This window comes from Streptacidiphilus jiangxiensis (assembly GCF_900109465.1).
GTDB lineage: Bacteria > Actinomycetota > Actinomycetes > Streptomycetales > Streptomycetaceae > Streptacidiphilus > Streptacidiphilus jiangxiensis.
The window spans coordinates 1-230080 of record NZ_FOAZ01000012.1; the positions used below are offsets into that span (position 1 = coordinate 1).

Genomic DNA, 230080 nt, shown 5'->3' on the forward strand with positions numbered 1-230080 from the left:
GCCGTCATCTGGTTCGGCCTGTCCAACGCCACCATCTACGCCGTCGTGCTGCTCGGCGCCGTGCCCTCCATCGCCAACGGCCTCGTCGCCGGCGTCGACCAGGTCCAGCCCCTCTACCTGCGCGCCGGCCGCACCCTCGGCGCCACCGGACTACGCGGCATCCGCCACGTCCTGCTCCCCGCCGCCCTGCCCGGCTACGTCGCCGGCCTCAAACAGGGCTGGGCCTTCTCCTGGCGCTCACTGATGGCCGCCGAACTCATCGCCAGCTCCCCCGCCCTCGGCCTCGGCCTCGGCGCCCAACTCGAGTACTCCCGGCAGAACCTCGACATGCCCGGCGTCCTAGCCACCATCATCCTCATCCTCCTCGTCGGCATCGGCATCGAACTGCTCATCTTCAACCCGATCGAGCGACGCGTCCTGCGCTCCCGCGGCCTCCTCGCCGCCAAGCGATAGGCCCACACTCCGATGACGACGCCCCGCCTGCTCCTCCTCGGCCACGGCAGCCGCGACCCGCGGCACGCCGCGACGATGGACGCGCTCGTCGCCCGGCTCCGCGCTCAGCACCCCGGGCTGGACGCTCGTGTCGGCTACCTCGACCACTGCGCCCCGCGCATCCCGCGTGCGCTGGAGCAGCTGGCCGAGGAGGAGGACGGGCCCGTCGTCGCCGTGCCGATGCTGCTGGCGCGCGCCTACCACGCCAAGACCGACATCCCCGGTGTGCTGCGGGAGGCCGCCGCGCGGCTGCCCCGCCTGACCGTCCATCAGGCGGACGTGCTCGGACCCTCCCCGCTGCTGTGGCGCGCGCTGGAGCGGCGGCTGGCCGAGGTGGGCGTGCAGCCCTCCGCGGACACCGGCATCATCCTTGCCTCCGCGGGCTCCTCCGACCCGGCCGCCAACGCGGCGACGCGGGCGACCGCCGCCGCGTGGCAGCGGGCCGCCGGCTGGGGAGGCGTGGCCGTGGCCCACGCCTCCGCCGCGCCCCCCTCGGTGGCCGACGCCGCAGCCGCGCTGCGCGCGCGGGGCCTGCGCCGACTCGCCGTCGCCCCGTATCTGCTGGCCCCGGGCCTGCTCCCGGACCGCATCGCGGACCAGGCCGCGACGGCGGGGATCCCCGCCGTCGCGGCGCCCATCGGCGCGTCCCCCGACCTCGCCGAGTTGCTGATGCAACGCTACGCGGAGGCACTGACAATCCGGCCCGAGCAGCTCGCCGTTGGCGCCTGAGCCGGGTCCGAGCTCAGCGAACGGCAGCTGGGAGCACCAGCTCAGAGAACGGCGAACAGCCCGGCCAGCGGCGTCGGTACCCGGTCGGCCGTCAGGGCCTCGACGAGGACCCGACCGTAGTGGATCTTCCGCCCCTTCTTGGTGCCGAAGAAGCGCCGCAACTGCTGCTGCGCCGTACGGCCCCGCTGCGCGGGCTGCCGCAGGAAGGTCTCCAGCGCCCGCAGGTCGCCCTGGGCCGCGACGAGTTCCCGCACGCGCTCCACACCCAGCGCGCGGATCAACTCGTCCTCGAGGTCCGCGTCGCAGACGAAGAAGTCCCGCGGGTCGGCGCCGGCCCGCTGCCAGCCGCGTGCGTAGTAGCCGCGTTCCTGCGCGTCGCACAGTCCCGTCAGGCGCAGGCCGAGCCCCGCCGGTCCGAGCATCCCCGCATAGCGGCCGACGCTCATCGCGCCACCGATCGGCACGACGCAGACGCCCTCGGCCGGCAGGTCCCGGCCACGACTCGCGGCGAGCGCGTCGACCGCGGCGACATCGCTCGGCCCTTCGACCAGTACGGTCGTCCGCACGGCCGACTGCAGCGCCAGCTCGCGCGCCGCCTCCTGCCCGGAGCCGTCCGCCGCCCACGCGGTGACCGCCTCACGGAACGACGTCATGTCAGCCATGGCACTCCCGGGGAACTCACGGACGCGCCCTCAGAGCGCGATCCAGTAACGCCGCTTCTTGCCGTGTGCGTAGGTCTTGCGGACGTCCTCCAGCACCCCGCCGTTGCGCTCGATCGTGCGCGCCGAGGGCTCGTTGCCGTCGTCGCAGGTCAGCAGCGCCCGCGACAGTCCGATCCGGCGGGCCTGCGGCAGCACCGCGCCCAGCGCCCAGGTGGCCACGCCGCGCCCGCGGGCGGAGGGGCGGACGCTGTAGCCGATGTGGCCGCCGATGTCGTAGAGGAACTGGTTGACGTAGTGCCGCAGGTCGATCGCGCCGAGGTACTCCTCGCCGTCGACGATCCACCAGTGGGTCGCGTGCACCGCGCCCTCCGGCAGCGGCCGGGTCCGGTCGGCCTGGAGGAGCAGTCGCTCGACCCACGCCGCGAACCCCGCCTCGGCGTCCAGATCCAGATCCGACGCGAGCCGCAGCGCGGTGCCGTCCTGGTGTGCGCCGACGGGCCACTCCTCGCGGGCGGCGAGCCAGGACGCGTGCAGACGGACGGTCGGCAAGATCAGTTCCGGCATGGTCCGAGGCTAACAGGCGTATGCGAAGGGCCGCAGCCGGAACGGCTGCGGCCCTTGCGGTGTCGACGGGATGACGCCGACTCAACGACTGCTAGTGACGGCTGGCGTCCAGCTCGTCGTCCTCGGAACGGGTGCCCGCCGAGGAGGCGACGATCCGGCTGCCCTCCGCCTTGCGGCGGTCGGCGTGACCCGGCCACCAGGCGGCGTGGCCGACCAGCGCCGTGAGCGCCGGGGTGAAGAACATCGCCATCACGAAGGCGGCGATCACGATGCCGATGCTGATGGAGAAGCCCATCTCCGCGAAGAGCGAGTTCCCGGCGAGCATCATCGAGGCGAAGGTGCCGGCGAGGATCGCACCGGCCGCCGCGACCGTCGGACCGGCGTGACGCAGGGCCTGCGCCGCCGCGTCGCGGGGCTCGCGGCCCTCACGGGCCTCCTCGCGCAGTCGGGAGATCATCAGGATGTTGTAGTCGGTCCCGATGGCGACGACGAAGAGGTAGATGAAGACCGGCAGCATGAACATCAGGCCGCCCTGGTGGGACAGGTGCTGGAAGACCAGGACCGTCGCGCCGAGCGTGGCGGCGAAGCCGAGACCGACCGAGGCCATGAGGTACCACGGTGCGACGACGCTGCGCAGCATCAGACCGAGGATCAGCATGATCAGGACCGCGGCGACCGGGAAGACCACGGAGTAGTCACGGTCGATCGCCTTCTGGATGTCCGCGTAGATCGCGCTCATCCCACCGACCAGCACCTTCGTCCCGTTGGGGGCGTTGGCGTGGGCGACGTCGCGCAGCTTGGCCACCGTGTCGAGGGCCTGACTGCTGGAGGGGTCGTTGCTGAACACGACGCTGATGTCGGCCGTGGTGCCCTCGGCGTTGTACTTCGCCGGGGCGACGCCGGCGACGCCGGCGATGTCGAGCTTCGAGCCCAGTGCGTCGACCGCGCTCTTGTCGAGCGGGCTGGAGCTGGTCACGAAGACGTCGGTCGGCGTGGCGGCACCGGCGCTGTAGGACTTGGTGATGGTGTCCTGGACGACCATCGACTCCACGGTCTTCGGCATCGAGCCGGAGGCGAAGTCGAAGCTGGCCTTGTAGGTGGTGGCGACCAGGGCGATCGCGACCATCAGCACACCGGAGACGACGGCGACCAGCGCCGGACGGCGCTTGACCGTGTTGCCCATGGCGGCGAAGCGCGAGCCCTGGGGCTCGATCTGCCACTTCTTCGACGGCCAGAACAGCACGCGCGGCGGGATCCAGGAGAAGACCGCGGGCACCAGGGTCAGACCGGCGAGCAGGGTGACGCCGACGGAGATCGCCAGCGAGGGACCCATCTGCTTGAGGAAGGAGATGGAGGAGAGGCAGAGCGCGAGGAAGGCGATGATGACGGTGCCGGCGGCGGAGGCGATGGCCTCGCCGACGCGGCCGACCGCGTTGATCATGGCTTCCTTGTGGTCCTCACCGGCGCGCAGGCGTTCGCGGTAGCGGAACATCAGGAAGAGGATGTAGTCCGTGCCGACGCCGAAGAGCACCACGATGAGGATGCCGGAGACCGAGGCGTTGTAGGACAGGTTGAGCGCCTTGGTGACGTCGGCGATCAACCCGTTGGCCGCCACGAGGACCACACCGATCAGCAGGATCGGCAGGACGGCCATCAGGGGCGCCCGGAAGATCAGCAGCATCGCCAGGATGATGATGACGAAGGTGCCCATGCCGATGATGGCCTGGCCGGTCTTGTTGGAGTCGGCCTGGTCCAGCACCTGGGCCGCGCTGCCGCCGACCTTGGCGGTCAGGTCGGTGCCCTTGGTCAGCTGGGCGACGTCCGCGCGGATCGCCTTGGCGGCGTCGGACATCTTCTGCTGGTCCGAGCTGTTGTTGCCGAGGTTCACCATCCCCAGGCCGTACAGGCCGTCCTTGGAGAACGGGGCGGGGTAGACGCCCTTGTTCAGCGGGATGTCCGTCCGGCTGGACAGCTCCTTGTTGATCGTCGCGACCTGCGCCTTGTCCGCCGCGGTCAGGGGCTGCCCGTCGGTGCGCTGGAACAGGATCTCCGCGCCCGGGGTGAACTTGGACGGGAACGCCGACTGCTGGAGCTCCATCGCCTGGATGGACTCGTAGCTCTTCGGCAGGAAGCTGCTCTCGTCACTGTTCGACGACAGCGTCGGCGCCGAGGCCGCAATGGCGACCGCAGCCACGATCCATGCGATCAGTGTCCAGAACGGGTGTCGGACGACGACCCGTCCGATCCGGTGAAACATGTCGATTGCCCCTCCACGGCATGGATCACCGCCACCCCGGGTGAGGTCGTGGGCAGGGCGATCTGGCCACCCGACAGGTCGGACGGCAGGAATGTACGTAGTGTGTGGGCATCCTAAGGAACTTACTTGCCGCCCGGCAAGTCGGTTTCGCGGCACTGTGCCCCGTCCCCGGCCCCCGTCGGCAATCCCAGGTCTGCCTCGATCATCCTGCCCCCTGCCAGGGCCCTGGGTCCTCGTCCCCCGGGTGGATCCGTCTCCTGCTCAGGGTGGAGATTCGGCCCCGCGTCCCCTCGGGGTCGACTGAGGGTCAGTCGGACGCCGTCCGCCGATCGGGTGCCGTCAGCCGATCAGGCGGCTCAGCGAGCGGCGGGCGCGCTCCGGCGCGGCCGGGTCGCACTGGAGCTGGAGGAAGTGGTTGAGCGCGAGCATCACGCCGACCAGGTCGTAGACCAGCTGGCCGACGTCGGTGTCGGCCGGGAGCTCGCCGTTGTGCACCGCCAGCCGTGCCTGGATCCGCAGATCCCGCTGCCACACCGCGCTCATCCCCGCGATCGCGTCGCGCACCGGACCGCCGCGGTCGTCGAACTCCGTCGCCGCGGCGGTGAAGAAACAGCCCCCCGGCAGCACGTGCCGCTCCAGGTAGGCCACCCACGCCTCGCACATCGCGCGCAGCCGCGCCAGCCCCGTCGGCCCCCCGGGCACCCGCTCCGGCACCTCACGGGTGAAGACCTGCGCGGCCTCGTCGACGACCGCGAGCTGCAAGGTCTCCTTGGTGCCGAAGTGACCCAGCACACCCGCCTTGCTCATGCCCAGGTCAGTGGCCAGCCGGCCGATCGTCAGCCCCTCGAGCCCCTCCATGGAGGCGATCGCCAAGCCGCGGTCGACGATGCGCCGCCGGGTCAGGCGGGTTTCGGCGACGGACTTCCGAGGGCTCATGGGACGCCATGATACCGATCCACCCTCGCCACACCCTCCCTATAGCTTCCGAACGATCGGTTGCTATATTCCCCGCAGTCGCAGTTCTCGCAAGCGATCCCCGATCTGTGGAGAGAAGCCCCGTGCCTGGTTCCCGCATCACCGCGCTCGGCCACTACCAGCCGTCCCGCGTGCTCACCAACGCCGACCTCGAAGAGCTCGTCGAGACGAACGACGCCTGGATCCTCCAGCGCACCGGGATCGCGACGCGCCGCATCGCCGCCGAGGACGAGACCGTCGCGGACCTGGCCACCCACGCCGCGGCCAAGGCACTCGCCGCGTCCGGTCTGGAACCCGCGGACATCGGCCTGGTCACCGTCGCCACCTGCAGCAACCGGGACCGCTGCCCCTCCACCGCCGCGCAGGTGGCCGCCCGCCTCGGCATCCCCGACGCGGTCTGCTACGACCTGAACAACGGCTGCGCCGGCTTCTGCACCGCGCTCGCCACCGCCGACCACACGCTGCGCGCCGGCGCGGCGCGGCACGCGCTGGTGATCGGCGCCGAGAAGATGTCCGACGTTCTGGACTGGACCGACCGCAGCACCTGCATCCTCCTCGGCGACGGCGCGGGCGCGGCGGTGCTGTCCCCTGCGGAGGCGGAGGGCGGGCAGGGCGGCATCGGCCCCGTCGTGTGGGGCTCCGACCCCTCCCGCGGCGACGCGGTCCGCCTGATGGGCGCGTGGCAGCCGCGCTTCGCCCAGGAGGGCCAGTCCGTCTTCCGCTGGGCCACCAGCGAGCTCCCCGCGATGGCCCGCGAGGCCTGCGCGCGGGCCGGCCTGACCCCGGCCGAGCTGGGCGGCATCGTGACGCACCAGGCGAACCTGCGCATCATCGAATCCCTGACCCGCCGCCTCGGCCTGCCGGAGGACATCGTCATCGCCACGGACGTGGTCGAGTCGGGGAACACCTCGGCGGCGTCCGTCCCCCTCGCCCTCTCCAAGCTCGTGGAATCGGGCAAGGCCCCCTCCGGCTCCCCCGTCCTCCTCTTCGCCTTCGGCGGCGGCCTCTCCTGGGCCGGCCAGGTCGTCACCTGCCCGTAGGGCAGGTGGGGGCGCGGGGAACTGGTCCGAAGCCCGCAGGTCAGCGCAGCGGCCAGGTGCCGTCCACGACTGCGGCCGGGTCCTTCTTCCGGCGGAGCCAGTCCTGCAGCCCCGCCGCCCACTCCGCGTGCCAGCCCACCTGCTGCTCGTGCAGCTCCTGCGGCGTCAGGTCACCGACCTGACGCCCGTAGCGCTCACCGAGGGCCAGGGCGACGCGGACCGCGGCGAGCGCGTCCGCGCCGGCCTCGTGGGCGTCGTCGAGGCGGACGCCGTACAGCGCGGAGGCGTTCTCCAGCGAGCGGGAGCCCTTGCGGTACTTGTCCACCGCGCGGTCCACCACCAGCGGGTCCACCACCGGGCCCACCGCGACCCCGCCCAACTGCCGCTCCAGGGAGGGCAGGTCGTGCCGCCGCAGCTCCGCCGCGAGCAGGCTGAGGTCGAAGGGGGCGTTGTAGACCACCACGGGTATGTCCGCCCGCCAGTAGGCGACCAGCGCCGCCGCGACCTCGGCCACCACGTCGGCCGCAGGGCGGCCCTCGGTGACGGCCCGCTGGGTGGTGATGCCGTGGATGGCCGTCGCCTCCGCGGGGATGGCGACGCCCGGATCGGCCAGCCACTCGCGGCGGCGGACCGGCTCGCCCTCCTTGACCTCCAGCAGGGCCGCCGTGACGAGGCGTGACTCGGCGGGCTCCGTACCGGTGGTCTCCAGGTCGAAACCGACCAGCATGTCGTGCAACCAGCTCATCAAGCGCGTCCTCTCGTCCCGTCGGCCACCATCATCCCGTGGCGCACTGACAGGACGACGCCCGGGTCAGGAGACCGGACGCGAATCCCCCCACGCGCCCTCGAACTCCTCCTGGTACACCTGGAACAGTCCCGGCTCCGGCGGGCGGCCGGGGGAGAGCGGGGCGGCCGAGCCGCCGCGCAGGACCAGTACCGGGGACTCCATGCCGCGCGAGCGGCGCAGATAGGGCTGGACGACGCCGAGACCGTCGGGGCCGTCGCCGTCGACCAGGTAGGCCGAGGCGCGCGGAAGCTCGTCGTAGACGCGGATCTCGAAGGCGCCCGCGTCGCGCAGCCGGGAGCGGACCCGGCGCACGTGCATGATGTTCGTCTCCACCTGCTTGCCCAGCTCGCCGCGGCCGAGGCCGAGTTCGCGCTCCCTGCGGCGCAGCGCGCTGCTCGCGGGGTTGAGGAAGAGCAGCCGCACCCGACAGCCGGTGTCGGCCAGCTGGACCAGGCGCCGACCGGTGAAGTTCTGGCAGAGCAGGTTGAGGCCGATCCCGACGGCGTCCACGCGCCGCGCTCCCGCCAGCAGGTCCTCGACGGGCAGGGTCCGCTGGAGCCGGACGCGGTCCTGGTGGACGCCGATGACGTCGGCGTAGCGGTCGCCGATCAGCTCCTCGACCGCGTCGACGGGGGCGCGCAGCACGTGCTGACCGGCGGCGACCGCGGCCTCACGACCCGCGCCGTCGAGCAGGAGCAGCAGCCGTGCGGACGCGCGTTCGGCCTGGGCGAGCACGTTCTCGGTCAGCGTGCGGTTGCGGGAGACGACGTGCCGGGCGACCTCCAGCTCGTCCAACGCCAACTCCATCTCGCGCCGGTCGCCGAGGAAGGGCTCGAAGCAGGGCCAGTGCTGCACCATCAGCTCGCGCAGCTGCGGCAGAGTGAGGAAGACCACGAGCGCGTCGTCGTCCGGGTCGAGCAGATAGCCCTTGCGGCGGCTGACCTCTCGGACGGCTCCGGCGCGCTGCACCCACTCCTCGCCGGCGGGGCCGGCGGCGGCGATGACCCAGTCGTCGCCGTGGGCGGGCTCGTAGACCGGTCGCAGCACCTCGGCCACCACGGAGCGCAGACGCTGCTCGACGAGGTTCAGCCAGACGTAGGCGCGGCCCGCACGGCCGACGCGCAGGCGGGCCTCCTCCCAGGCCGCGGCAGGCCAGGCGAGCGACGGCTCCAGCGGGCCCGACTGCGTCGGAACGGTCCGGCCGGAGCCGGTGCGGACCACCACGGTCGGAGCGTCGCCCCGCGCCGCGCTCCCCGGGGAACCCCCGTCGGGGACCACCATTGTGGCGCTCACCGTCCCTAACCCTAATCCCGCGTCATCCCGCTTCCCCCTGGCGACCGTTGGAACGTACGCCGGAGCGCCGCGCCGATCGGCCGCGCCCACACGCTACCGCGCCGAGCGGCTCCGTGCGGGTCGTCCGGGTCGGCCCGGACGATCAAGACTACTGCCAACCCGGAGACCGGCGCAGCAGTTCGAGCGGCGCGGTGACACGCGTCGACCCCACAGTAAAGAGGACAGACACTCGTTCGGGCGAAGAACCGGCAAGTCTGTCAGGGGAACCGGTGTGCTAGGTCACGATGCAGACGGACATGACGAACCGTCGGACCGGGCATCAGGCTCTCAGGGCCGCCGAGCACGACCACCGAGCAGGATTGGTTGAGGACCATGCAAGTCTGGCCGGGTCAGCCTTACCCCCTGGGCGCCACCTACGACGGCGCCGGGACGAACTTCGCCGTCTTCTCCGAGGCGGCGGAGCGGATCGAGCTGTGCCTGCTCGCCGAGGACGGCTCGGAGACCTCGGTGGAGCTGCGTGAGACGGACGCCTTCGTCCGGCACGCCTACCTGCCCGGGGTCCAGCCGGGCCAGCGCTACGGCTTCCGCGTGCACGGGCCGTACGACCCGGCGCGCGGGCTGCGCTGCAACAGCGCCAAGCTGCTGCTGGACCCGTACGCCAAGGCCATGAGCGGCCGGGTCGACTGGGACGAGTCCGTCTACGGCTACCACTTCGGCGCGCCCGAACGCCGCAACGACCTCGACTCCGCCCCGCACACCATGGCCTCGGTCGTGGTGAACCCCTACTTCGACTGGGGCAACGACCGCCCGCCGCGCACCGACTACCACCGCACGGTCATCTACGAGGCCCAGGTGAAGGGCCTCACCAAGGTGCATCCGGGTATCCCGGAGGACATCCGCGGCACCTACGCCGGGATCGCGCACCCGGCCGTGATCGAGCACCTGGTCAAGCTCGGCGTCACCGCGCTGGAGCTGATGCCGGTGCACCAGTTCGTCGACGACCACCGGCTCACCGATCTGGGCCTGGCGAACTACTGGGGCTACAACACCATCGGCTTCTTCGCCCCGCACGGGGCGTACTCCTCCCTCGGGGACCGCGGCCAACAGGTCCAGGAGTTCAAGTCGATGGTCAAGGCGCTGCACGCGGCCGGCATCGAGGTGATCCTCGACGTCGTCTACAACCACACCGCCGAGGGCAACCACCTGGGCCCCACCCTGGCCTTCCGCGGCCTCGACAACCCCTCCTACTACCGCCTCGCCGACGACCGCCGGTACTACGAGGACACCACCGGCACCGGCAACAGCCTGCTGATGCGCAGCCCGCACGTGCTCCAGCTGATCATGGATTCGCTGCGCTACTGGGTCACCGAGATGCACGTCGACGGCTTCCGCTTCGACCTGGCGGCCACCCTGGCCCGCCAGTTCCACGAGGTCGACCGGCTCTCGTCCTTCTTCGACCTGGTCCAGCAGGATCCGGTGGTCTCCCAGGCCAAGCTGATCGCCGAGCCCTGGGATCTGGGCGAGGGCGGCTACCAGGTCGGCAACTTCCCCCCGCTGTGGACGGAGTGGAACGGCCGCTACCGCGACACCGTGCGGGACCTGTGGCGCGGCGAGAACGCCACCCTCGCCGAGTTCGGCTCCCGGCTCACGGGCTCCTCCGACCTCTACCAGGACGACGGCCGCCGCCCCATCGCCAGCATCAACTTCGTCACCTGCCACGACGGCTTCACCCTGCGGGACCTGGTCTCCTACGACCAGAAGCACAACTCCGCCAACGGCGAGGACAACCGGGACGGCGAGAGCTTCAACCGGTCGTGGAACTGCGGCGTCGAGGGCGAGACGGACGATCCCGCCGTCCTCGGCCTCCGCTCGCGCCAGCAGCGCAACTTCATCGCCACCCTGCTGCTCAGCCAGGGCGTGCCGATGCTGCTGCACGGCGACGAGTTCGGCCGCACCCAGGGCGGCAACAACAACGCCTACTGCCAGGACAACGAGATCTCCTGGGTGCGCTGGCCGCTACTGGACGAGGAGACCCCGGCCGGCCAACTGCTGGAGTTCACCCGCCACATGGTCTGGCTCCGCAGGGACCATCCGGTCTTCCGACGCCGCAGGTTCTTCCACGGCCGTCCCGTCTCCGGCACGCACGACGAGCTGACGGACATCGCCTGGTTCACCAACGAGGGCCAGGAGATGACGGCGCGAGACTGGCGCGCCTCGTTCGCGAAGTCGCTCACGGTGTTCCTGAACGGCAACGCGATCTCCGAGCCGGACCGGCGCGGCGGGCGGATCACGGACGACTCCTTCCTGCTGCTGTTCAACGCGGACGCCCAGCCACTGGAGTTCCTGGTGCCGGTCAACCACGGGCAGGAGTGGCAGGTGGTCGTGGACACCTCGCTGCCGTGGACGATCGCGCCGGGCACGGGCGCGAAGGTCCGCGCGGGCGAGACGCTCCGGCTGGTGGACCGCTCGATGATGGTGCTCCAGCGGCCGTCGGCCTGAGGCGCGCAGCGCCTTCAGGGGCGCGAGGAACTACGCGCCACGCCACTGATGAGCAGATGGTCCTCATCGCGCAGGGCCATCCGCACACCGTCGGTTTCTCGCGCCCACGTGGCGGTGCCGCACATCAGCGGAGCCCCGCGCCCCTAAAGGCCCCGCCCGAGTCGTGCCACCACCCCGGATGGGGTAGGCGTGGAGGTATGACGACCGCCGAGCGACGTCCACCGACGGCCAGCTACCGGCTGCAGTTGCAGCCGGGCTTCGGTTTCGCGGAGGCAGCAGACGCCGTCCCCTACCTCGCGGGGCTCGGCGTCTCCCACCTCCACCTGTCCCCCGTCCTGCAGGCCGTGCCCGGCTCCCGGCACGGCTACGACGTCGTGGACCACGGCCGGATCAGCGCGGACCACGGCGGGGAGAGCGGTCTGCGCGCCCTCGCGGACCGGGCGCGCACGCACGGCCTGGGACTGATCGCCGACATCGTGCCCAACCACATGGCCGCGCCCACCCCCCTGCACCTGAACCGCGCCCTGTGGCGGACCCTGCGCGAGGGTCCGGACTCGCCGTTCGCGGCCTGGTTCGACGTCGACTGGGACGCCCAGGCCGGGCGCGTACTGCTGCCCGTGCTCGGTGACCGGCTCGGCGCCGTCCTCGCCGACGGCGGGTTCAGCCTGGCCACCGGCGGCGGACCCGACGGGGACGAGCACGTGCTGCGCTGCGGTCCGCACGCCTTCCCGCTGCGCCCCGGCACGGAGCGGCTGCCGCTGCCCGAGCTGCTGCGCCGCCAGTGGTACCGGCCGGCCTGGTGGCGCCTGGCCCGGACCGAGCTGAACTACCGGCGCTTCTTCACGGTCAACGAGCTGATCGCGGTCCGGGTCGAGCTGCCTGAGGTCTTCGACGCCACGCACGCCCTGCTGCTGCGGCTGCACCGCGAAGGCGTGCTGGACGGCTTCCGCGTGGACCACCCCGACGGGCTGGCCGACCCGCGCGGGTACCTGCGGCGACTACGTGACGCCTCCGGCGGTGCCCACGTCGTCGTCGAGAAGATCCTCACCGGCGACGAGCGCCTCCCCGCCGACTGGCCCTGCGCCGGCACCACCGGCTACGACGCGCTGCGGCACATCGACGGCGTGCTGACGGACGGCGCGGGTGTCAGCCGCGCCCTGCGCCCCCCGGCCGGCGCGGCGGCCGGCGCGGCGCTGCGCGGCAAGGCCGAGCTGGTACGCCCGCAGGGAGAGCTGGACGCGGAAGTGGAGCGGCTGGTCCGCGAGGTCCTGGCGGCCTGCGCCGACGACCCCGACCGCAGCGACCATCCTGCCTGGGCCGTGCGCGAGGCGGTCGCCGGTCTGCTCGCCGCGTTCCCGCGCTACCGCCCCTACCCCGTCCCCGGCGAGCGGCTGCCGGCCTCCGACGCCGAGGCGCTGCGAGCCCGGCCGGACGAAGCGCTCGTGCCGGGCGTCTTCAGTGGGACGGCCGCGCTGGTCGAGAAACTCCTGCTGGACCCCGACTCCCCCGCGTCGCTGCGGGCCCGCTTCTCCCAGACCGCCGCCGCGGTTGCCGCCAAGGGCGTCGAGGACACCGCCTACTACCGGCACCACCCGCTGCTCTCCCTCAACGAGGTCGGCGGCGATCCGGCCCGCCCGGGGGTGAGCCCGGAGGACTTCCACGCCTTCTGCGCTCGTCTCGCCCGCGACTGGCCGGGCTCGATGACGGCGCTCTCCACGCACGACACCAAGCGCAGCGCCGATGCCCGCGCGCGGCTCGCGGTCCTGGCCGAGCTGCCGGAGGAATGGCTCGTCGAACGCGCCGCGTGGTCGGCGCTGGCACCGGGCGGCGGGCTGCCACAGGACCGCGCGGCCGAGGACCTGCTCTGGCAGACGGCCTTCGCCGCCTGGCCGATCGACGGCGAGCGACTGGCCGAGGTGGCCCTCAAGTCGGTCCGCGAGGCGAAGCTGCACACCACCTGGACCGACCCCGACCCCGGCTACGAACGCGCGGTCCACGCGCTGGCCCACTCCATACCCACGACCGACGCCCTCGCAGCCCGCATCGGCGCCTTCGCCGACCGACTCGCCCCTTACGCCCGCGCCAACACCCTCGCCGCCACCCTGCTGCACCTGACCATGCCGGGCGCTCCCGACCTCTACCAGGGCAGCGAGTTTCCGCTGTACACACTGGTCGACCCGGACAACCGGGCCGTGGTGTTCTTCCCGGCGGAGCCGGAGAATGTCGCGAGCCCGGCGGAGCCGGAGAATGTCGCGAGCCCGGCGGAGCCGGGGAACGCCACGAGCCCGGCGGAGCCGGGGAACGCCACGAGCCCGGCGGAGCCGGAGAACGCCACGAGCGCGTCCGCGACACCCGCCCCCGGCAGCCTGGCTGCCGAGAAGGCCGCGCTCACCCGGACGGCCCTGCGCCACCACGCCCGCCTCGGCCCGAAGGCCGACTACGCGCCGTGGCTGACGCCCTCCCCCCACGCGCTTGCCTTCCTGCGCGGCGACGAGGAGCTGCTGACGGTCGTCACCCGCCTGCCCTTCGGGCTGGAGCAGGCGGGCGGATGGCGCGACACGGTGCTCCCACTGCCGGAGGGCCGCTGGACCGAGACCCTCACCGGCCGCAGTGGTCTCACCGGACTCACCGGCTCGGTGCCGCTCGCCGCCCTGCTCGCGGACCTGCCCGTCGCGCTGCTCGTGCGGGAGTGACCCGCGCGGTACGCCGCCGCCCGGCGGAAGCGCGGCCCGGGCGCGCATGGCGTGGACGACGCTGCGGGTAGAAGACCCCGTATGCCGACTCCCGCCCCGCCCGCCCTCCGCACTCCGCACCGGTTCTCCGTCTGGGCGCCCGACGCCTCCGGCGTCGAGGTGGAGGTCGACGGGGCAGCTCTCCCGATGCGGCGGGACGCCGGGCGGCCCGGCTGGTGGGAGGCGGGCGTTCCGGCCGATCCGCACGGCAGCCGCTACGGCTTCCGCCTGGACGGCGGGCCGCCGCGTCCCGATCCGCGTTCCCCGCGCCAGCCGGACGGCCCCGACGGGCTGTCGCAGCTGGTCGACCACAGCGCGTTCCCGTGGCGGGCGACCGCCTGGCCGGGCCGCTCCCTCGACGGCGCCGTCCTGTACGAGCTGCACATCGGCACCTTCACCCCGGCGGGCACCTTCGACGGTGCCGTCGAACGCCTCCCCCATCTGGTCGAGTTGGGGATCACCCACATCGAGCTGATGCCGGTCTGCCCGTTCCCGGGACGGCACGGCTGGGGCTACGACGGCGTTGCCCCCTGGGCCGTCCACGAGCCCTACGGCGGCCCCGACGGCCTCAAGCGCCTGATCGACGCCGCCCACGCGCACGGTCTGGGCGTGGTCCTCGACGTGGTCCACAACCACCTGGGCCCGTCCGGCAACCACCTGCCCGCCTACGGTCCCTACTTCACCGACCGGCACCACACCCCGTGGGGCTCGGCGGTGAACCTCGACGCGCCCGGCTCGGACGAGGTCCGCGCCTACTTCATCGGCAGCGCGCTCGCCTGGCTGCGCGACTACCGGATCGACGGGCTCCGCCTCGACGCCGTCCACGCCCTGGTCGACACCCGCGCGCTGACCTTCCTTGAGGAGCTCGCCACCGCCGTCGACGAACTCGCGGAGCGCACCGGCCGTCCGCTCTTCCTGATCGGCGAGTCGGACCTGAACGACCCCCGACTCGTCACCGCCCGCGAAGCCGGCGGCATCGGGCTCGCCGCGCAGTGGAGCGACGACTTCCACCACGCGCTCCACGCCACGCTGACCGGCGAGGCCCAGGGCTACTACGCGGACTTCGCCGAGCGCCCGCTCCTGGCGGTGGCCAAGACGCTCTCCCACGGCTACTTCCACGACGGCACCTGGTCCAGCTTCCGAGGCCGCACCCACGGCCGCCGCATCGACGCGTCGCGCACCCCCGCCCACCGCCTGCTCGGCTACGCCCAGACCCACGACCAGATCGGCAACCGCGCCCGCGGTGACCGGCTCGCCGCGTCGCTCCCGCCCGGCCTGCTGGCCGCCGGGGCGGCGCTGGTGCTGCTCGCGCCGTTCACGCCGATGCTGTTCATGGGCGAGGAGTGGGGCGCGACGACACCGTGGATGTACTTCACCGACCACCAGGACCCGGCGCTGGCCCAGGCGGTTCGCGAGGGCCGCCGCCGGGAGTTCGCCGAACACGGCTGGAAGCCGGAGGAGATCCCCGACCCGCAGGCGGAGTCGACGTTCGCCGCCTCCCGGCTCGACTGGAGCCAGCCCGAGCAGCAGCCGCACACCGCGCTGCTGGACTGGTACCGGCGCCTGATCCGGCTGCGCCCGCTGGCCTCCGGCCCGGTGCGGGTGCGGTCCGACGAGTCGGGCCGCCGGCTGACGATGCACCGCGGCGAGCTCATGGTCGGCGTGAGCCTCGGCGACACCCCGGCGGAGCTGCCCTCCGGAACGGTCTTGGCGCAGTTCCCGCCGACGGTGACGGTACTCCGGGTTCAGGCCTCGGGCCGGTAGGCGGCCAGCTTCTCCCACACCTCGGCGACCTGGGGAGCGAGCCGCTCCAGCGGGCCGTCGTTGTCGATCACCAGATCCGCGACGGCGAGGCGTGCCTCACGGCTCGCCTGCGCGGCCATCCGCGCACGGGCGTCCTCTTCCTTCATGCCGCGCAGCTCGACAAGGCGGCTCACGCGCGTCTCGTCGGCGGCGTCCACGACGACGACGAGGTCGTAGAAGGGCGCCAGCCCGTTCTCGGCGAGCAGCGGGACGTCGTGGACGACGACCGCGTCGGGCCCGGCGGCGGCCTCCAGCTCGGCGGAGCGGCGGCCGACGAGCGGGTGCACGATCGCGTTCAGGGAGGCGAGCTTCTCGGGATCGGCGAAGACGATCGCGCCGAGCTTGGGCCGATCGAGCGAACCGTCGGCGGCGAGGACCTCCGGTCCGAACGCGGCGACCACGGCCGCGAGACCTTCCGTGCCGGGCGCGACGACCTCCCGTGCGATCAGATCCGCATCGACGATCACCGCGCCGTGCGCCGCGAGCAGCGCCGAGACGGCGCTCTTGCCTGCACCGATACCACCTGTGAGCCCGACTTTGACCATGGACAGGAACCTATCGCCTCCCTAGGGGCGCGGGGAACTGCGCGAGAAACCCGCCCGTGCGGAGGCCCTGTTACTGGGGGACCATCTGCTCGTCGGAGGGGGCACCTCCCGGCCGAAGGCTGGGGGACTGTCGCGCCCCCGCGGCGGAGCCGCATGTGTCAGAGCCCCGCGCCTCTGACGGTGCAACATCCGTGCGCTGAACAGGCAGCGACGCGACCGGCAGCGGCGGCAGCACCGCGTGCTCCTTGAAGCCGTAGCGGGCGTGGAGGCGGCGCAGGAAGGGCGGGGCCCACCAGTTGATGCGGCCGAACATCGACATCGTCGCCGGTACCAGCAGCATCCGGACCAGGGTCGCGTCCACGAAGACCGCCACCGCCAGGGCCAGGCCGATCTCCTTGATGTCCAGCATCTTCCCGGTCGAGAAGCCCAGGAAGACGATCGCCATCAGTGCCGCCGCCGAGGTGATGATCCGACCGCTGCGCTGCACGCCCAGCTCGACCGAGCGGGCGCAGGAGTAGCCCTCGTCGTGCAGTTCCTTGATCCGGGAGAGCAGGAAGACCTCGTAGTCCATCGACAGGCCGAAGGAGAAGACGAAGACCAGGACCGGGATCCACGCCTCCAACCCTCCCGTGGGCGTGAAGCCGAGCAGGCCGCTGAACCAGCCGCCCTGGAAGACCAGCGTCATCACGCCGAGCGACGCGCCGAGCGAGAGCAGGTTCATCACCAGGGCCTTGATCGGCACGACCACCGAGCCGGTCATCAGGAAGAGCAGCGCGAACGTCGCCGCCACGATCAGGCCCAGGGCCCAGGGCCCGCGGGAGGTGATCTCGTGGTGGAAGTCGACGACGCTCGCGGCGTCGCCGGTGACGTAGGTGGTGAGGCCGGCGCGGTCGGCCCGGAGCTCGCCGACGACGTGCTGGGCCGTGGCGCCCTGGGGGGAGCCGTCGACGTGGACGCCCACCGCGGACCAGGCGGAGGCGCCGCTGCCGCCGGACTCGGTGACCGCCGCGGACTTCACGTCCGGCAGCGTGGAGATCTTCTTGGCGTAGTCGGCGGCGGCCGTCGGGTCGGACTTGACCAGGACGGTGACGTCGGGGTTCTGCAGGGTCGGGTAGTCCGCGGCGATGGTGTCCGCGACGGCGCGGCTGCTGAAGCTGGTGGGCAGGGTCTGGGTGCTCAGGCTCTGCGCGTGGGCGCCGAAGAACGGCGCGGCGGCGGCGATGAGCAGGACGATGGCACCGAGCGCCACCAGCTTGGCGCGGCGGCGGACCTTGCGCACGACCCAGGCGAAGCGGCCCTTGTCGCTCACGCCCTGCTTCGGCGGCTTGATCCTCTTGCCGGCGAAGCCCAGCAGCGCGGGCACGAGCGTCAGACCGGACAGCACGGTGATCACCACGACGCTGACGCCGGCGGCCGCCACCGCGTGGAAGATCGGGCTGGTGAGCACGAACAGCCCGGACAGCGCGACGGCCACGGTCAGCGCGGAGAAGGCGATGGTGCGGCCCGCGGTGGCACTGGTGCGTTCCACGGCCTGCTCGATGGTGGCGCCCTTGCTGCGCTCCTCCCGGAAGCGGTTGACGACCAGCAGCGCGTAGTCGATGGACAGGCCCAGCCCGAGCACGGTGGTGATGGGCAGGACGCTGGTGTCCATCGGCATGATCTGGGTGAACCCGAGCAGGGCCAGCAGTGCGCCGGCGACGGAGCCGATCGCGCCGATCAGCGGGAGTCCGGCGGCGACGAAGCCGCCGAAGATCAGCACCATCACGACCAGGGTGATCGGCAGGGCGACGATCTCGCCGGTCTCGGTGTCGGACTTGGTCTGCTGCTGCACCTGCTGCGCGAGGACCTGGTCGCCGCCGAGCTTGACGGTGGCACCGCTCTGCGAGCCGATCCCGTCGAGGACCGCACTCGCCTTGTTCAGCGCCTTGGGGTCGGTCAGCTGCACGGAGACGATCTGGGAGGTGCCGTTCTGGGCCCGGGTGTCGCTGACGTCGGAGACGCCGGGCAGGGTGCGCAGGTCCTTCTCCGCTGAGGCGACCGCGGACTTCACGGCCGCGTCGTCGGGGGACTTGCCGCTGACGAGGGCCTGGAGGGAGTCCCCACCGCCGCCGTACTGGGACAGGAGCGCCGAGCCGGTGGCCGACTCGGAGCCGGCGGCCTTGGCGGAGGGGGCGGCCGCGTTGAAGACCTTGGTGCCGAAGACCAGACCGATCGCAATGAGCACGGCCCAGGCGAGCGCCACCCAGCGACGGTGGCGGAAGCTGAACCGGCCGAGCGCCGCGAAGGGACCGCGGAGCTGCGAGGGGGTCTGGTGCATGTGGACGGCCTGCTTCCGTTCAGGGCAACTCAGTCCACGGTGACCGACTTGTCCCTTGATCGGTAGAGGCTTCCGGTATGGGCTGCGCCATAGTCGTCAGCTGGAGTTAAACCTCCGGAAACGAACGAACCCCCGCCCGGTTCCCCGGGCGGGGGTTCGTCAGACGCAGTGCGTCAGCTCAGGAGAGCAGAGCCTCAGCTCTGGCCACCCGCGAGCTTCTCGCGGAGCGCGGCCAGGGCCTCGTCGGTCGCCAGGGCGCCCGAGGTCTCCTCGCTGGAGGAGGAGTACGAGCCACCGGACACGGCGCCGCCGGTCTCGACAGCGGCACCCTCACCAGCGGCAGCAGCCTCGGCGTCGGCCTCGCGGCTCTTGACGACCTGGGCCTGGTGCTGCTCGAAGCGGGACTGCGCCTCGGCGTACTGGCGCTCCCACTCCTCACGCTGCTTCTCGTAGCCGGGCAGCCAGTCGTTCGCCTCGGGGTCGAAGCCCTCCGGGTAGATGTAGTTGCCCTGGTCGTCGTAGGACGCAGCCATGCCGTAGAGGGTCGGGTCGAACTCGACCGCCATCGGGTCGGCACCGAAGGACTCGTTGGCCTGCTTCAGCGAGAGGCTGATGCGACGACGCTCGAGGTCGATGTCGATGACCTTGACGAAGATCTCGTCGCCGACCTGGACGACCTGCTCCGGGATCTCCACGTGGCGCTCGGCCAGCTCGGAGATGTGGACCAGACCCTCGATGCCCTCGTCCACGCGGACGAACGCACCGAACGGAACCAGCTTGGTGACCTTACCCGGGACGACCTGACCGATCTGGTGGGTCCGGGCGAACTGCTGCCACGGGTCCTCCTGGGTCGCCTTCAGCGACAGGGAGACGCGCTCGCGGTCCATGTCAACGTCGAGAACCTCGACGGTGACCTCCTGGCCGACCTCGACAACCTCGGACGGGTGGTCGATGTGCTTCCAGGACAGCTCGGAGACGTGCACCAGGCCGTCGACGCCACCCAGGTCCACGAAGGCACCGAAGTTGACGATCGAGGAGACGACGCCGGAGCGCACCTGGCCCTTCTGCAGGGTGGTGAGGAAGGTCTGGCGGACCTCGCTCTGGGTCTGCTCCAGCCAGGCACGGCGGGACAGGACCACGTTGTTGCGGTTCTTGTCCAGCTCGATGATCTTGGCCTCGAGCTCCTTGCCCACGTAGGGCTGGAGGTCGCGAACGCGGCGCATCTCGACCAGGGAGGCCGGGAGGAAGCCACGGAGGCCGATGTCGAGGATGAGACCACCCTTGACGACCTCGATGACGGTACCGGTGACGATGCCGTCCTCGTCCTTGATCTTCTCGATCGTGCCCCAGGCGCGCTCGTACTGCGCACGCTTCTTGGACAGGATCAGGCGACCCTCCTTGTCCTCCTTCTGGAGAACCAGGGCCTCGATGTTGTCGCCGACAGCGACAACCTCGTGCGGGTCGACATCGTGCTTGATCGAAAGCTCGCGGGACGGGATGACGCCCTCGGTCTTGTAACCGATGTCGAGGAGCACCTCGTCACGGTCGACCTTCACGATGGTGCCTTCGACGATGTCACCATCGTTGAAGTACTTGATGGTCTCGTCGATCGCGGCGAGGAATGCCTCGGCGTCGCCGATGTCGTTGACCGCAACCTGGGGAGTGGTGGGGGCCTCGGTGCTGCTCGTCATTAGGAAAGGGGCTCCGGTACGGACATGAAGTCGTAGGTAATACCACGCCGGGGACCCGTGATCGCTCTACCAAGGACGCCACTTGACGTGCACGCAGAAGAGCCTGAAAGCACAACCTGTGGAGTCTTCAACAGATACGAGCGCGACCTGCTCCGTCCGAGGCGCGCAGGCCCGCAGCGCAACTTGTAGCATACGGGGACAGCCATGCACGGTCAATGCGGAAGCCGCACTGTTGGAACAGCCCGGACGGATGGCGACAAGTCGCCCGAACGGGACATTCCGCTAGGCCACGCGCTGACCTCGTCTACTACGGCGCCAAGGCTACGCTATCCGGGACATGATCGATGACACGCCCCCCGACGACATCCCCTCCACTCCGGACGACGACGCCGAGGCGGTCCGCCGCGAGGCCGGCGAGGCCGAGAGCAGCCGGGCCAGCCGCAGCTGGTGGGACCGGAACGCCGACGAGTACCAGCTGGAGCACGGAGAGTTCCTGGGCGACGCCCGGTTCACCTGGTGCCCCGAGGGCCTGGACGAGGCCGACGCGCGGCTGCTCGGCGACCCGTCCGCCCTGCGTGGCGCCCGGGTCCTGGAGATCGGCGCCGGCGCGGCGCAGTGCTCGCGCTGGCTGGCCGACCAGGGCGCCCTCCCGGTGGCCCTGGACCTCTCCTACCGGATGCTGCAGCACGCCCGCCGGATCGACGAGCAGCTGGACCGCGTGACGCCGCCCCTGGTGCAGGCGGACGCCACCGTGCTGCCCTTCGCCGACGGCAGCTTCGACCTGGCCTGCTCCGCCTACGGCGCGGTGCCCTTCGCAGCGGACACCGCGCGGCTGATGCGGGAGGTGCACCGGGTGCTGAAGCCGGGCTCCCGGTGGGTCTTCTCGGTGACCCACCCGATCCGCTGGGCGTTCCCGGACGAGCCGGGCGTGGAGGGCCTGACCGCGACCGCCTCGTACTTCGACCGCACGCCCTACGTCGAGCAGGACGAGACCGGCCGGGCCGTCTACGTCGAGCACCACCGGACCCTGGGCGACCGGGTGCGGGAGCTGGCCGCGGCCGGCTTCCGACTGGTCGACCTGGTCGAGCCGGAGTGGCCCGAGGGGCTCGACTCAGAGTGGGGCGGCTGGAGCCCCCTGCGCGGCCGCCACATCCCCGGCACCGCGATCTTCGTCTGCGTCCGGGACTGACGCCGTCGCCCGGTTGCGCCGCGCCCGGCCCTCGACCACGAAGGCGAGGGCCAGCGCGGCGACCGCCGCCAGCTCCATCCCGACCGGCAGGTCGTCGTGGAGCAGCAGCAGGAGCGTGCGCTCCTTCTTGACCAGGGCGACGGTCGCGGCCTCATAGTCGGGGCGGATCCTCACGTCCCCCGAGAAGATCGTCACGGGGGCCAGCCCGGAGCTCGGCGGCATCCGCAGCTGCTCGTTGTGCAACTCCTCGCCGTTGACCGGGGCGCCGGTGACGGGGTCGACCCAGAACTTGCGCACGGTGGTGTACCAGCGCTGGTAGCCCAGCTTGTCGATCTGGGCCGGGGTGATCGCGACGCCCTCCGGCATGGCCTTGGGGAAGGGCACCCGGGTCCAGGGGATCGTCTGCTCGAAGTAGTAGACGGTCAGCCCGTCGAGCGTGGTGGTTCCTTTGTAGTGAATCGGCGCCGAGGCACGGGTCTGCGGGTCGAAGTACTGGTAGTCGTGGGGCTGGGTGTCGAAGGGGAACTTGTACTCGATGCCGACCCGACCGAGTGCCTGCCCGTCGACGTTCTCGCCGCAGCAGTGCACGGGCTCCTGGGTGCGGGCGTCGAAGGGGTAGATCTCGGGGATCGCGGAGAGCATCTTGCCGTCGTTGCCCAGCACGTAGGAGAGCGCGTCCCAGACGACCACGTCGCGGCCGGTGCGGCGCTTCTCGGCCTGCGCGGCCTGCGCGTCGCCCTTGAGCGTCTCGACGATGGTGACGTGCTGGTGCGGGACGCCGGCCATCCTGCTGTAGTCGATCAGGGTGGCGTCCTTCGCCTCCAGCACGACGGCCTGGTACTGGTTGTCCGGGACGGCCACGACGTGCGGGTAGACCCACACCCGCAGCATCACGCCGAGCACCGCCAGGAACGCGGCCAGGGCCACCAGGACCAGCGCGAGTCGCTGCCGCATGCCGCCGCCCCCGCTCACGGGTGCGCCGGGGCGCTGGTGAGCATGGGCTTGGCCGAGGTCGGCCCGTTCTGGTCGGCGAGCGGCACGGCGACCAGGCCCACCACCACCGCGACGGCGGCCCCTACGGCCGCGGCGATCAGCGCACGCACGTCCCCGCTCCCTCCGCTCGGCAGAAGTCGCACCGTAGCGCCGCGCGCCACAAATGAGAACAGGTTCTACTCCGCGACGATCGCGATCACCCGGCGACGGCGAGGGCCAACCAGAGCTCCGCGCGGTCCGCCGTGGCCGCGAGCGAACGGTTCGTCAGCTCCTCGATCCGGGCCAGCCGGTAGCGCACCGTGTTGCGGTGGACGAAGAGCCCCTCCGCCGTGGCCTGCACCGATCCGTCCGTCTCCAGGTATCGGCGCAGCGTGCCGACGAGATCCGCGCGGTGCTCGCTGTCGAAGCGGACCAGGGGTTCCAGCAGGCGTCGGCCGAACTGCCGGACGGACGGGTCGCCCTGGGTCGCCAACAGCTCTGCGAGCCGGGGAGCATCAGGGGCTTCACGCCTCCCGCGTTCCAGGGCCTCGCGGGCGGCGGCACAGCCGGCCCGCAGGCCTCGCACGCCCACACCCGACGGTCCGACGGCGACCTGCGCCTCCGCGCCGTGCAACGGATCCCGGGCCAGCACCTCACGCAGCTCCACCGCCGTCTCCTCCGCCGACGTCGCCGGTGCCACGACCAGCAGCGCGCCCTCGAACACGGCCCCGACCCGCCGACACGGGAGCGCCGCGAGCCGGGCCTCGGCCTGACGCCCGGCCGCGGCCCAGGTGCCCAGCACCACCCGGTGCGGTCGGCCGAGATCGACGTCGTGGCAGGCCAACACCCGCTCCGCGGTGGGCTCGTCGAAGCCGCCGGAGAGCACCTCGGCCAGGACCCGGCCCAGCAACTCGCGGCGGCCCGAGAGGTCCGTCGCCGTCGCCCGCTCCTGCGCCAACCGCTCGGCGCAGAACCGGACCAGCGCGACAAAGGGCGTTTCGTAGGGGACTTCGAGCACCGGAAGGGCCGACTGCCGGGCGCGGGCGAGCAGGGCACGCGGCACGCGGTCGTGTCCGAGTCCCGTGCCGAAGCCGACCCCGCCGGCGCGGGCCAGCACCAGCCGATCGACGAAAGCCTCCTGGGCGGCCCGGGAGCGCAGTCGCAGCCCGGTGGTCAGCACCAGTTCGCCACCGTCCAACCACGGTGTCGGATCAGCGAGTTCGGACGGCACGGCCCAACTGACCGAACGCCCCGTACCGGACACGTCCGTCAGTGCGCGCAGCCCCAGCCCTCGCTCCGCGAGCAGTTCCCCCAACCGCACCGGCATGCTCGCGACTGTACGGCTGCACAATCCGCGCCCGGAAGACCGTGCCGGAGTCCATGGCCCAATCGAGATCGAATTGCCTAGCTTCCTGGGCATGCATGACGTCATGACGAACACCGATGCGGCCGTCTCACTCAAGGGCGTCGGCAAGAGCTTCGGCGCGGTGCGCGCGGTGGACGGCGTCGACCTGGACATCCGGCCCGGCGAGTTCTTCTCCATGCTGGGCCCCTCCGGCTCCGGCAAGACCACCGTGCTGCGCCTGATCGCCGGCTTCGACGAGCCGAGCGAGGGACGGGTCCTGCTCTCGGGCCAGGACGTCACCCGGCTCGCACCCTTCGACCGCGACGTCAACACCGTGTTCCAGGACTACGCACTCTTCCCGCACCTGTCGGTGCGTCAGAATGTCGAGTACGGGCTGAGGGTGAAGCGGGTCCCCAAGGCCGAGCGCCGCGAGAGGGCCGAACGGGCCCTGGCCACGGTGCGCTTGGAGGGGCTGGCCGACCGCCGACCTGCGGCGCTCTCCGGCGGTCAGCGCCAGCGGGTCGCCCTGGCCCGGGCGCTGGTCAACCGGCCCTCGGTGCTGCTGCTCGACGAACCGCTCGGCGCACTCGACCTGAAGCTGCGGCTGGAGATGCAGCTGGAGCTCAAGCAGATCCAGCGCGAGGCGCGGATCACCTTCGTCTTCGTCACCCACGACCAGGACGAGGCGCTGACCATGAGCGACCGGATCGCGGTCTTCAACGCGGGCCGGATCGAGCAGGTCGGCACGCCCGCCGAGGTGTACGAGCGCCCCGCGACGCCCTTCGTCGCGGGATTCGTCGGCACCGCGAACCTGCTCGCGGGCGACGCGGCGGCCGCGGTCCTCGGCACCGCCGGCCGTCACGCGGTACGTCCGGAACGGATCCGGCTGCTGGCACCGGACGATCCGGTCGCCCCGGACGAGGTCGCCGCACCCGGCCGGATCGCCGACATCGTCTACGCGGGCGCCCAGACGCGCTTCCTGGTCGACCTGGAGGCGGGCGGGCGGTTCACCGCAGTGCGCCACAGCCGCGACGAGGAACGCGAGTTCGGCTCCGGCTCCGGGGTGGTCCTCGCCTGGCGCCGCACCCACACGATCGCCCTGAACGACGACTGACCGACGACTGACCGACGAAGGAGAGCACACCGCATGCGCACCCTCCGTTCCCTGGCAGCGCTCGCCGCGACGGCGGCCCTGCTGCTCACCGCCGCCTGCTCGGCGAAGTCCTCGGACGGGAGAAACTCCCCGACCGGCTTCACGGCACCGAAGATCGCGATGCAGCAGAGCCTCGGCGCCGGCGAGGGCACCGTCAACATCGTCGCCTGGGCCGGTTACGTCGAGTACGGCCAGGACAGCAAGACCGTCGACTGGGTCACCCCGTTCACCAAGGAGACCGGCTGCAAGGTCAACCTCAAGGTCGCGGGCACCTCCGACGAGATGGTCGCGCTGATGAAGACCGGCCAGTACGACACCGTCTCCGCCTCCGGCGACGCCACGCTGCGGCTGATCGCGAGCGGCGACGTGGCCCCCGTCAACACCAAGCTGGTGCCGAACTACGCCACCATCTACCCCGGCCTGAAGAACCAGCCGTGGAACTCCGTGAACGGCGTCCCCTACGGCATCCCGCACGGCCGCGGCGCCAACCTGCTCATGTACAACACCACCAAGGTCACCCCCGCGCCGACCAGTTGGAGCGCGGTCTTCGACCCCGCCTCGCCCTACAAGGGCCACATCACCGCCTACGACGACCCGATCTACATCGCGGACGCGGCGCTGTACCTGATGAAGACCAAGCCGTCGCTGGGCATCAAGAACCCCTACGCGCTCACCGCCGACCAGCTGAACGCCGCCGTCTCCCTGCTCAAGGCGCAGAAGCAGAACATCAGCGCCTACTGGAGCGACTACACCAAGGAGCAGGCCGCCTTCGACTCCGGCGACTTCTGGCTCGGCACCACCTGGGAGGTCATCCAGCAGGCCGTCGCCGCCGACAACAAGGTCAAGACCGACGCGATCCTGCCGAGCGAGGGCTCGACCGGCTGGTCGGACACCTGGATGATCTCCTCCCACGCCCAGCACCCCAACTGCGCCTACCAGTGGATGAACTACATCGTCTCGCCGTCGGTCAACGCCCAGGTGGCCGAGTACTTCGGTGAGGCACCCGCCAACTCGCAGGCCTGCGCGTACATCAAGGACAATCCGCAGTTCTGCGCCGACTACCACGCGGACGACGAGTCGTGGTGGAAGAACGTCTACTACTGGAACACCCCGACGAAGAACTGCGTCGACGGCAGCGGCCAGGACGACTGCACCGACTACGCCCAGTGGGTCACCGCCTGGAACGAGATCAAGAGCTGATGCACCGCTCCCCCGTGCGCAGGCTGGCCGGGGCGCTCCACCGGCGCCCCGGCCTGCGCCTTTCCGCGCTGCTCTCCGCACCGATGGCGTGGCTCGTGCTCGCCTACCTCGGCTCGCTCGGAGTGCTGCTGATGTCGGCGTTCTGGACCACCAACGACTTCACCTCGCAGGTGGAGTACGTGTGGAACACCGACAACTTCGCGAGCGTCATCAGCGACCCGGTCTACCGGACCGTGGCGCTGCGCACGCTCGGCATCGCGGTCGGCGTCACCGTCGTCGACGCCGGCCTGGCCCTGCCGATGGCGTTCTACATGGCGCGCGTCGCCCGCCCCGGCAGCCGGCGGCTGCTGCTGGTCGCGGTCACGGCGCCGCTCTGGGCGGGCTACCTGGTCAAGGCCTACGCGTGGTGGGTGATGCTCAGCCACGGCGGGGTGCTCGACTGGCTGGGCGGGACGCCGGGCTTCGGCGTGCCGGCGGTGGTGATCACGCTCTCGTACCTGTGGCTGCCGTACATGGTGCTGCCGCTGTACGCCGCGTTCGCCGCCCTGCCGGACAGCCTGCTGACCGCCTCCGCGGACCTCGGCGCGCGCCCGTGGCGCACGTTCCGGTCGGTGATCCTGCCGCTGGCCAAGCCCGCCCTGCTGGCCGGCTCGATCTTCACCTTCTCGCTGAGCCTCGGCGACTACCTCACCGTGCAGATCGTCGGCGGCACGACGCAGATGCTGGGCAACGTCATCGCCTCCGACGTGACCCTCAACCTGCCGATGGCGGCCGCGGTGTCGTGTGTGCCGGTCCTGCTGATCGTCGGCTACCTGCTGGCCGTGCGCCGCACGGGCGCGCTGGAGAACCTCTGATGCATCTGAACCTGCGCTCGCGCATCGCCCTGCGGCTCGCGATGGCACTCGGGCTGGCCGTGCTCTACGTGCCGCTGCTGGTGGTCCTGGTCAACTCGTTCAACGCCTCGCGGTCGTTCGCGTGGCCACCGAGCGGGTTCAGCCTGCGGTGGTGGCAGGCAGCCTGGCAGGAGCCGGGCCTGCGCACGGCGCTGTGGACGTCGGTCAAGGCCGGGCTGGGCGCGACCGGGATCGCCCTGGTGCTCGGCACGATGGCCGCGTTCGCGGCGACGCGCCACCGGTTCTTCGGGCGGCAGGCCGTGTCGTTCCTGCTGGCCCTGCCGATCGCACTGCCCGGCATCGTCACCGGCATCGCCCTGAACGCGGCGTTCCGAACGGTGCTGACGCCGCTCGGGATCGGCTTCGGGCTCTTCACCGTCATCGTCGGCCATGCGACGTTCTGCATCGTCGTGGTCTTCAACAACGTCTCCGCGCGCCTGCGGCGACTCTCCTCGGGCAGCGAGGACGCCTCGGCGGATCTGGGCGCGCACACGTTCCAGACGTTCTGGTACGTCACACTGCCGGCGGTGCGCGGAGCGCTGTTCGCGGGCGCGCTGCTGGCCTTCGCGCTCTCCTTCGACGAGATCGTGGTGACGACCTTCACCGCGGGCCCGGGCACGCAGACGCTGCCGCTGTGGATCTACGACAACCTGGCCCGCCCCAACCAGGGCCCGGTGGTGGACGTCGTCGCCTCCGCGCTCATCGTGCTGGCCGCACTCCCGGTCTGGCTGGCCCATCGCATGAGCGCGGAAGCGCTCTAGGGCCGCGAGGAACTGCGCGACAAGCCACCCACGAGGGTCAGGTCCCGAGCGGACAGGGCCATCCGCCTGGAGTGGGTTCCCCGCGCAGTTCCTCGCGCCCCTGGAGGCGCAACTGTCTGCGGAAGCCTCAGTGCCCCGCGTCCTCCCAGTTGCGGCCGGCGCCGACGGAGACGTCCAGCGGGGCGCGCAGCGGGTAGGCGCCGGCCATCTCGCGGCGGACCAGCTCCTCGACCGCCGCGCGCTCGCCGGGGGCGATCTCCAGGACGATTTCGTCGTGGACCTGGAGCAGCATGCGCGAGGTGAGCGCGGCCGCCTGCATCGCCGTGTCGACCTTGAGCATGGCGATCTTGACGATGTCCGCCGCCGAGCCCTGGATGGGCGCGTTGAGCGCCATCCGCTCGGCCATCTCGCGGCGCTGGCGGTTGTCGGAGGTGAGGTCCGGCAGGTAGCGGCGGCGGCCGAGGAGGGTCTCGGTGTAGCCGGTGCCGCGGGCCTCCTCGACGACACGCTGGAGGTAGTCCCGCACGCCACCGAAGCGCTCGAAGTAGGTGTCCATCAGGCGGCGCGCCTCGGCGGTCTCGATGCCGAGCTGCTGCGAGAGGCCGAAGGCCGACAGCCCGTAGGCGAGGCCGTAGGACATTGCCTTGACCTTGCGGCGCATCTCCGCGTCGACCGCGTCGGGGGCGACGTCGAAGACGTAGGAGCCGACGGTGGTGTGCAGGTCCTCACCGGAGGCGAACGCGGCGAGCAGGCCCTCGTCCTCGGAGAGGTGGGCCATGACGCGCAGCTCGATCTGGCTGTAGTCGGCCGTCAGCAGCGTCTCGAAGCCCTCACCGACCACGAAGGCGCGGCGGATCATCCGGCCCTCCTCGGTGCGGACGGGGATGTTCTGCAGGTTCGGGTCCGTCGAGGAGAGGCGGCCTGTCGCGGCGACCATCTGGTTGAAGGTGGTGTGGATCCGTCCGTCCGCGCCGATCGTCTTGATCAGGCCCTCGACGGTGGTGCGCAGCCGGGTCTGGTCGCGGTGGCGCAGCAGGATGACGGGCAGCTCGTGCTCGGTCTGGCCGGCCAGCCAGGTGAGCGCGTCGGCGTCCGTCGTGTAACCGGTCTTGATCTTCTTGGTCTTGGGCAGGCCCAGCTCGTTGAAGAGGATCTCCTGGAGCTGCTTGGGCGAGCCGAGGTTGAACTCGTGCCCGACCGCGTGGTGGGCCTCCTTGACCGCCTGCTGCACGGCGGAGCCGAACTGGATCTCCAGCTGGGCCAGCCACTCGCGGTCGGCGGCGATGCCGGTGCGCTCCATCCTGGCCAGCAGCTCGGCGATGGGCAGCTCCAGCTCGCGCATCAGGCCGAGCGCGCTGTCCTTGGCGAGGCGCTCCTCCAGCACGACGGCGAGGTCGAGCACGGTGCGGGCCTCGACCATGAGCAGCTCGGCGGCGGCGGCCGTCTCGTCGTCCTCGGAGGCCTCGTCGCCGAAGGCGAGCTGGCCCGAGTCGGCCGCGACGGCGGAGCCGAGGGTGCGGCCGAGGTACTCCTCGGCGAGCACGTCCAGGCCGAAGGTGCGGCGGCCCGGCTTCTCCAGGTAGGCGGCCAGCGCGCTGTCCGCCTCGACACCGGCGATGTGCCAGCCGTGCTCGGCGAAGGCACGCTGCACCTGCTTGGCGATGTGCAGCGCCTTGGGCCTGGCGGCGTCGGCGAGCCAGGCGGCCAACGCCTGCTCGTCGGCCTCGGCCAGGGAGGTCGGGTCGAACCAGGCGGCGGGGCCCGCCTCGACGGCGAGCGCCACGGCCTTGACGTGGCCCTCCCCGAGGGACCACTTGTAGTCGGCGGCGAGCCCGACGCGCGCCTCGGCGGCGTGCTCGGCGAGCCAGGCCGCGAGCGCGCCGGGCTCGGTGAGCAGCGCGCCGTGGACCTCCACGCCCGGCCCGGCGGCGATGTCCGCGCCGCCCTCGGCCGCGCCGGAACCGGCGCCCGGGTCGACGGCGAAGAGGCGGTCGCGCAGCTGCTGGTTGCGGAACTCCAGGGTGTCCAGCAGCAGCGTGGTGGCCGGGACGTCGTAGGGCTGCCGGACCAGGTCGGACAGGCCGAGCGGCAGCTCGACGTCGCGGATCAGCTCGGTGAGCTCGCGGTTGAGCTTGACGTCCGCCAGGCCGCCGCGGAGCTTCTCGCCGATCTTGCCCTTGACCTCGTCGGCGTGGGCGACCAGCTCGGCGAAGCTGCCGTACTGGTTGATCCACTTGGCGGCCGTCTTCTCGCCGACGCCGGGGATGCCGGGCAGGTTGTCCGACGGGTCGCCGCGCAGGGCGGCAAGGTCCGGGTACTGGGCGGGGGTGACGCCGTACTTCTCGAACACCTTGTCAGGGGTGTAGCGGGTGAACTCGGAGACGCCCTTGGTCGGGTAGAGCACCGTGACGTTGTCGTTCACCAGCTGGAGCGAGTCCCGGTCGCCGGTGAGGATCAGCACCTCGTAGCCCTCGGCCGAGGCGGCGGTGGCCAGGGTGGCGATGATGTCGTCGGCCTCGTACTCGGGCGAGCGCAGGTGCGGCACGTGCAGGGCGTCCAACAGCTCGGAGACCAGCTCGACCTGGCCGCGGAAGCCCTCCGGCGAGGCCGAGCGGTTGGCCTTGTACTCCGGGTAGATGCCGGCACGGAAGGTCTTGCGGGAGACGTCGAAGGCCACGGCGAAGTGCGTGGGCTGCTCGTCGCGCAGGATGTTGGCGAGCATCGAGGTGAAGCCGTAGACCGCGTTGGTCGGCTGGCCCGTGGCGGTGGAGAAGTTCTCCTCGGGGAGGGCGTAGAAGGCGCGGTAGGCCATGGAGTGGCCGTCCATGAGGAGCAGCCGCCCCTTGGACCCGCCGGTCGTACCCTGACTGCCTGCCATGCTCTCGCCACCCGCCGCTCTGCCGACCACTCCGGCCGACTGCCTTCGTGCTTCCGCTGAAATCCTATGGCTCGGCACCGACAGTTCGGGCGGAGCGACCTGCGTCACATCAACTCGGCAGCCTCCCGCGTCGTACGATCGCACGGATCTCGCACCACGGTGATCCCGAACGACAACGGCGTCAGGAGCAACATGGCCGACCAGCAGTCCAGCACCGAGCAGCCCGCCATCCAGCTGAACGTCCCGCAGGACGTGCTGGACCACTTCGCGAAGCTGGGGGTGTCGCCCGAGACCTTCTCCGGCGGCCACCTCGGCGAGAAGCTCGGCATCCGGATCGTGGAGGCGTCCCCGGAGCGCGTGGTCGGCACCATGCCCGTGGAGGGCAACCAGCAGCCCTACGGCCTCCTGCACGGCGGCGCGTCGGCCGCCCTCGCGGAGACCATCGGCTCGGTCGGCGCCATGCTGCACGCGGGCCCGGGCCGCTACGCGGTCGGCGTCGACCTGAACGCGACCCACCACCGCAGCGCGACCTCCGGTCTGGTCACCGGCGTCGCCACGGCGGTCTTCCGCGGTCGCACCGCGGCGACGTACGAGATCGCCATCACCGACGACCAGGGCCGCCGCGTCACCAGCTGCCGCCTCACCTGCATGCTGCGCGACCTGTAGCCCCCAGGGGCGCGAGGAACTGCGCGAGGAACCGCGCGAGCAACCCTCCCGAGGCGGACGGCCCTGCGCGTCGAGGAGGATCCGCTCGCCGCAGGGCCCCTCCCGGCCGAAGGCCGGGGGTTGTCGCGCCCACCCGCAGACCGGCAGAGCCTCGCGTCCCTGCACCGTGCAAGTCCCCTACGCGTTTGGCTGCGCCCGGCTGCGGGCACCCTGGCCCGCATGGCGGGAGAGTCCGGGGCGTGGCGGGTCGAGATCCTGGAGTCCAACGACCGCGACCCGCGCAGCCCACGCCGCTGGTGGCGGCGACAGAGCCGGAGGCGGCGCCTCGCGCTGGTCGGTCTCGCGCTGCTGATCGCCCTCGCGGCCGCCCTGGCACGCTTTCTGACGCTGCCTCGACCGGTCCCGCCCGCGCCGACCCTGTGGCCCGCCCTGCACTCCACCGTGACCTACGACGGGAGCGTCGCACGCGGACAGGGCTCCACCGGCTTCGTGATCACCGTCCGGGACGAGGACGTCGCCGCCGTGACGGTCACTCAGATTCACTTCAGCGACGCAGGACTGACGCTGCGTACCGAACCGTCCCTCCCGATTCAGGTGCAACCCGGGCAAAGCCGACGCATTCAGCTGATCGCCACGGCGACCGACTGCTCGCGCATTCCGACGAACGACGAACTTCCTTTCATAGACGTTACGTTCCGTAACATCCGTGCAATCGGGCAGGAAAGCGAAATACTCGGTGACCGATACACCGCCGACCTCCACCAGTCCATGACCGCCGCCTGCCGTCGAGCATGAAGGCTCAAATCTTGCTCAGCACATAACAACCCCATCACATAGCGGGACAACCGCTCCCGGCGGAGCGCAACGGAGCTTTAAAGTCACGGCCAGTTACCGCGCCATGGTTAAGAAGGTCGGGGCCTTCGCGCGGACTACCCCTCATGCCAGTGGAAGGACACTCCGTGCGCAACCGTTCCCTGCTCATGCTGACCGCCATCGCGGCCGCCGGCACGCTCACCCTCTCCGCCTGCGGTTCCCGGGCGGCCTCCGGCGCCTCCGGCTCCAGCAGCGCGTCCTCCGCGACCACGGTGACCATCGGCGTGGACGCCCCGCTGACGGGCCCGCTGTCCGCGCTGGGCCTCGGCATCCGGAACTCCGTGGACCTGGCGATCAAGACCGCCAACAAGACCAACGAGGTCCCTGGCATCACGTTCAAGATCGAGGCGACGGACGACAAGGCCTCCCCGCAGCAGGGTCAGCAGAACGCCACCACCCTGGTCGCGGACAGCAACGTCGTCGGCGTGGTCGGCCCGCTGAACTCCGGTGTCGCGGTCTCGATGCAGAAGATCTTCGACGAGGCCAATCTGGTCGAGGTCTCCCCGGCCAACACCAACCCGTCGCTGACCCAGGGCCCGAGCTGGGGCACCGGCACCAAGGTGCGCCAGTTCAAGTCCTACTTCCGCACGGCGACCACGGACGCCATCCAGGGCCCCTTCGCCGCCCAGTTCGTCTACACCACGCTGGCCAAGAAGAAGGTCTTCCTGGTCGACAACAAGCTGACCTACGGCGTCGGCCTGGTGGCGACCTTCAAGGACGAGTTCACCAAGCTCGGCGGCACCGTGGCCGGCCAGGACCACGTCACCAGCGGCGCGAGCGACTACTCCTCCACCGTGACCGCGATCAAGGCCTCCGGCGCCGACGTCGTCTACTTCGGTGGTGAGTACCCGGACGGCGCCCCGCTGGCCAAGCAGCTCAAGGCGGCCGGCTACAACGGCCCGGTCGTCGGCGGCGACGGCATGAAGGACGACACGTTCATCAAGCTCGCCGGCACCGCGTCCGAGGGTGACTACGCGACCTCGGTCGGCGCCCCGGTCGAGAGCCTCGACTCCGCCAAGACCTACATCGCCAACTACAAGGCGGGTGGCTACACCGACCCGTACGCGGCGTACGGCGGCTACTCCTACGACTCCGCCTGGTCGATCATCGAGGCCGTCAAGGCCGTCGCCGCGGCGAACAACGGCAAGCTGCCGGCCAACCCGCGCCAGGCCATCGAGACCGCCATGGCCCAGGTCAGCTTCAGCGGCGTGACCGGCCAGGTCTCCTTCGACCAGTACGGCGACGCCACCAACAAGCAGCTCACCGTGTACGGCGTCAAGAGCGGCCAGTGGGCCACCATCAAGACCGGTACCTTCTCCGGCTGACGTACCGCAGACCCTGCCCGCGCGGGGGCGCAGCACACCGTTGCGCCCCCGCGCGTTTCCATATCCGAACGACAACGGAGGCCTGCGGTGCACGAATTGCCGCAAAACCTGGCCAACGGCCTTTTTCTCGGGGCCATGTACGGGCTTATAGCCGTCGGCTACACGATGGTCTACGGCATCATCCAGCTCATCAACTTCGCCCACGGCGAGATCTTCATGACCGGCGCCTTCGGTGCGCTGGCCGTCTACAGCAAGCTCGGCGCCAACGTCTCCATCTGGCTCGCGCTGCCGCTGATGATCGTGGGAGGCGTGGCCACCGCCACGCTCGTCGCCGTCCTCGCCGAGCGCTTCGCCTACCGGCCGTTGCGCAACGCCCCCCGTCTCGCCCCGCTGATCACCGCGATCGGCCTCTCCATCTTCCTGCAGCAGCTGGTCTGGGGCTTCCCGGGCAACAAGTCCGCGCGAGTCTTCCCCCAGCTGCCGGGCGGCCCGTTCCACCTGGGCTCCGTCGTCTTCCAGTCCGCTGACATCTTCGTCGTGGTGGCCGCGGTCCTCTCGACGCTCTTCCTGGCCTACTTCGTGCGCAGCACCCGCACCGGTCGCGCCATGCAGGCCACCGCGCAGGACCCGGACACCGCGAAGCTCATGGGCATCGACACCGACAAGGTGATCGTGATCGCCTTCGCCATCGGCGCCGTGTTCGCCGCGATCGCCGGTATCTCCAGCGGTCTGCGCTACGGCCAGATCGAGTACAACATGGGCTTCCTCAACGGCCTGTTCGCCTTCACCGCCGCCGTGCTGGGCGGAATCGGCAACATCTACGGCGCCATGCTCGGCGGCCTGGTGCTGGGCCTGGCCCAGACCCTCTCCGCCGCGTACATCCAGTACATCCCCGGCATGAGCCAGTTCGGCAGCCAGGACTGGTCCGGCGTGTGGGCCTTCGTCATCCTCATCCTCGTCCTGATGTTCCGGCCGCAGGGCCTGCTGGGCGAGCGCGTCGCGGACAGGGCGTGAGCAGCATGACCGACACCAAGACCCTCACCACCGAGCAGCCCGACCAGGCGGCGCTCAAGCCCGCCGTACGCATGCCCGCCGCCGTGGCCCACGGCCTGGCCATCGGCGGCGGCGCCCTCACCGCCGCCTCCGCCTTCCTCGCCTGGACCTACAGCTCCTCCTTCCCGGGCGACCTGACCATCAGCGGCTACCCGGGCGGCCTGCAGTGGCTGACCCTGACGGCCGGTCTGCTCACGGCGCTGATGGGCGTCATCGCCGCGGTCCCGGGCCTGCGCGTGCTGGCCCCGGGCAACCCCGGCAACGCCACGCTGCTGTTCGCGGTCGGCGGCGTCGCGGTCACCTGGTTCACCCTGATCGCCATCGCCGTGCAGCTGCACGGTCTGGTCAACCTGACCAGCGGCGGCTGGGTCGCCGGTGTGGCGAGCCTGATCGCGCTGGTGGGCACGCTCGGCCTGCCGCGCGCCCCCGGTTCCACGGTCTGCGCGCCGACGCGCGCCGAGTGGCTGCAGACCCTCTACGCCGGAGCGGGCCTGCTCGCGGTCGGCTACCTGCTCCACCTCACCGGCAACGGGGCCGCCGGCCTCGTCATGGCCGGTGCCGGGGTGGTTCCGATCGCCCGTCTGTGCATCGTTCTCAAGCACTACACCGGCCCGACGCCGACGCTGCGGGCTGCCAAGCGGCTCCCGGTCGCGGTCGACGTCGTGCTGATGATCCTCATGCTGGCGCTCGCCCTGGAGATCTTCGCCTACGGTGTGGACACGCCCTACGGGCAGCTCTTCGTCGGCTTCCTGGCGGTCCTCTGCTTCAGCCTCTGGGCGCTGTCCCAGTCCGGGCTGCTGCGCCGGGCCACCGAGATCTTCGAGCGCAACCGCGCGTGGGCGGCCGTGCTCGGCTTCCTGACCGCCGCGGCCTTCGTGTTCGTCCAGCAGAGCGACGCCGACGCCGCCCTGGGCGTCAACGTGCTGATCTTCGCGGCGACCGCGCTCGGCCTGAACGTCGTGGTCGGCCTGGCCGGTCTGCTGGACCTCGGGTACGTGGCCTTCCTCGGTGTCGGCGCCTACGCGGCGGCGTTGGTCTCCGGCGCGGTCACCTCCTCCGTCCACGCCACCTTCCCGTTCTGGGCCGCCGCGCTGACCGGCGCCGCGGTCTCGGGGATCTTCGGTGTGCTGCTCGGTGCGCCGACCCTGCGGGTGCGCGGCGACTACCTCGCCATCGTGACCCTGGGCTTCGGAGAGATCTTCCGCATCGTCGTCTCCAACCTCGACGGCGTCTCCGGCCCGAACGTCACCGGTGGCCCGAACGGCATCGTCAACATCCCCGACCTCAGCATCCTCGGGTTCAACCTCGGCAACCCGCACACGATCCTGGGTGCGACCATCGGCCGGTTCGCCAACTACTTCTGGCTGATGCTGATCATCATGGCGATCATCATGCTGGTGTTCAGCCGGGCCGCGGACTCGCGGATCGGTCGTGCCTGGGTCGCCATCCGCGAGGACGAGACCGCCGCCACCGCCATGGGCATCAACGGCTTCCGGTTCAAGCTGCTGGCCTTCGCGCTCGGCGCCGCCCTGGCCGGCCTCGCCGGAACGGTGATGGCTCACGTCAACTTCTCCGTGGTGCCCGACCCGTTCGTCTTCGCCGGGCCGGTGCCGCCCAACTCCGCGTTCCTCCTGGCCGCGGTCGTCATCGGCGGTATGGGCACCGTCTCCGGTCCGATCGTCGGCGCGACGCTGTTCTACCTGCTCCAGCAGAAGCTGACCTTCCTCCAGAGCAACGAACTGCTCATCTTCGGTGTCGCACTGATCCTGTTCATGCGGCTGCGGCCCGAGGGCATCATCGCGAGCCGGCGTCGGCAGCTGGAGTTCCACGAGGCCGAGGATGCACCCGCGGCCCAGCTCAGCACCGCAGGGGCGTGAGAAGAGATGACCACCGAGACCACCACCACGCCCGCGGCCGCTCCGGCGGCCGGGACGCCGCTGCTGGAGGCGCGCGACGTCGTCATGCGCTTCGGCGGCCTGACCGCCGTCGGCGGTGTCGACCTCACCGTCAACACCGGCGAGATCATCGGTCTGATCGGCCCCAACGGTGCGGGCAAGACCACCTTCTTCAACTGCCTCACCGGCCTGTACGTGCCGACGGAGGGTCAGGTCCGCTACCAGGGCCAGCTCCTGCCGCCGACCCCGCACAAGGTCACCCAGGCGGGCATGGCCCGGACCTTCCAGAACATCCGCCTGTTCCACAACATGACGGTGCTGGAGAACGTCCTGGTCGGTCGGCACACGCGCACCAAGGAAGGCATCGTCTCGGCCATCCTGCGCGGCCCCGGCTACCGCCGCGAGGAGGCCGAGTCGCGGGCCAAGGCCCTGGAGCTGCTGGAGTTCGTCGGACTGGCGGACAAGCGCGACATGCTCGCCCGCAACCTGCCCTACGGCGAGCAGCGCAAGCTGGAGATCGCCCGCGCCATGGCGAGCGAGCCGGGCCTGCTGCTGCTCGACGAGCCGACGGCCGGCATGAACCCGCAGGAGACCCGCGCCACCGAGGAGCTGGTCTTCGCGATCCGCGACCGCGGCATGGCGGTGCTCGTCATCGAGCACGACATGCGGTTCATCTTCAACCTGTGCGACCGTGTGGCCGTCCTGGTCCAGGGCAAGAAGCTGGTCGAGGGCGACGCGCAGACCGTCCAGAGCGACGAGCGCGTCATCGCGGCCTACCTCGGCACCCCGATGGACGGCGCCGAGGCCGGCACGGAGAGCACGACCAGCACGGAGGAGAACCAGTGACCGCGCTCCTTGAGGTCGAGGACCTCCGCGTCGCCTACGGCAAGATCGAGGCCGTCAAGGGCATCTCCTTCTCGATCGAGCAGGGCCAGATCGTCACGCTCATCGGCACCAACGGCGCCGGCAAGAGCACGACGCTGCGCACCATCTCGGGGCTGCTGAAGCCGGCGGGCGGCACCGTCCGCTTCAACGGCGAGCGGATCGACGGCACGGCCGCGAACAAGATCGTCGGCATGGGCCTGGCCCACTCGCCCGAGGGTCGGCGCATCTTCGCCCGGATGAGCATCGAGGAGAACCTCCAGCTCGGCGCGTTCCTGCGCCGGGACCCGGCGGGGATCCAGGCCGACATGGACCGCGCCTACACGCTCTTCCCGATCCTGGGCGAGCGGCGCAAGCAGGCCGCGGGCACGCTGTCCGGCGGCGAGCAGCAGATGCTGGCGATGGGCCGCGCGCTCATGTCGCAGCCGAAGCTGCTGATGCTGGACGAGCCCAGCATGGGCCTCTCGCCGATCATGATGCAGAAGATCATGTCGACCATCGTCGAGCTGCGCGACCAGGGCATGACCATCCTGCTGGTCGAGCAGAACGCCCAGGCCGCGCTCTCGCTGGCGGACCGGGGTCATGTGATGGAGATCGGCAAGATCTCGCTGTCGGGCACCGGCGCGGACCTGCTGCACGACGAGTCCGTCCGCAAGGCCTACCTCGGCGAGGACTAGCAGAAAAGAAGGGGTGCGGGGCGAAGCCCCGCACCCCTTCCTACTTGCCTTCTTCGATGACGGCCTCGGCGACGGCCTTCATGGTCATCCGTCGGTCCATCGAGGTCTTCTGGATCCACCGGAACGCGGCCGGCTCGGAGAGCCCGAACTTGGTCTGCAGCACGCTCTTGGCGCGGTCGACCAGCTTGCGGGTCTCCAGACGCAGGTTCAGGTCGGCGACCTCCAGCTCCAGCGCGCGCATCTCGCTGTAGCGGGAGACGGCCATCTCGATGGCCGGGACGAGGTCGCCCTTGTTGAACGGCTTGACGATGTAGGCCATCGCGCCGGCGTCGCGCGCCCGCTCGACCAGCTCGCGCTGGGAGAAGGCGGTCAGCATCAGCGTGGGCGCGATGTGCGCCTCGTGGATCTGCTCGGCGGCGGAGAGGCCGTCCAGGACGGGCATCTTCACGTCGAGGATGACCAGGTCGGGCTTGAGCTCCTGGGCGAGGCGCACCGCGGTCTCGCCGTCCCCGGCCTCGCCGACGACGGTGTACCCCTCCTCCTCGAGCATCTCCTTGAGGTCGAGGCGGATCAGTGCCTCGTCCTCGGCGATGACGACGCGGGTGGTCGTCGGCGGGACGTGCGGGTCCTGCGACTCGTCGATGGCGGTCACGATGCTCCTCGTAGCTCCGGGGCGTACGGGAAGAAGCCTACCTAGCTGCGTCGACGGCGGCTCACACGGTATGGTTCTGCTGCGCACCACCGGCCGGGTTGGTGGAATGGCATACACGGATGTCTCAAACACATCTGCCGAAAGGCTTGCGGGTTCGAATCCCGCACCCGGCACCTCCCAACCTCAGGGCCCGCCACGGCGGGCCCTTCTCGCATTCTGAGACGCTCCGCTGAGCGGACACGGCCCCGGCAGCCACTGAAAGCGACAGGTCGCCGGTTCGCCCCTTACGTCCCCCACCGGGATCCTCTGCATGCCGACATTCAGACCGCCGAAGAATCCTATGCATCCCCGTGCCGATTCCGCCGATTCATAGGTCAACCCGCGTAGATCACTGAATAATCCGCACCGACCTGAGCGATGCTCAAATTTGCCTCAGCGACTTGAGGATTCTCTGAGCTGCGTATTCATGGCCTCAGAAGGCATCTATTCAGTAACGGCGTCTATGCATGGGATAAATAACCGCCCTACGGTGGGGCAACTCTCAAGCAACAGCTCCCCACCCTCGAGAGGCCCTGCATGAGCACCAGCACCCAACTGCCCTCAACTCCCGTCAAGGGCAGGACCCTGCGTCGTGAGGTCGGCCTGATCGGCCTGATGTGGGCGTCAGTCGGTTCGATTATCGGATCCGGCTGGCTCTACGGCGCCAAGAACGCCGTCACCGTGGCCGGTCCGGCCGCAACCATCTCCTGGATCGTCGGCGCGATCGCGATCGTGCTGCTCGCCCTGGTCCACGCCGAACTCGGTGGCATGTTCCCGGTCGCCGGCGGCACCGCCCGGTACCCGCACTACGCCTTCGGCGGGCTGGCCGGCATGTCGTTCGGTTGGTTCTCCTGGCTCCAGGCCGCGACGGTGGCCCCGATCGAGGTCGAGGCGATGATCGGCTACGCCGGTCACTGGTCCTGGGCCGCCGGGTTCCAGCACGCCAACGGAACCCTCACGACCTCCGGCTTCCTGGTGGCAACGGTGCTCATGGCGGTCTTCGTGGCCGTCAACTTCCTTGGCGTGAAGGTGCTGGCGCACACCAACAGCGCGGCGACCTGGTGGAAGATCTTCATTCCGCTGGTGACGATCTTCATCGTGGCGCTGACCCACTTCCACCCGGGCAACTTCACCTCGCACGGCTTCGCGCCGTTCGGTGCCAAGGGCGTCCTCGCCGCGATCAGCACCTCGGGCATCATCTTCGCGCTGCTCGGCTTCGAGCAGGCGATCCAGCTGGCCGGTGAGAGCAAGAACCCCAAGAAGGACATCCCCCGCGCCGTCCTCGGCTCGGTCGCCATCGGCGCCACGATCTACGTCCTGCTGCAGGTCGCCTACATCGGCGCGCTGCCGGGCACCACCTTCGCCAAGGGCTGGGCCAACCTGGCCTACCAGGGCATCTCCGGCCCGTGGGCGGGCCTGGCCTCGCTGGTGGGCCTGGGCTGGCTGGCCTGGTTCCTGTACCTGGACGCGGTCATCTCCCCCGCAGGCACCGGCCTGATCTACACCACCTCGACCTCGCGCATCTCCTTCGGCCTCAGCCGCAACGGCTACGCCCCGAAGATGTTCGAGAAGACCGAGAGCCAGGGCGTGCCGTGGTTCGGCCTGATCATGTCCTTCGTGGTCGGCGTCATCTGCTTCCTGCCCTTCCCCAGCTGGCAGGCGCTGGTCTCCTTCATCACCTCCGCCTCGGTGCTGATGTACGCGGGCGCCCCGCTGGCCTACGGCGCGCTGCGCAAGCAGCTGCCGGCCCGTGAGCGTCCCTACCGTCTGCCGTTCGGCCAGGTCGTCTCGCCGGTCTCCTTCGTCATCGCCAGCCTGATCATCTACTGGTCCGGCTGGGAGACCCTGTGGCGCCTCGGCATCGCGATCCTGCTCGGTTACCTGCTGATGGGCTCCTACGCCTGGTACGCCAACGCCACCGGCAAGCCCTACGCCCCGAAGATGGACTGGAAGTCCGCCCAGTGGCTGCCGGTCTACCTGATCGGCATCGGCCTGGTCTCCTGGCAGGGCCAGTTCGGCGGCACCGGCAACATCCCGCTCTGGGTCGACATCGCGATCGTCGCCGGGCTCTCGCTCGGCATCTACTACTGGGCGATCGCCACCTCGCTGAAGACCGCCGAGATCGAGCGGAACATCGAGGACGTCGAGGTCGTGGACGAGGGTGGCCACTGACCTCTGCGAACGACCGAGCCCGGCCGGAGCGGTGACGCTCCGGCCGGGCTCGTCCCGTTTCTCCCGTGTGCCGACCGGGCGTTACCGCTTGGTCGGCAGCGGCAGGTCGTCCTGGCCGACGTGGTGGACGCGGACCAGGTTGGTCGAGCCGGCCAGACCGGGCGGGGAGCCGGCGGTGATCACGACGATGTCACCGACCTCGCAGCGGCCGATGGCCAGCAGCGCCGCGTCGACCTGGTCGATCATCTCGTCGGTGGTGCCGACGAACGGGCCGAGGAAGGTCTCCACACCCCAGGTCAGCGCGAGCTGGCTGCGGACGGCCGGCTCGTAGGTGAAGGCCAGCACCGGGATCGGCGGCCGGTAGCGCGAGAGCCGCCGCGCGGTGTCGCCGGACTGGGTGAACGCGACCAGGTACTTGGCGTGCAGGAAGTCGCCGATCTCGGCGGCGGCGCGGGCGACCGCGCCACCCTGGGTGCGCGGCTTGTGGGTGGCCGTCAGCGGCGGCAGCCCGGCCGCGAGGACCTCCTCCTCGGCGGCGCAGACGATGCGGGACATCGTCGCGACCGTCTCGACCGGGAACTTGCCGACGCTGGTCTCGCCGGAGAGCATCACCGCGTCGGCGCCGTCCAGGACGGCGTTGGCGACGTCGGAGGCCTCGGCGCGGGTCGGGCGGGAGGCACTGATCATCGAGTCGAGCATCTGCGTCGCCACGATGACCGGCTTGGCGTTGCGGCGGCACAGCTTGATGGCGCGCTTCTGGACCAGCGGCACCTGCTCGAGCGGCATCTCGACGCCGAGGTCGCCGCGAGCGACCATGACGCCGTCGAAGGCGTCGACGATCTCCTCGAGGTTCTCGACCGCCTGCGGCTTCTCCACCTTGGCGATGACCGGGACGAAACGCCCCTCCTCGCTCATGATGCGGTGGACGTCCTTGATGTCGTCCGCGCTGCGGACGAAGGAGAGGGCGACCAGGTCGGCGCCGATACGGAGACCCCAGCGCAGGTCGGCGACGTCCTTGTCGCTCAGCGCGGGGACGGAGACGGCCACACCGGGGAGGTTGAGGCCCTTGTGGTCGGAGACCATGCCGCCCTCGACCACGGTGCAGTGCACCTCCTGGCCCTCGACGGAGGTGACTTCGAGCGACACCCGGCCGTCGTCGACGAGGATGCGCTCACCGGGGGTGACGTCGTGGCACAGGCCCTTGTACGTCGTCCCGCAGCGGTTGCGGTCGCCCTCGACGTCGGCGGTGGTGATGGTGAAGGAGTCCCCGCGCTCCAGGAGCACGGGCCCCTCGGCGAAGGTGTCCAGACGGATCTTGGGGCCCTGCAGGTCGACCAGGATGCCGACGCTGCGGCCGGTCTCGTCCGCAGCCTTGCGGACTCGGCGGTAACGGTCCTCGTGCTCGGCGTAGCCGCCGTGGCTGAGGTTGAAGCGGGCCACGTCCATGCCGGCGTCGACGAGCGCTTTGATCTGCTCGAAGCTGTCGGAGGCGGGGCCAAGCGTACAGACGATTTTTGCTCGGCGCATGGAACGAGCCTAGGTGCTACCGAAGGGTAGCTTCACGGCGCTGGCGGTCCGTCAGATGTCTTTTGTCCGACGGCGCGTTGAAGATTCCGAAACGTACATCCCTCCTACGTGCACGTGAACTGCGAGGGAACACTTCCTTGCCGTACGCCTCTCCCCCTGTCGAACGCACGTCGGCGCTGCCTAGGCTGCCGGTCGTGGAACGGGTACGACGTACGACGGCGCTGGCAGCGGCCGCGGCACTGGCGCTGACCGGCGCGGCCGTGTGGCAGCTCGCGGGGGGCGCGCAGAAGTCACCGGGCGCCGAAGCGGCGCAGGACGACGGCTACGCGGTTCTCCCGCACACCTCCGTCGGGACCTCTCCCGGCGGTTGCGGTCAGGGCTGGACCTCGGGACGCTCCGGACTCCAGGTCTTCGACGTCACCAACCGCGGCATCTCCCCCGCCGACGTCCAGCTCGTCGAGCCGGGGACCGGCGCGGTCCTGGGCGAGGTCGAGGGCCTGGCCCCGAACCGCTCCCGGCCGCTGCTGGTGCGCCTCGCGGCCGGCTCCTACGCCTTCCGCTGCCTGCAGTCGGACACCGACGCCGTGTCCGGCCCCACCGTCCGCGTGACCGGCTCCGGCGCCGGCACCCCCGCGGTCGTCCCGGTCACGCAGCAGGACCTGATCCCCGTCGCGCTCGCGTACCAGAAGTGGGTCGCCAGTCAACTGCCCGGCCTGGTCTCCGACGTGGCCGCGCTGCACGGCGCCGTCGCCTCCGGGGACCTGGCGGGTGCCAAGCAGCGCTGGCTGACGGCCCACCTCGCCTACGAACGCCTCGGCGCGGCCTACGGTGCCTTCGGCGACGTGGACGACGAGATCAACGGCCCGCGCCACCACGACACCGGCTTCCACGGGGTCGAGTACGGGCTGTGGCACGGCGGCACGACCACCGGCCTGGAGTCGGTCGCGGCCAAGCTGCTCTCCGACGTCCAGGGCCTGGCCGCGTCCTGGCCGAAGGTGCAGCTCGACCCGGCCGTGCTGGGCGTGCGGGCGCACGAGATCGTCGAGAACGCGATCGAGTTCGAGCTCAGCGGCCGCACCGACTACGGCAGCGGCTCCAACCTGGCGACGGTGGGCGCGAATCTGGACGGCACGACGGAGGTGCTGACGCTGCTCCGGCCGCTGCTGAGCTCGCGCGTCCCGATGCCGCAGATCGACACGGCGATGGCGGCCGCCCGCGCGCAGCTGACCGCGGACGGCGCGGTACCGCTCGGCGCGCTGACGCAGGAGCAGCGGGAGAAGCTGAACGCGGCGTTCGGGGACCTGGTGGAGCAGCTCGCGCCGATCGCGGCGGTGCTGGATGTACGGAGGACGCAGTGAGCCGAGGCGGAGTGCGACCGGAGAGCGCAGTGAGGGACATTGCACGACGGTCGGTGCTGGCGGGCGCCTTGGCGACCGGGGCCGCGGTGACCCTGACGGGTGCGGCGACCGCCTCCTCCCCGTCGGAGACCGCCCGCGGGTTCCACGGCGTGCACCAGGCCGGGATCCTCACCCCCAAGCGCCGGGTCGCCGCGTTCGTCTCCTTCGACGTCACCGCCGCCGACCGCGCCGGGCTGGGCGACCTGTTCACCACGCTCACCGACCGCGTGCGCGCGCTGACCGCCGGCGGTGTGCCGGAGCCGCTGGGGATCACCGCGCCGCCGTCGGACTCCGGCGTGCTCGGGCCGGTGCCGCCCGGCGGCGCGCTGACCGCGCTGCTCGCAGTCGGCGCCTCGCTCTTCGACGACCGCTTCGGGCTCGCCGCGCAGAAGCCCGTGCGGCTGAGCACCATGCCGGCCTTCCCGGACGACGACCTGGACCCGGCCGTCTGCCACGGCGACCTGCTGCTGCAGCTGGAGGCCGACGACACCGACGTGCTCGCCTACGCGCTGCGCGACCTCGCCCGGCACACTCGCGGCGCCATGCAGGTGCGTTGGCGCATCGACGGCTTCGCCTCGCCGCCGCGCCCGGTCGGCACGCCGCGCAACCTGATGGGCTTCCGCGACGGCACCGCCAACCCCGACACGACCGACGCGCGCCTGATGGAGCGTCTGCTCTGGGTCGACGCGGGGCAGGGCGAGCCCGCCTGGGCGACTCACGGCTCGTACCTGGCCGTGCGGCTGATCCGGATGCTGGTGGAGTTCTGGGACCGGGTCGGCATCACCGAGCAGGAACGGATGTTCGGCCGCCGCAAGGACTCCGGCGCGCCGCTCGACGGCCGGGCCGAGACGGACACGCCGGACTTCGGCGCGGACCCGACCGGCGACGTCATCCCGATGGACTCGCACATCCGCCTGGCCAACCCGCGCACCGCGCAGACGGCCGAGCAGCGACTGCTGCGCCGCGGCTTCAACTACGACCGCGGCACCGACGCCAACGGCAACCTCGACATGGGTCTGGTCTTCTGCGCGTTCCAGCAGGACCTGGAGCGTCAGTTCGCCACCGTGCAGAAGCGGCTGGCCGGTGAGCCGCTGGTCGACTACATCCGTCCGTTCGGCGGCGGCTACTTCTTCGCCCTGCCCGGTGTGGTGGACACGAACGACCGTTTCGCGCGCGGCCTCCTCACGTGATCTACGCGCGCAGAGACCAGGCTTCTCCAGCCGTTTACTGGCACGTCACCTGACGGGCTCCGGCGCGTCGGCCGCTCCGCGAAGGATGCGGACGCGACGTTTGACCAAGAGTCACCGGAGGGGATGCGGGATGAGCGGCAACACGGACAGGACGACGGGCGCGCGCCGCGGTCGGCGCTGGGCCGCACTGGCAGGCGCGGCGGCACTGACGGTCGCCGCGGGCACCGCGCCGGCCTGGGCGGCCTCTGCGGACCACGGCGGCAGCAACGGCCGGGGCCACGTGCACACCACCACGCCGATCAAGCACCTGGTGGTGATCTTCCAGGAGAACGTCTCCTTCGACCACTACTTCGGCACCTACCCGCAGGCCGCCAACACCGACGGCACGCCGTTCACGGCCGCGAAGAACACCCCGAAGACCGCGAACAACCTGGTCAACTCGGGTCTGCTGACCAGCAACCCGAACCTGTACGCGCCGCAGCGCCTCTCCGGCAAGCAGGCCCAGACCTGCGACCAGAACCACAACTACACGCCGGAGCAGTACGCCGCCGACGGCGGCAAGATGGACAAGTTCGTCCAGTACACCTCCAAGGACACCTGCTCCGGCGGCCTGTTCGGCGCCCCGGGCCTGGCCATGGACTACTACGACGGCAACACCGTCACCGCGATGTGGAACTACGCCCAGCACTACACGCTGAGCGACAACTCCTTCTCGGACGTCTACGGCCCGTCCACCCCCGGCGCGCTCAGCCTGGTCTCCGGCCAGACCCACGGCGTCGTCTCGGTCACCGGCACCGGCAGCACCGAGAACCCGACCCAGACCGGCACCCCGGACTCCTACACGGTGCACTCGCCGAACGCCCAGGGCGTCGGCACGGTCGTGGGCGACCCGGACCCGGCCTACGACGACTGCGCCGACAGCAACCACACCTCCACCAACGCGCTGGCCGAGATGCAGGGCCAGAACGTCGGCGACCTGCTCAACACCAAGCACGTCACCTGGGGTTGGTTCCAGGGCGGCTTCCGCCCCACCACGCCCTACAACGGCACCAGCGGCTACGCGGTCTGCGGCGCCACGCACACCAACATCGGCGGCGCCACGGTCGCGGACTACAGCGCGCACCACAACCCGTTCGAGTACTACAAGTCGACCTCGAACCCGCACCACCTGGCGCCGGCCAGCGAGGCGGAGATCGGCAACGCGGGCCAGGCCAACCACCAGTACGACCTGACCGACTTCGACTCGGCGCTGGCCGCGGGCAACCTCCCGGCCGTCAGCTTCCTGAAGGCCGGTGAGTACCAGGACGGCCACGCGGCCTACTCGGACCCGCTGGACGAGCAGAACTTCCTGGTCAAGGAGATCAACGCGCTGGAGTCCTCCCCGGAGTGGTCCTCCACCGCGGTCGTCGTCGCCTACGACGACTCCGACGGCTGGTACGACCACGTCTACCACGCGCCGACCAACGGCTCGACGGACACCACGGCGGCCTCCGGTGGCGTCACCACCGACTCCCCGGCCTGCCAGGCCGGCCCGGCCGCGAAGAAGGGCTACGCCGACCGCTGCGGCTCCGGCCCGCGTCAGCCGCTGCTGGTGATCTCGCCCTACGCGCGCACCAACCACATCTCGCACACCTACACCACCCAGTCGTCCATCACGCGCTTCATCGAGGACAACTGGAAGCTCGGCCGGATCGGTGACGGCTCCTTCGACGCCACCGCCGGTCACCTGAGCTACGCCTTCGACTTCCGTCACCCGAACAACGTCCGCGTGCTGCTGAACACGAACGGTTCGGTCGCCTCGGTCACCCCGATCAAGCACCACCAGGACGGCGACACCCCCGCCGCGATCCAGGCCTCCCCGGCGGCCGCCTCCACGTCCGACAACAGCGCGACAATGCTGTCGATCAGCCTGGGTGCCGCGGCCGTGGCCGCCCTCGGCACCTCCTGGGCCGTCGCCCGCCGCTCCCGCCGCAAGGCGCTGGCGTCCTGAAGTCGTCGGCGTCCTGAGTGACGTCGTGACTCCGCTCGACCGAGCCCGTCGGAGGGCCGGACCCGCTGCCCGGGTCCGGCCCTTCGGCGTGTGCGGAACCGGTTAGCGCGCCCGTACGTCGCAGAGGTATGCGCACCGCACGTTCCCTCGCCCTCACCGCTCTCCTGCTCGCCGCGCTCTCCGGCTGCGCGAGCACCACGGCACCATCCACGTCGCCCTCCGGCAGCGCGGGGCCCGACGCGAAGCAGGCCACCGCCGCCTTCACCCAGCGCGCGGGCACGCTGGCCTCTGGCTGGGACGGCTCGCCCGTGCAACAGACCTGGGAGGCCGGGTACGTGCCCGCGGACGACGGCGTCCACCTCGCACCGGGCGCGTGGCACTCCGAGGCCGACAAGGCCGCCTACAAGGGCGCCAAGTTCCGCTACGCCGTGCCGATGCCGATGGGCCCGGCCCAGCAGACGATCCACTTCGCCTCGGGCACGCAGCGCACCCTCCCGGGTCTCACCCCGCAGGAGGCGATGCGGACCGAGTCACTGGGCCGCTGCCCCAAGTCGGGCTGCCCGACCACGGAGCTCACCGTCACCTCGGCCAAGGCCACGACGGAACAGCAGAACACCAGCCAGGGGATGGCGACCGTGCCCGCCTGGGCCGTCACGATCGCCGGTTACCAGGGCGACTTCGTCTTCCCGGCGGTCCACCCCGAGGAACTGCCGGAGCAGCCGATCGCGAACCTCCAGAACGCGGGCTACCAGGGCGCACGCCTGGTCTCGGTGTCGCAGGACGGCCGCACGCTGACGCTGCAGGTCGTCGACACCTGCGGGCACGAGAAGCCGACGGGGCTGCTCTACGAGACGAAGGACGTGGTCGTGGTCGGCGCGACGGACGTCGCGACGGGCAAGCCGATCACCTCGTGCGCGGAGGCGGCCGTGGTGGTCCGCACGCAGGTGCACCTGGGCGACGCCCTGGCCGGACGGAGCGTGCTCAACGTCCTCAACGGCGCCCCGGAGTTCCCGCAGGGCTAGGGCCCCGCAGGGACAGCCGGGAACGAACGACGGCACCAGCCCCCCGAACTTGGTCGGGGACAGGGGGCGGGTGCCGCTTTCTTGGTTCGCCGCGTGCGATCCGGCGCCGTTGCAGGCCACGCGGACGTTCTTGCTCGTCAGACCAGCTGCGTCACACGGTGAGCGGGCGGTCCGTCGGGCGGATCGGGGCGGGCAGCGTGGAGGCGCGGCCCGAGAGGTAGGAGTCGACCGCCTTGGCCGCACTGCGGCCTTCGGCGATGGCCCAGACGATCAGCGACTGGCCACGGCCGGCGTCACCGGCCACGAAGACGCCGTCGACGTTGGTGGCGAAGCGGCCGTCGCGGGCGACGTTGCCTCGCGCGTCCAGGTCCACACCGAGCTGCTCGACCAGGCCGTTCTTCACGTCGGTGCCCGTGAAGCCCATGGCCAGGGTGACCAGCTGGGCCGGGATGGCCCGCTCGGTGCCGGGGACCGGCTCGAAGCGGCCCTCGCTGAACACTACCTCAACCAGGTGCAGCTGCTGGACGTTGCCATCCTCGTCCCCGGTGAAGTGGGTGGTGTTGACGGAGTAGACCCGCTCACCGCCCTCCTCGTGGGCCGAGGTGACCTTGTAGACCATCGGCATGGTCGGCCAGGGCTGCCCGGTCGGGCGGTCCTCGCTCGGCTGCGGCATGATCTCCAGCTGCGTGACCGAGGCCGCACCCTGACGGTGCGCGGTGCCGACGCAGTCGGCGCCGGTGTCGCCACCGCCGATGACGACCACGTGCTTGCCGGCGGCGCTGATCGGGGAGTCGACGTAGTCACCCTCCTGGACCTTGTTGGCCAGCGGCAGGTACTCCATGGCCTGGTAGATGCCCTTGAGCTCGCGGCCGGGCGCGTTCAGGTCGCGGGCCGTGGTCGCGCCGGCGGCGACGACCACCGCGTCGAACCGCTCGCGCAGCTGACGGCCGGTGATGTCGACACCCACCTCGACACCGGTGCGGAACCGGGTGCCCTCCGCGCGCATCTGCTCGACGCGGCGGTTGACGTGGCGCTTCTCCATCTTGAACTCGGGGATGCCGTAGCGCAGCAGGCCGCCGATGCGGTCGGCGCGCTCGTACACCACGACCGTGTGCCCGGCACGGGTGAGCTGCTGGGCGGCGGCCAGGCCCGAGGGGCCGGAGCCGATGACGGCGACGGTCTTGCCGGAGAGGCGGTCCGGGATCTGCGGCGTGACGCTGCCGTTGTCCCAGGCCTTGTCGATGATGGTGACCTCGACGTTCTTGATGGTCACCGCGTCCTGGTTGATGCCCAGGACGCACGCCGACTCGCACGGGGCCGGGCAGAGGCGACCGGTGAACTCCGGGAAGTTGTTGGTCGCGTGCAGGCGCTCGCTGGCGCCCTTCCAGTCGTCGCGGAAGGCCAGGTCGTTCCACTCGGGGATGAGGTTCCCGAGCGGGCAGCCGTTGTGGCAGAACGGGATGCCGCAGTCCATGCAGCGGCCCGCCTGCTTGCTGATGATGGGCAGCAGCGAGCGCTCGACGTAGACCTCGTTCCAGTCCCGGACGCGCTCGGCGACCGGGCGGCGCTCGGCGAGCTGCTTGGGGGTGGTGAGGAAGCCCTTCGGGTCAGCCATTTGCCGCCTCCATCATCTTCCGGGTGGTCTCGGACTCGGAGAGTCCGTCTCGCTCGGCGGCGTCCTTGGCGGCGAGCACGGCCTTGTAGTCGGTGGGCATGATCTTGGAGAAGCGGGAGACGCCGCTGCCCCAGTCGGCCAGGAGCTCGGCGGCCACCGTGGAGCCGGTCTCCTCGTAGTGCTGCTGAACGGTCTCGCGCAGCCACTCGCGGTCATCTCGGTCGGGCGCCTCGATCCCGACCTGGCCGCCGTTGACGTTGGCCGGACGCAGGTCGAGGACGTAGCCGATACCGCCGGACATACCGGCCGCGAGGTTGCGGCCCGTCTCGCCGAGGATGACGACGCGGCCGCCGGTCATGTACTCCATGCCGTGGTCGCCCACGCCCTCGACGACGAGGGTGGCACCGGAGTTGCGGACGGCGAAACGCTCACCGGCCTTGCCACGCAGGTGGATCCGGCCCTTGGTGGCGCCGTAGCCGACGGTGTTGCCGGCGATCACGTGGTTCTGCGCGTCGGCGCCGATCGCGGAGGCGTCGCGGGACGGACGGACGATCACGACACCGCCGGAGAGGCCCTTGCCGACGTAGTCGTTGGCGTCGCCCTCGAGGCGGATGGTGATGCCACGCGGCACGAAGGCGCCCAGCGACTGGCCGGCGGAGCCGGTCAGGGTGATGTCGATGGTGCCCTCGGGCAGGCCCTCGCCGCGGTAACGCTTCGTCACCTCGTAGCCGAGCATGGTGCCGACGGTGCGGTTGACGTTGCGGACCGGCAACTGGATCCGGACGGCGTCGCCGCGCTCCAGGGCGTCCTCGGCCAGCGCGATGAGCTGGTTGTCGAGCGCCTTGTCCAGGCCGTGGTCCTGCACCGTGGTCTGGTGCAGGGACGAACCGGTGTCCGGGACGTGCAGCAGCGGCGCGATGTCCAGGCCGCTGGCCTTCCAGTGGTCGATCGCCTCGGTCGCGTCGATGAACTCGGCGTGGCCGACGGCCTCCTCGATGGTGCGGAAGCCCAGCTCGGCGAGGATCTCGCGGACCTCCTCCGCGATGAACTCGAAGAAGTTCACCACGAACTCCGGCTTGCCGGAGAAGCGCTCGCGCAGCACCGGGTTCTGCGTCGCGACGCCGACCGGGCAGGTGTCCAGGTGGCAGACGCGCATCATGATGCAGCCGGAGACGACGAGCGGCGCGGTCGCGAAACCGAACTCCTCGGCGCCCAGCAGCGCGGCGATGACCACGTCGCGGCCGGTCTTCAGCTGTCCGTCGGTCTGCACGACGATACGGTCGCGCAGGCCGTTGAGCAGCAGCGTCTGCTGGGTCTCGGCGAGGCCGAGCTCCCAGGGGCCACCGGCGTGCTTGAGCGAGGTGAGCGGGCTGGCGCCCGTTCCGCCGTCGTGGCCGGAGACCAGCACGACGTCCGCGTGGGCCTTGCTGACGCCCGCCGCGACCGTGCCGACGCCGACCTCGGAGACCAGCTTCACGTGGACGCGGGCGACCGGGTTGGCGTTCTTCAGGTCGTGGATGAGCTGGGCGAGGTCCTCGATGGAGTAGATGTCGTGGTGCGGCGGCGGGGAGATCAGACCGACACCGGGGGTGCTGTGCCGGGTCTTGGCCACCCACGGGTAGACCTTGTGACCGGGCAGCTGACCGCCCTCACCGGGCTTGGCGCCCTGGGCCATCTTGATCTGGATGTCGTCCGCGTTGACCAGGTACTCGCTGGTGACACCGAAGCGGCCGGAGGCGACCTGCTTGATCGCCGAGCGGCGCGCCGGGTCGTACAGGCGCTCCGGGTCCTCGCCGCCCTCACCGGTGTTGGACTTGCCACCGATCTGGTTCATGGCGATGGCGAGCGTCTCGTGGGCCTCCAGCGAGATCGAGCCGTAGGACATCGCGCCGGTCGAGAAGCGCTTGACGATCTCGCTGACCGACTCGACCTCCTCGATCGGGATCGGCCCGCGCTCGGCACCCGGCTTGAACTTGAAGAGCCCGCGCAGCGTCATGAGGCGCTCGGACTGCTCGTTCACGCGCGAGGTGTACTGCTTGAAGATGTCGTAGCGCTTGGTGCGGGTCGCGTGCTGGAGCCGGAAGACGGTCTCCGGGTCGAACAGGTGCGGCTCGCCCTCGCGGCGCCACTGGTACTCGCCGCCGATCTCCAGGCGGCGGTGCGCCGGGGAGATGCCGGAGGCCGGGTAGGCCTGGGCGTGACGGGCGCCGGTCTCCTTGGCGATCTCCTCCAGGGTGATGCCGCCGAGCTTGGTGGTGGTGCCGGCGAAGTAGCCGTCCACCAGCTCCTGGCTGAGGCCGATGGCCTCGAAGACCTGGGCGCCGCGGTAGGAGGCGACGGTGGAGATGCCCATCTTGGACATCACCTTCAGCACGCCCTTGCCCAGCGCCTTGATCAGGTTGCGGATCGCCTTCTCCGGCTCGATGCCGGAGATGAAGGTGCCCTGCGCGACCAGGTCCTCGACGGACTCCATGGCCAGGTAGGGGTTGACCGCGCCGGCGCCGTAGCCGATCAGCAGCGCGACGTGGTGCACCTCGCGCACGTCACCGGCCTCGACGATCAGGCCGACGTGGGTGCGCTGCTTGGTGCGGATCAGGTGGTGGTGCACCGCGGAGGTGAGCAGCAGCGAGGGGATCGGCGCGTGCTCGGCGTCCGAGTGGCGGTCGGAGAGCACGATCAGGCGGGCGCCGTCGGCGATCGCCGCGTCGGCCTCGGCCGCTATCTCCGCGAGGCGGGTGGCGAGCGCCGCGCCGCCGCCGGAGACCTTGTAGAGGCCGGAGAGCGTGACCGCCTTCAGGCCCGGCAGGTCGCCGTCCGCGTTGATGTGGATCAGCTTGGCCAGGTCGTCGTTGTCGATGACCGGGAACGGCACGACGACGGAACGGCAGGAGGCGGCCTCGGCGTCCAGCAGGTTGCCCTCGGGGCCCAGGTTGGAGCCGAGGGAGGTGACCAGCTCCTCGCGGATGGCGTCCAGCGGCGGGTTGGTGACCTGCGCGAACAGCTGCGTGAAGTAGTCGAAGAGCAGACGCGGCTTGGAGCTCAGCGCGGCGATCGGCGAGTCGGTGCCCATCGAGCCCAGCGCCTCGCCGCCGGTCTTGGCCATCGGCGCCAGGATGACGCGCAGCTCCTCCTCGGTGTAACCGAAGGTCTGCTGACGGCGGGTCACCGAGGCGTGGGTGTGCGCGATGTGCTCGCGCTCCGGCAGCGCGTCCAGCTTGATCGAGCCGGCGTGCAGCCACTCCGCGTAGGGGTTCTCGGCGGCCAGCGCGGACTTGATCTCCTCGTCGTCGACGATGCGGCCCTCGGCGGTGTCCACCAGGAACATCTTGCCCGGCTGCAGCCGGCCCTTGCGGACCACCTGGTCCTGCGGGATGTCCAGGACGCCGACCTCGGAGGCGAGCACGACCAGGCCGTCGGCGGTGACCCAGTAGCGGGCCGGGCGCAGGCCGTTGCGGTCGAGCACGGCGCCGATCTGGGTGCCGTCGGAGAAGGTGACGCAGGCCGGGCCGTCCCAGGGCTCGATCAGGTTCGAGTGGAACTGGTAGAAGGCGCGGCGGGCCGGGTCCATGGTGGCGTGGTTCTCCCACGCCTCCGGGATCATCATCAGCACCGCGTGCGGCAGCGTGCGGCCACCCAGGTGGAGCAGCTCCAGCACCTCGTCGAAGGAGGCGGTGTCGGAGTGGTCCGGGGTGCAGATCGGGAAGATCCGGTTCAGGTCGCCCGGGATGAGGTCGGTCGCGAGCTGGGACTCGCGGGCCGTCATCCAGTTGCGGTTGCCCTTGACGGTGTTGATCTCACCGTTGTGGGCGACGAAGCGGTAGGGGTGCGCCAGCGGCCAGCTCGGGAAGGTGTTGGTGCTGAAGCGGCTGTGCACGAGGCAGAGCGCGGAGGCGAAGGCCCGGTCCGAGAGGTCCGGGAAGAACGGCTCCAGCTGCCCGGTGGTGAGCATGCCCTTGTAGACGATCGTGCGCGAGGAGAGGGAGGGGAAGTAGACCCCGGCCTCCCGCTCGGCGCGCTTGCGCACGACGAAGGCGATCCGGTCGAGCTCGAGCTCGTTCTTCTGCCCCTCGGCGTCGGTGACGAAGAGCTGACGGAAACGCGGCATGACCGAGCGCGCGGTGGCGCCCAGCAGGTCGGGCGTGACCGGGACGTCGCGCCAGCCGAGGACCGTCAGGCCCTCCTCGGCGGCGATCGTCTCGATGGACGAGACGGCAGCCGCGTCGGCGGCGTCCTCGTCCGGCAGGAACGCGATGCCGACGGCGTAGCCACCCTGGGAGGGCAGCTCGAAGCCGGCCTCGGTGGCCTTGGCCCGCAGGAAGGCGTGCGGGATCTGAGTCAGAATGCCGGCACCGTCACCCGAGTCCGGTTCGGAGCCGGTGGCTCCGCGGTGCTCCAGGTTGCGCAGAACGGTGAGCGCCTGCTCAATGATGCGGTGCTCGGCGATTCCGCTGAGCGAGGCGACGAAGCCGACGCCACAGGCGTCGTGTTCGTTGCTGGGGTCGTACAGGCCCTGCTTGGCGGGGCGTGCGTCCGCCAGGGCGGCATAGGGCCGCGGGGCGTTGTACGCAGACGCAGGCAGCATTGGCTCTCCCGTCGTCGAGATCGGCATGGAGTCAATTCACATGCGCATCCGGGACGACGCTGGCCCTTTGCGATTGCGTGTCGTGCAGGTTACATGATGCCCGAGATTCCACTCAGTGGATTTTTCAGTCCATCATGTGGACGAGCCAGCTGCGTGCGGCCTTGGGTGAAGGCCGTGATGGGGACATCCCGTGGGGTGCCGTCCGACTCATCCCAGGGTCAGGGGTATTCGGACGTCCTCGCAAGTCTGCCCGATCGCTGCACTCGCGAAACAGGGGGTTCATGCGATTGCACTGTGTGAGTAACACCACCTGGAAACCGGCTTCTGGCTTTGGATTCCTCCCTGCGCGCACCGTTCCCGCGGGTGGGGGCCAGGGCCGACCGCGGCTCAATCCTTGGGCGGCTTACGGAGTTCGTGCCACTGGTCCCTCAATCCCTTGAGAACCATCAGCAGAACGGACGCCACGCCTCCGTATTCAAGGACGGCAATCGTCGGAACGCACTGGACGGTCAATTCACCTGCGCGTCCGCGACGACGTCGGCCCCTGATCCTGACCCGGCCACGGCACTAGCCGATGTGCCCGCCGATCAGGCCACCGAGGACGTAGGTGACGCCCGCGGCGGCGCCGCCCAGGACCAGCTGGCGCAGGCCCGAGAACCACCAGCTGCGGGCCGTCACCTTGCTGACGACCGCGCCGGCGGCGAACAGGCCGACCACGGAGATCACCAGGGCGGGCACCAGCGAGGTCGCGCCCAGCAGGTACGGCAGCAGGGGCAGCAGCGCGCCGAGCGCGAACGCCGTGAAGGAGGAGACCGCCGCCACGATCGGGGAGGGCAGGTCGTGCGGGTCGATGCCCATCTCCTCGCGGGCGTGCACCTCCAGGGCCCGCTCCGGGTCCGCGGAGAGCTGCCGGGCGACCTCGAACGCCAGCGTCGGCTCGACGCCGCGCTCGATGTAGAGCTGCGCCAGCTCGGCCAGCTCCTCCTGCGGGTTGCGCTCCAGCTCCCGGCGCTCGAGCGCCAGCTCGGCCTGGACCATCTCGCCCTGCGACGCCACCGAGGTGTACTCCCCGGCCGCCATCGAGAACGCACCGGCCGCCAGACCGGCCAGGCCGGTCAGCACGATCACGTTGTGACCGGCACTGCCGCCGACGACGCCGGACATGAGCGCGAAGTTGGACACCAGTCCGTCCATCGCCCCGAACACCGCCGGACGCAGCCAGCCGCCGGTCACGTCGCGGTGGTCGTGCTTGTAGGCCTCGGCGGTCTCGGCTATGTCCTGGGCGCTCATCGTCATCGTCGTCACGCGTAGGAAACTAACGCTCTCATCGCATCATTTCCAGCAAGGCAGGACTGCCTTACCAGCGCGCTGACCTGCAAAGTTAGGCGATGCTTGCCTAATCCGAGGGAGGCGCCAGCGCGACGACGGTGCCCCGCAGCGTTCCTGCGACCCACAGGGAGCCCACCCGGGCCGGAGCGATCTGCAGCGGGTCACCGCCGACGCCCAGGTCGGCGGCCTGCCGCGCCGCGCCGACCCACAGGAGACGGCCCGTGGCCGCGTCGACGCAGTAGACGCGGCTGTCCACGAGCACACCGCAGAAGGGGCCGCCCACGAACGCCAGCACGCTCGACGCCCCACCGGGCAGGCGCTGCCGCCACGCCACCCGGCCGGTGTCCTCCCGGAACGCGACCAGCACGCCGTCGTCGCGGGCCGCCACCACCATGCCGTCCCCGACCGCCATGGGCCCGCGGACGTGCTCCGCGAAGCTCACCGCCGTGGTCCGCCCGGTGCCCACGTCCAGCAGAGTGCCACCGACCGTCACGCCGTCGGAACCCAGGCCGGACACGAACATCTCGCTCGGGTGCGAGGCGTCCACCAGGAGATCCTGCGCCGCCCGAAGGTAGTGCTGCGAGCGCCACACGATCCGCCCGGTCGCGCGGTCGATGCCCTCCGATCCGCCGACGTTCCGCTGCGGGTCGAACTGGAGGGCGACGACCGTCGTGTCCGTCACGGCCACCGGGTTGGCCGCGATCCCGGCGGCGGGGACCTCCCACCGCTCCCGCCCCGTGCGGGGATCCACCCCGCGCACCGCCCTGGTGTCCACGACCACGACCGGCAGGCCTGCCGGGCCACCCTCCACCTGGAACAGGTCCAGGGCCGGGGTGTGCACGGTGCGATGCCATCGCACCGATCCCGACAGCGCGTCCAACCCCGTCATCTCCTCGACCACCCCGACCGAGGAGAGCGAGACCGTCACCACGACGTCACCCGCGACGGCGATGTCATCCCCACGCCCCGGGTCCAGGGGCCGTGGCACCGTCTTCACCCAGAGCAGGCGACCGGTGCGCGCATCGAGCCGGAGCACCTGCCCCTCGGCATGACAGATGACGCCGTCCTCAGGCACGGCGACACAGGTCATCGTGCGACTCTCGCTGCCGGCCGAGCCGCCGGGGATCGGCGTCTCCCACCGCGCCCAGCCCAGCCGCCCCGCGCCGGGCGTCGGCTCGACGAAAGGCCCGCTCGCGCCGCCCTTCGCGCCCCCGGTAGGGCCCGCGCCCTGAGCGGCCGACCGGGCCGAGGGGCGGTCCAGCATCAGGACACCCCCGGTCGCGGCGGCGGCGAGCAACGCCACGGCGACCCCGGCACCGAGCCACTGACGGCGGCTCGGCCGACGCCTCCAAGGCTGCTGGGCCGGCACCGTCAGGTCGCCCCGCGGCTCGGGCGAGCCCAGGACGGCGAGGATCCGCCCCGCGTCGGGCCGCCGGGCCGGGTCCTTGGCGAGGCACAGGGCGGCGAGATCGCGGACCGACTGCGGCAGGGCGTCGAGATCCGGCTCGCGGTGCACGACCTTGTAGGCGACGACGTACGGCGAATCCGAGTCGAAGGGGCCGACGCCCGTCCCCGCGAAGGCGAGGACAGCCCCGAGGGCGAACACGTCGGCGGCGGGGCCCGCCGTGCCCGGGGCCTGGAACTGCTCCGGGGCCATGTACGGAGGCGTCCCGATCATCTTTCCGGTGGTCGTGAGATGACTGCTCTGCATGCCCCGGGAGATGCCGAAGTCGATCACCTTGGGACCGTCCGGGGCCATCAGCACATTGCTCGGCTTGAGGTCGCGATGGACCACCCCGACGCGGTGGATGTCACGCAGTGCCTCGGCCAGACCGTAGGCCAGCGACCACAGCTGATCGGCCCTCAGCGGCCCATCCCGCTTCACCACCTCGGCCAGAGTGGGCGCGTCGATGAACTCCGTGGCCAACCACGGCGTCTCCGCCTCGGCGTCGGCATCGACGACGGAGGCCGTGAAGGCGCCGCTCACGGCCCGGGCCGCCGCGACCTCGCGGGCGAAACGAGCCCGGAACGCCTCGTCGGCGGCGTACTCCGGACGCACCACCTTCAACGCCACCCGGCGCCCCGTCGGGGACTCGGCCAGGTAGACGACGCCCATCCCCCCGCTGCCGATCCGGCGGTCGATCCGGAAAGCGCCGATCTCCGGCCGCTCCTCCGCCACCTGATCGTTCCCCCTTGCGATCATGGAGGAAACCCTAGCGGGTCAGCTCAGGCGCCCGTCCACCATCTCCAGGACCCGGTCCGCCGCGCTGAGTTGCGCCTTGTCGTGGGTCACCATCACCGTTGCCGTGCCGTGCTCGCGGGTGATCCCGGCCAGCAGGCCCACGATCTGCTCGCCGCGCTCGTGGTCCAGCGCGGAGGTGGGCTCGTCCACCAGCAGCACCGAAGGCTCGGCGAAGAGGGCTCGGGCTATGTTGACGCGCTGGCGTTCGCCGCCGGAGAGCTGGTGCGGGCGGCGGTGCTGCTTGCCGTCGGTGAGGCCGACGGAGGCGAGCAGCGACTGTGCGCGGGGGGCGGCCGTGCGCGGGTTCTCGCCGCGCAGGTGGGCGACGGCCTGCAGCTGCTCCAGCGCGGTGAGCGAAGCAAGCAGGTTGGACTGCTGGAAGACGATGCCGATGCGGTCCCGCCGCAGCGCGGTGCGCTGCTTGTCGTTCAGCGCCCCGGCGTCCTGACCGCCGACCAGGACGCGGCCGGAGTCAGGGGTCTGCAGCGTGGCCGCGACCGCCAGCAGACTGGACTTGCCGGAGCCGGAGGGCCCGACGACCGCGGTGAACTCGCCGGGCGCGACCTCCAGGGAAACACGGTCGAGAGCGGTCAGACGGCGGTCGCCGTCGGGGTAGGTCAGGACGACATCGGACAGGACGAGACTCATCGGTTGGCTCCCAGCGCGGTCAGCGGGTCGACGGAGGTGATGCGGCGGACCGCGAGGGCCGCGCCGGCGAGGCCCAGCAGGACCATGACGACGACGGGGACGGCGATGGTCGCGGCGCCGAGGGTGAAGGGCAGCCCCGTGCCGCCCAGCAGCGCACCGCCCAGGAAGCCGATCGCCGCGCCGGACAGCGCCCCGACCACGAGCATCGCCAGCGCCTGGGCCAGGGCGTCGCGGACCAGGTAGGCGCTGGACGCGCCCACGGCCTTGAGCACCGCGATGTCGGGCTTTCGCTGGACCGTCCACACGGTGAAGAAGGCACCGACGACCAGCGCGCTGACCGCGAAGAGGAAGCCCTGGATCATCTGCAGGCTGCCCTGCTCCGCGGAGTAGCCGTCGATGCCGGCCAGGGCGTCGGAACGCGAGACGGTGTCGGTGTTCTGCGCCTTGTCCAGCGCGGCGACGTCCGCCGAACCCGGGTCCACCGCCAGGGCGTTGGGCTCCTTGGCGCCCGTCGCCTGCGACCAGGTGTCCGGGGTGGTCCACACGCTGGCCGCGTGGGCGTAGGAGCGGTCCGTCGTGATCCCGGAGACGGTGAGCGTCTGTCCGCCGACGGAGACCTGGTCGCCGACCTTGATCCTGCTGTCGTCCGCGACCTTCTGGCCGACGGCGATCTGGCCGTTCTGCGGAGCCGTGCCGGAGACCAGGGGCGGCAGCAGATCCGCCGGGGCGCCGAAGACGGAGACGGAGGTGGCGCTGCCCGCGCCCGTCAGCCGGGACATGGCCACCCCGAGCGGCTCGACCTTGCCGATGCCGGGAGCGGACCGGAAGGCCTGCTCCTGCTGCGGGCTGATCGCGCTGTTGCTGAAGGACACCTCGGGCGCCGCGCCCTGGGGTGCGCCGAAGACGACGGACTGCGTCGGCAGCTCGGCGATCGAGGACGAGGCCGCGGAGGCGAGGCCGCCGGTGAGGCCGTACAGGAAGACCACGAGGGTGGTGATGAGCGTGACGACCGCGCCCATCAGGGCGAAGCGCCCCTTGGCGAAGCGGATGTCACGCAGGGCGACGAACACGGTGCGAACTCCTCGAAGCAGGCCGGACGAGCTGACGTCCTCCACGCTCCTTGAAAACAAGGGCCGTGCCATCGTGGAGACGATGGGTTCCGAATCAATCGAAAGGTTGATGCCCGATGGACACCGGCCCTCCCCGCCGGGACGTAGGGTCGATGGCGTGACCAGCACGCTCTCCACCCAGCACGACCCGTCGCGGATGCCCGCGCTGCGGGTCATGCGGGTCGCCCTGCACGCGATGTTCTACGTGCTGCTGGTCCTCGGCTGCATCGGCGGCGGGGCCACGGCCTGGGTGCTCGGCGCCGGGCTCGGGGCCACCTACGCCATCGGCGGGTTCTTCGCCCGCCCGGAGTCCCCCCGGCGCGACGGCCTGCTCTGGCTCGCCCTGGTCACGGTGCTCTGGGTGGCCCTGGCCGCCACTTCGCCCGGCGCCGGCTACGTGGCGTTCCCGCTCTACTTCCTCTACCTGCACCTGCTGCCGCCGCGCTGGTCGGTGCCGGCGGTCGCACTGCTCACCGGCGTCGTCATCGCGGCGCAGTCCACCACCGCCGGCGGGCTGACGGCCGCCAAGGTGATAGGGCCGTGCGCGGGCGCCGCCGTCGCGGTGCTGACGGCGTACGGCTACGCCGGGCTGTACCGGGAGAGTCGCCGCCGGCAGACCCTGATCGACGACCTGGTCCGCACCCGCGACGAGCTGGCCGAGTCCCAGCGCGAGGCCGGTCGCCTGGCCGAACGGGCCCGGCTCGCCCGCGAGATCCACGACACCCTCGCCCAGGGGCTCTCCTCCATCGTGCTGCTGGCCCGCTCCGCCGAGTCGGCACTGCCGCCGGGCGCGGAGACCGCCGCCGGGCGGGTCCGCGAGATCGGGGCCACGGCCTCGGAGAACCTCGCCGAGGCCCGCCGCTTCGTCGCCGGGCTGACGCCGCCCTCGCTCCAGGACGCCACCCTGCCGGAGGCGCTGCGCCGAGTCACCGCCGGCTGCGGCCCGGTGCCGGAGGTCGCCTTCCACCTGGACGGGGAGCCCTACCCGCTGCCGGTGGAGGCCGAGGTGGCGCTGCTGCGGCTGACGCAGGAGGCGCTGGCGAACGTGCAGCGCCACGCCCGTGCGGGGCGGGCCGCCGTCACCCTGGCCTACCTGGACGACCAGGTCACCCTCGACGTCTTCGACGACGGCGTCGGCTTCAGCCCCGAGTCGGTCGGGGCGATCGGAGCGGCCGGGGGCGCCGGTCCGGGGCGGGCGTCCCGCCCGCGCTTCGGCCTGCACGGCATGCGCGAGCGGATGGCCGAGCTCGGCGGCACGCTGACGATCGAGTCCGCCCCCGGCGAGGGCACGGCGGTCGCCGCCGCCATCCCCCTCGACGCCCCGGCCCGCCCGCCCGCGGCCACCGACCCGTCCCGGCCCGGGCGTCCCGATCCCGCCCAGGCGAATCCCGTCCAGGCGAATCCGGCCCACCCGGATCCCTCCCCGCCCGACCTCTCCCAGCCCGTGGAGCACGCCTCGTGATCACCGTCGTCCTGGTCGACGACCACCCGGTCGTCCGGCGTGGCCTGCGGGCCCTGCTGGAGGAGCTGCCCGAGCTGGAGCCCGTGGGCGAGGCCGCGGACGGCGCCGAGGCGCTGCGGCTGCTGGAGCAGTTCGCGGCCGACGGCCGGCCCCGCCCCGACGTGGTGCTGATGGATCTCCAGATGGGCGCCGGCATGAACGGCGTCGAGGCCACCCGGCGGATCACCGCACTGCCCGATCCCCCGGCGGTACTGATCCTCACCACCTACAGCACGGACGCGGACATCCTCTCCGCCGTCGAGGCCGGGGCCACGGGCTACCTGCTCAAGGACGCCCCGCCCGAGGAGCTGGCGTCGGCGATCCGTTCCGCCGCCAAGGGTGACACGGTGCTCGCCCCGCCGGTCGCGGCGCGGCTGCTGGGCCGCTCCCGGCCGGGCCGGCCGGTGCTCTCCCCGCGCGAGCTGGAGATCCTGGAGCTGCTGGCCGAGGGCCTGCCGAACCGCCAGATCTCCAAGCGCCTGTTCATCAGCGAGGCCACGGTCAAGACGCACCTGGTGCACATCTACGAGAAACTGCGCGTCGACAGCCGCACCTCCGCGATCGCCGCGGGCATGCAGACGGGGCTGATCCGCGCCCGCTGACGCGCGGGCCCGGTTCAGCCCCGTAGGGCCTGCTCAGCTCATGAGTGCGACGCGCTCGCGCCACCCGAGGCCGGCGGGTTGTTGTGGGCTGTCGGCGAGGCCAGGGCCTCGGCGCTGGCCGAGGGGATGCTCGCCAGCGGCTTGCCCTTGTTGGCGGCGTCCACCCACGCGGTGAAGTTGGCCGGGGAGATGTCCTGGCTGTTGTAGGTCGGGTAGGCGGAGGTGCCGTTGAGCAGCACCGTCGGCGTGGAGTTGTAGCCCGACTTGTCGAAGTCCGACTGCACGGCGGTGACCCAACTGCCGAACGTGTTGCCGTTCACGCAGGACTCGAACGAGGGTGAGTCCAGGCCCGGCACCTGCTTGGCCAGGCTGATCAGGATCGACTTGTCGGCCCAGGCGTCCTCCGTCTCCTGCGGCTGGTTGGCGTAGAGGACGTCGTGGTAGTTGTGGAAGAGCCCGACGTTCTGGGCGCAGGCCAGCGCGTTGGCCGCGTTCTTCGAGCCCGTGCCGCCGTCGTGGCGGTCGATGAACGAGGCGATGTGGTACTGGATCTGGATCTTGCCCTGGGCCAGCAGCTGGTTCATCGTCGTCTTCATGCCGGTCTCGAACTGCTCGCAGGCGGGGCAGCGCGGGTCCTCGTAGATGGTCACCGTGCTGGGCGCGTTGGTCGCCCCGACGGGGATCAGCAGTCGGGTGTTGCCGACGGTTCCGGCCGGTGCGTCCTTGGCCGCGTCGTAGCTGCTGGAACGGCCGTTCTGCACCACGATGCCGATCACCACGGCGGCCGCGATGACGACCAGGGCCGCGAGGATGACGGTGAGCTGCCGCTTCTTGCGGGCCGCCGCCTCCTGCTTGGCGCGTTCCTCCTGCATGCGCTCGCGCGCACTGCGCTTGCCGCCATCGTTCTTGTTGCTCATCAGGTCTTCTGTTCTGTCGGACTGTTGACTCACGCTGCCAGCCACCCGTCGAGAGAGAGGCGCGTCTTGGGGCGCCAGATCAGCCAGCCGGAGAGCAGGAGGAAGCCGCAGTCGCGCAGGATCTCCTGCCAGTAGGCGGTCTGCGAGGCGGCCACCGCGCCGCCGCCGCCGAAGCAGCCGCAGTCGATGGAGATCCCACGCGCCCACACGGACGCGATCGCGCCGATGTAGACCAGGAGCAGCACGCCCGAGATGACCGCCGCGATCCGGGTGCCGAGGCCGACCAGGAGCAGCAGCGCGAGGGCGATCTCCAGGAACGGCAGCCCGTAGCCGAAGGGCTTCACCAGCCCCTCGGGCAGGATCCGGTAGACACGCACGGCCTGGGCCGCCGCCTGCGGATCGGAGATCTTCGCGAGCCCCGCCCAGGCCCAGACGACGGCCAGGCCGAGACGTACGGCCGTGCCGATCCAGGCGACCACAGTCACCCCCCTCCCCGTTCCGGGCGATACCTCCCCGGCTTGGTCATTTGGGACCAATCCTGCCTTATGTTCCTTTAGGGGCATGCGTTATTCTCCGCGATTCGCAGCATTCTCCACAAAGCGCTGGAGCGCGGCCGGATCGTCGAGCAGCTCCGGATGCGCCCACAGGTCGACCTCAGCGCCGTTCAGCAGCATCGACGGAGTGCCGTGGTGCACCCCCGCGCTGTCGTAGAGGTGTTGGGCGGCGTCGATCCACGGCTTCCAGTAGAGCGTGCGCACCTCGGAGTCGAAGGCCGCCGACCGCAGTCCGGGGACGGTCGCGGCCAGGGCGAGCAGTCGGTCGGTGGTGAAACCGTCCACCTCCTCGGGGCCCTGATTGGCCAGGAGCAGCGCGTGGAACAGCGCGAACCCGCCGTGGGCGAGTGCACCGCGCGCCGCGTCGGCGGCCGAGACGGCGCCGGGACCGGGCAGACGTTCGTCGAGTGACGACTCGATGACGTAGTGGACGAGCAGCCGATGACGGGCGATCAGGCTGCGCAGCATCGGCCCCTGCCGCCCCTCGAACTTGGCCGTCTCGGAGCAGCGGTAGTCCTCGAAGAGGGTCATCTGCACGGGCGCGTCCGGGTATCCGACGTCGATGGTGACGCCGTCGGGGTCGAGCCTGGCCGGCAGGCCGAGGGCGACGGAGCGGTCCGGAACTCCCGCGAACACCGGGCCCGACTGCGGCTTGCCCGGCTTGGCCGGCGTGGGCGCCTTGGCCGGCGTGGGCGACTTGGCCGGAGCGGGTCTGCCGGCGGCCTGCTGATGGTGGTGCCGGCCGCTGGAGTGCTGGGTGTGGTGCGCCTGCGCCTGCGCGAGCGCCTGGTTGACGGTGGATTCGGCGGCCACCGCCACGGTGAGCGCGACGGCGGCAAGGGCGGCCCGGGCCGCCCTGCTGCGCTGGGGATTCGGCACGGGTCCTCCACGGCTGGCCTCGGACTCCCCCGGCACCTCCCCCGATCCGATCATGCGCACGGGCCGACGGTCCCCCGGCGCGCGCCACGCGACCGTTCACCGGAACGAGGGAGCGCAGACGGCAGCACGAAGGGGGCGCGGACCGAAGTCCACGCCCCCTTCGTCGACGCTCGTCGGAGACGGGTCGTCAGCGCTTGCGCACGCCCTGGGCCAGTTCGGCGGCCAGCTCGCGGACCGCGGCGTGGCCGGCCTCCTCCGAGGCGGCGTCCAGCATCCGCTGGACGAAGGCCGAGCCGACGATGACGCCGTCCGCGAAGGCGGCGACCTCGGCCGCCTGCACGGCGTCGGAGACGCCGAGGCCGACGCAGACCGGCAGCTCGGTGGTGGCACGGGTCCGCGCCACCAGGTCCTCGGCCAGCTCGCCGACCTGGGTCCGGGTGCCGGTGACGCCCATGACGGCGGCGGCGTAGACGAAGCCGGTGCCCTTGGCGGTGATGGTCGCCAACCGCTCGTCCCGACTGGACGGCGCCACCACGAAGACCGTCGCCAGGCCGTGTTCGGCCGCGGCGGCGAGCCACTCGTCCGCCTCCTCGACCGGCAGGTCCGGCAGGATGCAGCCGGCGCCGCCCGCGGCCGCCAGGTCGGCGGCGAAACGGGCCTGGCCGTAGTGGTCGACCGGGTTCCAGTAGGTCATGCAGAGCACCGGCACGGTCGGGTTTGCCGCGGTGATCGTGCGGATCGTCTCCAGCACGTCCTTGGTGCGGACCCCGCCGCGCAGCGCGATGTCGTCGGCGGTCTGGATGGTCGGACCGTCCAGCACCGGGTCGCTGTGCGGCAGACCGATCTCGACGACGTCCGCGCCGCCGTCGATCAGCGCCTGCACCGTCGGCACGGCGCCCGCGACGCTGGGGAAGCCGGCCGGGAGGTAGCCGATCAGCGCGGCGCGGTTCTCCGCCCTGGCGGCGGCGAGCGTCTGGTCCAGCAGGGCGTTCGTCACTTGGCACCGCCGGAAGCGTTGTCGGAGTCGGAAGCGTTGTCGGTGTCGAGCAGGCCGAAGTACTCGGCGGCGGTGTGCATGTCCTTGTCCCCGCGTCCGGAGAGGTTGACCAGGATGACCGCGTCCGGGCCCAGTTCGCGGCCCAGCTCCAGGGCGCCGGCCAGCGCGTGGGAGGACTCGATGGCCGGGATGATGCCCTCGGTGCGCGACAGCAGCCGCAGCGCGTTCATCGCGTCGGCATCCGTGCACGGCCGGTACTCGGCACGGCCGGTGTCCTTGAGGAAGGAGTGCTCCGGGCCGACGCCCGGGTAGTCCAGGCCGGCCGAGATCGAGTGCGACTCGATGGTCTGGCCGTCCTCGTCCTGCAGCACGTAGGTGCGCGAGCCGTGCAGCACGCCCGGGTCGCCCTTGGTCAGCGTCGCGGCGTGGCGCGGGGTCTCGACGCCCTCACCGGCCGCCTCGATGCCGATCAGCCGGACGCCCGCGTCCGGGATGAAGTCGTAGAACACGCCCATGGCGTTCGAGCCGCCGCCGACACAGGCCACGACCGCGTCCGGCAGCTTGCCGGTGCGGTCCAGCACCTGCGCGCGGGCCTCCTGGCCGATGACGCGGTGGAAGTCGCGGACCATCATCGGGAACGGGTGCGGCCCGGCCACGGTGCCGAAGAGGTAGTGCGTGGAGTCGACGTTGGCGACCCAGTCGCGGAACGCCTCGTTGATCGCGTCCTTGAGGGTCCGGCTGCCGGACGTGACCGGCACGACCTCGGCGCCGAGCATGCGCATCCGGGCGACGTTCAGCGCCTGGCGCCGGGTGTCGACCTCACCCATGTAGATGGTGCACTCCATGCCGAAGAGCGCGGCGGCGGTCGCCGTGGCGACGCCGTGCTGACCGGCGCCGGTCTCCGCGATCAGGCGGTTCTTGCCCATCCGCCGGGTGAGCAGCGCCTGACCCAGCACGTTGTTGATCTTGTGAGAGCCGGTGTGGTTGAGGTCCTCGCGCTTGAGCAGGATGCGGGCGCCGCCCGCCTCGGCCGAGAAGCGGCGGACGTCGGTGAGCGGGCTCGGGCGGCCCGTGTAGTCCTTGAGCAGGGCGTTCAGCTCGGCGGCGAATGCCGGGTCGGCCTTGGCCTTCTCGTACTCGTCGGCCACCTGCTCGACGGCGGCGACCAGCGCCTCCGGAATGAAGCGGCCACCGTACGCGCCGAAGTAACCGCGCGCGTCGGGGACGGATGTCACGTCGGACATGGGAGTTCCCTTGGGATGTGAACGGAGGTGGGCAGGCGTGCGCGAAGCCGCGCCTCCACGCCGAGCCGATCGTCCGGTGGGACCATCGTCTCAGTGGGGCGCGTTGCTCCGCATGCGCTGCCATCGCCGACCGGGAACCTGTCCGGGCTCGGCACCGATCACATACCGCACGCGACGACCCAGCACCCGCCGAGCGGGCGCACGACACCCGCGCGGCTTGCAGCCGCGCTGCAGACCGGCATAGCCGGGCTGGTGGATGGTGTCGACGGTCACGTGGGCGATCCTAGCGGACGGGAAGACGTCAGCGGCCATGCCGCAGGGCCGGGTGGGCGCCGGCGGCGACGAGGTCGGCGACGGCGGCCTTGGGGTCCTTGCCGGTGACCAGGGACTCGCCGACCAGCACCGCGTCGGCGCCCTCGTTCGCGTAGGCGATCAGGTCGTGCGGCCCGCGCACGCCGGACTCCGCGACCTTCACGATGTGCGACGGGATCGCGTGCGCCACGTTGGCGAACGTGTCGCGGTCGACCTCGAGCGTCTTCAGGTTGCGGGCGTTCACACCGATGATCCGGGCGCCGGCGTCGACCGCGCGGGCGATCTCCTCCTCGTCGTGGACCTCGACCAGCGGCGTGAGGCCGATGGACTCGGCGCGCTCGATCAACGAGACCAGGGCCTCCTGGTCCAGCGCGGCGACGATCAGCAGGGCCAGGTCCGCGCCGTACGCGCGGGCCTCCCACAGCTGGTAGGAGGTGACGATGAAGTCCTTGCGCAGGATCGGCGTGTCGACCGCCGCCCGGACGGCCTTGAGGTCCGCCAGCGAGCCGCCGAACCGGCGCTGCTCGGTGAGGACGGAGATCGCGGCCGCGCCGCCCGCCGCGTAGTCGCGGGCCAGCGCCGCGGGGTCCGCGATCGCGGCCAGCGCGCCCTTGGAGGGGCTGGAGCGCTTGACCTCGCAGATCACCGAGACACCCTCGCCGCCGAGGGCGGCCACGCCGTCCTTGGCCTCGGGCGCCTTGGCGGCGAGCTCCTTGAGCTCGTCCAGCGAGACCTGGGCCTGACGCTCGGCGAGGTCCTCACGGACTCCGGCGATGATCTCGTCGAGCACGCTCACTCGGGGCCCCCATTCGTCGGGTCGGTTGGTGGTCTCGCACAATCCGGCGTCGCTCGGATGCCTGTCTGTCGATGACCTGGATCGATGGTATCCGTCCGGCTGCGCAGAGTCTGAATCGAGCGCGCGTCCGTCTCGCCCTCCGGACGGCCCCGGGGGCCTCACGGAGCGAGAAAAGCGCCGGTGGGAAGGTTGCGCACCAGGGTGAAGAGAAGGACGAGGACGACTGCCACCACCGGCCACGGACGGCCCAGGCGGAGCGCCGGACGCGGCCTGCCGCGCAGCGCGGACAGGGCCCAGAGCATCCAGTAGGAGGCGGTGAATCCGCACAGGGCGACCACGAGCACGTTGTCGTGCAGGGCGGTGCCGAGATCGCCGCGGGTGAGCGCGTGGACGGCGCGAAGTCCGCCGCAGCCCGGACACCACCACCCGGTCAGGGCCAGGAACGGACAGACGGGGTAGTGGCCGGGCCGGTTCGGGTCGACGGCGCCGACGTAGGCCGTCGCGGCCGCACCCAGGCCGAGCAGCCCCAGCGGGAGCCGCGAGGACGCGAGAGGGTTCGGGGCAGCGGTCACGCCCCGATTCTGATACCGATCAGGCGGCGGTCCCGGAAGGACCCGCCGCCGTGTCGGAAGAACTCGGGCCGCGGCCCGTGCCGTGAGCCGAGATCCGGACCCTGAGCCGTGGACCGGCCCCTGAGCCGAGGACCGGGCTCAGGCGGAGACGCTGGTGCCGGCGGTCTCCTTGGCGGCCGCGACGGCGTGGGCGTCAGGCTTCTTGCCGAAGCCGGCGGCCGACATCGCCTTGCCGACGACCGCACCGGCAGCAGCCACGACGAGGCCGATGACGACGATGATCGGCGTCGGCACGACCATCCCGTAGGCGGCGACGCAGAAGCCGACGAAGGAGACGCCGACGCCGGTCCAGGCGGCGGTCGTGTGTCCGTGGGCGTTTGCCGACATGTACTGCTCCTCGTTCCAGGACTCTCCCACCCGGAGAGTTCTTCCGATCCATTGTCCCGTATCGGCGAGCTCAGCTCGCAGTGGGGTCCTCGCCGCGGTCCAGCGCCTTCCACAGGTCCGCCGGCGTCTGCGCGGCGGCTGCCCCGGAGGCGGCGCCGGAGCGGCTCGGCGAGGCCTTGCCGCGCTTGCCCGCCGGGGCGTCGTAGCGGGCCGACATGCCGGGCCAGGCGGCCCCGCGCAGCACCGTCAGCGCACCGGCCGCGAGGACCAGGGCGCCGCCGAGGACCGCGAGCCACGGCGCGGCCGTGTGGGTCAGCAAGCCGGCCGCGACGTCGGCGAGGCCCACCGAGCGGGCCGCCTTGTCGTCCAGCACGCGGCTGTCGGAGCCGAGCGCCGCGCTCACCGCGGCGGCGACGGCACCGACGCCCGCGAGCGCGACCAGGCCGCCGAGCAGGCGGCGGGCCCGGCCGCGCACCGCGAAGACCGCGACCACCGAGGCGAGACCGACCAGCGCCATGGCCCCCGGCACGCCGGTGACCTCGCTGCCCTTGGCGACGACGGTCCGGGTGACCCCCTGGGCCTGCACCTGGCCGGAGACCCAGGTCTGGCCGGCGGCGACGAGCAGCAGCGTCGCCCCGGCGACGGCGAACAGCAGCGTGACGGCAAGACTGCGGCGGCCGGCCTTCGTCCGCGCGGACGCCCGCTCCGGCACGCCCTCGACGCCCTCAACGGACTCGACGGACTCGACGGACTCGGGGGCTTCGACGGACTCGACCGACGCGACGCCTTCGGCCGTCTCGGCGGTCTCGGCGGTCTCGGCGGTCTCGGCGGTCTCGGCGGGGGCGCTGGTCTGATCGGGGCTCACCGCTCCAGTGTGCCCTGCGCCCCCGCGACGGCCGGACGCAGGGTCGCCGCCGCGGCGACGGCGCGCAGGACGGCGGCGGCCTTGTTGCGGCACTCCGTGTCCTCGCTCGCCGGGTCGGAGTCGGCGACGACGCCCGCGCCCGCCTGGACGTAGGCCTTGCCGCCGCGGATCAGCGCGGTGCGGATGGCGATCGCGGTGTCGGAGTCGCCGGCGAAGTCGAAGTAGCCGACGCAGCCGCCGTACAGGCCGCGGCGGGTGGGCTCCAGCTCCTCGATGATCTGCATGGCGCGCGGCTTGGGCGCGCCGGAGAGGGTCCCGGCCGGGAAGCAGGCGGTGAGCACGTCGAAGGCGGTCCGCTCGGGAGCCACGCGGCCGGTGACGGTGGAGACGATGTGCATCACGTGGCTGAAACGCTCGATGGTCATGAAGTCGACCACCTCGACGCTGCCGGGCTCGCAGACGCGGCCCAGGTCGTTGCGGCCGAGGTCCACCAGCATCAGGTGCTCGGCACGTTCCTTCGGGTCGGCCAGCAGCTCCGAGGCCAGGTCCGCGTCGCGCTCGGGCGTGGCGCCGCGCGGGCGGGTACCGGCGATGGGATGCACCATCGCCTCGCCGTCCTCGACCTTGACCAGCGCCTCCGGGCTGGAGCCGACGATGTCGAAGGGCTCCTCGTCGGGGCCGGGCGCGCCGAAGCGGAACAGGTACATGTACGGGCTGGGGTTGGTGGTCCGCAGCACCCGGTAGACGTCGAGCGCGCTCGCCGGGCAGTCGACCTCGAACCGCTGCGAGGGCACCACCTGGAACGCCTCGCCCGCACGGATCCGCTCCTTCACCGCCTCGACCGCGGCGCGGTAGGGCTCGCCGCCGAAGGGCGAGACGGCGTCGACCGAGGTCACCGGGCTGAGCACGGCTGCGCCCGCCTCGGTCGGCTGGGCGAGGTCCGCGGTCATCCGGTCCAGGCGCGCCACCGCGTCGGCCCAGGCCCCGTCGACGCCCGTGGGGCGGTCGTCGCGGTTGACGGCGTTGGCGATCAGCAGCACGGACCCGTCGGTGTGGTCCAGCACGGCGATGTCGTCGGCGAAGAGCATGGTGAGCTCGGGCAGCCGCAGGTCGTCCGGGGCGATCTCGGGCAGGCGCTCCAGGCGCCGCACGATGTCGTAGCCCAGGTAGCCGACCAGGCCGCCGGTGAACGGCGGCAGCTCGCCGTCGGCGTGCAGGTCGCGCGGGCCGCGCAGGGCCTCGATGGTCGCCCGGAGCACCTGGAGCGGGTCACCGGAGGTGGGCACGCCGACGGGCGGGGTGCCGATCCAGCGGGCGCGGCCCTCGGTGTCGACGGTCAGCCGCGCGCTGCTGCGCACGCCCACGAAGGAGTACCGGGACCAGTGGCGGCCCTGCTCGGCGCTCTCCAGCAGGAAGGTGTTGGGCCGCTCCCCCGCGAGCTTGCGGTAGACGCCGACGGGTGTGTCGCCGTCGGCCAGCAGCCGCCGGGTCACCGGGATCACCCGGCGGTCCACGGCGAGCTTGCGGAAGGTGTCGAGGTCGGGAGAGACGCTGCCGCTGGTCATGCCCCGGAAGCGTAGCGGCTCGGCGCGACCGGGAGCCCGTTGTCTCAGTCCCCGTGTCTCAGCCCCCGGCGACCGGGAGCGTCCCCGCGTCGAAGCAGGTGCGGTCGCCCGTGTGACAGGCGGCGCCGACCTGGTCGACCCGGACGAGCACGGTGTCGCCGTCGCAGTCCAGGGCGACCGACTTGACCAGCTGCGCGTGGCCGGAGGTGTCGCCCTTGACCCAGTACTCGGAGCGGCTGCGGCTCCAGTAGGTGCAGCGCCCGGTGGTCAGGGTGCGGTGCAGCGCCTCGTCGTCCATCCAGCCCATCATCAGCACCTCGCCGGTGTCGTACTGCTGGGCGATGGCGGGGACCAGACCGTGGGCGTCGCGCTTGAGGCGGGCGGCGATCGCCGGGTCGAGGTCGGTGGTGTTCGGGGCGGCAGGCGTGGCAGGCATGCCTTCATGGTAGGCAACGGCCGGGACGCACTCTGTTGCCGATGCACGCCAGGCGGCATGCTGGGGCCCATGGGGCTCTCAGGGGGGTTCGGAAGGCTGCACCGTTCGCGTTCCGGTCTGGCGGCGACGCTGGTGGCGGTGCTCGCGGTGGCCGCGCTGGTACTGGTGTTCGCGCTGCGGTCGAAACCGGCCGTCGTGGCACGGCCGGTCTCCTCCTCGCCGTCGCCGGTGCGGACCTCGGCACCGCCGTCGCCGTCCGCGATGCCGACGCTGCCGAACACGTTCTCCTACATCTCGCTCCAGCCGGGTGACTGCTTCGACTCCCCGGCGTTCTCCCGGAGCCTCACCACGCTGACCAAGCGCACGTGCACCACGCCGCACGACGCCGAGGTGACCCAACTGGTCGCACTGCCGACCGGCTTGGCGGACTACGCCTCGATCGTCCACAAGGCGCTGGAGCTGTGCGAGCCGCTGGACGCGGCCGCGTTCGAGAAGCAGAGCATCAAGTCGCTCCAGTACTACGAGCTCTACCCGAGCCTGACCGAGTACCAGGGCGGGCGACACACCGTCACCTGCGCTCTCTCCGGCGGGAGTTACCAGGGCGCGACGAAGTTGACAGCGCCGCTGGCGCATTGAGGGTCGGCAAGTTGGTCTAGTCCTATTGACGCAGGCTCATGAACGTTGTTTCGTAGACCCGCCAGGCCTGGACGCACGGACACCCCCACACCCCCACACCCTTGGGCCCACACCCCTTGGGGCAGTTCCGAAGGGATCTCTGTCATGCGCTTGGCGAGATTCACCGGCTCCGCGTGCGCACTCGCGCTCGCCACCGCCGGAGCGGTCGGCGCGCTGGCCCCCACCAGCAGCGCCGCCGCGACCAGCGTCTACTCCGTGGCCCCCTACGTCGACATGTCGAACGGCCAGGAGCCGCTGCTCGACACCGCGATCACCGGCCACCATCTGAAGGCCTACACGGCCGCCTTCGTCCTCGGCGAGGGCTGCAACCAGATCTGGGGCGACACGCTCCCCATCGGCGCCGACTCCTACACCGACCCGGAGATCGCCAAGGCGAAGTCCGAGGGCGCCTCGGTGATCATCTCCTCCGGCGGCGCCAGCGGCGAACCGCTCGCCTGGACCTGCACCACCCAGAGCAGCATCGACGCCGGCTACCAGGCGATCATCAACGACTACGGCGTCACCCAGCTCGACTTCGACGTCGAGGGCGCGGCCGTGGCCGACACCGCCTCCGCCGCCCGCCAGATGCAGGCCATGAAGGACCTGAAGGCGAGCAACCCGAACCTCCAGTTCTCCATGACGCTCCCGGTGCTGACCAGCGGCCTGACCGGCGACGGGGTCAACATCCTCAAGGCCGCCAAGAACGCCGGCATCAAGATCGACGTGGTCAACATCATGACCATGGACTACTACGCCGGCAGCGGAACCGAGATGGGCCAGGGCGCGGTCTCCGCCGCCCAGGCCACCCTGGCGCAGATGCAGTCCGTCGACCCGTCCTACACCTACGCCAACCTCGGCATCACGCCGATGATCGGCAAGAACGACGACGGCTCGACGTTCACCCTCGCCGACGCGCAGACGGTGGAGAACTTCGCCGCGAGCAACGGCGTCGGCCGCCTCGCCTTCTGGTCCGCGAACCGGGACCAGCCGTGCAGCGGCAGCGCCAACTCGCTCTCCACCTGCAGCGAGATCAGCCAGAACAGCCTTGCCTTCACCGACGCCTTCGTGCCCTACGAGGGCAGCTCGGGCGGCGGCGGGGGCGGCACCTCCAGCGACTTCTCACTCTCCCTCTCCCCCGGCTCGGCCTCGGTCGCCCAGGGCGGCAGCGCGACGGCGAGCGTCGCGACGGCCGTCACCGCGGGCAGCGCGGAGAGCGTCGCCCTGTCCGCGTCCGGCGCGCCTTCGGGCGTGAGCGTCTCCTTCTCGCCGACCTCGGTCACCTCCGGCGGCAGCTCGACCCTGACGGCCACCGTCGGCTCCTCGGTCGCGGCCGGCACCTACCCGATCACGGTGACCGGCACCGCCTCCTCCGGCACCCACACCGCCACCTACTCCCTCACCGTCACCAGCTCCGGCGGCGGGGGCGGCGGCACCGGCGGCGGAGCCCTGACCAACGCGGGCTTCGAGTCCGGCAGCCTGAGCCCGTGGACCTGCCAGTCCGGCAGCGCGGTCGTGAGCAGCCCGGTGCACTCCGGCAGCCACGCGCTCCAGGTCACCCCCTCGTCCAGCACCACGGGCGAGTGCGACCAGACCGTCACCCTGCAGCCCAACCACAGCTACACGCTGACCGGTTGGGTCCAGGGCCCGTACGCCTACATCGGCGTCAGCGGCGGCGCGAGCGGCAGCACCTGGTCCAACAGCACCAGTTGGAACCAGTTGACGGTCTCCTTCACCACCGGCAGCAGCGGCACCGTCACCGTCTTCGTCCACGGCTGGTACGGCCAGGGGAACGTCTACGCGGACGACTTCACCCTGGGCTAGCACGGCGCAGTGCAGCAACGAGGTGCCCGGCCGGATCCCCGGCCGGGCACCTCTGCTTGACCAACTTCCGGGGCATTCCCCCGGGCCCGACCAACGAGCGGCGAGCGTCGCGAGCAGACCGGCCGGCTGGCCGGCCGGCTGGTCGGCTGGCTGGCTGGCTGGCTGGCTGGCCGACGCTGCTGGTCACCGTCCTCGACGCCCGACGGAACGGCGTCGCCACGGCTCACGCCGGTCGCGGTGGTCATGGCCTGCGCGGCCGCGTAGGCCGTCACCTCGCTCATCCTGGGCCTGTTCGGCCTGAACCGCGTCCTGACCGCCATGTCCGCGCACGGCGCCGACGGTCGTGGGGAACGCCGGGTCCTGCTCGCCGTCGGCGGCCGCCGCAGCGGCCCCGCTGGCTCTGACGGTCGCCCGGGCGCCGCGTCAGTCGGAGAAGTCCTGCGTCATGTAGACCGTCCCGTCGCTCGTCCGCTGGACCACGATGCCGATGTGGCGGAAGGAACTACTGAGGATGTTCCGGCGGTGGCCGTCGTCGGGCGGCTGCTCGGCCAGCATGCTGCGGGTCAGGCCCACCGCCATCGAGGCGATGGCCGCGTCGGTGTCCGCCTGGGGTCCGCCCTCGCCGATGTTCTCGCCGCAGGCGCCCCACTGGACCCCCGCGTCGGTGATCCGGGTGCCGAGGTCGGCCTCGCCCGGGCACTGGTGCGACAGGCCGCAGCCGCCCATCATCACCGCGTTGTGGGCCCCGGCGCTGCGGGTGAGTCCGTCGGTCAGCGTGTAGGCGGGCAGCCCGGCCTGGGCGCGGGCCTGGTTGATGACGGCCAGCACCTGCTGCACCGCGTAGGAGTTGCCCGCCCCCGAAGGCACCGAGACGGACCCGCCGGTCCCGCCCGCCCCGGCCGACGTCTGCTGGGTGGACGTCTGCTGGGTCGGCGTCGCGGCGGCGCGGCTCGGCCGGGAGCTCGGCTTGGCGGCACGGGTCGTGGTGGGTCGGGCCGACCGGCTGGGTGTGGCGGAGGAAGAGGCGGAGGTCGAGGCGGAGGCACTGCCGGACGCCGTGTCCGGGGCCGCCGAGCCGAGCGTCGGGGCGGCCGGAGCGCTGCTCACCTCCGGACCGGTGAAGGCGGTGTTGAGGACGAACGCCCCGACCGACCCGGCACACACCACCGCGGCGACGGCCACCAGGGGTGTTATCGGTCCACGCCTGCGCTTGCGGTGCCGATTGCCCGCGCGCCGCAGGGTCTCCCGCTGGTCCGTCTGCCACTCCCCGGCCCGCCAGTCCCCGGCCCGCCGGTCCTCTGCCTGCCAGTCCATCGTCGTGCCTCCGTCGTCGGTTCGGTTTCGTTCCGTCACTTCGGAGATCCGAGAAAAATCATCCGGTCACACAAAATGCCGATCGAATCCGGAACCCTCGCGGACCGGCGGACAGGAAGAGACGTGGAACTCTCAACGCGCGCCCGCATCAGGGCGGGGGACGCTCGCGCCTTCGCCGACCTCTTCGACGCCCACGCGCAGGCCGTCTACCGGCACGCGGTCCGATCGACGGCGGACTGGGCGACCGCCGAGGACGTCGTCTCGCTGACCTTCCTGGAGGCGTGGCGGCTACGTGAGCGCGTGCAGCCGGACGGCGGCAGTCTCCTGCCGTGGCTGCTCGGCATCGCCACGAACGTGCTGCGCAACACCCGGCGCACCGCGCGGCGGCACCAGGCCGCCCTGGCGCGGCTGCCCGCCCACGAGGCGGTCCCGGACTTCGCCGACGAGCTGGTGGGTCGGATCCAGGACGCCGAGGAACTCGCGGCGGCTCGCACGGCCTTGGCGTCGCTGCGCAGCGGCGACCGCGAGGTCTTCACGCTCTGCGTCTGGTCGGGACTCGGCTACGCCGAGGCGGCCGAGGCGCTGGGGGTGCCCGTCGGCACCGTCCGCTCCCGGCTCTCGCGCGCACGCACGCGGCTGCGCGAACGGGCAGAGGCAGAACTCGGCCGGGAACTGCCGGGCAGCCACGGACAGGAACAGGTGGGACGCCGACCGGCGTCCCGGTCGAAGCAGGAGAAGTCATCATGAGCGCCCCTCCGCCCAGCCGCGAACCGCTGCCGGCCCCCGGTGACCCCCTGCTCCCTGCCCACCGCCACGTCCTGCTCCGGGAGCACCTCATGCGTGAGATCGAGAGCCAGTCCGCCGCACCGGCACCCGCGCGCCGACGACCGGTGCGCCGCTTCGTCCTCACCACGGTCGCGGCCGCCGCCGCAGCGGCACTGGTGACGGTCCTCTCCATCGACGGGCGGCCCGTCGGAGGCCATCCGCTCGGGGCTGCTCCTCCGGTCAGCCCGGGCCACACCGTTTCCTCGCCCTCGCCGGCGCAGAGCCGTCCCTCGGACAGCCACACCCAGGCCGTGGCCCTGCTGGAGCAGGTGGCCGACGTGGCCTCGGTGCAGAGCCTGCCCGCGGTCCGCGACGACCAGTTCGTGTACTCCGACCGCATCTGGGCGGTCCAGGACGACAAGCATCCGGGCGGCCCCCTCTCCCGACCGCACCGGGTCCAGGCCTGGTACTCGGCGGACGGCAGCCGTCCCGGGCTGGAGATCGCCTTCGGTCAGCGGTCGACGGTCCCGCCGCCCCCGCTCCCCGGTTTCCACATGCCGACCTACACCTTCCTGGCTTCGCTGCCGACCGACCCCAAGGCGCTGCTCGCCCAGATCTACGCGCAGCCCTCGGGAGACGAACCCCGTGATGCCGCAGCCCTGGACTCGATCACCTTCATGCTGTTCGAGACGATGCCGCCGCCGAAGCTCGCTGCGGGGCTGTATCGGGCGGCTGCGATGATTCCCGGCATCACGGCGCAACCGGAACGCGTCGATCCCACGACCGGTCGTCACGTCATCGGCCTGTCCTGGCGGGCCGCGGACGACGGTGTCATGACGAGTTGGCTCTTCGACAGCGACCGGAAGACCTTCCTCGGGTACGAGCAGGTCCAGGGCCCCAGCGACCACCCTGTGGAGAAGCAGGGCTTCGTCTTCGAGTACCTGGCCGTCCTGGACCGCGCGATCGTCGACCGGCCGGGGCAACTGCCCTGACACACAGGCCGCGTGCGGGGACGCTCCGCTCGGGGGAGGGAGCGTCCCCGCACGCCCGCGGCCGGTGCCGTTGAATCCGCGACGGATCCGCCTACGCTTGCCCCATGTCGAATCTGGGACGCCGTGAGCGCCTGCTGCTGGCCGATCTGCTGGAGGGTGTCGGCCCGGACGCGCCGACGCTGTGCGAGGGGTGGCGGACCGTGGACCTGGCCGCGCACGTCGTGGTGCGGGAGCGGCGGCCCGATGCCGCGGGCGGGATCCTGATCAAGCCGCTGGCGGCACGGCTCGCGCGGGTGCAGGCGGAGTACGCGGCCAAGCCCTACGCGGAGTTGGTCGAGGCGATCCGGGTGGGGCCGCCGGCCTACTCGCCGTTCCGGCTCCCGGGGGCCGAGGACGCGGGCAACACCATCGAGTTCTTCGTCCACGGCGAGGACGTGCGGCGCGCGCAGGCGGACTGGTCGCCGCGGGTGCTGGATCCGGAGCTGAGCGAGTTCCTGTGGAAGCGGCTGGCGGGCACGGCGCGCCTGAACGGGCGCAGGTCGCCGGTCGGGCTGGTGCTGCGACGCCGCGACGGGCAGACCACGGTGGCCCGCAAGGGAGCGCCGGTGGTCACGGTGACGGGCGAACCGGGTGAGCTGCTGCTGTTCATGATGGGCCGCCAGTCGGACGCGCACGTCGAGTACGACGGCCCCGAGGACGCGGTGGCGCAGGTCGCGGCGGCGAAGTTCGGGGTCTAGTCGGGGCTCCGGCCCCGGGCTCCGGCGGCTCTGGTCGCGGGCGCCGGCCCCGGGGCCTGGTTCCGGGCCCGCAGCGCGATCTCCAGCTCGAAGCGCACGTCGGTGTCGGCCAGCGCAGGGCCGAAGATGCGTTGCACCTGGTGCAGGCGCTGCCGCGCGGTCTGTGGGTGGATGCCCAGGCGCGCGGCGACGTCGGGGGCGCTGCCGCGGTTGGTCTGCAGCCAGGCGAGCAGGGTGTCGCCGAGGCGCTGACGCTGCTTGGGCGTCAGCTCGTCGAGTGGACGCAGCCGACGGGCGGCGATCAGGCGCACCAGCGGCGGGTCGGCGAGCAGGAGCAGCGCCGCGAGGTGCTCCTCGCCGTCGACGACACCGCCGGCCGACCCGGCCGACCCCTGGCCGGTCGGCCGCGGCAGGGCGGCGCGCAGCGCGCGGGCCCAGCGCAGGGAGTCTCCGGCCTGGTGGGGCGGGACGGTCGGGCCGATCACCCCGCCGCGTTCCTCCAGCAGCGCGCGGACCTGGCCGTCGCGCAGGTAGAGGTCGGGCTCGGGGACGAGCAGCCAGGGGTCCGGCCCGTCGAGCTCGGCCAGGACCAGGTCGGGCAGGCCCCGGCGGCGCCCGCCGGTCCGGCGGGCGGGGTCCTCGGGGGTGAGCGCGACCGCGCACAGCTGCCAGGGCAGCGGCCAGTCGGCGAGCTCGGCGGCGTGGTCCAGTTCGGCGCCGCGGGTGCCCAGGGCCAGCAGCGCCAGCAGTTGGGAGCGGGAGCGGCCGAGCGCGCCGGCCTCGTCGGCCTGGGCCTGGGCGTAGCCGCGGACGGAGGCGGCGGCCAGTTCGTCGATGTGCGCGAAGATCGCCTCCGCCAGGACCACGAGCTGCTCGGTGCCGAGGCCGACGCGGCGGGCGACGCGCGCGTAACGGCGCCAGGCGACGCGGGCACCGAGACGGTAGGCGGCCTGCAACGCGTCGAGGCTGCGGCCCTCGGCGAGCTCGCCACGGCCGAGCGCGCGGTAGACGCGCATGCGCTCGGGATTGTCGTTCCGCGCGCCCTCGATCAGTTCGGCGAATTCGGCGAGCGCACTCTCGACACCGTGCTGGATTCCCGCACCGAATTGCCCCGCGAGCGGCCGGGAGAATTCGGGCACCTGCTGCCTGATCTCTCTGATGATTTCCGCGGCGGTGGTCTGCTGTTCCTTGCGCAGCTCCGCCGCGAGCCCTCTGGGCAGGGCGCCCCACGGCCCGGTCAAGGCTGCTCCCTCCAACGTTACCGGCCAGTATGAAGTGATGTTACTGGCCAGTCAATAGGCGCGCGGGGGCCGGTTCCGCTCGCTTTCGTGAGCGTTTTGCATGCTCGCCGGACGGGATGCGCACACCTGGATGCACGATTCGCCTTCGCACCGTTTTTCTTCTTGACCGCCCCCTCGTCCCGGCTCCACGATCTCCGCCGAAATCGACACGCAATACCGGCTCAGGACGGAGTCCACGATGCGTAGGTCCACGATGCGCAGAAGAACCATGGGCGTGACAGCGGCCGTGCTCGCGGTGAGCGCCTTCGCGGCGCAGACCGCTGCCGCCGCCTGGTATCCCGTCAACTTCCACTTCGCCACCGGATTCACCGCCGGCTTCTTCACCCCGGGCAGCGCGCCCGCCGGTGCGGACGACTGGAGCTGCAAGCCGTCGGCCGCCCACCCGGAACCGGTGGTCCTCGTGCACGGCACGCTGGAGAACCAGGACGACAACTGGGGCGGCGCCGCGCCGCTGCTCGCCGACAACGGCTACTGCGTCTACACCTTCGACTACGGCGGCCCCGCCTCCTGGTCGCCGATCCAGGGCGTGAACTCCGTCGAGGACGGCGCGGCGGTGCTCTCCTCCTTCGTCGACCAGGTGCTCGCCTCGACCGGCGCCGCCAAGGTCGACATCGTCGGCCACTCCCAGGGCGGCATGCTGCCGCGCTACTACATCAAGGACCTGGGCGGCGCGGCCAAGGTCGCCAAGCTGGTCGCCCTCTCCCCCACCAACCAGGGCACCACCCTGGACGGGATCACCGAACTGGGCCGCAAGCTCGGCGTGCTGGAGCCGGCGAACGACTTCCTGTCGGTCCCGTGCGACGCCTGCGTGGAACAGGAGATCGGCTCGTCCTTCCTCACCGCGCTCAACGCGGGCGGTGAGACCGTGCCCGGTATCGCCTACACGGTGGTCGGGACCAAGGACGACGAGGTCGTCACCCCCTACACCAACGCCTTCCTGCCCGCCGCGCCCAACGTCGTGAACCTCACCGTGCAGGACCAGTGCGCGCTGGACCAGTCCGACCACCTGGAGATCGCCTACGACCCGGTGGCCCTCACGGACGTGCTCAACGCCCTCGACCCGGCGCACCCGCAGCCGGTCCCGTGCGAGGTCGTCCTGCCGGTGACCGGCCCGCTCGTCGGCTGAGCCCGGGCGCTACCGCTTCGACGCGGGCTCGGACATCGCCTGGTGGAGCGCCGACTCGCCCTCGGTGTCCAGGTGCGGCAGGATCCGGTCCAGCCACCGGGGCGCCCACCAGGCGTGCCGTCCGAGCAGCGTCATCACGGCCGGCACCAGCAGCAGCCGGACGACGGTGGCGTCCACCAGGACGCTGACGGCCAGACCCAGCCCCAGCATCTTCACCACGATGTTGTCGCTCAGGATGAAGGCCGCGAAGACGCTGAACATGATCAGTGCCGCACAGGTGATCACCCGGGCGGTGATCTCCAGACCGTAGGCGACGCTGTCCTCGGCCCGCTGGGTGCGGATCCACGCCTCGTGCACCCGGGAGAGAAGGAAGATCTCGTAGTCCATGCTCAGCCCGAAGATGATCGCGAACATCATCATCGGCACGTAGCTCTCGATCGGCACCTTGCCGGCGACGCCCAGCGCCGAGCCGCCCCACCCCCACTGGAAGACCGCGACCACCACGCCGTAGGAGGCGCCGATCGAGAACAGGTTCAGCACGGCGGCCTTCACCGCGACCAGCAGGCCCCGGAAGACCGCGAGGATGATCAGGAAGGCGAGACAGACCACGACCACGATGATCAGGGCCAGCCGGGAGCTGATGATCTCGGTGAAGTCCTGCTGGGCCGCGGTCACCCCGGTCACGTAGGTGGTGGCCGCCGTCCCCTTGGCGCCCTGCGGCAGCGACACGTCCTTGAGGTGGTTGAACAGGTGCGTCGTGTCCGCGGCCTGCGGTCGCTGGGTCGAGATCGCCGTGCCGGTCAGCACGTTGCCGTTGCTGGTGGCCTGGAGCGGGCTGATGCTCGCCGCGTTCGGCACCCCGGTCAGCGCCTTCTGCAGGTTGGAGGCCAACGTGGAGCGCTGACTCGACGGCACGTTCGTCTGGTCCACGACGAGGGTGAGCGGCCCGTTGGCGCCCGGCCCGAAGCCCTGGCTGATCAGGTCGAAGGCGCGGCGGTCGGTGAAGGAGGTCGGGTCGGCGCCGTCGTCGATGTGGTCGAGCCGCATCGAGAACAGCGGGATCGCCAGGATGCCGAGCACCAGCACGCCGGCCGCCAGGAACCACCACGGGCGGTGTTCGACGCGCTTGGCGTAGCGGTGCCAGAAGCCGTGCTGCTGCTCGCCTGACTTCTTGCCGGCGTCCTCGCCGGCCACCGGCCCGCCCTCGGCCACGGGGGTCTTCAGGCAGAAGCGGTCGATCCGGCGCCCGATCAGGCCCGCCAGGGCGGGCACCAGGGTGAGCGCGCCCGCCACCGCGGTGACCACGGTGACCGCTGCCGCGATGCCGAGCCGGCCGATGAAGCTCAGGCCCGACACGTACAGTCCGGCCAGGGCCACGATGACGGTGCAGCCGGAGACCAGGACGGCGCGTCCACTGGTGGTGACCGCCACGCCGGCCGCGATGTGGGGCTCCACCCGGTCCATGATCAGCTGTCGGTAGCGGGTGATCAGGAACAGTGCGTAGTCGATGCCCACGCCGAGCCCGATCATGGTGGCCAGGGTCGGCGACACGCTGGCGAAGTCGATGGCGGCCGCCAGCAGGCTCAGACAGCTGAGCCCGACGATGACGCTGATCAGCGCCGTCACCAAAGGCAGTCCGGCCGCGATCAGGCTGCCGAAGCCGACGATCAGGACCACGATCGCCACCGCGAAGCCGATGGCCTCACTGGTCAGGTCCTTGGTGTGCGGCCGGGCCGCCTCGCCGAGCGGTCCGCCGTACTCGACCTGCACCCCCGCCGAACGCAGCGGCGCCACCGCGGCGTCGACCCCGTTCAGGTAGTCCGTTCCCAGCGCGCTGGGGTTCTGGTCGAAGCGGACGGTGATGTACCCGATCGTTCCGTCCTTGGACAGCGCGCCGGTCTGGGTCGTGGTGCCGGAGGAGTTCGTCTGCGGCAGTGGGTTCTGCACCGACAGGACGTGGTCAAGCTTCTGCAGCGAGGCGACCGCCTGGTTCACCTGGGTGGTGAAGTCCGTCAGCGGCTTCGCGTCGTGCAGCACCACCTGGGCGCTGGTGCCGCCGATGGTGGGCGCGTTCGCTTGGAGGACGTCGGCCCCCTTCTGCGACTGACTGTCGGGGAGGCTGAAGTCGTCCGAATAGGTGCCGCCAAAGCTGTTCTGGAGCCCGTGGAGCACTCCCAGGCCCGCCAGCCACACCACGATCACGATGATCGCGTGACGGGCACACCATTCGCCGAGTCGCTGCAGGATGCCTTTGTGCACCCGTCCAGTTCAGAGCCGTACCGAAGGCCCCGCAATCCGGACGGGGCCGTTCGGATGTCGTGCCGTCAGATCCGGACGGGGTGGCCCGCCTCGCGCAGCGACTGCTTCACCTGGGCGATCGTCAGATCGCCGAAGTGGAAGACGCTCGCCGCCAGCACCGCGTCCGCGCCCGCACCGACGGCGGGGGCGAAGTCGGCCAGCTTGCCGGCGCCGCCGCTCGCGATGACCGGGACGGAGACCGCCTTGCGCACCCCGGCGATCATCTCCAGGTCGTAGCCGTCCTTGGTGCCGTCCGCGTCCATGGAGTTCAGCAGGATCTCGCCCGCGCCGAGCTCCGCCGCCCGCGTCGCCCACTCGACCGCGTCGATGCCGGTGCCGGTGCGGCCGCCGTGCGTGGTGACCTCGAAGCCGGACGCCGTCTCCGTCCCGTCCTGCACCCTGCGCGCGTCCACCGACAGCACCAGCACCTGGCGGCCGAAGCGCTGCGCGATCTCGCGGATCAGCTCGGGCCGGGCGATCGCCGCGGTGTTGACGCCGACCTTGTCCGCGCCCGCGCGCAGCAGCTTGTCGACGTCGTCGACGCTCCGCACGCCGCCACCGACGGTGAGCGGGATGAAGACCTGCTCGGCCGTGCGGCGCACGATGTCGTACGTGGTCTCCCGGTCGCCGGAGGACGCGGTGATGTCCAGGAAGGTCAACTCGTCCGCGCCCTGGGCGTCGTAGAGCTTGGCCAGCTCGACCGGGTCGCCCGCGTCACGCAGGTTCTGGAAGTTGACGCCCTTGACCACCCGACCGGCGTCGACGTCCAGACAGGGGATCACGCGGACCGCGAGGGTCATGGGGAGAGCTCCAAGTTCTTCTTGTACGCGTCGACCTCGACCGCGACGCTCATCCGGGAGTCGACGAGGGCGTTGATGACGACCATCGTGCAGGCCGGCCGGACCTCCCCCAGGATGTCCCGGTGGGCCCGGCCGACCTCGTCGGTGTCGCGCGCGTGGGTCACGTAGAGACGGGTGCGGACCACGTCCGCCTTGCCGAGGCCGAAGCGGGAGAGCGCGTCCAGGGCGACCCCGAAGGCGGCGACGGCCTGGTCGTAGGGCGAACCCTCGAACCGGACCGTCCCGTCGTCCCAGGCGGTGCAGCCCGAGACGAACACGAAGTCGCCTATCGCGACGGCACGTGTGAAGCCGTACTGCTCCTCCCACGGGGAGTACCCGCCCACGTGCCGCCGATCCTGCGTCATCCCGCGACCTCCGTCGGTGTCAGGACACTGCTGCGAGCGCCTCTTCGAGCGTGAACGCCTGCGCGTAGAGGGCCTTGCCCACAATGGCCCCCTCCACACCTTCCGGCACCAGCGTCGCGATGTCACGCAGGTCCTGCAGCGAGGACACGCCGCCGGAGGCGACGACGGCCCGGTCGGTGGCCGCGCAGACGTTGCGCAGCAGCTGGAGGTTGGGGCCGGTCAGCGTGCCGTCCTTGTCGACGTCGGTGACGACGTAGCGGGCGCAGCCCTCGGCGTCCAGGCGGGCCAGCGCCTCGTACAGGTCGCCGCCCTCGCTGGTCCAGCCGCGGCCGCGCAGCGTGGTGCCGACCACGTCGAGGCCCACCGCGATCCGGTCGCCGTACTCGGCGATGACCTTGGCGACCCACTCCGGGGACTCCAGGGCGGCGGTGCCGAGGTTGACCCGGGCACAGCCGGTGGCGAGCGCGGCACGCAGCGAGGCGTCGTCGCGGATACCGCCGGACAGCTCGACCTTGACGTCGAGTCGGCCGGTGACCTCGGCGAGCAGTTCGCGGTTGTCGCCGGTGCCGAAGGCGGCGTCGAGGTCGACCAGGTGGATCCACTCGGCGCCGGCGTTCTGCCAGGCCAGGGCGGCGGCCAGCGGCTCGCCGTAGGAGGTCTCCGAGCCGGAGGCGCCCTTGACCAGGCGCACGGCCTGGCCGTCGCGGACGTCGACGGCGGGGAGAAGGACGAGCTTCTCGGCAGAGGGGGTGCTCACAGCGTCTCGATCCAGTTCTTCAGGAGGGCGGCGCCGGCGTCGCCGGACTTCTCGGGGTGGAACTGCGTGGCGGAGAGCGGGCCGTTCTCCACCGCGGCGACGAACGGCTCGCCGTGCTCGGCCCAGGTGACCTTGGGCGGGCGCAGCTGCTCGATCGGGTTCATCTCCCAGTGGCGGACGCCGTAGGAGTGCACGAAGTAGTACCGGGCGTCCTCGGGCAGCCCGGCGAAGAGGACGGTGTCCTCGGCCGGGGTGACCGTGTTCCAGCCCATGTGCGGCACCACCGGCGCGCGCAGCGGCTCGACGGTGCCGGGCCACTCGTCGCAGCCCTCCGTCTCGACGCCGTGCTCGACGCCGTGCGCGAAGAGGATCTGCATGCCGACGCAGATGCCCAGCACCGGGCGGCCGCCGGAGAGGCGGCGGCCGATCAGCCGGTCGCCCTTGACGGCCTTCAGGCCCTCCATGCAGGCGGCGAACGCGCCGACGCCCGGCACCAGCAGGCCGTCGGCGTTGAGCGCCTCCGTGAAGTCGGAGGTGATGACGGCCTCCGCGCCGACGCGCTCCAGGGCGCGCTGCGCGGAGCGGACGTTGCCGGAGCCGTAGTCGAGGACGACCACGCTCTTGGCGGTCATGGGTTACGTCCCTTCCGGGTCGAGCGGGTCAGATGCGCAGGGCGCCTGCGGCCAGGCTCATCAGGCCGCAGATGGCGAGCAGCACGATGACGCCCTTGGGCAGCTTCTGCTTCCAGAAGGAGTACGCGCCGCCGCAGAGGAACAGGCCGAGGAAGATCAGAACAAACGAGGTACCGCTCACAGTGCTATCTCCATGATCGCTTCTCCGCCCGCTCGGCGAAGGTGCAGCTTCGAGGCGAAAGTGGAGATCGTGGCCTCGCGGTCGTCGCTCACAGTGCGCCCTTGGTCGACGGGATGATGCCCGCCGCGCGGGGGTCCAGCTCGCTCGCGTAGCGCAGGGCGCGGGCGAGAGCCTTGAACTGGGCCTCGACGATGTGGTGGGCGTTACGCCCATACGGTACGTGGACGTGGAGGGCGACCTGCGCCTGGGCCACGAAGGACTCCAGGATGTGCCGGGTCATGGTGGTGTCGTAGGACCCGATCATCGGGGCCATGCCCGCGGGCTCGGTGTGCACCAGGTACGGGCGGCCGGAGAGGTCCACGGTCACCTGGGCGAGCGACTCGTCCAGCGGCACCGAGGCGTCGGCGAAGCGGCGGATGCCCACCTTGTCGCCCAGCGCCTGCCGGAAGGCGGCACCCAGCGCGAGGGAGGTGTCCTCGATGGTGTGGTGGGTGTCGATGTGCAGGTCGCCGTCGGTCTTGATGGTGAGGTCGAAGAAGCCGTGGCGGCCGAGCTGGTCGAGCATGTGGTCGTAGAAGCCGACGCCGGTGGAGATGTCGGTCTTCCCGGTGCCGTCCAGGTCTATCTCGACCTTGACGGAGGTCTCCTTGGTGGTGCGCTCGACACTGCCGATGCGGTGGGACATGTGCTCAAAGCTCCTTGATGGCAGTGCGGACGGCGTCGAGGAAGGCGTCGTTCTCGGCGGGGGTGCCCGCGGTGACGCGCAGACGGCCGGGCACACCGTTGTCGCGCACCAGCACGCCCTGGTCGAGAATCGCCTGCCAGACGGCTCGGGTGTTCTGGAATCGGCCGAACTGCACGAAGTTGGCGTCGGAGTCGGTGACCTCCAGACCCATCGTGCGCAGCTCGGTGACGATGCGGTCGCGCTCCGACTTCAGCTTCTCGACGTACCCGAGCAGGACGTCGGTGAAGTCCAGCGCGGCCAGCGCCGTCGCCTGGGTGACGGCCGACAGGTGGTAGGGCAGCCGGACCAGCTGCACGGCGTCGACGACGGCCGGGGTGGCGGCGAAGTAGCCCAGCCGCAGGCCCGCGGCGCCGAACGCCTTGGACATGGTGCGGGTGACCACCATGAGCGGACGCCCGTCCAGCAGCGACAGCAGCGAGGGCTGGTGCGAGAACTCGACGTAGGCCTCGTCCACGATGACCAGGGTCGGCTTGACCGACTGCGCCGCGTCGTAGAGCCGCTCGACCGCGCCGCGCGCGAGCGCGGTACCGGTGGGGTTGTTGGGCGAGCAGAGGAACAGCACGTCGGGACGCTCGGCGACGAGCGCCGCGACGGCGGCGTCCTCGTCGATGGTGAAGTCCTCGTTGCGCGGCCCCTCGATCCAGCGGGTGCCGGTGCCGCGCGAGATCAGGTCGTGCATCTGGTACGTCGGCGAGAAGCCGAGCGCGGTGCGCCCGGAGCCGCCGAAGGTCTGCATCAGCTGCTGGATGATCTCGTTGGAGCCGTTGGCGGCCCAGACCTGCTCCTTGGTCACCGCGTGGCCGGTGGAGCCGGTCAGGTACGCCGCCAGTCGGGTGCGCAGCTCGACCGCGTCGCGGTCGGGGTAGCGGTTGAGGTTCCGGGCGGCCTCGGCGACCCGCTCCGCGATCCGGGCGACGAGGTCGTCCGGCAGGGAGTACGGGTTCTCGTTGGTGTTCAGCAGCACCGGCACGTGCAGCTGCGGCGCGCCGTAGGGGGACTTGCCCTTGAGCTCGTCGCGGATGGGCAGGTCGTCGATGTTGGTGATGTCGGTCACTGGTTGGGCACCGTCCACTCGAAGCGGGCACGGATGGCGTCACCGTGGCCCGGAAGGTCCTCTGCGTTGGCGAGCGTGACCACGTGCCCGGCCACCTCGGCCAGGGCGTCGCGGTCGTAGCTGACCACATGGATGCCGCGCAGGAAGGACTGGACGGAGAGCCCGGAGGAGTGACAGGCGCAGCCACCGGTCGGCAGGACGTGGTTGGAGCCGGCCGCGTAGTCGCCCAGCGAGACGGGCGCGAACGGGCCGACGAAGACCGCGCCCGCGTTGATCACGCGCGCGGCGACCGCCTCGGCGTCGGCGGTCTGGATCTCCAGGTGCTCGGCCGCGTAGGCGTTGACCAGCGCGAGGCCCTGCTCCAGGTCGCGGACCAGCACGATGCCGGACTGCGGACCGGCCAGCGCGGTGGCGATGCGCTCGCTGTGCTTGGTCGCCTCGACCTGCTTGGGCAGCTCGGCCTCGACCGCCTCGGCCAGCGCGACCGAGTCGGTGACCAGCACGGCGGCGGCCATCGGGTCGTGCTCGGCCTGGCTGATCATGTCGGCGGCGACGTGGCGCGGGTCGGCGGTGGCGTCCGCGAGGATCGCGATCTCCGTCGGCCCGGCCTCGGCGTCGATGCCGATCCGGCCCTTGAGCAGACGCTTGGCGGACGCGACCCAGATGTTGCCCGGGCCGGTGACCAGGTTGACCGGACGGCACTCGCCGGCGCCGTAGGCGAACATCGCGATCGCCTGGGCACCGCCGACGGAGTAGACCTCGTCGACGCCCAGCAGCGCGCACGCCGCCAGGATCGTCGGGTGCGGCAGGCCGCCGAACTCCTTCTGGGGAGGCGACGTCACGGCCAGGGAGCCGACACCGGCCTCCTGCGCGGGGACGACGTTCATCACGACCGAGGACGGGTAGACGGCCAGGCCGCCCGGCACGTACAGGCCGACCCGCTCGACCGGCACCCAGCGCTCGGTGACGGTGCCGCCGGGCACCACCTGGGTGGTGTGGTCCGTGCGGCGCTGCTCGCGGTGCACCAGGCGGGCGCGGCGGATCGACTCCTCCAGCGCGGCCCGGACGGCGGGGTCCAGCGTCTCCAGGGCGGCGGTGATCGTCGCCTTGGGCACGCGGATGTCGGTCAGCCGAACCCCGTCGAAGCGCTCCGTGATCTCGATCAGCGCCTCGACGCCCCGATGATGGACGTCCTCGCAGATGGGCCGCACCTTCTCCAGGGCGGCCTCGACATCGAGCTCGGCGCGCGGCAGCACGGCGCGCGGGTCCTCGGTGGAGCTGCGGAGGTCGATTCGAGAAATCACAGTGTCAAGTCTAGTGAGCCCTGGGAAAAGACTGCCGTGGCATATCACTCTCTGATACAGCTGCTGAGACACGCGGTGACATCATCAGTCCGCGGACGCGGCCCGACACGTTCGGCCGCGCCGGGCTCGCCGCGAACGCCGGGCGGGGGCAGCGTGGTGAAGGTCTCCGGTCCCCGAGCCGGGGACGCCCGAGCGCCCGTACCGGCGAGCTGCCCCGAGCGCGAACCGGTACGGGCACCTGCTGCCTTGGATTACCCGTACTCTTGCGCACTGTGACGGAACGGCTCCCCCTCTTCCCGCTGGGCTCGGTGCTCTATCCGGGGCTGGTGCTCCCCCTGCACGTCTTCGAGGAGCGCTACCGACGGCTGATGGCCGACCTGTCCGCCCAGCCGGAGCCGCACCGGTTCGGCGTCGTCGCCATCCGCGACGGCCGCGAGGTCGCGCCGACCGGTGTGGAGGCCGCCTCCCCCGCGCTGGCCGGGCTCGGACCCGACCCGCACCGGGCCCTGTTCGAGATCGGCTGCGTCGCCGAGATCGCGCAGCTCCAGCCGCACCGCGACGGCCGCTACGAGCTGATCGCCACCGGCACCACCCGTTTCCGCATCCTCTCCATTGACGCGACCGGTCCTTACCTGACGGCCGAGGTCGAGGACGTCCCGGAGGAGACCGGGCCCGACGCCCAGATCCTCGCGGCGGGCGTGGAGCGGGTCTTCCGCAGCTACCGCAAGCGGCTCGCGGGCGCCCAGGACAGCACGGTGGCGGGCGAGCAGGAGCTCCCGACCGACCCGAACATCCTGTCGTACCTGGTGGCGGCGGCGTCCGTGCTGGACACCCACGACAAGCAGCGGCTGCTGGCCGCCGCGAGCGCGGGCGACCGGCTGCGCGCCGAGATGCGCATGCTGCGCCGCGAGGCCGCGGTCCTCGCCAAGCTGCCCTCGCTCCCGGCCGTGGAGCTGACCCGCCAGGCCTTCAGCCCGAACTAGGAGCCCGCGTGGCCAAGAAGAGCAAGGGCGGACAGGGCACGCCCGCCACCGTCGCCCTCGAGAGGGCCGGGGTCGCCTTCACCGTCCACGACTACGTGCACGACCCGGCCGCCGAGTCCTACGGCGGCGAGGCCGCCCACGCCCTGGGCATCGCACCGGAGCGGGTCTTCAAGACGCTGGTCGCCGAGGTCGACGGCGCGCTCGTGGTGGGCGTCGTGCCCGTCGCCGGGCAGCTGGACCTGAAGGCGCTGGCCGCCGCTCTGGGCGGCAAGCGGGCGGCGATGGCCGATCCCGCGGCGGCGGAGCGCAGCAGCGGGTACGTGCGCGGTGGCATCTCGCCGCTCGGGCAGCGCAAGGCGCTGCCGACGGTCCTGGACGCCTCCGCCACCGACCACCCGACCGTGTTCGTCTCGGCCGGCCGCCGCGGTCTGGAGGTCGAGCTGTGCCCGCACGACCTGGCGACCCTCACCAAGGCCGTGCTGGCCCCGATCAGCCGACGCTGACCTGCGCCGCGGTGCTGGTCACCGGCACCGACCAGTCCTTGCCCGCGTAGTACCAGGCGTAGGTGCCGGTCGTGGTGGCCTTGGTCTCCGCCCGCATGTAGCCGTGCGAGTCCGTCCTGGTGCGGGCGACCGTCTGCCAGGTGGAGCCACCGGCCGCCTTGAAGCGCAGCTGCACCGGCTGGCCCGGATTCCAGGCCCACAGCCCGGTCTTCCAGTCCGGCTGCATCAGCTGGCCCTCGATGTCGAGGACGGTGCCCGCGGTGGCGCTGGACTGGGTACCGGTCAGCGTGGCGTAGCCGTCCTTCTTGATGAAGAACTTGCCGGCCGTGTCGGACTCGAAGCGGTCCCCGTCGTTGGCGGTCGCGGTGGCCTGGACGTACCACTGGCCGGCCATGTTGTCGTAGATGTCGTGCTTGGCCAGGTCCACCGTGAACGAGCCGGTGCAGACCGAGACGGTCCTGCTCTTCGCCACGCAGGGCGCGGGCGTGGGCCGCAGCACCCCGTAGTTGCTGCCCCAGACGCCGATCTTGTCGACGGACCTGATACCCGACTTGTCCTCGGCGGTGATGGCGAACGTCACAGTCGTGGCGTCGGTGCCCTTGAGCACGACCGGCTGTCCCTCGTTCACCACCACGTGGGTGATCCGGGTCGAGCCGCTGGACTGCTGCTCGCCGATCGAGGGCAGCACGATGCCGCCCACCGCGAGCACGCCGGAGGCCAGCAGGAGCACGGACCGTCTGCGCATCTTCCTCTTCCTCGATCGACCGTCGACCGGCTGCCGACCGGACGTCGACCGCACCCATTGTCCCCGACCCGGCGCACCACCCGTCCGCCCCCGTGCGACGGGTGCCCGCGAGCGGCGTAGGCTCTACGCGGTCCGGGTCTCCCCCAGCGCGCCCGGCCGGTGAGGGAGCTCGTGAGCACGGTGGACACGGTGGCAGCAGGACAGCGGGCGGCGACGGCCGCCGCCGCGACCGCCGTCTGCTGCGTCGTGCGGGACGTCGTGAAGACCTACCGGGTCGGCCGCGGTACGAAGGCCACGCAGGTGCGGGCGAACGACGGCGTCTCGCTGGAGATCGCCCGCGGCGAGGTCTTCGGCCTGCTGGGCCCCAACGGCGCCGGCAAGTCGACCCTGGTCCGCCAGCTGACCGGCCTGCTGCGGCCGGACTCCGGCCGGATCGAGATCCTCGGCCACGACATCGTCCGCCACCCGGACCGGGCCTCCCGGCTGCTCTCCTACCTCGGCCAGGAGTCCACGGCGTTGGACGAGCTGACCGTGCACCTCGCCATCGAGACCACCGCCCGGCTGCGCGGCCTGTCGGCCACCGCCGCCCGCGCCACGACCGCCGACGTGATCGACGAGCTGGGGCTCGGCCCGATCGCCGGCCGCCCGCTGGCCAAGCTCTCCGGCGGCCAGCGCCGCCTCGCCTGCTTCGGGGCCGCACTCGCCGGTATGCGCCCGCTGCTGGTCCTGGACGAGCCGACGACGGGCATGGATCCGGTCGCCCGCCGCGCGGTCTGGTCCGCCGTCGACCGCCGCCGCAGCGCCGACGGCACGACGGTGCTGCTGGTCACCCACAACGTCATCGAGGCCGAGACGGTGCTGGACCGTGTCGCCGTCGTCGACGAGGGCCGGATCATCGCCTGCGACACCCCGGGTGGGCTGAAGGCGATGGTCGACGGCTCCGTCCGGCTCGACCTGGTCTGGCGCGACGAGGCACCCACCACGCTGCCGCTGGTCGCCGCGCTGGCCACCCGCGCCGCCGTCAGCGGTCGCCGCTGGACCGTGCGCACCGACCCCGGCGAGGCCCGCGAGCTGGTCGCCCAGGTCACCGCCGGCCCGGCGTTCGCGGCGCTCGACGACTTCTCGCTCTCCACGCCCAGCCTGGAGGACGTCTACCTGCTGCTCGGCGGCCGTCACGAGGGGCTGGAGAAGTGAGCGTTCCCCTCCCCGCGATCGAGCTCGCACCGCGCGCGGGCCTGCTGCCCTCCCTCGGCGCGGTCTACCGGGCCCAGCTCTCCCGAGCCCGGGTGGCCCGCATCCCGTTGCTGTTCGTGGCCACGTTCCAGTCCATCGGGATCCTGGTCATGATGCGCGGAGTCGTCGGCGCGCACGACACCGAGGCGGCGCGGGACGTCGTGGCCGGCTCGGCGGTGCTGGTGGTCGCGTTCGTCGCGCTGAACCTCTTCGCCCAGTACTTCGGCAAGCTCCGCGCGACGGGCGGCCTGGACCACTACGCGACGCTGCCGGTCCCGGCGGCCTCCGTGGTGCTCGGCACGGCGGGCGCGTACGCGTCGTTCACGGTGCCCGGCACGCTGGTGACGGCGGCCGTCGGCTGCGCGATGTTCCAGCTGCCGTGGGTGCACGCATGGATCCTGCTGGTCGTCATCCCGCTCGCCGGCGCGGCCCTGGCCGGGGTCGGCGCGGCGCTCGGCCTCCTGGCGCCCCGGCAGGAGATCGCGACACTGCTCGGCCAACTCGGCATGTCGGCGGCACTGCTGCTGGGTGTCCTCCCGGCGAGCCACATGCCGACCGCGATCCGCTGGCTGCGCGACCTGCTGCCGTCCACCTACGGCGTCGAGGCCTTCGCCCGCACGTTCGCTCCGCAGCCCGACTGGGCGGTGGTGGTGGCGGACCTCGCCGTCTGCGCCGCCGTCGGCGTGCTGTCGCTGACGCTGGCCACCTGGGCGTACCGCAGGGCCGCGACCCGGGCCTGAGCACGGCGCCGAGCTCGGCCCGGAGCGCGGGTCCGTCCGCGCGGCGGCCGGACGGACGTGCGACCATGTCCCGGTGACCGCACCCAACGCCCCCGAGGGCCACAGCCAGCCTCCGTCCGTGCCTCCGGTTCCGCCCGGTGCCGACCAGGTGTGGGCCCCCACCACGGACGCCCCGCGGCCGCGTCCCGACTACCGCCGCGAGATCCTCGTCGGCCTCGCCCTGGTGGTCGGTTCGGCCGTCGCCGGGGTGCTGTTCGGTCTGCTGTGGCACGCGGTGGCGCCTCGGGTCCCGCTCTACTCCGACGGCACGGCGGTCTACCTGCGCGACCCCGAGGGTGAGCAGCAGATCGCGGCCGACGGCTGGTTCGCCCTCATCGGCGGCTGCTTCGGCGTGGTCACGGCGGCCCTGGCGTACTGGCTCACCCGCAGGCGCGGGGCGGGCCTCGCGGTCCCGATCGGCCTCACCCTGGGCGGCCTCGCGGCCGGCTGGGTCGCCTGGCAACTGGGCACGCACCTCGGTCAGACGGACATCCTGAAGCTGGCCGCGACCGTGCCGAAGAACACCGACTTCTCGCGTCCGCTCCAACTCGGGGCGAAGACCGCGATCGTGGCCTGGCCGATGGCGGCGCTGCTGACCTTCCTCGCCGCGACGGCCCTGTTCACGCCGAAGGACGAGCCCCACCTGCCGCACCCGCTGCCGCCGCAGCCGCCACTGGACCCTCGGTCGCCGCAGCAGCCGCAGGAGCACTGAGCGCACGGTAGCGGCCCGGCGTCACGCCGAACTCCCGCTGGAACGCGTGCGAGAGGGCGTACGGGGTGCCGTAGCCGACCCGGCGCGCCACGCCGCCCAGCGGGTCGGTGGTCCCCCGCAGCAGTTCCGCGGCCAAGGTGAGCCGCCACCAGGTGAGGTAGGCCATGGGCGGGCGGCCCACCAGGGCCGAGAACCGACGGGCGAGCGTGGGCCGGGACACGCCCACCTCCTCCGCGAGGCGCTCGTTGGTCCACGGCGCCGCCGGATCGGTGTGCAGAGCTCGCAGCGCCGCGGAGGTCACCGGGTCCGCCAGCACCGCAGGCCAGGCACCGCTCGCGCCCTCGTCCAGCCGGGCGCGGATCATGTAGACGAGGAGCAGGTCCAGCAGGCTGGGCAGCGCGATGCAGGCACCCGGCCGGCGCTCGTCCAGCTCCCGGCCCAACAGGTCGATCGCGGCCCGCAGTTCGGGGTGGCTGCCGACGCGGTTCGGCAGGTGGATCACCTGCGGCAGCTCCGCGAGCAGCGGATGGACCCGACTTCGGTCGAGCCGGTACTTGCCGCACAACAGCTCCACCTCGCCGGGCCCGGGCCGCTGCACGCGCGGCACCCGCCCCTCGGCCCAGGCCTCGAACGGCACGGCGTGCCGCGTCTGGGCCGGGTCGGCGTCGACGTCCGCGAGGACGTGCCCCGCGCCGTGCGGCAGCAGCACCGCATCGCCCGGCCCGAGCACGACCGTCCCACCGTCCTCGGTGAGCAGCCGGCAGCCGCCCGTCAGCACCACGTGGAAACCCGCACCGTCGTAGGGCGCCAGCCGCGTGCACCAACTCCCCCCGACCCGCACCCGGTTCGAGGAGGGCCGCCCGATCTGGACGGCTCTGATCGCGTCACTCACCACGTCCATGCCCTCAGCGTACGCGCATGAGCGCCTTGCGTATTCGGATGAGCCGATCACGCATTGAGCGGCTCATGGCGCGGCCCTTAGCGTCGAGACATGAGCACTGAACCTGTGGAAGGCACGATGGTGGGCGGAGTCGAGATCCTCCGGGCGGTCGAGTGGCAGGACGCCTACGTCCCCGCCCGTCAGCTGGTCCCGGACTCCCGGGAGGCGGAGTGGCAGGACAACGCCGGCTGGCTGGCCCCCGACCACTGGCGGCCGGAGACCGACCAGGCCGTGGTCACCCTGCAGACCTGGGTGCTGCGCAGCGCCGGCCGCACGGTCCTGGTGGACACCGGCGTGGGCAACGGCCGCGAGCGGCCGGGCTCACCGTTGTTCCATCGCCGCGAGGGCGACTTCCTGGGGCGACTGGCCGCGGTGGGCGTGCGCCCGGAGGACGTGGACGTCGTGGTCAACACCCATCTGCACGCCGACCACGTCGGCTGGAACACGCGCAGCGTGGACGGGGAGTGGGTGCCCACCTTCCCGAACGCCCGCTACCTGCTGCCCGCGGCGGACGACGCCTACTACGGCCCGGCGGGCGGCTACGGCGGCGGCCGACGGGTGGACGACAGGCTCCTCCACGAGGACAGCGTGGCCCCGATCGCCCGAGCCGGGCAGTTGGAGCTGTGGGAGGACAGCCTCCGCATCGACGAGCACCTCACCCTGGAAGCCGCCCCGGGCCACACCCCCGGCTCTTCGGTCCTCCGTCTCGCCTCCGGCACGAACCGTGCCGTCTTCGTCGGCGACATGCTGCACAGCCCGGTCCAGATCCTCGACCCCTCCCACAGCAGCTGCTTCTGCCTCGACCCGGCACAGGCGGCCACCACCCGCCGTCGAATCCTGGAACGTGCGGCGGACCAACGGGAGCTGGTCATCCCGGCGCACTTCGGTGGCACCGGCATGGTCGAAGTGCACCGGGCCGGCACTGGATTCCGCGTCAGCTAGGCGCACCCCTGGGGGGTAGCAACTTACACAGTTGCCCAGGCGCCGGCGCCCAGCATCCCCTTGATGTCGCTCGCGAACCCGTTGTCCGGATCCACCAGGAACCCGAGCTCGAAGAGCACGCTCCGCGAGTGACCCTCCATCAGCAGGCGGACCGGTACGTCGCCCGGATGGGCCTTCAGCGCGCGCTTCAGCTCCGAGACCAGCTGGGCGTTGATCTTCCGCTCGTTGATGTTCAGCTGGACCGGCGGCTTGCCCCCGTGCTCCGCGGAGGAGATGTCGAGCATCTGCATCTCCGAGCCGAAGATGCTGAGCGCGCCGTCCCGCTCGTTCAGACGGCCCTTGACCGCGACGACGTTGTCCTCCACCAGCATCTCGCTGAGCAGCAGGTACGTCTTCGGGAAGAACAGCACCTCCACCGAGCCGTCACGGTCGGCGAGCGTGATCAGCGCCCACGCGTTGCCCGCCTTGTTGATGCGGCGGTCCACCGACGTGATCAGACCGGAGAGCTTGACCTCGCCCTCGGTCCGCCCGGACCCCAGCAGTTCCGCGATCGAGGTGTCGCGGTTGCGGGCGAGGATGTGCTCGGCACCGTCCAGCGGGTGGCTGGAGACGTAGAGGCCGAGCATCTCGCGCTCGGTGGAGAGCAGGTGCTTGCGCGGCCACTCCTTGTCGTCGAGCTGGAAGTCCAGCCCGATCGTCGGCCCGTCGCTGCCGTCGTCGATCGCGCCGAACAGGTCGTCCTGGCCGATCGCGGCCTGCTTCTTGACGCCGATGACGGCGTCGATCGCGTTCTCCGCGACCGCCACCAGACCCCGGCGGGTGTGCCCGAGCGAGTCGAAGGCACCGGCCTTGATCAGGGAGTCGACGGCGCGCTTGTTGCACACCGGCAGCTCGACCTTGTCCAGGAACTCCGCGAAGGTGGCGTACTTGCCCTTCGACTTCCGGGTCTCCACCAGCGAGTCGATGACGTTCTCACCGACGTTGCGGATGGCCTTGAGGCCGAAGCGGACGTCCTCGCCGACGGCGGTGAAGTCGGTGACGGACTCGTTGATGTCCGGGGAGAGGACCTTGATGCCCTGGGCGCGCGCGTCGGCCAGGTAGATGGCCATCTTGTCCTTGTCGTCACCGACGGAGGTGAGCAGCGCGGCCATGTACTCGGCCGGGTAGTTGGCCTTGAGGTACGCGGTCCAGTAGGAGACCAGCCCGTACGCGGCGGAGTGCGACTTGTTGAAGGCGTAGCCGGCGAAGGGGACCAGCACGTCCCACACCGCCTGGATCGCCTCGTCGGAGTAGCCGCGCTCCTTGCAGCCGGCGTGGAAGGGGACGAACTCCTTCTCCAGGACCTCCTTCTTCTTCTTGCCCATGGCGCGGCGGAGCAGGTCGGCCTGGCCGAGGCTGTAGCCGGCCAGCACCTGCGCGGCTCGCTGCACCTGCTCCTGGTAGACGATCAGGCCGTAGGTGGGACCGAGGACGTCCTTGAGCGGCTCCTCCAGCTCCGGGTGGATCGGCGTGATCTCCTGCTGGGCGTTCTTGCGCAGGGCGTAGTTGGTGTGCGAGTTCATGCCCATCGGACCCGGCCGGTACAGCGCCGAGACGGCGGAGATGTCGGCGAACTCGGTGGGCTTCATCAGGCGCAGCAGCGCGCGCATGGGACCGCCATCGAGCTGGAACACGCCCAGGGTGTCGCCGCGCTGGAGCAGTTGGAAGGTGACCGGGTCGTCCAGCGGGATCTCGTCGCAGTCGACGTCGACGCCCCGGTTGGACTTGATGACCTTGATGCAGTGATCGATGATGCCCAGGTTCCGCAGACCCAGGAAGTCCATCTTGATCAGGCCCATGGCTTCGCACGACGGGTAGTCGAAGCCGGTGATGATCGTGCCGTCCTTGTCCCGCATGTGCAGCGGGATCAGGTCCAGCAGCGGCGCCGAGGAGAGGATCACGGCCGCGGCGTGGACGCCGGTGCCGCGGATCAGGCCCTCGATGCCCATACCCGTGTCGATGATCTTCTTGACGTCGGGCTCGTTCTCGTACAGGGCACGGATCTCGGTGCCCTCGTTGTAGCGCGAGTGCGAGGAGTCGAAGAGGTCCTTGAGCGGGACACCCTTGCCCATCACGTCCGGCGGCATCGCCTTGGTGATCTTGTCACCCATGGCGAAGGGATAGCCGAGGATGCGGCTGGAGTCCTTGACGGCGGCCTTGGCCTTGATGGTGCCGAAGGTGTTCACCTGGGCGGTGTACGCGGCGCCGTACTTCTCGCTGACGTACCGCACCATCTGGTCGCGCTGGCGGTCGTCGAAGTCGATGTCGACATCCGGCGGGTTGATGCGCTCGGGGTTGAGGAACCGCTCGAACAGCAGGTCGTGCTCGATCGGGTCGAGCTGGGTGATGCCGGTCAGGTAGGCGACCATCGAACCGGCCGCGGAGCCACGGCCGGGACCGACGGGGATGCCGTTGTCGCGGGCGTGCTGGCAGATGTCCGCGACCACGAGGAAGTAGGAGGAGAAGCCCATCGGGTCGATGACGGACATCTCCAGCTCGATCCGGTCGAGCACGTCCTGACCGGGGTCGTCACCGAAGCGCTTCTGGAGGCCCTCGCCGATCTTCTGGCGCAGGTAGCTGACCTGGGTCTCGCCCTCGGGCACGTCGAACTGCGGCATCCGGTCGACGAAGTCGAAGATCTCGTCGTACGGCTCGATCATCGACTCGACGAGGAGGGTGTTGTCGCACGCCTCCGGGAGCTCGCGGAAGAGCTCGCGCATCTCCTCGGCCGTCTTGAGGTAGTAACCGGAACCGTTGAACTTGAAGCGGTTCGGGTCGTCCTTGTTCTTGCCGACGCCGATGCAGAGCAGGTTGTCGTGCGCGTCCGCCTGGTCGGCGGTGACGTAGTGCGAGTCGTTGGTGGCCAGCAGCGGGATGTCCAGCTCCTTGGCCAGGCGGAGCAGGTCGAGACGGACGTCGCGCTCGATGTCGAGCCCGTGGTCCATCAGCTCCAGGAAGTAGTTCTCCTTGCCGAAGATGTCCTGGTAGGCCGCGGCGGCCTTGACGGCCTCCTCGTACTGGCCGAGCCGGAGCCTGGTCTGCACCTCGCCGGAGGGGCAGCCGGTGGTGGCGATGATGCCCTCGGAGTGCTGCGCGATCAGCTCGCGGTCCATGCGGGGCTTCATGTAGTAGCCCTCGATGGAGGCGAGCGAGGAGAGTCGGAAGAGGTTGCGCAACCCGCCGGCGTTCTTGGCCCACATGGTCATGTGGGTGTACCGGCCACCGCCGGAGACGTCCTTGCCGCCCTCACCGCTGGCGTCCCCGCCCGCCATCCGGCCGCCCTGCTGACCCCAGAAGGTCTGCTTCTTGTGGGTGCGGCTGCCGGGCGCGACGTAGGCCTCGATACCGATGATCGGCTTGACCGGATGCTTCTTCGCGATCTGGAAGAACTCGTACGCGCCGAACATGTTGCCGTGGTCGGACATCGCGATCGCGGGCATGCCCTGCCGCTCGACCTCGGCGAACATCTTGCCGTTCTTCGCGGCCCCGTCCAGCATCGAGAACTCTGTGTGAACGTGCAGGTGAACGAAGCTGTCGGCCACGGCGGACAAGACTCCCTCAGGCAGTCGGCGGCGGTGAAGAACTCAGCCTACCCGCGCCACACGTGCCGACGGGCACCGCACGCGCAACATCCTGCGCGGGATACTGTGACCTCCACAATAGGTGGACGAAACGGACATGAATGGACCTGAAGGTGCTCAGCCAGCTGATCGCCGTCACGGCGACGATCGGCCTGACACTGCTCATCGGCTGGCTGGTCGACAAGCTGCTGCAGCGGGTCGCGGCGAAGCACCCGGAGACGACGGTCTGGCCCCTGCTGCGGCGCTGCCGGATCCCGCTCCAGTTCGTCGTCTGCCTCTCGCTGCTCCTCGCGAACGCGCCCCTGGCCCAGCTGTTCGACCAGCACGCGGACGACGTCCGGCACGGCCTGCTCCTGGCGCTGATCGCCTCCGCCGGCTGGCTGCTCAACCGGGTGCTCGCCGCCGTGCTCTCCGGCTTCTTCAGCCGCTACCAGGAGGTCTCCGACGACCCCTCCCGGGTCCAGCGGGTCCGCACCCAGGTCGTCATGCTGCGGCGGACCGCCGGCGCCCTGGTGATCCTGGTCACCGTCGGCGCGATGCTGCTCACCTTCCAGGAGATGCGCACCCTCGGCGCCTCCCTGCTCGCCTCGGCGGGCCTGATCGGCATCGTCGCCGGCATCGCGGCACAGAACACCCTCGGCAACTTCTTCGCCGGTCTGGTGATCGCCTTCGGCGACCTGGTCCGGATCGGCGACACGGTCGTGGTCGAGGGCCAGCAGGGCGTCGTGGAGGAGATCACCCTCTCCTACCTGGTGGTCCGCCTGTGGGACCAGCGTCGCCTGGTGGTGCCGGTCTCCTACTTCGTCAGCCGCCCGTTCGAGAACTGGACCCGGGCCGACCCGCACACCACCGGCTCGATCCTGCTCCACCTCGACCACACCACGCCGGTCGCCGAGCTGCGCGAGCAGTTCCACCGGCTGCTGCTGGACAGCAAGGAGTGGGACGGCCGCGACTGGGGCCTGGTGGTCTTCGACACCACCCCCTCCACGATCGTCGTCCGCGCCACGATGACCACCCGCAACCCGGACGACGCCTTCGTCCTCAAGGCCCACGCCCGCGAGTCCCTCATCGCCTGGCTCCGCGACCACCACCCGGACGCCCTCCCCCGCGTCCGCACGGGCGGGTAGCCGGGACAGGCTCGGTCACCTGACGGGCCGCCGGTTGGCCAGCATCACCCCGGCCGCGACCAGCGCGGTGCCGGCCAGGACGGGGACGGTCAGCGGTTCGCCGAGCAGCGGAACGGCGGCCGCGGCCGTCAGTACGGGGCTGAGGCTGCCGACGGTGGTGCACCGTTCGGGGCCGAGGCGGCGGATCGCGGTGGCGTAGAAGAGGCCGGAGCAGATGCCGGTGCCGACGCCCTGGACGAGGAGGAAGACGAGCACGTCGTGCGGCGCGGCGTGGGTGAGCAGCGTGCTGGGCAGCACACCGAGCAGGGCCGCCAGGGCGATGACGGCGAAGGTGGGGACGCAGAGCAGACCCATGGACCCGACGGGGTCGAGCGAGATCTCGCGCAGGCCGACCGTGTAGATCGCCCAGAGTCCGCTGGCGAGCAGCAGCAGGCCGACCCCCGCGAGGGTACGCCCGTCGACTCCCGCCAGATCGGGCGCCACCAGGGCGAGTGCGCCCAGACCGATGAGCCCGAGGCCCGCGCGCTGCAGCCCGCGCGGCACCCGGCCGGTGCGGACCGCGAGCGCGGCGACGAAGAGCGGGACCATCCCCGGCACCAGCGCGCCGACGAACGCCGCCGAGGTGAGCGCGCCGCCGTAGGTCGCCGCCAGGTAGAAGGGGACGCCGCCCCCGAGGACGATCTTCAGGGCGGCTGCCGGGCGCAGGCCCGCCGCGCGGGTGAACTGCCCACGGCGCCGCCACAGCGCCGGGGCCAGCACCAACGCCGGCAGCCCGAAGCGGATCAGCGCCGCGTCCGCCGGGCGCAGCGAGGAGGCGGCGAGCGCCCTGTCGCTGAGCGCGAACGCGCTCCACAGGCAGACCGTCGCCACCAGCGCGGCGACGCCGAGGGGGTCGGCCGTCCGCCGCCCGGTCGGACGGCCCGCCGCGGGCTCGACGGCGAGCGTCCGCTCCACGGCGGACTCGGTCGTCAGGGGCGTGACGGAGATCGGGGGCATGGCGGCGTGACTCCACTGGCTGCCGGAAACGGCGGGAACGCGAGCAATGCTATGGCGACAGGCGTGGCATGCGATTGCTAAAAATGTCTCCAGAGACCAGCCAAGAGGCAGAATCTGCCAAGACTCCACGATCTGAACAGAAGGCAGGAGAACCATGGACGCCGTCGATCGGTCGATCGTCCGCGAGCTGCAGCAGGACGGCCGCCTGACCAACCAGGAGCTGGCGGACCGCGTCCGGCTCTCCCCCTCGCCGTGCCTGCGCCGGGTGCGCCGGCTCGAGGAGGCGGGCGTGATCGAGGGCTACACGGCCCTGGTGGACCAGTCCGTCTTCGGCCTGCCGGTCACCGCCTTCGTGCGGATCGGGCTGGAGCGGCACAACGCGGCGAGCGTGGAGGCCTTCGAGGAGCACGTCCAGCGGATCGACCACATCCAGGACTGCTACCTGATGGCGGGCAGCACCGACTACCTGCTCCGCATCGTGGTCGAGGACCTCCAGGCCTACGAGCGCCTGGTCCGCACCCGCCTGCACGCGATCCCCGGCATCGCCTCCATCGAGTCCGAGTTCGCCTTCGGCAGCGTCAAGCACACGCGGGTCTTCCCGCAGCCGGCGCCCTTCCGGCCGGCGACGGAGGACCGACTCTAGGATTCCCGGCTCCTGATGGCGTACCAGCCGGCCGTCAGGGCCGCCGTGATGGGGACGATCAGCAGGATCGTCCAACGACCGACCGTGCCGCCGGAGACGCCCATCTCGACGACGACGAAGAGCAGGAACGCGATCGTGACGAGCTCGACCCAGGGCGAGAAGCCCAGGCGGTAGGAGGGGCGCTCCGCGTGGCCCGCACGGGCGCGGCGGACGAAGAGGGCGTGGCAGACCATGATCATGATCCAGGTGGAGATGACGCCCAGCGAGGCGATGTTGACCACGATCTCGAAGGCCTCGCCCGGCAGCCAGGCGTTGAGCCCGACGCCGATCAGTGCCGCGCCCGCCGTCAGGAAGATGCCGCCGTAGGGCACCGCGCGAGCGGACATCCGGCCGGTGAAGGCCGGCGCGGAGCCGGACGCGGCCAGCGAGCGCAGGATGCGGCCGGTGGAGTAGAGGCCGGAGTTGAGGCTGGACATGGCCGCCGTCAGCACGACGGCGTTCATGATGCCGCCGATGCCCGGCACGCCCAGCTTGGCGAAGACCGTGACGAAGGGGCTCTCCGAGGCGGAGTACGAGCTCCACGGGAGCAGCAGCACCAGCATGACGATGGAGCCGACGTAGAAGACGAGGATGCGCCAGGTGATCGAGTTGATCGCCTTGGGGACGATCTTCGCCGGCTCGGCCGTCTCGCCCGCCGTGACGCCGACCATCTCGATCGCCGCGTAAGCGAAGACGACGCTCTGCAGCACCACGATCATCTGGACCACGCCGCGCGGGAACCACCCGCCGTTGTCGCTGATCATGTGCAGGCCCGGCACCTGGCCGGCGATCGGGTGCTGGGTGGCCAGCAGCACCACGCCCACCACCAGGAAGAGCACGATCGCCGCGACCTTGACGATGGCGAACCAGAACTCCATCTCGCCGAAGAGCCGTACCGAGATCAGGTTGATCGAGAGCACCACGGCCAGCGCGACCAGCGCCAGCACCCACTGCGGGACGGAGGTGAAGGCGTCCCAGTAGTGCACGTAGAGGGCGACGGCGGTGATGTCCGCCATTCCGGTGGTCGACCAGTTCAGCACGTACATCCAGCCCGCGATGTACGCGCCCTTCTCGCCCAGGAACTCCCGCGCGTAGCTGACGAACGAGCCCGACGAGGGCCGGTGCAGCACCAGCTCGCCGAGCGCGCGCACCACCAGGAACGCGAAGACACCCGCCACCGCGTAGGAGATCGCCAGCGAGGGCCCCGCCTTGGCCAGGTTGCCGCCCGCGCCGAGGAAGAGACCGGTGCCGATCGCACCGCCGATGGCGATCATGCTGATGTGGCGCGGCTTCAGCGTCTTGGCATAGCCGGCGTCGCCGTCGTCGTGGAGGTCGACGTCGGCGTGCTGGGAGGTGGCGCCGGACGTGGTCTGCGGGTCGGTGCTCACAGGGGCCTTTCGTGACGGGGGCGTGACGGGAGGCGGCTCAGCGTTCGCTGCGCAGGTCGAGCTGGCGGATGACGCGGTCGACGAGCTCCGGGTCGGCTCCCGGCTCCATCCGGGCCACCTGCATCTCCTCGCGGGAGGCGGCGAGCATCTCGGACTCGACCCGGCGCAGGGTCTTGAAGGCCCGGACGCGCTGCTTCCACTCCTCGCGCTGCTGTTCGTCGTAGATGTCGGGGCGGCTGCGGGCCAGCCGGTCGACCTGCCGCTGCTTGAGGCGGTCGACGAGCTCGTCCGGCAGCTCCTCGTGCGTCGCCATCTCCTTCAGACGCACCAGCCCGGCCCGGGAGGCCCGGTACCACAGGCGCCGCTCCTCGTGGTCCTCCGCGTCCTCGTCCCGGCCCAGGTGCAGCCAGCGCACGACCAGCGGCAGCGTCAGGCCCTGGACCACGAGCGTGAAGATGACCACGGAGAAGGCGATGAAGACGATCTCGTAGCGCAGCGGGAACGGCTTGCCGTCGTGCCCGGTGAACGGGATGGCCAGCGCGAGCGCCACCGAGGCGACGCCGCGCATGCCCGCCCACCACAGCACCACGGACTCCCGCCAGCCGAGCGGCGTCACGTCTTCGCGACGGCCGAGACGCCGGTCCAACCAGGCGGCGAACCACGAGCCGGGCAGCAGCCACAGGAACCGCACGCCGACCACGACGACGATGACGAGTGCCGCGTCGCCGATCATCGAGGGCCAGCTGCTGCCGACCTCGTGCAGCACGCTGGACCACTCCAGGCCGATCAGGCCGAAGGCCATGCCGGAGATCAGCAGCTCCACGACGTCCCAGAACGCGGAGCCGACCAGGCGGAAGGAGACGTCGTCCGCGCCGACGGCCCGGTCGTTGATCCACAGCGCGCAGACCAGCACCGCCAGCACTCCGGAGCCGTGCAGCTGGTCGGCGAGCACGTAGGCGGCGAACGGGACCAGCAGGCTGAGGCCGACCTGGAGCGTCGCGTCGCTCAGCATCGCTATGACCTTGCCGCTCAGCCAGCCGATGCCGACGCCGAAGACGAGGGCGAGCACGGCCGAGAGCAGGAGGCGCAGCGCCGCGTGGAGGGTGGAGAACTGACCGGTCACCACCGCGTCGACGGCGAGGGCGTAGACCACGAGCGCGGTGACGTCGTTGAACAGGCCCTCGGTCTCCAGGATGCCGAGCAGGCGGCGCGGCAGCCCGACGCTCTGCGCGACCGCGCCTGCCGCGATCGGGTCCGGCGGGGAGATCATCGCGCCGAGCGCCACGGCGGCGGCGACCGGCAGCGCCGGGGTGATCCAGTGCATCGCGCCCGCCACGGCCGCGGTGGTGACCAGCACCAGGGCGACGGCCAGCAGCAGGATGACGCGCGCGTTCTGCAGGTAGTAGCGCGCCGTGGAGCGCTGCGCGGACGCGTAGATCAGCGGCGGCAGCACGAGCGGGAGGATCAGGTCCGGCTCGATGTGCACGTTCGGCACGAACGGCAGCAGCGCGAGCACGATGCCGAGGAGGGTCATCAGCACCGGCTGCGGCAGGTGGATCCGCTCGGCGAGCGGGGTGGTGACGATGGCGCAGAGAAAAACCGTGAAGAGAAGGATCAGCTGCGCCACACAGGCATCATGCCAGACGTTTCGTCATACTCCGGTGCGGAATGCCCGCGTCGGGGTACTCCTCCCCAAAAGCGACATAACCCAAGCGCTCGTAGAAGCCGAGTGCCTGCACCTGGGCGTGCAGCTCCAGCTCCACGCCGCCGCGCTCGCGTCCCGCCGCCTCGATCGCGCGCACCAGCGCCACCCCGAGGCCGGTGCCGCGCGCCTGCTGACGCACCGCCAGCCGGCCGAGCAGCACGACGCCCTCACGGCCGGTCTCGGCCAGCGCCTGCGGACCGTGGATCAACCGGCCGGTGCCGAGCGGCGTCCCGTCCGCCGCGCGGGCGAGCACGTGGACGCTGGTGGCGTCGAGGTCGTCGTACTCCAGCTCGACGGGGACCTGCTGCTCCTCGACGAAGACCTCGTAGCGGACGCTGCGCACGTCCGCCATGTCCGCCTCGGCCGCGACCTCGATCGAGACGTCCTCAGCTCTCCGCACTGATGATCTCCAGGGCGCGGGCCAGGTCGGCGGGGTAGTCGCTGGTGAACTCGACCCACTCGCCCGTCCCCGGGTGCTGGAAGCCGAGCGAGACGGCGTGCAGCCACTGCCGGGTCAGGCCCAGGCGCTTGGCCAGGGTCGGGTCGGCGCCGTAGGTGGTGTCGCCGACGCAGGGGTGGCGCAGCGCCGACATGTGGACCCGGATCTGGTGGGTGCGGCCCGTCTCCAGCTTGATGTCCAGCAGCGAGGCGGCGCGGTAGGCCTCGATCAGGTCGTAGTGGGTGATCGACGGCTTGCCACCGGCGACGACCGCCCACTTCCAGTCGCTGCTGGGGTGGCGGTCGATCGGGGCGTCGACGGTGCCGGACAGCGGGTCCGGGTGGCCCTGGACCAGGGCGTTGTAGCGCTTCTCCGGCACCCGGTCGCGGAACTGCTGCTTGAGCGAGGTGTAGGCGTGCTCGGACTTGGCGACGACCATCAGGCCGGAGGTGCCGACGTCCAGGCGGTGCACCACGCCCTGGCGCTCGGCGGCGCCGGAGGTGGAGATGCGGTAGCCCGCCCCGGCGAGGCCGCCGATGACGGTGGGGCCGGTCCAGCCCGGGCTCGGGTGGGCGGCGACGCCGACCGGCTTGTCCACGAGGACGAAGTGCTCGTCGTCGTAGACGATCTTCATGTTGTCGATCTTCTCGGCGACGATCTGCACCGGCGCCGGCGGAGCCGGGATCTCGACCTCCAGCCAGGCGCCCGCGGTCACCCGGTCGGACTTGCCGACCTCGGCACCGTCCACGGTGACCTTGCCCTCGGCGGCCAGCTCGGCGGCCTTCGTCCGGGAGAAGCCGAACATACGGGCGATGGCGGCGTCGACACGCTCGCCCTCGAGGCCGTCGGGCACGGGCAGGGCGCGGATCTGGGGAACGGTGCTCACCGTAACGAGTATGCCGTATGGGAGGGGTGCACCCGGCCTTGCTGCCGCCGCCCCGAGCTGCGGCTTGTTATCTGATTTTGACCCAACTGTGCAGCCGAACGGCCTATTGGGAGTGAGAGGATGCGGACTCAATTCACGCAGGGGCGGGACGCATAAAGGTGTGCAGACCCTCCTTCGGCGTGCTCATACATCGCAGGAGGACCCACCCTCATGGCTCGTTCCGTCTCGCAGCGTCTCCTCCTCGCCGGCTCCGTGGCCGTGGTCGGCTCGCTGATCCTCACGGGTTGTGGCAGCTCCAAGATCGACGGAAACACCGGTGCCGCCCCCAACGCCTCGCAGTCGGTGAACGCGGAGGGCACCGACGCGGCGCTGGTCGCCATGGTCCCGGCCGCGCTGAAGACCAAGGGCACCGTCGTCATCGGCAGCGACACCACCTACGCGCCGTCCGAGTTCAAGAACGCCCAGGGCCAGATCGTCGGCTTCGACGTGGAGCTCGGCACTGCGATCATGAAGAAGCTGGGCCTCAAGGCCGAGTTCCAGAGCGCGAGCTTCGACAGCATCCTCGGCGGCATCGTCGCGAAGAAGTACGACCTCGGCATGTCCTCCTTCACGGACAACAAGCAGCGCGAGCAGCAGGTCGACCTGGTCGACTACTACAACGCGGGCGAGGCCATCGCGACCCTGACCGGCAACCCGGACAAGCTGACCGGTCAGGCGGCCGACCTGTGCGGCATCAAGGTCTCGGTGCAGACCGCCACCACCGAGTCCGACGAGATCAAGAACGTGATCAACCCGGCCTGCAAGAAGGCGGGCAAGCCGGTCGTCCCGGGCGACGGCAACCAGTTCGACGCGCAGACCGACGCGACCTCGGCGCTGATCGCCAAGCGCGACCAGGCCATGATGGCCGACTCCCCGGTCATCGACTACGCCGTGCAGCAGAGCAACGGCCAGCTGATCAAGATCGGCCAGGACTACAACACCGCCCCCTACGGTCTCGCCGTGCCCAAGGGCGACGGCCAGTTCGCCCAGGCCATCGCCGGCGCCATCAAGGACCTGATCCAGGACGGCACCTACAACCAGATCCTGACCAAGTGGGCCGTCCAGCCCGGCGCGATCACCGCCGACAAGGTCGTCGTCAACGGCGCCACCAGCTGACCCGCCCCGGCACTCCCCACGTAAGGCATAGAGAATCGTGACGCTTCCTCAGGACGCGGCGCCCCCGGACCGGGGGCGCCCCGAGGAGATACGGGCCGTACCCGTCCGGCACCCCGGACGCTGGGTGGCCGTGGTCGTCATCGCCGTGCTGGCGGCGATGCTCGGTCATCTGATGGTCACCAGTTCCGTCCTGCACTGGGACGTGGTCGGCCAGATCTTCACCTACCCCACCGTGCTCGCGGGCGTCGGCCGGACGCTGGAGCTGACCGCGCTGGCCATGGTGATCGGCATCGTCGGCGGCGTCCTGCTCGCCGTGATGCGCCTGTCGAAGAACCCGGTGCTCTCCGGGGCCTCCTGGATCTACATCTGGGTCTTCCGCGGCACGCCGGTCCTGGTCCAGCTGTTCTTCTGGAACTTCCTCGGTGCTCTGGTCCCCAAGGTCGGCATCGGCATCCCGTTCGGGCCGACCTTCGCCTCGTGGAACTACAACGACCTGGTCGGCCTGTTCACCGCGGCGACGCTGGCCCTCGGGCTCAACGAGGCGGCGTACTTCGCCGAGATCGTCCGCGCCGGCATCCTGTCGGTCGACGAGGGCCAGGCCGAGGCGGCCTCCTCGCTCGGGCTCACCCACGCGCAGACGCTGTGGCGGATCGTGCTGCCCCAGGCCATGCGCGTGATCATCCCGCCGGCCGGCAACGAGACCATCTCGATGCTGAAGACCACCTCACTGGTCTCCGCGATCGCGCTCGAAGAGCTGACCCGCGCCGGCCAGGACATCGCCTCGCGCACCTTCTACGAGATCCCGGCCCTGGTCGCGATCAGCTTCTGGTACCTGCTGATGACCTCGATCCTGTCCATCGGGCAGTACTACGTCGAGCGGTACTACTCACGCGGCACCAACCGCGTCCTGCCGGACACCCCCTGGCAGAAGGTCCGCAAGAACCTGCTGAGCTTCCAGCGCCACGAGGGAGCCGTCGGATGAGCATCGAACCCATGGTCCGCGCCGAGCAGGTGCACAAGTCCTACGGGCAGGTCGAGGTGCTCAAGGGCATCGACCTGGAGGTCCAGCCGGGGCAGGTGTTCTGCCTGGTCGGCCCGTCCGGCTCGGGCAAGTCCACCTTCCTGCGCTGCATCAACCACCTGGAGAAGATCAACGCCGGACGGCTCTACGTCGACGGCGAGCTGGTCGGCTACCAGGAGAAGAACGGCAAGCTCCACGAGCTGCCCGACCGCGTGGTCGCGCAGAAGCGCCGGGACATCGGCATGGTGTTCCAGCGGTTCAACCTGTTCCCGCACATGACCGCGCTGGAGAACATCACCGAGGCGCCCACCCAGGTCAAGAAGGTGCCGAAGGCCCAGGCGCGCGAGCAGGCGATGGAGCTGCTGACCAAGGTCGGGCTGGCCGACAAGGCCGGAAACTACCCCTCCCAGCTCTCCGGCGGCCAGCAGCAGCGCGTCGCCATCGCCCGCGCGCTGGCGATGGAGCCCAAGCTGATGCTCTTCGACGAGCCCACCTCCGCGCTCGACCCCGAGCTGGTCGGTGACGTCCTGGACGTCATGCGCGGCCTGGCCGAGGACGGGATGACCATGATCGTGGTCACCCACGAGATGGGCTTCGCCCGGGAGGTCGGCGACTCGCTGGTCTTCATGGACGGCGGCGTCGTGGTCGAGTCCGGCCACCCCCGGGAGGTGCTCACCAACCCGCAGCACGAGCGCACCCAGGCCTTCCTGTCCAAGGTCCTGTAGCCCCGCGCGACGCGAAAGGGCGCCCGGCCTGTGGCCGGGCGCCCTTTCACATGCACGCGCTACTTGTCGCGCTGCACGCTGCCGTCCGGGTTGGTGCCCAGGAAGGAGAGCAGCACGACCAGGATGCCGCCGCAGACGATGGCCGAGTCGGCCAGGTTGAAGACGGCGAAGTGCTTGACCGAGATGAAGTCGACGACCTCGCCCCGGAACAGCCCCGGCGAGCGCATGATGCGGTCGGTCAGGTTGCCGAAGGCGCCACCCAGCAGCAGGCCGAGGGCGACCGCCCAGGGCAGGCTGTACAGACGCCGGGAGAGCCGGATGATCACGACGATGACCGTGGCCGCGATGAGCGTGAACACGATGGTCATCGCCTGGCCCATGCCGAACGCCGCACCCGGGTTGCGGATCACCGCGAGCTGCACCCAGTCACCGATCAGGCGGATCGGGTCCTTGTGCTCCAACTGCGCGACGACCAGCAGCTTGCTGCCGAGATCCAGCAGGTAGGCGAGCAGGGCGACGCTCAGCAGCACGCCGATCCGACGCTTCTTCGCCGTCGTCTCGGGCGCTTCGTCGAGCTGCACGTCTTCTTCCGGCTCAGTCGAGGCGGGAGCGTCGGCCTCGGCGTTCTGGTGACCCTGGGTACTGATGATGCGCTCCGCGTGACCGTATCGGGTGGGCTGTCGCCGTCGAGGGTACGGCACGCCATGCCTCCGGCGCGGCCTGGGCCGCGCCGGAGGCGGTGCCGAATCAGTAACGGCGTTCCTGCTTCTGCTTGCACTCCACGCACAGCGTGGCGCGTGGGAAGGCCTGCACCCTCGCCTTGCCGATCGCCTTGCCGCAGGACTCGCAGAACCCGAACTGGGACCCGGCGATCCGCAGCAGCGCGCGCTCGGTCTGGGCGAGCATGTCGCGGGCGTTGGCCGCGAGGGAGAGCTCGTGCTCCCGCGAGATGTTCTTGGTGCCGGCATCGACCTGGTCGTCGCCCGCGCCGTCGCCGGAGTCGCGCATCAGACCGCTGACGGCCTCCTCGGCCGTCTGGATCTCGGCCCGCAGGTCCGCCGCCTCGGCCGTGAGCTCGGCCTGCAGCTCCATGACCTCCTCCGCGGTCCACGGCTCCTCGCCAGGGCGGACCGGGAGCGAGGCCGGGTCCAACCGCGCGCCGGTGGCCTGGTGGGTCGTCCGGGTGGCCGCGGTGGTCTTGTTTCGCGTCACGATGCTCTCCCCCGGGTCTCCCACGGACACTCCGGCACGGCGTGTCCCGCCAGCTCGGCTCCTTGCCTTGTCCGCCATTCCCTCGACCCCTTCGTGCATGACTGACCGGCACTCTGTCGGTGCCGGAACGATAAGCCGTGGCGAATGCCACCACAACGGGACATACCGGAGTACGTCCTTCCTCTCGCCTGGCTGCACCAGTGCGGTTGCCCGGGCCGCGTGGTCCTGCAGCATGTAGGACGAGTGGACGAAGGAAGTTGTGCCCAGAACGTGACGCGATAATCGCCCGGTGTGTCCGTTACCGGCGCGTCACCTCACGAGGGGCGCGCGCGGTAGTGCAGGAAATCACCTTGCCGCGCCCTATAGACTGCTTGGCAGCAAGGCGTGGATGGGGACGAGTACCGCCGCACGCAGCCGATAGAGACCCGGGGACGGTGGAAGCCCGGGGGTGTGCGCAGCGGGAAGATCACCCCGGAGCCGCCGGAGGAAAGGCGCAGGTCACCCGCGCCGAGTAGAACCGGCCGCTGACCCCAATGAGGGGGTCGTGCCGCTACGGCGCGACCAAGGAGGGTGGTACCGCGGGGCGCTCGTCCGCCTCGTCCCTCCGTCGGAGACAGCAGTAGAGCCGTTCCGCCGGAGGAAGCATGACCGCGCAGTACCGCGCCGTACCCGCCCAAGTCGACCTGCCCGCGCTCGAGCACCAGATCCTCTCCTTCTGGCAGGACCACAAGATCTTCGAGCGGAGCCTGCAGCAGTCCGAGGGCCGCCCGGAGTGGGTGTTCTACGAGGGCCCGCCGACCGCCAACGGCATGCCGGGTGCCCACCACATCGAGGCCCGCGTCTTCAAGGACGTCTTCCCGCGCTACCGGACCATGAAGGGCTACCACGTCGCCCGCAAGGCCGGCTGGGACTGCCACGGCCTGCCCGTCGAGCTCGCCGTCGAGAAGGAGCTCGGCTTCTCCGGCAAGCAGGACATCGAGGCGTACGGCATCGCCGAGTTCAACGCCAAGTGCCGCGAGTCCGTCACCCGCCACACCGACGCGTTCACCCGTCTGACGCAGCGCATGGGCTACTGGGTCGACCTCGACGACGCCTACCGCACCATGGACCCGGACTACATCCAGTCCGTGTGGTGGTCCCTCAAGCAGATCTTCGACAAGGGCCTGCTGGTCCAGGACTTCCGGGTCGCCCCCTGGTGCCCGCGCTGCGGCACCGGCCTCTCGGACCACGAGCTGGCCCAGGGCTACGAGACGGTCGTCGACCCCTCCGTCTACGTCCGCTTCCCGCTGACCGGCGGCCCGCTGGCCGGCCAGGCCTCGCTGCTGGTCTGGACGACGACCCCGTGGACGCTGGTCTCCAACGTCGCCGTCGCCGCCCACCCCGAGGTGACCTACGTCGTCGCCACCGACGGCACCGAGCGCGTCGTCGTGGCCGAGCCGCTGGTCGAGAAGTCCCTCGGCGAGGGCTGGACCACCACCGGCGAGCGCTTCACCGGCAAGGAGATGGAGCGCTGGACCTACCAGCGTCCCTTCCGGCTGGTCGACGTCGAGGGCGAGGCGCACTACGTCGTCAACGCCGAGTACGTGACGACCGAGGACGGCACCGGTCTGGTCCACCAGGCCCCGGCCTTCGGCGCCGACGACCTCGCGACCTGCAAGAACTACGGCCTGCCCATGGTCAACCCGGTCCGCGCCGACGGCACCTTCGCGGAGGACGTCCCGCTGGTCGGCGGCGTCTTCTTCAAGAAGGCCGACGAGGCGCTGACCGCGGACCTCAAGGAGCGCGGCCTGCTCTTCCGCCACGTCGCCTACGAGCACAGCTACCCGCACTGCTGGCGCTGCCACACCGCGCTGCTCTACTACGCGCAGCCGTCCTGGTACGTGCGCACCACGGCCGTCAAGGACGCCCTGCTGCGCGAGAACGAGCGCACCAACTGGCACCCGGAGACGGTCAAGTACGGCCGCTTCGGCGACTGGCTGAACAACAACATCGACTGGGCGCTCAGCCGCAACCGCTACTGGGGCACCCCGCTGCCCGTCTGGCGCTGCGAGGACGACCACCTCACCTGCGTCGGCTCGCTGGCCGAGCTGTCGGAGCTCACCGGAACCGACCAGAGCGACCTGGACCCGCACCGGCCGTTCATCGACGACGTCACCTTCGCCTGCCCGGCCGACGGCTGCGCGAAGCAGGCCGTGCGCGTGCCCGAGGTCATCGACGCCTGGTACGACTCGGGCTCCATGCCGTTCGCGCAGTACGGCTACCCGCTGAAGAACCAGGAGCTGTTCGAGAAGCGCTACCCGGCGCAGTTCATCTCCGAGGCCATCGACCAGACCCGCGGGTGGTTCTACACCCTCATGGCCGTCGGCACGCTGGTCTTCGACCGCAACTCGTACGAGAACGTCGTCTGCCTCGGCCACATCCTGGCCGAGGACGGCCGCAAGATGTCCAAGCACCTGGGCAACATCCTGGAGCCCATCGAGCTGATGGACACCAACGGCGCCGACGCCGTGCGCTGGTTCATGGCCGCCGGCGGCTCGCCCTGGTCCGCGCGGCGCGTGGGGCACGGCACGATCCAGGAGGTCGTCCGCAAGACGCTGCTGACCTACTGGAACACCGTCGCCTTCCAGGCCCTCTACGCCCGCACCGCGGGGTGGGCGCCGTCCGCCGCCGACCCCGCCCCGGCCGAGCGTCCGATGCTGGACCAGTGGGTGCTGAGCGAGCTCAACACCCTGGTCCGCGACGTCGACGCGGCCCTGGAGGCCTACGACACCCAACGGGCGGGCAAGCTGCTCTCCGCCTTCGTCGACGACCTCAGCAACTGGTACGTGCGTCGTGGTCGCCGCCGCTTCTGGCAGGGCGAGCCGGCCGCGCTGGCCACCCTGCACGAGGCGCTGGAGACGGTGACCCGGCTGATGGCACCGCTCGTCCCGTTCATCACCGAGCGGGTCTGGCAGGACCTCGTCGTCCCGGTCGTCGCCGACGCCCCGGCCTCCGTGCACCTCGCGACCTGGCCGGTCGCGGACGAGACGCTGATCGACCCGGCGCTCTCGCGCCGGATGGCGCTGGTGCGCCGCCTGGTCGAGCTCGGCCGGGCCACCCGCGCCGACTCCGGCGTCAAGACCCGTCAGCCGCTGTCGCGCGCGCTGGTCTCGGCGCAGGGCTACGAGGAGCTCCCGGCGGAGCTGCTCGCGCAGATCGCGGAGGAGCTCAACGTCACCGCGATCGAGTCGCTGGCGGAGGTCGGCGGTTCACTCGTCGACACCACCGCCAAGGCGAACTTCCGCGCGCTGGGCAAGCGCTTCGGCAAGGGTGTCCAGGACGTCGCCAAGGTCGTCGCCGCCGCGGACGCGGCCGTGCTGTCGGCCTCGCTGCGCGCGACCGGCAGCGCCTCGGTCGAGGTGAACGGCGAGCAGGTGGAGCTCACGCCGGAGGACGTGGTCATCACCGAGACGCCGCGTGAGGGCTGGGCCGTCGCCAACGAGTCCGGCGCCACCGTCGCGCTCGACCTGCACATCACCCCCGAACTGCGCCTCGCGGGCGTCGCCCGCGACGCCATCCGGCAGGTGCAGGAGGCCCGCAAGAACTCCGGCCTGGAGGTCTCGGACCGCATCGTGCTGCGCTGGGTCGCGACCGCGGACGAGACGACCGAGGCGCTGACCACCCACGGCGCACTGCTCGCGGACGAGGTCCTGGCGACGGACTTCGCCGCCGGCGAGCCGGACTGGGCCGAGGCCGCGCCGTTCGCGGACGAGACCCTGGGGCTCACCTTCTGGCTGCGCAAGGCCTGATCCATGACGGACATTCAGGTTCTGCGCGCGGCCGACCGCGTGGCCAGTCCCTGGAAGAACGGCGGCGGCGTGACCCGCGAGGTCGCGTCGTCGCCGTCGGGGACGGCGGATTTCGACTGGCGGGTCTCGCTGGCCGACGTCGCCTCCGGCGGGCCGTTCTCCTTCTTCGAGGGCATCGACCGGATCATCACCGTCGTCCAGGGCGAGGGCATGGCCCTCACCGTCGACGGGGTCGAGACGGTCGTCTCGGAGCGGTTCCGGCCGTTCGCCTTCTCCGGCGACGCGGCGACCGAGTGCCGCCTGCTGGGCGGCCCGCTGGTCGACTTCAACGTGATGACGCGCCGCGGCGCGGTCTCGGCCGAGGTCACCATGTGCACGGACAGCACGGAGGTCACCGGCCCGGCGCTGGTGGTCGTCCTGGCCGGCAAGGCCTGGGTCGACGAGATCCCGCTCGCCGAGCTCGACGCGGCCCGCGTCGAAGAGGGCACGGTACTCGTCGATGCGAAGGGCGTGACCGCTGTGGTCACCCTGCACTAGCCCCGTCAGGGGCGCGAGGAACTGCGCGACAAGCCACTGATGAGCAGATGGTCCTCAACGCGCAGGGCCATCCGCACCGGGTGGTTTCTCGCGCAGTTCCTCGCGCCCCTGGATAGTGCAACTAAAGGAACGGCCCCCACCTCCGGTCTCCGGAAGTGGGGGCCTTTTCGGCGAGAGACTTAGTTCTCGTCGTCCTGGTCGATCAGGAACCCGCGCATCGGCTGGGGCGCCTGCTGCAGCGGGGGCTGCGGGCGGACCGCGGCCATCGGCTGCGTCATCGCGGCCGGCGGAGCCGGCTGCGCGCCGGCCGGCTGGAACGCGTTGCCACCGAAGGACGGGCCGTTCTGGCCGCCGCCGAAGGACTGCTGGCCGCCGAAGGTCTGACCGCCCATGGACTGGCCGCCGCCGAAGGACGGGCCACCGGCACTCATCGGGGAGGCGCCGACCGGGCTCATCGCGGGCTGGGACAGGGGAGCAGCCGGCGGGAGCGAAGCCGTGGCCGGAGTGCGCGGCGGCGCGAGGCTGTCGTCCGCCTGGGACTCCAGCTGACGCAGCTGCGTCTCCAGGTAGGACTTCAGACGCGTGCGGTACTCACGCTCGAACGCACGCAGGTCCTCGACCTTGCGCTCCAGCGTGGCCCGCGCGGACTCCAGGGAGCCCATCGCGACGCGGTGCTTCTCCTGGGCGTCCCGCTCCAGCGCGTCCGCCTTGGCGCGGGCGTCGCGCTCCAGACCCTCGGCGCGGCTGCGGGCCTCGCCGACGATCTTGTTGGCCTCGGAGCGGGCCTCGGCGATCGCCTGGTCGGCGGTCTGCTGGGCCAGGGCGAGGACACGGGCAGCGGAGTCGTTGTTCGGCTGCGGCTGCTGCATCATCGGCTGCGGCTGCTGCATGGGGGCGAGGCCGCCCATGGTGTGGCCGCCCATCGGACCGGCCATCTGCGGGGCCGGCTGGAGCTGCGGAGCACCCGGGCCCGGGAGGGCCGGCTGACCGCCGGGCAGCTGCGGCTGGCCGGGGTGGCCCATCTGCTGCTGCATGTGCGGCGGCATGCCCTGCGGGGGCATCCCCTGCTGCGGAACCGGCGGGCCGGATATGGCGGCGGGCACGGGCGCGCCCGGACGCTGCTGCTGCGGGTGGCCCTGCTGCGGGTGCTGCCCGTCCTGGGGACCGGGGCCCGGCAGCTCGCGACGCTGCTGCTGCTGGTTCTGCGCGGCCTGCTGGTTCTGCGCGGCCGCACGGGTCGCCGCGGCCAGCTTGGCGCGCAGGTCCTCGTTCTCGCGCAGCAGGCGAGTCAGCTCGCCTTCGACCTCGTCGAGGAAGGCGTCGACCTCGTCCTCGTCATAGCCTTCGCGGAGGCGGACGGTCGTGAACTGCTTGTTCCGAACGTCCTCGGGGGTCAATGCCATTTCTTCACCTCAACGTGATCGTCGGACACCTGGGCATCTGCGTAGGTCACAGCTGCCCCACGACCTGGATCAAGATCAACACAATGATGATCAGCAGCATGAAGGCAAGGTCGAGGGCTGCGCCCCCGATCCGCACCGGCGGGATCCACCGTCGCAACAACTTGAGCGGCGGATCCGTGACGGTGTAGATGCTCTCCAGCACGACGACCATGGCTCGGCCCGGTCGCCAGTCGCGGGCGAAGAACTGGACCCAGTCCATCACCATGCGTGCCAGGAGCAGGACGAAGAAACACATCAAGACGATGTACAGCACCTGCCATACAACGCTCACCGTGTCTCCCCTCGCCCTTCATGCCTGTCAGCTCTGGTTGAAGAACCCGCCCTCGGCGATCCGTGCCTTGTCCTCCGCCGTTACATCGACGTTAGCAGGAGACAGCAGGAACACCTTCTGCGTCACGCGCTCGATGCTGCCGTGAAGCCCGAAGACGAGTCCAGCCGCGAAGTCTACGAGGCGCTTGGCATCCGTGTCGTCCATCTCCGTGAGATTCATGATCACAGGAGTGTTGTCACGGAAGTGTTCCCCGATGGTACGGGCCTCGTTGTAGGTTCGCGGGTGGAGCGTGGTGATGCGGTAAGGCTCCCGCTCGGAGGCGGTCTTGGACGTGATCACCGGGGCGCTCTTCTCGACGGGACGACGTTCGGGTGTGATGGACGCCACTGGCGCGATGCGCGGCTCGGGCGCCCGCATCGGGGCGACGACGGCCGAGGCCGCCACCGGCGCGGCGGCCGGGACGCTCACAGGCGCGGCCGGACGCGGGACCTCCTCGGTCCGCCCGGTCCGCAGCGGCTCGGGCTCGTGGTCGTAGTCGTCGTCCGGGTCGTAACCCTGGGCGTCGTAGCCATCGTCCTCCACGAGACCGAGGTAGACCGCCATCTTGCGCATTGCGCCGGCCATACTCCTGTCCTCCGCTCTGTGGTGGATCGGCCTGGGGAGGTTCCACGATCCACGGTTCTTCCCCGGCCCGCCGGGGAGATTCTGGAATGTCCGGATTTGTTCTCCGGTCTGATCTTCTAACCGGTGACGTTACCGGAGCGTCGGCCGCGCACCCAGTACCGCCGTACCGATGCGCACGTGTGTCGCACCGGCAGCAATGGCCTCTTCCAGGTCTCCTGACATCCCGGCAGAGACCATCGTGGCACCAGGGTGCGTCCCCCGTACGCGGGATGCGATTTCCGCGAGACGGCCGAAGGCCCTGCGTGGATCGTCTGCGAACGGACCGACGAGCGGCGCCACCGCCATCACACCGTCAAGTCGCAGTCCTGGAGCGGCCGCTACGGTCTCGGCCAGCGCCTCCACCTCGCTCGGCGCGACCCCGCCGCGGTGGGCCCCCTCCGGGGTCTCCGACTCCAGACCGACCTGGATCAGACAGCCCACGTCGGCCCGCCCGCTTTTGACCACTTCCGCGGAGAGTGCGTCGACGAGCCGGAGCCGGTCCACGGAATGCACACGGTCGGCGTATCGGAGAACGGAACGGACTTTGTTGGTCTGCAATTGCCCCACAAAATGCCAACTGAGGGGCAGATCCTTGCATTCCTCCGCTTTTGGCGCGGCGTCCTGGTCGCGGTTCTCCGCGACGTCCCGGACGCCCAGCTCGGCGAGCAGGCGGGTGTCGGAGGCCGGGTAGGTCTTGGTGACGACCACCAGGGTGACCTCGTCGCGGGGGCGCGCGGCCGCGGCGCAGGCGGCGTCGATGCGCGCCTTCACGGCGGCGAGGTTTGTCCGGAGTTCAGCCAGACGCTCCGCAGATGTCAGATTTGTCACTTGGGATCCCACCAGATGTAGCTCGCCAGACGGCCGGTAAGAGAGGCCCGACGGTAAGAGAAGTGATGCTCGGACTCGAGGGTGCAGACGTGCTCGCTCGCACGCACGGTCACGCCCTGCCGCGCGAGTTGGCCGGTGACGCCGGCCGGGATGTCGAGGGACGGGGTGCCCCAGCCGGTCTCGGCGTACGCCTCCGGGGTTCGGGCGGCGACCTCCGCACGCAGCGGGTCCGGCACCTCGTAGCAGCGTCCGCAGACGCTCGGACCGATCACGGCCTCGATCTTCTCGGCGCCGAGCTCGCGCATCAGCGCGACGACGGTGTCGGCGACGCCCTTGTGCAGCCCCGGCCGCCCGACATGGGCGGCACCGACGACTCCGGCCTCGGGGTCGGCAAGCAGGATCGGCGTGCAGTCGGCCGTGAGGACCGCGAGCGCGAGTCCCTGGGTCCGCGTCGCGACACAGTCCACGGACGGAGCCTCTCCGTCCGGTTGCCGCCCGCTCGCGATGAAGCCCTCGGCGCCGTGGACCTGGTTCATCCAGACCACGTCCGCCGGGTCGATCCCGAGCGCGTTCGCCGCGAGCCTCCGGTTCTCCCGGACGGCCGTGGGATCGTCGCCCACCGCACCGCCGAGGTTCAACTCGGCGTAGGGCTCCGCACTCACCCCGCCCCACCGGTCCGTGAAGGCGGCGTGGACTCCATGCCCCAGGTCAATCCGCTGGCCGATCATGGGATCACCTTATGGCACAGCAAATCCCCCGGAGCGCGGAGCGCTCCGGGGGATTCGGGCACGACGACTTACTTCAGGAAGTCCGGAACGTCGAGCTCCTCCGCCGCCGAGTCGACGTACGGCGGGCGCGGGGGCGCCTGCTGCGGGACCGGGGGGATGGTGGGCTCGGCCGTCGGACGCGGGGCGTCCTCCGCGCGGGGGACGCTGCCGAGCGTGTGCATGCTGCGGCCCGTGGCCGTCGAGCCGACCGCCGAGGATCCGGCGGACGCCGCGCGCGGGAAGTCCGGCGTCGCGGAGCGCTCGGTCGTCGCGGAGCGCACGACGGGCTCACGGACGATCGGGGTCGGCTGCCCGCCGTCGAAGCCGGCGGCGATGACGGTGACGCGGACCTCGTCGCCGAGCGCGTCGTCGATGACCGCGCCGAAGATGATGTTCGCCTCGGGGTGCGCGGCCTCGCTGACCAGCTGGGCCGACTCGTTGATCTCGAACAGGCCGAGGTCGGAGCCGCCGGAGATGGAGAGCAGCACGCCGCGGGCGCCGTCGATGGACGCCTCCAGCAGCGGCGAGGAGATCGCCATGACCGCCGCCGCCTTCGCGCGGTCCTCGCCGCGCGCCGAGCCGATGCCCATGAGCGCGGAGCCCGCGCCACTCATCACGGACTTCACGTCCGCGAAGTCGAGGTTGATCAGGCCGGGGGTGGTGATCAGGTCGGTAATGCCCTGAACACCGGAGAGCAGCACCTGGTCGGCGCTGCGGAACGCGTCCAGCACGCTGACCTGGCGGTCGGAGATGGAGAGCAGGCGGTCGTTCGGGATGACGATGAGGGTGTCGACCTCCTCGCGCAGCTGCGCGATGCCGTCCTCCGCCTGGTTGGCGCGGCGGCGGCCCTCGAAGGTGAACGGGCGGGTGACCACGCCGATCGTCAGCGCGCCGAGCGAGCGCGCGATGTTGGCGACCACGGGGGCACCGCCGGTGCCCGTGCCGCCGCCCTCGCCGGCCGTCACGAAGACCATGTCGGCCCCCTTGAGGACCTCCTCGATCTCCTCGCGGTGGTCCTCGGCCGCCTTGCGGCCGACCTCGGGGTTGGCGCCGGCGCCGAGGCCACGGGTGAGCTCACGGCCCACGTCGAGCTTCACGTCGGCGTCGCTCATCAGCAGCGCCTGGGCATCGGTGTTGATCGCGATGAACTCGACGCCCTTGAGCCCGACCTCGATCATCCGGTTGATGGCGTTGACGCCGCCGCCGCCGATACCGACGACCTTGATGACTGCGAGGTAGTTCTGCGGTGCTGCCACGTCGAAGGCCTCTCGCCTCGGATCTGTCTACTCACCCTAAACATGAGGTTTAGAGTTAATGCTATGTCACTGCTGCATTATCCACTGTCACTAGGACAGTAGGCATCGAGCCTTGCCGGTTCAACGGACACGCCGAGCAAGCAACCATTTATTGTTGAGCCTATGTGATCTAAGGGCCGTGCGCGTACACGGGGGTCAACAAGCGTCACGGCTCAGTGGACAGTCCGTCAAGACCGAAGTGCCGGATCTGTCGGTGCGCTCACGTCGTACCCCCTGGCGTCCTGCTTCAGGAGCGCTCCCAGCACCACCGCCTTGCGGGCGCTCTGCTCGGGGCTGCCCCAATAGACCGTGCCCGAAGGACCGTTGAGGGTCAGCTCGATGTCGTCGTACGAGTGGACGACGACCGCCGCAGTACGCCGGGCCAGCGCCGCCGGGAGGGAGCGCGCCACCTCCACCGCGCCGGCGACCAGTACCTGCTCGGGGAACTGGGCGAGCTCCCCCTTGCCCGCCGCCGAGAGCGCGAGCTGCACGACGGGGACACCGGGCGGCGCGGCCGGCAGCGTGGCGAAGCGCACGCCCGCGGTGTCCTCCAACGTGAACGTGCCGTTCGCGCCGCGGACCGCGGCGACCGGCGTGCGCTCGGTGACGGTGATGGTGACCGCGTGCGGCCAGGAGGTGGTCACGTCGGCGTGGTCGACCCGGGGCAGGGCCTTCTCGACCCGCGCCTCGACCGCCCCGGTGTCCAGCCGCTCCAGCGGACCGCCCAGCGGCACCTGGGCGGCCTGCAGCACCTGATCCCTGGTCAGCGCCTTCGCCCCGATCACGCTGACGGTGCGCACGTCGAAGACCGAGGAGAACCAGACCAGCCAGATCCCCGTGCCCAGCAGCACGGCGACCAGCCCGCTCAGCACCGCGATGCCGCGCCGGGACAGCTTGAGCCTGGGCCGTGGCGCCTGTTCGGCACCCGCCTCGGCCCGGTCCTCCTCGACCCCGACGTACTCAGCCACGCCGGCGACCACCCCGATGGGCGTCGATCGCCTCGTACACCATCTGCGCCAGCAACTGGTCCGCGTCGCGGCGGCCGAACTCGGCGGCGGCGTGGGACATCTGCCACAGGCGCTGCGGGTCGGTCAGCACCGGCAGGACGTTCTGCAGCACCCACTCCGGGGTCAGCTCGGCGTCGTCGATCAGCAGGCCGCCGCCCGCGCGGACGACCGGCTGGGCGTTCAGGCGCTGCTCGCCGTTGCCGATCGGCAGCGGCACGAAGACGCCCGGCAGACCGACGGCCGCCAGCTCGGCGACGGTCATCGCGCCGGCCCGGCAGAGCATCAGGTCGGCGGCGGCGTAGGCGAGATCCATCCGGTCCAGGTACGGCAGCGCCCGGTAGGGCGGCATACCGGGCAGGTCGCCCACCGGCGGCAGCTCGTTCTTCGGGCCGACCGCGTGCAGGATCTGCACGCCGTACTGCTGCAGGCGCGGCGCCACGGCCTGGATCGTCTCGTTCAGACGTCGGGCCCCCTGCGAGCCGCCGGAGACCAGCAGCGTGGGCAGGTTCTGCTCCAGCCCGAAGTACTGGCGCGCCTGCGGGCGGGCCATGCCGCGGTCCAGGTTGGCGATGGTCTGCCGCAGCGGGATGCCGATGTAGCGGGCCTTCGGGAACTTGCTGTCCGGGGTCGCCACGGCCACGAAGTCGGTGTAGCGGGAGCCGATCTTGTTGGCGACGCCGGGACGGGCGTTGGCCTCGTGGATGACGATCGGCACGCCGCTGCGCTTGGCCGCGAAGTAGGCCGACATGGAGACGTAGCCGCCGAAGCCGACGACGGCGTCGGCCTTGGTGCGCTCCAGGATGTCCTGCACGGCCTTGACGGTGTTCCGCAGCCGGCCCGGCAGCGTGATCAGGTCACCGGAGGGCTTGCGCGGCAGCGCGACCTTGGGGATCAGCGCGAGCTCGTAGCCGCGCTCGGGCACCAGCCGCGTCTCCAGCCCCGACTCGGTGCCGAGAGCGGTGATGCCGACCGTGGGGTCGTTGCGCCGCAGAGCGTCAGCCAACGCGAGTGCGGGCTCGATATGACCGGCGGTACCACCGCCGGCGAGGACCACATGCACCGAAATTCACCGCTCCTTGTGGGGCCACCGGAGGAACCGGCGCCGATCCTGCTTGTCTGTCTTGCCCTTGCCCTTGCGCCTGCTCCGCGCGGCGAGTGCCGCCTTCGCGCTCGGCTCGCTGCGTGCGAAGCAGAGCAGCAGGCCGACCGCGAACATGGTCGGCAGCAGGGCGGAACCGCCGTAGGAGAACATCGGGAGGGGAACGCCCGCGATGGGCAGGAGTTCCAGCGCCGCCCCAATGTTGATCATGGCCTGGGCCATGATCCAGGTGGTGGCGCCTCCCGCTGCGTACCTGATGAACGGCTCCTTCGTGCGTACGGCCACGCGGATACCCGCATACCCTAGTGCCGCGAAGAGAACGAGGACCGACACCGTCCCCGCGAGACCCAGCTCCTCACCGGTCACGGCGAAGATGAAGTCGGTGTGCGGCTCGGGCAGCTGACCCCATTTCTGCACACTCGCGCCGATCCCGGTCCCGAAGATCCCGCCGGAGGCGAGCGCCCAGATGCCGTGCACGGCCTGGAAGCAGGAGCCGTCCGCGCCGACGTGCGTCGCGCCGATGCAGGACAGGCGCGAGAGCCGGTGCGGCACGGTGATGATGAGCAGGGCGCTGACCAGCAGCGCGAGCAACGCGCTGGCACTGAACAGGCGCGCGGGCGCGCCGGCCATCCAGAGCAGACCGAAGAGCAGCGCACAGATGATCATCGCGGTGCCCATGTCGCCGCCGGCCAGGACGAGCGCGAGCAGCAGCAGGCCCACCGGGACGAGCGGGATGAGCAGGTGCTTCCACTCCCCGAGAGTTTTCATCTGTTGTTTACGGGTGAGCAGATCGGCGGCCCACAGGACGAGCGCGAGCTTGGCGAACTCCGAGGGCTGGATCTGGAAGAACCCGCCCAGCCGGATCCAGTTCCGGTTGCCGTTCACGGCGACCCCGATGCCCGGCACCATCACGGCGAGCAGCAGCAGGATCACCCCGAGCAGCAGCGGGTACGCGAGCGCACGGTGCACACGCACCGGGAGGCGCACGGCCAGGTACATCAGTCCTGCGCCCAGGACGATGGAGATGAGCTGCTTCTTGAAGTAGTAGTCGAAGGGGAGGCCTTCGAGGCGTGCCTGGATCTGCGAGGCGGAGAACACCATCAGCAGACCGAGGACGAGAATCAGCGCGGCGGAGCCCAGGATCAGGTAATACGGCGTCAGCGGCCGTTCCAGACCCTTCTGGAAGCGTCTCCAGGCGCTCTGCAGCCGCGTGAACCGGCTGTAGGACCGGAAGGTTGCGACGTTCGCTTCCGGCACTTCGGTGGTCCTCTCCCCTGCGCTTACGCCTACCGGCGACTGACCCTACCGGGTTAAACGCCAGGAGCCAGTTGCAACACGTCAGGGCGCGGGCCTCCACCGATTCGCGGCTCCGCCGCCGGAGCGCGAGCGGGTCGGTCAAGCTGCCGCAGCCAGTGGCGAACGCCCAGGGGCGCGGGGAACTGCGCGAGAAACCACCGGCGTACGGATGGCCCTGCTCGGTGAGGACCATCCGCATGTCGGTGGCTTGTCGCGCAGTTCCCCGCGCCCCTTGGCTGAGTGCAACTACAGCGCGTGCACGGCGGCGGCGAAGAGGTCGCCGCGTTCGCCGTAATTCGTGAACATGTCCATCGATGCGCAGGCCGGCGCCAGCAGGACCGTGTCACCCGGTTCGGCGAAGCCGGACGCCGCGTTGACGACGGCTTCCATCGCCGCCGCGCCCACGACGCCGTCGGGGAGTTCGAAGACGGGCAGGTGCGGCGCGTGGGCGTCCAGCGCCGCGCGGATCACCGCCCGGTCCGCGCCCATGAGGACCGCGGCACGCAGGCGGGGGGCCGCCGCGGCGACGAGGCCGTCCATCTCCGCGCCCTTGGCCAGGCCGCCGGCGATCCAGACCACCGACTCGTACGCGGCCAGCGACGCGGCAGCGGCATGCGGGTTGGTCGCCTTGGAGTCGTCGACGTAGGCGACGCCGTCCACCTCCGCGACGAACGCGATGCGGTGGGCGTCCGGCCGGAACGCCCGCAGGCCGTCCCGCACCGCCCGCGGCTCGACCCCGTAGGCCCGCGCCAGGGCGGCGGCCGCGAGCGCGTCCGCGATGTTGTGCGGGGCACTGGGCTGGACGTCCTCCACGGACGCCAGCTCTGCGGCCGCGTGCCGCCGGTCGGGGATGAATGCCCGGTCGACGAGCAGGCCGTCCACCACTCCCAGCTGCGCGAGCGCCGGAGCGCCCAGCGTGAAGCCGACCGCGCGGCAGCCCTCCTCGACCTCGGCCTCGCGCACCAGCTCCTCCGTCGCCGGGTCGGCGACGTTGTAGACGCAGGCGACGACGTTGCCCTCGTAGATCCGCCCCTTGTCCGCCGCGTAGGCCTCCATGGAGCCATGCCAGTCGAGGTGGTCGGGGGCGATGTTGAGGACGACCGCCGAGTAGGGGTGGACGCTCGGCGCCCAGTGCAACTGGTAGCTGGAGAGCTCGACCGCGAGGACGTCGTACGGCTCCTCCGCGAGCACCGCCTCCAGCACGGAGACGCCGACGTTGCCGACGGCGGCCGTGCGCCTGCCCGCGGCGGTGAGGATCGAGGCGAGCATCCGGACCGTCGTGGTCTTGCCGTTGGTGCCGGTGATGGCGAGCCAGGGTGCGGGCTCGCCGGTGGCGGGGTGCGGGCGGCGCAGGCGCCAGGCGAGCTCGACGTCGCCCCAGATCGGGATGTCCAGTTTCTCGGCCACCTGGAAGAGCGGCGAGTACGGCGGCCAACCGGGCGCGGTGACGATCAGGTCGGTCTCGTCGGGCAGGGAGTCACCGTCGCCCAGGCGCACGGTGACGCCGAGGGCGCGTAGCTCCTCGGCCTGGGCCTGCTGCCGTGGGCCGTCACCGCCGTCGACGACGGTGACCACCGCGCCGAGGCCGTGCAGCACCTTGGCCGCCGGGACGCCGGAGACGCCCAGCCCGGCCACCGTGACGTGCAGGTTCTCCCAGTTCATCTGGTCCATGCCCTCACCGCTGTCGGTCAAGATGTGACCCAGCCAGCGTAGAAGAGGCCGAGGCCGACGGCGACGCACAGTCCCTGAATGATCCAGAAGCGCACCACGATGAGCACCTCCGACCACCCCTTCAACTCGAAGTGGTGTTGGAGTGGTGCCATCTTGAAGACGCGCTTGCCGGTCATCCGGAACGAACTCACCTGGATGATGACGGACAGGGTGATCAGCACGAAGAGGCCGCCCAGGATGGCGAGCAGCATCTCGGTGTGGGAGCAGATCGCCAGACCGGCCAGCGCGCCACCGAGGGCGAGGGACCCGGTGTCACCCATGAAGATCTTGGCGGGCGAGGTGTTCCACCACAGGAAGCCGAAGCAGGCGCCCATCAGCGCGGCCGCGACGACCGCGAGGTCGAGCGGGTCGCGGACCTGGTAGCACTGCGCGCCGGCGGTGATCGCGGAGCCGCAGTTCTGGCCGTACTCCCAGATGCCGATGAAGACGTAGGCGCCGAAGACCATCACCGAGGCGCCCGTGGCCAGGCCGTCCAGACCGTCGGTGAGGTTCACGCCGTTGGACATGGCCAGGATCATGAAGATCGCCCAGATGGCGAACAGCACCGGGCCGAGCGACCAGCCGAAGTCGGTCACGAAGGAGAGCTTCGTGGAGGCGGGCGTGGTACCGGAGTGGTCCGGGAAGCGCAGCGCACCCACCGCGAAGACGATGCCGACGATCAGCTGCCCGGCCATCTTGGCCTTGGCGCGCAGACCGAGCGAGCGCTGCTTGACGATCTTGATGTAGTCGTCCAGGAAGCCGACCAGGCCCATGCCCGCGAACAGGAACAGCACCAGCAGGCCCGAGGCGGTGAACTCGGTCCCCATGATCAGGTGCGTGAGCAGGTAGGCGACCAGCGTCGCCAGGATGAAGGCGATACCACCCATGGTGGGCGTGCCGCGCTTGCTGTGGTGCGCCTGCGGGCCGTCGTCGCGGATCATCTGGCCGTAGCCGTGGCGGGCCAGGATCCGGATCAGGATGGGAGTGCCGACCAGCGAGAGGAACAGGCCGAACGCCGCGGCGAAGAGGATCGCCTTCATCAACGCCCTGCCTCCCCGTTGGCGTCCTGCGCAAGCAGGGCCGCAGCCACCTTCTCCAGGCCCACCGAACGGGACGCCTTCACCAGGACCACGTCCCCCGGTCGGACCTGCTCACGGAGCAGCTCGATCGCGCTATCCGCGTCGGGCACCAGCACCGATTCCTCACCCCACGAACCTTCGTTCCTCGCGCCAAGCTCCATGCAGGCCGCTTCCCGGCCGCCCACCGCGACCAGGGTCGCGATGTTGAGCCGGACCGCGAGCCGGCCCACCGCATCGTGCTCGGCGAGGGAGTCCTCGCCGAGTTCCCGCATCTCCCCGAGGACCGCCCAGGTGCGGCGGGCGTCGGGGCCCCTCCCGCCGATCGCGGCGAGCGCGCGCAGGGCGGCCCGCATCGAGTCGGGGTTGGCGTTGTACGCGTCGTTGATCACGGTGACGCCGTCCGGGCGCTCCGTGAGCTCCATCCGCCACTTGGACAGGCTCCCGGACCCGCTCAGCGCGGCGGCGATCTTCTCGACGCCCAGCCCGCACTCGGTCGCGACCGCGGCGGCGGCGAGGGCGTTCGTCACGTGGTGCTCACCGTAGAGCTTCAGGGCCACCGGTGCGGAACCGGAGGGTGTGCTCAAGGTGAACGAGGCACGCTGCAGCTCGTCGAAACGGACATCCACGGCACGCACGACCGCGTCCTCGGCCTCGCCGTAGAAGACGACGCGGGCGGCGGTGCGCGCGGCCATGCCGCGGACCAGCGGGTCGTCGCCGTTCAGCACGGCGACGCCGTCGGCGGGCAGGGACTCGACCAGCTCGCCCTTGGCCTCGGCGATGCCCTCGCGGCTGCCGAACTCGCCCAGGTGGGCGGTGCCGACGTTGATGACCAGGCCCACCTTGGGGCGGGTGATCCCGCACAGCTCGGCGATGTGGCCCTTGCCGCGGGCGCCCATCTCCAGCACCAGGAACTCGGTGTCCTGCTGCGCCTTCAGGGCGGTCAGCGGGAAGCCGATCTCGTTGTTGAACGAGCCCTCGGTGTAGACGGTGGTTCCCTGGGCGCCGAGCACCTGGGCGATCAGGTCCTTGGTGCTGGTCTTGCCGGTGGAGCCGGTCAGCGCGACGACGGTGGTGTCGGTCAGCCGCGCGGTGACGGCGCGGGCCAGCTTGGCCATGGCGTCGAGCACGTCGTCGACGACGACGGCGGGCACGCCGACCGGGCGGCTCGCGAGAACGCCGGCGGCACCGGACTCGGTGACGACGCGTTCGGCGAAGTCGTGGCCGTCGACCCGCTCGCCGGCCACGGCGACGAACAGCGCGCCGGACGAGACCTGGCGCGAGTCGTGCACCACCGGACCGGTGACCCGCGCCTGCGGGTCCGGTACGTCAACGAGCGTCCCTCCGGTGGCCTCGGCCACCTCCGCGAGGGTCAGGGGGATCACGTGGCTCTACTCCTCGACGTCCCTGGGGGTGGACTGTGCGGTGTTGCTGCGACCTGCTGCGTCGCTGATGGCGTCGTGCAGGACGACGCGGTCGTCGAACGGGCGGACCTCGCCCTTGGCGTACTGGCCGACCTCGTGGCCCTTGCCGGCCACCAGGATCGAGTCCCCCGCGTGGGCGCGGGCGACGGCCTCGGCGATCGCGCGGGCGCGGTCGGGCTCGACCAGTACCGCGCCGCGCTCGGCCTCCGGCACCTCGACGGCGCCGGAGAGCATCGCGGCCAGGATCGCCAGCGGGTCCTCGGTGCGGGGGTTGTCGCTGGTCAGGATGGCGGTGTCGGCGTAGCGGGCGGCGATGGCGCCCATCGGGCCGCGCTTGAAGGGGTCGCGGTCGCCGCCGCAGCCGATGACGACCAGCACCTGGCCCTTGGTGACCTCGCGCAGCGAGCGCAGCGCGCCCTCCAGGGCGTCCGGCTTGTGCGCGTAGTCGACCACGGCGAGGTAGGGCTGTCCGGCGTCGACCTGCTCCATCCGGCCCGGCACGCCCGGCACCGCGGCGACGCCGGCGACGGCCTCCTCCAGCGGAAGTCCGGCGGTGACGGCGGCGGCGATGGCGGCCAGCGCGTTGGCCACGTTGAACGGGCCCGGCAGCGGCGAGGAGGCGTCGGCGGCCAGGCCGTTCGGGCCGACCACGCGGAAGTGCGAGCCGGCGTGGCCCAGCTGCACCTGCTCGGCGCGCCAGTCGGCGGCCGGGTCTCCTGAGGCGGAGTAGGTGACGACGGGGATCTCGGCCTCGCCTGCCAGGCGGCGGCCGTAGCGGTCGTCGATGTTGACGACGCCCACGCGAGCCCGGCGCGCGGTGAACAGCTGCGCCTTGGCCCGGTAGTAGTCGTCCATGTCGGGGTGGAAGTCGAGGTGCTCGGGCGTGAGGTTGTTGAAGACCGCCACGTCGTAGACCACGCCGTCGACCCGGCCGAAGACCAGGGCGTGGCTGGAGACCTCCATGGCGACCGCGTCCGCGCCCGCCTCGCGCATCATCGCGAGGACGGCGTGCAGGTCGGTGGCCTCGGGGGTGGTGCGCTCGCTCTTGATGCGCGTCTCGCCGACCCGCATCTCGACGGTGCCGAGCAGGCCGGGGGTGCGGCCGGCGCCGCGCAGCGCGCCCTCGATCAGGTAGGCGGTGGTGGTCTTGCCGCTGGTGCCGGTGACGCCGATGGAGAGCAGCTGCTCGGCGGCGCGGCCGTAGATCGCGGCCGCCAGCTCGCCGACGCGGGCGCGCGGCTGCTCGACGACGAGCAGCGGGACGCCGGCGTCGGCGGCGCGATCGGCACCCGAGGGGTCGGTCAGCAGCGCGACGGCGCCGGCGGCGACGGCCTGGGGCGCGAAGTCGGCGCCGTGGGCGTTGGCTCCGGGCAGCGCGGCGTAGATGTCCCCCGGTCGGACGGCACGGGAGTCGTGGGTGATGCCGGTGACCAGCGCATCGGGTGCTCCTGCCGCGTCCACTCCGAGCAGCGCGGCGACCTGCGCGAGGGCGAGGCCGTCGGTGGCGCGGGGACGGAGCAGGGGCTGATCACGATGGGGCACGGCGGTGAGGTTACCCGTACCGGTGCTGTCGGAGCCAAGTGGGGAGTTCATTGCCATGTGCATGCCGCCGTCCGTGCTGGTCATGTGAGGGTATCGCCATCCCAGGGGTTGTCTGTGCGCCACGTCACCAGTTGACCGGCAGGTTCGCCGCCGGGGCGCCGGTCGGCGGGACATCGAGCGTCTTCAGTGCGAACTCCATCACCTGCTTGAAGACCGGCCCGCACAGCTGCCCGCCGAAGTGGGCGCCCACCGGCTTCTGGATCACGCAGGAGACCGTCAGCCGCGGCTTGTCCGCCGGCGCGAAGCCGATGAAGGACGCGGTGTAGCCGCTGTAGCCGTCACCGGTGGCCCTGTTCGCGGTGCCGGTCTTGCCCGCCACCAGGTAGCCCGGGATCTGCGCCATGGTGCCGGTGCCCTGCTCGCTGCCGACCACCGACTGCAGCATCTCGGCCAACTGCTTGGCCACGTCCGCGCTCACCACCCGGGTGCTGTCCGGCGCGGGGGTGGGCGTGTAGCGGCCGTCCGGTCCGGTGATCCCCTCCACCAGCGTCGGCGCGACCCGCACGCCGCCGTTGGCGATCGTCGAGTAGACCGAGGTGGTCTGCAGCGCGTTGACGGCCAGGCCCTGGCCGAAGGGGATGGTGTACTGCTGCGAGCCGTTCCACCTCTGCGGCAGCGGCAGGATGCCCTGCGTCTCGCCCGGGAACCCCAGCCCCGAGGGGCGGCCGATGCCGAACTTGGTCAGGTAGTCGTAGAGCACCTGGTTGGCCTGGCTCTGCGTGGAGCCCAGGTGCTCCGCCGCGAGGATGGTGCCGATGTTCGACGACTGCGCCAGCACGCCGTTCAGCGTCAGCTGCTCGGTGCCGTGCGCCACGTCGTCGTGGAAGACCCGGTCCGCGCGCGGCAGCGCGCCCGGCACGGTCACGTGCGTCTCCGGCGTCGCCACGTTCTGCTGCAGCACCGCCGCCATGGTCATCAGCTTGCTGACCGAGCCCGGCTCGTAGGCGTCGCTGAGGGCGGTGTTGCCGATCGCGTTCGGGTCGGCGTGGGCGAGGTCGTTCGGGTCGAAGCCGGGCGCCGTCGCCATGGCCAGCACCCGACCCGTCTGGACGTCCTGGACGATGACGTAGCCGCCCTCGGCCTGGCTCTTGGCCACCTGTGCGGAGATCGCCTGCTGCGCCTCCCACTGGATGTCCCGGTTCAGCGTCAGCCGCAGGCTCGACCCGGGCACCGGCGCGGTCTCGTGCTGGCCGCCCGCGGTCGGCACCTCGCGGCCGTTCGCCTGTGCGTACACCTGCTTGCCGTCGACGCCCTTCAGCAGCCTCTCGTACTGCTGCTCCAGCCCGCCCGAGCCGATCCCGTCCGCGTTGACGAAGCCCAGCACGTTGGCGGCGAGTCCCCCGTCCGGGTAGACGCGCTTGTCGTGCCGGGCGTGGAAGACCGCTGCGATCGGGTTGGCGCAGGCGTCGTCGACGCGGCCGTCGGCGCCCGCCTTCAGTGCGAGGGTGTTCTCCGCCAGGCAGTGGCCGGAGCCGGCCTTGTTCGCCAACCGGTTGTCCAGCGCGTTGATCTGGTTCCAGGTCTGCGGGGTCTGCTGCTTGGCGATCAGACGGTACATGTCCGTCTTCGGGTTCTTCGCGGTCAGCGCCTGCTGCAGCTTCTGCTGATCCTGTCCGAGGATCGGCGCGAGCAGCGCGGCGGCCTGCGCCGGTCCGTCGGTGACGTGCAGTTGCTCGGGCGTGAGCATGGTCGGGTCGGCGGTGATGTCGTAGGCCGTCACCGTGGTCGCCAGCACGTCGCCGGCGGCGTCGGTGATGGTGCCGCGCTGGGCCGCCAGCGGCGTCGAGACGTACCGGTTGGCGCTGGCCTCCTCGGCGAGCGCGGTGGAGTCCAGGAACTGCAGCTGCACCAGCCGCCCGGCGAACAGCGCGAACACCGTCCCGAGCGCCAGCCACATCACCCGCAGCCGCTTGCGCGGCTCCCCCAACCGCAGGGCGGCCCCGCCCGGCGCAGGCCGCCTCGGCGCCGGCGGCCTCGGCCGCACCGGCGCCCGTCCGGGCGCCTCCGACCGCGACGCGACCCGCACCGCACCGCCGCTGCGCTGGGCGCCCTGCCCACGGGCTGCCCGCTCGTCCCCGGCCCGCCGCGGCGCGGGCGCCCGCCCGCCGGAGGCGGAGCCGCTGCGCGAGCGCGAGGAGTCGGCGGCGGACGACCGGCCGCTGCGCCCGCTGTCCACCCCGGCGCCGCCGGAGCCGCGCGCGGCACGGTCCGCGTCCCGCGAGGCGGAGCCGCTGCGCCCGCCGTCCCCGCCCGCGCGCGGGCCGCTGCCGGAGGCGGGGCCGGGGCGGCGCGGGGCGGTCGGACCGGAGCGACGGGTGAGCTCCGCCGCCTCGTCCCAGCCGACGCTGTCGGCGCTCCGCGCGGCGCGCCCGGACTCCCCGCGTGGAGGGCGGGGCTGACGGGCCGCGTCGCGACTGCTCCCGGCGCGCGGAGCGCCGCCGGAGTCAGAACCGCGGGAACCCCCGCGCGGGGCGCGGGGCTTCGGTGCCTGGGCGTCGCGGTCAGGGCGGGGGCGGCGCGGGGAGGCACCGTCACGGCTGCGGTCGCGGTCAGGGTCGCGGGGAGGCTGGGGCATGGTTCGGTCGCTCCGTCAGTGGCCGGACGGGGTCGGGTGGGGGGACGCGGGCCTGGCGTCGGTGTGGGCGGTCGCCGTGTGCGGGGCCGGGCTGCCGGACGTGTGCGGCGCGGCCGGGTGACCGGAGGCCGTCGTCGACGGCGAGCCGTTCGGGGACGCGGAGCCGGACGACGTCGGCGCCGAGGACGCCGGAGGCGTCGGCAGCGGGCTCGGCGCGGCCGGGAGCGCGCTCGGGTCGCCGAGGACCTTGCCGTTGTCGGTGACGAACGCCGGGTTCCCCGCGGGGACCATGCCCATCTGCCGGGCCCGCGCGGCCAGCGCGTCCGGCGCGGACCAGCCGTCGATCTGCTGCTGCAGCCCCTGCTGCTCGTTGGTCAGCTGCGTCGTCTGCCGCTGCAGTTTCTGCACCGTGAAGGAGTCCTGGCTCAGCGCCGTGTTCAGCATGAGCAGCGCTACCAGCCCACCGGCCAGCAGCACCATCACCAGCGCGGCGAACGGCCCGCGCCCGGCCCGCCGGCCGGCGCCCGGACGCCGCGCGGGTCCTCCGGGTCGTGCGGTTCCCCTCCCGACTGCCACGTGCGCGCTCCCCTCAGTGCCGTCGTGACCGCCTCAGCGGCCGCTTCGCTCCCGGACCCGCTCCGCCGCCCGCATCCGGACGGGCTTGGCCCGGCGGTTCTCCGCGACCTCCTCCTCCGTCGGCAGCTCCGCGCCGCGGGTCAGCAGCTTGAACCGAGGCTGGTGCTCCTCCGGCACGATCGGCAGGCCGGGCGGCGCGGTGGACGCCGCACCCTCGGCAAGGAAACCCTTGACGAGCTTGTCCTCCAGCGAGTGGTAGGAGAGCACGACGATCCGGCCGCCGACCGCCAGCGCGGAAAGCGCCGCCGGGATGGCCCGCTCCAGCACCGACAGCTCGCCGTTGACCTCGATCCGCAGCGCCTGGAAGGTGCGCTTCGCGGGGTTGCCCCCGGTCCTGCGCGTCGCCGCGGGGATCGCGTTGCGCACCAACTCCACCAGACGCGCGCTGTTGCTGAACGGTTCCTTCTCGCGCTCGCGCAGGATGACCGAGGCGATCTTCCCGGCGAACCGCTCCTCGCCGTAGACCTTGAGGATGCGGGCGAGCTCGCCGTGCGAGTAGGTGTTCAGCACCTCCGCCGCGCTGATGCCGACGGTCTGGTCCATCCGCATGTCCAGCGGCGCGTCCTGCGCGTAGGCGAAGCCGCGGTCGGCCTCGTCCAGCTGCATGCTGGAGACGCCGAGGTCGAACAGGATGCCCTGGATCCGCTCGATGCCGAGCCCGGCCAGTACCTCGGGCAGCTCGTCGTAGACCGCGTGCACGAGCGTGGCGCGGTCGCCGAAGGGCGCGAGGCGCTCGCCGGCCAGGCGCAGCGCCTCCGGGTCGCGGTCGATGGCGACCAGCCGGACCTCGGGGAACTCGCGCAGCAGCGCCTCGCTGTGACCGCCGAGGCCGAGCGTCGTGTCGACGACGACGGACCCCGGAGCGGCGAGCGCCGGGGCCAGCACCTCCAGGGTGCGCCGGAGCAGTACCGGGACGTGCTTCGCGTTGTCCGCGGCGGAGCTCATCGGGGGCCTCTCTACTGTGGCCCGCACCGTCTGGTCCCCGCCCGCTCGCCCGACGGGCGTCGACCCTCTGGCGCCGGGGAAGGGGCGTCAGCGGGCGGCCTCGCACGGGGCCGAGCGGGTGGAGGCCGGAAGGTACGGGCCCGCAAGCTGTTCGTTCATGTGCGCCGTCGCCGACGTTGTCATCGCCGCCGGCGTCGTCGCCGGTACGGAGCGTCGCTTCTGACACTCCCTCGACGTCGCGCCACTCTACTCCACGGCACCCCTTGGTCAATCGAACGGCACGGCGCTCGCCCCGTCCGGGTGAACCGGGAAACCGCTGGTCAGCGCAGATGCGCGGACGCCGGGGGGCGTGCGCCCCGCCCGGGCGCGCCCCCGGCGCGGCGCCGCCGCACCCTTCCACCGGGACGGAATCCCATTACCGTCATATGTATGACCACGACGCCTACGCCCCGCACCGGCGAGTCGATCATCGACAGCTTCGTCGCCCGCAACCGCGAGTACGCCGAGCGCTATCGGGACGGCGGCATGGACGCCCGTCCGGTCCAGCGCGTCGCCGTGGTCGCCTGCATGGACGCCCGCCTCGACGTGCACGCCGCGCTCGGACTCGAGCTCGGCGACTGCCACATCATCCGCAACGCCGGCGGCGTGGTCACCGACGACACGATCCGCTCGCTGACCGTCAGCCAGCGGGCCCTCGGCACCCGCTCGATCGCCCTGATCCACCACACGGGCTGCGGCCTGCTGAACCTGACCGAGGACTTCCGGGTGGAACTGGAGACGGAGGTGGGCATCCGCCCGTCCTGGGCACTGGAGTCCTTCACCGACCTCGACCAGGACGTCCGCCAGTCCATGGCGCGCGTCCGTACCTCGCCGTTCCTGCTCCACCACGAGGACATCCGCGGCTTCGTCTTCGACGTCGCCACCGGGCTGCTGCGCGAGGTCCATCCCTGATCCAGCTTCGGCGGGTCATGATCTTTACGGCAAATCGCCCCTTGTCAGCCAGTCGAGTGACGCAAACGCGGCGCACAGGGAACAATGCCTTCGAGCGCCCCCACCGGACGACGTGGTCGGGCCGCTCAACGGGGATCCCGTCGGCCACAGGCCGTCGGGTGGACGGGACGGGCCGAGGAGCTGCCGGGTGACGACCTTCGACAACCGCTTCGACGATCTGCGCAGAGCCGAGCACCAGGGGCCGGACGGGCACAACCCGCCGCAACCGGTCGCCCCGGGGGCCGGCCTCGCGGAGCTCGACGCGGTCGTGGGGCGCATCCGCGCCTCCGTGGAGAGCGTGCTGGAAGGCAAGCCCGAGGCGGTCCACCTGGCCCTCACCGTGCTGCTGGCCGAGGGCCACCTGCTGATCGAGGACGTGCCGGGCGTCGGCAAGACCATGCTGGCCAAGGCGCTCGCACGGTCCATCGACTGCACCGTGCGGCGCATCCAGTTCACCCCGGACCTGCTGCCCTCCGACATCACCGGCACCAACGTCTTCGACCAGAACCGGCGCGAGTTCGAGTTCAAGCCGGGCGCGATCTTCGCGCAGATCGTCGTCGGCGACGAGATCAACCGGGCCTCGCCGAAGACCCAGTCGGCGCTGCTGGAGTCGATGGAGGAGAAGCAGGTCACCATCGACGGCGTCAGCTACCAGCTGCCCGCGCCGTTCATGGTGGTGGCCACGCAGAACCCCATCGAGATGGAGGGCACCTACCCCCTCCCCGAGGCCCAGCGCGACCGCTTCATGGCGCGGATCTCGATCGGCTACCCGAGCCCCGACGCCGAACTGCAGATGCTGGACGTGCACGGCGGCGCCAACCCGCTCGCCCACCTGCAGCCGGTGGCCCACACCGACGACGTGCTCAAGCTCATCGACGTGGTCCGCAGGATCCACGTCGCCGAGGACCTGCGCCGCTACGCCGTGGCCCTGGTATCCGCCACCCGCACCAGCGCGGAGCTGCGGCTCGGCGCCTCACCGCGCGCGACCCTGCACCTGCTGCGCGCCGCCCGGGCCACCGCCGCGCTGGACGGGCGCGAGTACGTGATCCCCGACGACCTGCAGCGGCTCGCCGTCCCGGTGCTCGCGCACCGGGTGCTGCCGACCGCCGAGACCCAGCTGGGCCGGCGCACCGCCGAGGACGTGGTCCGCGACCTCGTCCGCAGCGTCCCGATCCCGCAACTCACCGGGGGGCGCTGAGCCGTGCCGCCACGGGCTGTGCCGCAGAACGAGCGGCGTGAACCGGGCGCCGTCCGGCTGGCCCTGCACGGACTGACCACCAGGGGCCGCTGCTTCCTCGCAGCGGGGCTGACGGCTGTCCTCTGCGCCTACCTGCTCGGGCAGTTCGCCCTGCTGCAGGTGGGCCTGCTGCTGGCCGCGCTGCCGCTGGGCAGCGTCGCGATGCTGGTCCGCACCCGTTACCGGGTCGCCAGCGGACGTTCGCTGACGCCCTCGCGCACCCCGGCCGGTCAGGAGGCGCGGGTCAGCCTGCGGGTCGACAACGTCTCGCGGGTCCGCACCGGCCTGCTCCTGCTGGAGGACCGGGTGCCCTACGTGCTCGGGCCGCGTCCGCGCTTCGTGCTGGACCGGATCGAGCCGCGCGGCTACCGCGAGGTGTCCTACCGGGTCCGCTCCGACCTGCGCGGACGCTACCCGCTGGGGCCGCTGCAGCTGCGACTCGGCGACCCGTTCGGGCTCTGCGAGCTGACCCGCTCGTTCACCGCCTCCGACCTGCTCACCGTGGTCCCCCAGGTGCAGGCACTCCCGGCGGTCAAGGTGCTCGGCGAGTGGTCGGGCTTCGGCGACAGCCAGGCCCGCGCGGTCGCGCTGGCCGGCGACGACGACGTGGTGCCGCGCGAGTACCGGCACGGCGACGACCTGCGCCGGGTGCACTGGCGCTCCACCGCCAAGTACGGCGAGCTGATGGTCCGGCGCGAGGAGCAGCCGCTGCGCCACCACGCCACCGTGCTGCTGGACACCCGCTACCGCGGTCACCGCGGCTCGGGCCCCGCCTCCTCGTTCGAGTGGGCCGTCAGCGCCGCCGCCTCCGTCGCACTGCACCTGCTGGAGCGCGGCTACGAGGTCCGCCTGCTGACCGACACCGGCGAGCAGTCCACCGCCTACGGCTCGCCCGCGTCCGCGAGCGCCTCGCTCACGGGCGGCGGCACGACCGAGGCAGCCGGGCTGATGCTGGACCGGCTCGCGGTGGTCGAGCTCTCCGAAGGCGCCGGCCTGTCCCCGGCCGAGAACGTGCTGCGTCTGGGCGGCGAGGGCCTGCTCGTCGCGATCCTCGGCACCATGGACGACGAACAGCTGGCGGAGCTCTCCCGGCTGCGCCGTCGCGCCGGCTCGGCCGTGGCGCTGCTGCTGGACGCCGACAGCTGGACCCTGCTTCGCGGCCTCGGCAGCGGCGGGGGCAACGGTGGCGGGAACGGCAACGGCTCGGACCTCGACGCGAGGGACGGCGAGGCGGGCCCGGCCGAACCAGGCCCGACCGAGAACGTGGACACCCGCCGCGAGCGGCACGAGCGGCTGCTGCGCCAGGCCGGCTGGCGGGTCCTCACCGCCGGCAGCGGCGACTCGCTGCCGGAACTGTGGCGGCTGCTGGCCCGCAGCGGCGGCGCCGCACCGGCCCGCCCGACCGCACCGGCCGCCACGACTGACGGGGGATCGTGAGATGAACGGGCGGACCCGGATCGCCGTGACCGCCGCGACGGCCACCGTGCTCACCGCACTGTGCCTGTGGCCGCTGGTCACGCCGAGCAGCTGGATCGTCGTCACCGCCGGACTGCTGGCCCTGATCGTCGCCACCGGCGCGGGCGCCCGGCGGCTCGCCATGCCACGACCGGTCGTGATCCTGCTGCAGCTGCTGGTGGGCGTGCTGCTGATCACCTTCGCGTTCGCGTCCGGCGCGGCGGTGGGCCGGATCCTGCCCGGCCCCGAGGCGGTCCGGCAGCTGGGCAGCGACCTCGCCTCCGGCGTGGACGACATGTCCCACTTCGCGACGCCCGCGCCCGCGACGGTGGGCCTGCGGCTGCTGCTGACCCTCGCCGTGCTCGGCATCGGCCTGCTGGTGGACGCCGTCGCGGTGACCTACCAGCGGGTGGCCCTGGCGGGCCTGCCGCTGCTGGCGCTGTACGCGGTCGGCACCGGCATCCACCCCGCCGGACCGGTCTGGTTCTTCTTCCTGGTGGCCACCTTCGGCTACCTGGCACTGCTGATGGCCGAGGGCCGCGACCGGGTCGCCCGCTGGGGCCGGATCTTCTACGGAAACAGCGGCGCCGACGACGGCACCAGCCCGCTCACCTCCTCCGGACTGCGCATCGCCTCCGTGGCGGTGGCCGGCGGACTGCTGCTGCCGCTGGTACTTCCGTCCGTCGGCGCCGGCCTGATCAGCGGCCTCGGCCACGGCAACGGGACCGGCGACGGCGGCGTGATCACCGCCGTCAACCCGCTGGCCTCCCTCGCCCAGAGCCTGCAGCAGGCCACCAACGAGCCCGTGCTCACCTACACCACCACCGCGGCCTCCGTCGGCGACCAGTACCTGCGGATCGTCGACCTCGACCAGTTCAACGGCGTCTCCTGGACCACCAGCCCGCACCGCGCGGTCGCCCTGCCGTCCCCTCTCGGCACGCCCGCCGAGCTGAACAAGGACGTCCCGGCGGACGCCGTGAACACCCGGATCGTCACCGAGTCCTCCTACGGCCAGCAGTGGCTGCCGATGCCCTATCCGGCCACCGACCTCGCCGTGCAGGGCAACTGGCGCTGGGAGCCCGAGGGCCGCACCATCATCGGCGCCGACAACCAGACCGCCGCGAGCCTGGTCTACCAGGTGCGCAGCCTGGCCCTGCACCCCTCGGCGGACGAGCTGCGGCAGGCCCCGCCGGCCCCGAAGGGCCTCGCGAAGACCTACACCTACCTCCCGTCCGACCTGCCGCAGGTGGTCGCCGAACAGGCACGGCAGGTGACCCGCGGCGCCTCCGACGACTTCGACCGGGCCGTGCTGCTGCAGAACTGGTTCTCCTCCACGGGCGGGTTCAGCTACGACACCAACGTTCCGGTGGACGCGGCCCCCAACGCCCTGGCCGACTTCCTCGCCCGCAAGAAGGGCTTCTGCGTCCACTACGCGTCGGCGATGGCGGCGATGGCCCGCTCGCTCGGCATCCCCGCCCGGGTCGTGGTCGGCTTCACCCCCGGTGACCAGAACCCCGACGGCTCCTGGACGGTCAGCACCCACGACGCCCACGCCTGGCCGGAGCTGTACTTCACCGGCGTGGGCTGGCTGCGCTTCGAGCCGACCCCGCGCGGCGGCACCGTCCCGCCGGACTACAGCACCCAGAGCACCTCGCCCGGCAGCACCGCGGCCCCGACGGCCGGCCCGACCGCGGGCGCACAGCCGACCGGCGGCGCGCACAGCCACGCCACCTGCCCGCCGCAGGCGCTGCGGGCGGGCGACTGCGGCCTGACCAACCCCCTGGGCGGTGCCCCGGCACAGTCCGCGCTCTCCCCCGACTCGCCGCTGCTGCTGGCGGTCTGGTCGCTGGCCGGTCTGCTGCTGGCGCTGCTGATCGCGCCGATGCTGTGGCGCTCGCGCACCCGCCGCTCCAGGCTGCGGCGCGGCCCGGCCGGCCTGACCGACCAGCAGGTGCTGGCCGCGTGGCGGGAGCTGATCGACACCGCCTGGGACCACGGCATCCCGCCGGACGACGCGGAGACCCCACGCCACACCGCGGCCCGGATCAGCGAGCTCGGCGACCTCGGCCCCGGCCCCAGCGCCGCCGCCGGCCGGCTGGCGCTCGCGACCGAGCAGGTCCTGTACGCCCCCGCCGTCTCCACGCCGCTGTCGCTGCGTCAGGACGTGCGGGAGGTCCGCGAGGGCCTGGCCGCCGCCGCGGACCGCCGGACCCGGCTGCGCGCGGTGCTGCTGCCGCCGTCGGCGGCACGACGCTTCCGCCTGCTGCCGCGCCGGATCCGCGCCGCGGTCTCCGCCTGGACGCGCGACAGGGCCGCAGCGCTGCGGCGCAGGCTGCGGCCCCGGTCGTGAGCTCGTGGTGCTGACTACCCGTGCAGGTAGACGATGCCGAGCTTGGTCAGCTGCCACAGCTGGCCGTCGGCGCCGGTGTCGGGCTGCAGGGTGGTGATCGGGTTGCCGGCCGAGTCGGTCGCGGCGCTGCTGCCGAGGGTGATCACCATGGGCGTGCTGCCTGAATTGAGGCTGGCCGAGTCGGCGATCTTGTAGTAGCCGTTGCCGGCCGACTCCAGCACCCAGTGCTGGTTGGCGCCGCCGTTGCAGCCCCACTGCTCCAGCTTCGTGCCGGCGGCGGTGGAGGCACCGGTGGCGTCCAGGCACATGTTCCGGTTGCCGCTGAAGTCCAGCTCGTAGCTGCCGCCGGACTTGATCTCGAGGACGAAGGACTGGTTCAGCCCGCCGTCGACGGGATAGGTGATCGCCGGGCGGCCGTTGGTGCTGTCGCCGTAGCTGCCACCGCCGGAGAAGTCGAGCATCTGACCGCTCGCCTTGTTGGCCAGCTGGTACCAGGCGCCGTCCTCGGGCACGTCACCGAAGGAGGCGACGCCCGGAGTCAGCGGCATGATCGTGGTGCCGTCCTGCTGGTCGAGGGTGCAGTAGGCCTCCTGCTGGCCCGGGTTGTCGTAGAACTCCCCGAGGCAGTTGCCCTCCGCCTTGTAGCCGGCGACGCGCGGGTGGTACGACTGCCGCACCTCGTCCGTGCACAGTCCGAGCACGCCGATCGACTGGTCGCAGCCGTTGCGGGTGTTCTCGCTGAGGTCGATCACGTCGCCGTTGATGTACTCGTACGGCGAGCTGGTCCACTCGGCGCAGACCTCGTGGCCGTAGGAGACCCGGCGCTGGTCCAGGAAGCGAACCCCCGGCACGGCCTCGGATGCCGCCCGCTCGGTGTCGTCGAGGGTCGGCACCACCCAGTTGTGCGCCCAGGCGGCGTCCTCGGGGAAGCCGGGGCAGCCCTGGGCGACCTTGGTCGCGTAGAGGTTGCTGCGGATGTCCGGGGTGATCGGGGTGAAGTACGAGTTCAGCACCAGCTGGTAGTCGGAGTCGGCGTACCCGGCGTTGCGCATGGTCTGCCGGATGTCCGTGAGCGCCGCCTCGATCTTCGGCAGCACCGCCTTGGCGCGGGCGCTGACGGCCGCGCTGCCGATGGTGTCGCGGCAGCCCTTGGACTGCGGGATCGGGAAGTAGGCGGTCAGGCAACTGACCACGATCCCGGTGAAGTCGAAGTCGTCGTTGGCGCCGATGGTCACCACGACCATCTTGACGTCGTAGTTGGCCGCGGTCTGCGCCAGCTGGACGTCCTGCTTGGGCTCGCCGTAGTCGCCGCTGCCGCCGCCCGTGGTCTGGGCGAGCGTCGGGTCGGAGGTGAGGTCGCCGGTCTGCGCACCGGAACAGGCGAGGTCGATGGGGGTGACCCCGCTGACTCCGGTGTCGAAGATGACGGACTCGCTGTGGCGGTGACAGAAGTTCTTGGGTCCGTCGGTGCCGGCCATGTAGGCGTCGCCCGTGTCGGTGCCCGCTCCTTCGCCGGAGATGGCGCTGTCACCGAGGGAGACGATCGCCGCGGGGCGGCTGTCCAGCGGGCTGGTGCCCGTGGCGGCGGCGGCCGGCTGGGTCGCCGCCGTGCCGAGTGCTCCGACGAGCGCGGAGACGGCAAGGGCCGCGAAGGTGGCCCTGGCCCTGACTGATCTGGTCACACAATGCTCCTGAGGGTGGACGGGGAGTGCCCGGATCGCCCATCAGGCTAGGTACTGACCAGTAAGTAAACAAGAGTCGTGCTCATGTTTTCTGGCGCGGACACAGCGAAGGCGGGCCCCGGAACTCCGGGACCCGCCTGTCGATACGTTTTTGCGCCAGAAGCCGTCCGGCTAGAAGCCGCCGCCGCGGCCCTGCTGCTCCTGACGGTGCTGCCAGCGCTGTTCCATCCGGTCCACCAGGCTGCCGCCGCGCTTGCGGCGCTTCGCGACCGGTGCGCCGGTACGCGGATCGACCAGGGCCAGTCGCGGGATCCGCCGCCAGGCGGTGACCCCGAAGACGGCACCCGCCAACATCAGCACGAAACCGCCGACGCTCACCCATTGCTGATGCAGGAAGAGGCCTCCCATCAGCAGACCGAGGCCCACCACGAAGCCCGCCGCGGACCCGTAGACGGCCCGGCGGGTGCGTGTGCGCAGACCCGTGCCCTCAAGAGCCGAAGCGAACTTCGGGTCCTCGGCGTACAGCGCGCGCTCCATCTGCTCAAGCAGACGCTGCTCGTGGTCCGAGAGCGGCACCTCGTCCTCCTCCTCTGGCCGCCAGGGGGCGTGTAGCCGCCCTCGGGGCGCCCACCCCGCCGCACTGCTGAATTTGATGTTGCCTGTATGCCCCGGGCGCCCGGCCGTCATGCTTGCTGGCTTTACCCGAATCATACGGTTTACCCGGGGCTTTTGGGCTGCCGAGGAGCATGTGCGGTAGCTCTCTGCGGACGGCCGTGACCCCGTCGTTCCGACCGGTCAACGACCTCGGCCCCGGAGAAGTTTCCCGCCTGCGGCGATCTGGTGATCAAGCTGGCCGGGCGGACCGCGGCGGCACCGAACTTCGCCTGGACCCGGTCCATGGTGCGCTCCAGCTCCGCCCACCCCACCTCGCGCTCCCCCAGCGCCAGCTGGGTCGGCCGCGCACCTCCGTCCAGCCCCTCGACCCGCAACCCCACCAGCCGGATCCGCGCCCTGGCCGGCACCAGCCCCGCGAAGAGCGGGACCGCCGCCGCGAAGATGTCGTGCGCCAGGTCCACCGGCTCCGGCAGGGTGCGCGAACGGGTGACGGTCCGCAGGTCCGCGAACCGCACCTTGACCGTGACGGTCCGGGCCGCGAGCCCCCCGGCCCGTAGCCGGGCCGCGTTCTGCCCCGCGAGGCCCAGCAACGTCGTGTGGATCACCTCGTGGTCCCCCGAGACGTCCGCGGGGAAGGTCCGCTCTCCGCCCAGGCTCCGCTCGGCGCGCTGCGGCACCACCGGCCGCGGGTCCTCGCCGCGCGCGGAGGCCGTCAACAGGTCGCCCGCCGCGGCCCCCACGATCCGCCGCAGGGTGTCGCGGGGAGTGTCGGCGAGGTCGCCGACGGTGAGCAGCCCGAAGCGGGTCAACGCGTCGGCGGTCTTCGGCCCGACCCCCGGCAGACGGTTCGCGGCGAGGGGACGCAGGAACGCCTCCACCTCGTCCGCGGCCACGACCAACAGGCCATCCGGCTTCGCCGCGACGGACGCCAGCTTGGCGACGAGCTTGTTCGGCCCGACGCCGACCGACAGCGCGAGGTCCTGCTCGTCCCGCACCCGCCCACGCAGCAGCTCCGCGAGGGCGCGGGGCTTGATCCCGACCCCGGCGAGGTCGAGGTACGCCTCGTCCATCGAGACGGGCTCGACCCGACGGGCGAAGGAGTGCAGCACCGCCATCACGTTGGCGGACACGACGGCGTACTCGTCCATGTCCGGCGGCACCATCACCAACTCCGGACAGAGCCGCCGCGCGCGCACGGTGGGCATGCCGCCTCCGACGCCGTACGCGCGGGCCTCATAGCTCGCCGACATCACAACACCCCGAGGCCCGGCCCCACCGACGGCAACGGGCCTCCCCTTCAGCTCCGGCCTGCGGCGCTGCTCGACGGCGGCGTAGAACGCATCCAGATCCGCGTGCACGATCACGAGCGATCGCTCCCGCAGGAAGCTGCGCTACCCAGGGGCGCGAGGCTGTGCCGATCTGCGGCTCCGCCGCGCGGGCGCGCCAAGCCCGCAGATCCGCTCCCACAGGAAACTGCACCACCCAGGGGCGCGAGGAACTGCGCGACAAGCCACCCACGCAGGTAGAGCCCCGAACGCGCAGGGCCATCCGCACGTCGGTGGTTTCTCGCGCAGTTCCCCGCGCCCCTGATTTCAGCTGAGCTCGGCGAGAACGTGCAGCTGGGTTGCCACCGCGTGGAAGGACGGGTCAGCGGACGCGGCCTGTTCCAGAGCGAGGAGCGACTCCAGCGCGCCCGGCTCCGTGTCGACCAGGACGCCCGGGACGAGGTCGGCGAAAATGCGGACGCCGTGGACGGACAGGACCGAGAGGCCCGCGCCGTCGGCCAGCTCCTGGAGCTCGCCGCCCGTGAAACGGCGCGGCGCGTCGGCCTTCTGGATGCCGGAGAGCGCCGCGCGGGCCTCCGCGAAGTGGCCCGAGAGGGCGCGGGCCAGGACCGCGCCGTTGCGGTTGGCAGCGAGCAGGCTGACCAGACCGCCCGGCCGCAGCACGGCCGTGAGCTCGCGCAGCGACTCCGCGGGGTCGTCGACGAACTCCAGGACGCCGTGGCAGAGCACCGCGTCCATGCTGCCGCCGGCAACCTGCTGGGCGAGGGTGTCGGTGTCACCCTGTATGGCGCGGATCTGGCCGGTGACACCGGCCTCCGCCGCGCGCCGTTCCAGGGCGAAGAGAGCGTCGGGGCTGGGGTCGACGACGGTGACGCGGTGGCCGAGGCTCGCGACGGGGACGGCGAAGTTGCCGGTGCCGCCACCCGTGTCGAGCACGTCGAGGACGGGGCGTCCGAGAGCCTCCGCCTGCCGGTCCAGCGCCGCGCGCAGGACCTCCCACACCACGGCGGTCCGCAACGCGCTACGGGGACGGGTCGGGTGCACGGAGCAGCTCCTCGGGTCGAATGGCCTGACCGACAGGCCCACCCTATTGCCTTCCGCCGCTGCTGGGGGCTCACCCGGGGCTCCCCGGGCTGGTGTGCCAGAGCTTGCGCGGGGCGTCCGCCGCGGGCACGCCGGGCGGCTTGAGGTCGGCGTAGGGGGACATCCGGAACCCGCTCGGGTGGACCATCACCCTCCGCGCCGGCGCCTCCTCCTGCTCGGGCACGACGGCCAGCACGGCCCGCACCGCGTCCACGCCCTGCGCGCGCCACAGCTCGTGCAGCGCCGTCAGCTCCCACGCGGCCGTCGCGGTCAACGAGACGCCGCGCGGGCCGGTGCGGCGGACGACGCCGCGGACCAGCAGCAGCCAGGAGTGGAAGACGGTGGAGGCGTAGTGCTGCTGCGCGTCCTCGAACATGGCGAAGTCCAGGGGTCCGCTCGCGTCGTCCAGGGTCGCGAAGACGACGCGGACGCCGGTGCGCACCGGCGGGGTCTGCGTGGCGACCTTGACCCCGGCGATCAGGATCTCGCTCCGGTTGCGCTGCCGCAGCAGCTCGCTTGCGCGCACCACGCCCAGCTCGGCGAGGAACGGCAGGTAGGGGCTGAGCAGATGGGCGCTGTGGTCCAGCCCCAGCGCCTCGATCTCGCCGCGGATCACATCCGTGTCGGTCGGCACCGGCAGCGCTGTCGGGCCGGTCTCCCGCTCCTCCGCCAACTCCAACTGGGACGGCAGCGGCCGCCGCGGCCCCTTCGGCTTGGGGTCGGTCGCGGCGTGCAGCAGCAGGTCCCGCCGGGTGAGGCCCGGGTGCAGCGTGTCCAGCGCTCCCGCCAGCACCAGGTTCTCCAGGGTCGGCTGGTCCGGCTCGGCGCGGCGGCGGAGGTCGGGCAGGCTCGCGTAGGGCGCGCCCTCGCGCTCGCGCACGATGCGGGCGATCTCGGCGTCACTGATGCCCTTGACGTCCGCGAGACCGATCCGCAGCGCGTCGCGCCCGTCCGGCGTCCGCTCCAGTGTGTAGTCGGCGACGGAGTCGTTGACGCTGGGCGGCAGCACCGGGACGCCGAACTGGCGGGCGTCGTCGAGGATCAGCCGCTTGGGGTACATGCCCGGGTCGTGGGTGAGCAGCCCGGCGTAGAAGGCGGCCGGGTGGTGGGTCTTCAGCCAGGCGGACTGGTAGGTGGGCAGCGCGAAGGCACCCGCGTGGGCCTTGCAGAAACCGAAGGAGGCGAAGGCCTTGAGGATCTCCCAGACCCGCTCGACCACCGGCCGCGGATAGCCGCGCTTGTCGGCGGCGAGGCAGAACCAGTCGCCGATCGCCTGCTGGCCCTTGATCGTGCCGAGCACCCGCCGCGCCTGGTCGGCCCGGTCGTAGCCGCAGCCCGTCATCGTGGCGATGATCCGGATCACCTGCTCGTGGAAGACGACCACGCCCTCGGTCTCGGCGAGGATCCCGCGCAGGTCCTCGTGGACGAAGACCGGGTCGGCCCAGCCGTGGCGGGCGTTGAGGAAGGGAGTGACCATGTCGCTCTTGACCGGGCCCGGCCGGAACAGCGAGATGTCGATGATCAGGTCGCCGAAGGTCTGCGGCGCGAACTTGCCGATCAGCTCCCGCTGGCCGGGCGACTCGATCTGGAAGCAGCCGAGCGTCCGGGTGGAGCGGATCAGCTCGAAGGTCTCCTCGTCGTCCAGCGGCACCGCGTCCAGGTCGATCCGCTCGCCGCGCACCCGCTCGGTCTCACTCAGCGCGTGGGCCATCGCCGACTGCATCCGCACGCCGAGCACGTCCAGCTTGAGCAGGCCGATGGCCTCGACGTCGTCCTTGTCGTACTGGCTCATCGGGTAGCCCTGGGCGCTCGTCTCGACCGGGGTGCGGTCGCGCAGACGGCGGTCGGAGAGCAGCACGCCGCTGGGGTGCAGGGCGATGTGGCGGGGCAGGCCGTCGAGCTTCTCGACGATGTCGAACAGGGCGGTGAAGACGCCCTCCTCCAGCCGGGAGTGCCGCAGTTCGGGCAGGTCGCGCATGGCCGCCCGCGCGTCGCGGGCGCGGATGTGCGGGAACGCCTTGGCCACGGCGTCGATCTCGGCGGGCGGCAGGCCGAGCGCCGCGCCCGCGTCACGGACGGCGTGGCGGACCCGGTAGGTCTCCAGCATCGCCACGCACAGCGTCCGGTCGGAGCCGAAGCGGTCCAGGATCAGGTCGTAGACCTCGGTGCGGCGGGCGGACTCGACGTCGACGTCGATGTCGGGGAGCGAGAGGCGCTTCTCGGAGAGGAAACGCTCCATCAGCAGCCCGTGCTCGAGCGGCTCGACGCCGGAGATGCCGAGCAGGTGGTTGACCAGGCTGCCCGCGCCGGAGCCGCGCGCCGCGCAGCGGATGCCGGCGGCGCGGGTGAGGTCGACGACCTCGGCGACGGTGAGGAAGTAGGGCTCGTAGCCGAGCTTGTTGATCAGCGCGAGCTCCTGCTCCAGCCGACCGGTGACCTTCTCGCTCGGACGCCCGTAGCGGCGGGTGGCACCCGCCTCGCAGCGGGCGCGCAGCTCGCGGATCGCGCCCTCGCGGGTGGTGCCGAGCACGCTGGGCTCGGGCATGTGCATGGAGCCGAGGCCGATGTCGTGGCCCTGGGGGTCGAGCAGGCAGCGCTCGGCGATCCGGCGGGTCTGCGCGAGCAGTTCGCGGGCCTCGGCGGCGGTGTCGCACAGGTCGTGGGCGAGCGCCGCCATCTCCGGACCGGATTTCAGGTACCCCTCGGCGTTGACCCGGTCGCGGGAGCTCAGCTCCAGCGGGACCAGGCGACGGGAGGCGTCCAGCACGTCGGCGACGGGCGCGTCCTCGGGCGCGAGGTAGCGGGCGGCGTTGGTCAGCACGGCCGGGACGCCGGCCTCGCGGGCCAGACGCAGCAGTCGCTGGGCGACGCCGCGTGAGGCGGGGTGGCCGGGCGGCGCGAGGTGGTGCACCACCTCGATCACCACGGCCTCCCCGCACAGGGTGCGCCAGCGCAGCAGCTCGGTCCTGGCCTCGGCCATCCGCCCGGCGGCGGCCGCGCGCCCGACGGCGGAGCCGGGCCCGAGCAGCACGTAGAGCCGGTCGGCGGCGGCCGCGACCTGCTGCGCGGCCAGCACCGGACGGGCCCTGCGCTCGACGTCCTCCCCGTGCGCGGCGCTGACCAGGCGGCACAGCGCGGCATAGCCGGCCCGTCCGCCCCGGGCCAGCACGACCGCGCGCGGCGGCCGCGCGGCGTCGGCGGCGGCGCGGTCCAGGCCCTCGGCCCCGGACTCGCAGGCGAGGTCGGCGCCGAGGACGGGCGCGATGCCCGCCTTGACGCAGGCCTGCACGAAGCGGACCGCGCCGTAGAGGCCGTCCCGGTCGGTCAGGGCGAGCGCCCGCATGCCGAACGAGGCGGCGTGCTCGGCGAGGGCCGCGGGCGTCGCGGTGCCGTAGCGCAGCGAGTAGCTGGAGGCCGTGTGCAGATGCACGAAGGAGTCCGTGGGGCTCATCTCGTGTGCTCCCTCTGGGCGTTCTGGGCTCAAGGCGTTGTGGGCCCCTCCCGCTCCCGCCGGCTGTCTGCTTCTCCTGCTCACCCCGTACGGGGCATCCCCTCCTCCCCGCTGCGGGCCTGCGGCACCGTGTTCGCCGCGCCCGCGCCGCGGGCGATCAGCCGCTGCACCATCCGCAGGAAGAGCGCGGTGTTGCGGATCAGGTCGTCCGCGTCGCGGGCGCTGGCGGCGGAGGCGATCCCGGCCTCCGCCGCGGCCCGCTTGGGCGCGCCGGCCGCGTAGTAGAGCGCCCACTCCGCGAGCTCCGGCGCGACCTCGGGCAGGACCTCCCAGGCGCTGCGGATCCGCTTGCGCCCCCGCGGGTTCTCCTCCGGCCGCCCGCGCAGCGCGAGCACGGCGGCGGAGGCGCGCAGGGCCGCGAGGTGGGCGGCCGCGTACCGCTCCAACGGGCCCTCCAGCTCGCGCGCCTCGGCCAGCCCGCGCTGTGCCTGCGCGAGCAGGTCCACCGCGGCGGGCGGGGCGCCGGCGCGGCGCAGCACCGGATGGATGTCCGACGCCGGGCGGTAGGGCATGCCCGACCCGCCCGTTGCACTCGGCAGGGGCAACTGCAGCACCTGCGCCTGTGGCTTGTCCGTGGTCTCCCTCATGACGTACGCCCTCCCGGTCAGTCCGTAGCCGTATCAGTCAGTCGTTCGAGTGAGGGTCCAGCGGTCGGCGCCGCGGTCGAAGGTGAGGTCGTAGACGCCGGGGGCGAAGCAGCGGCCGGGGCTGGCCTCGACCCGCCACACCTCCCGCTCCGTCCGGTCCAGCGCCTGCCCGGCGATCCGCGTGGCGTGGGCCGAGCGGACCTCCTCCCACCAGGCGCCGCTCTCCTTCCAGTGCCCGAGCACCTCGCGCACCGCGTACACCTTGTCGTGCCAGAGGAAGTGGGTGGGCAAGCCCGTACCGCCGCGCACCTCGATCAGGTCCGCACGCCTCCTGCTCATCGCGTCCTCCTCCTTGCGACCTCGTTCGAACTTTCGTTCGAACATCTCCAGAGTAACCCGACCGGGCCCTCGTTCGCCATGCTCCACCGCACCACTGACAAAGCCGGGCGGACGGCCACTGACGTGGTCGTCCGCCCGGCTTCCGGGGTCTGGTGCGGTTACCCGACGGGCAGCGCCCTGACCCAGACGTGGTCCGGCGTGAGGTAGGCGTCCAGAGCCAGGCCCGCCTCGGCGAGAACCTGTTCGAACGCGGCGTCCGGGAGGTGGCGGGTCCGGAAGAACTGGCTCCACTCGGCATCGGGGAAGAGGTAGTCGACCCGGTTGGCGCGCAGACCCGGCTCGATCTCCTCGGAGGAGGCGATCCGCATCCGGCCGACGCCGTCGCGCATCACGCCCTCGCGCGGGACCACGTCGTAGAAGCCCTCCCCCTCGCGCTGGAAGAGGACCACCCCGTCCGCGGCGACGTGCCGCAGGCAGGTCGCCAGCAGGCCCGCGCGCACGGCCAGGTCACCGGTGTTGATCAGGAAGGAGCCCAGCAGCACCACGTCGAACCGCTCGCCCAGGTCCAGCTTCTCGATGGAGGAGAGCACCGTCCGCGCGCCGCGCACGTGCGCCAGCATCTCCGGACTCTCGTCCACCGCCGTGACCGCGAAGCCGCGCTCCACCAACGGGTGGGTCACCCGACCGACGCCGCAGCCCAGTTCGAGGATGTTCGCGCCCGGACGCGGCGCCTGGCCGGCGACCACGTCCGGCTCCTCACCCACGAGCAGTCTCGTGTACAGCTCCACCGCGCACCCGTCCGGCGTGATCGCGCCCGGCCCCGTCCCGCTGTGCCCCACTCGAATCGTTCGCATGGGGAACAGTCAACAGCGGCAGGAAGAACTGCACCAGGGGACCGATCGCCAGCGCGTAGGCGACCGTCCCGACGCCGACCTGACCGCCCATCAGCCAGCCGACCACCAGCACCGAGAGCTCGATCACGGTGCGCACCAGGCGCAGCGAGCCGCCGGTGCGACGGGCGAAACCCGTCATCAGACCGTCGCGCGGGCCCGGACCGAAGCGGGCGCCGATGTAGAGGCCGCCCGCGAGACCGTTGGCGAGGATGCCGCCGGCCAGCATCGCCGCCCGCACGGGCAGGCCGTGCAGGGTGGGCAGCAGCGCGAGGCCCGCGTCCACGGTGAGGCCGATGACGAAGACGTTGCTGATCGTGCCGAGCCCGGGCCGCTGCCGCAGCGGGATCCAGAGCAGCAGCACCGCCGCGCCGATGATCATCGACACGGTGCCGTAGGAGAGCGGCACATGCCGGTCGATCCCCTGGTTGAGGACGTCCCACGGAGCGAGCCCCAGCGACGCCCGGAGCATCATCGCCATGCTGAAGCCGTACAGCGCGAGGCCCAGATAGAGCTGGACCAGACGGCGTGCGAGGACCACGGTGGCCCCTCCCTCCTCGGTTGCTTCTTGCCTTTCGGCGGCCGTTGGCATCACTCTGGAGGAGATTGGACTGCCCTTCCATAGCCAATTTCCGAGAAGTGGACTGACCGACCATGCCACCCTCTTCCCGTGCGGCCATGGGCGCCGCCCAGCTCGACCGCGCCCTCGGCGACTGGCAGCGTGCCGACGCCGGACCCGCCTACCGCGCCCTCGCCGGTGGCCTGCGCACGCTGGTCCTGGACGGGCGGGTACCGGTGGAGACCCGACTGCCCGCCGAGCGGGAGCTGTCCACCACCCTCGGCGTGAGCCGCACCACCGTGGCGGCCGCCTACGAGCTGCTGCGCACCGAGGGCTTCCTCTCCAGCCGCCGGGGGGCGGGCAGTTGGACGGCCCTGCCGGCCGGGCGGCCGATGCCCGCGGGCGGCCTCTCGCCGCACACGGCCGGCGTCGTGCCGGGCCCGGGAGAGGTGATCGACCTCGGCGTCGCCGCCATGTCCGCCCCGGAGCCGTGGCTGACCGACGCGATGACGGCCGCCGTCGCCGAGCTGCCCGCCTGGACCCGCACCCACGGCGACTTCCCGGCCGGGCTCACCCCGGTGCGGCAGGCCGTCGCCGACAGCTACACCGCCCGAGGCCTGCCCACCGGCCCGGAACAGATCATGATCACCACCGGCGCGGCGGGCGGCCTCTCCCTGCTCCTGCGCCAGCTGCTCGGCCCGGCGGAGCGCGTGGCGGTGGAGTCCCCCAGCTACGCCAACGCGCTGCAGGCCATGCGCTTCGCGGGCGGCCGGGCGGTCCCGGTCCCACTGCTGCGGGAGGGCTGGGACCTGGACGCCTGGGCCCGCACCCTGCGTGACGCCGCGCCACGCCTGGCCTACCTGATCCCCGACTTCCAGAACCCCACCGGCCTGCTGATGTCCGAGGACGAGCGCCGCGCCCTGGTCGCCGCCGCCCGCTCCACCGGCACGCTGCTCGTCGCCGACGAGACCATGGTCGAGATGTGCCTCGATCCGGACCTGGCCACCCGCATGCCCCGCCCGCTGGCCGCGTTCGACCGCGGCGGCAGCGTGGTGACGCTCGGCTCGGCCGGCAAGACCTTCTGGGGCGGCCTGCGGATCGGCTGGATCCGGGCCGCTCCCGAGCTGATCCGCCGCCTGGCCACGGACCGGGCCAGCCTGGACGTCTCCTCACCGGTGGTCGAGCAGCTGGCGGTGCGCCACCTGCTCTCGCCCGAAGTGCTGCCCGAGGTCCTGGCGCACCAGCGCGCCCGGGTCCGCGTCCAGCGCGACGCACTGGTGGAGGCGGTCCGGGAGCTGCTGCCCGGGTGGACCTTCCGGCTGCCGCAGGGCGGTCTGTCGCTCTGGGTCCGGAACGACGCCGGCCTGTCCGGCAGCGCGCTGGCGACGACGGCGGAACGGCACGGCGTCTGGATCGGCTCGGGGCCGCGCTTCGGCGTGGACGGGGTGCTGGAACGGTTCGTCCGGCTCCCGTTCTCCCAGCCGCCCGAGGTCTCCCGCGAGGCGGTCCGTCGGCTGGCCACCGCGGCCGCCGCACTGACCGGCGCGGAGCCGGTCACCGGCCCGGCCGCCGAGGTCCCGCTGCTCTGACGGCCGCCTCCCGCGCACGCACGCCGGGAAACGGCAGAGCGGCGCCCCCGCCGGACGAGCCCCCACTCGCCGGCGGCGCGGACGCCGCTCCTCCCCCGTCTCCCCCGGGCCCCCGTACTCCCCCCAGTGCCGAGGCACGCACGTGCTCCCCACCGGTCCGGCACCTGCTCCGCCGCCCCGTGTCGGCGGTGCAGTGCCGGGCCCCGGGTGAGCCGGCGCCTTGCCGCCCCGGCCCTTCCCGGTGCCCACTACTTTGCCGTCGTCGCAGGTCGGGAACCATCCGCCGGGGTACTCAACCCGTTCGGACCACCAGCTGAGTACGCGTACCTAGAGATCTTGGGAGAATGCCCCGCGGCCCGCTGCGCCCGTCCGCGTAGGCTGTCCCCGCTCAACGACGCATCGACATCCGGGGGATTTCCACGTGAGCCTGCTTCCGCTCGTCTTCACCAGCGGCTGGGCCAGCGGCATCAACGCCTACGCCGTGGTCCTGCTGATGGGCCTGTTCGGCCGCTACGACGGGGTGACCGCCGTGCCGCCGGCCCTGGAGCGGACCGACGTGCTGATCGTCGCGGGGGTGCTCTTCCTGATCGAGGCCGTCGCGGACAAGATCCCCTACGTCGACTCGCTGTGGGACCTCGTCCACACCGTGATCCGTCCGATCGCGGGCGCCGTCGTGGCCGCGCTGCTCGCCGGCCACGCCCACGACTCGCTGACCACGCTGGCCGCAGCAGCGATCGGCGGCGGCACCGCGCTGGTCAGCCACCTGATCAAGGCCGGCGTCCGGATGGGCGTGAACACCTCCCCCGAACCCTTCAGCAACATCGCCGTCAGTCTCACCGAGGACCTCGGGGTCGCCGGGCTGGTCACCCTCGCACTGTTCCACCCGGTGCCCGCCGCGATCATCGCGGGCTGCCTGCTGGTGGGCGGCGTCGCACTGGTGCTGTTCACGCTCTCCCGCATCCGGCGCTTCTGGCAGCGCCGCAAGGAGCGCCGCGCCGCCCGCGCCCTGCGGACCGCTCAGGCGGCCTGACCCGGCCGCGGCGGCCGGACGAAGAGCGCCAGGATCAGGAACGAGCCGACCGCCAGCCCCAGCGAGCAGGTCATCGCGAGCGAGACCCCGTGGGCGAGCGTCGCGTGCAGGCCCGCCACACCCGGGAGGGTGGAGGGGTGACTGGTGGCGCGGGTGAAGGCGGTGATGCCCACGGCGGTGCCGAGCGAGCCGCCCGCCTGCTGCATGGTCTGCAGCGTGCCGGACGCCGCGCCGGCCTCCTGCGGCTTGACGCTGCTGAGAATGGTCAGGCTCAGCGGCACCATCGTGAACCCGGCACCCAGGCCGAACAGCAGCAGCGAGGGCAGCACACCGGTCGCGTAGGAGGTGTGCGCGTCGACCCGGGTGAGCAGTGCCATGCCCGCGATCAGCAGCAGCGGAGCGCCGAGCAGGAAGGGCCGCGCGCCGAACCTCGGGACCAGGCGCGGGGCCAGGCGCGCCCCGGCGAAGATCGGCACCGCGAGGGGCAGGAAGCCGAAGCCCGCCCGCATCGGCGACATGCCGAGCCCGGTCTGCAGGTACTGGGTGACGAAGAAGAACATGCCGAACATCCCGGCCGCGAGCAGCGCCATGGCCGCGTAGCCGCCTGACCGGACCTTGTCCGTCAGCAGCGAGAGCGGCAGCAGCGGCTGGGCGACGCGCCGCTCGACCAGCACGAAGACGGTCAGCAGCACCGCGGCGCCGGCGAAGCAGGCCAGCGTCAGGGTGTCGCCCCAGCCGACCGTGGCGGCGCGGATGAAGCCGTAGACGAGGCCGACCATGCCGCCGGTCGCCGTGGCGGCCCCGGCCAGGTCGAGCCGTCCGGCGTGCCGCTCGGGCTCCTGGATCACCCGCGGCGCCAGCACCGTCACCAGGACGCCGAAGGGCACGTTGATGAACATGACCCAGCGCCAGGAGAGCCAGGAGGTCAGCAGCCCGCCGAGGATCAGCCCGACGGTCGCGCCGCCCGCGGACATCGCGGAGAAGAGGCCGATGGCCCGGGCCCGTTCGACCGGGTCACGGAAGGTGCTGACGATCAGCGCCAACGTGCTGGGCGCCGCGACGGCCGCGCCGACGCCCTGGGCCATGCGCGAGAGCAGCAGCTCGGTCGGGTTCGTGGCCAGGCCACCGACCAGCGAGGCGAGCGTGAACAGCGCGATCCCCCAGGCCAGCAGGCGCCGCCGCCCGAAGATGTCGCCGGCCCGGCCGCCGAGCAGGAGCAGGCCGCCGAAGGTCAGCGAGTAGATGTTCATGACCCAGCTCAGCCCGGCCGAGGAGAAGCCGAGGGCGTGCTGGATGCCCGGCAGGGCGATGGTGACGACGGTGGCGTCCAGGATCACCATCAGCTGGCAGGCGAGGATCACGGCGAGCGCCAGCCGCTGTCGTCGCTGTTGCGGCGGCGAGTCGACCGGGGATTCGGCACGGGTTCTGCTGGAAGAAGACACAGAAGACACAAGGGTGTTCTCGGACATGGCTCCGCCCTGGAGTGCATGGAGAATGGATGCGAAGATAGGCAGGGAACGCAAACGGAGGTATCCTCCGGTTCCGGGAACAACGATACGGAGACTGTCTCCGTTTAGCAAGGGATCGAGGAGATGACGGCCGAGACGCGCGCTCCGCGCCCCATGCGTGCCGACGCGCGCCGCAACTACGAGAAGCTCGTGGCCGTCGCGACCGAGTCCTTCCTCGCCAACGGCCCCGAGGCCTCACTCGACGAGATCGCCAAGCGCGCCGGCGTCGGTCCGGGCACCCTCTACCGGCACTTCCCCAACCGGGAGGCCCTGCTCGACGCGGTCTGCGTGCAGTGGGCCGACTCCGTCGCCGCCGACGCGGCCCCCCTGCTGTCCGCGGAGGACCCGACCGCGGCGCTGAGCGAGTGGCTGGTCCGGCTCGTCGACCACGTCGGCGCGTTCAAGGGCCTCGCCTCGGCCCTGCTGCTCAGCAGCGAACGCAAGCACGACACCGCCTGGGTGCTGCACCACACCTCGGAGGAGCTGGTGGAGCGCGCCAAGGCGGCCGGCGGCATCCGCCCCGACGTCACCACCTCCGAGCTGATGCAGCTCACCAGCGGCATCACCTACGCCTGCAGCAACGCCAAGCAGTCGGGAAAGACCGTCAGCGCGCCGGAGCGGCTGATCGGCCTGATCATGGACGGCGTCAGGACCCGCTGAGGTCGCCGTCGGCGGGCTTGCGCGACAGCGCCGCGACGGCGGCGGCCAGCGCCAGCGTCGCCTCCACCTGCGCCACCTGCACGTGGTACTCGCGGGTGTGCGTCAGGCTCGACGCCCGTGACTCCGCCAGGGCCCGGAACGCCAGCTGCTCGTGGTACTCGAAGTCCGCCATGCACCGCATCCTAAGGGCCGCAGCTCAGGACCCCCTCCAGCGCCTCGGGGCACCCGCCGGCGCATAGGATCGGTGCCCATGGCAAGGATCGTGGTCATCGGCGCAGGAATGGGCGGGCTCGCCGCCGCGGCACGGCTGGCGACGGTCGGCCACAAGGTCACCCTGTGCGAGGCCGCGCCGACCCACGGCGGGATGCTCGGGTGGTACGAGCGCGACGGCTTCCGATTCGACACCGGCCCGACCCTGCTCACCCTCCCCGCCGTCTACCGCGACCTGATGCTGAAGACCGGCCGCACCCGACTGGAGGACGAGGTCGAGCTGCGCTCCGTCGACCCCGGCAGCGCGCACCTGCTGCCGGACGGCACCCGCGTCACCCTCGCCAACGCCTCGCTCGCCCGGGTCGAGAGCGCCCTCGGCGCCGCGCTCGGCGCGGACGCGGGCGTGCGCTGGGCCGCGATGCTGGAACGCGGCCGCGGCGTCTGGGAGGCGACCCGCCGCCCGCTGCTGGAGGAGCCGCTCCCCGACGACCCGTCACCGCTGCACCGCGACCCGTACGTTCCCGCGCGCCGCGGTCTGCTCGCCCGCGCCCCGCGCACCCTCGCCGACGTCGCCCGCCGCGAACTGCGTGACGCCCGGCTGACCGCACTGCTGGACGAGTACGCCCTGCGCTTCGGCCTCGACCCCGAGCGGGTGCCCGCCTCACTGACCTGGCTGCCGTACATGGAGCAGAGCTTCGGTGTCTGGTACGTCACCGGCGGCCTGCGGGCGCTGGCGGACGCGGTGCTGCGGCGCTGCCAGGCGCGCCGCGTCGACCTGCGCTTCGGCACCCGCGTGGAGCAGGTGGTCACGGGAGGCAGCCTCGGCGAGGAGCGCGCGACCGGCGTGCTGCTGGCCGACGGGAGCGTCCTCGACGCCGACGTCGTGATCGACAACCGCGCCCCCACCGGTGTCACGGGTGCGCCCGGCCGGTTCACGCTGCTGCTCGCGCTGCGCGGTGAGCGCCCGGACGGCGTCCCGCACCGGACCGTCGTCCACGCGCCCGACCGCGCCGACGAGCTCGACGCGCTCTTCGGACGCGCCCCGCGCCCGTGCGAGCAGCCCACGCTGCAACTGCTCCGCCCCGACGACGCGACCCTCGCCCCGGCCGGCCACGAGGCCGCTGTGGTCACCGTCACCGTGCCGCCGCAGGGGCCCGTGGACTGGACCGACCCCGCCCGCGTCTCCGCCTACGCCGACGCCGTCCTGACCCACGCCCTCCGGGCCGCACCCGAGCTGGGCGACCGGCTGCTGTGGCGGCACGCCCGCACCCCGGCGGACACCGCGGCCGAGACGGGCGCGCCCGGCGGCTCCGTCCCGCCGCCCTCCCTGCCCGGCGCGGACGGCGCGTTCCTCGCCCCGCCCAACACGGACGCCCTGCCGGGCCTCTTCCACGTCGGCGGCGGCACCCACCCGGGCGGCGGACTGGCCCGCGTCGGCATGTCGGCGACGGTCGTCGCCGGCCTGGTCGGCACGCCCTGAGGCGGCGAAGGGATCAGCCCTGCGGGTGCTGGGTGTAGTACCCGGCCTGCTCGTAGTCGTAGCCCTCGTGCCCGGACTGCTGCGGCTGCTCGTACGTCCCGTACGGCTGCTGCGGCTGCTCGTAGGCGGCGGCGTACTGCTGCTGGTACTCGGGGTACTGCTGGTACTGCGGCGCGTACGACTGCTCGTACTGCTGCTCGTACTGTGGCTCGTACGACTGCTGGTACGGCGCGTACTCCTGGTACTGCTGCTGGTACGGCTGCGCGTAGGGGTCGCCGTACGGGACGGCCTGCGGATCGGCGTAGGCGACCTGCTGCTCGGCGGTGTAGGCGTAGTACGCCGCCTGCTGCTGCTCCTGCTCGGGCTGGGTGTAGTACACGCTGTCGCCCTGGTGGACCGCCGTCGCCTCCACGGCCTGGGGCAGCGGCTCCGGCGCCTGCTCGGCCACGCGTTCCGGCTGCGGCGTCGGCTCCGGACGGGCCGCGCGCGAGCGGCCCTCGGGGGCGGGCGCGGACTCCTCCGCGCCGAAGAGGCGGCCGACGACGGGCACGCTCTCGGGCGCGACCAGCGACCAGTGCGACGCCCCGGCGGACCGCTTCACCGCCCGGGTGGCCAGGGCCTGCCCGGCGCCGAAGGCGACCACGCCGGCACCGATCAGCGGCAGCGACCGCTGCGCCACGCCGGCGACCAGGACCAGGAAGCCGACCAGCGCCAGCGCACGCCAGTGCAACGGCGCCCGGCGCTGCAGCAGCAGCTCGCCGAGCAGCCACAGGGCGACCACCGCGAACGCGGCGTACAGGAGCGTCACCTCGGGCACCACCTCTCGAACGGTGGAGGACACCGTACCCGTTCGCGGTGGGCGCGTTCAGCCCTGCGGGGTAAGACCCAGGTTCTGGTAGATCTCCGAGGTCACCGTCGAGAAGTTCATCGTCATGAAGTGCAGCCCCGGCGTGCCCTCGTCGAGCAGGCGGCGGCACATGTCCGTCGCGTACTCGATGCCGATCGCCCGGACCGCCGCCGGGTCGTCCGCGTGGGCGAGCATCCGGTCGCGCAGCTGCGGCGGGAACCACGCCGTCGACAGCGTCGGGATCCGGTCCAGTGACCGGATGCTGGTCACCGGCATGATCTCCGGGATGATCGGCACCTCGCAGCCGGCCGCGGCCACGCGGTCGCGGAAGCGCAGGTAGAGGTCGACGTCGAAGAACATCTGGGTGATTGCGTAGTCCGCGCCCGCCCGGATCTTCTGCACGAAGTGGTGGATGTCCTCGTCCCAGTCCGTGGACCGCGGGTGCCGCTCGGGGAAGGCCGCGACGCCGACGCAGAAGTCGCCGGACTCCTTGATCAGCCCCACCAGCTCCGAGGCGTAGTTCACACCCTTCGGATGCGCCACCCACTCGCCCAGCGGGTCGCCCGGCGGGTCGCCGCGCAGCGCCAGCACGTTGCGCACGCCCTGGTCGGCGTAGCAGCCGAGGATGTTGCGCAGCTCGGCCACGGTGTGGTCGACCGCCGTCAGGTGCGCGACGGGCGTCAGCGTCGTCTCGGCGGCGATCCGGCCGGTGATGTTGATGGTGCGGCCACGGGTCGAGCCGCCGGCACCGTAGGTCACGCAGACGAAGGTCGGCGCGAGCGACTCCAGCCGGCGGATCGCCGTCCACAGCCCCGCCTCCGCCTGCGGCGAGCGCGGCGGCATGAACTCGAAGGAGTAGGACTTGGCCCCGGACGCCAGAAGGTCGCGGATCGACACGGCGCGGTCCGGGCGGGTGCTGGGAGTTCCGAGAGCCATGCTCGAAGGTTATCCGCGATCCGGACACTCCTTGAAACACCTGTCCGCTCCTTGGGACGGGACGCCGGGAGCGGCCACGCGAGGCGGCTGCCCCGTCCGGAGGGACGGGAGTCGCTCGCGTTACGCTGTTGGTCCCCGTACCAGTCGGAGTCCCCGGTGTCGCTCGCTCAGTCCGCCCCCGCGCCCGTCGTCGGCAACCCCGTCGACGCGGAGTGGCTGCGAACCCGGGTCGACGGCGCGCTGGACACCTTCCTCGCCGACCAGGAGCGGACCCTGCTGGCGATCTCGCCGCAGCTGGCCCCCGTCTGCGGCACGGTCCGCGACTTCCTGCTGGACGGCGGGAGCGAGCCGAAGGGCGCGCCGATGCCGCAACGACGAGGGCCAAGCGAGACTGGGACCACCTGCGACTCCGCCGCGCGGGCGCAGCGCCTGAGGAGCGAAGGCATCGGGCCAGGAGCGCACGGAGGCGAGCGACCAACAGGCCGCAAACGCCTGCGGGCGGCGTTCTGCTACTGGGGGTGGCGCGGCGCGGGGGGTGCGGCGGACGAGCCCGGTGCGGTGGCCGCGGCGGCGGCGCTGGAGCTGCTCCAGGCCAGCGCGCTCGTGCACGACGACCTCATGGACCACAGCGACACCCGGCGCGGCCTGCCCTCGGTGCACCGCCGCTTCGAGTCCCTCCACCGCGGCTCCGGCTGGCGCGGCGACGCCGCGCAGTTCGGCAGCGCCAGCGCGGTGCTGGTCGGTGACCTGCTGCTGGTCTGGTGCGACGCGCTCTTCTCCGACAGCGGCCTGCCCCGCGACGCCGTGCGCCGCGCCAAGCCGCTGCTCGACCTGATGCGCACCGAGGTGATGGCGGGCCAGTACCTCGACATGCTGGAACCCGCCGCGAACTGGCCCGACTCCGGGCAGGGCGCGGTGGACCGCGCCCGCACGGTGATCGAGTACAAGTCCGCGAAGTACACCGTGCAGCGCCCGCTCCAGCTCGGCGGCCTGCTCGCGGACGCCTGCGCCGACCTCACCGAGGCCTACGGCGCGTTCGGCCTGCCGCTGGGCGAGGCCTTCCAGCTCCGCGACGACCTGCTCGGCGTCTACGGCGACCCCGCCGTCACCGGCAAGCCGGCCGGGGACGACCTGCGCGAGGGCAAGCGGACCCTGCTGGTCGCCGAGACCCTCGCCTCCTGCGGGGCCGCGGATGCCCGCATGCTGGACGACCTGCTGGGCTCCCCCGAGCTCGACGCGGACGGCGTCGAGCGGCTGCGCGCGATCATCACCCGGAGCGGCGCCCCGCGCCGCATCGAGCAGCGGATCAAGGTCCTGCGCGAGGCCGCGCTGACGGCGCTGGACTGCGCGCCGATCCGCGAGCCGAGGGCCCGCGAGATCCTGACCCGCCTCGCCGACGCCGCGACCGCCCGCCGCCACTGACCCCGTCCGCTGCCCCGGTCCGCGCCGGGCCTCAGGGCCGCTGCGGCGGCCCGGCCAGCGGGGTGCGCACCGGCGCGGCCAGGCCCACGAAGACCACCAGCTCGTGCCCGCCGGGGTTGGTCTGAATCGGCACCGTCCGCCAGTTGTTGGTCAGCCAGACGTTGCCCGACGGGTCGATCTGCACGCCGGTGTTCCGGACCAGCCCGTCGCTGCCGTAGCCGGTCGCGGCCGGGGAGATCGGCTGCCCCGTCCGGTAGCCCGGCGGGCAGGAGGCCACCCGGGCGCCGCACAGCTCCGCGAGCCGCTGCCCGCCGAAGTTCGCCACCCAGACGTGGTCGTCCCCGTCGACCGCCACGCCCCACGGCAGCACCAGCCCGCCGTTGGTGAACGGCGCGGGTTCCGTCGTCCCGTCCGGCCGGATCATCACCACACCCGGTCGCCGCCCGCCGACGGGGGGCTTGCCCAGCGCCGCGGCCAGGTCCGCCGTGGTGCCGCCCTCGCAGGGCACCGGCAGGACCTGGTCGTCCGCGACCCACAGGTTGCCCTCGCTGTCGGAGGCGATGCCGAGCGGCCGGTGCAGGCCCGGCGGGGTCACCGTCCGCAGCGGCCGACCGTCCGGCGCGAGCTCCACCACGTTGTCGCTGCCGTTGCCGGTCACCCAGGCCCGGCCCCACGGGTCGATCGCGATGTCGAACGGCTTGACCAGACCGGTACCGCCGAGCGCCAGGTGGCGCGCCGCCGCCGGATGCCCGTCCGGGATGCGGGTGACACTGCGGTTCCCGCAGTTCGCGATCCAGATGTTCCCCGACCGGTCGGCCACGGTCCCCTGCGGCTGGCTGATGCCGCCGAAGCGCCAGCCCGTCGCGGGCGAGAGCGCCCGCCCGTCCGCGGCGAACTCGGAGACGGAGCGGTCGTGGCGGCTCGCGTCCACCGGGCAGCCCCTGCCCTGGAAGCCGAAGTTGGACACCCAGGAACGCCCCGCCCGGTCGACCGCGATGCCGAAACCGGCCCCGTAGAGCCCTCCACCCGGGTAGGGCGCGCCGGGCAGGTCGGATCCGGTGGGCGACAGCGCGAGCGCCGTGCGCCCGCCGCAGACGGGCCGCAGCGGGTTCGACGCGAACGGGTAGTTGTTGCTCACCCAGGCGTTGCCTGCGGCGTCGAAGGCGATGTTGCCCGGTCCGTTGACCTCGTGGCCGTTGCCGTCGTACCGCAGGGCCAGCGTCCAGGCGTCCGGCGCGGCGCCGAGGGCCGGCCGGTACACCGGCTCGGTCCGGGCCAACGCGAACAGCGCGGCCACCTGGTGGCCGGGCGTGCGCGCGATGTCGGCGACGGCCTGGAAGCTGTCCGCGGGACGCGCCTGGCCGGGCGGCTGGGCGAGCCGCAGCAGGGCGTCGCAGTCGTGACCGCGCGCGCAGGTCGCGAGCAGGTCCGCGAGGGTGTTGAACGCGGCCAGGGTCGAGGTCTGCGACCCGTTCGGCGGCGCGGCGAGCAGCGGCGCGATGCCGCCGGTCCGGACGTCGGCGAGGTTGTGCGAGATCGCTGCGGCGTTCGGCAGCCCCGGGCTCGGGCCCGCGACCTCGCTGTCGCGCGTGAACTGCGCGAAGGCGTACGCCGCGGCAACGGTGGTCCGCTCGTTCACCACGACGTCGGACCCGTCGCCCAGCGTGGCTGCGAACCGCAGTCCGGCTCCGCCGTCGGCGGTCAGGTACAGCACCGCGCCGCGATCGGCGGGCGGGCGGTAGTCCAGCCGGAACCGTCCGTCCGCCCCCGTGCAGGCGCGGGCCAGCACCCGCGGGTGCGCGGTCCCGGCCTCCAGCAGCGTCACCTGCATCCCTGGCAACGGCGTCGCACCACTGCGGACGACACCGTCCTGCACGGCCTCGCGCGGAGCGCCGGCGGCTCCGCCGGCTGCGAGGCAGGCCAGGAGCGTGGAAACCAGGACGAGCTGACGGCGACGGCGCATGACCGCACTGTCACCCCTCCCGTCACGGGCCCCGGGACGGCACACGCTCGCTGGGAGGAATATCAGCCGGTTGCACTACCCAGGGGCGCGGGGAACTGCGCGAGCAACCACCGGCGTGCGGATGGTCCCCCGGCAACAGGTCCATCCGCGCAGATTGGCTTGTCGCGCAGTTCCTCGCGCCCCTAAAGAGCCTCCCGGACCCGGCGCGCAAGCGACTGCGCCGCTGCGAAGGGGTCCTTCGCCCGGGTCAGGGCCCGGACGACGACGATGCGGCGTGCGCCCGCGTCCAGGACCGCGTCGAGGTTGGCTTCCTCGATGCCGCCGATCGCGAACCACGGCCGGTCCGTGGCCTGCTTGGCCGCGTACTCCACCAGGCCCAGGCCGGGGGCGTGGCGCCCGGGCTTGGTCGGGGTGGGCCAGACAGGGCCGGTGCAGAAGTAGTCCACGCCGGGCTCGGTCAGCGCGACGTCCACCTCGGACTCGGCATGGCAACTGCGGCCGATGATCACGTCGTCACCGAGGATCGCGCGGGCGACCGGGACGGGGAGGTCGTCCTGGCCGAGGTGCAGCACGTCGGGGCGGGCGCCGAAGGCGACGTCCGCACGGTCGTTGACGGACAGCAGGCGGCCGTGGCGGCGGCAGGCGTCGGCGAGGACCTCCAGCGCGGCGAGCTCCTGCCGGGCCTCCAGGCCCTTGTCGCGGAGCTGGACGATGTCCACACCGCCGGCGAGGACCGCGTCGAGGAACTCGGCGAGGTCGCCCTGCTCACGGCGGGCGTCCGTGCACAGGTAGAGCCGGGCGTCGGCGAGCGCGGCGCGCGCGCTGCTCACAGGGCCATCGCCTGGGCGCGGCGCTTGACCTCCGTGCCGCGGTTCTCGCTCAGCGCCTGGATGGGCGTGCCGGGCAGGGAGGGGTCATCGGTGAAGAGCCACTCCAGGGACTCCTCCTTGGTGAACCCGCAGTCCTTGAGCACGGTCAGGGTGCCGACGACGCCCTTGACGGGTCCGTCCTCGGCGATGAACGCGGCCGGGACCATCAGGATCTTGTTCTCGCCACGACGCACCGCCGGAAGCGTGCCGTCGTTGACCATGTCGCGGATCTTGGTGATCGCGACCCCCCACTTCTCGGAGATGTCGGGGAGGTACATCCACTCCGGAACCAGGGCGTCGATCTTGGCATCAATCTCACTCACGTCAACAGACTGCCACCTCCGACCTCGAAAGCGCACGCCGCGTCACTGCTCGGACTGCCGAGCGTCCCAGCGTCGCTCCAGCCGCTCCAGTCGTTCGTTCAGCTGTTTGACCTCGTGCAGCAGGGTGTGGAACTGCTCGACCTGCCGGTCGCGCTCCTCCTCCTTCGACACCTGGTCGTCCTCGCGCCGGGAGAGCTGGACCAGCCAGCTGGCCACGGAGGCGGTCACCATGCTCAGCGTCGCGATGCCGCTGATCATGAGGACCGAGGCGATCAGCCGCCCGGCCGTGGTCACCGGCACGTAGTCGCCGTAGCCGACCGTCGCGATCGTCACCAGCGCCCACCACAGCGACTCGCCGAAGGTGAGGATGTCGGCGCCGGGCGCGTTCCGCTCGGCGAGCCATTCCGTGTAAGCCCCGACGATCAGCACGGTGACGAATACCCCGCCCGTGTAGGTCGCGGCCAGCAGGCTGCGGTTGCGCCGCAGGCCGCGCGCCATCAGTGCGAAGACCCCGACCACGCGCAGGGCGCCCAACGGCCGAAACATCGGCAGCGCCACCATGACCAGGTCGAGCCGGTGGCTGCGGAAGAAGTCCCGGCGGTACTGCGCCAGCCAGAACTTCACCGCGTAGTCGACGCAGAAGACCAGCCAGATGACCCCCTCCGCGGCCCAGACGACGCCCAACTGGTCGCGGCTGAGCGTGCTGTCGAATGCGGGCACCAGCATCAGGACGAGGAAGGCGCAGCCCAGCACCAGCAGGGGGACCTGGGTGGCCCGGTTCCACCGCGTGAACCGGTGCCCCTGGTCCACCTGCTCGTCCGGCGGCGGGGGCGGCGAGTCCGGCGGGGGAACGGACGGCTCGTCAGCCGCCCTGAGAGGATCGAACATATGCCGCAAACACTATGCTTTCGGCCTCAGTCCAGCACGGCGATGCCCTCCAACTCGACGAGCGCGGGCTCGTCCCAGAGCCGGACCACGCCGATCAGCGCCATCGCGGGGTAGTCGCGTCCCGCCCTGGCCCGCCAGACCCGGCCGATGTCGGCGGCGTGGGCGCGGTAGTCCTCCGGATCGGTCGCGTAGACGGTCAGGCGGGCGAGCTGGGCGGGCGTGCCGCCCGCCGCGGCCAGCGCCTCCAGCAGGTTGCCGAGCGCCCGGTCGAACTGCTCGACCACGTCCGCGCCGACCACCGCGCCCTTCTCGTCGAGCGCGGTCTGCCCGGCCAGGAACACCAGCGTGCCGCCGGTCGCGGTGACCGCATGGCTGAAGCCGCTGGGCTCGGCGAGCCCCGGCGGGTTGATCCGACGCAGCGTCATGACTGGACTCCTCCTCCGTCGACGGTGATGCCCTGACCGTTCAGGGCCTCGTTCTCCAGCAGCAGCCGGACCACCGCCGCCACCTCCTCGGGACGGATCAGCCGCCCGATCGGCTGCATCCGGGCCAGCGCGGCCCGCGCCTGCTCCTCGCCGCGGCCGGTGCGGGCGGCGATCGCCGCGACCGTCGCGTCCGTCATCGGCGTGTCGACGTAGCCGGGGCAGACGGCGTTGACGGTGACGCCGCTGCCCGCCAGCTCGGCGGCGGCGGAGCGGACCAGGCCGAGCACGCCGTGCTTGGCCGCGGTGTAGGCCGCGACGTACGGAGCGCCCGTCTTCGCCGCGACCGAGGCCACCACGACGATCCGCCCCCACCCGGCCGCCTGCATGGACGGCACCGCGCGGCGGACGCACCGGAAGGGCGCGGTGAGGTTCAGCGCGAGCTGCTGCTCCCACAGCTCGTCGCTCGTCCCGGTCAGCTTGGCGGAGGCTCCCGCACCCGCCGCCGCGACCAGCACCTCGGCCGGCCCCCACGCCCCCTCGACACGGCCGAACAGCTCGTCGGCGGCGTCGGGCGCGGTCAGGTCGACCGGAACGGTCAGCACCGGCCCGGGCAGCACCTTCGCGGTGCGGTCCAGCGCCTCGCGGTCGCGCGCGGCGAGCACGACCCGGTGACCGGCGGCGGAGAGATCCGCGGCGACCGCCGCGCCGATCCCCTTGCTGCCGCCGGTCACCACGCAGATCCTGCTCACGCTCATCGGTACAGCTCCCGGGCGACGATGCTCAGCTGGACCTCGGAGGCGCCCTCGTAGATCCGCGGCGCCCGCACCTCCCGGTAGAGCCGCTCCAGCAGGTGCCCGCGCTGCAGCGCGCGGGCACCGTGCAGCTGGACGGCCGAGTCGACGACGTACTGGGCCGCCTCGGTGGCGAACAGCTTGGCCATGGCCGCCCGCCCCGTCGGGCCGTGCAGCCCCGGCTCCCCCGTCCCCCCGTTCGCGTCGTACGCGGCCGCCGCGGCGTAGACGAGCAGACGGGCGGCCTCGGTGCGGGTGGCCATCTCGGCGAGCCGGTGGCCGACGGACTGCAGGTCGCGCAGCGGCCCACCGAAGGCCTCGCGGGCGCCGGCGTGGGCCACCGCCGCATCCAGGGCCGCCTGGGCCATGCCGACGGCGAACGCGCCGACGCTGGGCCGGAACAGGTCCAGGGTGCGCATGGCCACCCGGAAGCCGCCGCCCACCTCACCCAGCAGGTCCTGCGGTCCGACGGGGACGCCGTCGAAACGGAGCCGGCCGATCGGGTGCGGGGAGATCATGTCGAGCGGTTCGCCGCTGAGCCCCGGCCGGTCGGCGGGGACGAGGAAGGCGCTGACGCCGCGCGCGCCCGCGCCGGGACCCGTCCGGGCGAAGACGGTGTACAGGTCGGCCTCGGGAGCATTGGAGATCCAGCACTTCTCGCCGCTCAGCCGCCAGCCGCCGTCCGCGCCCTCCGGCACCGCCTCCAGGGCCAGCGCCGCCGCGTCCGAGCCCGCCCCGGACTCGGACAGCGCGAACGCCGCGACCGCGCGGCCCGAGGCGACCTCCGGCAGCCAGCCTGCCCGCTGGGCCTCGGTGCCGCTCTGCACCACCGGGTAGAAGCCGAGGCCCTGCAGCGCCAACGCGGTCTCCGCCTCGGTGCTGACCTGGGCGAGCGACTCGCGCAGCAGGCACAGGTCCAGCGCGGCGGCCGAGCGCCCGCCGTCGGGGAAGAGCCGGGCGAGCAGCCCCAGCCGACCCAGCTCGGCCAGCAACGCGCGGTTGACCCGCGGCTCACCGGGCGCCGGGTCGTCCTTGTGCGCGAGCGGCAGCAGGCGTTCCTCCGCCTGCTGCCGGACCTGGGCGCAGAACCTCCGCTGCTCCTGGTCCAGCGCGAACGCCGTCCTCGTCATCGCAGCTCCCTCCTCACGACTCCCCTATTCATATCGCGGATGGTTGACTGTCGTCACCAACGCGCTAGCCTCGTGCTGGATCCACCGGTCCTGTTAGGTCGAGGTGAGGGGGTACCACCCGCCATGCACCTGCTCCCCTCCGCCCACGTCGACACCTTCGCGCGCGACCATCTGCCGCCCGCGACCACGTGGCCGGAACTCCGCTTCGACCTGCCCGAGCTGCTCTGCCCGGACCGGCTGAACTGTGGCGCCGAACTGCTCGACGCGACCATCGCCCGGTTCGGCGCCGACGGCCCGGACCGACCCTGCCTGCGCCTGGAGGACGGCGGCGTCTGGTCCTACGGCGAGCTGCGCGAGCAGACCGACCGGATCGCGACCGTGCTCACCGAGGAGCTCGGCGTCGTCCCCGGCAACCGGGTGCTGCTGCGCGGCGCCACCACCCCGTGGCTGGTGGCCTGCTGGCTCGCCGTCATGAAGGTCGGCGCGGTCGCCGTCACGGTGCTGGCCGCGCAGCGGCGCACCGAGCTGGCCACCATCATCGAGATCGCGCAGGTCGGACACGCGCTGTGCGACGCCCGCGTGCTGGACGAGCTCGTCGCGGTCGACGCACCGGGGCTGCGCGTCACCCCCTACGGCGGCACCGGCGACGACGACCTGCTGGCCCGCGCCGCCGCCGCGTCCGCCGCGCCGTTCCCGGCCGTCGACACCTCCGCCGACGACGTGGCGCTGATCGCCTTCACCTCCGGGACCACCGGACGGCCCAAGGGCTGCATGCACTTCCACCGCGACGTCCTGGCCATCGCGGACACCTTCTCCACCCACGTGCTGCGGCCCACGCCCGACGACGTCTTCGCCGGGACGCCGCCGCTCGGCTTCACCTTCGGGCTCGGCGGGCTGGTCGTCTTCCCCCTGCGCGTGGGCGCCTCCGCGCTGCTGCTGGAACAGCCCTCCCCGGCAGCCCTGCCCGCCGCGATCGAGCGTCACCGGGTCAGCGTCCTGTTCACCGCGCCGACCGCCTACCGGGTGCTGCTCGACCAGTCCGGCGAGGCCGACCTCTCCTCGCTGCGCCGCTGCGTCTCCGCCGGGGAGAACCTGCCCGCGGCCACCTGGGAGGCCTTCCACGCCCGCACCGGCCTGCCGCTCATCAACGGCATCGGCGCGACGGAGATGCTGCACATCTTCATCTCCGCCGCCGACGCCGACGCCCGCCCCGGCAGCACCGGCTTCCCCGTCCCCGGCTTCCGCGCCCGCGTCGTCGACCCGGCCACCGGCGCGGAGGTGCCGGACGGCACCCCCGGCCTGCTGGCCGTCCAGGGCCCGACCGGCTGCCGCTACCTCGACGACCCACGGCAGGCCCAGTACGTCCAGGACGGCTGGAACCTCACCGGTGACACGTACATCCGCGACACCGACGGACGTTTCCGCTACCAGGCCCGCGCCGACGACATGATCATCTCCGCGGGCTACAACATCGCCGGCCCCGAGGTCGAGGAGGCGCTGATGCGCCACCCCGAGGTCCGCGAGGCCGCCGTCATCGGCGTGCCCGACGAGTCCCGCGGACAGGTGGTCAAGGCCTTCGTGGTCCTCACCGAGGGTGTCCCCGCGGACGAGGGAACAGCAAAGACGTTGCAGGACTTCGTGAAGGCGACGATCAGCGCCTACAAGTACCCCCGGCAGGTCGAGTTCCGCGAGTCGCTGCCGCGAACGCCGACGGGCAAACTCCAGCGTTTCCGGCTGCGCGATCCCGATCTTTAGAGTGACCTGTATGACAAGCAGCGAGGCCGCCCTCGAAGATGACCAGTCCGCGCGTGAACACACACCGGGCTCGCTGCTCGTCACCTTCTTCGGCGCCCACGGCCGCGACCTCGGCGGCTGGATCGCCGTCGGCGACCTGATCCGGCTGCTCGCCGCGCTCGGCGTGGACGCGCAGCCGGTCCGCTCGGCGGTCTCCCGGCTCAAGCGGCGCGGCTTCCTCGTCCCCGAGTCCCTGGGCGGCGCCGCCGGCTACACGCTCTCCGAACCGGCCCGCGAACTGCTGGCCGACGGCGACCGCCGCATCTACGCCCACCGCGCGCCCAGGCTCGCGGACGGCTGGGTGCTGGCGCTGTTCTCCGTCCCGGAGAGCGAGCGCCACAAGCGGCACGTGCTGCGCAGCCGGCTGGCCCGCCTCGGCTTCGGTACAGCCGCGCCCGGCGTCTGGATCGCCCCCGCGCACCTCTACGAAGAGACCCGCCACGTCCTGACCCGGCTCGAGCTCGCCGCGTACACGGACCTGTTCCGCGCCGAGCACCTCGCGTTCGACGCGACGGCGGAGTCGGTGCGCCGCTGGTGGGACCTGCCGGCGCTGGCGCGCTGCCACGAGGAGTTCCTCGAGGTCCACGAGCCCGTGCTGACGCGGTGGAACCGCACCCGCGGCGCGGTCTCCCTGCCGGACGCCTTCGCCGACCACCTCCGCGCGGTGGACAGCTGGCGGCGGCTGCCGTACCTGGACCCGGGCCTGCCCCCCGAGCTCCTCCCCGCGTCCTGGCCCGGCGGCCGGGCGGCCCGCGTCTTCCAGGAACTGGACGCCCGCCTGGGCGCTGCCGCGCGGGATTACGTTCGCACGACGGTTGCTGGCAACGCCTGAGGGGCGCGAGGAACTGCGCGAGCAACCACCCTGTGTGGATGGCCCTGCGCGTTGAGGACCATCCGCTCATCAGTGGTTTGTCGCGCAGTTCCTGGCGCCCCTAAAGACGTCTGCCCGTCTGCGGGCGCCTGCTGCCCGCCGCGTACTGCACCGGCCACTCCACCCCCGGCCCCGACCACTCCTGCTCCGCCGCGGCGTGCAGCGTCCACGCCGGGTCGTACAGGTGCGGGCGGCCCAGGGCGACCAGATCCGCGCGGCCGGCGAGGAGCAGGGAGTTGACGTCGTCCCAGGAGGAGACCGCGCCGACGGCGATGACCGGCACGCGCACGCGGTTGCGGATCGCGTCCGCGAAGGGGGTCTGGTAGGAGCGGCCGAAGGCGGGCCGCTCGTGGGAGACGACCTGGCCGGTGGAGACGTCGATCGCGTCGGCGCCGTGCGCGGCGAACGCCGCGGCGATGACGACGGCCTCCTCCGTGTCGTTGCCGCCCTCCGCCCAGTCCGTGGCCGAGATGCGGACCGTCATCGGGCGGTCCCCGGGCCACACCGCGCGCATCGCGTCGAAGACCTCGAGCGGCCAGCGCAGCCTGTTCTCCAGTGGACCGCCGTACTCGTCCTCACGCCGGTTCGCCAGCGGGGAGAGGAAGGAGGAGAGCAGGTAGCCGTGGGCGCAGTGCAGCTCCAGCAGGTCGAAGCCCGCCTCCGCGCCCCGGCGGGCCGCCGCCACGAACTGCTCCTTCAGCTCGCCCAGCTGCTCGCGTGTCAGCGCCGCCGGAACCTGGCCGCCGTCGGGGCGGTAGGCCAGCGGCGAGGGCCCCACCAGCGGCCAGGCCTGTTCCGCCGGCAGGGGATCGTCCATGCCCTCCCACATCAGCTTCGTCGCGCCCTTGCGGCCCGAGTGACCGAGCTGGAGGCCGATCGCCGCACCGCTGCGCTCGTGGACGAACCCGGTGATGCGCGCCCAGGCGTCCCGCTGCTCGTCGTTCCACAGGCCCGTGCAGCCGAGGGTGATCCGGCCCTCAGGGGCGACACAGACCATCTCCGTCATCACCAGCCCTGCCCCGCCCAACGCCCGCGAGCCGAGGTGGACGAGGTGGAAGTCGTCCGGCAGGCCGTCCTGCGCGGAGTACATGTCCATCGGGGAGACCACCACGCGGTTGCGCAGCGTCAGGCCGCGCAGGCGGAACGGGGTGAACATCGGCGGCGTCCCGGCCGCCGCGAACTCCTGCTCCGCCTCCGCGACGTAGCCCGGGTCGCGCAGCCGCAGGTTGTCGTGGGTGATCCGGCGGCTGCGGGTCAGCAGGTTGAAGGCCAGCTGCCAGCCGGGCTGGTCGAGGTACTGCTCCAGGTTCTCGAACCACTCCAGGCTCGCCTGCGCCGCACGCTGCGTCGAGGCGACGACCGGGCGGCGCTCCTCCTCGTACGCGGCCAGCGCCTGCGGCACCGACGCGTGCGTGTGCAGCGCGTCCGCCAGCGCCACCGCGTCCTCCATGGCGAGCTTGGTGCCGGAGCCGATCGAGAAGTGCGCGGTGTGGGCGGCGTCCCCGAGCAGCACCGTGGTGCCGTCGCTCCAGGTGACGTTGCGGACGGTGGTGAAGGCGATCCAGCGCGAGTCGTTGCCGCGCAGCGCGTGCCCGCGCAGGGTGTCGGCGAAGAGCTTCTCGCAGGCCGCGACGGACTCCTGCTCGTCCATCCGGTCCAGCCCGGCGCGACGCCACACGTCCTCGCGCATCTCGACGATGACCGTGCTGCCCGCGTCCGAGTAGGGGTAGCCGTGCAGCTGCATCACGCCGTGCTCGGTGCGCAGCACGTGGAACTGGAAGGCGTCGAAGACCAGGTCGGTGCCGAGCCAGATGTAGCGGCAGTGCCGCTCGTCCAGCTCCGGCCGGTACACCTCGGCCGCGGCGGCTCGGGTACGCGAGCGCACACCGTCGGCCGCCACGACCACGTCGTGGCTGCGGGCGAGCTCGGCGGCGGGCGGCGCCTCCTCCTGGAAGCGCAGCTCGACGCCGAGGACCCGGCACCGCTCCTGCAGCAGGCCGAGCAGGCGCCGCCTGCTGGTCGCGGCGAAGCCGTGCCCGCCGGAGGTGAAGACCTGTCCGCCGGGCAGGTGGACGTCGATGTCGTCCCAGCGGGCGAAACCGGCGGCCAGCTCGGCGTAGAGCTCGGGATCGGCCTCCTCGATGCCGCCGAGCGTCTCGTCGGAGAGCACCACGCCGAAGCCGAAGGTGTCCTCGGGCGCGTTGCGCTCCCAGACGGTGACCTGGTGCTCCGGCTGTCGCCGCTTGACCAGCGCGGCGAAGTAGAGCCCCCCGGGCCCGCCGCCGATGACCGCGATCCGCACAGCCGCCTCCTCTTGTGCCGTGTCTGTGGCCATCGTAACGAGGACGCTATGCGCTGTCACCGCCCCGCCCGACGGCCCGCCCAACAGCCCTGCTCACCGGCCCTGCCACTTCGGCGGGCGCTTGCCGGTGAACGCGGCGTGGAACTCGGCGTAGTCGCCGCTCTTCATCAGCAGCGCCTGCGTCATCGCCTCCAGCTCGACCGAGGCCGCGAGGCTCATGTCCAGCTCCTGCGTCAGCAACGCCTTGGTCTGCGCGAGCGCGAAGGCCGGCCCCTCGGCGAGGCGGCGCGCGAGCGCGCCGGCGGTGGCGTCCAGCTCCTCGTCCTCGACCAGCTCGCTGACCAGCCCGTACCGGTCGGCGGTGACGGCGTCGACGGTGTCGCCCAGCATCAGCAACTTGGTGGCGTGCCCGAGCCCCACGATGCGCGGCAGCAGGTAGGCCGCACCCATGTCCGCCCCGGCCAGCCCGACCTTGGTGAACAGGAACGCGAACCGCGCGGACCGCGCCACCACCCGGAAGTCCGCGGCCAGCGCGAGCACCGAACCAGCCCCCGCGGCGATCCCGTGGATCGCCGCGACGATCGGGATCGGACACTCCCGCATCGCCCGGACGACCTGCCCCGTCATCCGGGTGAAGTCGAGCAGCTGGTCCGGCCGCATCTCCAGGGTCGCGCCGATGATCTCGTTCACGTCCCCGCCGGAGCAGAAGCCCCGGCCCTCCCCGCGCAGCAGGACCGCACGGGTGTCCCCGCGCTGCGGCAGCTCCGCGAGGAGGTCGCGCAGGTCGGCGTAGGACTCGAAGGTGAGGGCGTTGAGCTTGTCCGGTCGGTCCAGCGTGACCGTCAGGACGCCCGCCTCGTCGCGGGCCAGGCGGAAGTGCCGCCACTCCTCGGTGAACGGCACGGATCCACGGAACGGACTCATGGCAGGCGACCTCCCCGATTCTCGACCATCGTCACGAACACGATATGCGCTCGGACCGACAGGAGGGAACGGTCGCCGACCGGATGTGTCGTGCATACTGCAAGGACATCCGGACACGAAGGAGTCGAGCATGCGTTATGCGCTGATCGCCGTGGTCCTGGCCGCGACCTGCGCGCTGGCATGGATCACCTCGCCCACGACCCTGGCCGCACTGGCGGTCGTCGCACCGATCGTGCTGATCACCGTGGTGGCCGTCCTGGCGGCGCGCCCTCTGGGCGACGAGGACGCCGCCCCCGGCAATCGACGGGTGGCGTGAGCGGCTAGACGCCCGCTGCCTTGAGCTGGATGCCCGGGTCGGCCGCCTTCGTGGGATCGATCAGCGCTCCCGCGTCGATCAACTTCCGCCCCTGGGCCAGGTCCCGGGGCTTGTCCACCGTCAGGACCGCTTCCAGGCGGCCCTTCCGGAGCCACAGGACGGTGTCCTCGCCGCGGGCGACCTGCTCGGCGGCGGGATCGATCACCCCGGCGACCTGGACCATGTGGTCGAACTGCTCGGACCAGAAGTACGGCACCGGGTCGTAGACCAGCTCGCCGCCGAGGATGTTCGCGGCCACCACGCGCGCGCCCTGGAGCGCGTTGTCCCAGTGGTGCACCGCGAGCCTGCGACCGTAGCGCGCGGACGGGAACGACGCGCAGTCGCCCACCGCGAACACCTCGTCCCGCCCGGCCCGCAGCCGCGCGTCCGCGCGCACCGCGCCGCGGTCGTCCAGGGGGATGCCGGATCCGGCCAGCCACGCGTTGTCGGGGCGGGCGCCGATGCCGACGACGACCACGTCCGCCGGGAGCTCGCGCCCGTCGGTCAGCTGCACGGACCCGGTGGTGACGCCGCCGACCGCCGACGCCGTCAGCAGCCGGGCGCCGGCCGCCGCGTACCACGCGCGCGTGCGCTCGCCGAACTCCGTCGGCAGCGCTCCGGCCAGCGGGGAGCCGGCCGCCTCGACGACGGTCACCTCGCAGCCCAGCTGCCGGGCGACGGTCGCCGCCTCGGCGCCGATCCAGCCCGCGCCGACCACGACCACGCGCGTGCCCGGGCGCAGCGCGGCCCGCAGGGCGAGCGCGTCGTCCTGGGTGCGCAGCAGGAACGCCGACGCGGGCAGGCCGGGCAGGGTGATCGGGGCGGCGCCCGTCGCGAGGACGAGGTGCTCGTAGCCGAGGTCCCCGGCGTCCGTCCGGATCGTCCGCGCCTCGGCGTCCAGCGAGAGCGCCCGGCGGCCGAGCGCCAGCCCGATACCCAGCTCGTCGAAGTCGATCTCGAACCGGGAGTGCTCGGCCCGCCCCAGCAACACGTCCTTGGAGAGCGGCGGACGGTCGTACGGCGGGTGCGGCTCCGCGCCGAGCAACGTGAGCGAACCGGTGTACCCCTGCTCGCGCAGGGCCACCGCTGTCTGCACCCCGGCCATTCCGGCCCCGACGATCACAACAGCCATTCGGCCACTGTATAGAGTGGGTCGAGAACTAGACGCGGGAGCCCGGAGCACCGGGCTGAGAGGGAGGCTGGGGCGCCTCCGACCGTCCGAACCTGATCCGGGTCATTCCGGCGAAGGGAGTGCAGCATCATGGTGCCCTCAGCCGCCCCGAGGCCCGACGTCCTGGTCGTCGGCGGCGGGATCATCGGCCTGGCCGTCGCCTGGCGCAGCGCGCAGCGCGGCCTCACCGTCACCGTGCTCGACCCGGATCCGGGGCACGGCGCGAACCACGTCGCCGCCGGGATGCTCGCGCCGGTCACGGAGCTGCAGTACGGCGAGGAGCCGCTGCTGCGTCTCGGGATCGCGTCGAACGAGCGCTACGCGGACTTCGCCACCGAGCTGACCGAGGCGAGCGGCGGCCTGGACATCGGCTACCGCCGCTGCGGCACGCTCGCTGTGGCGCTGGACGCCGACGACCGGGCCGAGCTGCGCGAGGTGCACGAGTTCCAGCAGCGCCTGGGCCTGGAGACGCAGTGGCTGACCGGCCGCGAGTGCCGCCGCCTGGAGCCGATGCTGGCGCCGGACGTGCGCGGCGGCACGCTGGTCGCGGGCGACCACCAGGTCGATCCGCGCCGCCTCGGCCTGGCCCTCGTCGAGGCCTGCCGCCGCGCCGGAGTGACGCTGCACCGGTCCCGTGCCGCCGAACTGCTCCTCGACGGGGACCGCGCGGGAGGCGCCCGCGTCGAGGACGGCACGGTCGTCCGCGCGGAGCGGACCGTCCTCGCCGCCGGGAGCTGGAGCGGGGAGCTGCCGGGTCTGCCGCCCGAGGCGCAGCTGCCCACCCGGCCCGTCAAGGGCCAGGTGCTGCGGCTGCGCATGGAGAGCCTGCAGGGGCCGCTGCCGATGCCGTTCCTCTCGCGCAACCTGCGCGCGGTCGTCAAGGGTGTCCACCTCTACCTGGTCCCGCGCGAGAACGGCGAGCTGGTGCTCGGCGCGACCATGGAGGAGCAGGGCTTCGACACCACGGTCACCGCCGGCGGCGTCTACGAGCTGCTGCGCGACGCCCGCGAGCTGCTGCCGGGCGTCACCGAGCTGCCGTTGGTCGAGACGAGCGCGGGCCTGCGGCCCGGCACGCCCGACAACGCGCCGCTGCTCGGCCCGACCGCCGTTCCGGGGCTGGTCGCCGCGACCGGCCACCACCGCAACGGCGTGCTGCTGACCCCCGTCACCGGCGACGCGCTCGCCGCCTACCTGACCACCGGCGAGCTGCCCCCCGAGGCAGCGCCGTTCACCCCCGCACGTTTCCCTCAGCACCGACTCCCGGAGTTCGCCCGATGACCGCCGCCGCCACGATCCGCCTGACCGTCAACGGGGAAGCCCGCTCGCTGCCGGGCGGGGTGACCCTCGCCGAGGTCGTCGCCGAGCTGTCGACCGCGCCGAGCGGCGTCGCGGCCGCCGTCAACGAGGCCGTGGTGCCGCGCAGCGAGTGGGTGGCGACCGTGCTCGCCGACACCGACCGCGTCGAGATCCTCACCGCCGTCCAGGGAGGCTGACCGCCATGGCTGACGATCTGCTCACCATCGCCGACCGCACCTTCGCCTCCCGCCTGATCATGGGCACGGGCGGCGCGCCCAGCCTGGAGGTGCTGGAGCAGGCGCTGCGCACCTCGGGCACGGAGCTCACCACCGTCGCGATGCGCAGGATCAACCCGGCCGCACGGGGCTCCGTGCTGGAGGTGCTGCAGCGCTGCGGCATCGGCGTGCTGCCGAACACCGCGGGCTGCTTCACCGCCGGCGAGGCGGTGCTGACGGCCCGGCTGAGCCGCGAGGCGCTCGGCACGAACTGGGTGAAGCTGGAGGTCATCGCCGACGAGCGGACCCTGCTGCCCGACCCGATCGAGCTGCTGGACGCCGCCGAGACCCTCGTCGACGACGGCTTCGTGGTGCTCCCCTACACCAACGACGACCCGGTGCTCGCCCGCAAGCTGGAGGACGTGGGCTGCGCCGCGGTCATGCCGCTCGGCTCACCGATCGGCTCGGGGCTCGGCATCCGCAACCCGCACAACTTCCAGCTGATCGTCGAGCAGGCGAACGTCCCGGTGATCCTGGACGCCGGCGCCGGCACCGCCTCGGACGTGGCACTGGCCATGGAGCTGGGCTGCGCGGCCGTGATGCTCGCCACGGCCGTGACCCGCGCCCAGGAGCCGGCGCTGATGGCGGAGGCGATGCGCAAGGCCGTCGAGGCCGGGCGGCTGGCGTACCGGGCGGGCCGCATCCCCAAGCGGTTCCACGCCGAGGCGTCCTCGCCGATGGAGGGCCGGGCCGCGTTCGACCCCGAGGCGCCGGACTTCTGACGCCCTCCCTTCTGACCTGCGCTCTTCTGACGCCGCCGTCACACTTCTGCGACGGATCGGGTGGAGGCGCAGGCGGAGGTTCCGCGTCCCCCTACACTCCTCAGGGTGGACGTAACGCTGCAGGACCCCCTTATCGGGCGCGTGCTCGACGGCCGGTACCGGGTCGAGCAGCGGATCGCCGTGGGCGGCATGGCCACGGTCTACCGGGGCGTGGACACCCGCCTGGACCGGGTCGTCGCCCTCAAGGTGATGCACCCCGGCTTCGCCGCCGACCCGGAGTTCGTCGAGCGTTTCATCCGCGAGGCCAAGGCCGTCGCGAAGCTCTCGCACCCGAACGTCGTCGGCGTCTTCGACCAGGGCGAGGACCACACCGCCGCGCCGCCCGTGGTCTTCCTGGCCATGGAGTACGTGCCCGGGTGGACCCTGCGCGACCTCCTGCGCGACCGTGGCGCGCTGAGCCCGCGCACCGCGCTGGACATCCTGGAGCCGGTGCTGGCCGCGCTCGGCGCCGCGCACCGGGCGGGTCTGGTGCACCGGGACGTGAAGCCGGAGAACGTGCTGCTGACCGAGGACGGCCGCGTCAAGGTCGCCGACTTCGGGCTGGTCCGCGCCGTCAACGGGCAGACCGCGGCGACCACGCAGCAGGTCATGGGCACCGTCTCCTACCTCGCGCCCGAGCAGATCGAGCGCGGCGCGGCCGATCCGCGCACCGACGTGTACGCGTGCGGCGTGCTGCTCTACGAGATGCTGACGGGGGCCAAGCCGCACACCGGCGAGAGCCCGATGCACGTCATCTACCAGCACCTGAGCACGGACGTGCCGCCGCCGTCGGAGCGCGTGCCCGGGCTGGCCGAGCAGCTGGACGCGATCACGCTCGCCTCGACCTCGCGCGACGCGAGCCGCCGCCCGGCCGACGCGGTCGAGCTGCTGGCCGCGCTGCAGCACATCCGCCGCGGGCTGACACCCGCACAGCTGGACGCCGAGCCCGGCACGCCGGGCCCGCAGGGTTCGCCGACGACCGTGCTGCCGCCGGTCGAGCGGACCTCGATCATGGACCCGGCGCTGCTGCGGGAGCTGCCCGCCGACTTCGTGATGCCGCGCCACGAGGAGCCGGAGCGGCCGCCCGTCGTGCGCCGTCGCCGGGGCGGCCGGCCGCGCTGGGTGCTGCCGACCGGTGTGGTCCTGGTGCTGGCGGTCCTGCTCGCCGGGCTGACCTGGGCGCTCAACGGCGGCCTGTACACCAGCGTGCCGGGGGTGCTGGGCGAGCCGCAGCAGACGGCGATGCAGACGCTGCAGCACGCCGGCTTCACCGTCCAGGTCACGCAGGACTTCTCGGCGACGGTGCCGAAGGGCTCGGTCATCGGCACCGACCCCGGCCCGGGCGCGCACGTGCGCAAGGACGCGACGGTCACCGTGGACGTGTCGAAGGGCGCGCAGCGTCCGACCGTGCCGACGCTGGCCGGCAAGTCCGTCGACGACGCGATCAAGGCGCTGCAGCAGGCCGGGCTCGCGGTCGGCAGCCGACAGCAGCAGGGTGACGCGACGATCCCGGCCGGGTCCGTCGTCGGCACCGACCCGGCGGCCGGCACCCAGGTGGCGGCGAACACGCCGGTCAACCTGATCATCAGCTCCGGTCCGCAGCCGGTCGACCTGCCGGACGTCACCGGCGAGAGCATCGACCAGGCCACCTCGGACCTGCAGCAGGCGGGCTTCCAGGTCAGGATCGCCCCCGACCAGGTCTTCTCCGACCAGGACGCGGGCACCGTCGCCTCGATGAGCCCGCCCGCGGGCCAGTCCCAGCAGGGCGTCACGGTGACCCTGACGATCTCCAAGGGCCAGCAGCAGGCCACCGTCCCCGACGTCACCGGCCTCAGCGAGAAGGACGCGCAGCGCAAGCTCAAGCAGGCCGGGTTCAAGGTCCGTTCGCTGGGCTTCTCGCTGTTCGGCACGCCGACCGTGCACAGCCAGAACCCGGGCGGCAACGGCCAGGCCGCCCTGGGCAGCACCGTCACCATCTGGGTCTACTGATGTCTCCGGTTACCGCGGTGACGATCTGGCACCTGGAGCAGCCGTCCGCCTCCGTCCTGCCGGGCGAGCCCGTGCCGGCCCCGGCCGGGCTGGACCTGGCCGTGGTGCGGGCCGAGGCGATCGGCCCCGAGTTCGCCCGGTTCCTCTACACCGCCGTCGGCGGGGTCTGGAACTGGACCGACCGGCTCGGCTGGAGCCACGCCGACTGGGAGAAGTGGCTCGCGGTCGAGGGCACGGAGACCTGGGTGGCCTGGGTCGGCGGCTCCCCCGCCGGCTACGTGCAGCTGGCGCCGCACGACGAGGGCGTGGTCGAGGTCGTGTACTTCGGCCTGCTGCCCGCGTTCATCGGCCGCGGCCTCGGCGGCCATCTCCTCGACCTCGGCCTGCGCCGCGCCTGGGACCTGGCCGAGCGTCACCCGGCACTCCCGGCCACGCGCAAGGTGATCGTAGAGACGTGCTCGCTCGACGGCCCGGCGGCGCTGCGCAACTACCACGCGCGCGGCTTCGCTCTCGCGCGCACGGAGACGGTGGACAAGCTCGTCGGCGAGGCCCCAGGGCCCTGGCCGGGCTCGGGCTTCTCGCTCGGCTGAGCCGGACGGACACGGGCGCACCGCTCGCCGCGCGTGGAGGTACCGCCGACCGTCGCCGACGCGATCGCCTTCGGCTCCGCCGCGCTGCCGCTCGGCGCCCGGGCCGTCGCCGTCTCCCGTCAGGTCGACGCGGTGCCGACGGCGCTGACGTTCGGTCAGTACGCGCCCGGCCTGGTCCTGCTCGCGCTCGGCCCGGCCGTCGGGGTGTGGCTCCGGCGACGACACCGGCCGCCCGCGCCTCAGCCGCTGCTGTCCGCGGCGGCCTGACACTCCATCCGCCACACCACCGTCTCCCGGCCCGGCTCCGGATCCGCCCGCCGTTCCACCTCGGCGAAGCCGAGCCGCGCCGGGACCGCGCCACTGGCGTGGTTGAGCGCATCGTGGTGGATCTCCACCCGCGTGGTCCCGGGCAGCGCGAACGCCTGCCGGGTGAGCGCGGCCGCCGCCATGGTGACCAGCCCGCGCCCACCGCCGCCCTGGTGGATCCAGTAGCCGATCTCCCAGCCGCCCTCGCCGATCCGCGCCATCATCGAACAGGACCCGAGCACCGGCGCGTCGACGGCACCCTCCCGGATCGCGTAGTTGTAGGCGGCCCCGGAGGCCCAGTCCGCGTCGGCCTGCGCGAGATAGCTCGCGATGCCCTCGCGTGAGTGCGTGCGCGCCCAGGGCATGAACGGCTTCAGCCGCTCCAGCGCCCCGTCGACGAGCAGGGTCAGCTCGTCGAGCTGGTCCCCCCGCCACCGGGTGAGGACGACACGCTCGTGGGTGAGGATCTCTTCGGCGCCGTGTTCCATGTCGGGATACTTCCCGACCCGCTCCCACCTCGGCAAACGGATATCCAGAACCGAACTGACAGACGGGTGTTCGAGGGCCTACAGTCCTGCGGCGTGGAAGAGCTCTGGTTCCGCGAGGGTGCTGCCTCGCGTCGACTCCTGTGGTGGCGGTTCAGCCCCGCACTGGCACTGATCGCCTACCGGCTTCTGACGGTCCGGCGCGTCGACACCGCGTTCTGGATCGGCGTGGCCTTGCTCGTGCCGGCCGGTGCCAGCGTGGTGACGAAGTGGACGGCCTGGACGCGGGTGGGCCAGGAGGGCATCCGCATCCGCTGGTACCTCGGCCGGGGTCGGCTCATCCCCTGGTCCCAGGTCCGCTCGGTCTACCTGAACGAGTACCGCGCCTTCCCCGGGGTGAAGAGTGTCCGGGTGCTGCGCACCAACGGGCGCCGACCGATGCTGCCCACGCTCGTCACGAACGCGTCCTCGGCGACGCCGGAGCTGCTTGCGCAGTTCGCTCACGTCACCGCTTGGTGGGAGCTGTGCACCCCGGAGTCCTCGCGGCTGGCCTCGCCGCCGCGACGGCGCTACCGCTTCCGCCGCTCCGGGACGTGGCAGGCCGCCGCGACGCTGGTGATGGTGATCCCCCTGGTCGGGACCTGTGCACAGCTCTCCGACGACCTCGGCAAGGGCCAGGGCTGGGTCGGGTACGACATCGGGCAGCTGGTGCCCGCCGTCTTCCTCTTCCTCCTGCTCGCCTTCTGGACCGGCTCGCTGGTTCGGGCGTGGCTGCTCGAGCGCACGGTCCGCTTCCGCTGGTGGGTCCCGCTGCTGGCACTCAGCATGCTGCCCATAGCCCAGGTGGGCAGCCGGGTCTCCGGCGCCGACGCGCAGGTCCACCTCACCGACTACGTGCCCAGCGCGCTCACGTTCGCGGCCGGACTCGCGGTGACCGCCCTGATCGGTGTGCTGCGCGACCGCAGGGCCACCGTCGTGCCGGGCGCCGCCGTCTAGGGCTCCGGGCCGTCGCCCGGGGACTCCTGGTAGGTGTAGCGCTGCTCGCGCCAGGGGTCGCCGAGGTTGTGGTAGCCGCGTTCCTCCCAGAAGCCGCGGCGGTCGGCGGTCATGTACTCCACCGCGCGGACCCACTTGGGGCCCTTCCACGCGTACAGGTGCGGGACGACGAGGCGGACCGGGAAGCCGTGCTCGACGGTGAGGGGGTCGCCGTCGCGATGGGTGGCGAGCAGGGTCGACGGGTCGGCGAAGTCGGCAAGGCGGAGGTTGGAGCTGAAGCCGTACTCGGCCCAGACCATGACGTGGGTGACCTCCGGTGCCGGTGGGACCAGCTCCAGCAGCGTGGCCGTGGAGACGCCGCCCCAGCGGTTGCCGAGCATGCTGAACCGGGTCACGCAGTGGAAGTCGCCGGTGACCTCGGTCCGCGGCAGCGTCGTGAACTCCTCGAAGGTCCAGCTGTGCTTCTCGCCGTCCGCGGTGGCGCCGAAGACCTGGAGCTCCCAGGTGGCCGGCTTGAAGCGCGGGATCGGTCCGTAGTGGAGCACCGGCCAGCCGCGTTGCAGGCGCTGGCCCGGAGGTAGCCCCCGGGCCTCTGAGGCTGCAGCCTGCTCGTTTTCGGACCGACCCATGGCTCAATGGTGACAGATGCACAGAGCCGCAAACGCCACGGGTCGGCTGAGTGTGACCTTGCTGGATTCGCGACGTCCGGAGTGGAACGATGCCTCAGAACCGGACGAAACGGCAGAAAGAGGGCGGGACCCATGCAGGGCGACCCCGAGGTCATCGAGTTCCTGAACGAGCAGCTGACGGCCGAGCTGACCGCCATCAACCAATACTTCCTGCACGCGAAGATGCAGGAGAACTTCGGCTGGACGAAGCTCGCGAAGTTCACCCGCTCGGAGTCCATCGACGAGATGAAGCACGCCGAGGTACTGACCGACCGGATCCTCTTCCTGGAGGGGCTGCCCAACTACCAGCGTCTGTTCCACCTGCGCATCGGGCAGACGGTCAAGGAGATGTTCGAGGCGGACCGGCAGATCGAGGTCGAGGCCATCGACCGGCTGCGCCGCGGCGTCGTGGTGATGCGCGCCAAGGGGGACGTCACCTCGGCCAACATCTTCGAGTCGATCCTCGCGGACGAGGAGCACCACATCGACTACCTCGACACCCAGCTCGAGCTGCTGGAGAAGCTCGGCGAGCCGCTCTACCTCGCGCAGCTCATCGAGCAGCCGGAGAGCTGACTACGCGGCCTCGGCCGTCGCCGGGTGCGGCAGGCCGAGCTTGGCGGCGAGGCGGGCTGTCGGGCACGGGCGCGCGCCCTCGTGGCCCAGCAGCGCCTGGATGCGGCGCACGCAGGAGCCGCAGTCGGTGCCGGCCTTGCAGCCCTTGGCGACCTGGCGGGGGGTCTTCGCGCCCTCCGCTATCTCCTGACGGACCCGGTCCTCGGTGACGCCGTGGCACAGGCACACGTACATCCTGGGCCCTCCAAGGCTTGGGAGATGAGCTAAGGCTTACCTTACTCAGAGGCTCGCGGATGTGGAAAGGCCCCTTCGGCCGAAACCGAAGGGGCCTTCATCACACCCGGAGCCGGACGGTCAGCGCAGCATCTCCGCCACGAGGAACGCCAGGTCCAGCGACTGGCTGCGGTTGAGGCGCGGGTCGCAGGCGGTCTCGTAGCGCTGGTGCAGGTCGTCGACGAAGACCTCGTCGCCACCGCCCACGCACTCCGTCACGTCGTCGCCGGTGAGCTCGACGTGGATGCCGCCGGGGTGGGTGCCCAGCGCCCGGTGCACCTCGAAGAAGCCCTTGACCTCGTCCAGGACGTCGTCGAAGTTGCGGGTCTTGTGGCCGCTGGAGGCCTCGAAGGTGTTGCCGTGCATCGGGTCGCAGATCCAGGCCACCTGCGCGCCGGACGCGGTGACCTTCTCGACCAGGTTCGGCAGCAGGTCGCGGACCTTGCCCGCACCCATCCGGGTGATGAACGACAGCCGGCCCGGCTCGCGGTCCGGGTCCAGCCGGTCGATCAGCTCCAGCGCGTCGTCCACGGAGGTCGTCGGGCCGAGCTTCACGCCCAGCGGGTTGCGGATCTTCGAGGCGAACTCGATGTGCGCGTGGTCCAGCTGCCGGGTCCGCTCACCGATCCACACCATGTGGCCGGAGACGTCGTACAGGTCGCCGGTGCGCGAGTCGGTGCGGGTCAGCGCCGTCTCGTAGTCCAGCACCAAGGCCTCGTGCGAGGAGTAGAACTCGACCGTCTTGAACTCCTCCGGGTCCACCCCGCAGGCGTTCATGAAGGCGAGCGCGTTGTCGATCTCCTTGGCCAGGCGCTCGTAGCGCTGGCCGGAGGGCGAGTTGCGCACGAAGTCCTGGTTCCACGCGTGCACCTGGCGCAGGTCCGCGTAGCCACCGGTGGTGAAGGCGCGGACCAGGTTCAGCGTCGAGGACGAGGCGTGGTACATCCGCTTGAGCCGCTCCGGGTCCGGGATCCGGGACTCGGGGGTGAAGTCGAAGCCGTTGACGGAGTCGCCCCGGTAGACGGGCAGCGTCACCCCGTCACGGGTCTCGGTCGACTTCGAGCGCGGCTTGGAGTACTGCCCGGCGATGCGGCCGACCTTCACCACCGGCACGGAGGCGGCGTAGGTCAGCACGACGGCCATCTGCAGCAGCGTCTTGAGCTTGTTGCGGATGTGGTCCGCGGAGACGGCGTCGAAGGCCTCGGCGCAGTCGCCGCCCTGCAGCAGGAACGCCTCACCCCGCGCGACAGCCCCCAGGCGGGCACGCAGCTGGTCGCACTCGCCTGCGAAGACGAGCGGGGGATACGAGGCGAGCTCGGCAAGAACCTTGCGCAGAGCCTCGGAATCCGGCCATTCGGGCTGCTGCGCCGCGGGAAGGGACAGCCAGGAGAAGTCCTGGGCGGTGGTGTCAACGTTCACGGTCACGCTGCAAGGCTACGTGGTCACGCGGACGAAATGGGCGCAGCGCCCGATTGCTGAGACACGTGGTGGACGCATCCCCTCCGGCGCCGGCTTCCGCTACGCTCGTCCTCGTGAACGCGCAGCAGCACGCCTACTCCTGGTGGTGGACCGTCCCCGAGGCGGCCCACTAGCTCGCGTACCCACGCAGACTCCAGCGGCCGCCCCTCGGGGCGGCCGTTCGCGTCTCACGCGGCCTCCCCGAGTGCGGTCACCCGACCCCGACCTCCCGGAAGGCCCACCGTGAACCCCGCGAACGCCGTGAACGCCGCGACCGACGTGTCCGCCCTCGTCGCCCGGCTCACCGAGGCGGGCGAGCCCTTCGCCCTGCTGCACCGCCGCACGCCCCGCCTGGCCCCGGACACCGTGGAACTGCTGATCGGCGAGGTGGGCACCTACGAGACGCTGGCCGAGCTGCCGCTCCCGGCAGGCGCCCCGGCCTCCGGGCGGCCCGAGCACGACCTGCTGGCGCTGGTCCCCTACCGGCAGATCCGCGAGCGCGGCTTCGAGGCCCGCGACGACGGCACGCCGCTGCGCGCCCTGAAGGTCCGCGAGTCCTACCGGCTGCCGCTGGCCGAGCTGCGCACGGCCCTGCCGCAGCGGCCGGTCGACCTCCAGGACGGCCGCTTCGACGTGGACGACTCCGCCTACGCCGCGATCGTGCGCCGGGTCATCGACGAGGAGATCGGCCGCGGCGAGGGCGCCAACTTCGTCATCCGCCGCGACTTCACCGCGACGCTCACCGACTTCTCCCCCGCCCTCGCGCTCACCCTCTTCCGCCGCCTGCTGGAGCAGGAGCGCGGTGCCTACTGGACGTTCCTGGTGTACGCCGGGGACGGTCCTGCCGGAGGCGAGCAGTCAGGGTTCTGCCTGGTCGGGGCCAGCCCGGAGGTGCACGTGCGGCAGGCGGGCGGGACGGTGGTGATGAACCCGATCTCCGGCACCTACCGCTACCCCGCCGCGGGCCCGACCCTCGACTCGCTGCTCGACTTCCTGCACGACCCCAAGGAGCTGGAGGAGCTCACCATGGTCGTGGACGAGGAGCTGAAGATGATGTGCCAGGTCGGCGACCTGGGCGGCCAGGTCCTCGGCCCGCGGCTGAAGGAGATGGCCCACCTCGCCCACACCGAGTACGAGCTGCGCGGCCGCACCTCGCTGGACGTGCGGGAGGTGCTGCGGGAGACGATGTTCGCCGCGACCGTGACCGGCAGCCCCGTCGAGAACGCGACCCGGGTGATCTCCCGCCACGAGGCCACCGGGCGCGGTTACTACTCCGGCGCCCTCGCCCTGATCGGCCGGACCGGGGGCGGCGCGCAGACCCTGGACTCCCCCATCCTCATCCGCACCGCGGACATCGACCCGGCGACGGGACGGCTGGCCGTGCGCGTCGGCGCGACGCTGGTGCGGCACTCCGACCCGGACTCCGAGGTGGCCGAGACCCACGCCAAGGCGGCCGGCGTGCTCGCGGCGATCGGCGCGGTCCCGGCCCGCGCGCCCCGGGGCGGCGGCGGGGCCCCGCTGCTCGGCGAGAACCACCGCGTGCAGGCCGCGTTGAACGCGCGCCGCAAGAACCTCTCGCCGTTCTGGCTGCGGATGCAGACGAAGGAGCAGGCCGCGGCCGGCGACGGGCTGGACTGCCTGGTCGTCGACTGTGAGGACACCTTCACCTCGATGCTCGCCCACCTGCTGCGCTCGCTCGGCCACCGGGTGACCGTGCGGCGTTGGGACACGCCAGGTCTCGCGCAGGCCGTGGCGGCGCACGCGGGCCCGCTGGTGCTCGGTCCCGGCCCGGGCGACCCGGCGGCGGACGACCCGAAGATGAACACCGTGCGGGAGCTGGTCGCCTCGCTGCTCGCCACCGGCCACCCGCACGGGTTCCTGGCCGTGTGCCTGAGCCACCAGTTGCTGAGCCAGGCACTGGGTCTGCCGCTGCACCGCAAGGACACCCCGTACCAGGGCGCGCAGGAGCGGATCGCCCTGTTCGGGCAGGAGCGGACGGTCGGCTTCTACAACACCTTCACCGCCCGCTGCGACGACGAGGCGGCGCTCCGGCTCGCCGAGCGCGGCGTGGAGGTCGCCCGCGACGCGCTGACCGGCGACGTGCACGCCCTGCGCGGCCCCGGCTTCGCCGGGCTCCAGTTCCACCCGGAGTCGGTGCTGACGCTCGACGGGCTCGCGATCGTCCGCGAGGCGCTGGGCCGGCTGGTGCCGCAGACGGCCTGACGACCCGTTCGGGGCCTGCCGTCAGGGGCGGCAGGTCTGCCCGGGGTTCGGGTCCAGTTCACGCACGCAGCCGGCGGTCGAGGCGAAGGTCTCCAGGCCCACACGGCTGACCACCCGCTCCCGCAGCGCCCCGGCCAGGGCCAGCGCGGCGTCCATGGCGACCCGCTGGCCCTTGGCCGTCAGCGAGGCGAGGACCACGCGGCGGTCCGCGGCGCTCGGCTGACGCTGCAGCAGCTCCGCGTCCGTCAGCCGGTCGGCGACCTTGGTGGTGCCGGCGGTGGTGAAGTTCAGGGTGGCGGCGAGCTGGTTCATGGGCGCGGTCTGCTCCGGCGAGGTCAGCAGGAACCAGAGCACCTGGAACTCCGAGGGCGTGAGGCCCGCCTTCGCCTGGACGTCCGCCAGCAGCTGGTCGGTCAGCCGCCGGAAGCCGGACTGCAGGATGTTCCACTGCTCCAGCAGTTCCAGGTCCGCCGTGTCCGGACAGTTCTCGGCCATCCCCCGACCTTTCGTACGAATCGACCCGCTCTTGCCCCAGAGTAGCAACGCGAGCTAATGTCTAACCAGCTACTTAATATGTGGCTAGCTATCCAGCGAGAGGTCTCTCCGTCATGTCCGTCTCCCTGCCTTCCGGGCGCTACCAGCTCGACCCCGGCACCTCCGAGGTACGTATCCAGCACAGGACGATCTGGGGTCTGGTCACCGTCAAGGGTCGCTTCACCGAGGTGGCCGGCCTCGGGGAGGTCCCCACCGACGGCGGCTCCGCCTCCGGGACGCTCACGATGACCGCGGCGTCGCTCGACACCGGCCACGCCAAGCGCGACGCCCACCTGCGCTCCGCCGACTTCTTCGACACCGAGCGCTTCCCCGAGCTGGTCTTCACCGCCGACGAGGCCAAGGCGCAGAGCGACGGCACCGTGGAGATAGCCGGCCGACTGACCGTCCACGGCGTCACCGAGCCGCTGACCCTCAGCGGCACCGTCACCGGCCGGACGGACCAGGGCGTCACCGTCGCCGTGGAGACCGTCGTCGACCGGGACCGCTTCGGCCTGGGCTGGAACAGGATGGGCATGCTGAAGGGCCTGACGACGGTCACCGTCAGCGCCACCTTCACACGCGCCTGAGCGGCCTGCTCCCGTTACCGCGTCCTGCTACCGCTGCTGCTGCTCGTCCTCGTCCAGCCCCGCCGCGATGGCGTAGCGCACCAGCTCCACCCGGTTGTGCAGCTGGAGCTTGCCCAGGGTGTTCTGGACGTGGTTCTGCACGGTGCGCGGCGAGAGGACCAACCGGTCGGCGATCGCCTTGTACGGCAGGCCCTTGGCCACCAGGCGCAGGACCTCCGTCTCGCGGTCCGTCAGCTTCGGGGCGCTGGAGCGGTCCTGGCCCGCCGGAGCGGGCTCGGCCGCGAGGCGGCGGAACTCGCCCAGCACCAGGCCCGCCAGGCCGGGGGTGAAGACCGCGTCCCCGGCGGCGGTGCGGCGCACCGCGTCGATCAGCTCCTCGCGGCTCGCGGACTTGACCAGGTAGCCGATCGCGCCCGACTTGACCGCTTCCAGCACGTCCCCGTGCTCCCCGCTCGCGGACAGCACCAGGACGCGCGGCGCCGGCTCGGCCGCCATCAACTGACGGCAGACCTCGACGCCCGGCTTGTCGGGCAGGTTCAGGTCCAGCACCACGACGCCCGGCCGGCTCGCCCGGCCGCGCTGCACGGCCTCGCGGGCGTCGCCCGCCGTGGCCACCACGTCGAAGCCGGCGTCGGCGAGGTCCCGGGCCACCGCCTCGCGCCACATCGGATGGTCGTCGACCACCATCACCCGCACGTCGGCACCGACACCCGCCTCGGCGGCGCTCGCCTCGCTCATCGCTTCCCCTCCCGCTGACCGCTGTGCTGACTGCCGTGCTGACGCTGCTTCGGCACCCGCAGCTCCACCTCGGTGCCCTGACCGGCGGCGGAGAAGAACTCGGCGCTGCCGCCCAGATCACGCAGGCGGCCGCGGATCGACTGCGACACCCCGAGCCTGCCCTCGCGCTCGGCCTCGGCCAGCCGGGCCGGGTCGAACCCGGGGCCCTCGTCGCGGACGCTGACGACCACCTGGTCCGGCTCGTCCTCGACCAGGATCCAGGCCTGGGCCTGCTCGCCGACGTGCCGACGGACATTGTCCAACGCGGCACCGACGGCCGCCGCCAGCTCGCCCGCCGCGGCGTACGGCAACAGCACCTCGGTGCCGGGCTGGGCGAGGCTCACGCGGGAGTCGGAGAGCGGAGCGAGCAGGGCCCGCAGATCCTGCGGAGTCGTCGGGTCCACGGCGGCCGCGGTGCCCGTGCCACCGGGCGCGGGCCCGTCCGGCGCACTCAGCCCACTCGCGATCAGCCGGCGCAGCGCCACCTCCTGCTCCCCGGCCAGCGCGGCGATCTCCGCCGCCTCCCCGCCGAGCTCCGCGCCGCGCCGACTGACCAGGCTCAGCACCTGGAGCACGCCGTCGTGGATGTCCCTGGCCAGCCGTTCGCGCTCGCGCGTCGCGGCCTGGATCTCCAGGGCGCGGGCCAGCGTCTCCTCACTCTTGCGGGCCAGGTCTATGACGAAGCCGATGGCCACACCCGCGAGCAGCAGCAGCACGATGTTGTGCAGGTTCGAGGAGTCGAGCTTGCCCGCCTCGATCACGTTCGCGACGCCGACCACGACCCCGGCGAAGGCCGCCGGCAGCCAGCCGCCGTAGACGGCGAAGCCGAGCACCGCGCTGGCCGCCCGGATCGTGGGCAGGGTGACGTCCCCGCCGGCGACCCAGTGCGGCGCGTCGAAGGCGCGGGTCAGCAGGATGCCGAGGACGATCAGCGCGAGGTCGACGACCAGCCAGCGGCGGGTGCAGGTCTCCTTGGACCAGAACACCCTGACCGTGCCGAGGGTCCAGGCCGACAGCACGCCCATGTAGATCCATGCGCCGAGCTGGTTGGTGTAGTGCTGCTCGTGCTCGGCGTAGCGGCCGATCGCGTAGAGCAGCGTCAGCACGCGGAAGGCGCTGATCGCGATCCACAGCGGCTGTTCGACGGAGAACGAGCCGCCGACGGCGACACTCCTCGGCTTTCCCCCCACGGTCCCCTCCTGCTGACCTACTGGTCCTACTGGTCCTTCTGGTCCTTCTGGTCCTTGTGCTGGGCGGCCTGGGCAGCCTGTTCGGCCTGCTTCGCCGCCTGCTTCTCCGCCTTCTTGGCGTCCTGCATCGCGCGCTTGGCGGCCGTGGCGTAGACGTCCACGTACTCCTGGCCGGAGAGGCGCATGATCTCGTACATCACCTCGTCGGTGACCGAACGCAGGATGAAGCGGTCGTTCTCCATGCCCTGGTACCGCGAGAAGTCCATCGGGCGGCCGATCCGGATGCCCGGACGGACGCCGAACTTCGGCAGCACCTGGCCGGGAGGCTGGAGCTTCTCGGTGTCGATCATCGCGACCGGGATCACCGGCGCGCCGGTGGCCAGCGCGATACGGGCCACGCCGCCGACCTTGCCGCGGTAGAGACGCCCGTCGGGCGAGCGGGTGCCCTCGGGGTAGACGCCGAAGAGCTCCCCGCGCTCGATCACCGCGATGCCGCTCTGGATCGCCGCCTCACCGGCCCCGCGCACCCCCGAGCGGTCGACCGGGAGCTGGCCGACGCCCTTGAAGAAGGCCGCCGTCAACTTTCCCTTGATCCCCGTCCCGGTGAAGTACTCGGACTTGGCGATGAAGGTGACCCGCCGCCTCGGGATCAGCGCAGGCAGGAAGAACGAGTCGGAGAAGGAGAGGTGGTTGCTGGCCAGGATGGCCGGCCCCTCCTCGGGGATGTTCTCCATGCCCTCGACCCACGGACGGAAGAAGACCTTCAGCATCGGGGCGACGATCATCTTCATCAGCCGGTAGAACAACCCTGACCTCCATACTCACCTGACCACCGAGAACCTTAGTCGGCTTCGCGGCAATCTCCCTCCACCGCGTAGGGGTCGGGAACAGGAAGCTGTACGGGCGCGTTGCCGACATGCGACGATGACGTTGACTGGGGCTTCCGTTTCGCCCCCACTTGGCCCATGGCCCGGAAGGACCACGACATGCCGCTGCTGCCCGGCGCCGAACCGTACCGCCACCACGGCGGGCCGGTGGGAATCCTGGTCTGCCACGGCTTCACCGGGTCGCCCAACTCGATGCGCCCGTGGGCCGAGCGGGCCGCGGCCGAGGGTTACAGCGTCTCCCTTCCGCTGCTGCCGGGGCACGGCACGCACTGGAAGGACCTCAACACCACCCGGTGGCCGGACTGGTACGCGACGATCGAACGCGAGTACCTGAGCCTGGCCGAGGAGTGCGACCAGGTCTTCGTCTTCGGCCTCTCCATGGGCGGCCTGCTCTCCCTGCACCTCGCCGCGGAGCGCGGGGCCGGCATCAGCGGCCTGGTGCTGGTGAACCCGCTGGTCAGGATGCCCGGACAGGCCCACGTGGCGCTGCCGGTCGTCCGCCACCTGGTGCCCAGCTTCCCCGGCATCACCAGCGACATCGCCAAGCCCGGCGTCGACGAGGGCGGCTACACCCGCACGCCCCTGCACGCGGCGCACTCGATGAAGCAGCTGACGAAGATCGTCCAGTCGCAGCTGCCGTCGGTGACGCAGCCGCTGCTGCTCTTCCGCAGCCCGCAGGACAACGTGGTCTCCCCCGACAGCGGCCGGATGCTGCTGGAGCGCGTCGGCTCCAAGGACGTCGAGGAACGGCTGCTGGAGCGCAGCCGCCACGTGGCCACCCTGGACTGGGACGCCGAACTGATCTTCGACGGGAGCATGGACTTCGTCCGTCGCCTGACCGTCCCCGCGACGAAGGGCTGAGGGCGATGACCGAGCCGGAGGGCGTGGAGCGCCCCGAGCAGTCCCAGCCCGAGTCGCAGCCGCAGTCCGAGCCGAGCCGTTCCGACGACGAGCTCTTCGCGGAGCTGGTCGCCGGATTCGACGAGCCGGTCGCCGAGGGCGACCGCAGCTGGCCGGAAGCGGAGGACGTCGCCGATCTCGCGCCGCAGGCGCGTCCGCGACCGGTGATCCGCGCCCTCCCGGTGGTGCGCGCGGTCCCGCCGGTCGACCCGCGGGCGTGGACGCCCGAGGAGGACCCGGACGACGAGCACTTCACCCCTCCGGAGCCGCCACCGCTGCCGCAGGCGCAGGCCGCGACGAAGCTGTCGCTGCTGGCGCTGGTGGTCGGCATCGCCCTGATCGTCCTCGGCGAGATCGGCGAGCTGCCCGGCATGGCCACGTTCCTCGGCGTCTGCGCGGTCGCGGGCGCGGTCGCGACGCTGGTCTTCCGCATGCGGGATCCCGACCCCGAGGACCAGGACGACGACCCGAACCACGGAGCTGTGGTCTGACAGCCAGTTGCAGCGACCTCAGGGGCGCGAGGAACTGCGCGACAAGCCACCGGCGTGCGGATGGTCCCCCGTAACAGGGCCATCCGCACCGGGGGGTTACTCGTGCAGTTCCTCGCGCCCCTGAGCGGGGATCCGTAGGACGCCCACCACGGGTAGATGATCCGTCGCCAGGAGCAGGTCCTTCGCCCGTAGTCCCGGGAAGCCCTCGCCCGCGACGCCGCAGGCGAGGACCTCGATGCCGCGGGTGGCGAAGACGCCGTCGATGCGTTGGTGCGGGTTCTTCGGCACGCTGCTGTACTCGTCGCCCCACGGGCGTGTCGCCCAACCGTCCCGGAGGCGGCTCGCGAGAAGGTCCCAACCCCGTTCGCCCGGGTGTTCGTTGAAGTCGCCGCCGACGACCGAGTGGGCGACGCCCAGGCCGTCGAGGTGGTCCAGCAGGAGCTGGAACTGTTCGTGGCGTTCGTCGGCGTCCAGGGACAGATGACAGCTCGTCACCGAGAAGGGCGCGGCCGCGCCCAGGCGGAGCACGGTGGTGGCGAAGCCGCGCTGGTGGAGGTCGGGGCGGCGGGGCAGCCAGATGTCGTGGGTGGAGAGCGGCACCGCCCGCAGGCGGCCCAGGAGGAGCGGGCCGGAGGCCGACTTGCCGCCGCTGAGGACCATCAGTCCGGCCTGGCGGGCCAGCCACGCGGCCTGGGGGCGGGGGAACCAGAAGCGCGGGGACTCCTGGATGCACACCAGGTCGGGCCGCAGCGCCCGTAGCACCCGGACCACCGCCGTGCGGTCGTCGCGCAGGCTGCGGATGTTGTAGCTGACGACCCGGACGATCTCGGAGCCGTCCGCCTGCGGGCCCGACTCCGGAAGGTCCCACTTCTGTCCCACGAGGGCATCCATGCTTCGAGTCTGACAAAGGATGAGCGCCCGTGCCGGGGAGCGGCACGGGCGCGTCGTGTGAAGAAGTGCGCGGGGATTGCGGGGGATCAGAAGCGGGCGAGGTCCGCGGCGCCGATGATGCCGGCGGCGGAGCCGATGGTGGCGAGGACGACCTCGGCGCGGGGGCGGTGGACGCCGCCCACGATGTACTTCTCGAAGGCCTTGGCGACCGGGTCGAGCAGCAGGTGGCCGGAGTCCGAGACGCCGCCGCCGAGGACGAAGACGGCGGGGTCGAAGAGGGAGGCGAGGTCGGCCAGGCCCCGGCCGAGCCAGTCGGCGAGCTCGTCGTAGACGTCCAGGGCCATCGGGTCGCCCTCCTGGGCGGCCTGGGTGATCTGGCTGCCGGTGATCGTCTCGGCGACGCCCTCGTTCAGCTCGAGCAGGCGGGCGCCGCGGGCGGGATCGGCCGCGGCGGCCTCGCGACCGTAGCGGCGCAGCGCGCGGCCGGAGCCGTACTGCTCCCAGCAGCCCTTGGAGCCGCAGCCGCAGAGAAGGCCGTCCGGGACCATGTTCAGGTGGCCGATCTCGCCGGCCACGCCGAAACTTCCACGGTGCATCCGGCCCTCGATGACGATGCCGCCCCCGATGCCGGTGCCCACCGTCACCATGATCATGTCCTGGTGGCTGGCCGCGGCCCCGAACCGGAACTCGCCCCAGGCGGCCGCGTTGGCGTCGTTCTCCACCACCGTCGGCAGGTGGACCAGGTCCTCGATGCGGGTCTTGAGCGGCTCGTTCTCCCAGTCGATGTTCGGCGCCATCAGCACCGTCGACCGGTCCCGGTCGATGTAACCGGGGGCGCCGACGCCGACGGCGACGACGTCGTGCTGCTCGCGCAGCTCCTTGATCGCGTCCGCGATGGCCCCGACGGCCCACTGCGGATCGGCGGGCGTGGGCACGCGGGTGCGCGCCAGGATCGCCCCGTTCTCGTCCACGACCCCAGCCGCGATCTTGGTGCCGCCGACGTCGACGCCGATGGTGAGTCCCATGTGTCCCTCAGTCTTCGGTGAATCCCCGCTGGGCGGTACCGTACATTAGCCGAAGACAGGAAGGCGAGAGTGTTCCGGGCAGACTTCATAAGTCGAAAACAAATCTCTCGGATCTGCCTCACCCGGACCGCATGAGGTCTAGTCCAGGTCGATGTGTTCGGTGCCGTCCTTCTTCGGGGCCGCCCATCGGCGTTCGGAGGCTGAAACCGCAGCCCGGTACGCCGCGATCAGCTCGCCCCCCGCCGCCAGCAGATGGCCGTACACGGCGGGATTGGAGCTGCGCAGCGGTGCAGCCAGGTTCTGCAACACCTCCATCGGGTCGCCGGCGCCGGAGCTGAGGGAGGTCACCTTCTCGCTCACCGCCGACGCGAACCGGCGCACCTCGTCGACGAGCGGGCCCAGTTCCTGGCCGAAGGGAAGCTCCGCGCCGAACGGGGACTCCTTGCCGTCGCCGGCCGCGCCTGCGGTCCCAGTCTCATCGACCGCCCCGGGCTCCGCCACCGGGGTGGGCTCCGTGGTGTGCTCCGCCTCGACCGGGGCCGCGGTCCGCTCCTGATCGGCGACCGCCTCCGCCCACACGTCGCCACCGCGCCCGTCGTTCTCCTCGGCGCTGCTCATGTCCACTCCCCTCGTCGGCGTCTACGCCTTCGACGCTACCTGAGGGGGGCGGGCCACAGGGACGGGTCGGGTGCGAATCGCACGGTCAGCTCACCGTCGCGCAGGGCCGCGCCAGCGACGGTGCAGCGTCGCAGCGCGGAGGGAAGGGGGACGGCACGGCGGTGCCCGGCGACACCGAGGACGAGCTCGTCGCCTCGGCGCAGCAGGTCGAGGTCGCCGCGTTCGGCGCCGGGCAGCGGGATGTGCCAGACCAGCACGCCGTCGGGCGTGTCGAGGCGGTCCTCCACCCCCCAGGCGGTGGCCTTGCGGGCGGCCCGGACCGGCCCCTCGGGCCAGGTGGCGAGGGCGCCGGGTTCGGTGAGCCCGGTCAGGTCGCCGCGTTCGGGCTCCCGCCCGAGGTCCGGCACCAGGTGCACCGGCACGTCCCAGCCGTCGAGCGCCTCGGCCCCGGCCGGTGCCGCGTCCGCGCGGTTGACCAGCACCGACTCCAGCGGCAGCTGCTGCAGGGCCAACGCGGCGCGGATCCGCCGCTGCCCCGCGCGGGCGCGCGGGCCACGCGCGGGCGGGACCACCAGACGCAGCGTGGTGCCGGGTGCCTCGAGCGCGGCGCGGACCCCGGCCAGCTCACCCGAGGCCCAGGCGCGGGCTTCGAAGAGCCACTGCGAGGGCATCGGCACCCCGGCCAACCCGGCCAGGACGGGACGCAGCGCGCGGGCGGCCTGCCGCTCGTCCGGCAGCAGCCGGGCCAGGTAGGCGTCGACCTGCGTCGGGAGCGCGAGGGTGGAGAGCAGTTGGGCGACCGGCGGCGCGTCGACGACGACGAGGTCGTGGCGGTCCGTTCCCGGCAGTGCGCGCAGCAGCTCCAGCAGGGCCAGTTCGCGCGCGCCGGGAAGCGCGGTGAGCTCGTCGGCGTCCAGCGGCTCGACACCCAGGAAGTCGAACAGCGGCTTGGCCCGCTCCATCAGCCGCATGCCGGCCGCACGGAAGGAGGTCTCCACGTCCAGCCGCATCGCGAACAGCCCGGGGGCCGATCCGATCCGCGCAGGCTCGGCGCCCAGCCGCTGGTCGAGCAGCGCGTCCGCGTCACGGAAGGGGTCGTCGGCGGCGACGAGCAGCACCCGTTCCCCCGACTCCGCGGCCAGGGCGGCGGTCGCGGCCGCGAGGGTGGTGCGACCGGCCCCGCCCGGGCCGCTGACGAGGACGAGCCGGGGCATGGGCATCAGGCGGCGAGGCCCTCGACGCGCTTCTTCAGTCCGGCCAGCGCGCGGTCGATGATGACCTTCTCGGCCTTGCGCTTGATCATGCCCAGCATCGGGATCTTGACGTCCACGGCGAGCTGGTAGGTGACCTCGGTCCGCGTGCCGGCCGGGGTCAGCGTGTAGGAGCCGTCGAGCGACTTGAGCATCTGGCTCTTGACCAGGGTCCAGCTGACCTTGCGGTCGCCGTCCCAGGTGTAGGCGAGGACGTGCTCGTCCTTGATCGCGCCGGCGTCCAGCACCAGGCGCACCTCCTCCGCGCGGCCGTCCCCGGTCTCGGCCAGGACCTCGACCTCCTTGACCTCACCGGTCCACACCGGGTACGCGGAGAAGTCCGCGATCACCGCCATGATCGCGGCAGGGTCGGCCTCGATCGTGGTGCTCGACCTGGTGTGCTCCGCCATCGGGTGGCCTCCGCCTCTCGCCCTCATGCTGCCTGGGACTGCATACCTCGTACTGCTGCCGCGAAGAGGCTATCGCGTCCACGCCTGCGGGCTGCGATCAGATGTCCGGCACCTCAGATGTCCAGCACCCAGGGCCGTCCGGTCGCGTTGAAGTGGCCGACGTTGACGCACTCGGTACGGCCGATCCGCATCCGCCGGGCCAGCGGCTGGTGCACGTGACCGAACAGGGCGTACGCGGGCCGGGTCTCCCGGATCGCCGCCAGCACCGCCTCGCTGCCGCGCTCGAAACGGCGGGCCACGGTGTCGTAGGTGAGCTCGGGGACGGCGGGCGGGATGTGGGTGCACAGCACGTCGACCGGACCGAGCGCGGCGACCTTGGCGGCGTACTCCTCATCGCTCACCTCGAACGGCGTGCGCATCGGGCTCGGCAGCCCGCCGCCGACGAAGCCGAAGGTGAGGCCGCCGATCTCCACGGTCTGCCCGTCCAGCACGGTCACCCCGGCGCGGGCGAACTCCGGCCACAGCCGCGGCAGGTCCACGTTGCCGTAGGTGGCGTAGGTCGGCGCGGGGAAGGCGGCGAACAGCTCCGCGTACTGGCGGCGCACGGCGCCCTCGATGGCCTCGGCGCGGTCCATGCCGACGCCCGCCCACAGCTCGGCGGAGAAGGCGCGGGCCTCCTCGAAGCGGCGCTCGGTGCGCATCCGCACCAGCCGGGTGGCGTTCTCCGCGCCGAACAGATCGGGGAAGATGCCCCGGCTGTGGTCGGCGTAGTCGAGGAAGAGGATCAGATCCCCGAGACAGACCAGCGCGTCGGCGCCCTCCCCGGCGCGCGCCAGCGCCTCGCTGTTGCCGTGCACGTCGCTGACCACATGGACCCGCATGGGCCCCACCCTAGGCCCACTACGCTGGTCAGCGAGTGTGACCCTGGGAACACCTGGCTTCTACATCTATCCCCCTGGTGCTACCCGCTAGTAACGTCCTGGCGTCCCAGCAGCGTCGCCGTGGCAGCCAGACGATCGAGGAGCAAGCTTTGCGCGAGTTCAGCCTTCCGGCCCTGTACGTGGTGCCGAGCGGCGGAAACCTCACCGATCTCATCCACGCCAACGCGCAGGCCCACGCCGACCTGCCGCTCGTCGCGCGCAAGGTGGACGGCGCCTGGCAGGACCGCACCGCCGAGCAGTTCCTCGCCGAGGTGCGAGCCGCGGCCAAGGGCCTGATCGCCTCCGGCGTCGCCGCGGGCGACCGGGTCGGACTGATGGCGCGCACCCGCTACGAGTGGACCCTGCTGGACTTCGCCATCTGGTGCGCGGGCGCGATCACCGTCCCCGTCTACGAGACCTCCTCGGCCGAGCAGGTCGAGTGGATCCTCGGCAACTCCGGCGCGGTCGCCTGCGTCGCCGAGCTGCCGCGGCACGAGGCCGTCATCGCCGAGGTGCGCGAGCGGCTGCCGCAGCTGAAGCAGGTCTGGCAGTTGGAGGCCGGCGGCCTGGACGAGCTGGTCGCAGCCGGCGCGGACGTCGCCGACGAGGCGATCGAGGAGCGCCGGGCCACCCTGGGCCCGGACACGGTCGCGACGATCGTCTACACCTCCGGCACCACCGGCCGCCCCAAGGGCTGCATGCTGACCCACGCCAACTTCATGGCGGAGCTCGGCAACATCACCCAGCGCCTGGAGCCGCTGTTCCGGCCGGGCCACTCCTCGGTACTGCTCTTCCTCCCGCAGGCGCACGTGCTGGGCCGGATCGCGGAGATCGCCGCCGCGATGGCGCCGATCCGGATCGGCCACGTCCCGGACATCAAGGAGGTCACCGCCGAGCTGGCCTCGTTCCGCCCGACGCTGATCCTCGGCGTGCCGCGCGTCTTCGAGAAGGTCTTCAACTCCGCCCGCGCCAAGGCGCAGGCCGAGGGCAAGGGCAAGATCTTCGACCGGGCCGCGGACACGGCCATCGCCTACAGCCGCGCACTGGACACCCCCGGCGGCGCCTCGCTCGGCCTGAAGCTGCGCCACCGGCTGTTCGACGCGCTGGTCTACAGCAAGCTGCGCAACGCGCTGGGCGGCCGGGCCACCCATGCCATCTCCGGCGGCGCACCGCTGGGCGAGCGGCTGGGCCACTTCTACCGGGGCATCGGCTTCACGGTGCTGGAGGGCTACGGGCTGACGGAGACCTGCGCGGCCACCGCCTTCAACCCGCACGACAAGCCGAAGATCGGCACGGTCGGCCAGCCGCTGCCGGGCTCCGCGGCCCGGATCGGCGACGACGGCGAGATCCTGCTCAAGGGCCCGCAGGTCTTCACCGGCTACTGGGAGAACCCGGAGGCCACCGCCGAGGCGCTGCACGACGGCTGGTTCGCCACCGGCGACATCGGCGAGCTGGACGAGGACGGCTACCTGCGGATCACCGGGCGCAAGAAGGAGATCATCGTCACCGCCGGCGGCAAGAACGTCGCCCCGGCCGTGATCGAGGACCGGATCCGGGCGCACCCGCTGATCGGCGAGTGCATGGTGGTCGGCGACCGCCGCCCGTTCGTGGCCGCGCTGATCACCGTGGACGAGGAGTTCTTCCCCGCGTGGAAGAAGCTCCACGGCAAGCCGGAGGGCGCCACCGTCTCCGACCTGATGGCCGACGCCGACCTGCTGGCGGCCGTGCAGTCCGCGGTGGACGACGGCAACGCGGCGGTCTCGCACGCCGAGGCGGTCAAGAAGTTCCGCGTCATCGACACGGTGCTGTCGGAGGACTCCGGCCACCTGACGCCGTCGCTGAAGCTCAAGCGCGGCGTGGTGATGAAGGACTTCGCCGACGAGGTCGAGGCGCTCTACCAGAAGTAGCGAATCAGGACATTACTCCCCGGAACACAAGATTCCGGGGAGTTTCCTGTGAACGGCGCGTATATTCTGGCGCAATCCCCCTCGGTTCGCGCACAGCGGTTGGAATGCTGACCCCGCGCATTCCGCGCCAACCGGACGAGGGGGGACTTCGTCAGAGATGTCCGTACGTTCCGCGCTGCCCAAAATAGTGGCTGCCTTCTCATTGGCCGCAGGTCTGCTCTCCGGCGCCGCCGTGACCGCACACGCCGACGAGACCACCGTGTCCCAGGACACCTACCGCACCGGATGGGACCAGAACGAGCCGGGCCTGACGCCCGCGCAGGTCTCCTCCTCCGACTTCGGCCAGCAGTTCTCCACCGCCGTCGACGGGCAGGTCTACGCGCAGCCCGTGGTCGTCGGCAACACACTGGTCGTCGCGACCGAGACCAACCACGTCTACGGTCTCGACCCGGTCAGCGGCGCGATCAGGTGGACCGACGCCTACGGCGCGCCGTGGCCCGCCTCCGGGGTGACCACCCCGGGCGCCACCTGGTCCTGCGGTGACCTCGCCCCGTACATCGGCATCACCGGCACCCCCGTCTACGACCCGGCCTCCGGCTACGTCTACCTGGTCTCCAAGGAGGACGGCGGCCAGTACCACGACGCACCGGTCTACAAGATGCACGCCGTGGACCCGGCCACCGGCAACGAGAAGCCCGGCTTCCCGGTCGTCATCTCCGGCTCCCCGAGCAACGACCCCTCCACCGTCTTCACCCCCGTCCAGGAAGGCCAGCGGCCCGGCCTGCTGCTGCTGAACGGCGTGGTCTACGCCGGCTTCGGCTCGGTCTGCGACCACGGCAACTGGCGCGGTTTCGTCGTCGGCGTCAACACCTCCGGCCAGCAGACCGCGATGTGGGCCGACGAGACCGGTGCCGCCAACCAGGGCGGCGGCATCTGGGCCTCCGGCGGCGGTCTGGTCGCGGACGCGCAGGGCCACATCGAGTTCTCCACCGGCAACGGCGTCTCGCCGCCCGTCGGCCCGGGCTCCAGCCCGCCGGCCACCATGTCCGAGTCGGTGATCTCGCTGACCGTGCAGAGCAACGGCTCGCTGAAGGCGAACGACTTCTTCGCCCCCTCCAACGCGGCCTATCTGGACCAGAACGACCGCGACCTCGGCTCCGGGGGCGTCATGGCCGTCCCGGACGGCTACGGCACCACCGCGATCCCGCACCTCGCCGTCACCGAGGGCAAGGACGGCCGGATCTTCCTGCTCAACCGCGACAACCTCGGCGGCATGGCGCAGGGCAGCGGCGGCGGGGACGCGAACGTGCAGACGCTCGGCCCCTACACCGGCTGCTACTGCCACCCGGCGTTCTGGGGCGGGGGCGGCGGCTACGTCTACTACTCCAGCAACGGCGGCCCGCTGCAGGCGTTCCACCTCGGCGTCGACGGCAGCGGCAACCCGGCGCTCGCCCTGGTCGGCCAGGGGTCGATCAACTTCGGCTACCTCAACGAGGGTTCACCCGTCGTCACCTCCACCGGCACCACCGCCGGCAGCTCGGTGGTGTGGGTCTCCAAGGCCAACGACATGTACGGCAACGGCGCCACCCTGTACGCCTACAACGGCACCCCGAACGCGGACGGCTCGCTCAGCATGCTGTGGTCCGCGCCCTACGGCGTCGCTTCCAAGTTCGCCACGCCCGCCACCAGCGGCGGCCGCGTCTACATCGGCTCCCGCGACGGCCACGTGCTGGCCTTCGGCCGCCCGGCCACCTCGGTGCTGACCGGCCAGCCCGTCTCCATCGGCCAGGTCAACGTCGGCGCGAACGGCAGCGGGACGCTCACCGTCACCGCCTCGCGCGCGCTGAACGTCACCGGCGTCACCACCTCGGCGCCGTTCGCGGTGACCGCGCCGACGCTGCCCGACGCGCTCGCGACCGGCGGCACGCTCACCGTCCCGGTCACCTTCACCCCGACCGTGGCGGGAGCCACCACCGGCATCGTCAACATCGCCACCGACCAGGGCACGGTGGGCTTCTCGGTCAGCGCCACCGGCGTCAAGGCGGGCTTCGCCACCGCCCCGGCCACCGTGAGCTTCACCGGCCAGCCGACCGGCGTGCCGATCTCGACGTCCGTCCAGTTCACCAACACCGGCACCGGCAGCGAGACCGTCTCCGCGACGGGAGCGCCGTCCGCGCCGTGGAGCGTGACGGGCGCACCGGCCGCCGGCACCGTGGTCCCGGCAGGCGGCTCGTTCACCGAGTCCGTCACCTACGACCCGACGACGGCCGGCAGCTCCACCGACCAGCTCTCGGTCACCTCCACCTCGGGCACCTTCACGGTGCCGCTCAGCGGCACCTCGGTGACCGGGCAGGGGCATCTGACGATCACCCCGGCCTCGCTCAGCTTCGGCTCCGTGCCCGTCGGTACGACCTCGCCGCAGCTGAGCTTCACCGTCACCAACGACGGCAACATCCCGGTCACCCTCAACAAGGCCAAGGCGCCGGTCGGCACCTTCTCCAGCCCGAACGCCATCGCCGAGGGCCAGGTGCTCGGCCCCGACCAGTCGGTCCAGGTGCCCGTGGTCTTCTCGCCGACCACCGCGGGCGCGCTCAGCGACAGCTACGAGATCACCGGCAACACCGGCCAGGGCGACCTGTACGTCCAGCTGTCCGGCACCGGACTCGCCACCCTGCCGCAGCCGCCGACGAGTTGGCAGGCCAACGGCTCCGCGACGCTCTCCGCGGGCGCGATCACGCTCACCCCGGCCACCACCCAGCAGTCCGGCTCCGCGTTCTACACCGGCGCCGTCCGGACCGACGGCCTGACCGCCTCGTTCACCTCGACCTTCAGCGGCGGCACCGGCGGTGACGGCGCCACCTACGCGCTGGTGGACGCCACCAAGGGCACCGACACCGGCACCGGCGTCGCCGGCGGCGGCATGGGCTTCTCCAAGCTGCCGGGCCTGGCCGTGGTGCTCTCCAGCAGCTGGAACGGCACCGCCGGGATGGGCAACTTCGTCGGCATCGCCCAGGGCCCCGGCTCGGGCGCCGACAACCTCACCTACCTGGCCTGGGCCAAGGTCCCCACCTCGCTGGAGACCGGGAGCCACGCGGTGACCGTCACCACGGCCGGCGGGCACGTCAAGGTCGGCGTCGACGGCACCGCGCTGCTCGACTACGTCCCGGCCGCCGGGGTACTGCCCAGCAACGCCTACGTCGGGTTCACCGCCGGCACCGGCGCCAGCACCGACGTGCACGCCATCTCGAACATCACCATCACCCCGCCGGCCGCGGCCACCACCGGACCGCAGATCCTGACGGCCACGCCGAGCGCGGTCGCGTTCGGCGCGGCGACCGTCGGCAGCACCGGCAGCCAGTCGGTGACGCTGATGAACAACGGCACCGGCACCGAGACCGTCACCGCCGTCACGGCACCGGCCGCACCCTTCGGCGCGACCCTGCCGGCGGTCGGCACGGCCGTCGCCCCGGGCTCGTCCGTCACCGTCCCGGTCACCTTCGCGCCGACCCTGACGGGCGCCCAGAACAGCTCCTTCGCGGTCACCACCACCAGCGGCACCGTCACCGTCTCGCTCGCGGGCACCGGCCAGCCGGGCGGGACCGGCGGCACGCTGCCCGGCTTCACCGACGCGAGCTGGCACCTGAACGGCGTGGCGAGCCAGTCCGGCGGCGTCGTGGCGCTGACCACGGACGGGATGCACTCGTCCAAGGGCGACGTCGTCAACGCCACCGCGGTCAACCCGATCGGCCTGCACGCCAGGTTCACCGAGTCGATCAGCTCCACCGGCACCCAGACCGGCGACGGCATGACCTTCGCCCTGCTGAACGCCGCCACGATGAGCACCTCGTCCCTCGGCCACGACGGCAGCGGACTGGGCGCCACCGGTCTCGACGCGACGGTGGCCGGATTGGCGGTGTTCTCGAACTTCGGCGCGGGAAGCTCACCGGATCTGGGAGTGGCCACGACAAGTTCCGGCACCACCGGTTTCAGCACCCTCGGCTACACCACGAATATCCCGGCGTTGCAGGGGGCGACCCACACGATCGATATCCAGGTGACGGCCGCGAGCCATCTCGTGGTCTCGGTCGACGGCGTCCAGGAGCTCGACGAGGCGGTGACGCTGCCCAACAAGGTGCTGGTCGGCTTCACGGCCGGGGTCGGCGCCTCCACGGACACCTTCGCCGTCTCCGCGCCGACGATCACCTACAGCTCCTGAATTAAGTACGGCTCCTGAATCACGTAAATCCGGCCCCACTTGGCCGAAAACATCGCGGCCGCTCGTTAAATCCCGTGGAAGGGCGTGTTAATACCCCGGGATTGCGAGCGGCCGCGCCATAGGTTGTCCCACGGGGAGGGACTTCAATGATTTCCGCGTTCATCGTGGTGTGCTCGCTCGCGTTGTTCTGGGTCGCCGTTTTCACCCTGTGGTGGATGTTGCACGCGTGGCGCACACCGGAGACGCTCGCCGGCACCCGCTTCGGCGCTCCGGACGACACCGGCGCGCTCGCGTTCTCGCTGCTCGTGCCCGCGCGGCACGAACAGGAGGTGCTGGAGCACACCGTGCTGCGGCTGCTGGAATCCACGCACCTCGACTACGAGGTGATCGTCATCGTCGGCCACGACGACCCGGACACCGCCGCCGTCGCCCACCGGCTCGCCGCCGAACACCCGCGGCTGGTCAGCGTGGTGACCGACCACCACGAGAAGAAGAACAAGCCGAAAGCGCTCAACAACGCGCTGCCCGCCTGCCGCGGCGACGTCGTCGGCGTCTTCGACGCCGAGGACCAGGTGCACCCGGAACTGCTCGCCCACGTCGACCACGCGTTCCGCGACACCGGCGCCGACGTCGTCCAGGGCGGCGTGCAGCTGATCAACTTCCACTCCAGCTGGTACAGCCTGCGCAACTGCCTGGAGTACTTCTTCTGGTTCCGCTCGCGGCTGCACCTGCACGCCGAGAAGGGCTTCATCCCGCTCGGCGGCAACACCGTCTTCGTCCGCACCGAGCTGCTGCGGCGCAACGGAGGCTGGGACGAGGCCTGCCTGGCGGAGGACTGCGACCTGGGCGTGCGGCTGTCCAGCCAGGGTGCCAAGGTCGTCGTCGCCTACGACTCGGAGATGGTCACCCGCGAGGAGACCCCGGACTCGGTGGTCTCCCTGTTCAAGCAGCGCACCCGCTGGAACCAGGGCTTCCTGCAGGTGTACCGGAAGAAGGACTGGAAGCGGCTGCCGTCGCTGCGTCAGCGGATGCTGGCCCGCTACACGCTGGCGACGCCCTTCATCCAGGCGCTGTCGGGGCTCGCGCTGCTGGCCGGCGTGGGGCTGGCGTTCGTCGCCGAGGTGCCGGTCGCGGTCGCGCTCGTCTCCTTCTCGCCGCTGGTGCCGATGGCGGCGATGACCGCGTTCGAGGTGGTCGGCCTGCACGACTTCGGCAAGCAGTACCAGCTGCGGATCCGGTTCGGCCACTACCTGAAGCTGCTGCTGGGGGCACCGTTCTACCAGCTGATCCTGGCGGGCGCGGCGCTGCGCGCGGTCTGGCGCGAGCTGCGCGGCCGCAAGGACTGGGAGCTGACCCGGCACGTCGGCGCACACCTGGCCGAGGGCTGACACACACTCATGCACGTTCCTGAGGGGGGAAATCCGCGATGACGTCTGTCGTCGAGGCCGTCGTCACACACCCGCCCGCCGAGCAGCCCGCCGCCGCACCGCCACGCGGGCGCCTGACGCGCTGGGCGGCGTCCCGGCCCGACCTGGTGGTCGCGCTGCCGATCCTGCTGGTGATCGTCCTGGTCCAGGCCGTCAACATCGGCAACTTCCCGACCGTCAGCGACGACGAGGGCACCTACCTGGCCCAGGCGTGGGCGGTCCAGCACGAGGGGGCGCTGGCCCACTACAGCTACTGGTACGACCACCCGCCGCTGGGCTGGCTGCAGATCGCCGCGCTGTCGTGGATCCCCGCCCTGTTCGACCACGGCATGAACGTGGTCATGCAGGCGCGCGTCATCATGGTGCCGGTCACCGCGGTCGCCGCGTCGCTGGTCTACGTGGTGGCGCGCCGGATCGACCTGCCCCGCTGGGCGGCGGCGCTGGCCATGGTGGTCTTCGGGCTCTCGCCGCTCTCGGTGACCATGCAGCGGGAGATCTACCTCGACAACTTCGCCGTGCCGTGGATGCTGGCCGCCTTCGCCTTCGCGCTGTCACGGCGCAGGCACCTGTGGCACCACATCGCCGCGGGCGTGTGCGCGGGCGTCTCGGTGCTCTCCAAGGAGACGATGATCATCACGCTGCCGGCCCTGGCGCTGGCCCTGTGGCGCGGCTCCCACCGCTCGACGCGGATCTTCAGCCTGGTCGGCTTCGCCATGAGCTTCGTCCTGCTGAGCTTCCAGTACCTGCTCTACGCCACGCTCAAGGGCGAGCTCCTCCCCGGCCCGGACCACAACTCGCTGATCGGCGCGCTCCAGTTCCAGCTCGGCCGGGGCGGCAACTCGGGCTGGATCCTGCAGAGCGGCTCGGTCACCAACATGACGCTGCACTGGTGGGTGGTCCGCGACCCGGTGATCCTCGTCGTCGGCGTCGGCTGCACCCTGCTGGCGCTGCTGGTGAAACGCCTGCGCGAGGTCGCGGTGGCCTCGCTGCTGCTGGTGATCGTGGCCTGCCGCCCCGGCGGCTACCTGCCCGCCATGTACGTGCTCCAGGCGCTGCCGTTCTTCGCCCTGTGCACGGCCGGCGTCGCGGACGCGATCGCCCGTCAGTTCCTCACCGGGCGGGTCTCGGCGTGGCTTCCGCAGTCCCGCAACGTCCTGGCCTTCTGCGCGGTGATCGTGGCCGGACTGGTCGCCCCGCACTGGGAGACCGGCGACGAGACCGCCGACACCGCCTACAGCAACACCGAGTACAGCCAGGCCTCCGCCTGGATCAAGGCCAACGTCGCCGACAAGCCGCACGTCCGCATCGTCTCCGACGACGCGATGTGGCCCGACCTGGTCGCCCAGGGCTTCCGACCGGGGCTCGGCGCGATCTGGTTCTACAAGGTCGACCTCGACCCCGCCGTCACCCGAACCCTCCCGCACGGCTGGAAGGACATCGACTACGTCGTCTCCTCCTCCATCATCCGTGAGGACCCCAACGGCCTGCCGACCGTCCGCGCCGCGATGGAGCACTCCGTGGTCGTGGCCAGGTTCGGCACCGGAACCCAGGAGATCGACATCCTTCGCGTGGACAAGACCGGCCGGACGGACAACCCGCAGGCAGGAGGCGGGCAGTGAACCCCACCGCCGTGCGCGCCGCGCTCCGCGACCGCGCGCCCCTGCTCGCCGTCCTGGCCCTGCAGATCGCCCTCGCCTACCTGCTCACCAACACCGCGTTCGAGGACGAGGCGCTCTACCTGTACGCGGGCCACCGCGAGCTGGACTTCCTGCTCCACCACACCCCGACCTACGACACCTACTCCTCCTACTTCTCCGGCGCGCCCTTCCTCTACCCCGTGCTGGCCGCGCTGGTCGACAGCGCGCTGGGCCTGGAGGGCGCACGGGCGCTCAGCCTGCTGTTCATGGTCGGCGCCACGGCGCTGGTGTGGATGACGGCCCGTCGGCTGTACGGCCGCCGTTCGGCCGCCGTCGCCGCGGCGCTGTTCGGCGTCTCCGCGCCGACGCTGTTCATGAGCCGCCTCGCCACGTACGACGCGATGTGCGTCTTCCTGCTGGCCGCGGCGCTGTGGCTGGTCGTGCGGACGGCGCGGGCCAACCCGGCGTGGGCGCTGATGGCCGCCCCGGTGCTGGTGCTGGCCGCCGCGACGAAGTACGCCTCCGCGCTCTACCTGCCGACCGTCGTGGCCGTGGCCCTCCTCGTCGTCCCCGCGGCGGGCGGCACCTGGCGGCGTGCCTGCGTGCGGGGCGTACTGCTGGCCGCGGCAACGGCGGCGCTCGCCTGGGTCGCGCTGGTGGCCTGGCCCTCGCTGCGGCAGGGCCTGGAGCAGACCACCGTCAACCGCGCGGCCGGCGCCGAACCGCTCTCCAACATCCTGCGGCTGTCCGCGGTCTGGGGCGGCTGGATCGCGGTCCTCGCCGTCGTCGGCGTCGGCTTCGCCGCGAGGACGCAGTCGCGCAGGGTACCGGCCACCCTGCTCGCGGGCGCGCTGACCGTGACTGCGGCCTTCGCCACGCTCTACCAGGCGCACCTGGGCACGTCCGTCTCGCTCCACAAGCACATCGGCTTCGGGCTCCTCTTCGCCGCCCCTGTGGCCGGCCTGGGCCTCGCCTCGGCCGCGCGGCTGGGTGCCTCCCGCGCTCGCGCGCTGCCGGGCTTCGCGCTGGGCGTCTGCGTCCTGCTGGCGTTCTACGCGAACCACGCCGTCGCCCCCATGTACGGCGGCTGGCCGGACTCCTCCGGCGAGGTGGCCGCGCTGCGGCCCCTGGTCGGGCTGGGAACGGACCAGCGCTACCTGGTGGAGGAGAACGAGATCCCCCGCTACTACCTAGCCGCCCGGACCGAGCCCTTCCAGTGGCTGACGACGTACTACTTCCAGTACAAGTCCCTGACGGGCCTGCCGGCCTACCAGGCGGCGATCCGCGACGGGTACTTCAACCTGGTCGTCCTGGACTACGGCCCGACGGCCGCGCTGGACCGCCAGTTGAAGGCGGCGCTGAAGGCCGACCCGGCGGGGTACCGGCTGCTCGCGAGCGTGCCGGGGAAGACCTCCCATGGAACGCAGACGTACGACATTTGGCAGAGGGTGTAACCAGCAGGGGCGCGAGGAACTGCGCGACAAGCCACCGACGAGCAGATGGTCCCCCAGCAACAGGGCCATCCGCTGGGTGGTGACTCGCGCAGTTCCTCGCGCCCCTGGTTGGTGCAACTACAGGAGTCCCTCGAGGCGCTCCGCCAGGAGGTCCCAGCGCCAGGCCTCCTCCACCCACCTGCGGCCCGCCGCGCCCATCCGCGCGCGCAGCGACTCGTCCCCCAGCAGTTCGACCAGCCGCTCCGCGAGCTCGCCGCGGTCCCGGCCCGGGACGACGTAGCCCGTCTCGCCCTCGCGGACCGCGTCCGGCGCGCCGCCGGAGTCGCCGGCGACGACCGGGAGGCCCGTCGCGGAGGCCTCCAGGTAGACGATGCCGAGGCCCTCGACGTCCAGCCCGCCGCGGCGGGTCCTGCACGGCATCGCGTAGACGTCGCCCGCGCCGTAGTGCGCCGCCAACTCCTCCCACGGCACGGGGCCGGTGAAGACGACGGAGGAGGCCACGCCCGTCTCGGCGGCCAGCTTCTCCAGGTCGGCACGGTAGGGGCCGCCGCCGACGATCAGCAGGACCGCGTCGGGGAACCGGCGCAGCACGCTCGGCCAGGAGCGGATCAGGGTGTCCTGGCCCTTGCGCCGCACCAGGCGGGAGACGCAGACGACGACGGGCCGGTCGGTCAGGCCCAGTCGGGCGCGGACGGCGTCACCGCCCGACGCGGGGTGGAAGGTCCGCTCGTCGACGCCCGGCGGTACCTGCACCATCCGGGCCGCCGCCTGCGGGCCCACCGCGGCGGCGATCCGGGAGCGGGTGTACTCGCCGAGGTAGGTCAGCGTGTCCGTGCCGGCGCCGATCCGGCGCAGCAGCTGCCGCGAGCCCGGCAGCTGCGCCCAGGCGGCCTCGTGGCCGTGCGTCATGCCGACGATCCGCTCCGCGCCCGCGCGGCGGAGCGTCGGCGCCATCAGTCCCAGCGGCGCGGCCGCGCCGAACCAGACCGAGGAGCAGCCGTGTGCGCGCAGCAGCTCCGCCGCCCGGCGGGTCACTCTCGGAGTCGGCAGCAGCATCGTGGTGCGGTCGCGGACGACCTCGAAGGGCTGCTCGGCGTCGAACTTCCGCACCTCGCTGCCGTCACGCCAGGTGGAGGCGTAGACGACGAGCCGGTCGGCGGGCAGACGCAGCGCCATGTTGTGCACGAAGGTCTGGATCCCGCCCTGGCGCGGCGGGAAGTCGTTGGTGACGATCAGGGTCTTGTTCACTGGCCTACCTCGGTACGGCACTGTCCGATCCGTACGATATGGCAATGCGCCTCGAGACCAGCGGCATTGTGCGTGTGTGGGCGGGCTGGACCGTCGGCCGGGCCGTGCTGCTCATACTGGTGCTCGGCGCGCTGAAAGTGCCCCACGTGGATGTCACCAGCGACGTGAAGGTGATCTACCAGGGCTGGGCCGAGGTGCTGCGCACCGGAACCTACCCGATGGACGACGTCACCTGGCAGTACCCGCCGTTGGCGGGGCTGGTGATGCTGCTGCCGCTGTGGCTGCCCGGCTCCTACTTCACCGCCTTTCTCACGCTGCTGGTGCTGTGCGACGCGGCGGCGCTGCACCTGCTGGTCCGGGCCGAGCGGCGGCACCGGCCCGGAGGGCGGCCGACCGCGGCCTGGCTGTGGGTGGTGGCGGTCCCGCTCGTCGGGCCGACCGTCTACTGCCGGTTCGACCTGGTGGTCACCGCGGTCGCGATCGCGGCGACCCTCGCGCTGGTCGCCCGGCCGCGCCTGGCGGGGGTGCTGGCAGGGCTCGGCGCGATACTGAAGGTCTGGCCGGTGCTGGTGCTCATCGGCGCCGCCCCGCGTGACCGGGCGGCCCGGCGGTCGTGGCTCGCCTGTGCGGCGACCTGCGCGGCGGTCTGCTTCGCCGTGGCGGTGACCACCCATGGCGCCTTCTCGTTCCTGGGCTTCCAGGGCTCGCGCGGCGTGGAGATCGAGTCGCTGGGCGCGCTGCCGTTCTACTTCGCCTCACTGGCCGGCCTCCACTGGGGCCGCGCGCAGATGCACTACGGCTCACTGGAGTTCCTGGGCCGCGACGTGCGCGTCATCGGCTACGCCATGATCGGGCTGACCGTGCTGGCCTTCGGGTTCCTGCTGCTGTGGCGGCTGCGCCACCGGGTGTGGACCGCCGCCACGACGGCGGACGCGGCGCTGACGGCGGTGCTGCTGTTCACCGTCACCAGCCGGGTGATCAGCCCGCAGTACCTGATCTGGCTGCTCGGCGCGGCGGCGGTCGCGCTGACCGTGCCGGACACCCGGATAAGGCCGGTGGCCTGGATGCTGGCCGTGGCCGCGCCGCTGACCTTCCTGGAGTTCCCGCTCTGGTTCGGCGAGCTGGTGAAGCGCTCGGTGCTGGGCACCTCGCTGATCTCGGCGCGCGACCTGCTGCTGGTCGCGGCCGCGCTGGTGGCCTGCGTCCGGTTGTGGCGGGCCGGGCCCGAGGACGCGGCCGTCGTCGCCACCGCGCGGACGGCTACCGCGCAGCAGCCCCCAGTGCCGACAGCACGTCCGACCGCCACTGTGCGGTGAAGGTGTCGGTGCCGACGCCGAGGGTGCGGCGAAGGGCCCGGTCCACGACGGCGTCCTGGCCGAGCTTCCCGGCGGCGCCCTCGGCCGCCACCGCGGCGTAGAGGGCGACGAGCTTCGCCTGCCCGTACCGGTCGACGACCGTACGGCAGGCGAACCAGGCCTTCTGATAGGCCTGCTGCAGGGCCGTGCCGGGCGCGCCGCCGTCGAAGGCGGAGTCGCGCGGCAGGGACGCGAGCAGGCGGGCCGCCCCGGGCCCGGCGGCGGTCAGGGCAGCGGCGAGCTCAGGGGTGGTCTGCGCCGGGGTCCGGCCGGTACCGAGGTAGCCGGTCCAGTCGGCGACGCCCTCGGAGAGCCAGCGGGGCGTCCACGACTCGGTCAGGGTGCGGGTGGCGACGTGGGTGGTCTCGTGGGTGATCACGACGCGGCGGCCGAGCGCGCTGAGGCCGTCCCATGCGTCGGGGTTGACGGTGATCCGGTCCGTGCGGCGCCCGTCGGCCGCGCCGAGTTCGCCGGTGCAGACGGCGGCGATACCCGCGAAGGCGGAGGGGTCGGCGCCGAGCAGGGTGCCGAACTGGTCGGCCGTCTGCGGCGCGAGCAGCACCGTCCGCTGCCCCCAGCCGCCGCCCCAGACGCCGCTGACGGCCGGCACGGCCTGGTCCGCCTCCGCGCCCAGCGCGGCCAGGCTGGCCTGGTCGCGCAGCCCGAGCACCAGGCTGTAGCGGCCGCGCACCACGCGCACCGGTCCGAGGTCCCACAGCAGCACGTCGCCGCCGTCGTGGTCCCGGTCGGCGGCGAGCCGCCAGGTGCCGTCGCCGCCGCGCTCGAAGGTGAGGTACTGGGTGGCCGTCATCGCCTGCTCGTCGAAGCCGGCGAGGCGGTAGTCGAGCTCCGCGGCGACCGCAGCGCGCTCCCCCGCTCCCCCGCCCGCCTCCAGTGCCGGAGGCAGGGGGTAGGCGTCGAGCGAGAGGACGCGGTAACTCCACTGCGCCAGCGGCACCTGGGCGAGGTTGGCGAGCAGCTCGTGCTGGCGCCGCACCAGGTCGGCCGGGGCGCTCGGGGCGAGCGTCGCGGCCAGGGCGCGGGCGTCCCGGGCGCGGATCGCGACCGTCCGGGCGTCGAGGGCCGCCTGCACGCCCGCGGCCCGGGCCCGGCGGTCCTCGCGCTCGTCGTCGACCGCGTCGGCCCAGGCCTGCCACGCGGTCGTGCCGCCGATCCCGGCGACCGCGACCCCGGCCCCGTAGAGCAGGACCCGTCTGCGGCTGAGGCCCGCGCCCGCGCCGCTCCGGTCTATGGATCCGCGCGCCATCAGGGGCGGACCACCGCGACGACCGGCATGTCGTTGACACTCTCGTAGCGGACCCGGGCACCCGGGTAGGGAGCGTGGATGATCATGCCGTTCCCGGCGTACATGCCGACATGGTGCATGTCTCGGTAATACACCACGATGTCCCCCGGACGGGCCTCGGAGAGCGGGACGCGCCGCCCAGCGAAGGCCTGCTCCTGGGAGGTCCGCGGCAGCGACACCCCGCCGTGCCGCCAGGCCCAGTACATCAGACCCGAACAGTCGAAGGAGCCCGGACCCGTCGCCCCGTACACGTACGGCTGGCCCAGGGCGGCGCGGGCCGCCGCCAGCGCGGCGGCCGCGCGGGCGCTCGTGGGCCCGTCGTCGGCGGGCAGCGGCTGGTCCGCGACCGCGGCGGCGGCCTGCGCGGCGTCGTCCTCCTGCTGCTGCAGGAAGGCCCGCTGGTTGGCCGTCAGGCTGCCCAGCAGCGCCTGCGCGCGGCCCAGGCGCCGCTGCACGTCGGCCTTGTCGGTGGTGATCGAGTGGCGCAGCCGCTCCAGCCCGTCCAGCTGCTCGGTGACGGCGGTGCTGTCGCGCTGCACCCGTCGCTCGTCGTAGCGCAGCTCCGCGAGGTGGGCGGCGACGTCGGAGTCGACCTGCCCGAGCCCGGCGGCGCGGTCGAGGTAGTCCGCCGGATGGGCGCTGAGCAGCAGCTGCACGACCGGGTCGATGGTGCCGCCCTGCTCGTACTCGGACCGCGCGAGCGCGCCGAGCTGCGCCGCGACGTCGTTGGCCTGCTGCTGCTCCTCGGCGAGCCGCTGCTCCAGCAGCGCGGCCCGGCGCTGCAGCGCGGCCTGCTGCTCCTGGGCGCCGGCGGCGCGCTGACCGGCCGTCTCCGCCTGGGCGTAGAGCGCGTCGACCTGCCGACGCACCTCGTCCGGGCTGCTGCTGCCGGCGCCGCCGGCCGGCCCCGGCTGCGCCTCGGCGCCGCTCTGCGCGGTCAGCACCGCGGCGGTCGCGGCGGCCACGGTGACGGCGGCCCGGGAGAGCACGGAGGGGCCGAGGCGTCTGCCTCGTCGATGGGAAGCCACGAGCGGAGACGCTAGCGAGTGGGACAGAAGCAGTCCAAGCTCCCAGGAGCTGAAAAATCCCCACGAAAACCGCGCATCTGAACCAATCCGCAGGTCGTCACCGAGACGGACGGCGTGCGAAGCCCTCGACACGCCCCCGTGGGCGACGCGGGATTGCACCCGACGGAGTGAACGCGCGAGCCCGCCGTCGGTGTTCGACGGCGGGCTCGGGGACCTCGGAGGATCGCGGCGATCAGAGGTGACGCATCGCGTAGATGGAGCCGATCCAGTCCAGGCGCTCGTACTTGACGACAGTGCCGGTGTGCGGGGCGTGCAGCACCATGCCGTTGCCCGCGTACATGCCGACGTGGCTGTCGTTGTTGAAGAAGATCAGGTCGCCGACCTGCAGGTCCGCGGTCGAGTTCACCGGGGTGCCGTCGTTGATCTGGTCGTAGGTGGTGCGGCCCAGCGAGACGCCCGCCTGGGCGTAGGCCCACTGCATCAGACCCGAGCAGTCGAAGGAGTCCGGGCCGGTCGCGCCGTAGACGTAGGGCAGGCCGAGACGGGTCTGCGCGGCGGCGAACGCGGCGGCCTCGACGGAGTCGCCGGCCTTGCTGCTGCCGCTGCCACCCGCCAGCGGCGGACGGCTGGAGCCGCGGCTCGCGGCGCCACCGGAGCTGCTGCCGCCGTTGACGACGGCGGCGCGCTGGGCGGCGGTCATCGAGTCGAGCAGCGCCTGGGTCTGCTGGACCTTCTTCTGCGCCTCGGCCTTCTGCGCGGCCAGCTGCTTGGTGGTGGCGTCCATCTGCTGGAGCGTCTGCTCCGCCTGGGACTTCTGGCCGTCGAGCTTCTGCTCCTCGGCCTGCAGCTGCGAGATCGCGGAAGCCTGGTTGGACGTCAGCTGACCGAGCGAGGAGGCCTTGCTCAGGTAGTCGTCCGGGGTGGCCGAGAGGAGCAGCTGGACGGTCGGGTCGACCTGACCGGTCGCGTACTGCTGGTTGGCGATCTCGCCGAGCTGCTCCAGGCGCGTGTTGACGTCGGCCTGACTGCGGGCGATCTGGTCCTGGAGGCCGCTGACCTTGGTCTGCTGCTGCTGGAGCTGCTCCTGGGACTGGTCGTACTTCTGGACCGCCTGGTCGGCCTCGGTGTTCAGCTGCTGGAGCTGGGAGCGGAGCTGGTCCGTGGTCGGCTTCGGGGCGGCCTGCGCGCTCTGCGCGGACACCGCGACGGCGGTGGCGGCTGCGGCCGTGAGCACGGACATCCGGGCGCGGCTGGGAGACTTGGGACGACGATGGGACGCCACGAGGGCGATCTCCTTCTTCCTACGTCCGCCTACCGGGTGAGCTGACGGGTTCGGACCAGGAAGCAGGTCCTACGACGCCTCACTCGGCCCGGAGTCGCACCGGCCCGCCCCTGGCGTCGATTCACCCCGGGAACCATTGGTTCCCCGGCTCCGACGAAGTGGCCCTCCCCCTGACGGCCATGACGTCGAACTCGACGGTGACCACCGTTGCCACCCTGGATGGGTGAACGACCGCACGGCGGTTCGATGAGTGACCCTAGTAACCCAACCGTGATCGGTTCAAATCCTTGTCAGAAAAAACTTCCGTCACTTTCGACACGGCGTCAGAGGATCAACGCTCCGTAGTCGGAATCTGACCGGGCGCCGACGACATGAGGGAGAATTCGGTCATTCCATCGCTCTCCGTACGGGAGCTGTGAGAGTCTTCACAGGCCCGTCGGCGTGTCAGATCCGGCGAATCGCCACGATCCCACCGAAGTAGCTCATCGGCTGAACCGACACGTCGTACCCGTACTCGGGGGCGTTGAGGAGCATGCCGTGGCCGGCGTAGAGGCCCACGTGGCCGCCGTTCTCCATCACGATGATGTCGCCCACCTGCGCGTCCGCGAGGGACGGCACGTAGGTGCCGACGTTCTCGTCGGCGTAGGAGGAGTGCGGCAGCGAGACGCCGGCCTGGGCGTAGGCCCACATCACCAGGCCCGAGCAGTCCATCCCCGCCGGGGTCGAGCCACCCCAGAGGTAGGGGGTCTTGCCGATGCGGCTCATCGCGGCCAGCATCGCGGTGCGGGCGGTGGAGGATATGCCGGTCAGGTCGATGTTGCCGGTGTAGCCGCTGCTGGAGACCGAGCCGTAGCCGCCGCCCCCGCCGCCGTTGACGGCGACCTGCTGAGCCGGGGTCAGCCCGTCCAGGACGGACTGGGCGTGCTTGAGCTTCGCCAGCGCCTCGGACTTGGCCTGGCTCATCTGCCCGAGCAGCTGCTGCTCCTGCTGGAGCTCGGTGGTCGCCTCCGCCTTCTCCCGCTGGAGGGTCTTCTCCTGGGCGACCAGCTCCTGGAGCAGTCCGGCCTGGTTGCTGGTGAGCTCGTCCTGCGAGGCGGCCTTCTGCAGGAAGGCGTCCGGCGAGCTGGAGAGCATCAGCTGCAGCGTCGGGTCGATCTCGCCGCCCGCGTACTGCGCGCTGGCGATCTGCCCGAGCTGGTCCAGCTCCGTGTTGATCTGTGCCTCCTGGCGGGCGACCTCGTCCTGGAGGATCGCCACGCGCGACTGGAGCGCCATCTGCTGGGTGTGCGCCTGGTTCCACTGCTCGGTCTTGGTCGCGGCATCCTGGCGGTCCGCGTCGACCTGGCTCTTGGCGTCCTTGACGGAGATCGCCGGGGCGGCCTGGGCGGCGGTCTGGGCCGAGATCGCCACCAGGGTGGCGGCGGCTGCCGTCATCACGGAGACACGGGCACGGCTGACCTCGCGGGGCCGGCGGTGAGAAGCCACGACGGATGCAGTCCCTTCGCACACGGAAACGCCCGCAGGTACGAAAAGGGAACGCGAGTGCGGGCGTTGAGCGATGAGAATAGTGAGCACAGGGTCGCTTGTCTCCCCCCGTGGGGGTTCCGGCCGGCTCTCTTAACAAACCCTCAAGATCCGGAGGGTTTGTCGATCACGCCGGTCGATCACGACCGCACGAGCCGGCGCAGCAGCATCGAGGAGGGCAGCGGGCGCGCGCCCGCGGCCTTCACCCCGTCCGCGACCTCGCGGTCGGTGGAGACCACGACGACCGGCCGGCCCTCCGGCTCGGCCCGCACCAGACGGCGGATCAGCTCGTCGGCCGTCTCCCCGGTCCGGCTGAACAGCACCCGCACGCCGCGCGGCGGCGGCGCCATCGGGATCGGGCCGTCCAGGTCCTTGCCGTCGAAGACACAGGTGATCTCCGCGCCGGTCTGCGCGGCCAGCAGACCGAGCCCGCGCGTCAGCTGCTGGCGCTGACGGTCCAACGGCATGTCCGGCCAGCCGGTCTTGGTGACGTTGTACCCGTCCACCAGCAGGTGCACCTGCGGCAGTTCGAGGAGCTGGTCCAGCAGGGCCGGGTCGTCGCCCTCGATGGCGCGCCGGGCCACGTCGTGCGGGGAGGCCGTCACCGGGGCCACCGCCTCCACCGAGTCGGCCGGACGGCCGCTGAGCGGCGCGAGGCCCAGCTCCCGCTGCAGCCCCTGGGCGCCCTGCACCACGGTGTCCAGCAGCAGCCGAAGCCGCATCTCCTCCGTGGAGCGGCCCTCGCGCACCGCTCGCCGGGACGCCTCCAGAGCCGTCTCCAGCTCACCCACCCGGTGCTTGAGCCGACGTACCTCGCTGTCCTGGGCGCCACGTTCGGTGGCCCCCGTGGCGCGCAGCGCCTCGAGCTCGGCCACGGCCTTGCGGGTGGCCGCCTCGGCGCGCTTGGTGTCGGCGGAGAGCGAGCGCAGCTGACGGCGCAGGCTGTCGCTCTCCTTCTTGAGGGTCTCCAGCTCGGCCTTGGCCCGCTCGGCGTCCGTACGGGCGGCGGCCCGGAGCGTCGCCAGCTCCTCCTGGAGCTTGTCCGCCAGCCGGGCCGACTCCGCCGCCGCGCCCTCGTGCTCGGCGCGCTCGACCTCGTCCCCGGCCTCGCCGACGATCCTGGTCCAGCCCGGGGTGCGCAGCAGGTACGCGGCGGCGGCCACGTCCTGCGGATCGGCGGCAGCGGGGACGGTACCGCCCTCCAGCGCCGCCACCAGGTCGGGCTGGCCCTGCCGGACCCGCTCCGCTATCCGTGACCGGAAGCCCGGCTCGGTCTCCAACGCCGCGGCGATCGCGGTGGCGCCGCGCTTGACCCGGGCCTCACGGGTGAACTTGACGTAGGGGCGCAGCCGGGCGGGCAGTTCGGCAGCGGTGAACGCGCCGAGGGCGTCGGCGGCGATGCCGACCACGCGCTTGCGCACCCCCTCGGGCAGCGGCCGCTCCAGCGCCTCGGCGCCGTCGCCGCCCAGGGCACCGTCCACGCCGTCCTCCGGCGTCGGCGCCTGGTCTCGCTGCTCCACGTCTCCCGCTCCGATCCGCCGTGCTCCCCAGGCCCCGGTCCCTCGTCACCTGGAGAGCCATTGTCCCCGTTGCCGCCCCCCGCCGTTCAATCCGCCACGATCACTGTCGCGCTCAGGCGCGCTCAGGCGCGCTTGGCCTGCTCCGCCGCCTCAGCGGCCGCGCCCGGGCGGTCCACCAGCTCGATCTGGTCCACGGCGTTGCACCAGCGGCAGCGCACCGACTCGACCGTCTCGCTCAGCACCTCGCGCTCCTCCACGCTCGGCTCCCCCGCCAGGTCCAGGTGGACGAACTCGACGACCCGGGAGGACCGGGTGACGTCGAAACGGGTCAGATTGCCGCAGAGCGTGCAGCGCCATCTGGTCGCCTCGGTGGGCAGCGGAACGGCCATGGCGAGATCCTCTCGTCGTTGTCTCTACCCGGAAACCCTATGGCCTCACGACCTGGCGCGGGCACGGTCCCCCACACGCCCCAGTGGGCGGGTGTCAGATTCGTCCCGAGAAGGAATGCTTCGTCCATGGTCACCCTCGCGGCCCAGGGCCACTCGACGCGTCTGCCCCGTCCCGTTCCGTACCTACCGCTGGTGACCTGCTCGCTCATCGCGCTGTGCGTGGTCGTCTTCGTCATCGGCCCGGTCTCGGGGCTGGACCCCTTCTACGGCTCCGGCGCGTCCGCGGCCTGCGCGCAGACGCTCTACTACCACCGCTGGGGCGTGATCCCGGCCGAGCTGCTGACCAACTCGCCGCTGTCCGCCCGGCTCTCGCACCTGCACCACTGCGCGCCGGCCGGCGGCCTGCCGAAGATCCCGGCGCTGTCGGTGCTGACCGCCATGTTCGTGCACGGCGGCTGGCTGCACCTGGCGGGCAACATGGTCTTCCTCTTCGTCTTCGGCGCCATGGTGGAGCGCCGGGTCGGCCCGCTGGCCTTCCTGCTCTTCTACATCGCGCTCGGCTACCTCGCGACGTACGGCTACGCCCTGTTCGAGTCGGGCAGCCCGCAGGCGACGCAGACGCTCGTCGGCGCCTCCGGGGCGATCGCGGGCGTGCTGGGGGCGTACCTGTGCCTGTATCCCCGGGCGCGGATCACCAGCCTGATCCCGCTGCTGCTCTTCCTGCCGCTGCGCTTCCCGGCCTGGCTCGTCCTCGGGTTCTGGTTCGCGGTGCAGTGGCTCTCCGTCCGCGCCACCGACCCGTCGACGCCCGGCATCGCCTACGCCGCCCATCTGATCGGCTTCACCGGCGGCTTCGCCTTCGCCTGGCTGCTGTGGCGCGGCGGCGCCCGCCGGATCGTCGGCTCGGTCCGCGGCCGAGTGCCCCGACGGGCCAGGGCCTAGCATGTGAGACGCAGGCCCTCGCGCGCGACAGGAGACCCCGTGATCACCGCCATCGTCCTCGTCAAGTCCAGCGTCGACAAGATCCCCGAGATCGCCGAGCAGATCGCGGCGCTGGAGAGCGTGACGGAGGTCTACTCCGTCACCGGCGGCTGGGATCTGATCGCGATCGTGCGGGTGCGCGCCCACGAGGAGCTCGCGGACGTGATCCCCGGTCAGGTCAACAAGGTGCCCGGGGTGGAGCACACGGAGACGCACGTCGCGTTCCGCACCTACTCCACCCACGACCTCGACGCCGCGTTCGCCATCGGGCTGGACGACTGACCGGACGACCGAGGCGACCGCCGACGGGCGACTAGCGCCGGGTGTCCGGCACGCAGCGGCCGCCCTCGGTCCGGTAGGACCAGGCGGAGCCGCCCGCGACCAGCTCCCGCACCGCGGCGAGGAAGCGGTCCACGTGCTCGTCGGGCGTGCCCGCGCCGAAGCTGACCCGGATCGCGTTCAGGCTGCGCTCCCCCGGCAGCGACGGCTCCGGCGCGCCGCACTCGCTCGGCGCCGCCTCCTCGCCGCCCAGCAGGGTGCGCACCAGCGGGTGCGCGCAGAAGAGGCCGTCGCGCACGCCGATCCCGTACTCGGCCGAGAGCGCGGCGGCGAAGTGCGAGCTGTTCCAGCCCTGCACCACGAAGGAGAGCACGCCGACGCGCGGGTGGTCCTCGCCGAACAGCGTCAGCACCCGCACCTCGGGCACCTCGGCGAGCCCGGCCCGCAGCCGCTCGATCAGCTGCTGCTCGCGCGCCTGCAGGGCGTCGAAGCCGGCCTCGGTGAGCGCCCGGCAGGCGGAGGCGATGGCGTAGGCGCCGATGACGTTGGGCGAGCCGGCCTCGTGGCGCGCCGGGCCCTGGTGCCACTCGACGGCCACCGAGCCGTCGATCTGCCGCGCGACGGTGCGGCTCGCGCCGCCGCCCGCCAGGTACGGCTCGGCCGCGTCCAGCCAGTCGGCCCGACCGGCCAGCACGCCCGCACCGAACGGCGCGTAGAGCTTGTGGCCGGAGAAGGCCACCCAGTCCACGTCCAACTCCCGCACCGAGACCCGGTGGTGGGGCGCCAGCTGGGCCGCGTCCAGGACGATCCTGGCGCCGCGGCCGTGGGCCACGGCGGCGAGTTCGGCGACCGGCCAGATCTCACCCGTCACGTTGGAGGCACCGGTCACGCAGACCAGCTTGGGCCCCTCGCCGGCCGTGCTGAGCGCGGCGTCCAGCGCGGCGACGGCCTCGCTGACGGAGCGCGGCGCGCGCAGGTAGGCGACCTCGAGCCCGCGGCCGGGCCAGGGCAGCAGGGAGGCGTGGTGCTCGGTCTCGAAGGCGAAGACGCGGGTGCCGCTCGGCAGGGCGGCGGCCAGCAGGTTGAGCGAGTCGGTGGTCGCCCGGGTGAAGACGACCTGGTCGTCCTCGCGCAGGTCCAGGAAGTCCGCGACGGCGGCGCGGCTCTGCTCGAACAGGTCGGTGGAGAGCTGCGAGAGGTACCCGGCACCGCGGTGGACGCTGCCGTAGTACGGCGCGTAGGCGGCGACGTCGTCCCAGACCCGCTGCAGCGCGGGCGCGCTGGCGGCGTAGTCGAGGGCCGCGTAGGTGACCTTCTCACCGTTGACCAGCGGGACCTCGACGTCTCGGCCGAGGACGGCGAGCGGCTGCTGAACCTGGACATCGGGGCAAACGGTGACATTACGGGCGACGACAGACATGGCGGTACCTCCGGAAGCTGCACGTGGGTATGGCGAAACAGCCCCGCCTGGCAGGGGGCATGGGTGTACTACGGAGATGTGGAGGCCGGGACGGCCTCTACCGCATTCGCTTCTGCACGGGAGAACTCCTCGAGGGACACGCGCTTGCCTGGCGGCACCTCACCGCAGGCCTGGTCGTCACCCGGAGGCACCCCACCACGGTCGGAGGGTTGCCGGACAGCGAGCCGGGGCTTCAGCGGCGAACGCCGCGTGCTGTCACTCGTGACCTGATCAGGAGTATGCCAGAGGCTCACTCCGTGGGCGAAGGGCGTCCCGCGATGTGAGAAAGACGCACCAACTCGGCCCGGACCGACGCCGCACGCTCGGGGCCGAGCTCGACGTACAGGGCCTCCGCCTCCGCATGGCAGCGGTCCGCCTCGGCCGTCCGGCCCTCCACCGCGTGGGCGCGCGCCGCCGTCTCCTGGACCAGGGCCAGCAACTCCTTGGCCCGGCTCTGCCGCAGCACCGGCACCGCCTCCTCGCAGGCCCGCAGCGCCTCCCCGGTTCGGCCGCCCACGAGGTGGATCTCGGCCAGGCTCTGCAGGGTCTTGCCCTCACCCGCCACGTCGCCCAGCTCCCGCTTGATGCGCAGCGACTCCTCCAGATGGCCGACCGCCTCCGCCGAACGCCCGCCCACGTGGCAGGCCACCCCGAGGTTGTTCAGCACGACGGCGACCTTGGCGGTCTCCCCGGAACGCCGGAACGCGGCAAGCACGGTCTCCAGGCCGGCGATCGCCCGGTCGTGGTCGCCCATCTTGCTGTAGGCGCAGGCCAGGTCCACGGTGCAGGCCAGGGCGCCGGGCTCGTCGCCGAGCCGGGCCCGGATCGCCCGGCTGCGCTCGAACTGCTCGGCCGCCGCCTCGGGGCGGCCGGTCGCCAGCCGCACGATGCCGAGCGTCTTGCGCACGCTCGACTCGGCCGCCTCGTCACCCAGGTCGGCGACGGCCCGCACGACGGTCTCGCAGAGCGTCTCCCACTCCGGCGCGTACTCGCCCCGCGTGTAGACGTCCGCCCAGAACGCCCACACCAGCCGCGGGGCCAGCTCCAGCAGGTGACGCTCGGTCGCGAGGCAGGCCACGGAGCAGGCGTGGACCACCGCCACCAGGTTGCGGTTCTCCGCCTCGAACCAGGAGTGCGCCTCGGCAGGATCGCCGAAGGTCAGCCAGGACGCCGGGAGCGGCCGCCCGGCCGCGTCCCAGAACCCGTCGTCCGCCGCCGGCGCCCGCGCGGGGAGCACCGCCCGCGCCGCGGAGTCCGCGGTGTAGAGGTACCAGTGGGCGAGCCGGGCGAACGCCTCACGACTCTCCCGGGCGCGCGCCGAGGCCAACTCCTCGGCGTAGACCCGGACCAGGTCGTGCATGCGGTAGCGCGCCGGACCGGCGGGCTCGACCAGGTGCGCGGCGAGGAGCGTCCACAGCGCCCGCTCGGTCCGCGTCCGGTCCTCGCCCGCGAGCGCGAGCACCGCCGGCAGGCCGACGGTCGGCCCCGGCGCGGCCCCCAGCTGCCGCAGCAGCCGCGCCGAGTCCTGCGGCAGCGCCGCGTAGCCGACGGCCAGCGTGGTCCGCACCGCACGGTCCTCCACCTGCAGTTCGTCCAGCAACCGACCCTCGTCGAGCAGGCGCTCGGCGAGCATCGCCACCGTCCAGCCCGGCTGACACACCAGGCGGCTGCCGGCCACCCGGATTGCCAACGGCAGCCCGGCGCAGACCGCCAGCACGGTGGCGACGGCCTCCGGCTCGGCGCCCACCGCTTCCTTGCCGACGATCCGGACGAACAGCTCGAAGGCCTCCGCCTCGTCCAGGACGTCGACCGCCAGCCGGGTCGCCCCGTCGAGCCCCGGCAGGGTGCTGCGGCTGGTGACCAGTACCGCGCAGCCGCCGGACCCCGGCAGCAGCGGTCGCACCTGTGCCGCGTCGCGCACGTTGTCGAGCAGGACCAGCACCCGGCGTTCGGCCAGCATGCTGCGGTAGAGCACGGCGCGCTCCTCGGCGTCCACCGGGATCTCGCCGTCCGGCACACCGAGCCCGCGCAGGAGCCGGGCCAGCACGTCGTGCGGGTCCGCCGGCGCGCCGCCCACCCCGCGCAGGTCGGCCTGGAGCTGGCCGTCCGGGTAATGGGCGAGCACCCGGTGCGCCACGTGCACGGCCAGCGAGGTCTTCCCCACCCCGCCGGCGCCGTCCAGCGCGGACAGCACCAGCGGTGCGCCGGGCCCGGCCGCCCCGGAGAGCAGCGCGACCAGCCGCGCGACGAGCTCGTCGCGGCCGGTGAAGTCCGCCAGGTCCGCCTGGAGCTGACGCGGCACCACTCCGCGGCCGGACACCGGAGCGGGGGCGGCGGCGGGCGGTGCGGGCAGCGCGAGGGAGGGGTCGGCGTCGAGGATGCGGGCGTGCAGACGGCACAGTTGCGGTGTCGGCTCCACCCCCAGCTCCTCGGCGAGCACTGCGCGCAGCCGCCGGAAGACAGCCAGCGCCTCGCTCTGCCGACCGCTGCGGTAGAGCGCGAGCATCGCCTGCTCGGCGATCTCCTCGTCGAGCGGGTGCTCCCGGAGCAGGAGGGTCAGCTCGTCGGTCAGCTCGCGGTGCCGCCCGAGGATCAGTTCGGCCTCGACGCACTCCTTGCGGACGGTCAGCCGCAGGTCGTTCAGCCGCGCCGCGTCGAGCTCCAGGGCCCGTCCCGGCATGCCCGCGAGCGCGGGGCCGTGCCAGCGGTCCAACGCCTGCCGCAGCAGCACCACCCGCTCCGCGGTCCGGCCCGCCGCCTGGGCGCGCCGTCGGTCCTCCTCGAAGGCCAGCAGGTCGAGTGCCTCCGTGGGCAGGCGCAGGGTGTAGCCGCCGCGGACGGTGCCGAGCGGATCGCCTTCCGCGCCCGCCAGCGCGAGCTCACGACGGAGCCGTGAGACGAGGTCCTGCACCTGCCTGACCGCCGTCGAGGGCGCGTCGCCGTCCCAGACGGACTCGACGAGCGCGTCCATCGGCACCATCCGGTTGGCGCCCAGCAGCAGGGCCGCGAGCAGCTTCTCCTGCCGTGCCCCGCCGAGCGGCAACTCCCGGCCGCCGACCTCGGCATGCAGCGGTCCCAGCACCCTGAACTGCATCTTTCCCCCCGGCCGTGCTCTTCTGCCGAGAAACCTAGGCGCACGGACGATCGCTGTCCAGTACCCGACAAGGACGGCACGAGGACGCGCTGAGGACGGCGCTTCCTAGCGTTGCGGCATCCGCTCCACCCAACGAAGGGAACACGCCATGCAGCTGCCCCGTCTCCTCTCCGGTGCCATGGCCGGCACCGCACTCGCGGCGCTGGCGACCGCCGGCGGCCTCGCCGTCGCCGCCCCCGCCAGCGCGGCGACCTCGGCGAACATCTGCCGCTCGGGCTCCGTCCCCAACGACGGCGAGTACGTGCTGCCGTGCATCTACGGCAACGGCGGCAAGAGCATCTACGGCCTCGCCGACATCAGCGGCTCCAACCACACCTCGGTCAACCTCTGCGTCGACATCATCAACGCCTCGACCGGCGCGGTCGTGCCGGGCACCGCCACCTGTGCCTACGTGTCGGACGCCGCCAACGGCGGCTCGGTCACCACCAGCTGGGTCTCCCCCGGCTACGGCACCTACGTCTCGCACGCCTGGTTCACCAGCCCCACCTACTACGACGGCGGCGAGAGCGGCCGCCTCTCCATCACCGTGGGCTGCCCCCCGGCCTGCTGACCGCTCCCGCCGACGACCGTCCGGGCCTGCACGGGGTTCAGGCCTGGACGGTCGCCTTCGCCCACTCGGCGAGCTTGCGCTCCGCCGCGCCCGAGTCGATCGACTCCGCCGTGCGCTCCATCGCGGCGCGCATCTGGTCCGCGAAGGGCGCGTCCGTCTGCTCCAGCGCGACCAGCGCCGATGCGCTGTTCAGCACCACCGCGTCGCGCACCGCACCGCGCTCACCCGCCAGGACGCGCCGGGCGACCTCCGCGTTGTACGCGGCGTCCGCGCCGCGCAGCGCCTCCACCGGCGCGAAGGCGATGCCGACCTCGCGCGGGTCGAAGGTCAGCTGCTCGACCTCCCCGCCGCGCACCCGCCAGACCGTCGACGTGGTGGTGACGGTCAGCTCGTCCAGGCCGTCGTCGCCGCGGAAGACCAGCGCGGAGTTGCCGCGCCGCGCCAGCACGCCCGCGATCAGACCCGCCATCCGGGCGTCGAAGCAGCCGACGGCGTTGGCGCCCACCCGGGCGGGGTTGGTCAGCGGGCCGAGCAGGTTGAAGAAGGTGGGGATGCGCAGGTCCCCGCGCGCCGGTGCGGCGTGCCGCATGGAGGGGTGGAAGACGGGGGCCGGGCAGTAGGTGATGCCGACCTCCGCGCCGACCTCGGCGACCCGACGCGGGGTCAGTGCCAGGTTGACGCCCAGCTTCTCCAGCACGTCCGTCGCGCCGCTCGCGCTCGACGCGGCCCGGTTGCCGTGCTTGGCCACCCGCGCGCCCGCACCCGCCGCGACGATCGCGGACATGGTGGAGATGTTGACGGTCTTGGCGCGGTCGCCACCCGTCCCGACGATGTCGACCGCCGGACCCGGCACCTCGATCACCGTGGCGTGCGCGTACATCGCCTCGACCAGGCCGGTGATCTCCTCGACCGTCTCGCCCTTGGCGCGCATGGCGACCATGAAGCCGGCCACCTGGGCCGGGGACGCCTCGCCGGAGAAGATCTGGTCCATCGCCCAGGCGGTGTCCGCCGCGCTGAGGTCCTCACCGGCCAGCAGCGGCATCAGGAGGTCGGGCCAGGTGCGCACCCGCGCGGGGTCGTCGCCGCCGAACGCAGGATTGATGTGCACCATGACTGTCGCCTCTCGAAGGCCGGGGTGGATCAGCTAGGACGGCCCCAGCCTATCGAGACGCACACCTCGTGAGACCACTCATCTCACGCAGGCGGATTCTCAGGCGGCCAGGCCCGCGCGTCCGCGCAGCAGCGCGGTCGCCGCGCCGGCCAGCGCGACCGGGTCGACGGGGGCGGGGACCGCCGCGTCCGCGTGGCTCCAGGTGGCGAGCCAGGAGTCCTGGGGGCGGCCGATCAGCACCAGCACCGGCGGGCACTGGTAGACCTCCTCCTTCAGCTGACGGGTCAACCCCATGCCGCCGAGCGGCACCGCCTCGCCGTCGAGCACCAGCAGGTCGACCTTGCGGGTGCCCTTCTGGTACTCGTCCATCGCCCGGACGACCGCCGGGGCCGTCGCGCACTCGTGGTAGACCAGCTCCGGCAGCTCCGCGTCCGGCCGCTTGCCGAGAGCCAGGCGCACCTGCTCCCTGGTGTTGCGGTCGTCGCTGTAGACAAGGATGTTCAGTGCCATCGCTCGTACTCTCCCCGCTGGGACTGTGACCGGAACCACTGCGCGGTGCTCGGTTCGGATGCTACTCGCGTCCCGCGCGCCACAACACCGGGTGAACGACGATCTCTGGTAGGAAGGTCCGGTCGGCCCCGCACCCTTCACCACTTCGAGCGACACCCTGTCGCCCGGCGGTGTCGCACGCCCGCTCCGACCTGCCCGGACGGCGCGTCGGAGGGTACGTCATACCCCAGACACACCGAGGAAGACCCCCCGGCGTTAGTGCGGAATAAGGGACCGACATAATGTCGGTCGTGGCGACAGCAACTGCAGTAGAAACCGGGCACGCGCACGGTTCGGTCAACCGGCCGAACCTGACCAGCGTCGGAACCATCGTCTGGCTGAGTTCCGAGCTGATGTTCTTCGCGGCCCTCTTCGCGATGTACTTCACGCTTCGTTCCGTGACGGGTACCGCCTTCTGGCACTCGCAGAACGACGCGCTGAACGTTCCCTTCTCCTCCGTGAACACCACGATCCTGGTGCTCTCCTCGTTCACCTGCCAGATGGGTGTCTTCGCCGCCGAGCGCGGCGACGTGAAGAAGCTCCGGGCCTGGTTCGTCGTGACCTTCATCATGGGCGCGATGTTCATCGGCGGTCAGATCTACGAGTACACCGAGCTGGTGAAGCACGACGGCCTGTCGCTGTCGTCCTCGCCCTACGGCTCGGTGTTCTACCTCACCACCGGCTTCCACGGGATGCACGTGACGGGTGGTCTGATCGCGTTCCTGCTGGTCCTCGGCCGTACCTACGCGGCCAAGCGGTTCACCCACGAGCAGGCGACCGCGGCGATCGTCGTGTCCTACTACTGGCACTTCGTCGACGTGGTCTGGATCGGCCTCTTCGCGACCATCTATCTGATCAAGTAGCAGGGTCGGACCGTCAGGGACGGTCTACCGGACTCCAGACGCTCCAGATCCTCACACCGGGGTTTATTCCGTGAAAAAGCTCTCCGCACGACGGCGCCACCCGCTGGCAGCGCTCGTCGTCCTTATCTTTGCCCTGGCGGCCGTCGGCTCGCTGTACGCGGCCCTCGCGCCGACCAACAGCGCCTCGGCCGACGCCAGCCAGTCCCTCCAGGTGGAGGAGGGCAAGCGGCTCTACCAGGTCGGCTGTGCCAGCTGCCACGGTCTGAACGCCGAGGGCACCAAGGACGGCCCGTCCCTGATCGGCGTCGGCGGTGCCGCCGTCGACTTCCAGGTCGGCACCGGCCGTATGCCGGCGCAGCAGCCGGGCGCCCAGGTCCCGAAGAAGAAGGTCATTTACGACCAGGGGCAGATCGACCAGCTGGCCGCGTACGTCGCCAGCCTCGGTGCCGGTCCGGCCCAGCCGGTCGCGAGCCAGCTCACCGGTGGTGACGTCGCTCGCGGTGGCGAGCTGTTCCGCACCAACTGCGCGCAGTGCCACAACTTCGCGGGCGCCGGTGGCGCACTGAGCGAGGGCAAGTTCGCACCGAGCCTCGCCGGTGTCAGCGCCAAGCACATCTACGAGGCCATGATCACCGGCCCGCAGAACATGCCGTCCTTCCCCAACTCCACCATGCCGGAGCAGGCCAAGAAGGACATCATCGCGTACGTCAACCACACGACGAACAGCGACAGCAACCCGAGCTACGGCGGGATGACCCTGGGCTCCATCGGCCCGGTCTCCGAGGGTCTCTTCGGGTGGATCTTCGCGCTGGGCGCCCTGATCGGCGTTGCCATCTGGATCGCCGCCCGCACCCCCAAGGCCAAGAAGTCATGACGAGCCAGGACAACATGTCTGAAGAACACCTGCCGGAGGCCGCGCACGGTCACGGGGGCGGACCCGTCGTCAGCAAGGACGGATACTTCGCCGACCCGGGCCTGCCGCCCCACGAGCACCGCCGTACCGACATCGACGAGAAGGCCGCCCGCCGTGCGGAGCGCCAGGTCGCGATGTGGTTCCTGCTGTCGATGCTGGCCACCGTCGGCTTCATCGCCAGCTATGTCATCTTCAAGCCGGGCCCGACGCACCACGTCTTCATCTGGCCGATCGGCAACGTCTCCCCGCTGAACTTCGCGCTCGGCGTCACGCTGGGCATCTCGCTGTTCGCGATCGGCGCGGGTGCGGTCCACTGGGCCCGCACGCTGATGTCGGACGAGGAGCACATCGCCGAGCGTCACCCGATCGAGGCGACCCCCGAGGTCCGCGAGCAGGTCTTCGCCGACTTCCGCCAGGGTTCCAAGGAGTCGGGCTTCGGCCGTCGCAAGCTGATCCGCAACACGATGATCGGCGCCATGGCGATGGTCCCGCTCTCCGCGGTCGTGCTCTTCCGCGACCTCGGTCCGCTGCCGGAGAAGAAGCTGGACACGACCGGCTGGAAGGCCGGCATGCTCCTGAAGAACATGAACACCGGTGAGCCGATCCAGGCCTCCGACGTGCAGGTCGGTTCGCTGACCTTCGCGATGCCGGCCGACCTCTCCGAGGACGACGAGGACTTCCAGGAGCGCATCGCCAAGGACGCGCTCATGCTGGTCCGTCTTCAGCCGGGTGACATCAAGGACAAGAAGTCCGCCGACTGGGGCTACCACGGCGTGCTCGCCTTCTCCAAGATCTGCACCCACGTCGGTTGCCCGATCTCCCTGTACGAGCAGCAGACGCACCACGTCCTCTGCCCGTGCCACCAGTCGACCTTCGACCTGTCCGACGGCGCTCGCGTCATCTTCGGTCCGGCCGGGCACGCTCTGCCGCAGCTGCAGATCGGTGTCGACAACACCGGCAACCTGGAGGCCCTCAACGGCTTCACCGTTCCCGTCGGCCCCGGCTTCTGGGAGCGCAGCGAATGAGCACTCACATCAGCGACGCCACCTCCGGCGCGCACGAGGAGATCGGCCACAGCGAGGCCGGTGTCGAGCAGAAGCACCTGGGCGAAAAGTCGGCCGACTGGGTCGACGGTCGTCTGGGCGTCTACAACCTGGCCAAGGCCAACCTCCGGAAGATCTTTCCGGACCACTGGTCCTTCATGCTGGGCGAGATCTGCCTCTACAGCTTCATCATCATCATCCTGACCGGCGTCTACCTGACGCTGTTCTTCAACCCCAGCATGGGCGAGGTCGTCTACCACGGCACCTACACCCCGCTGCAGGGCATCAAGATGTCCGAGGCGTACAAGTCGGCGCTGGACATCAGCTTCGACGTGCGCGGCGGTCTGCTGATCCGTCAGATCCACCACTGGGCGGCGATCGTCTTCGTCGCGGCCATGCTGGTGCACATGATGCGCGTCTTCTTCACCGGCGCGTTCCGCAAGCCGCGTGAGATCAACTGGCTGTTCGGCTTCCTGCTGCTCTTCCTGGGCATGTTCGACGGCTTCATGGGCTACTCGCTCCCGGACGACCTGCTCTCCGGTACGGGTATCCGCTTCATGGAGGGCGCGATCCTGTCGGTGCCGCTGGTCGGTACCTACCTGCAGATGTTCCTGTACGGGGGTCAGTTCCCGGGCAACGACATCATCCCGCGCTTCTTCACGATCCACGTGCTGCTGATCCCGGGCATCATGCTGGGCCTGCTGGTGGCCCACCTGATCCTGGTCTTCTACCACAAGCACACCCAGTTCGCGGGCCCCGGCCGCACCGAGAAGAACGTCGTCGGCATGCCGCTGATGCCGGTCTACATGGCCAAGGCCGGTGGCTTCTTCTTCCTGGTGTTCGGTGTCATCGCGTTCGTCTCGGCGATCGCCTCGGTCAACCCGATCTGGGAGTACGGTCCGTACCGCCCCGACCAGGTGTCCACCGACGCCCAGCCGGACTGGTACATGGGCTTCTCCGAGGGCCTGATCCGCATCATGCCGGGCTGGGAGATCCGCGCCTGGGGTCACACCCTGGAGCTGGGTGTCTTCATCCCGCTGGTGATCTTCGGTCTGATGTTCGTCGTCATCGCGATCTACCCCTTCCTCGAGGGCTGGATCACCGGTGACAAGCGCGAGCACCACATCCTGGACCGCCCGCGCAACGCCCCGGTCCGCACCGGCCTCGGCGTCGCGTGGATCGCGGAGTACATCATCCTGCTGGTCGGTGGTGGCAACGACCTGTTCGCCACGCACCTGCACCTGTCGATCGACGCGATCACCTGGGCCTGCCGGGTGCTGTTCTTCGTCGGCCCGGTCATCGCCTTCATGGTGACCAAGCGTTGGTGCATGGGCCTGCAGCGCCGCGACAAGGACAAGATCCTGCACGGTCGCGAGACCGGCACGATCAAGCGTCTGCCGCACGGCGAGTTCATCGAGGTCCACGCGCAGCTGCCGCAGGAGGAGCTGTTCCGCCTCACCGCCCACGAGCAGAGCGCCCCGGCCGAGCTGCCGGCGGCGGTGGACGAGAACGGCGTCAAGCGCAAGATCGGCAGCATCACCAAGCTCCGCGCGAAGCTCTCGGCCGGCTACTTCGGCCCGCAGAGCCAGATCGCGAAGCCGACCGCCGAGGAGCACGCCGAGATCACCTCCGGCCACGGCCACCACTGAGGTAGCCGAACTGCAGTAACGCCGCCGCCACAGCGGTAGAGGCCCCCTCCTTCGGGAGGGGGCCTCGTGCGTTCTCAGGGCAGCAGCAGACCCCAGTACAGCGCCCAGGGGACGAAGACGGCCGCCGCGGCGAGCAGCGGCAGCGCGTCCCGGCGGCGGGCGAACGCCACCTGCACCGCGCCCGCGACGCAGCCCAGCGCCAGCAGCTGCAGCGCCAGCCACGGCAGCGGCCGCCCCAGCACCACCGGGCCGATCGCGTTCGCGGCCGTGACGACGCAGAAGAGCAGGTAGCCCAGTGCCCCGAGCAAGGCCGCCAGGCCCGCCGCGGCGGTCCGGAAGGCCGCCCGGCCCAGCCGTCGCCCGCCGCGCAGCAGGGTGCCCCCGAACCCGGCCACGAGGAGCGTCAGGACGGCCGACTGGACCCACCCGGTCTCGTACCAGGCGAGTGGCGTGAGCGGGGCGCTCGTGCGGTCCTGGCGGTCCGGGGTGCCGACCACGGCGGAGGCGGGCGCCGCGCCACGAGTCACCGCGCCGATCCACGCCGCCTCGTAGGCCGCGTAGTCGGCGGGCAGCGCGTCGATCCGGTCGAAGCCGTCGTCGTCCGTCAGGTTCAGGTTGTGCCGCACGTCCGGAACGAAGCGGAGCACGTGGTGGGTGTTGCCGCCCGCGTCGAGGGCCGCGCCGATGATCCGGGCGCTCTCCTGCGGCGCCGCCTCGCGGTCCAGCGCGCCCCACTCCGCCAGCACCGGCACGTGGACCCGCCGCCAGGCCGGCACCGGGTCGTAGTCCGCCTCGGGGAAGAGCCCGGCGCCGACCAGCTGCCGGCTCCCGGTGGTCGCCAGCGCGTCGGTCAGCGAGCCGGAGACGTGGTGGTGGCCGAGGAACTCGCCGTAGGCCCAGGCCTGCTGGCGGGCCGGGGTGAGGCCGACGGCCCCGGCGGTGATCAGGAAGGCGACCTCGCCCGAGCCGCCCGAGCCGCTCCCGGCGGCGATCGACGCGGGCCAGGCGCCCTCCGAGAGCCCCCACAGGCCCACCTCGTGCGGGGCGACGTCCGTCCGGGCCCGCAGCAGCGCGACGCCCGCGAGGGCGTCGGCGGCGAGCTGCCCGTAGTCCCGGTGCGTCATCGAGTACCCGACGGTGCGCTTGTCGTACACGAGGGCGACGACCCCGCGCCGCGCGTACGCCCGCGCGGCGGGCAGCAGCGCCGCCTGACCGCCGGGGCCCGCGCCCGGCAGCATCACGACCCCGGCCCTCGGCGCGGTGGTGGCCCCGGCCGGGGCCACCACCGTCCCGTGCAGTCGCACCCCGCCCTCGCCGGTGAAGACCACGGGGGTGGCCACCGTCCCCGCTCCGTCGGCGGCGCGGGCCGCAGCGATCGGCTGAAGCAGGGTCAGGACGCAGAGCAGAATCGCGAGTCGGACGGTTCGCAGGAGGTGTCGTCTCATGGCGTAGAGCCTCGCGAACCGGCGGCCCGCGAACCATCGAGCGCTCCCCCGAGCCGGGGGTGGGGACAGCCCCCGTCACTCCCGGTGGCTCGCCCGGCCGCCCAGGTTGAGCAGCGCGTACAGCAGCAGCGAGGAGGCGAAGCCCACGGCCCAGCCGTAGTCGGCCAGCGGCTTGAGGAAGGGGATCACCCCGTCGGCCGGGAAGGGGCCCTGTTTCACGCCGCCGCTCACTGTCGAGTACGAGCCGCCGATCGCCAGCACCCCGCCCACCAGCAGCGCGGCGACCGCACGCAGGTTCCAGCCGCCGGTGTACCAGTAGCGGCCACCGGCCCGGTAGAGGTCGGCCAGGTGCAGCCGGGTGCGGCGCAGCAGCCAG

Annotated in this window: 202 protein-coding genes, 1 tRNA gene and 3 riboswitches (1 of these 206 cut by a window edge); of the genes, 83 read left to right on the forward strand and 120 right to left on the reverse strand. The window is 71.8% G+C overall.

Going from position 1 to position 230080, the window contains the following annotated elements:
* On the forward strand, positions 1 to 453 hold a 453-nt coding region (locus BMY61_RS22490), incomplete at its 5' end, for an ABC transporter permease (protein WP_143094473.1).
* Positions 454 to 465: 12 nt separating this feature from the next.
* On the forward strand, positions 466 to 1221 hold the full coding sequence (locus BMY61_RS22495) for a sirohydrochlorin chelatase (protein WP_042453309.1): 756 nt from the start codon (positions 466 to 468) through the stop codon (positions 1219 to 1221).
* 41 nt (positions 1222 to 1262) lie between these two features.
* Here the strand turns inward: BMY61_RS22495 and BMY61_RS22500 are convergent, their stop codons facing one another.
* The 4 genes from BMY61_RS22500 to BMY61_RS22515 all read right to left on the reverse strand — a co-directional run bounded on the left by BMY61_RS22500 (position 1263) and on the right by BMY61_RS22515 (position 5640).
* Positions 1263 to 1883, reverse strand: coding sequence for a TOPRIM nucleotidyl transferase/hydrolase domain-containing protein (locus BMY61_RS22500; RefSeq protein ID WP_042453311.1), 621 nt, complete (start codon positions 1881 to 1883; stop codon positions 1263 to 1265).
* Positions 1884 to 1913: 30 nt separating this feature from the next.
* The gene (locus BMY61_RS22505) at positions 1914 to 2447 is read right to left on the reverse strand and encodes a GNAT family N-acetyltransferase (RefSeq protein ID WP_042453313.1); all 534 of its coding nucleotides are present in this window, start codon (positions 2445 to 2447) and stop codon (positions 1914 to 1916) included.
* A 91-nt stretch (positions 2448 to 2538) separates the two neighbouring features.
* Positions 2539 to 4704, reverse strand: a complete 2166-nt coding sequence (locus tag BMY61_RS22510) for an MMPL family transporter (RefSeq protein WP_042453315.1) — start codon at positions 4702 to 4704, stop codon at positions 2539 to 2541.
* A 339-nt stretch (positions 4705 to 5043) separates the two neighbouring features.
* On the reverse strand, positions 5044 to 5640 hold the full coding sequence (locus BMY61_RS22515; RefSeq protein WP_042453317.1) for a TetR/AcrR family transcriptional regulator: 597 nt from the start codon (positions 5638 to 5640) through the stop codon (positions 5044 to 5046).
* 122 nt (positions 5641 to 5762) lie between these two features.
* On the opposite strand from BMY61_RS22515, the gene BMY61_RS22520 reads away from it, so the two are divergent.
* Positions 5763 to 6719: a beta-ketoacyl-ACP synthase III gene (locus BMY61_RS22520; protein WP_042453319.1), complete on the forward strand. Its 957-nt coding sequence runs from the start codon at positions 5763 to 5765 to the stop codon at positions 6717 to 6719.
* Between the two features lie 40 nt (positions 6720 to 6759).
* Here the strand turns inward: BMY61_RS22520 and BMY61_RS22525 are convergent, their stop codons facing one another.
* Positions 6760 to 7464: an exonuclease domain-containing protein gene (locus BMY61_RS22525; RefSeq protein WP_042453321.1), complete on the reverse strand. Its 705-nt coding sequence runs from the start codon at positions 7462 to 7464 to the stop codon at positions 6760 to 6762.
* A 66-nt stretch (positions 7465 to 7530) separates the two neighbouring features.
* Positions 7531 to 8787: an SAV2148 family HEPN domain-containing protein gene (locus BMY61_RS22530; protein WP_161791303.1), complete on the reverse strand. Its 1257-nt coding sequence runs from the start codon at positions 8785 to 8787 to the stop codon at positions 7531 to 7533.
* Between the two features lie 384 nt (positions 8788 to 9171).
* Here BMY61_RS22530 and glgX point away from each other — a divergent pair, with 384 nt between their 5' ends.
* The 3 genes from glgX to treZ all read left to right on the forward strand — a co-directional run bounded on the left by glgX (position 9172) and on the right by treZ (position 15794).
* On the forward strand, positions 9172 to 11298 hold the full coding sequence (gene glgX, locus BMY61_RS22535; protein ID WP_042453322.1) for a glycogen debranching protein GlgX: 2127 nt from the start codon (positions 9172 to 9174) through the stop codon (positions 11296 to 11298).
* 197 nt (positions 11299 to 11495) lie between these two features.
* Positions 11496 to 13991: a malto-oligosyltrehalose synthase gene (treY, locus tag BMY61_RS22540; protein WP_075004024.1), complete on the forward strand. Its 2496-nt coding sequence runs from the start codon at positions 11496 to 11498 to the stop codon at positions 13989 to 13991.
* 81 nt (positions 13992 to 14072) lie between these two features.
* Positions 14073 to 15794, forward strand: coding sequence for a malto-oligosyltrehalose trehalohydrolase (gene treZ, locus BMY61_RS22545; protein ID WP_042453324.1), 1722 nt, complete (start codon positions 14073 to 14075; stop codon positions 15792 to 15794).
* On the opposite strand, the gene coaE is transcribed toward treZ, so the two are convergent.
* The 3 genes from coaE to rpsA form a co-directional block, all read right to left on the reverse strand.
* Complete coding sequence (gene coaE / locus BMY61_RS22550) at positions 15776 to 16378, reverse strand: dephospho-CoA kinase (RefSeq protein ID WP_042453326.1); 603 nt, start codon at positions 16376 to 16378, stop codon at positions 15776 to 15778. The genes treZ and coaE overlap by 19 nt on opposite strands.
* A 70-nt stretch (positions 16379 to 16448) precedes the next feature.
* Positions 16449 to 18695: an MMPL family transporter gene (locus tag BMY61_RS22555; RefSeq protein ID WP_052439054.1), complete on the reverse strand. Its 2247-nt coding sequence runs from the start codon at positions 18693 to 18695 to the stop codon at positions 16449 to 16451.
* 194 nt (positions 18696 to 18889) lie between these two features.
* A complete protein-coding gene (rpsA, locus tag BMY61_RS22560) occupies positions 18890 to 20386 on the reverse strand; it encodes a 30S ribosomal protein S1 (protein ID WP_042453327.1) in 1497 nt (498 codons plus the stop codon).
* A gap of 337 nt (positions 20387 to 20723) precedes the next feature.
* Here rpsA and BMY61_RS22565 point away from each other — a divergent pair, with 337 nt between their 5' ends.
* Complete coding sequence (locus tag BMY61_RS22565; RefSeq protein WP_042453329.1) at positions 20724 to 21575, forward strand: class I SAM-dependent methyltransferase; 852 nt, start codon at positions 20724 to 20726, stop codon at positions 21573 to 21575.
* Here BMY61_RS22565 and pgfA read toward each other — a convergent pair.
* The 3 genes from pgfA to BMY61_RS45140 all read right to left on the reverse strand — a co-directional run bounded on the left by pgfA (position 21498) and on the right by BMY61_RS45140 (position 23874).
* Positions 21498 to 22529 (reverse strand): cell envelope lipid trafficking protein PgfA, encoded by a 1032-nt coding sequence (pgfA, locus tag BMY61_RS22570; protein WP_042453331.1) that lies wholly within the window; start codon positions 22527 to 22529, stop codon positions 21498 to 21500. The genes BMY61_RS22565 and pgfA overlap by 78 nt on opposite strands.
* A gap of 14 nt (positions 22530 to 22543) precedes the next feature.
* Positions 22544 to 22678 carry an SPW_0924 family protein gene (locus BMY61_RS45135; RefSeq protein ID WP_143094474.1) on the reverse strand — a complete coding sequence of 45 codons (135 nt, stop codon included), beginning with the start codon at positions 22676 to 22678 and terminating at the stop codon, positions 22544 to 22546.
* Between the two features lie 86 nt (positions 22679 to 22764).
* A complete protein-coding gene (locus BMY61_RS45140; RefSeq protein WP_075004025.1) occupies positions 22765 to 23874 on the reverse strand; it encodes a PucR family transcriptional regulator in 1110 nt (369 codons plus the stop codon).
* 103 nt (positions 23875 to 23977) lie between these two features.
* Here BMY61_RS45140 and BMY61_RS22580 point away from each other — a divergent pair, with 103 nt between their 5' ends.
* The 4 genes from BMY61_RS22580 to BMY61_RS22595 are packed head-to-tail and all read left to right on the forward strand — an operon-like array spanning position 23978 to position 27899.
* On the forward strand, positions 23978 to 25006 hold the full coding sequence (locus tag BMY61_RS22580) for an ABC transporter ATP-binding protein (protein WP_052439064.1): 1029 nt from the start codon (positions 23978 to 23980) through the stop codon (positions 25004 to 25006).
* 33 nt (positions 25007 to 25039) lie between these two features.
* A complete protein-coding gene (locus BMY61_RS22585) occupies positions 25040 to 26245 on the forward strand; it encodes an ABC transporter substrate-binding protein (protein ID WP_042453337.1) in 1206 nt (401 codons plus the stop codon).
* Positions 26245 to 27099 (forward strand): ABC transporter permease, encoded by an 855-nt coding sequence (locus BMY61_RS22590; protein WP_042453343.1) that lies wholly within the window; start codon positions 26245 to 26247, stop codon positions 27097 to 27099. Before BMY61_RS22585 ends, BMY61_RS22590 begins: the two co-directional genes overlap by 1 nt.
* Entirely contained in the window at positions 27099 to 27899 is an 801-nt protein-coding gene (locus tag BMY61_RS22595; protein WP_042453344.1) for an ABC transporter permease, read from the forward strand. The genes BMY61_RS22590 and BMY61_RS22595 overlap by 1 nt, the downstream gene beginning before the upstream one ends.
* 127 nt (positions 27900 to 28026) lie before the next feature.
* Here BMY61_RS22595 and polA read toward each other — a convergent pair whose 3' ends face one another.
* Positions 28027 to 30777, reverse strand: a complete 2751-nt coding sequence (polA, locus tag BMY61_RS22600; RefSeq protein WP_042453346.1) for a DNA polymerase I — start codon at positions 30775 to 30777, stop codon at positions 28027 to 28029.
* Positions 30778 to 30969: 192 nt separating this feature from the next.
* Between polA and BMY61_RS22605 the strand changes: the two genes are divergently transcribed.
* The 7 genes from BMY61_RS22605 to BMY61_RS22635 all read left to right on the forward strand — a co-directional run bounded on the left by BMY61_RS22605 (position 30970) and on the right by BMY61_RS22635 (position 38148).
* A complete protein-coding gene (locus BMY61_RS22605; RefSeq protein ID WP_042453348.1) occupies positions 30970 to 31443 on the forward strand; it encodes a PaaI family thioesterase in 474 nt (157 codons plus the stop codon).
* Between the two features lie 219 nt (positions 31444 to 31662).
* Complete coding sequence (locus BMY61_RS22610; RefSeq protein ID WP_052439055.1) at positions 31663 to 32238, forward strand: hypothetical protein; 576 nt, start codon at positions 31663 to 31665, stop codon at positions 32236 to 32238.
* A 164-nt stretch (positions 32239 to 32402) separates the two neighbouring features.
* Positions 32403 to 33641, forward strand: coding sequence for a branched-chain amino acid ABC transporter substrate-binding protein (locus BMY61_RS22615; protein WP_042453350.1), 1239 nt, complete (start codon positions 32403 to 32405; stop codon positions 33639 to 33641).
* Between the two features lie 87 nt (positions 33642 to 33728).
* A complete protein-coding gene (locus tag BMY61_RS22620) occupies positions 33729 to 34655 on the forward strand; it encodes a branched-chain amino acid ABC transporter permease (RefSeq protein ID WP_042453351.1) in 927 nt (308 codons plus the stop codon).
* Positions 34656 to 34660: 5 nt separating this feature from the next.
* A complete protein-coding gene (locus BMY61_RS22625) occupies positions 34661 to 36571 on the forward strand; it encodes a branched-chain amino acid ABC transporter permease (protein ID WP_042453468.1) in 1911 nt (636 codons plus the stop codon).
* 6 nt (positions 36572 to 36577) lie between these two features.
* A complete protein-coding gene (locus BMY61_RS22630; protein ID WP_042453353.1) occupies positions 36578 to 37435 on the forward strand; it encodes an ABC transporter ATP-binding protein in 858 nt (285 codons plus the stop codon).
* Positions 37432 to 38148 (forward strand): ABC transporter ATP-binding protein, encoded by a 717-nt coding sequence (locus BMY61_RS22635; RefSeq protein ID WP_042453354.1) that lies wholly within the window; start codon positions 37432 to 37434, stop codon positions 38146 to 38148. Before BMY61_RS22630 ends, BMY61_RS22635 begins: the two co-directional genes overlap by 4 nt.
* Before the next feature lie 40 nt (positions 38149 to 38188).
* On the opposite strand, the gene BMY61_RS22640 is transcribed toward BMY61_RS22635, so the two are convergent.
* Positions 38189 to 38800, reverse strand: coding sequence for an ANTAR domain-containing response regulator (locus BMY61_RS22640; RefSeq protein WP_236656325.1), 612 nt, complete (start codon positions 38798 to 38800; stop codon positions 38189 to 38191).
* A 92-nt stretch (positions 38801 to 38892) separates the two neighbouring features.
* Between BMY61_RS22640 and BMY61_RS22645 the strand changes: the two genes are divergently transcribed.
* A tRNA-Leu gene (locus BMY61_RS22645) sits at positions 38893 to 38973 on the forward strand.
* Between the two features lie 403 nt (positions 38974 to 39376).
* On the forward strand, positions 39377 to 41011 hold the full coding sequence (locus tag BMY61_RS22650) for an APC family permease (RefSeq protein WP_042453356.1): 1635 nt from the start codon (positions 39377 to 39379) through the stop codon (positions 41009 to 41011).
* Between the two features lie 81 nt (positions 41012 to 41092).
* On the opposite strand, the gene pyk is transcribed toward BMY61_RS22650, so the two are convergent.
* A complete protein-coding gene (pyk, locus tag BMY61_RS22655) occupies positions 41093 to 42538 on the reverse strand; it encodes a pyruvate kinase (RefSeq protein ID WP_042453358.1) in 1446 nt (481 codons plus the stop codon).
* 194 nt (positions 42539 to 42732) lie between these two features.
* On the opposite strand from pyk, the gene BMY61_RS22660 reads away from it, so the two are divergent.
* The 4 genes from BMY61_RS22660 to BMY61_RS22675 all read left to right on the forward strand — a co-directional run bounded on the left by BMY61_RS22660 (position 42733) and on the right by BMY61_RS22675 (position 48137).
* Complete coding sequence (locus BMY61_RS22660; protein ID WP_143094476.1) at positions 42733 to 43896, forward strand: EfeM/EfeO family lipoprotein; 1164 nt, start codon at positions 42733 to 42735, stop codon at positions 43894 to 43896.
* A 29-nt stretch (positions 43897 to 43925) separates the two neighbouring features.
* Positions 43926 to 45125 carry an iron uptake transporter deferrochelatase/peroxidase subunit gene (gene efeB / locus BMY61_RS22665; RefSeq protein ID WP_052439057.1) on the forward strand — a complete coding sequence of 400 codons (1200 nt, stop codon included), beginning with the start codon at positions 43926 to 43928 and terminating at the stop codon, positions 45123 to 45125.
* A 130-nt stretch (positions 45126 to 45255) separates the two neighbouring features.
* Entirely contained in the window at positions 45256 to 47115 is a 1860-nt protein-coding gene (locus BMY61_RS22670) for a phospholipase C (protein ID WP_042453360.1), read from the forward strand.
* Positions 47116 to 47243: 128 nt separating this feature from the next.
* Entirely contained in the window at positions 47244 to 48137 is an 894-nt protein-coding gene (locus BMY61_RS22675) for a hypothetical protein (protein ID WP_042453362.1), read from the forward strand.
* A 151-nt stretch (positions 48138 to 48288) separates the two neighbouring features.
* On the opposite strand, the gene BMY61_RS22680 is transcribed toward BMY61_RS22675, so the two are convergent.
* From BMY61_RS22680 to BMY61_RS22705, 6 genes are all read right to left on the reverse strand, one after another.
* Complete coding sequence (locus BMY61_RS22680) at positions 48289 to 49752, reverse strand: glutamate synthase subunit beta (protein ID WP_042453364.1); 1464 nt, start codon at positions 49750 to 49752, stop codon at positions 48289 to 48291.
* Positions 49745 to 54259 carry a glutamate synthase large subunit gene (gltB, locus tag BMY61_RS22685; protein WP_042453476.1) on the reverse strand — a complete coding sequence of 1505 codons (4515 nt, stop codon included), beginning with the start codon at positions 54257 to 54259 and terminating at the stop codon, positions 49745 to 49747. The genes BMY61_RS22680 and gltB overlap by 8 nt, the downstream gene beginning before the upstream one ends.
* 642 nt (positions 54260 to 54901) lie before the next feature.
* Positions 54902 to 55624, reverse strand: coding sequence for a VIT1/CCC1 transporter family protein (locus tag BMY61_RS22690; protein WP_042453478.1), 723 nt, complete (start codon positions 55622 to 55624; stop codon positions 54902 to 54904).
* A 106-nt stretch (positions 55625 to 55730) separates the two neighbouring features.
* The gene (locus BMY61_RS22695; protein ID WP_082015312.1) at positions 55731 to 57866 is read right to left on the reverse strand and encodes a protein kinase domain-containing protein; all 2136 of its coding nucleotides are present in this window, start codon (positions 57864 to 57866) and stop codon (positions 55731 to 55733) included.
* Between the two features lie 18 nt (positions 57867 to 57884).
* Complete coding sequence (locus tag BMY61_RS22700) at positions 57885 to 58553, reverse strand: ABC transporter ATP-binding protein (protein ID WP_042453367.1); 669 nt, start codon at positions 58551 to 58553, stop codon at positions 57885 to 57887.
* A complete protein-coding gene (locus BMY61_RS22705) occupies positions 58550 to 59623 on the reverse strand; it encodes an ABC transporter permease (RefSeq protein ID WP_042453369.1) in 1074 nt (357 codons plus the stop codon). The genes BMY61_RS22700 and BMY61_RS22705 overlap by 4 nt, the downstream gene beginning before the upstream one ends.
* 157 nt (positions 59624 to 59780) lie before the next feature.
* Here BMY61_RS22705 and BMY61_RS22710 point away from each other — a divergent pair, with 157 nt between their 5' ends.
* Both BMY61_RS22710 and BMY61_RS22715 read left to right on the forward strand, forming a co-directional pair.
* Positions 59781 to 61124, forward strand: coding sequence for a sensor histidine kinase (locus BMY61_RS22710; protein WP_063773322.1), 1344 nt, complete (start codon positions 59781 to 59783; stop codon positions 61122 to 61124).
* Entirely contained in the window at positions 61121 to 61765 is a 645-nt protein-coding gene (locus tag BMY61_RS22715; RefSeq protein WP_042453371.1) for a response regulator transcription factor, read from the forward strand. Before BMY61_RS22710 ends, BMY61_RS22715 begins: the two co-directional genes overlap by 4 nt.
* Positions 61766 to 61803: 38 nt before the next feature.
* Here BMY61_RS22715 and BMY61_RS22720 read toward each other — a convergent pair whose 3' ends face one another.
* From BMY61_RS22720 to hisI, 12 genes are all read right to left on the reverse strand, one after another.
* A complete protein-coding gene (locus tag BMY61_RS22720) occupies positions 61804 to 62682 on the reverse strand; it encodes a DsbA family protein (protein ID WP_042453373.1) in 879 nt (292 codons plus the stop codon).
* 29 nt (positions 62683 to 62711) lie between these two features.
* Positions 62712 to 63167 carry a MauE/DoxX family redox-associated membrane protein gene (locus tag BMY61_RS22725; RefSeq protein WP_236656328.1) on the reverse strand — a complete coding sequence of 152 codons (456 nt, stop codon included), beginning with the start codon at positions 63165 to 63167 and terminating at the stop codon, positions 62712 to 62714.
* An 81-nt stretch (positions 63168 to 63248) separates the two neighbouring features.
* On the reverse strand, positions 63249 to 64115 hold the full coding sequence (locus BMY61_RS22730; protein ID WP_052439059.1) for a DsbA family protein: 867 nt from the start codon (positions 64113 to 64115) through the stop codon (positions 63249 to 63251).
* 187 nt (positions 64116 to 64302) lie between these two features.
* The gene (gene trpA, locus BMY61_RS22735; protein ID WP_042453374.1) at positions 64303 to 65112 is read right to left on the reverse strand and encodes a tryptophan synthase subunit alpha; all 810 of its coding nucleotides are present in this window, start codon (positions 65110 to 65112) and stop codon (positions 64303 to 64305) included.
* Positions 65109 to 66356: a tryptophan synthase subunit beta gene (trpB, locus tag BMY61_RS22740; RefSeq protein ID WP_042453376.1), complete on the reverse strand. Its 1248-nt coding sequence runs from the start codon at positions 66354 to 66356 to the stop codon at positions 65109 to 65111. Before trpB ends, trpA begins: the two co-directional genes overlap by 4 nt.
* Before the next feature lie 90 nt (positions 66357 to 66446).
* Positions 66447 to 66629, reverse strand: coding sequence for a tryptophan biosynthesis modulator TrpM (gene trpM, locus BMY61_RS22745; RefSeq protein ID WP_177240385.1), 183 nt, complete (start codon positions 66627 to 66629; stop codon positions 66447 to 66449).
* Between the two features lie 28 nt (positions 66630 to 66657).
* Positions 66658 to 67464 (reverse strand): indole-3-glycerol phosphate synthase TrpC, encoded by an 807-nt coding sequence (gene trpC, locus BMY61_RS22750; RefSeq protein ID WP_042453378.1) that lies wholly within the window; start codon positions 67462 to 67464, stop codon positions 66658 to 66660.
* Positions 67465 to 67622: 158 nt separating this feature from the next.
* On the reverse strand, positions 67623 to 68036 hold the full coding sequence (locus tag BMY61_RS22755) for a DUF2752 domain-containing protein (RefSeq protein ID WP_042453380.1): 414 nt from the start codon (positions 68034 to 68036) through the stop codon (positions 67623 to 67625).
* 138 nt (positions 68037 to 68174) lie between these two features.
* Entirely contained in the window at positions 68175 to 68423 is a 249-nt protein-coding gene (locus BMY61_RS22760) for an HGxxPAAW family protein (protein WP_042453489.1), read from the reverse strand.
* A 70-nt stretch (positions 68424 to 68493) separates the two neighbouring features.
* On the reverse strand, positions 68494 to 69288 hold the full coding sequence (locus BMY61_RS22765) for a TIGR02234 family membrane protein (RefSeq protein ID WP_342342533.1): 795 nt from the start codon (positions 69286 to 69288) through the stop codon (positions 68494 to 68496).
* Complete coding sequence (locus tag BMY61_RS22770) at positions 69285 to 70853, reverse strand: anthranilate synthase component I (protein WP_042453382.1); 1569 nt, start codon at positions 70851 to 70853, stop codon at positions 69285 to 69287. The genes BMY61_RS22765 and BMY61_RS22770 overlap by 4 nt, the downstream gene beginning before the upstream one ends.
* 58 nt (positions 70854 to 70911) lie before the next feature.
* Positions 70912 to 71289 carry a phosphoribosyl-AMP cyclohydrolase gene (gene hisI / locus BMY61_RS22775; protein ID WP_042453384.1) on the reverse strand — a complete coding sequence of 126 codons (378 nt, stop codon included), beginning with the start codon at positions 71287 to 71289 and terminating at the stop codon, positions 70912 to 70914.
* 69 nt (positions 71290 to 71358) lie between these two features.
* Between hisI and BMY61_RS22780 the strand changes: the two genes are divergently transcribed.
* Together BMY61_RS22780 and BMY61_RS22785 are read left to right on the forward strand one after the other, a co-directional pair.
* A complete protein-coding gene (locus BMY61_RS22780) occupies positions 71359 to 71925 on the forward strand; it encodes a hypothetical protein (protein WP_042453385.1) in 567 nt (188 codons plus the stop codon).
* A gap of 144 nt (positions 71926 to 72069) precedes the next feature.
* A complete protein-coding gene (locus BMY61_RS22785) occupies positions 72070 to 73785 on the forward strand; it encodes a carbohydrate binding domain-containing protein (RefSeq protein WP_042453387.1) in 1716 nt (571 codons plus the stop codon).
* Between the two features lie 423 nt (positions 73786 to 74208).
* Here BMY61_RS22785 and BMY61_RS22790 read toward each other — a convergent pair whose 3' ends face one another.
* Positions 74209 to 75099: a CAP domain-containing protein gene (locus tag BMY61_RS22790; protein ID WP_052439060.1), complete on the reverse strand. Its 891-nt coding sequence runs from the start codon at positions 75097 to 75099 to the stop codon at positions 74209 to 74211.
* Positions 75100 to 75222: 123 nt separating this feature from the next.
* On the opposite strand from BMY61_RS22790, the gene BMY61_RS22795 reads away from it, so the two are divergent.
* The 3 genes from BMY61_RS22795 to BMY61_RS22805 all read left to right on the forward strand — a co-directional run bounded on the left by BMY61_RS22795 (position 75223) and on the right by BMY61_RS22805 (position 77593).
* Entirely contained in the window at positions 75223 to 75846 is a 624-nt protein-coding gene (locus tag BMY61_RS22795) for an RNA polymerase sigma factor (protein WP_042453389.1), read from the forward strand.
* A complete protein-coding gene (locus BMY61_RS22800; protein WP_042453391.1) occupies positions 75843 to 76856 on the forward strand; it encodes a CU044_5270 family protein in 1014 nt (337 codons plus the stop codon). The genes BMY61_RS22795 and BMY61_RS22800 overlap by 4 nt, the downstream gene beginning before the upstream one ends.
* A gap of 104 nt (positions 76857 to 76960) precedes the next feature.
* The gene (locus BMY61_RS22805) at positions 76961 to 77593 is read left to right on the forward strand and encodes a TIGR03085 family metal-binding protein (RefSeq protein ID WP_042453394.1); all 633 of its coding nucleotides are present in this window, start codon (positions 76961 to 76963) and stop codon (positions 77591 to 77593) included.
* Here BMY61_RS22805 and BMY61_RS22810 read toward each other — a convergent pair.
* The gene (locus BMY61_RS22810; RefSeq protein WP_082015316.1) at positions 77590 to 78834 is read right to left on the reverse strand and encodes a PucR-like N-terminal domain-containing protein; all 1245 of its coding nucleotides are present in this window, start codon (positions 78832 to 78834) and stop codon (positions 77590 to 77592) included. The genes BMY61_RS22805 and BMY61_RS22810 overlap by 4 nt on opposite strands.
* 253 nt (positions 78835 to 79087) lie before the next feature.
* On the opposite strand from BMY61_RS22810, the gene BMY61_RS22815 reads away from it, so the two are divergent.
* Positions 79088 to 80020 (forward strand): esterase/lipase family protein, encoded by a 933-nt coding sequence (locus BMY61_RS22815; protein WP_042453397.1) that lies wholly within the window; start codon positions 79088 to 79090, stop codon positions 80018 to 80020.
* 9 nt (positions 80021 to 80029) lie between these two features.
* Here the strand turns inward: BMY61_RS22815 and BMY61_RS22820 are convergent, their stop codons facing one another.
* From BMY61_RS22820 to hisD, 9 genes are all read right to left on the reverse strand, one after another.
* Entirely contained in the window at positions 80030 to 82279 is a 2250-nt protein-coding gene (locus tag BMY61_RS22820; RefSeq protein ID WP_174514536.1) for an MMPL family transporter, read from the reverse strand.
* 65 nt (positions 82280 to 82344) lie between these two features.
* Entirely contained in the window at positions 82345 to 83118 is a 774-nt protein-coding gene (gene hisF / locus BMY61_RS22825) for an imidazole glycerol phosphate synthase subunit HisF (RefSeq protein WP_042453399.1), read from the reverse strand.
* Positions 83115 to 83522, reverse strand: a complete 408-nt coding sequence (locus BMY61_RS22830) for a RidA family protein (RefSeq protein WP_042453401.1) — start codon at positions 83520 to 83522, stop codon at positions 83115 to 83117. Before BMY61_RS22830 ends, hisF begins: the two co-directional genes overlap by 4 nt.
* Before the next feature lie 19 nt (positions 83523 to 83541).
* Entirely contained in the window at positions 83542 to 84279 is a 738-nt protein-coding gene (priA, locus tag BMY61_RS22835; RefSeq protein ID WP_042453404.1) for a bifunctional 1-(5-phosphoribosyl)-5-((5-phosphoribosylamino)methylideneamino)imidazole-4-carboxamide isomerase/phosphoribosylanthranilate isomerase PriA, read from the reverse strand.
* On the reverse strand, positions 84276 to 84911 hold the full coding sequence (gene hisH, locus BMY61_RS22840; RefSeq protein WP_042453406.1) for an imidazole glycerol phosphate synthase subunit HisH: 636 nt from the start codon (positions 84909 to 84911) through the stop codon (positions 84276 to 84278). The genes priA and hisH overlap by 4 nt, the downstream gene beginning before the upstream one ends.
* A gap of 28 nt (positions 84912 to 84939) precedes the next feature.
* Positions 84940 to 85092, reverse strand: a complete 153-nt coding sequence (locus BMY61_RS46400; RefSeq protein ID WP_042453407.1) for a hypothetical protein — start codon at positions 85090 to 85092, stop codon at positions 84940 to 84942.
* An 88-nt stretch (positions 85093 to 85180) separates the two neighbouring features.
* Positions 85181 to 85777, reverse strand: coding sequence for an imidazoleglycerol-phosphate dehydratase HisB (hisB, locus tag BMY61_RS22845; RefSeq protein WP_042453409.1), 597 nt, complete (start codon positions 85775 to 85777; stop codon positions 85181 to 85183).
* Positions 85778 to 85781: 4 nt separating this feature from the next.
* Positions 85782 to 86882, reverse strand: coding sequence for a histidinol-phosphate transaminase (locus BMY61_RS22850; protein WP_042453498.1), 1101 nt, complete (start codon positions 86880 to 86882; stop codon positions 85782 to 85784).
* Between the two features lie 5 nt (positions 86883 to 86887).
* Positions 86888 to 88195, reverse strand: a complete 1308-nt coding sequence (gene hisD, locus BMY61_RS22855) for a histidinol dehydrogenase (RefSeq protein WP_042453411.1) — start codon at positions 88193 to 88195, stop codon at positions 86888 to 86890.
* A gap of 272 nt (positions 88196 to 88467) precedes the next feature.
* Between hisD and BMY61_RS22860 the strand changes: the two genes are divergently transcribed.
* Positions 88468 to 89178 carry an LON peptidase substrate-binding domain-containing protein gene (locus BMY61_RS22860; protein WP_042453412.1) on the forward strand — a complete coding sequence of 237 codons (711 nt, stop codon included), beginning with the start codon at positions 88468 to 88470 and terminating at the stop codon, positions 89176 to 89178.
* A gap of 8 nt (positions 89179 to 89186) precedes the next feature.
* Positions 89187 to 89681 carry a Cys-tRNA(Pro) deacylase gene (gene ybaK / locus BMY61_RS22865; protein ID WP_042453414.1) on the forward strand — a complete coding sequence of 165 codons (495 nt, stop codon included), beginning with the start codon at positions 89187 to 89189 and terminating at the stop codon, positions 89679 to 89681.
* On the opposite strand, the gene BMY61_RS22870 is transcribed toward ybaK, so the two are convergent.
* On the reverse strand, positions 89668 to 90426 hold the full coding sequence (locus tag BMY61_RS22870) for a hypothetical protein (protein WP_042453416.1): 759 nt from the start codon (positions 90424 to 90426) through the stop codon (positions 89668 to 89670). The two genes, ybaK and BMY61_RS22870, sit on opposite strands and share 14 nt — an antisense overlap.
* A 180-nt stretch (positions 90427 to 90606) precedes the next feature.
* On the opposite strand from BMY61_RS22870, the gene BMY61_RS22875 reads away from it, so the two are divergent.
* From BMY61_RS22875 to BMY61_RS22885, 3 genes are all read left to right on the forward strand, one after another.
* The gene (locus tag BMY61_RS22875; RefSeq protein WP_425314701.1) at positions 90607 to 91620 is read left to right on the forward strand and encodes an ABC transporter ATP-binding protein; all 1014 of its coding nucleotides are present in this window, start codon (positions 90607 to 90609) and stop codon (positions 91618 to 91620) included.
* Positions 91617 to 92399 (forward strand): ABC transporter permease, encoded by a 783-nt coding sequence (locus BMY61_RS22880; RefSeq protein WP_042453417.1) that lies wholly within the window; start codon positions 91617 to 91619, stop codon positions 92397 to 92399. Before BMY61_RS22875 ends, BMY61_RS22880 begins: the two co-directional genes overlap by 4 nt.
* Before the next feature lie 73 nt (positions 92400 to 92472).
* Positions 92473 to 93150, forward strand: a complete 678-nt coding sequence (locus BMY61_RS22885; protein ID WP_063773323.1) for a hypothetical protein — start codon at positions 92473 to 92475, stop codon at positions 93148 to 93150.
* Here BMY61_RS22885 and BMY61_RS22890 read toward each other — a convergent pair.
* Positions 93059 to 94051, reverse strand: a complete 993-nt coding sequence (locus BMY61_RS22890; RefSeq protein WP_042453420.1) for an AraC family transcriptional regulator — start codon at positions 94049 to 94051, stop codon at positions 93059 to 93061. The genes BMY61_RS22885 and BMY61_RS22890 overlap by 92 nt on opposite strands.
* Before the next feature lie 90 nt (positions 94052 to 94141).
* Between BMY61_RS22890 and BMY61_RS22895 the strand changes: the two genes are divergently transcribed.
* Positions 94142 to 95032, forward strand: a complete 891-nt coding sequence (locus BMY61_RS22895) for an MBL fold metallo-hydrolase (RefSeq protein WP_042453421.1) — start codon at positions 94142 to 94144, stop codon at positions 95030 to 95032.
* Between the two features lie 23 nt (positions 95033 to 95055).
* Here BMY61_RS22895 and dnaE read toward each other — a convergent pair whose 3' ends face one another.
* Positions 95056 to 98613 carry a DNA polymerase III subunit alpha gene (dnaE, locus tag BMY61_RS22900; RefSeq protein WP_042453504.1) on the reverse strand — a complete coding sequence of 1186 codons (3558 nt, stop codon included), beginning with the start codon at positions 98611 to 98613 and terminating at the stop codon, positions 95056 to 95058.
* A 140-nt stretch (positions 98614 to 98753) separates the two neighbouring features.
* Here dnaE and BMY61_RS22905 point away from each other — a divergent pair, with 140 nt between their 5' ends.
* A complete protein-coding gene (locus BMY61_RS22905) occupies positions 98754 to 99779 on the forward strand; it encodes a mechanosensitive ion channel family protein (RefSeq protein ID WP_042453423.1) in 1026 nt (341 codons plus the stop codon).
* Between the two features lie 15 nt (positions 99780 to 99794).
* Here BMY61_RS22905 and BMY61_RS22910 read toward each other — a convergent pair whose 3' ends face one another.
* Positions 99795 to 100775 carry a DMT family transporter gene (locus tag BMY61_RS22910; RefSeq protein WP_082015317.1) on the reverse strand — a complete coding sequence of 327 codons (981 nt, stop codon included), beginning with the start codon at positions 100773 to 100775 and terminating at the stop codon, positions 99795 to 99797.
* A 154-nt stretch (positions 100776 to 100929) separates the two neighbouring features.
* Between BMY61_RS22910 and BMY61_RS22915 the strand changes: the two genes are divergently transcribed.
* Positions 100930 to 101418 carry an Lrp/AsnC family transcriptional regulator gene (locus tag BMY61_RS22915; RefSeq protein ID WP_042453426.1) on the forward strand — a complete coding sequence of 163 codons (489 nt, stop codon included), beginning with the start codon at positions 100930 to 100932 and terminating at the stop codon, positions 101416 to 101418.
* Here BMY61_RS22915 and BMY61_RS22920 read toward each other — a convergent pair.
* The 4 genes from BMY61_RS22920 to BMY61_RS22935 are packed head-to-tail and all read right to left on the reverse strand — an operon-like array spanning position 101415 to position 105875.
* Entirely contained in the window at positions 101415 to 102845 is a 1431-nt protein-coding gene (locus tag BMY61_RS22920; protein ID WP_042453428.1) for an amino acid permease, read from the reverse strand. The genes BMY61_RS22915 and BMY61_RS22920 overlap by 4 nt on opposite strands.
* 37 nt (positions 102846 to 102882) lie before the next feature.
* Positions 102883 to 104472 (reverse strand): Na+/H+ antiporter, encoded by a 1590-nt coding sequence (locus BMY61_RS22925; RefSeq protein ID WP_042453430.1) that lies wholly within the window; start codon positions 104470 to 104472, stop codon positions 102883 to 102885.
* A gap of 7 nt (positions 104473 to 104479) precedes the next feature.
* The gene (locus tag BMY61_RS22930) at positions 104480 to 104950 is read right to left on the reverse strand and encodes a GNAT family N-acetyltransferase (RefSeq protein WP_052439061.1); all 471 of its coding nucleotides are present in this window, start codon (positions 104948 to 104950) and stop codon (positions 104480 to 104482) included.
* Positions 104937 to 105875 carry an RluA family pseudouridine synthase gene (locus tag BMY61_RS22935; protein WP_042453432.1) on the reverse strand — a complete coding sequence of 313 codons (939 nt, stop codon included), beginning with the start codon at positions 105873 to 105875 and terminating at the stop codon, positions 104937 to 104939. Before BMY61_RS22935 ends, BMY61_RS22930 begins: the two co-directional genes overlap by 14 nt.
* Positions 105876 to 106085: 210 nt before the next feature.
* On the opposite strand from BMY61_RS22935, the gene BMY61_RS22940 reads away from it, so the two are divergent.
* Genes BMY61_RS22940 through BMY61_RS22950 form a run of 3 tightly spaced genes read left to right on the forward strand, consistent with a single transcriptional unit; the run spans position 106086 to position 108776 of the window.
* Positions 106086 to 107030 (forward strand): ABC transporter substrate-binding protein, encoded by a 945-nt coding sequence (locus BMY61_RS22940; RefSeq protein WP_042453434.1) that lies wholly within the window; start codon positions 106086 to 106088, stop codon positions 107028 to 107030.
* A 37-nt stretch (positions 107031 to 107067) separates the two neighbouring features.
* The gene (locus tag BMY61_RS22945; protein WP_052439062.1) at positions 107068 to 108012 is read left to right on the forward strand and encodes an amino acid ABC transporter permease; all 945 of its coding nucleotides are present in this window, start codon (positions 107068 to 107070) and stop codon (positions 108010 to 108012) included.
* Between the two features lie 11 nt (positions 108013 to 108023).
* Positions 108024 to 108776, forward strand: a complete 753-nt coding sequence (locus BMY61_RS22950; RefSeq protein WP_042453510.1) for an amino acid ABC transporter ATP-binding protein — start codon at positions 108024 to 108026, stop codon at positions 108774 to 108776.
* Between the two features lie 59 nt (positions 108777 to 108835).
* On the opposite strand, the gene lspA is transcribed toward BMY61_RS22950, so the two are convergent.
* Positions 108836 to 109426, reverse strand: a complete 591-nt coding sequence (gene lspA / locus BMY61_RS22955; RefSeq protein WP_042453512.1) for a signal peptidase II — start codon at positions 109424 to 109426, stop codon at positions 108836 to 108838.
* A gap of 97 nt (positions 109427 to 109523) precedes the next feature.
* A complete protein-coding gene (locus BMY61_RS22960) occupies positions 109524 to 109988 on the reverse strand; it encodes a TraR/DksA family transcriptional regulator (protein WP_236656330.1) in 465 nt (154 codons plus the stop codon).
* Between the two features lie 644 nt (positions 109989 to 110632).
* Here BMY61_RS22960 and ileS point away from each other — a divergent pair.
* Positions 110633 to 113776, forward strand: a complete 3144-nt coding sequence (gene ileS / locus BMY61_RS22965; RefSeq protein WP_042453438.1) for an isoleucine--tRNA ligase — start codon at positions 110633 to 110635, stop codon at positions 113774 to 113776.
* A gap of 3 nt (positions 113777 to 113779) precedes the next feature.
* Complete coding sequence (locus BMY61_RS22970; RefSeq protein WP_042453440.1) at positions 113780 to 114313, forward strand: HutD/Ves family protein; 534 nt, start codon at positions 113780 to 113782, stop codon at positions 114311 to 114313.
* 179 nt (positions 114314 to 114492) lie between these two features.
* Here BMY61_RS22970 and BMY61_RS22975 read toward each other — a convergent pair whose 3' ends face one another.
* The 14 genes from BMY61_RS22975 to BMY61_RS23040 form a co-directional block, all read right to left on the reverse strand.
* A complete protein-coding gene (locus tag BMY61_RS22975) occupies positions 114493 to 115716 on the reverse strand; it encodes a DivIVA domain-containing protein (protein ID WP_042453442.1) in 1224 nt (407 codons plus the stop codon).
* A 46-nt stretch (positions 115717 to 115762) separates the two neighbouring features.
* Positions 115763 to 116047: a YggT family protein gene (locus BMY61_RS22980; protein ID WP_042453443.1), complete on the reverse strand. Its 285-nt coding sequence runs from the start codon at positions 116045 to 116047 to the stop codon at positions 115763 to 115765.
* Between the two features lie 27 nt (positions 116048 to 116074).
* Complete coding sequence (locus tag BMY61_RS22985) at positions 116075 to 116671, reverse strand: cell division protein SepF (protein ID WP_042453445.1); 597 nt, start codon at positions 116669 to 116671, stop codon at positions 116075 to 116077.
* Positions 116672 to 116800: 129 nt separating this feature from the next.
* Positions 116801 to 117529: a YggS family pyridoxal phosphate-dependent enzyme gene (locus tag BMY61_RS22990; RefSeq protein ID WP_425314702.1), complete on the reverse strand. Its 729-nt coding sequence runs from the start codon at positions 117527 to 117529 to the stop codon at positions 116801 to 116803.
* 5 nt (positions 117530 to 117534) lie between these two features.
* On the reverse strand, positions 117535 to 118266 hold the full coding sequence (locus tag BMY61_RS22995) for a purine nucleoside phosphorylase YfiH/LACC1 family protein (protein ID WP_042453448.1): 732 nt from the start codon (positions 118264 to 118266) through the stop codon (positions 117535 to 117537).
* Between the two features lie 68 nt (positions 118267 to 118334).
* Entirely contained in the window at positions 118335 to 119561 is a 1227-nt protein-coding gene (gene ftsZ, locus BMY61_RS23000; protein ID WP_042453450.1) for a cell division protein FtsZ, read from the reverse strand.
* A gap of 227 nt (positions 119562 to 119788) precedes the next feature.
* Positions 119789 to 120568 (reverse strand): cell division protein FtsQ/DivIB, encoded by a 780-nt coding sequence (locus tag BMY61_RS23005; protein ID WP_042453516.1) that lies wholly within the window; start codon positions 120566 to 120568, stop codon positions 119789 to 119791.
* A complete protein-coding gene (gene murG / locus BMY61_RS23010; RefSeq protein WP_042453452.1) occupies positions 120561 to 121667 on the reverse strand; it encodes an undecaprenyldiphospho-muramoylpentapeptide beta-N-acetylglucosaminyltransferase in 1107 nt (368 codons plus the stop codon). Before murG ends, BMY61_RS23005 begins: the two co-directional genes overlap by 8 nt.
* 6 nt (positions 121668 to 121673) lie before the next feature.
* Positions 121674 to 122963: a putative lipid II flippase FtsW gene (gene ftsW / locus BMY61_RS23015; protein ID WP_082015319.1), complete on the reverse strand. Its 1290-nt coding sequence runs from the start codon at positions 122961 to 122963 to the stop codon at positions 121674 to 121676.
* 285 nt (positions 122964 to 123248) lie between these two features.
* Positions 123249 to 124673 carry a UDP-N-acetylmuramoyl-L-alanine--D-glutamate ligase gene (murD, locus tag BMY61_RS23020; RefSeq protein WP_042453453.1) on the reverse strand — a complete coding sequence of 475 codons (1425 nt, stop codon included), beginning with the start codon at positions 124671 to 124673 and terminating at the stop codon, positions 123249 to 123251.
* A 17-nt stretch (positions 124674 to 124690) separates the two neighbouring features.
* Positions 124691 to 125752, reverse strand: a complete 1062-nt coding sequence (gene mraY / locus BMY61_RS23025; RefSeq protein WP_042453456.1) for a phospho-N-acetylmuramoyl-pentapeptide-transferase — start codon at positions 125750 to 125752, stop codon at positions 124691 to 124693.
* Positions 125752 to 127173: a UDP-N-acetylmuramoyl-tripeptide--D-alanyl-D-alanine ligase gene (locus BMY61_RS23030; protein WP_042453458.1), complete on the reverse strand. Its 1422-nt coding sequence runs from the start codon at positions 127171 to 127173 to the stop codon at positions 125752 to 125754. Before BMY61_RS23030 ends, mraY begins: the two co-directional genes overlap by 1 nt.
* Before the next feature lie 6 nt (positions 127174 to 127179).
* Positions 127180 to 128817: a UDP-N-acetylmuramoyl-L-alanyl-D-glutamate--2,6-diaminopimelate ligase gene (locus BMY61_RS23035; protein ID WP_425314703.1), complete on the reverse strand. Its 1638-nt coding sequence runs from the start codon at positions 128815 to 128817 to the stop codon at positions 127180 to 127182.
* Between the two features lie 61 nt (positions 128818 to 128878).
* Entirely contained in the window at positions 128879 to 130711 is a 1833-nt protein-coding gene (locus BMY61_RS23040) for a peptidoglycan D,D-transpeptidase FtsI family protein (RefSeq protein WP_280521005.1), read from the reverse strand.
* A 13-nt stretch (positions 130712 to 130724) separates the two neighbouring features.
* On the opposite strand from BMY61_RS23040, the gene BMY61_RS47815 reads away from it, so the two are divergent.
* Positions 130725 to 131213 carry a hypothetical protein gene (locus BMY61_RS47815; RefSeq protein ID WP_244904220.1) on the forward strand — a complete coding sequence of 163 codons (489 nt, stop codon included), beginning with the start codon at positions 130725 to 130727 and terminating at the stop codon, positions 131211 to 131213.
* Between the two features lie 191 nt (positions 131214 to 131404).
* On the opposite strand, the gene ftsL is transcribed toward BMY61_RS47815, so the two are convergent.
* Together ftsL and rsmH are read right to left on the reverse strand one after the other, a co-directional pair.
* A complete protein-coding gene (ftsL, locus tag BMY61_RS23045) occupies positions 131405 to 131965 on the reverse strand; it encodes a cell division protein FtsL (protein ID WP_042456302.1) in 561 nt (186 codons plus the stop codon).
* Positions 131966 to 131998: 33 nt separating this feature from the next.
* Complete coding sequence (gene rsmH, locus BMY61_RS23050; RefSeq protein ID WP_042456299.1) at positions 131999 to 132970, reverse strand: 16S rRNA (cytosine(1402)-N(4))-methyltransferase RsmH; 972 nt, start codon at positions 132968 to 132970, stop codon at positions 131999 to 132001.
* Positions 132971 to 133399: 429 nt separating this feature from the next.
* Between rsmH and BMY61_RS23060 the strand changes: the two genes are divergently transcribed.
* From BMY61_RS23060 to BMY61_RS23075, 4 genes are all read left to right on the forward strand, one after another.
* A complete protein-coding gene (locus BMY61_RS23060; protein WP_042456293.1) occupies positions 133400 to 133921 on the forward strand; it encodes a beta-class carbonic anhydrase in 522 nt (173 codons plus the stop codon).
* Positions 133922 to 134228: 307 nt separating this feature from the next.
* Positions 134229 to 135158: an AAA family ATPase gene (locus BMY61_RS23065; protein WP_042456357.1), complete on the forward strand. Its 930-nt coding sequence runs from the start codon at positions 134229 to 134231 to the stop codon at positions 135156 to 135158.
* A gap of 3 nt (positions 135159 to 135161) precedes the next feature.
* Positions 135162 to 136634, forward strand: a complete 1473-nt coding sequence (locus tag BMY61_RS23070; RefSeq protein ID WP_042456290.1) for a DUF58 domain-containing protein — start codon at positions 135162 to 135164, stop codon at positions 136632 to 136634.
* A 1-nt stretch (position 136635) separates the two neighbouring features.
* Complete coding sequence (locus BMY61_RS23075; protein ID WP_042456287.1) at positions 136636 to 139002, forward strand: transglutaminase TgpA family protein; 2367 nt, start codon at positions 136636 to 136638, stop codon at positions 139000 to 139002.
* A gap of 14 nt (positions 139003 to 139016) precedes the next feature.
* Here the strand turns inward: BMY61_RS23075 and BMY61_RS23080 are convergent, their stop codons facing one another.
* From BMY61_RS23080 to yczE, 9 genes are all read right to left on the reverse strand, one after another.
* Positions 139017 to 140684 (reverse strand): RICIN domain-containing protein, encoded by a 1668-nt coding sequence (locus BMY61_RS23080; protein WP_042456284.1) that lies wholly within the window; start codon positions 140682 to 140684, stop codon positions 139017 to 139019.
* A gap of 171 nt (positions 140685 to 140855) precedes the next feature.
* Positions 140856 to 141260 (reverse strand): DUF3040 domain-containing protein, encoded by a 405-nt coding sequence (locus BMY61_RS23085; RefSeq protein WP_042456281.1) that lies wholly within the window; start codon positions 141258 to 141260, stop codon positions 140856 to 140858.
* A 140-nt stretch (positions 141261 to 141400) separates the two neighbouring features.
* Entirely contained in the window at positions 141401 to 142663 is a 1263-nt protein-coding gene (gene dinB, locus BMY61_RS23090) for a DNA polymerase IV (protein ID WP_063773370.1), read from the reverse strand.
* A 228-nt stretch (positions 142664 to 142891) separates the two neighbouring features.
* Positions 142892 to 143629, reverse strand: coding sequence for a methyltransferase domain-containing protein (locus tag BMY61_RS23095; protein WP_042456279.1), 738 nt, complete (start codon positions 143627 to 143629; stop codon positions 142892 to 142894).
* Positions 143630 to 143699: 70 nt separating this feature from the next.
* Positions 143700 to 147119 (reverse strand): DNA polymerase III subunit alpha, encoded by a 3420-nt coding sequence (locus BMY61_RS23100; RefSeq protein WP_042456276.1) that lies wholly within the window; start codon positions 147117 to 147119, stop codon positions 143700 to 143702.
* 80 nt (positions 147120 to 147199) lie between these two features.
* Positions 147200 to 147766, reverse strand: coding sequence for an SAV_6107 family HEPN domain-containing protein (locus tag BMY61_RS23105; RefSeq protein WP_425314699.1), 567 nt, complete (start codon positions 147764 to 147766; stop codon positions 147200 to 147202).
* A gap of 33 nt (positions 147767 to 147799) precedes the next feature.
* Entirely contained in the window at positions 147800 to 148105 is a 306-nt protein-coding gene (locus tag BMY61_RS23110; protein ID WP_042369211.1) for a DUF6504 family protein, read from the reverse strand.
* Between the two features lie 158 nt (positions 148106 to 148263).
* On the reverse strand, positions 148264 to 148959 hold the full coding sequence (locus BMY61_RS23115; RefSeq protein ID WP_075004027.1) for a class I SAM-dependent methyltransferase: 696 nt from the start codon (positions 148957 to 148959) through the stop codon (positions 148264 to 148266).
* Positions 148862 to 149587, reverse strand: coding sequence for a membrane protein YczE (gene yczE / locus BMY61_RS44295; protein WP_236656581.1), 726 nt, complete (start codon positions 149585 to 149587; stop codon positions 148862 to 148864). The genes BMY61_RS23115 and yczE overlap by 98 nt, the downstream gene beginning before the upstream one ends.
* Before the next feature lie 62 nt (positions 149588 to 149649).
* Here yczE and yczR point away from each other — a divergent pair, with 62 nt between their 5' ends.
* Both yczR and BMY61_RS23130 read left to right on the forward strand, forming a co-directional pair.
* Positions 149650 to 151143, forward strand: coding sequence for a MocR-like transcription factor YczR (yczR, locus tag BMY61_RS23125; protein WP_042456272.1), 1494 nt, complete (start codon positions 149650 to 149652; stop codon positions 151141 to 151143).
* A 421-nt stretch (positions 151144 to 151564) separates the two neighbouring features.
* Positions 151565 to 152173 carry a DUF4126 domain-containing protein gene (locus tag BMY61_RS23130; RefSeq protein WP_042456269.1) on the forward strand — a complete coding sequence of 203 codons (609 nt, stop codon included), beginning with the start codon at positions 151565 to 151567 and terminating at the stop codon, positions 152171 to 152173.
* Here the strand turns inward: BMY61_RS23130 and BMY61_RS23135 are convergent.
* Complete coding sequence (locus tag BMY61_RS23135) at positions 152161 to 153615, reverse strand: MFS transporter (RefSeq protein ID WP_042456267.1); 1455 nt, start codon at positions 153613 to 153615, stop codon at positions 152161 to 152163. The two genes, BMY61_RS23130 and BMY61_RS23135, sit on opposite strands and share 13 nt — an antisense overlap.
* Positions 153616 to 153765: 150 nt before the next feature.
* Here BMY61_RS23135 and BMY61_RS23140 point away from each other — a divergent pair, with 150 nt between their 5' ends.
* Positions 153766 to 154341 carry a TetR/AcrR family transcriptional regulator gene (locus BMY61_RS23140; RefSeq protein WP_042456264.1) on the forward strand — a complete coding sequence of 192 codons (576 nt, stop codon included), beginning with the start codon at positions 153766 to 153768 and terminating at the stop codon, positions 154339 to 154341.
* On the opposite strand, the gene BMY61_RS23145 is transcribed toward BMY61_RS23140, so the two are convergent.
* Positions 154328 to 154513 carry a hypothetical protein gene (locus tag BMY61_RS23145; protein WP_042456260.1) on the reverse strand — a complete coding sequence of 62 codons (186 nt, stop codon included), beginning with the start codon at positions 154511 to 154513 and terminating at the stop codon, positions 154328 to 154330. The two genes, BMY61_RS23140 and BMY61_RS23145, sit on opposite strands and share 14 nt — an antisense overlap.
* 78 nt (positions 154514 to 154591) lie before the next feature.
* Between BMY61_RS23145 and BMY61_RS23150 the strand changes: the two genes are divergently transcribed.
* Positions 154592 to 156031 (forward strand): phytoene desaturase family protein, encoded by a 1440-nt coding sequence (locus tag BMY61_RS23150; RefSeq protein WP_042456258.1) that lies wholly within the window; start codon positions 154592 to 154594, stop codon positions 156029 to 156031.
* Between the two features lie 13 nt (positions 156032 to 156044).
* Here BMY61_RS23150 and BMY61_RS46405 read toward each other — a convergent pair whose 3' ends face one another.
* Positions 156045 to 156839, reverse strand: coding sequence for a hypothetical protein (locus BMY61_RS46405; protein WP_161791334.1), 795 nt, complete (start codon positions 156837 to 156839; stop codon positions 156045 to 156047).
* 57 nt (positions 156840 to 156896) lie between these two features.
* Complete coding sequence (metF, locus tag BMY61_RS23160) at positions 156897 to 157814, reverse strand: methylenetetrahydrofolate reductase [NAD(P)H] (protein WP_042456255.1); 918 nt, start codon at positions 157812 to 157814, stop codon at positions 156897 to 156899.
* A 156-nt stretch (positions 157815 to 157970) separates the two neighbouring features.
* On the opposite strand from metF, the gene BMY61_RS23165 reads away from it, so the two are divergent.
* Entirely contained in the window at positions 157971 to 159236 is a 1266-nt protein-coding gene (locus tag BMY61_RS23165; protein ID WP_042456254.1) for a polyprenyl synthetase family protein, read from the forward strand.
* Between the two features lie 31 nt (positions 159237 to 159267).
* Here BMY61_RS23165 and BMY61_RS23170 read toward each other — a convergent pair whose 3' ends face one another.
* The 7 genes from BMY61_RS23170 to BMY61_RS23200 all read right to left on the reverse strand — a co-directional run bounded on the left by BMY61_RS23170 (position 159268) and on the right by BMY61_RS23200 (position 165625).
* Complete coding sequence (locus tag BMY61_RS23170; protein ID WP_052439275.1) at positions 159268 to 161199, reverse strand: hypothetical protein; 1932 nt, start codon at positions 161197 to 161199, stop codon at positions 159268 to 159270.
* Between the two features lie 182 nt (positions 161200 to 161381).
* Positions 161382 to 162029 carry a thiamine phosphate synthase gene (gene thiE, locus BMY61_RS23175; protein ID WP_042456251.1) on the reverse strand — a complete coding sequence of 216 codons (648 nt, stop codon included), beginning with the start codon at positions 162027 to 162029 and terminating at the stop codon, positions 161382 to 161384.
* Positions 162026 to 162391: an Rv2175c family DNA-binding protein gene (locus BMY61_RS23180; protein WP_042456250.1), complete on the reverse strand. Its 366-nt coding sequence runs from the start codon at positions 162389 to 162391 to the stop codon at positions 162026 to 162028. Before BMY61_RS23180 ends, thiE begins: the two co-directional genes overlap by 4 nt.
* 42 nt (positions 162392 to 162433) lie before the next feature.
* Positions 162434 to 163279, reverse strand: coding sequence for a potassium channel family protein (locus BMY61_RS23185; RefSeq protein ID WP_082015488.1), 846 nt, complete (start codon positions 163277 to 163279; stop codon positions 162434 to 162436).
* Between the two features lie 26 nt (positions 163280 to 163305).
* Positions 163306 to 163704, reverse strand: coding sequence for a RidA family protein (locus BMY61_RS23190; protein ID WP_042456242.1), 399 nt, complete (start codon positions 163702 to 163704; stop codon positions 163306 to 163308).
* Positions 163701 to 164459: an SDR family NAD(P)-dependent oxidoreductase gene (locus tag BMY61_RS23195; RefSeq protein ID WP_042456240.1), complete on the reverse strand. Its 759-nt coding sequence runs from the start codon at positions 164457 to 164459 to the stop codon at positions 163701 to 163703. The genes BMY61_RS23190 and BMY61_RS23195 overlap by 4 nt, the downstream gene beginning before the upstream one ends.
* Positions 164456 to 165625: an acyl-CoA dehydrogenase family protein gene (locus tag BMY61_RS23200; protein ID WP_042456238.1), complete on the reverse strand. Its 1170-nt coding sequence runs from the start codon at positions 165623 to 165625 to the stop codon at positions 164456 to 164458. The genes BMY61_RS23195 and BMY61_RS23200 overlap by 4 nt, the downstream gene beginning before the upstream one ends.
* A 123-nt stretch (positions 165626 to 165748) precedes the next feature.
* Here BMY61_RS23200 and BMY61_RS23205 point away from each other — a divergent pair, with 123 nt between their 5' ends.
* A complete protein-coding gene (locus tag BMY61_RS23205) occupies positions 165749 to 167380 on the forward strand; it encodes an AMP-binding protein (protein ID WP_042456237.1) in 1632 nt (543 codons plus the stop codon).
* Positions 167381 to 167390: 10 nt separating this feature from the next.
* On the forward strand, positions 167391 to 168251 hold the full coding sequence (locus BMY61_RS23210) for a PaaX family transcriptional regulator (protein ID WP_042456235.1): 861 nt from the start codon (positions 167391 to 167393) through the stop codon (positions 168249 to 168251).
* A gap of 100 nt (positions 168252 to 168351) precedes the next feature.
* On the opposite strand, the gene BMY61_RS23215 is transcribed toward BMY61_RS23210, so the two are convergent.
* Positions 168352 to 170625 (reverse strand): bifunctional salicylyl-CoA 5-hydroxylase/oxidoreductase, encoded by a 2274-nt coding sequence (locus BMY61_RS23215; RefSeq protein WP_042456233.1) that lies wholly within the window; start codon positions 170623 to 170625, stop codon positions 168352 to 168354.
* A 60-nt stretch (positions 170626 to 170685) separates the two neighbouring features.
* Positions 170686 to 171516, reverse strand: a complete 831-nt coding sequence (locus BMY61_RS23220; RefSeq protein WP_042456231.1) for an enoyl-CoA hydratase family protein — start codon at positions 171514 to 171516, stop codon at positions 170686 to 170688.
* 130 nt (positions 171517 to 171646) lie between these two features.
* On the opposite strand from BMY61_RS23220, the gene BMY61_RS23225 reads away from it, so the two are divergent.
* Positions 171647 to 171832, forward strand: a complete 186-nt coding sequence (locus tag BMY61_RS23225) for a hypothetical protein (RefSeq protein ID WP_042456229.1) — start codon at positions 171647 to 171649, stop codon at positions 171830 to 171832.
* Positions 171833 to 171836: 4 nt separating this feature from the next.
* Here BMY61_RS23225 and BMY61_RS23230 read toward each other — a convergent pair whose 3' ends face one another.
* A complete protein-coding gene (locus tag BMY61_RS23230) occupies positions 171837 to 173003 on the reverse strand; it encodes an NAD(P)/FAD-dependent oxidoreductase (protein ID WP_063773368.1) in 1167 nt (388 codons plus the stop codon).
* 24 nt (positions 173004 to 173027) lie between these two features.
* Positions 173028 to 173139: riboswitch (TPP riboswitch) on the forward strand.
* On the opposite strand from BMY61_RS23230, the gene thiO reads away from it, so the two are divergent.
* The 6 genes from thiO (at position 173133) to BMY61_RS23260 (ending at position 178220) form a co-directional block, all read left to right on the forward strand.
* A complete protein-coding gene (thiO, locus tag BMY61_RS23235) occupies positions 173133 to 174320 on the forward strand; it encodes a glycine oxidase ThiO (RefSeq protein ID WP_042456225.1) in 1188 nt (395 codons plus the stop codon). It overlaps the preceding riboswitch by 7 nt.
* Entirely contained in the window at positions 174317 to 174535 is a 219-nt protein-coding gene (gene thiS, locus BMY61_RS23240; RefSeq protein ID WP_042456223.1) for a sulfur carrier protein ThiS, read from the forward strand. The genes thiO and thiS overlap by 4 nt, the downstream gene beginning before the upstream one ends.
* Positions 174536 to 174540: 5 nt before the next feature.
* Positions 174541 to 175335, forward strand: a complete 795-nt coding sequence (locus BMY61_RS23245) for a thiazole synthase (protein ID WP_042456221.1) — start codon at positions 174541 to 174543, stop codon at positions 175333 to 175335.
* 105 nt (positions 175336 to 175440) lie between these two features.
* Positions 175441 to 177363: a Stk1 family PASTA domain-containing Ser/Thr kinase gene (gene pknB, locus BMY61_RS23250; RefSeq protein ID WP_075004028.1), complete on the forward strand. Its 1923-nt coding sequence runs from the start codon at positions 175441 to 175443 to the stop codon at positions 177361 to 177363.
* A 17-nt stretch (positions 177364 to 177380) separates the two neighbouring features.
* Positions 177381 to 177953: a GNAT family N-acetyltransferase gene (locus tag BMY61_RS23255; protein WP_042456217.1), complete on the forward strand. Its 573-nt coding sequence runs from the start codon at positions 177381 to 177383 to the stop codon at positions 177951 to 177953.
* 33 nt (positions 177954 to 177986) lie between these two features.
* Positions 177987 to 178220 (forward strand): hypothetical protein, encoded by a 234-nt coding sequence (locus tag BMY61_RS23260; RefSeq protein ID WP_042456215.1) that lies wholly within the window; start codon positions 177987 to 177989, stop codon positions 178218 to 178220.
* Here BMY61_RS23260 and BMY61_RS23265 read toward each other — a convergent pair.
* Positions 178193 to 178747, reverse strand: a complete 555-nt coding sequence (locus BMY61_RS23265) for a GNAT family N-acetyltransferase (protein WP_042456213.1) — start codon at positions 178745 to 178747, stop codon at positions 178193 to 178195. The two genes, BMY61_RS23260 and BMY61_RS23265, sit on opposite strands and share 28 nt — an antisense overlap.
* A gap of 93 nt (positions 178748 to 178840) precedes the next feature.
* On the opposite strand from BMY61_RS23265, the gene BMY61_RS23270 reads away from it, so the two are divergent.
* The gene (locus tag BMY61_RS23270) at positions 178841 to 179740 is read left to right on the forward strand and encodes a hypothetical protein (RefSeq protein ID WP_143094479.1); all 900 of its coding nucleotides are present in this window, start codon (positions 178841 to 178843) and stop codon (positions 179738 to 179740) included.
* Here the strand turns inward: BMY61_RS23270 and BMY61_RS23275 are convergent.
* A complete protein-coding gene (locus BMY61_RS23275) occupies positions 179737 to 180369 on the reverse strand; it encodes a sulfite oxidase-like oxidoreductase (RefSeq protein WP_042456209.1) in 633 nt (210 codons plus the stop codon). The two genes, BMY61_RS23270 and BMY61_RS23275, sit on opposite strands and share 4 nt — an antisense overlap.
* A gap of 132 nt (positions 180370 to 180501) precedes the next feature.
* On the opposite strand from BMY61_RS23275, the gene bfr reads away from it, so the two are divergent.
* Complete coding sequence (gene bfr / locus BMY61_RS23280) at positions 180502 to 180981, forward strand: bacterioferritin (protein ID WP_042456207.1); 480 nt, start codon at positions 180502 to 180504, stop codon at positions 180979 to 180981.
* On the opposite strand, the gene BMY61_RS23285 is transcribed toward bfr, so the two are convergent.
* Positions 180982 to 181215, reverse strand: coding sequence for a (2Fe-2S)-binding protein (locus BMY61_RS23285; protein WP_042456205.1), 234 nt, complete (start codon positions 181213 to 181215; stop codon positions 180982 to 180984). It lies immediately after the preceding gene.
* A gap of 120 nt (positions 181216 to 181335) precedes the next feature.
* Positions 181336 to 182679, reverse strand: a complete 1344-nt coding sequence (locus tag BMY61_RS23290; protein ID WP_042456203.1) for a class II 3-deoxy-7-phosphoheptulonate synthase — start codon at positions 182677 to 182679, stop codon at positions 181336 to 181338.
* A 276-nt stretch (positions 182680 to 182955) separates the two neighbouring features.
* Between BMY61_RS23290 and BMY61_RS23295 the strand changes: the two genes are divergently transcribed.
* Positions 182956 to 184935, forward strand: coding sequence for an anthranilate synthase family protein (locus tag BMY61_RS23295; protein ID WP_177240386.1), 1980 nt, complete (start codon positions 182956 to 182958; stop codon positions 184933 to 184935).
* A 21-nt stretch (positions 184936 to 184956) separates the two neighbouring features.
* Here BMY61_RS23295 and BMY61_RS23300 read toward each other — a convergent pair whose 3' ends face one another.
* Entirely contained in the window at positions 184957 to 185430 is a 474-nt protein-coding gene (locus BMY61_RS23300; protein WP_052439274.1) for a MarR family winged helix-turn-helix transcriptional regulator, read from the reverse strand.
* Between the two features lie 113 nt (positions 185431 to 185543).
* Here BMY61_RS23300 and BMY61_RS23305 point away from each other — a divergent pair, with 113 nt between their 5' ends.
* Complete coding sequence (locus BMY61_RS23305; protein WP_042456201.1) at positions 185544 to 186056, forward strand: YceI family protein; 513 nt, start codon at positions 185544 to 185546, stop codon at positions 186054 to 186056.
* 27 nt (positions 186057 to 186083) lie between these two features.
* Here BMY61_RS23305 and BMY61_RS23310 read toward each other — a convergent pair whose 3' ends face one another.
* From BMY61_RS23310 to BMY61_RS23320, 3 genes are read right to left on the reverse strand one after another with little or no spacing between them, the layout of a single operon-like run.
* Positions 186084 to 186794: a response regulator gene (locus BMY61_RS23310; RefSeq protein ID WP_042456199.1), complete on the reverse strand. Its 711-nt coding sequence runs from the start codon at positions 186792 to 186794 to the stop codon at positions 186084 to 186086.
* On the reverse strand, positions 186791 to 188023 hold the full coding sequence (macS, locus tag BMY61_RS23315) for a MacS family sensor histidine kinase (RefSeq protein ID WP_042456197.1): 1233 nt from the start codon (positions 188021 to 188023) through the stop codon (positions 186791 to 186793). Before macS ends, BMY61_RS23310 begins: the two co-directional genes overlap by 4 nt.
* 26 nt (positions 188024 to 188049) lie before the next feature.
* Complete coding sequence (locus BMY61_RS23320; RefSeq protein ID WP_042456329.1) at positions 188050 to 188814, reverse strand: lysophospholipid acyltransferase family protein; 765 nt, start codon at positions 188812 to 188814, stop codon at positions 188050 to 188052.
* A 195-nt stretch (positions 188815 to 189009) separates the two neighbouring features.
* Between BMY61_RS23320 and BMY61_RS23325 the strand changes: the two genes are divergently transcribed.
* A complete protein-coding gene (locus BMY61_RS23325; RefSeq protein WP_042456327.1) occupies positions 189010 to 189771 on the forward strand; it encodes an alpha/beta hydrolase in 762 nt (253 codons plus the stop codon).
* Positions 189772 to 189776: 5 nt separating this feature from the next.
* The gene (locus BMY61_RS23330) at positions 189777 to 190301 is read left to right on the forward strand and encodes a hypothetical protein (RefSeq protein WP_052439273.1); all 525 of its coding nucleotides are present in this window, start codon (positions 189777 to 189779) and stop codon (positions 190299 to 190301) included.
* Between the two features lie 96 nt (positions 190302 to 190397).
* Here the strand turns inward: BMY61_RS23330 and BMY61_RS23335 are convergent, their stop codons facing one another.
* From BMY61_RS23335 to BMY61_RS23360, 6 genes are all read right to left on the reverse strand, one after another.
* Positions 190398 to 191192, reverse strand: coding sequence for an endonuclease/exonuclease/phosphatase family protein (locus BMY61_RS23335; RefSeq protein WP_042456195.1), 795 nt, complete (start codon positions 191190 to 191192; stop codon positions 190398 to 190400).
* Between the two features lie 86 nt (positions 191193 to 191278).
* Positions 191279 to 192217: an ROK family glucokinase gene (locus BMY61_RS23340; RefSeq protein WP_042456193.1), complete on the reverse strand. Its 939-nt coding sequence runs from the start codon at positions 192215 to 192217 to the stop codon at positions 191279 to 191281.
* A 138-nt stretch (positions 192218 to 192355) separates the two neighbouring features.
* On the reverse strand, positions 192356 to 192835 hold the full coding sequence (locus BMY61_RS23345) for a DUF5304 family protein (RefSeq protein WP_052439272.1): 480 nt from the start codon (positions 192833 to 192835) through the stop codon (positions 192356 to 192358).
* Positions 192836 to 192870: 35 nt separating this feature from the next.
* Positions 192871 to 194049 carry an ArsA family ATPase gene (locus BMY61_RS23350; RefSeq protein WP_042456317.1) on the reverse strand — a complete coding sequence of 393 codons (1179 nt, stop codon included), beginning with the start codon at positions 194047 to 194049 and terminating at the stop codon, positions 192871 to 192873.
* A gap of 5 nt (positions 194050 to 194054) precedes the next feature.
* The gene (locus tag BMY61_RS23355; protein WP_042456188.1) at positions 194055 to 194495 is read right to left on the reverse strand and encodes an SRPBCC family protein; all 441 of its coding nucleotides are present in this window, start codon (positions 194493 to 194495) and stop codon (positions 194055 to 194057) included.
* Positions 194496 to 194608: 113 nt separating this feature from the next.
* Complete coding sequence (locus BMY61_RS23360; RefSeq protein WP_042456186.1) at positions 194609 to 195376, reverse strand: metallophosphoesterase family protein; 768 nt, start codon at positions 195374 to 195376, stop codon at positions 194609 to 194611.
* A 149-nt stretch (positions 195377 to 195525) separates the two neighbouring features.
* On the opposite strand from BMY61_RS23360, the gene BMY61_RS23365 reads away from it, so the two are divergent.
* The 5 genes from BMY61_RS23365 to BMY61_RS23385 all read left to right on the forward strand — a co-directional run bounded on the left by BMY61_RS23365 (position 195526) and on the right by BMY61_RS23385 (position 206056).
* Positions 195526 to 197322 carry an AMP-dependent synthetase/ligase gene (locus tag BMY61_RS23365; protein ID WP_042456184.1) on the forward strand — a complete coding sequence of 599 codons (1797 nt, stop codon included), beginning with the start codon at positions 195526 to 195528 and terminating at the stop codon, positions 197320 to 197322.
* Between the two features lie 157 nt (positions 197323 to 197479).
* Positions 197480 to 201538 (forward strand): beta strand repeat-containing protein, encoded by a 4059-nt coding sequence (locus tag BMY61_RS23370; RefSeq protein ID WP_143094480.1) that lies wholly within the window; start codon positions 197480 to 197482, stop codon positions 201536 to 201538.
* Positions 201539 to 201684: 146 nt separating this feature from the next.
* The gene (locus BMY61_RS23375; RefSeq protein ID WP_042456181.1) at positions 201685 to 202926 is read left to right on the forward strand and encodes a glycosyltransferase; all 1242 of its coding nucleotides are present in this window, start codon (positions 201685 to 201687) and stop codon (positions 202924 to 202926) included.
* A 38-nt stretch (positions 202927 to 202964) separates the two neighbouring features.
* A complete protein-coding gene (locus tag BMY61_RS23380) occupies positions 202965 to 204584 on the forward strand; it encodes an ArnT family glycosyltransferase (protein ID WP_042456178.1) in 1620 nt (539 codons plus the stop codon).
* A complete protein-coding gene (locus BMY61_RS23385; RefSeq protein WP_052439270.1) occupies positions 204581 to 206056 on the forward strand; it encodes an ArnT family glycosyltransferase in 1476 nt (491 codons plus the stop codon). Before BMY61_RS23380 ends, BMY61_RS23385 begins: the two co-directional genes overlap by 4 nt.
* A gap of 117 nt (positions 206057 to 206173) precedes the next feature.
* Here the strand turns inward: BMY61_RS23385 and BMY61_RS23390 are convergent, their stop codons facing one another.
* On the reverse strand, positions 206174 to 207304 hold the full coding sequence (locus tag BMY61_RS23390) for a glycosyltransferase family 4 protein (RefSeq protein WP_042456176.1): 1131 nt from the start codon (positions 207302 to 207304) through the stop codon (positions 206174 to 206176).
* A 44-nt stretch (positions 207305 to 207348) separates the two neighbouring features.
* Between BMY61_RS23390 and BMY61_RS23395 the strand changes: the two genes are divergently transcribed.
* Complete coding sequence (locus tag BMY61_RS23395) at positions 207349 to 208620, forward strand: glycosyltransferase family 87 protein (protein WP_052439269.1); 1272 nt, start codon at positions 207349 to 207351, stop codon at positions 208618 to 208620.
* Here the strand turns inward: BMY61_RS23395 and BMY61_RS23400 are convergent.
* The 6 genes from BMY61_RS23400 to BMY61_RS23425 form a co-directional block, all read right to left on the reverse strand.
* Positions 208565 to 209926 carry a hypothetical protein gene (locus BMY61_RS23400; protein ID WP_052439268.1) on the reverse strand — a complete coding sequence of 454 codons (1362 nt, stop codon included), beginning with the start codon at positions 209924 to 209926 and terminating at the stop codon, positions 208565 to 208567. The two genes, BMY61_RS23395 and BMY61_RS23400, sit on opposite strands and share 56 nt — an antisense overlap.
* Positions 209926 to 210993 (reverse strand): C40 family peptidase, encoded by a 1068-nt coding sequence (locus BMY61_RS23405; RefSeq protein WP_075004029.1) that lies wholly within the window; start codon positions 210991 to 210993, stop codon positions 209926 to 209928. The genes BMY61_RS23400 and BMY61_RS23405 overlap by 1 nt, the downstream gene beginning before the upstream one ends.
* A 232-nt stretch (positions 210994 to 211225) precedes the next feature.
* Positions 211226 to 212275: a C40 family peptidase gene (locus BMY61_RS23410; protein ID WP_075004030.1), complete on the reverse strand. Its 1050-nt coding sequence runs from the start codon at positions 212273 to 212275 to the stop codon at positions 211226 to 211228.
* Between the two features lie 10 nt (positions 212276 to 212285).
* A riboswitch (cyclic di-AMP (ydaO/yuaA leader) is annotated at positions 212286 to 212449 on the reverse strand.
* A gap of 270 nt (positions 212450 to 212719) precedes the next feature.
* Entirely contained in the window at positions 212720 to 213760 is a 1041-nt protein-coding gene (locus tag BMY61_RS23415) for a C40 family peptidase (protein WP_042458666.1), read from the reverse strand.
* Positions 213761 to 213939: 179 nt separating this feature from the next.
* The gene (locus tag BMY61_RS23420) at positions 213940 to 215319 is read right to left on the reverse strand and encodes an NYN domain-containing protein (protein ID WP_425314700.1); all 1380 of its coding nucleotides are present in this window, start codon (positions 215317 to 215319) and stop codon (positions 213940 to 213942) included.
* Between the two features lie 122 nt (positions 215320 to 215441).
* Positions 215442 to 215708, reverse strand: a complete 267-nt coding sequence (locus tag BMY61_RS23425; protein WP_042458668.1) for a hypothetical protein — start codon at positions 215706 to 215708, stop codon at positions 215442 to 215444.
* Between the two features lie 126 nt (positions 215709 to 215834).
* Between BMY61_RS23425 and BMY61_RS23430 the strand changes: the two genes are divergently transcribed.
* Positions 215835 to 216650: a rhomboid family intramembrane serine protease gene (locus tag BMY61_RS23430; RefSeq protein WP_042458671.1), complete on the forward strand. Its 816-nt coding sequence runs from the start codon at positions 215835 to 215837 to the stop codon at positions 216648 to 216650.
* Between the two features lie 39 nt (positions 216651 to 216689).
* Entirely contained in the window at positions 216690 to 216971 is a 282-nt protein-coding gene (locus tag BMY61_RS23435; RefSeq protein WP_042458673.1) for an Lrp/AsnC family transcriptional regulator, read from the forward strand.
* 31 nt (positions 216972 to 217002) lie between these two features.
* Here the strand turns inward: BMY61_RS23435 and BMY61_RS23440 are convergent, their stop codons facing one another.
* Complete coding sequence (locus BMY61_RS23440; RefSeq protein ID WP_042458676.1) at positions 217003 to 218388, reverse strand: aminotransferase class V-fold PLP-dependent enzyme; 1386 nt, start codon at positions 218386 to 218388, stop codon at positions 217003 to 217005.
* Between the two features lie 135 nt (positions 218389 to 218523).
* Positions 218524 to 218655: riboswitch (SAM riboswitch) on the reverse strand.
* Positions 218656 to 218677: 22 nt separating this feature from the next.
* Positions 218678 to 221521 (reverse strand): AfsR/SARP family transcriptional regulator, encoded by a 2844-nt coding sequence (locus BMY61_RS23445; RefSeq protein WP_052439450.1) that lies wholly within the window; start codon positions 221519 to 221521, stop codon positions 218678 to 218680.
* Between the two features lie 148 nt (positions 221522 to 221669).
* Between BMY61_RS23445 and BMY61_RS23450 the strand changes: the two genes are divergently transcribed.
* Positions 221670 to 222131: a hypothetical protein gene (locus BMY61_RS23450; RefSeq protein ID WP_042458681.1), complete on the forward strand. Its 462-nt coding sequence runs from the start codon at positions 221670 to 221672 to the stop codon at positions 222129 to 222131.
* A gap of 37 nt (positions 222132 to 222168) precedes the next feature.
* On the opposite strand, the gene trpD is transcribed toward BMY61_RS23450, so the two are convergent.
* Together trpD and BMY61_RS23460 are read right to left on the reverse strand one after the other, a co-directional pair.
* A complete protein-coding gene (gene trpD / locus BMY61_RS23455; RefSeq protein WP_042458684.1) occupies positions 222169 to 223242 on the reverse strand; it encodes an anthranilate phosphoribosyltransferase in 1074 nt (357 codons plus the stop codon).
* A 99-nt stretch (positions 223243 to 223341) separates the two neighbouring features.
* A complete protein-coding gene (locus BMY61_RS23460) occupies positions 223342 to 223752 on the reverse strand; it encodes a response regulator transcription factor (protein ID WP_042458687.1) in 411 nt (136 codons plus the stop codon).
* Between the two features lie 281 nt (positions 223753 to 224033).
* Here BMY61_RS23460 and ctaE point away from each other — a divergent pair, with 281 nt between their 5' ends.
* From ctaE to qcrB, 4 genes are all read left to right on the forward strand, one after another.
* Complete coding sequence (gene ctaE / locus BMY61_RS23465) at positions 224034 to 224654, forward strand: aa3-type cytochrome oxidase subunit III (RefSeq protein ID WP_042458690.1); 621 nt, start codon at positions 224034 to 224036, stop codon at positions 224652 to 224654.
* Between the two features lie 70 nt (positions 224655 to 224724).
* Positions 224725 to 225528 carry a cytochrome bc1 complex diheme cytochrome c subunit gene (gene qcrC, locus BMY61_RS23470; protein ID WP_042458693.1) on the forward strand — a complete coding sequence of 268 codons (804 nt, stop codon included), beginning with the start codon at positions 224725 to 224727 and terminating at the stop codon, positions 225526 to 225528.
* Entirely contained in the window at positions 225525 to 226592 is a 1068-nt protein-coding gene (qcrA, locus tag BMY61_RS23475; protein ID WP_042458696.1) for a cytochrome bc1 complex Rieske iron-sulfur subunit, read from the forward strand. The genes qcrC and qcrA overlap by 4 nt, the downstream gene beginning before the upstream one ends.
* Positions 226589 to 228259 (forward strand): cytochrome bc1 complex cytochrome b subunit, encoded by a 1671-nt coding sequence (gene qcrB / locus BMY61_RS23480; RefSeq protein WP_082015602.1) that lies wholly within the window; start codon positions 226589 to 226591, stop codon positions 228257 to 228259. The genes qcrA and qcrB overlap by 4 nt, the downstream gene beginning before the upstream one ends.
* Before the next feature lie 74 nt (positions 228260 to 228333).
* On the opposite strand, the gene BMY61_RS46410 is transcribed toward qcrB, so the two are convergent.
* On the reverse strand, positions 228334 to 229704 hold the full coding sequence (locus tag BMY61_RS46410) for an alpha/beta hydrolase family protein (RefSeq protein ID WP_052439451.1): 1371 nt from the start codon (positions 229702 to 229704) through the stop codon (positions 228334 to 228336).
* A gap of 75 nt (positions 229705 to 229779) precedes the next feature.
* On the reverse strand, positions 229780 to 230080 hold the final stretch of the coding sequence (locus tag BMY61_RS23490) for an NCS1 family nucleobase:cation symporter-1 (protein WP_042458699.1). 1229 nt of this gene lie beyond the right edge of the window; only the last 301 of its 1530 coding nucleotides appear in the window; its start codon lies off the right edge, out of view — the gene reads right to left on this strand; the stop codon is at positions 229780 to 229782.

Excerpts from the sequence above, each read along its gene's own strand:
- BMY61_RS22495 (WP_042453309.1), top strand. The coding sequence starts at position 466 with ATGACGACGCCCCGCCTGCTCCTCCTCGGCCACGGCAGCCGCGACCCG.
- BMY61_RS22500 (WP_042453311.1), bottom strand. The coding sequence starts at position 1,883 with ATGGCTGACATGACGTCGTTCCGTGAGGCGGTCACCGCGTGGGCGGCG.
- BMY61_RS22505 (WP_042453313.1), bottom strand. The coding sequence starts at position 2,447 with ATGCCGGAACTGATCTTGCCGACCGTCCGTCTGCACGCGTCCTGGCTC.
- BMY61_RS22510 (WP_042453315.1), bottom strand. The coding sequence starts at position 4,704 with ATGTTTCACCGGATCGGACGGGTCGTCGTCCGACACCCGTTCTGGACA.
- BMY61_RS22515 (WP_042453317.1), bottom strand. The coding sequence starts at position 5,640 with ATGAGCCCTCGGAAGTCCGTCGCCGAAACCCGCCTGACCCGGCGGCGC.
- BMY61_RS22525 (WP_042453321.1), bottom strand. The coding sequence starts at position 7,464 with ATGAGCTGGTTGCACGACATGCTGGTCGGTTTCGACCTGGAGACCACC.
- BMY61_RS22530 (WP_161791303.1), bottom strand. The coding sequence starts at position 8,787 with ATGGTGGTCCCCGACGGGGGTTCCCCGGGGAGCGCGGCGCGGGGCGAC.
- glgX (WP_042453322.1), top strand. The coding sequence starts at position 9,172 with ATGCAAGTCTGGCCGGGTCAGCCTTACCCCCTGGGCGCCACCTACGAC.
- treY (WP_075004024.1), top strand. The coding sequence starts at position 11,496 with ATGACGACCGCCGAGCGACGTCCACCGACGGCCAGCTACCGGCTGCAG.
- treZ (WP_042453324.1), top strand. The coding sequence starts at position 14,073 with ATGCCGACTCCCGCCCCGCCCGCCCTCCGCACTCCGCACCGGTTCTCC.
- coaE (WP_042453326.1), bottom strand. The coding sequence starts at position 16,378 with ATGGTCAAAGTCGGGCTCACAGGTGGTATCGGTGCAGGCAAGAGCGCC.
- BMY61_RS22555 (WP_052439054.1), bottom strand. The coding sequence starts at position 18,695 with ATGCACCAGACCCCCTCGCAGCTCCGCGGTCCCTTCGCGGCGCTCGGC.
- rpsA (WP_042453327.1), bottom strand. The coding sequence starts at position 20,386 with ATGACGAGCAGCACCGAGGCCCCCACCACTCCCCAGGTTGCGGTCAAC.
- BMY61_RS22565 (WP_042453329.1), top strand. The coding sequence starts at position 20,724 with ATGATCGATGACACGCCCCCCGACGACATCCCCTCCACTCCGGACGAC.
- pgfA (WP_042453331.1), bottom strand. The coding sequence starts at position 22,529 with ATGCGGCAGCGACTCGCGCTGGTCCTGGTGGCCCTGGCCGCGTTCCTG.
- BMY61_RS45140 (WP_075004025.1), bottom strand. The coding sequence starts at position 23,874 with ATGCCGGTGCGGTTGGGGGAACTGCTCGCGGAGCGAGGGCTGGGGCTG.
- BMY61_RS22580 (WP_052439064.1), top strand. The coding sequence starts at position 23,978 with ATGACGAACACCGATGCGGCCGTCTCACTCAAGGGCGTCGGCAAGAGC.
- BMY61_RS22585 (WP_042453337.1), top strand. The coding sequence starts at position 25,040 with ATGCGCACCCTCCGTTCCCTGGCAGCGCTCGCCGCGACGGCGGCCCTG.
- BMY61_RS22590 (WP_042453343.1), top strand. The coding sequence starts at position 26,245 with ATGCACCGCTCCCCCGTGCGCAGGCTGGCCGGGGCGCTCCACCGGCGC.
- BMY61_RS22595 (WP_042453344.1), top strand. The coding sequence starts at position 27,099 with ATGCATCTGAACCTGCGCTCGCGCATCGCCCTGCGGCTCGCGATGGCA.
- polA (WP_042453346.1), bottom strand. The coding sequence starts at position 30,777 with ATGGCAGGCAGTCAGGGTACGACCGGCGGGTCCAAGGGGCGGCTGCTC.
- BMY61_RS22605 (WP_042453348.1), top strand. The coding sequence starts at position 30,970 with ATGGCCGACCAGCAGTCCAGCACCGAGCAGCCCGCCATCCAGCTGAAC.
- BMY61_RS22610 (WP_052439055.1), top strand. The coding sequence starts at position 31,663 with ATGGCGGGAGAGTCCGGGGCGTGGCGGGTCGAGATCCTGGAGTCCAAC.
- BMY61_RS22625 (WP_042453468.1), top strand. The coding sequence starts at position 34,661 with ATGACCGACACCAAGACCCTCACCACCGAGCAGCCCGACCAGGCGGCG.
- BMY61_RS22630 (WP_042453353.1), top strand. The coding sequence starts at position 36,578 with ATGACCACCGAGACCACCACCACGCCCGCGGCCGCTCCGGCGGCCGGG.
- BMY61_RS22650 (WP_042453356.1), top strand. The coding sequence starts at position 39,377 with ATGAGCACCAGCACCCAACTGCCCTCAACTCCCGTCAAGGGCAGGACC.
- pyk (WP_042453358.1), bottom strand. The coding sequence starts at position 42,538 with ATGCGCCGAGCAAAAATCGTCTGTACGCTTGGCCCCGCCTCCGACAGC.
- BMY61_RS22670 (WP_042453360.1), top strand. The coding sequence starts at position 45,256 with ATGAGCGGCAACACGGACAGGACGACGGGCGCGCGCCGCGGTCGGCGC.
- BMY61_RS22675 (WP_042453362.1), top strand. The coding sequence starts at position 47,244 with ATGCGCACCGCACGTTCCCTCGCCCTCACCGCTCTCCTGCTCGCCGCG.
- BMY61_RS22680 (WP_042453364.1), bottom strand. The coding sequence starts at position 49,752 with ATGGCTGACCCGAAGGGCTTCCTCACCACCCCCAAGCAGCTCGCCGAG.
- BMY61_RS22690 (WP_042453478.1), bottom strand. The coding sequence starts at position 55,624 with ATGAGCGCCCAGGACATAGCCGAGACCGCCGAGGCCTACAAGCACGAC.
- BMY61_RS22695 (WP_082015312.1), bottom strand. The coding sequence starts at position 57,866 with ATGATCGCAAGGGGGAACGATCAGGTGGCGGAGGAGCGGCCGGAGATC.
- BMY61_RS22700 (WP_042453367.1), bottom strand. The coding sequence starts at position 58,553 with ATGAGTCTCGTCCTGTCCGATGTCGTCCTGACCTACCCCGACGGCGAC.
- BMY61_RS22720 (WP_042453373.1), bottom strand. The coding sequence starts at position 62,682 with ATGAGCAACAAGAACGATGGCGGCAAGCGCAGTGCGCGCGAGCGCATG.
- trpB (WP_042453376.1), bottom strand. The coding sequence starts at position 66,356 with ATGTCCGACGTGACATCCGTCCCCGACGCGCGCGGTTACTTCGGCGCG.
- BMY61_RS22760 (WP_042453489.1), bottom strand. The coding sequence starts at position 68,423 with ATGTCGGCAAACGCCCACGGACACACGACCGCCGCCTGGACCGGCGTC.
- BMY61_RS22770 (WP_042453382.1), bottom strand. The coding sequence starts at position 70,853 with ATGACCAGCGGCAGCGTCTCTCCCGACCTCGACACCTTCCGCAAGCTC.
- hisI (WP_042453384.1), bottom strand. The coding sequence starts at position 71,289 with ATGCCTGCCACGCCTGCCGCCCCGAACACCACCGACCTCGACCCGGCG.
- BMY61_RS22780 (WP_042453385.1), top strand. The coding sequence starts at position 71,359 with ATGGGGCTCTCAGGGGGGTTCGGAAGGCTGCACCGTTCGCGTTCCGGT.
- BMY61_RS22785 (WP_042453387.1), top strand. The coding sequence starts at position 72,070 with ATGCGCTTGGCGAGATTCACCGGCTCCGCGTGCGCACTCGCGCTCGCC.
- BMY61_RS22790 (WP_052439060.1), bottom strand. The coding sequence starts at position 75,099 with ATGGACTGGCAGGCAGAGGACCGGCGGGCCGGGGACTGGCGGGCCGGG.
- BMY61_RS22800 (WP_042453391.1), top strand. The coding sequence starts at position 75,843 with ATGAGCGCCCCTCCGCCCAGCCGCGAACCGCTGCCGGCCCCCGGTGAC.
- BMY61_RS22805 (WP_042453394.1), top strand. The coding sequence starts at position 76,961 with ATGTCGAATCTGGGACGCCGTGAGCGCCTGCTGCTGGCCGATCTGCTG.
- BMY61_RS22815 (WP_042453397.1), top strand. The coding sequence starts at position 79,088 with ATGCGCAGAAGAACCATGGGCGTGACAGCGGCCGTGCTCGCGGTGAGC.
- hisF (WP_042453399.1), bottom strand. The coding sequence starts at position 83,118 with ATGACCCTCGCGGTCCGCGTGATCCCCTGTCTGGACGTCGACGCCGGT.
- BMY61_RS22830 (WP_042453401.1), bottom strand. The coding sequence starts at position 83,522 with ATGACGCAGGATCGGCGGCACGTGGGCGGGTACTCCCCGTGGGAGGAG.
- hisH (WP_042453406.1), bottom strand. The coding sequence starts at position 84,911 with ATGACCGCCAAGAGCGTGGTCGTCCTCGACTACGGCTCCGGCAACGTC.
- hisB (WP_042453409.1), bottom strand. The coding sequence starts at position 85,777 with ATGTCCCACCGCATCGGCAGTGTCGAGCGCACCACCAAGGAGACCTCC.
- BMY61_RS22870 (WP_042453416.1), bottom strand. The coding sequence starts at position 90,426 with ATGCGCAGACGGTCCGTGCTCCTGCTGGCCTCCGGCGTGCTCGCGGTG.
- BMY61_RS22890 (WP_042453420.1), bottom strand. The coding sequence starts at position 94,051 with ATGGACGTGGTGAGTGACGCGATCAGAGCCGTCCAGATCGGGCGGCCC.
- BMY61_RS22895 (WP_042453421.1), top strand. The coding sequence starts at position 94,142 with ATGAGCACTGAACCTGTGGAAGGCACGATGGTGGGCGGAGTCGAGATC.
- BMY61_RS22905 (WP_042453423.1), top strand. The coding sequence starts at position 98,754 with ATGGACCTGAAGGTGCTCAGCCAGCTGATCGCCGTCACGGCGACGATC.
- BMY61_RS22910 (WP_082015317.1), bottom strand. The coding sequence starts at position 100,775 with ATGCCCCCGATCTCCGTCACGCCCCTGACGACCGAGTCCGCCGTGGAG.
- BMY61_RS22915 (WP_042453426.1), top strand. The coding sequence starts at position 100,930 with ATGGACGCCGTCGATCGGTCGATCGTCCGCGAGCTGCAGCAGGACGGC.
- BMY61_RS22940 (WP_042453434.1), top strand. The coding sequence starts at position 106,086 with ATGGCTCGTTCCGTCTCGCAGCGTCTCCTCCTCGCCGGCTCCGTGGCC.
- BMY61_RS22950 (WP_042453510.1), top strand. The coding sequence starts at position 108,024 with ATGGTCCGCGCCGAGCAGGTGCACAAGTCCTACGGGCAGGTCGAGGTG.
- ileS (WP_042453438.1), top strand. The coding sequence starts at position 110,633 with ATGACCGCGCAGTACCGCGCCGTACCCGCCCAAGTCGACCTGCCCGCG.
- BMY61_RS22970 (WP_042453440.1), top strand. The coding sequence starts at position 113,780 with ATGACGGACATTCAGGTTCTGCGCGCGGCCGACCGCGTGGCCAGTCCC.
- BMY61_RS22975 (WP_042453442.1), bottom strand. The coding sequence starts at position 115,716 with ATGGCATTGACCCCCGAGGACGTTCGGAACAAGCAGTTCACGACCGTC.
- BMY61_RS22985 (WP_042453445.1), bottom strand. The coding sequence starts at position 116,671 with ATGGCCGGCGCAATGCGCAAGATGGCGGTCTACCTCGGTCTCGTGGAG.
- BMY61_RS22995 (WP_042453448.1), bottom strand. The coding sequence starts at position 118,266 with ATGATCGGCCAGCGGATTGACCTGGGGCATGGAGTCCACGCCGCCTTC.
- murD (WP_042453453.1), bottom strand. The coding sequence starts at position 124,673 with ATGGACCAGATGAACTGGGAGAACCTGCACGTCACGGTGGCCGGGCTG.
- mraY (WP_042453456.1), bottom strand. The coding sequence starts at position 125,752 with ATGAAGGCGATCCTCTTCGCCGCGGCGTTCGGCCTGTTCCTCTCGCTG.
- BMY61_RS23035 (WP_425314703.1), bottom strand. The coding sequence starts at position 128,817 with ATGCACATGGCAATGAACTCCCCACTTGGCTCCGACAGCACCGGTACG.
- BMY61_RS23040 (WP_280521005.1), bottom strand. The coding sequence starts at position 130,711 with ATGTGGCTGGCGCTCGGGACGGTGTTCGCGCTGTTCGCCGGGCGGCTG.
- rsmH (WP_042456299.1), bottom strand. The coding sequence starts at position 132,970 with ATGAGCTCCGCCGCGGACAACGCGAAGCACGTCCCGGTACTGCTCCGG.
- BMY61_RS23060 (WP_042456293.1), top strand. The coding sequence starts at position 133,400 with ATGACCACGACGCCTACGCCCCGCACCGGCGAGTCGATCATCGACAGC.
- BMY61_RS23075 (WP_042456287.1), top strand. The coding sequence starts at position 136,636 with ATGAACGGGCGGACCCGGATCGCCGTGACCGCCGCGACGGCCACCGTG.
- BMY61_RS23100 (WP_042456276.1), bottom strand. The coding sequence starts at position 147,119 with ATGAGCCCCACGGACTCCTTCGTGCATCTGCACACGGCCTCCAGCTAC.
- BMY61_RS23105 (WP_425314699.1), bottom strand. The coding sequence starts at position 147,766 with ATGAGGGAGACCACGGACAAGCCACAGGCGCAGGTGCTGCAGTTGCCC.
- BMY61_RS23110 (WP_042369211.1), bottom strand. The coding sequence starts at position 148,105 with ATGAGCAGGAGGCGTGCGGACCTGATCGAGGTGCGCGGCGGTACGGGC.
- BMY61_RS23115 (WP_075004027.1), bottom strand. The coding sequence starts at position 148,959 with ATGCGAACGATTCGAGTGGGGCACAGCGGGACGGGGCCGGGCGCGATC.
- yczE (WP_236656581.1), bottom strand. The coding sequence starts at position 149,587 with ATGCCAACGGCCGCCGAAAGGCAAGAAGCAACCGAGGAGGGAGGGGCC.
- yczR (WP_042456272.1), top strand. The coding sequence starts at position 149,650 with ATGCCACCCTCTTCCCGTGCGGCCATGGGCGCCGCCCAGCTCGACCGC.
- BMY61_RS23140 (WP_042456264.1), top strand. The coding sequence starts at position 153,766 with ATGACGGCCGAGACGCGCGCTCCGCGCCCCATGCGTGCCGACGCGCGC.
- BMY61_RS23145 (WP_042456260.1), bottom strand. The coding sequence starts at position 154,513 with ATGGCGGACTTCGAGTACCACGAGCAGCTGGCGTTCCGGGCCCTGGCG.
- BMY61_RS23150 (WP_042456258.1), top strand. The coding sequence starts at position 154,592 with ATGGCAAGGATCGTGGTCATCGGCGCAGGAATGGGCGGGCTCGCCGCC.
- metF (WP_042456255.1), bottom strand. The coding sequence starts at position 157,814 with ATGGCTCTCGGAACTCCCAGCACCCGCCCGGACCGCGCCGTGTCGATC.
- BMY61_RS23170 (WP_052439275.1), bottom strand. The coding sequence starts at position 161,199 with ATGCGCCGTCGCCGTCAGCTCGTCCTGGTTTCCACGCTCCTGGCCTGC.
- BMY61_RS23185 (WP_082015488.1), bottom strand. The coding sequence starts at position 163,279 with ATGTTCGATCCTCTCAGGGCGGCTGACGAGCCGTCCGTTCCCCCGCCG.
- BMY61_RS23190 (WP_042456242.1), bottom strand. The coding sequence starts at position 163,704 with ATGACGCTGCGTCGGATCAACCCGCCGGGGCTCGCCGAGCCCAGCGGC.
- BMY61_RS23195 (WP_042456240.1), bottom strand. The coding sequence starts at position 164,459 with ATGAGCGTGAGCAGGATCTGCGTGGTGACCGGCGGCAGCAAGGGGATC.
- BMY61_RS23200 (WP_042456238.1), bottom strand. The coding sequence starts at position 165,625 with ATGACGAGGACGGCGTTCGCGCTGGACCAGGAGCAGCGGAGGTTCTGC.
- BMY61_RS23205 (WP_042456237.1), top strand. The coding sequence starts at position 165,749 with ATGCACCTGCTCCCCTCCGCCCACGTCGACACCTTCGCGCGCGACCAT.
- BMY61_RS23210 (WP_042456235.1), top strand. The coding sequence starts at position 167,391 with ATGACAAGCAGCGAGGCCGCCCTCGAAGATGACCAGTCCGCGCGTGAA.
- BMY61_RS23215 (WP_042456233.1), bottom strand. The coding sequence starts at position 170,625 with ATGGCCACAGACACGGCACAAGAGGAGGCGGCTGTGCGGATCGCGGTC.
- BMY61_RS23220 (WP_042456231.1), bottom strand. The coding sequence starts at position 171,516 with ATGAGTCCGTTCCGTGGATCCGTGCCGTTCACCGAGGAGTGGCGGCAC.
- BMY61_RS23225 (WP_042456229.1), top strand. The coding sequence starts at position 171,647 with ATGCGTTATGCGCTGATCGCCGTGGTCCTGGCCGCGACCTGCGCGCTG.
- BMY61_RS23230 (WP_063773368.1), bottom strand. The coding sequence starts at position 173,003 with ATGGCTGTTGTGATCGTCGGGGCCGGAATGGCCGGGGTGCAGACAGCG.
- thiO (WP_042456225.1), top strand. The coding sequence starts at position 173,133 with ATGGTGCCCTCAGCCGCCCCGAGGCCCGACGTCCTGGTCGTCGGCGGC.
- thiS (WP_042456223.1), top strand. The coding sequence starts at position 174,317 with ATGACCGCCGCCGCCACGATCCGCCTGACCGTCAACGGGGAAGCCCGC.
- BMY61_RS23245 (WP_042456221.1), top strand. The coding sequence starts at position 174,541 with ATGGCTGACGATCTGCTCACCATCGCCGACCGCACCTTCGCCTCCCGC.
- BMY61_RS23265 (WP_042456213.1), bottom strand. The coding sequence starts at position 178,747 with ATGGAACACGGCGCCGAAGAGATCCTCACCCACGAGCGTGTCGTCCTC.
- BMY61_RS23275 (WP_042456209.1), bottom strand. The coding sequence starts at position 180,369 with ATGGGTCGGTCCGAAAACGAGCAGGCTGCAGCCTCAGAGGCCCGGGGG.
- bfr (WP_042456207.1), top strand. The coding sequence starts at position 180,502 with ATGCAGGGCGACCCCGAGGTCATCGAGTTCCTGAACGAGCAGCTGACG.
- BMY61_RS23285 (WP_042456205.1), bottom strand. The coding sequence starts at position 181,215 with ATGTACGTGTGCCTGTGCCACGGCGTCACCGAGGACCGGGTCCGTCAG.
- BMY61_RS23300 (WP_052439274.1), bottom strand. The coding sequence starts at position 185,430 with ATGGCCGAGAACTGTCCGGACACGGCGGACCTGGAACTGCTGGAGCAG.
- BMY61_RS23305 (WP_042456201.1), top strand. The coding sequence starts at position 185,544 with ATGTCCGTCTCCCTGCCTTCCGGGCGCTACCAGCTCGACCCCGGCACC.
- BMY61_RS23310 (WP_042456199.1), bottom strand. The coding sequence starts at position 186,794 with ATGAGCGAGGCGAGCGCCGCCGAGGCGGGTGTCGGTGCCGACGTGCGG.
- BMY61_RS23320 (WP_042456329.1), bottom strand. The coding sequence starts at position 188,814 with ATGAAGATGATCGTCGCCCCGATGCTGAAGGTCTTCTTCCGTCCGTGG.
- BMY61_RS23325 (WP_042456327.1), top strand. The coding sequence starts at position 189,010 with ATGCCGCTGCTGCCCGGCGCCGAACCGTACCGCCACCACGGCGGGCCG.
- BMY61_RS23330 (WP_052439273.1), top strand. The coding sequence starts at position 189,777 with ATGACCGAGCCGGAGGGCGTGGAGCGCCCCGAGCAGTCCCAGCCCGAG.
- BMY61_RS23335 (WP_042456195.1), bottom strand. The coding sequence starts at position 191,192 with ATGGATGCCCTCGTGGGACAGAAGTGGGACCTTCCGGAGTCGGGCCCG.
- BMY61_RS23340 (WP_042456193.1), bottom strand. The coding sequence starts at position 192,217 with ATGGGACTCACCATCGGCGTCGACGTCGGCGGCACCAAGATCGCGGCT.
- BMY61_RS23345 (WP_052439272.1), bottom strand. The coding sequence starts at position 192,835 with ATGAGCAGCGCCGAGGAGAACGACGGGCGCGGTGGCGACGTGTGGGCG.
- BMY61_RS23350 (WP_042456317.1), bottom strand. The coding sequence starts at position 194,049 with ATGCCCCGGCTCGTCCTCGTCAGCGGCCCGGGCGGGGCCGGTCGCACC.
- BMY61_RS23355 (WP_042456188.1), bottom strand. The coding sequence starts at position 194,495 with ATGGCGGAGCACACCAGGTCGAGCACCACGATCGAGGCCGACCCTGCC.
- BMY61_RS23360 (WP_042456186.1), bottom strand. The coding sequence starts at position 195,376 with ATGCGGGTCCATGTGGTCAGCGACGTGCACGGCAACAGCGAGGCGCTG.
- BMY61_RS23370 (WP_143094480.1), top strand. The coding sequence starts at position 197,480 with ATGTCCGTACGTTCCGCGCTGCCCAAAATAGTGGCTGCCTTCTCATTG.
- BMY61_RS23375 (WP_042456181.1), top strand. The coding sequence starts at position 201,685 with ATGATTTCCGCGTTCATCGTGGTGTGCTCGCTCGCGTTGTTCTGGGTC.
- BMY61_RS23380 (WP_042456178.1), top strand. The coding sequence starts at position 202,965 with ATGACGTCTGTCGTCGAGGCCGTCGTCACACACCCGCCCGCCGAGCAG.
- BMY61_RS23395 (WP_052439269.1), top strand. The coding sequence starts at position 207,349 with ATGCGCCTCGAGACCAGCGGCATTGTGCGTGTGTGGGCGGGCTGGACC.
- BMY61_RS23400 (WP_052439268.1), bottom strand. The coding sequence starts at position 209,926 with ATGGCGCGCGGATCCATAGACCGGAGCGGCGCGGGCGCGGGCCTCAGC.
- BMY61_RS23425 (WP_042458668.1), bottom strand. The coding sequence starts at position 215,708 with ATGGCCGTTCCGCTGCCCACCGAGGCGACCAGATGGCGCTGCACGCTC.
- BMY61_RS23430 (WP_042458671.1), top strand. The coding sequence starts at position 215,835 with ATGGTCACCCTCGCGGCCCAGGGCCACTCGACGCGTCTGCCCCGTCCC.
- BMY61_RS23440 (WP_042458676.1), bottom strand. The coding sequence starts at position 218,388 with ATGTCTGTCGTCGCCCGTAATGTCACCGTTTGCCCCGATGTCCAGGTT.
- BMY61_RS23445 (WP_052439450.1), bottom strand. The coding sequence starts at position 221,521 with ATGCAGTTCAGGGTGCTGGGACCGCTGCATGCCGAGGTCGGCGGCCGG.
- BMY61_RS23450 (WP_042458681.1), top strand. The coding sequence starts at position 221,670 with ATGCAGCTGCCCCGTCTCCTCTCCGGTGCCATGGCCGGCACCGCACTC.
- trpD (WP_042458684.1), bottom strand. The coding sequence starts at position 223,242 with ATGGTGCACATCAATCCTGCGTTCGGCGGCGACGACCCCGCGCGGGTG.
- BMY61_RS23460 (WP_042458687.1), bottom strand. The coding sequence starts at position 223,752 with ATGGCACTGAACATCCTTGTCTACAGCGACGACCGCAACACCAGGGAG.
- ctaE (WP_042458690.1), top strand. The coding sequence starts at position 224,034 with ATGTCGGTCGTGGCGACAGCAACTGCAGTAGAAACCGGGCACGCGCAC.
- qcrA (WP_042458696.1), top strand. The coding sequence starts at position 225,525 with ATGACGAGCCAGGACAACATGTCTGAAGAACACCTGCCGGAGGCCGCG.
- qcrB (WP_082015602.1), top strand. The coding sequence starts at position 226,589 with ATGAGCACTCACATCAGCGACGCCACCTCCGGCGCGCACGAGGAGATC.
- BMY61_RS46410 (WP_052439451.1), bottom strand. The coding sequence starts at position 229,704 with ATGAGACGACACCTCCTGCGAACCGTCCGACTCGCGATTCTGCTCTGC.